General features: G+C 67.1%; 197 protein-coding genes, 9 tRNA genes and 1 pseudogene (1 of these 207 cut by a window edge). 131 read left to right on the top strand and 76 right to left on the bottom strand.

What is annotated here, in order from left to right; genetic code table 11:
- From tssF to HOP52_RS06820, 11 genes are all read left to right on the top strand, one after another.
- A protein-coding gene (gene tssF, locus HOP52_RS06870; protein ID WP_238976625.1) for a type VI secretion system baseplate subunit TssF crosses the window boundary here: on the top strand, positions 1-1850 show its 3' portion. 16 nt of this gene lie to the left of the window's left edge; 1850 of the gene's 1866 nt are visible here — the last part of the coding sequence; the start codon falls outside the window, past its left edge; the stop codon is at positions 1848-1850.
- Positions 1847-2872 carry a type VI secretion system baseplate subunit TssG gene (gene tssG, locus HOP52_RS06865; protein WP_238976624.1) on the top strand — a complete coding sequence of 342 codons (1026 nt, stop codon included), beginning with the start codon at positions 1847-1849 and terminating at the stop codon, positions 2870-2872. Before tssF ends, tssG begins: the two co-directional genes overlap by 4 nt.
- 2 nt (positions 2873-2874) lie before the next feature.
- Positions 2875-5613: a type VI secretion system ATPase TssH gene (tssH, locus tag HOP52_RS06860; RefSeq protein ID WP_238976623.1), complete on the top strand. Its 2739-nt coding sequence runs from the start codon at positions 2875-2877 to the stop codon at positions 5611-5613.
- Positions 5614-5787: 174 nt separating this feature from the next.
- On the top strand, positions 5788-6054 hold the full coding sequence (locus HOP52_RS06855) for a hypothetical protein (protein ID WP_238976622.1): 267 nt from the start codon (positions 5788-5790) through the stop codon (positions 6052-6054).
- Between the two features lie 142 nt (positions 6055-6196).
- A complete protein-coding gene (tagH, locus tag HOP52_RS06850) occupies positions 6197-7780 on the top strand; it encodes a type VI secretion system-associated FHA domain protein TagH (protein ID WP_238976621.1) in 1584 nt (527 codons plus the stop codon).
- Positions 7781-7863: 83 nt separating this feature from the next.
- A complete protein-coding gene (gene tssJ / locus HOP52_RS06845) occupies positions 7864-8376 on the top strand; it encodes a type VI secretion system lipoprotein TssJ (RefSeq protein ID WP_238976620.1) in 513 nt (170 codons plus the stop codon).
- Between the two features lie 10 nt (positions 8377-8386).
- Positions 8387-9739 (top strand): type VI secretion system baseplate subunit TssK, encoded by a 1353-nt coding sequence (tssK, locus tag HOP52_RS06840; RefSeq protein ID WP_238976619.1) that lies wholly within the window; start codon positions 8387-8389, stop codon positions 9737-9739.
- The gene (gene icmH, locus HOP52_RS06835) at positions 9729-11072 is read left to right on the top strand and encodes a type IVB secretion system protein IcmH/DotU (RefSeq protein WP_238976618.1); all 1344 of its coding nucleotides are present in this window, start codon (positions 9729-9731) and stop codon (positions 11070-11072) included. Before tssK ends, icmH begins: the two co-directional genes overlap by 11 nt.
- On the top strand, positions 11069-14542 hold the full coding sequence (tssM, locus tag HOP52_RS06830; protein ID WP_238976617.1) for a type VI secretion system membrane subunit TssM: 3474 nt from the start codon (positions 11069-11071) through the stop codon (positions 14540-14542). Before icmH ends, tssM begins: the two co-directional genes overlap by 4 nt.
- Before the next feature lie 4 nt (positions 14543-14546).
- A complete protein-coding gene (gene tagF / locus HOP52_RS06825; RefSeq protein WP_238976616.1) occupies positions 14547-16064 on the top strand; it encodes a type VI secretion system-associated protein TagF in 1518 nt (505 codons plus the stop codon).
- Positions 16061-17641: a serine/threonine-protein kinase gene (locus tag HOP52_RS06820; protein ID WP_238976615.1), complete on the top strand. Its 1581-nt coding sequence runs from the start codon at positions 16061-16063 to the stop codon at positions 17639-17641. Before tagF ends, HOP52_RS06820 begins: the two co-directional genes overlap by 4 nt.
- Here the strand turns inward: HOP52_RS06820 and HOP52_RS06815 are convergent.
- Positions 17619-18440 carry an alpha/beta fold hydrolase gene (locus HOP52_RS06815; RefSeq protein ID WP_238976614.1) on the bottom strand — a complete coding sequence of 274 codons (822 nt, stop codon included), beginning with the start codon at positions 18438-18440 and terminating at the stop codon, positions 17619-17621. The two genes, HOP52_RS06820 and HOP52_RS06815, sit on opposite strands and share 23 nt — an antisense overlap.
- A gap of 235 nt (positions 18441-18675) precedes the next feature.
- Here HOP52_RS06815 and HOP52_RS06810 point away from each other — a divergent pair, with 235 nt between their 5' ends.
- A complete protein-coding gene (locus HOP52_RS06810; protein ID WP_238976613.1) occupies positions 18676-20334 on the top strand; it encodes a caspase family protein in 1659 nt (552 codons plus the stop codon).
- A gap of 64 nt (positions 20335-20398) precedes the next feature.
- The gene (locus tag HOP52_RS19585) at positions 20399-20521 is read left to right on the top strand and encodes a hypothetical protein (protein WP_275298086.1); all 123 of its coding nucleotides are present in this window, start codon (positions 20399-20401) and stop codon (positions 20519-20521) included.
- 47 nt (positions 20522-20568) lie between these two features.
- Here HOP52_RS19585 and HOP52_RS06805 read toward each other — a convergent pair whose 3' ends face one another.
- From HOP52_RS06805 to HOP52_RS06795, 3 genes are all read right to left on the bottom strand, one after another.
- Positions 20569-21765: a CapA family protein gene (locus tag HOP52_RS06805; RefSeq protein ID WP_238976612.1), complete on the bottom strand. Its 1197-nt coding sequence runs from the start codon at positions 21763-21765 to the stop codon at positions 20569-20571.
- A gap of 50 nt (positions 21766-21815) precedes the next feature.
- On the bottom strand, positions 21816-22595 hold the full coding sequence (locus HOP52_RS06800; protein WP_238976611.1) for a Mut7-C ubiquitin/RNAse domain-containing protein: 780 nt from the start codon (positions 22593-22595) through the stop codon (positions 21816-21818).
- Between the two features lie 83 nt (positions 22596-22678).
- Positions 22679-23560, bottom strand: a complete 882-nt coding sequence (locus HOP52_RS06795) for a DMT family transporter (protein ID WP_238976610.1) — start codon at positions 23558-23560, stop codon at positions 22679-22681.
- 172 nt (positions 23561-23732) lie between these two features.
- On the opposite strand from HOP52_RS06795, the gene HOP52_RS06790 reads away from it, so the two are divergent.
- Positions 23733-24014: a DUF503 domain-containing protein gene (locus tag HOP52_RS06790; RefSeq protein WP_238976609.1), complete on the top strand. Its 282-nt coding sequence runs from the start codon at positions 23733-23735 to the stop codon at positions 24012-24014.
- 53 nt (positions 24015-24067) lie between these two features.
- On the opposite strand, the gene HOP52_RS06785 is transcribed toward HOP52_RS06790, so the two are convergent.
- Positions 24068-25099, bottom strand: a complete 1032-nt coding sequence (locus tag HOP52_RS06785; protein ID WP_238976608.1) for a GlxA family transcriptional regulator — start codon at positions 25097-25099, stop codon at positions 24068-24070.
- Between the two features lie 156 nt (positions 25100-25255).
- Here HOP52_RS06785 and HOP52_RS06780 point away from each other — a divergent pair, with 156 nt between their 5' ends.
- Positions 25256-25522 carry a hypothetical protein gene (locus tag HOP52_RS06780; RefSeq protein WP_238976607.1) on the top strand — a complete coding sequence of 89 codons (267 nt, stop codon included), beginning with the start codon at positions 25256-25258 and terminating at the stop codon, positions 25520-25522.
- A gap of 31 nt (positions 25523-25553) precedes the next feature.
- Here the strand turns inward: HOP52_RS06780 and HOP52_RS06775 are convergent, their stop codons facing one another.
- Complete coding sequence (locus HOP52_RS06775) at positions 25554-25934, bottom strand: Rieske (2Fe-2S) protein (protein WP_238976606.1); 381 nt, start codon at positions 25932-25934, stop codon at positions 25554-25556.
- A 122-nt stretch (positions 25935-26056) separates the two neighbouring features.
- Here HOP52_RS06775 and HOP52_RS06770 point away from each other — a divergent pair, with 122 nt between their 5' ends.
- The 4 genes from HOP52_RS06770 (at position 26057) to HOP52_RS06755 (ending at position 31640) form a co-directional block, all read left to right on the top strand.
- Positions 26057-26896, top strand: a complete 840-nt coding sequence (locus HOP52_RS06770; protein WP_238976605.1) for an MOSC domain-containing protein — start codon at positions 26057-26059, stop codon at positions 26894-26896.
- Between the two features lie 303 nt (positions 26897-27199).
- Positions 27200-28165: an arsenic resistance protein gene (locus tag HOP52_RS06765; protein WP_238976604.1), complete on the top strand. Its 966-nt coding sequence runs from the start codon at positions 27200-27202 to the stop codon at positions 28163-28165.
- An 80-nt stretch (positions 28166-28245) separates the two neighbouring features.
- Complete coding sequence (locus HOP52_RS06760; RefSeq protein WP_238976603.1) at positions 28246-30036, top strand: PHA/PHB synthase family protein; 1791 nt, start codon at positions 28246-28248, stop codon at positions 30034-30036.
- 131 nt (positions 30037-30167) lie between these two features.
- Complete coding sequence (locus HOP52_RS06755) at positions 30168-31640, top strand: lipase family alpha/beta hydrolase (RefSeq protein ID WP_238976602.1); 1473 nt, start codon at positions 30168-30170, stop codon at positions 31638-31640.
- A 92-nt stretch (positions 31641-31732) separates the two neighbouring features.
- Here HOP52_RS06755 and HOP52_RS06750 read toward each other — a convergent pair whose 3' ends face one another.
- From HOP52_RS06750 to HOP52_RS06720, 7 genes are all read right to left on the bottom strand, one after another.
- A complete protein-coding gene (locus HOP52_RS06750) occupies positions 31733-32173 on the bottom strand; it encodes a DUF411 domain-containing protein (RefSeq protein ID WP_238976601.1) in 441 nt (146 codons plus the stop codon).
- Positions 32170-32322, bottom strand: coding sequence for a hypothetical protein (locus HOP52_RS06745; RefSeq protein WP_238976600.1), 153 nt, complete (start codon positions 32320-32322; stop codon positions 32170-32172). Before HOP52_RS06745 ends, HOP52_RS06750 begins: the two co-directional genes overlap by 4 nt.
- A 77-nt stretch (positions 32323-32399) precedes the next feature.
- Positions 32400-32744, bottom strand: coding sequence for a DUF2946 family protein (locus tag HOP52_RS06740; RefSeq protein WP_238976599.1), 345 nt, complete (start codon positions 32742-32744; stop codon positions 32400-32402).
- A gap of 82 nt (positions 32745-32826) precedes the next feature.
- A complete protein-coding gene (locus HOP52_RS06735) occupies positions 32827-33105 on the bottom strand; it encodes a hypothetical protein (RefSeq protein ID WP_238976598.1) in 279 nt (92 codons plus the stop codon).
- Positions 33102-35609 carry a heavy metal translocating P-type ATPase gene (locus HOP52_RS06730; RefSeq protein WP_238976597.1) on the bottom strand — a complete coding sequence of 836 codons (2508 nt, stop codon included), beginning with the start codon at positions 35607-35609 and terminating at the stop codon, positions 33102-33104. The genes HOP52_RS06735 and HOP52_RS06730 overlap by 4 nt, the downstream gene beginning before the upstream one ends.
- An 80-nt stretch (positions 35610-35689) precedes the next feature.
- Positions 35690-36334 carry a Spy/CpxP family protein refolding chaperone gene (locus HOP52_RS06725; RefSeq protein ID WP_238976596.1) on the bottom strand — a complete coding sequence of 215 codons (645 nt, stop codon included), beginning with the start codon at positions 36332-36334 and terminating at the stop codon, positions 35690-35692.
- 135 nt (positions 36335-36469) lie between these two features.
- Positions 36470-36919, bottom strand: a complete 450-nt coding sequence (locus HOP52_RS06720; protein ID WP_238976595.1) for a hypothetical protein — start codon at positions 36917-36919, stop codon at positions 36470-36472.
- A gap of 188 nt (positions 36920-37107) precedes the next feature.
- Between HOP52_RS06720 and HOP52_RS06715 the strand changes: the two genes are divergently transcribed.
- Together HOP52_RS06715 and HOP52_RS06710 are read left to right on the top strand one after the other, a co-directional pair.
- Positions 37108-37695 (top strand): TetR/AcrR family transcriptional regulator, encoded by a 588-nt coding sequence (locus HOP52_RS06715; RefSeq protein WP_238976594.1) that lies wholly within the window; start codon positions 37108-37110, stop codon positions 37693-37695.
- Positions 37696-37779: 84 nt separating this feature from the next.
- Positions 37780-38349 carry a carboxymuconolactone decarboxylase family protein gene (locus HOP52_RS06710; RefSeq protein WP_238976593.1) on the top strand — a complete coding sequence of 190 codons (570 nt, stop codon included), beginning with the start codon at positions 37780-37782 and terminating at the stop codon, positions 38347-38349.
- 161 nt (positions 38350-38510) lie between these two features.
- On the opposite strand, the gene HOP52_RS06705 is transcribed toward HOP52_RS06710, so the two are convergent.
- Positions 38511-39617: a fatty acid desaturase gene (locus tag HOP52_RS06705; protein ID WP_238976592.1), complete on the bottom strand. Its 1107-nt coding sequence runs from the start codon at positions 39615-39617 to the stop codon at positions 38511-38513.
- 324 nt (positions 39618-39941) lie between these two features.
- On the opposite strand from HOP52_RS06705, the gene HOP52_RS06700 reads away from it, so the two are divergent.
- Together HOP52_RS06700 and HOP52_RS06695 are read left to right on the top strand one after the other, a co-directional pair.
- The gene (locus HOP52_RS06700) at positions 39942-41003 is read left to right on the top strand and encodes a L,D-transpeptidase family protein (protein ID WP_238976591.1); all 1062 of its coding nucleotides are present in this window, start codon (positions 39942-39944) and stop codon (positions 41001-41003) included.
- Positions 41004-41149: 146 nt separating this feature from the next.
- Positions 41150-41596 (top strand): universal stress protein, encoded by a 447-nt coding sequence (locus HOP52_RS06695; RefSeq protein ID WP_238976590.1) that lies wholly within the window; start codon positions 41150-41152, stop codon positions 41594-41596.
- A 73-nt stretch (positions 41597-41669) separates the two neighbouring features.
- On the opposite strand, the gene HOP52_RS06690 is transcribed toward HOP52_RS06695, so the two are convergent.
- Together HOP52_RS06690 and HOP52_RS06685 are read right to left on the bottom strand one after the other, a co-directional pair.
- Complete coding sequence (locus HOP52_RS06690) at positions 41670-42647, bottom strand: c-type cytochrome (protein ID WP_238976589.1); 978 nt, start codon at positions 42645-42647, stop codon at positions 41670-41672.
- Between the two features lie 64 nt (positions 42648-42711).
- Complete coding sequence (locus HOP52_RS06685; protein WP_238976588.1) at positions 42712-43053, bottom strand: hypothetical protein; 342 nt, start codon at positions 43051-43053, stop codon at positions 42712-42714.
- Between the two features lie 675 nt (positions 43054-43728).
- Between HOP52_RS06685 and HOP52_RS06680 the strand changes: the two genes are divergently transcribed.
- Positions 43729-45390 (top strand): multicopper oxidase family protein, encoded by a 1662-nt coding sequence (locus HOP52_RS06680; RefSeq protein ID WP_238976587.1) that lies wholly within the window; start codon positions 43729-43731, stop codon positions 45388-45390.
- A gap of 79 nt (positions 45391-45469) precedes the next feature.
- Positions 45470-46333 (top strand): WD40/YVTN/BNR-like repeat-containing protein, encoded by an 864-nt coding sequence (locus tag HOP52_RS06675; RefSeq protein ID WP_238976586.1) that lies wholly within the window; start codon positions 45470-45472, stop codon positions 46331-46333.
- A gap of 225 nt (positions 46334-46558) precedes the next feature.
- Here HOP52_RS06675 and HOP52_RS06670 read toward each other — a convergent pair whose 3' ends face one another.
- The 5 genes from HOP52_RS06670 to HOP52_RS06650 form a co-directional block, all read right to left on the bottom strand.
- Positions 46559-47047 (bottom strand): FixH family protein, encoded by a 489-nt coding sequence (locus tag HOP52_RS06670; protein WP_238976585.1) that lies wholly within the window; start codon positions 47045-47047, stop codon positions 46559-46561.
- 147 nt (positions 47048-47194) lie between these two features.
- Positions 47195-47848, bottom strand: a complete 654-nt coding sequence (locus HOP52_RS19705) for a response regulator transcription factor (RefSeq protein WP_238976584.1) — start codon at positions 47846-47848, stop codon at positions 47195-47197.
- Entirely contained in the window at positions 47845-49422 is a 1578-nt protein-coding gene (locus tag HOP52_RS06660) for an ATP-binding protein (RefSeq protein WP_238976583.1), read from the bottom strand. Before HOP52_RS06660 ends, HOP52_RS19705 begins: the two co-directional genes overlap by 4 nt.
- On the bottom strand, positions 49422-49988 hold the full coding sequence (locus HOP52_RS06655; protein WP_238976582.1) for a 2OG-Fe(II) oxygenase: 567 nt from the start codon (positions 49986-49988) through the stop codon (positions 49422-49424). Before HOP52_RS06655 ends, HOP52_RS06660 begins: the two co-directional genes overlap by 1 nt.
- A 127-nt stretch (positions 49989-50115) precedes the next feature.
- A complete protein-coding gene (locus HOP52_RS06650; protein WP_238976581.1) occupies positions 50116-50760 on the bottom strand; it encodes a CoA pyrophosphatase in 645 nt (214 codons plus the stop codon).
- 104 nt (positions 50761-50864) lie between these two features.
- Here HOP52_RS06650 and HOP52_RS06645 point away from each other — a divergent pair, with 104 nt between their 5' ends.
- Entirely contained in the window at positions 50865-51422 is a 558-nt protein-coding gene (locus HOP52_RS06645) for an NUDIX hydrolase (protein WP_238976580.1), read from the top strand.
- Positions 51423-51449: 27 nt separating this feature from the next.
- Here the strand turns inward: HOP52_RS06645 and HOP52_RS06640 are convergent, their stop codons facing one another.
- On the bottom strand, positions 51450-51761 hold the full coding sequence (locus tag HOP52_RS06640) for a YqfO family protein (RefSeq protein WP_238976579.1): 312 nt from the start codon (positions 51759-51761) through the stop codon (positions 51450-51452).
- A gap of 66 nt (positions 51762-51827) precedes the next feature.
- Positions 51828-54662 (bottom strand): AMP-binding protein, encoded by a 2835-nt coding sequence (locus tag HOP52_RS06635; RefSeq protein WP_238976578.1) that lies wholly within the window; start codon positions 54660-54662, stop codon positions 51828-51830.
- Between the two features lie 198 nt (positions 54663-54860).
- Here HOP52_RS06635 and HOP52_RS06630 point away from each other — a divergent pair, with 198 nt between their 5' ends.
- Both HOP52_RS06630 and HOP52_RS06625 read left to right on the top strand, forming a co-directional pair.
- Positions 54861-55700 carry a fructosamine kinase family protein gene (locus HOP52_RS06630; RefSeq protein ID WP_238976577.1) on the top strand — a complete coding sequence of 280 codons (840 nt, stop codon included), beginning with the start codon at positions 54861-54863 and terminating at the stop codon, positions 55698-55700.
- 93 nt (positions 55701-55793) lie between these two features.
- A complete protein-coding gene (locus HOP52_RS06625) occupies positions 55794-56402 on the top strand; it encodes a hypothetical protein (RefSeq protein ID WP_238976576.1) in 609 nt (202 codons plus the stop codon).
- Between the two features lie 38 nt (positions 56403-56440).
- Here HOP52_RS06625 and HOP52_RS06620 read toward each other — a convergent pair whose 3' ends face one another.
- Positions 56441-57349 (bottom strand): alpha/beta fold hydrolase, encoded by a 909-nt coding sequence (locus tag HOP52_RS06620; RefSeq protein ID WP_238976575.1) that lies wholly within the window; start codon positions 57347-57349, stop codon positions 56441-56443.
- Positions 57350-57590: 241 nt separating this feature from the next.
- On the opposite strand from HOP52_RS06620, the gene HOP52_RS06615 reads away from it, so the two are divergent.
- The 4 genes from HOP52_RS06615 to HOP52_RS06605 are packed head-to-tail and all read left to right on the top strand — an operon-like array spanning position 57591 to position 62900.
- The gene (locus tag HOP52_RS06615; protein ID WP_238976574.1) at positions 57591-58823 is read left to right on the top strand and encodes an efflux RND transporter periplasmic adaptor subunit; all 1233 of its coding nucleotides are present in this window, start codon (positions 57591-57593) and stop codon (positions 58821-58823) included.
- Complete coding sequence (locus HOP52_RS06610; protein ID WP_238976573.1) at positions 58823-61966, top strand: efflux RND transporter permease subunit; 3144 nt, start codon at positions 58823-58825, stop codon at positions 61964-61966. The genes HOP52_RS06615 and HOP52_RS06610 overlap by 1 nt, the downstream gene beginning before the upstream one ends.
- On the top strand, positions 61959-62084 hold the full coding sequence (locus tag HOP52_RS19570) for a hypothetical protein (protein ID WP_275298085.1): 126 nt from the start codon (positions 61959-61961) through the stop codon (positions 62082-62084). The genes HOP52_RS06610 and HOP52_RS19570 overlap by 8 nt, the downstream gene beginning before the upstream one ends.
- Before the next feature lie 60 nt (positions 62085-62144).
- Entirely contained in the window at positions 62145-62900 is a 756-nt protein-coding gene (locus HOP52_RS06605) for an enoyl-CoA hydratase-related protein (RefSeq protein WP_238976572.1), read from the top strand.
- 17 nt (positions 62901-62917) lie between these two features.
- On the opposite strand, the gene HOP52_RS06600 is transcribed toward HOP52_RS06605, so the two are convergent.
- Positions 62918-63535, bottom strand: a complete 618-nt coding sequence (locus HOP52_RS06600) for a TetR family transcriptional regulator (RefSeq protein WP_238976571.1) — start codon at positions 63533-63535, stop codon at positions 62918-62920.
- Between the two features lie 152 nt (positions 63536-63687).
- Here HOP52_RS06600 and HOP52_RS06595 point away from each other — a divergent pair, with 152 nt between their 5' ends.
- Positions 63688-64716: a succinylglutamate desuccinylase/aspartoacylase family protein gene (locus HOP52_RS06595; RefSeq protein ID WP_238976570.1), complete on the top strand. Its 1029-nt coding sequence runs from the start codon at positions 63688-63690 to the stop codon at positions 64714-64716.
- A 2-nt stretch (positions 64717-64718) separates the two neighbouring features.
- Here HOP52_RS06595 and dusA read toward each other — a convergent pair whose 3' ends face one another.
- Positions 64719-65717 (bottom strand): tRNA dihydrouridine(20/20a) synthase DusA, encoded by a 999-nt coding sequence (gene dusA / locus HOP52_RS06590; protein WP_238976569.1) that lies wholly within the window; start codon positions 65715-65717, stop codon positions 64719-64721.
- Between the two features lie 128 nt (positions 65718-65845).
- Here dusA and HOP52_RS06585 point away from each other — a divergent pair, with 128 nt between their 5' ends.
- From HOP52_RS06585 to HOP52_RS06575, 3 genes are all read left to right on the top strand, one after another.
- Positions 65846-66085 (top strand): hypothetical protein, encoded by a 240-nt coding sequence (locus HOP52_RS06585; RefSeq protein WP_238976568.1) that lies wholly within the window; start codon positions 65846-65848, stop codon positions 66083-66085.
- Between the two features lie 119 nt (positions 66086-66204).
- A complete protein-coding gene (locus HOP52_RS06580; protein ID WP_238976567.1) occupies positions 66205-66525 on the top strand; it encodes a TraR/DksA family transcriptional regulator in 321 nt (106 codons plus the stop codon).
- Positions 66526-66705: 180 nt separating this feature from the next.
- Positions 66706-67302, top strand: a complete 597-nt coding sequence (locus tag HOP52_RS06575) for a hypothetical protein (protein ID WP_238976566.1) — start codon at positions 66706-66708, stop codon at positions 67300-67302.
- Positions 67303-67324: 22 nt separating this feature from the next.
- Here HOP52_RS06575 and HOP52_RS06570 read toward each other — a convergent pair whose 3' ends face one another.
- Positions 67325-67924, bottom strand: a complete 600-nt coding sequence (locus HOP52_RS06570; protein WP_238976565.1) for a helix-turn-helix domain-containing protein — start codon at positions 67922-67924, stop codon at positions 67325-67327.
- Positions 67925-68313: 389 nt separating this feature from the next.
- Here HOP52_RS06570 and gltX point away from each other — a divergent pair, with 389 nt between their 5' ends.
- The 3 genes from gltX (at position 68314) to HOP52_RS06555 (ending at position 70038) form a co-directional block, all read left to right on the top strand.
- Positions 68314-69795: a glutamate--tRNA ligase gene (gene gltX / locus HOP52_RS06565; protein ID WP_238976564.1), complete on the top strand. Its 1482-nt coding sequence runs from the start codon at positions 68314-68316 to the stop codon at positions 69793-69795.
- A 68-nt stretch (positions 69796-69863) separates the two neighbouring features.
- Positions 69864-69939 (top strand) — tRNA-Ala (locus tag HOP52_RS06560).
- 23 nt (positions 69940-69962) lie between these two features.
- Positions 69963-70038, top strand: a tRNA-Glu gene (locus HOP52_RS06555).
- 467 nt (positions 70039-70505) lie between these two features.
- On the opposite strand, the gene HOP52_RS06550 is transcribed toward HOP52_RS06555, so the two are convergent.
- The gene (locus HOP52_RS06550) at positions 70506-71393 is read right to left on the bottom strand and encodes an NAD(P)-dependent oxidoreductase (protein ID WP_238976563.1); all 888 of its coding nucleotides are present in this window, start codon (positions 71391-71393) and stop codon (positions 70506-70508) included.
- Between the two features lie 138 nt (positions 71394-71531).
- Entirely contained in the window at positions 71532-72818 is a 1287-nt protein-coding gene (gltA, locus tag HOP52_RS06545) for a citrate synthase (protein WP_238976562.1), read from the bottom strand.
- Between the two features lie 449 nt (positions 72819-73267).
- On the opposite strand from gltA, the gene sdhC reads away from it, so the two are divergent.
- The 12 genes and pseudogenes from sdhC to HOP52_RS06485 all read left to right on the top strand — a co-directional run.
- Positions 73268-73645: a succinate dehydrogenase, cytochrome b556 subunit gene (sdhC, locus tag HOP52_RS06540; RefSeq protein WP_238976561.1), complete on the top strand. Its 378-nt coding sequence runs from the start codon at positions 73268-73270 to the stop codon at positions 73643-73645.
- The gene (sdhD, locus tag HOP52_RS06535; RefSeq protein WP_238976560.1) at positions 73639-73986 is read left to right on the top strand and encodes a succinate dehydrogenase, hydrophobic membrane anchor protein; all 348 of its coding nucleotides are present in this window, start codon (positions 73639-73641) and stop codon (positions 73984-73986) included. Before sdhC ends, sdhD begins: the two co-directional genes overlap by 7 nt.
- A gap of 3 nt (positions 73987-73989) precedes the next feature.
- Positions 73990-75762 carry a succinate dehydrogenase flavoprotein subunit gene (gene sdhA, locus HOP52_RS06530; RefSeq protein ID WP_238976559.1) on the top strand — a complete coding sequence of 591 codons (1773 nt, stop codon included), beginning with the start codon at positions 73990-73992 and terminating at the stop codon, positions 75760-75762.
- An 11-nt stretch (positions 75763-75773) separates the two neighbouring features.
- Positions 75774-76484, top strand: a complete 711-nt coding sequence (locus HOP52_RS06525) for a succinate dehydrogenase iron-sulfur subunit (RefSeq protein ID WP_238976558.1) — start codon at positions 75774-75776, stop codon at positions 76482-76484.
- A gap of 248 nt (positions 76485-76732) precedes the next feature.
- Positions 76733-79567 (top strand): 2-oxoglutarate dehydrogenase E1 component, encoded by a 2835-nt coding sequence (locus tag HOP52_RS06520; protein WP_238976557.1) that lies wholly within the window; start codon positions 76733-76735, stop codon positions 79565-79567.
- Between the two features lie 42 nt (positions 79568-79609).
- Positions 79610-81154 (top strand): 2-oxoglutarate dehydrogenase complex dihydrolipoyllysine-residue succinyltransferase, encoded by a 1545-nt coding sequence (odhB, locus tag HOP52_RS06515; RefSeq protein ID WP_238976556.1) that lies wholly within the window; start codon positions 79610-79612, stop codon positions 81152-81154.
- Positions 81155-81204: 50 nt separating this feature from the next.
- Complete coding sequence (gene lpdA, locus HOP52_RS06510) at positions 81205-82644, top strand: dihydrolipoyl dehydrogenase (RefSeq protein WP_238976555.1); 1440 nt, start codon at positions 81205-81207, stop codon at positions 82642-82644.
- A 157-nt stretch (positions 82645-82801) separates the two neighbouring features.
- Positions 82802-83968 (top strand): ADP-forming succinate--CoA ligase subunit beta, encoded by a 1167-nt coding sequence (sucC, locus tag HOP52_RS06505; RefSeq protein WP_238976554.1) that lies wholly within the window; start codon positions 82802-82804, stop codon positions 83966-83968.
- Positions 83968-84840, top strand: coding sequence for a succinate--CoA ligase subunit alpha (sucD, locus tag HOP52_RS06500; RefSeq protein WP_238976553.1), 873 nt, complete (start codon positions 83968-83970; stop codon positions 84838-84840). The genes sucC and sucD overlap by 1 nt, the downstream gene beginning before the upstream one ends.
- A gap of 543 nt (positions 84841-85383) precedes the next feature.
- Positions 85384-87840: an ATP-binding protein gene (locus HOP52_RS06495; protein WP_238976552.1), complete on the top strand. Its 2457-nt coding sequence runs from the start codon at positions 85384-85386 to the stop codon at positions 87838-87840.
- Positions 87837-89609, top strand: a complete 1773-nt coding sequence (locus HOP52_RS06490; RefSeq protein WP_238976551.1) for a putative bifunctional diguanylate cyclase/phosphodiesterase — start codon at positions 87837-87839, stop codon at positions 89607-89609. Before HOP52_RS06495 ends, HOP52_RS06490 begins: the two co-directional genes overlap by 4 nt.
- A 14-nt stretch (positions 89610-89623) precedes the next feature.
- Positions 89624-89794 (top strand): annotated as a pseudogene (locus HOP52_RS06485) (succinate--CoA ligase subunit alpha); the annotation flags it as partial.
- A gap of 241 nt (positions 89795-90035) precedes the next feature.
- Here HOP52_RS06485 and siaD read toward each other — a convergent pair.
- From siaD to HOP52_RS06460, 5 genes are all read right to left on the bottom strand, one after another.
- Positions 90036-90824, bottom strand: a complete 789-nt coding sequence (siaD, locus tag HOP52_RS06480) for a biofilm regulation diguanylate cyclase SiaD (RefSeq protein WP_238976550.1) — start codon at positions 90822-90824, stop codon at positions 90036-90038.
- On the bottom strand, positions 90821-91210 hold the full coding sequence (siaC, locus tag HOP52_RS06475) for a biofilm regulation phosphoprotein SiaC (protein ID WP_238976549.1): 390 nt from the start codon (positions 91208-91210) through the stop codon (positions 90821-90823). The genes siaD and siaC overlap by 4 nt, the downstream gene beginning before the upstream one ends.
- Before the next feature lie 16 nt (positions 91211-91226).
- Positions 91227-91760, bottom strand: a complete 534-nt coding sequence (gene siaB / locus HOP52_RS06470) for a biofilm regulation protein kinase SiaB (protein ID WP_238976548.1) — start codon at positions 91758-91760, stop codon at positions 91227-91229.
- 17 nt (positions 91761-91777) lie between these two features.
- Complete coding sequence (gene siaA / locus HOP52_RS06465; protein WP_238976547.1) at positions 91778-93817, bottom strand: biofilm regulation protein phosphatase SiaA; 2040 nt, start codon at positions 93815-93817, stop codon at positions 91778-91780.
- Between the two features lie 191 nt (positions 93818-94008).
- Positions 94009-95949: an exoribonuclease II gene (locus HOP52_RS06460; RefSeq protein WP_238976676.1), complete on the bottom strand. Its 1941-nt coding sequence runs from the start codon at positions 95947-95949 to the stop codon at positions 94009-94011.
- A 229-nt stretch (positions 95950-96178) separates the two neighbouring features.
- Here HOP52_RS06460 and HOP52_RS06455 point away from each other — a divergent pair, with 229 nt between their 5' ends.
- The 12 genes from HOP52_RS06455 (at position 96179) to HOP52_RS06400 (ending at position 111222) form a co-directional block, all read left to right on the top strand.
- Complete coding sequence (locus HOP52_RS06455) at positions 96179-96913, top strand: GntR family transcriptional regulator (RefSeq protein ID WP_238976546.1); 735 nt, start codon at positions 96179-96181, stop codon at positions 96911-96913.
- 8 nt (positions 96914-96921) lie between these two features.
- Positions 96922-98046 carry an N-acetylglucosamine-6-phosphate deacetylase gene (gene nagA, locus HOP52_RS06450; RefSeq protein ID WP_238976545.1) on the top strand — a complete coding sequence of 375 codons (1125 nt, stop codon included), beginning with the start codon at positions 96922-96924 and terminating at the stop codon, positions 98044-98046.
- A complete protein-coding gene (locus HOP52_RS06445; RefSeq protein ID WP_238976544.1) occupies positions 98037-99056 on the top strand; it encodes an SIS domain-containing protein in 1020 nt (339 codons plus the stop codon). The genes nagA and HOP52_RS06445 overlap by 10 nt, the downstream gene beginning before the upstream one ends.
- 29 nt (positions 99057-99085) lie before the next feature.
- A complete protein-coding gene (gene ptsP / locus HOP52_RS06440) occupies positions 99086-101689 on the top strand; it encodes a phosphoenolpyruvate--protein phosphotransferase (protein WP_238976543.1) in 2604 nt (867 codons plus the stop codon).
- Position 101690: 1 nt separating this feature from the next.
- The gene (gene nagE / locus HOP52_RS06435) at positions 101691-103400 is read left to right on the top strand and encodes an N-acetylglucosamine-specific PTS transporter subunit IIBC (protein WP_238976542.1); all 1710 of its coding nucleotides are present in this window, start codon (positions 101691-101693) and stop codon (positions 103398-103400) included.
- Positions 103401-103578: 178 nt separating this feature from the next.
- The gene (locus tag HOP52_RS06430) at positions 103579-104376 is read left to right on the top strand and encodes a Cof-type HAD-IIB family hydrolase (protein WP_238976541.1); all 798 of its coding nucleotides are present in this window, start codon (positions 103579-103581) and stop codon (positions 104374-104376) included.
- 130 nt (positions 104377-104506) lie between these two features.
- Positions 104507-105232, top strand: coding sequence for a response regulator (locus HOP52_RS06425; protein WP_238976540.1), 726 nt, complete (start codon positions 104507-104509; stop codon positions 105230-105232).
- A gap of 80 nt (positions 105233-105312) precedes the next feature.
- Complete coding sequence (locus tag HOP52_RS06420) at positions 105313-106716, top strand: ATP-binding protein (RefSeq protein ID WP_238976675.1); 1404 nt, start codon at positions 105313-105315, stop codon at positions 106714-106716.
- 176 nt (positions 106717-106892) lie between these two features.
- Positions 106893-108176, top strand: a complete 1284-nt coding sequence (locus HOP52_RS06415) for an ABC transporter substrate-binding protein (protein WP_238976539.1) — start codon at positions 106893-106895, stop codon at positions 108174-108176.
- Between the two features lie 93 nt (positions 108177-108269).
- Positions 108270-109202 carry a carbohydrate ABC transporter permease gene (locus tag HOP52_RS06410; RefSeq protein ID WP_238976538.1) on the top strand — a complete coding sequence of 311 codons (933 nt, stop codon included), beginning with the start codon at positions 108270-108272 and terminating at the stop codon, positions 109200-109202.
- Positions 109195-110073, top strand: coding sequence for a carbohydrate ABC transporter permease (locus HOP52_RS06405; RefSeq protein WP_238976537.1), 879 nt, complete (start codon positions 109195-109197; stop codon positions 110071-110073). The genes HOP52_RS06410 and HOP52_RS06405 overlap by 8 nt, the downstream gene beginning before the upstream one ends.
- A gap of 27 nt (positions 110074-110100) precedes the next feature.
- Positions 110101-111222, top strand: coding sequence for an ABC transporter ATP-binding protein (locus HOP52_RS06400; RefSeq protein ID WP_238976536.1), 1122 nt, complete (start codon positions 110101-110103; stop codon positions 111220-111222).
- Between the two features lie 5 nt (positions 111223-111227).
- On the opposite strand, the gene HOP52_RS06395 is transcribed toward HOP52_RS06400, so the two are convergent.
- From HOP52_RS06395 to HOP52_RS06375, 5 genes are all read right to left on the bottom strand, one after another.
- Positions 111228-111701, bottom strand: a complete 474-nt coding sequence (locus HOP52_RS06395; RefSeq protein ID WP_238976535.1) for a universal stress protein — start codon at positions 111699-111701, stop codon at positions 111228-111230.
- A 69-nt stretch (positions 111702-111770) separates the two neighbouring features.
- Complete coding sequence (locus HOP52_RS06390; protein ID WP_238976534.1) at positions 111771-112211, bottom strand: universal stress protein; 441 nt, start codon at positions 112209-112211, stop codon at positions 111771-111773.
- A gap of 82 nt (positions 112212-112293) precedes the next feature.
- The gene (locus HOP52_RS06385; RefSeq protein WP_238976533.1) at positions 112294-113364 is read right to left on the bottom strand and encodes a TIGR01620 family protein; all 1071 of its coding nucleotides are present in this window, start codon (positions 113362-113364) and stop codon (positions 112294-112296) included.
- Positions 113361-114752 (bottom strand): YcjX family GTP-binding protein, encoded by a 1392-nt coding sequence (locus HOP52_RS06380; protein WP_238976532.1) that lies wholly within the window; start codon positions 114750-114752, stop codon positions 113361-113363. Before HOP52_RS06380 ends, HOP52_RS06385 begins: the two co-directional genes overlap by 4 nt.
- Before the next feature lie 39 nt (positions 114753-114791).
- Complete coding sequence (locus tag HOP52_RS06375) at positions 114792-114977, bottom strand: hypothetical protein (protein ID WP_238976531.1); 186 nt, start codon at positions 114975-114977, stop codon at positions 114792-114794.
- Between the two features lie 107 nt (positions 114978-115084).
- Between HOP52_RS06375 and HOP52_RS06370 the strand changes: the two genes are divergently transcribed.
- Both HOP52_RS06370 and HOP52_RS06365 read left to right on the top strand, forming a co-directional pair.
- Positions 115085-115639: a DUF924 family protein gene (locus HOP52_RS06370; protein WP_238976530.1), complete on the top strand. Its 555-nt coding sequence runs from the start codon at positions 115085-115087 to the stop codon at positions 115637-115639.
- A 105-nt stretch (positions 115640-115744) separates the two neighbouring features.
- Entirely contained in the window at positions 115745-115987 is a 243-nt protein-coding gene (locus tag HOP52_RS06365; protein ID WP_238976529.1) for a GlsB/YeaQ/YmgE family stress response membrane protein, read from the top strand.
- 156 nt (positions 115988-116143) lie between these two features.
- On the opposite strand, the gene gabT is transcribed toward HOP52_RS06365, so the two are convergent.
- A complete protein-coding gene (gene gabT / locus HOP52_RS06360) occupies positions 116144-117442 on the bottom strand; it encodes a 4-aminobutyrate--2-oxoglutarate transaminase (RefSeq protein WP_238976528.1) in 1299 nt (432 codons plus the stop codon).
- A gap of 193 nt (positions 117443-117635) precedes the next feature.
- Here gabT and HOP52_RS06355 point away from each other — a divergent pair, with 193 nt between their 5' ends.
- Together HOP52_RS06355 and HOP52_RS06350 are read left to right on the top strand one after the other, a co-directional pair.
- Positions 117636-120095 carry a DUF1266 domain-containing protein gene (locus HOP52_RS06355; protein ID WP_238976527.1) on the top strand — a complete coding sequence of 820 codons (2460 nt, stop codon included), beginning with the start codon at positions 117636-117638 and terminating at the stop codon, positions 120093-120095.
- A 218-nt stretch (positions 120096-120313) separates the two neighbouring features.
- Entirely contained in the window at positions 120314-120937 is a 624-nt protein-coding gene (locus HOP52_RS06350; RefSeq protein ID WP_238976526.1) for an NlpC/P60 family protein, read from the top strand.
- A 3-nt stretch (positions 120938-120940) separates the two neighbouring features.
- Here the strand turns inward: HOP52_RS06350 and HOP52_RS06345 are convergent, their stop codons facing one another.
- Positions 120941-121828 (bottom strand): LysR family transcriptional regulator, encoded by an 888-nt coding sequence (locus tag HOP52_RS06345; protein ID WP_238976525.1) that lies wholly within the window; start codon positions 121826-121828, stop codon positions 120941-120943.
- Between the two features lie 96 nt (positions 121829-121924).
- Between HOP52_RS06345 and HOP52_RS06340 the strand changes: the two genes are divergently transcribed.
- A complete protein-coding gene (locus HOP52_RS06340; RefSeq protein ID WP_238976524.1) occupies positions 121925-123124 on the top strand; it encodes an MFS transporter in 1200 nt (399 codons plus the stop codon).
- Positions 123125-123160: 36 nt separating this feature from the next.
- Here the strand turns inward: HOP52_RS06340 and msrA are convergent, their stop codons facing one another.
- Positions 123161-123772: a peptide-methionine (S)-S-oxide reductase MsrA gene (msrA, locus tag HOP52_RS06335; RefSeq protein WP_238976523.1), complete on the bottom strand. Its 612-nt coding sequence runs from the start codon at positions 123770-123772 to the stop codon at positions 123161-123163.
- Between the two features lie 230 nt (positions 123773-124002).
- Between msrA and HOP52_RS06330 the strand changes: the two genes are divergently transcribed.
- On the top strand, positions 124003-126216 hold the full coding sequence (locus HOP52_RS06330) for an FAD-dependent oxidoreductase (RefSeq protein WP_238976522.1): 2214 nt from the start codon (positions 124003-124005) through the stop codon (positions 126214-126216).
- Between the two features lie 93 nt (positions 126217-126309).
- On the opposite strand, the gene HOP52_RS06325 is transcribed toward HOP52_RS06330, so the two are convergent.
- Positions 126310-126792, bottom strand: a complete 483-nt coding sequence (locus tag HOP52_RS06325) for an FKBP-type peptidyl-prolyl cis-trans isomerase (RefSeq protein WP_238976521.1) — start codon at positions 126790-126792, stop codon at positions 126310-126312.
- Between the two features lie 212 nt (positions 126793-127004).
- On the opposite strand from HOP52_RS06325, the gene HOP52_RS06320 reads away from it, so the two are divergent.
- On the top strand, positions 127005-127289 hold the full coding sequence (locus HOP52_RS06320; protein ID WP_238976520.1) for a hypothetical protein: 285 nt from the start codon (positions 127005-127007) through the stop codon (positions 127287-127289).
- Positions 127290-127414: 125 nt separating this feature from the next.
- On the opposite strand, the gene HOP52_RS06315 is transcribed toward HOP52_RS06320, so the two are convergent.
- The 7 genes from HOP52_RS06315 to mnmA form a co-directional block, all read right to left on the bottom strand.
- Positions 127415-127882, bottom strand: a complete 468-nt coding sequence (locus tag HOP52_RS06315; RefSeq protein ID WP_238976519.1) for an outer membrane lipoprotein — start codon at positions 127880-127882, stop codon at positions 127415-127417.
- Positions 127883-128120: 238 nt separating this feature from the next.
- Complete coding sequence (locus HOP52_RS06310) at positions 128121-129716, bottom strand: isocitrate lyase (RefSeq protein WP_238976518.1); 1596 nt, start codon at positions 129714-129716, stop codon at positions 128121-128123.
- 392 nt (positions 129717-130108) lie between these two features.
- On the bottom strand, positions 130109-130543 hold the full coding sequence (locus tag HOP52_RS06305) for a GNAT family N-acetyltransferase (RefSeq protein ID WP_238976517.1): 435 nt from the start codon (positions 130541-130543) through the stop codon (positions 130109-130111).
- A 13-nt stretch (positions 130544-130556) separates the two neighbouring features.
- Positions 130557-131732, bottom strand: a complete 1176-nt coding sequence (locus tag HOP52_RS06300) for a cupin domain-containing protein (RefSeq protein ID WP_238976516.1) — start codon at positions 131730-131732, stop codon at positions 130557-130559.
- 197 nt (positions 131733-131929) lie between these two features.
- Positions 131930-133294, bottom strand: coding sequence for an adenylosuccinate lyase (gene purB / locus HOP52_RS06295; protein WP_238976674.1), 1365 nt, complete (start codon positions 133292-133294; stop codon positions 131930-131932).
- Positions 133295-133352: 58 nt separating this feature from the next.
- Positions 133353-133991: a high frequency lysogenization protein HflD gene (gene hflD, locus HOP52_RS06290; RefSeq protein ID WP_238976515.1), complete on the bottom strand. Its 639-nt coding sequence runs from the start codon at positions 133989-133991 to the stop codon at positions 133353-133355.
- On the bottom strand, positions 133988-135118 hold the full coding sequence (gene mnmA, locus HOP52_RS06285; RefSeq protein WP_238976514.1) for a tRNA 2-thiouridine(34) synthase MnmA: 1131 nt from the start codon (positions 135116-135118) through the stop codon (positions 133988-133990). The genes hflD and mnmA overlap by 4 nt, the downstream gene beginning before the upstream one ends.
- Before the next feature lie 146 nt (positions 135119-135264).
- Here mnmA and HOP52_RS06280 point away from each other — a divergent pair, with 146 nt between their 5' ends.
- The 3 genes from HOP52_RS06280 to HOP52_RS06270 all read left to right on the top strand — a co-directional run bounded on the left by HOP52_RS06280 (position 135265) and on the right by HOP52_RS06270 (position 140016).
- The gene (locus HOP52_RS06280) at positions 135265-135870 is read left to right on the top strand and encodes a TetR/AcrR family transcriptional regulator (protein ID WP_238976513.1); all 606 of its coding nucleotides are present in this window, start codon (positions 135265-135267) and stop codon (positions 135868-135870) included.
- 67 nt (positions 135871-135937) lie between these two features.
- Positions 135938-137020, top strand: a complete 1083-nt coding sequence (locus HOP52_RS06275) for an efflux RND transporter periplasmic adaptor subunit (RefSeq protein ID WP_238976512.1) — start codon at positions 135938-135940, stop codon at positions 137018-137020.
- Complete coding sequence (locus HOP52_RS06270; protein WP_238976511.1) at positions 137017-140016, top strand: efflux RND transporter permease subunit; 3000 nt, start codon at positions 137017-137019, stop codon at positions 140014-140016. Before HOP52_RS06275 ends, HOP52_RS06270 begins: the two co-directional genes overlap by 4 nt.
- 18 nt (positions 140017-140034) lie before the next feature.
- Here the strand turns inward: HOP52_RS06270 and HOP52_RS06265 are convergent, their stop codons facing one another.
- Both HOP52_RS06265 and HOP52_RS06260 read right to left on the bottom strand, forming a co-directional pair.
- Positions 140035-140484 (bottom strand): NUDIX domain-containing protein, encoded by a 450-nt coding sequence (locus HOP52_RS06265; RefSeq protein WP_238976510.1) that lies wholly within the window; start codon positions 140482-140484, stop codon positions 140035-140037.
- Positions 140481-141134 (bottom strand): pseudouridine synthase, encoded by a 654-nt coding sequence (locus tag HOP52_RS06260; protein ID WP_238976509.1) that lies wholly within the window; start codon positions 141132-141134, stop codon positions 140481-140483. Before HOP52_RS06260 ends, HOP52_RS06265 begins: the two co-directional genes overlap by 4 nt.
- 118 nt (positions 141135-141252) lie before the next feature.
- On the opposite strand from HOP52_RS06260, the gene icd reads away from it, so the two are divergent.
- The 3 genes from icd (at position 141253) to clpA (ending at position 145453) form a co-directional block, all read left to right on the top strand.
- Positions 141253-142509, top strand: a complete 1257-nt coding sequence (gene icd, locus HOP52_RS06255; RefSeq protein ID WP_238976508.1) for an NADP-dependent isocitrate dehydrogenase — start codon at positions 141253-141255, stop codon at positions 142507-142509.
- Between the two features lie 200 nt (positions 142510-142709).
- A complete protein-coding gene (clpS, locus tag HOP52_RS06250) occupies positions 142710-143039 on the top strand; it encodes an ATP-dependent Clp protease adapter ClpS (RefSeq protein WP_238976673.1) in 330 nt (109 codons plus the stop codon).
- 140 nt (positions 143040-143179) lie between these two features.
- Positions 143180-145453, top strand: coding sequence for an ATP-dependent Clp protease ATP-binding subunit ClpA (gene clpA / locus HOP52_RS06245; RefSeq protein WP_238976507.1), 2274 nt, complete (start codon positions 143180-143182; stop codon positions 145451-145453).
- A gap of 117 nt (positions 145454-145570) precedes the next feature.
- Here the strand turns inward: clpA and infA are convergent, their stop codons facing one another.
- The 3 genes from infA to aat all read right to left on the bottom strand — a co-directional run bounded on the left by infA (position 145571) and on the right by aat (position 147478).
- Positions 145571-145789, bottom strand: a complete 219-nt coding sequence (infA, locus tag HOP52_RS06240) for a translation initiation factor IF-1 (RefSeq protein WP_010627817.1) — start codon at positions 145787-145789, stop codon at positions 145571-145573.
- 179 nt (positions 145790-145968) lie between these two features.
- Positions 145969-146706 carry an arginyltransferase gene (locus HOP52_RS06235; RefSeq protein WP_238976506.1) on the bottom strand — a complete coding sequence of 246 codons (738 nt, stop codon included), beginning with the start codon at positions 146704-146706 and terminating at the stop codon, positions 145969-145971.
- 43 nt (positions 146707-146749) lie between these two features.
- Positions 146750-147478, bottom strand: a complete 729-nt coding sequence (aat, locus tag HOP52_RS06230; RefSeq protein WP_238976505.1) for a leucyl/phenylalanyl-tRNA--protein transferase — start codon at positions 147476-147478, stop codon at positions 146750-146752.
- Between the two features lie 243 nt (positions 147479-147721).
- On the opposite strand from aat, the gene HOP52_RS06225 reads away from it, so the two are divergent.
- The gene (locus tag HOP52_RS06225) at positions 147722-150874 is read left to right on the top strand and encodes a DNA translocase FtsK (RefSeq protein WP_238976672.1); all 3153 of its coding nucleotides are present in this window, start codon (positions 147722-147724) and stop codon (positions 150872-150874) included.
- A 112-nt stretch (positions 150875-150986) separates the two neighbouring features.
- Positions 150987-151616 carry an outer membrane lipoprotein periplasmic chaperone LolA gene (gene lolA / locus HOP52_RS06220; protein WP_238976504.1) on the top strand — a complete coding sequence of 210 codons (630 nt, stop codon included), beginning with the start codon at positions 150987-150989 and terminating at the stop codon, positions 151614-151616.
- Positions 151617-151661: 45 nt separating this feature from the next.
- Here lolA and HOP52_RS06215 read toward each other — a convergent pair whose 3' ends face one another.
- The gene (locus HOP52_RS06215) at positions 151662-153002 is read right to left on the bottom strand and encodes a replication-associated recombination protein A (protein ID WP_238976503.1); all 1341 of its coding nucleotides are present in this window, start codon (positions 153000-153002) and stop codon (positions 151662-151664) included.
- A gap of 232 nt (positions 153003-153234) precedes the next feature.
- On the opposite strand from HOP52_RS06215, the gene HOP52_RS06210 reads away from it, so the two are divergent.
- The 5 genes from HOP52_RS06210 to HOP52_RS06190 all read left to right on the top strand — a co-directional run bounded on the left by HOP52_RS06210 (position 153235) and on the right by HOP52_RS06190 (position 162102).
- Positions 153235-153780, top strand: coding sequence for a hemerythrin domain-containing protein (locus tag HOP52_RS06210; protein WP_238976671.1), 546 nt, complete (start codon positions 153235-153237; stop codon positions 153778-153780).
- 98 nt (positions 153781-153878) lie between these two features.
- Positions 153879-154655: a glutamate racemase gene (murI, locus tag HOP52_RS06205; protein WP_238976502.1), complete on the top strand. Its 777-nt coding sequence runs from the start codon at positions 153879-153881 to the stop codon at positions 154653-154655.
- Between the two features lie 39 nt (positions 154656-154694).
- The gene (gene trmA, locus HOP52_RS06200) at positions 154695-155804 is read left to right on the top strand and encodes a tRNA (uridine(54)-C5)-methyltransferase TrmA (RefSeq protein WP_238976501.1); all 1110 of its coding nucleotides are present in this window, start codon (positions 154695-154697) and stop codon (positions 155802-155804) included.
- Positions 155805-156041: 237 nt separating this feature from the next.
- A complete protein-coding gene (locus HOP52_RS06195) occupies positions 156042-160880 on the top strand; it encodes an NAD-glutamate dehydrogenase (protein WP_238976500.1) in 4839 nt (1612 codons plus the stop codon).
- 202 nt (positions 160881-161082) lie between these two features.
- Positions 161083-162102, top strand: coding sequence for a quinone-dependent dihydroorotate dehydrogenase (locus HOP52_RS06190; RefSeq protein WP_238976499.1), 1020 nt, complete (start codon positions 161083-161085; stop codon positions 162100-162102).
- Positions 162103-162227: 125 nt separating this feature from the next.
- Here HOP52_RS06190 and rmf read toward each other — a convergent pair whose 3' ends face one another.
- Positions 162228-162434: a ribosome modulation factor gene (gene rmf / locus HOP52_RS06185; RefSeq protein WP_238976498.1), complete on the bottom strand. Its 207-nt coding sequence runs from the start codon at positions 162432-162434 to the stop codon at positions 162228-162230.
- A gap of 267 nt (positions 162435-162701) precedes the next feature.
- On the opposite strand from rmf, the gene rlmKL reads away from it, so the two are divergent.
- Entirely contained in the window at positions 162702-164915 is a 2214-nt protein-coding gene (gene rlmKL / locus HOP52_RS06180; protein WP_238976497.1) for a bifunctional 23S rRNA (guanine(2069)-N(7))-methyltransferase RlmK/23S rRNA (guanine(2445)-N(2))-methyltransferase RlmL, read from the top strand.
- Positions 164912-165250 carry a glutaredoxin family protein gene (locus HOP52_RS06175; protein ID WP_238976496.1) on the top strand — a complete coding sequence of 113 codons (339 nt, stop codon included), beginning with the start codon at positions 164912-164914 and terminating at the stop codon, positions 165248-165250. Before rlmKL ends, HOP52_RS06175 begins: the two co-directional genes overlap by 4 nt.
- Here HOP52_RS06175 and HOP52_RS06170 read toward each other — a convergent pair whose 3' ends face one another.
- Positions 165251-165532, bottom strand: coding sequence for a hypothetical protein (locus tag HOP52_RS06170; RefSeq protein ID WP_238976495.1), 282 nt, complete (start codon positions 165530-165532; stop codon positions 165251-165253).
- Positions 165533-165721: 189 nt separating this feature from the next.
- On the opposite strand from HOP52_RS06170, the gene HOP52_RS06165 reads away from it, so the two are divergent.
- Genes HOP52_RS06165 through pdxB form a run of 3 tightly spaced genes read left to right on the top strand, consistent with a single transcriptional unit; the run spans position 165722 to position 169741 of the window.
- On the top strand, positions 165722-167110 hold the full coding sequence (locus HOP52_RS06165) for a GGDEF domain-containing protein (protein ID WP_238976494.1): 1389 nt from the start codon (positions 165722-165724) through the stop codon (positions 167108-167110).
- A complete protein-coding gene (locus HOP52_RS06160; RefSeq protein ID WP_238976493.1) occupies positions 167103-168581 on the top strand; it encodes an ABC transporter substrate-binding protein in 1479 nt (492 codons plus the stop codon). Before HOP52_RS06165 ends, HOP52_RS06160 begins: the two co-directional genes overlap by 8 nt.
- 2 nt (positions 168582-168583) lie before the next feature.
- Entirely contained in the window at positions 168584-169741 is a 1158-nt protein-coding gene (gene pdxB, locus HOP52_RS06155) for a 4-phosphoerythronate dehydrogenase PdxB (protein WP_238976492.1), read from the top strand.
- Between the two features lie 91 nt (positions 169742-169832).
- Here the strand turns inward: pdxB and htpX are convergent, their stop codons facing one another.
- The 4 genes from htpX to msrB form a co-directional block, all read right to left on the bottom strand.
- Positions 169833-170732 carry a protease HtpX gene (gene htpX, locus HOP52_RS06150; RefSeq protein WP_238976491.1) on the bottom strand — a complete coding sequence of 300 codons (900 nt, stop codon included), beginning with the start codon at positions 170730-170732 and terminating at the stop codon, positions 169833-169835.
- A 119-nt stretch (positions 170733-170851) separates the two neighbouring features.
- Positions 170852-172084 (bottom strand): pyridoxal phosphate-dependent aminotransferase, encoded by a 1233-nt coding sequence (locus HOP52_RS06145; protein WP_238976490.1) that lies wholly within the window; start codon positions 172082-172084, stop codon positions 170852-170854.
- 58 nt (positions 172085-172142) lie between these two features.
- Entirely contained in the window at positions 172143-173126 is a 984-nt protein-coding gene (gene ylqF / locus HOP52_RS06140; RefSeq protein WP_238976489.1) for a ribosome biogenesis GTPase YlqF, read from the bottom strand.
- A gap of 74 nt (positions 173127-173200) precedes the next feature.
- Positions 173201-173602 carry a peptide-methionine (R)-S-oxide reductase MsrB gene (gene msrB, locus HOP52_RS06135; protein WP_238976488.1) on the bottom strand — a complete coding sequence of 134 codons (402 nt, stop codon included), beginning with the start codon at positions 173600-173602 and terminating at the stop codon, positions 173201-173203.
- Between the two features lie 154 nt (positions 173603-173756).
- Between msrB and HOP52_RS06130 the strand changes: the two genes are divergently transcribed.
- The 14 genes from HOP52_RS06130 to HOP52_RS06065 all read left to right on the top strand — a co-directional run bounded on the left by HOP52_RS06130 (position 173757) and on the right by HOP52_RS06065 (position 179441).
- Positions 173757-173832, top strand: a tRNA-Glu gene (locus HOP52_RS06130).
- Between the two features lie 24 nt (positions 173833-173856).
- Positions 173857-173931: transfer RNA gene (locus tag HOP52_RS06125), tRNA-Gly, on the top strand.
- A 4-nt stretch (positions 173932-173935) separates the two neighbouring features.
- Positions 173936-174011, top strand: a tRNA-Glu gene (locus HOP52_RS06120).
- A gap of 59 nt (positions 174012-174070) precedes the next feature.
- Positions 174071-174145, top strand: a tRNA-Gly gene (locus tag HOP52_RS06115).
- A gap of 19 nt (positions 174146-174164) precedes the next feature.
- Positions 174165-174240, top strand: a tRNA-Glu gene (locus HOP52_RS06110).
- 19 nt (positions 174241-174259) lie between these two features.
- Positions 174260-174334: transfer RNA gene (locus HOP52_RS06105), tRNA-Gly, on the top strand.
- 167 nt (positions 174335-174501) lie between these two features.
- The gene (locus HOP52_RS06100; protein ID WP_238976487.1) at positions 174502-175464 is read left to right on the top strand and encodes an ABC transporter ATP-binding protein; all 963 of its coding nucleotides are present in this window, start codon (positions 174502-174504) and stop codon (positions 175462-175464) included.
- The gene (locus HOP52_RS06095) at positions 175461-176234 is read left to right on the top strand and encodes an ABC transporter permease (protein WP_238976486.1); all 774 of its coding nucleotides are present in this window, start codon (positions 175461-175463) and stop codon (positions 176232-176234) included. Before HOP52_RS06100 ends, HOP52_RS06095 begins: the two co-directional genes overlap by 4 nt.
- A 3-nt stretch (positions 176235-176237) precedes the next feature.
- Positions 176238-177077 (top strand): NADPH-dependent 7-cyano-7-deazaguanine reductase QueF, encoded by an 840-nt coding sequence (gene queF / locus HOP52_RS06090; protein WP_238976485.1) that lies wholly within the window; start codon positions 176238-176240, stop codon positions 177075-177077.
- Between the two features lie 84 nt (positions 177078-177161).
- Entirely contained in the window at positions 177162-177722 is a 561-nt protein-coding gene (locus HOP52_RS06085) for a nitroreductase family protein (protein WP_238976484.1), read from the top strand.
- 14 nt (positions 177723-177736) lie between these two features.
- Entirely contained in the window at positions 177737-178240 is a 504-nt protein-coding gene (locus tag HOP52_RS06080; RefSeq protein ID WP_238976483.1) for a YiiD C-terminal domain-containing protein, read from the top strand.
- Positions 178241-178344: 104 nt separating this feature from the next.
- Positions 178345-178432, top strand: a tRNA-Ser gene (locus HOP52_RS06075).
- 539 nt (positions 178433-178971) lie between these two features.
- Positions 178972-179139, top strand: coding sequence for a type II toxin-antitoxin system RelE/ParE family toxin (locus tag HOP52_RS06070; RefSeq protein WP_238976482.1), 168 nt, complete (start codon positions 178972-178974; stop codon positions 179137-179139).
- Positions 179136-179441 carry an addiction module antidote protein gene (locus HOP52_RS06065; protein ID WP_238976481.1) on the top strand — a complete coding sequence of 102 codons (306 nt, stop codon included), beginning with the start codon at positions 179136-179138 and terminating at the stop codon, positions 179439-179441. Before HOP52_RS06070 ends, HOP52_RS06065 begins: the two co-directional genes overlap by 4 nt.
- 389 nt (positions 179442-179830) lie before the next feature.
- Here the strand turns inward: HOP52_RS06065 and HOP52_RS06060 are convergent, their stop codons facing one another.
- Both HOP52_RS06060 and HOP52_RS06055 read right to left on the bottom strand, forming a co-directional pair.
- Positions 179831-180253, bottom strand: a complete 423-nt coding sequence (locus HOP52_RS06060) for a PIN-like domain-containing protein (RefSeq protein WP_238976480.1) — start codon at positions 180251-180253, stop codon at positions 179831-179833.
- The gene (locus HOP52_RS06055) at positions 180237-180920 is read right to left on the bottom strand and encodes a helix-turn-helix domain-containing protein (RefSeq protein WP_238976479.1); all 684 of its coding nucleotides are present in this window, start codon (positions 180918-180920) and stop codon (positions 180237-180239) included. The genes HOP52_RS06060 and HOP52_RS06055 overlap by 17 nt, the downstream gene beginning before the upstream one ends.
- Before the next feature lie 451 nt (positions 180921-181371).
- On the opposite strand from HOP52_RS06055, the gene HOP52_RS06050 reads away from it, so the two are divergent.
- The 4 genes from HOP52_RS06050 (at position 181372) to HOP52_RS06035 (ending at position 185023) form a co-directional block, all read left to right on the top strand.
- A complete protein-coding gene (locus HOP52_RS06050; protein WP_238976478.1) occupies positions 181372-181794 on the top strand; it encodes a phasin family protein in 423 nt (140 codons plus the stop codon).
- 258 nt (positions 181795-182052) lie between these two features.
- A complete protein-coding gene (locus HOP52_RS06045) occupies positions 182053-182493 on the top strand; it encodes a YtoQ family protein (RefSeq protein ID WP_238976477.1) in 441 nt (146 codons plus the stop codon).
- Positions 182494-182604: 111 nt separating this feature from the next.
- Positions 182605-183450: a hypothetical protein gene (locus tag HOP52_RS06040; RefSeq protein ID WP_238976476.1), complete on the top strand. Its 846-nt coding sequence runs from the start codon at positions 182605-182607 to the stop codon at positions 183448-183450.
- Positions 183451-183616: 166 nt separating this feature from the next.
- Complete coding sequence (locus HOP52_RS06035) at positions 183617-185023, top strand: esterase/lipase family protein (protein WP_238976475.1); 1407 nt, start codon at positions 183617-183619, stop codon at positions 185021-185023.
- A gap of 21 nt (positions 185024-185044) precedes the next feature.
- Here HOP52_RS06035 and HOP52_RS06030 read toward each other — a convergent pair whose 3' ends face one another.
- The 4 genes from HOP52_RS06030 to HOP52_RS06015 are packed head-to-tail and all read right to left on the bottom strand — an operon-like array spanning position 185045 to position 188563.
- Positions 185045-186460 carry a patatin-like phospholipase family protein gene (locus HOP52_RS06030; protein WP_238976474.1) on the bottom strand — a complete coding sequence of 472 codons (1416 nt, stop codon included), beginning with the start codon at positions 186458-186460 and terminating at the stop codon, positions 185045-185047.
- Positions 186457-186684, bottom strand: a complete 228-nt coding sequence (locus HOP52_RS06025) for a hypothetical protein (RefSeq protein WP_238976473.1) — start codon at positions 186682-186684, stop codon at positions 186457-186459. The genes HOP52_RS06030 and HOP52_RS06025 overlap by 4 nt, the downstream gene beginning before the upstream one ends.
- Before the next feature lie 10 nt (positions 186685-186694).
- A complete protein-coding gene (locus HOP52_RS06020) occupies positions 186695-188164 on the bottom strand; it encodes a c-type cytochrome (protein WP_238976472.1) in 1470 nt (489 codons plus the stop codon).
- A 21-nt stretch (positions 188165-188185) separates the two neighbouring features.
- The gene (locus HOP52_RS06015; RefSeq protein ID WP_238976471.1) at positions 188186-188563 is read right to left on the bottom strand and encodes a hypothetical protein; all 378 of its coding nucleotides are present in this window, start codon (positions 188561-188563) and stop codon (positions 188186-188188) included.
- Between the two features lie 379 nt (positions 188564-188942).
- Between HOP52_RS06015 and HOP52_RS06010 the strand changes: the two genes are divergently transcribed.
- The 8 genes from HOP52_RS06010 to HOP52_RS05975 all read left to right on the top strand — a co-directional run bounded on the left by HOP52_RS06010 (position 188943) and on the right by HOP52_RS05975 (position 199336).
- Entirely contained in the window at positions 188943-190751 is a 1809-nt protein-coding gene (locus HOP52_RS06010; RefSeq protein WP_238976470.1) for a peroxidase family protein, read from the top strand.
- A 22-nt stretch (positions 190752-190773) separates the two neighbouring features.
- Entirely contained in the window at positions 190774-191685 is a 912-nt protein-coding gene (locus HOP52_RS06005) for a hypothetical protein (RefSeq protein WP_238976469.1), read from the top strand.
- On the top strand, positions 191682-193037 hold the full coding sequence (locus HOP52_RS06000) for an NADH:flavin oxidoreductase (RefSeq protein ID WP_238976468.1): 1356 nt from the start codon (positions 191682-191684) through the stop codon (positions 193035-193037). Before HOP52_RS06005 ends, HOP52_RS06000 begins: the two co-directional genes overlap by 4 nt.
- 7 nt (positions 193038-193044) lie before the next feature.
- Positions 193045-194595, top strand: a complete 1551-nt coding sequence (locus tag HOP52_RS05995; protein ID WP_238976680.1) for a c-type cytochrome — start codon at positions 193045-193047, stop codon at positions 194593-194595.
- Between the two features lie 37 nt (positions 194596-194632).
- The gene (locus HOP52_RS05990) at positions 194633-195025 is read left to right on the top strand and encodes a hypothetical protein (protein WP_238976467.1); all 393 of its coding nucleotides are present in this window, start codon (positions 194633-194635) and stop codon (positions 195023-195025) included.
- Between the two features lie 147 nt (positions 195026-195172).
- Positions 195173-197752, top strand: coding sequence for an EAL domain-containing protein (locus tag HOP52_RS05985; protein ID WP_238976466.1), 2580 nt, complete (start codon positions 195173-195175; stop codon positions 197750-197752).
- 102 nt (positions 197753-197854) lie between these two features.
- Positions 197855-198280 (top strand): DUF3617 domain-containing protein, encoded by a 426-nt coding sequence (locus HOP52_RS05980; RefSeq protein ID WP_238976465.1) that lies wholly within the window; start codon positions 197855-197857, stop codon positions 198278-198280.
- Between the two features lie 45 nt (positions 198281-198325).
- A complete protein-coding gene (locus HOP52_RS05975; protein ID WP_238976464.1) occupies positions 198326-199336 on the top strand; it encodes an Rpn family recombination-promoting nuclease/putative transposase in 1011 nt (336 codons plus the stop codon).
- Positions 199337-199535: 199 nt separating this feature from the next.
- On the opposite strand, the gene HOP52_RS05970 is transcribed toward HOP52_RS05975, so the two are convergent.
- The 3 genes from HOP52_RS05970 to HOP52_RS05960 form a co-directional block, all read right to left on the bottom strand.
- Entirely contained in the window at positions 199536-200000 is a 465-nt protein-coding gene (locus tag HOP52_RS05970) for a group I truncated hemoglobin (protein ID WP_238976463.1), read from the bottom strand.
- 99 nt (positions 200001-200099) lie between these two features.
- Complete coding sequence (locus tag HOP52_RS05965) at positions 200100-203213, bottom strand: efflux RND transporter permease subunit (RefSeq protein WP_238976462.1); 3114 nt, start codon at positions 203211-203213, stop codon at positions 200100-200102.
- Positions 203213-204358 carry an efflux RND transporter periplasmic adaptor subunit gene (locus HOP52_RS05960; protein WP_238976461.1) on the bottom strand — a complete coding sequence of 382 codons (1146 nt, stop codon included), beginning with the start codon at positions 204356-204358 and terminating at the stop codon, positions 203213-203215. Before HOP52_RS05960 ends, HOP52_RS05965 begins: the two co-directional genes overlap by 1 nt.
- A 578-nt stretch (positions 204359-204936) precedes the next feature.
- Between HOP52_RS05960 and HOP52_RS05955 the strand changes: the two genes are divergently transcribed.
- From HOP52_RS05955 to HOP52_RS05895, 13 genes are all read left to right on the top strand, one after another.
- Positions 204937-205137, top strand: coding sequence for a Flp family type IVb pilin (locus tag HOP52_RS05955; protein WP_238976460.1), 201 nt, complete (start codon positions 204937-204939; stop codon positions 205135-205137).
- 105 nt (positions 205138-205242) lie between these two features.
- The gene (locus HOP52_RS05950; protein ID WP_238976459.1) at positions 205243-205758 is read left to right on the top strand and encodes an A24 family peptidase; all 516 of its coding nucleotides are present in this window, start codon (positions 205243-205245) and stop codon (positions 205756-205758) included.
- Between the two features lie 264 nt (positions 205759-206022).
- Positions 206023-207408, top strand: a complete 1386-nt coding sequence (locus HOP52_RS05945; RefSeq protein WP_238976458.1) for an AAA family ATPase — start codon at positions 206023-206025, stop codon at positions 207406-207408.
- Positions 207405-208226 carry a Flp pilus assembly protein CpaB gene (gene cpaB / locus HOP52_RS05940; protein WP_238976457.1) on the top strand — a complete coding sequence of 274 codons (822 nt, stop codon included), beginning with the start codon at positions 207405-207407 and terminating at the stop codon, positions 208224-208226. The genes HOP52_RS05945 and cpaB overlap by 4 nt, the downstream gene beginning before the upstream one ends.
- Positions 208227-208319: 93 nt before the next feature.
- Positions 208320-209915 carry a type II and III secretion system protein family protein gene (locus HOP52_RS05935; RefSeq protein WP_238976456.1) on the top strand — a complete coding sequence of 532 codons (1596 nt, stop codon included), beginning with the start codon at positions 208320-208322 and terminating at the stop codon, positions 209913-209915.
- A 182-nt stretch (positions 209916-210097) separates the two neighbouring features.
- Positions 210098-210322: a hypothetical protein gene (locus tag HOP52_RS05930; RefSeq protein WP_238976455.1), complete on the top strand. Its 225-nt coding sequence runs from the start codon at positions 210098-210100 to the stop codon at positions 210320-210322.
- Between the two features lie 55 nt (positions 210323-210377).
- Positions 210378-211565, top strand: coding sequence for a CpaE/TadZ family protein (locus HOP52_RS05925; protein WP_238976454.1), 1188 nt, complete (start codon positions 210378-210380; stop codon positions 211563-211565).
- 37 nt (positions 211566-211602) lie between these two features.
- Positions 211603-212967 (top strand): TadA family conjugal transfer-associated ATPase, encoded by a 1365-nt coding sequence (locus tag HOP52_RS05920; protein WP_238976453.1) that lies wholly within the window; start codon positions 211603-211605, stop codon positions 212965-212967.
- On the top strand, positions 212958-213953 hold the full coding sequence (locus HOP52_RS05915; protein ID WP_238976452.1) for a type II secretion system F family protein: 996 nt from the start codon (positions 212958-212960) through the stop codon (positions 213951-213953). Before HOP52_RS05920 ends, HOP52_RS05915 begins: the two co-directional genes overlap by 10 nt.
- A gap of 12 nt (positions 213954-213965) precedes the next feature.
- Entirely contained in the window at positions 213966-214934 is a 969-nt protein-coding gene (locus HOP52_RS05910) for a type II secretion system F family protein (RefSeq protein ID WP_238976451.1), read from the top strand.
- Between the two features lie 65 nt (positions 214935-214999).
- Entirely contained in the window at positions 215000-215947 is a 948-nt protein-coding gene (locus HOP52_RS05905; RefSeq protein WP_238976450.1) for a tetratricopeptide repeat protein, read from the top strand.
- A gap of 32 nt (positions 215948-215979) precedes the next feature.
- Entirely contained in the window at positions 215980-216447 is a 468-nt protein-coding gene (locus HOP52_RS05900) for a TadE/TadG family type IV pilus assembly protein (RefSeq protein WP_238976449.1), read from the top strand.
- Between the two features lie 2 nt (positions 216448-216449).
- Positions 216450-217718, top strand: coding sequence for a TadG family pilus assembly protein (locus HOP52_RS05895; protein WP_238976448.1), 1269 nt, complete (start codon positions 216450-216452; stop codon positions 217716-217718).
- A gap of 137 nt (positions 217719-217855) precedes the next feature.
- Here HOP52_RS05895 and HOP52_RS05890 read toward each other — a convergent pair whose 3' ends face one another.
- Positions 217856-218770 (bottom strand): helix-turn-helix transcriptional regulator, encoded by a 915-nt coding sequence (locus HOP52_RS05890; RefSeq protein WP_238976447.1) that lies wholly within the window; start codon positions 218768-218770, stop codon positions 217856-217858.
- A gap of 438 nt (positions 218771-219208) precedes the next feature.
- Between HOP52_RS05890 and HOP52_RS05885 the strand changes: the two genes are divergently transcribed.
- From HOP52_RS05885 to HOP52_RS05870, 4 genes are all read left to right on the top strand, one after another.
- Positions 219209-220399 (top strand): BaiN/RdsA family NAD(P)/FAD-dependent oxidoreductase, encoded by a 1191-nt coding sequence (locus HOP52_RS05885; RefSeq protein WP_238976446.1) that lies wholly within the window; start codon positions 219209-219211, stop codon positions 220397-220399.
- A gap of 63 nt (positions 220400-220462) precedes the next feature.
- Complete coding sequence (locus tag HOP52_RS05880; protein ID WP_238976445.1) at positions 220463-220663, top strand: hypothetical protein; 201 nt, start codon at positions 220463-220465, stop codon at positions 220661-220663.
- A 29-nt stretch (positions 220664-220692) separates the two neighbouring features.
- Complete coding sequence (locus tag HOP52_RS05875) at positions 220693-221472, top strand: DUF3800 domain-containing protein (RefSeq protein ID WP_238976444.1); 780 nt, start codon at positions 220693-220695, stop codon at positions 221470-221472.
- Between the two features lie 382 nt (positions 221473-221854).
- Positions 221855-222508 carry a hypothetical protein gene (locus tag HOP52_RS05870; RefSeq protein ID WP_238976443.1) on the top strand — a complete coding sequence of 218 codons (654 nt, stop codon included), beginning with the start codon at positions 221855-221857 and terminating at the stop codon, positions 222506-222508.
- Between the two features lie 46 nt (positions 222509-222554).
- Here the strand turns inward: HOP52_RS05870 and HOP52_RS05865 are convergent, their stop codons facing one another.
- The 4 genes from HOP52_RS05865 to HOP52_RS05850 form a co-directional block, all read right to left on the bottom strand.
- Positions 222555-222875: a YqjK family protein gene (locus HOP52_RS05865; RefSeq protein WP_238976442.1), complete on the bottom strand. Its 321-nt coding sequence runs from the start codon at positions 222873-222875 to the stop codon at positions 222555-222557.
- A complete protein-coding gene (locus tag HOP52_RS05860; protein WP_238976441.1) occupies positions 222856-223275 on the bottom strand; it encodes a phage holin family protein in 420 nt (139 codons plus the stop codon). Before HOP52_RS05860 ends, HOP52_RS05865 begins: the two co-directional genes overlap by 20 nt.
- The gene (locus HOP52_RS05855) at positions 223275-223607 is read right to left on the bottom strand and encodes an ElaB/YgaM/YqjD family protein (RefSeq protein WP_238976440.1); all 333 of its coding nucleotides are present in this window, start codon (positions 223605-223607) and stop codon (positions 223275-223277) included. Before HOP52_RS05855 ends, HOP52_RS05860 begins: the two co-directional genes overlap by 1 nt.
- Positions 223608-223701: 94 nt before the next feature.
- Positions 223702-224730 carry a phospholipase A gene (locus HOP52_RS05850; RefSeq protein ID WP_238976439.1) on the bottom strand — a complete coding sequence of 343 codons (1029 nt, stop codon included), beginning with the start codon at positions 224728-224730 and terminating at the stop codon, positions 223702-223704.
- Positions 224731-224830 lie beyond the last annotated feature (100 nt).

Below are 224830 nucleotides of genomic sequence, written 5' to 3'. Positions count from 1 at the left end.
TCCGACTCTACGAACAGGAACTGCGCTATATCCGGGAGATGGGGGCCGAGTTCGCCCGAGATTACCCGAAGATCGCCGGACGCCTGGGCATGGAGGAGCTCGACTGTGCCGACCCCTATGTCGAGCGCCTTCTGGAGGGGTTCGCCTTCCTGACGGCGCGGATCCAGCACAAGATCGAAGCCCGCTTCCCCGACTTCACCCACCAGTTGCTCGAGCTGGTCTATCCGCATCTCTCCGCCCCCGTGCCCTCCATGGCCATGGTGGTCCTGCAGCCGGATCTCTCTGCGGGTAGCCTGGATACCGGCTATCGCATTCCGTCCGGGACGGCCCTGCGCAGTCAGTTGGGAAAGGGTGAGAAGACCGCCTGCCAGTATCGGACGGCTCACGAGGTCACCCTGTGGCCGTTGCAGGTGACCCAGGCCCGCTACCTGAGCAATCCCGGGATGATCGCGGCCCGTGGGTTGCCGACACCGGCAGGGGTCCGCTCGGCCATTCAACTGGAGCTGGAGCTTACCAACGCCGGCAGCCTCGCCGACCTGCCCCTCGATCGCCTGGCGTTCTACCTGCATGGCGGTGACGAGCTGCCCATGTGGCTCTACGAATTGCTGCACGGGGCCTTTGCCGGTGCCTGCCTGCGAGATGACCCCGGTCGGGAGGCCAGGGTCGAAGCGGGTATCGGCATGCGCCAGCCGGGATTCGATCGCCACGAGGCCCTGCTGCCCTCGGTCAAGCGCGCCTTCGATGGCTATCGGCTGCTCCAGGAATACTTCGCCTTTCCCCAACGCTACTTGTTCGCCGAGCTGACCGGTCTGCAGCCCGGGCTGAGGCGCCTGGCAGGGCAGCGGCTCGAGATCACGCTGCTGCTGAAGCGCAGCGAGTCCAGGCTCGAGCACGGCCTGGATGCTCAGGTCTTTCGGCTCAACGTGACGCCGGCGATCAATCTCTTTCCCTATCGCGCCGATCGTATCGCCGTGACCCCGGAGCAGAGCGAGTTCCATGTGGTGCCGGATCGCAATCGCCCCATGGATCTCGAGGTGTATCGGGTCGAGTCGGTCACCGGCCATACCCACAGCCGGGAGGGCGGCTACCCGTTCCATCTCTTCTATCGGGTCGGGCGTGGCGTGGAGGATGCCGAGTCCCGCGCCTACTTTCTGGTCTCCCGACGGCCTCGGCTGAGTTCCGCTCGTCAGCGTCGACACGGCAGCCGCACCGGTTATCTTGGCAGCGAGGTCTTCGTCTCGCTGGTGGACGAGCGCCAGGCGCCCTATCCGGCCGACCTGCGCCAGCTCGAGGTGACGCTGCTGTGCACCAACCGTGATCTGCCGATCCAGATGGCGGTGGGCAAGGGCGCGACCGACTTCACCCTGGAGACGGCGGCGCCGGTGCAGGCGGTGCGAATCCTGGCGGGGCCGACGCGCCCCCGGGCGGCTCTCTCCTCCGGGGAAACCGCCTGGCGGCTGATCAGTCAGCTTTCCCTGAACTACCTCTCCCTGATCGATGAGGAGGGGAGCGGCGCCCGGGCCTTGCGCCAACTGCTCGATCTCCATGTCGACCCCGGCGGGCCCCTGGCCCGCCATGTGGAGGGGGTGGTGTCGATCGATGCCAGGCCCGCCGTGCGCCGCATGCCGGTCAATGGCCCCATCTGCTTCGGCAACGGCCTGGTACTGCGGCTGCGCCTCGACGAGGAGGCCTTCACAGGCGTGGGAGCCTTCCTGCTCGGTGCCGTCCTGGAGCGCTTCTTCGCCAAGTACGTGTCCGTCAACAGCTTCACCGAGACCGTCGTCGAGTCGCAGCAGCGCGGCGAGATGATGCGCTGGCCGGCGAGGTCGGGCAGGAGGGAGGTCCTATGACGCTGCCCAGACCCCTGATGGAGGCGCCGGAGCGCTTCACCCTCTTCGCGGCCCTGCGTTGGGTCGAGGCCAGTGCGCCGGACCGGGCGCGCCTGGGGCGTAGCCGGCGAGTCGCCGAGGATGCGGTGCGGCTCGCCCAGATGCCCTCGCTGCGCTTCGCGCCGGGGGAGATCACCCATATCGAGCCTGGCGAGGTGCCGCGGATCCATGCCGAGGGGTTCGGGTTGCTCGGCCCCAATGGCCCGCTGCCGCTGCATCTCACCGAGTATGCCGATGAGCGGCGCCGCCTGCACCAGGACCCGAGCTTCGCCGACTTCCTCAACCTCTTCCATCATCGCCTGGCCTCGCTCTTCTATCGCGCCTGGGCGGAGGCCTCTCCGGCGGTGGAGGCAGACCGTCCCGACAACCGCTTCTTCGAGTATCTGGGCGCGCTGGCCGGCCTGGGAACGCCGGGCCTGCTGGGGCGCGACAGGGTGGACGACCGCGCCAAGCTGCATCGGGTCGGCCGTTTCGCCGCCCTGACCCGCTGTCAGGAGGGGTTGGAGGATATCCTGGAGGATCATCTCGGGGTCGCGGTCCGGGTGGAGCCCTTCCAGGCCCGCTGGTTGACCATTCCCGACCACGAGCGGCTCTGCCTGGGAACGGGGAGTCCGGTCGGCCGGCTGGGGCGGGATGCCAGCCTGGGGGGCCGCTCATGGCAGTGTCAGTTCAGCTTCCGGATCGTGCTCGAGTCGCTGACCCGAGAACAGTACGACGACTATCTGCCGGGGCAGCCCGGCCTGCTCGAGCTCGGCGACCTGGTGCGTGGCTATGTGGGCGACGAGCTCGGCTGGGACCTGGAGCTGAACCTGAAGCCGCGGCAGGCGCCGCTGCTGCGCCTCTCGCGCGGGCAGCGTCTGGGCATGTCCACCTGGCTCGGGCGGCGTTCGCATCACAAGGCCGCCCGGGCCCTCGTCCGTGATGCACACAGGCGCCGGGGCGCTTCCCGGCGCGGGCCGGAGAGTCCCGGCCGGGGAGAATAGCCGTGGCAGATATCAGTCGCACCCAACTCTTCGGCAAGCTGAACCCGCTTGCCTACCAGGCCATCGAGAGTGCCACCACCTTCTGCCGGCTGCGTGGCAACCCCTATGTGGAGCTGGTGCACTGGCTCCATCAGTTGCTGCAGCAGAGCGATTCCGACCTGCTGCACATCGTTCGCCACTTCGAGCTCGATGCGGCGCGCCTGGCCCAGGATCTGACCCGGGCCCTGGATGCCCTGCCACGCGGGGCCACCTCGATCTCCGATCTCTCCTCCCATGTCGAGGAGGCCGTGGAGCGGGGCTGGGTCTGGGCGACCCTGCGATTCGGCGAGAATCAGGTGCGCTCCGGCCATCTGGTGGTCGGCCTGATGAAGACCGCCGGCCTGCGCCATGTGCTGCCCAACCTCTCCGGTGAGTTTCGCAAGGTCTCGGCCGATCGGCTGGTGGAGGAGTGGGAGCAGATCCTGGCGGCGTCACCCGAGGCCCGGCTGGCGGCCACCAGCGGCAGCCCGGTCGAGGCGAGCGGGCCGGTACCGCCGGCCGAGATGGGCAAGCAGGAGGCGCTGCGGCGCTTCACGGTGGACATGACCGAGCAGGCCCGGCAGGGCAAGATCGACCCGGTGATCGGGCGCGACGAGGAGATCCGCCAGATGGTCGACATCCTCATGCGGCGGCGCCAGAACAACCCCATGCTCACCGGCGAGGCGGGGGTCGGCAAGACCGCCGTGGTGGAGGGCTTCGCCGTGCGGCTGGCCAGCGGCGACGTGCCGCCGCCGCTCCAGGAGGTCTCGCTGCGCTCCCTGGACGTCGGCCTGCTGCAGGCGGGGGCCAGCGTCAAGGGGGAGTTCGAGAATCGATTGCGCCAGGTGATCGAGGAGGTCCAGGCCTCCGAGAAACCGATCATCCTGTTCATCGACGAGGCCCATACCCTGGTCGGTGCCGGTGGGGCGGCCGGCACCGGCGATGCCGCCAACCTGCTCAAGCCGGCCCTGGCCCGGGGTACCCTACGCACCATCGGGGCCACCACCTGGGCGGAGTACAAGAAGCATATCGAGAAGGATCCGGCGCTGACTCGGCGCTTCCAGGCCGTGCAGGTGCCCGAACCCAGCGAGGAGAAGGCGGTGGCGATGATGCGCTCGCTGGCCACGGTGCTCGAGCAGCATCATCGGGTGCTGGTGCGCGACGCGGCCCTGACCGCCGCGGTCCAGCTCTCCTACCGCTATATCCCGGCCCGCCAGTTGCCGGACAAGGCGGTCAGCCTGCTGGATACCGCCTGTGCCCGGGTGGCCATCTCCCAGCACGGGGTGCCGGCGGAGGTGGAGGACAGTCGGCGGCGTATCCAGGTGCTGGAAACCGAGGCGGAGATCATCGCCCGGGAGCGGGCGGTGGGCCTGCCCATCGAGGGACGGGACCAGCAGGTGGCCGAGGCCCTGGCTGCGGAACGGCAGCGTCTGGCCGAGCTGGAGGCCGGCTGGCGGCAGGAGAAGGTGCTGGTGGATGACATCCTCGAACTGCGCCGACAGCTGCGAGAACAGACCGGACGCGTCGATACGCCCGTGGCCGAGGAGGGCACCGAGGGGGCAGCGGCGACGCCGATGGCCACGGGCGCGGAGGGCAGCGAGGGCGGCGACACCGCCGCCCCGGCCTTCGATCCGGTGGCGGCCATGGCCCGCCTGGAGACGCTGCAGGAGGAGCTCGACCGGCTGCAGGGCGAGGCACCCTTGATCCTGCCCAGCGTCGATGCCCAGGCCGTGGCCTCGGTGGTGGCCGACTGGACCGGCATCCCGGTTGGGCGGATGATCAAGGACGAGGTGACGACCGTGCTGAGCCTGACGGATCGCCTGGGTGCCCGCATCAAGGGGCAGGATCATGCCCTGGACATGATCGCCCGGCGGGTCCAGACCTCTCGCGCCAACCTGGACAATCCCGGCAAGCCCGTCGGGGTGTTCATGCTTGCCGGCCCTTCCGGGGTGGGCAAGACGGAGACCGCGCTGGCCCTGGCGGAACAACTCTACGGTGGCGAACAGAACCTGATCACCATCAACATGAGCGAGTTCCAGGAGGCGCACACGGTCTCCACCCTGAAGGGGGCGCCGCCGGGGTACGTGGGCTACGGCGAGGGGGGCGTGCTGACCGAGGCCGTGCGCCGCCGCCCCTACAGCGTGGTGCTGCTGGACGAGGTGGAGAAGGCACACCCCGACGTGCACGAGATCTTCTTCCAGGTGTTCGACAAGGGCCATATGGAGGATGGCGAGGGACGCCTGATCGATTTCAAGAACACCCTGATCATTCTCACCACCAATGTGGGCACCGAGCTGATCATGCAGGCGTGCGACAGCGGCCGACGACGTCCCGAGGTGGACGAGCTCAACAAGCACCTGCGTGGTCCCCTGCTGCAGGTGTTCCCCCCGGCCCTGCTGGGACGCCTGGTGACCGTCCCCTATTACCCCCTGGGCGACGAGATGCTGCAGGCGATCATCCGCCTGCAGCTCGGCCGGATCGGACAGCGGGTCGAGGAGAGTCATGGGGTGCCGTTCAGCTACGACGAGGCGGTGCTCGAGCTCATCCGAGAGCGCTGTGTCGAGCTCGAGAGCGGGGGACGGATGATCGACGCCATCCTGACCCACTCCTTGCTGCCCGTGCTGAGCCGGGAATTCCTGACTCGCCTGGTGGACCACCGCCCCGTGGCACGGGTGCACGTCAGCGTGGAGGAGGCCGAATTCGCCTGTTCGTTCGATACGTGAAGACGTGATGAGGGTGCCCTGAGCGGATCGCCCCTTGCTTGACGCTCGTTTCCAAGTGGTTGACTCTGTGGGCAAGAGGCCTGTCTGTCGCGGCTGTGGTCGGCAGGGGCCCATGAGATGCCTACCGGATGATGACAAGGGGCGGTTGCCGAACCGATTATGGCTAGAGCGCGGATGGTCGATGTGGATTACTACAGCTTCAGGCAGCTGTTGAGGGAAGCGACGGATCGTGGGGGCCGTATCGAAACGCGCGATACCGATCGCTGGAATGCCTATGTCAAGGCACACAACCTCAATACCACCGCCGCGCGGGCCATTGCCGCCACCCGGTTCGACGCCCCCGAATCGGTGATCATCGACCTGGGCGGTGAGGGCGATGGCCTCTATGTCTATTCGGATCTGGAGGAGGGCTGCCTGCGCCTGGTCTATCAGCACCCTTAGCCGGGGGACGAGGGGGGCACGATATCCGCCTGGCGAGGAAGCCCCGGGGCCACTACTGTTGGGTGTAGGTACGCCTTGAGACCAGGGCGCAGTGCGCCTGCATGACGGTATCAGGTACCCGCTACTGAGTGGGGGTGGGCTCATGGTACTCACGCTGACGGTGATCAACGAAGCCTCGTCGCGGTTGGGTGACAAGGCGAGTCACCGCTGGTCCGAACAGGGCGGTACCCTGGGCAGGGCGCCCAACAATGACTGGGTACTGCCTGACCCGAAGATGGAGATCTCGCGTTGCCATGCGCGTATCCGCTATCGGGATGGTCGCTATTTCCTCGAGGACGCCAGTGCCAACGGCATCCTGCTGGCCGATGGCGTGACCCGCATGGATCCGGCAGAGCCCTTGCTGCTGCAGGATGGGCAGGAGTTCTTGATTGGGGATTGCCGTATTCGTGCGCGGATCGAGTCGCCGGCAGAGAGCACGTCGCTGTCGCCGGAGGCCTCCCCCTTGCTTGACAGGTCCGCCGCCGACGAGGTGCCCGATCCCCTGGAGCTGCTCGGTGGGGCGGTGGAGACGCCATCGACGAATAAGGCGCCTGCTGCCGATAGTTTCTATCTGAACGAACACTTCAGTGTGCCGCGCTACAGGGAGGCGCCTCCCGAGCGGGCGGCGCCCGACACTGATCCCCTCGCCTCGCCCGAGTCGACCTCCCGGGCCGCCTCGCAGGGGCCTCCGGCCGCCGAGGCGCCGGCCTCCGAACCCTTGCTGCCGGATGACTGGTGGCGAGATCTGCCCGGCGCGGCCTCCCACGAGGCGTCACCGCCCGACGAGGCGTCCGCGGCGTCCAGCGAGCCCGAGACGCCGCGGCCAGGGGATTCCCGGGCCTCCGTCGAACCGCCGCCACCGGAAGCTTCGCCGCCGCCATCACCGGACGTGCCTCAGCCGCCGCCACCGGAAGCTACGCCGCCGCCACCACCGGATGTGCCTCAGCCACCGCCAGCGGAAGCTACGCCGCCACCGCCACCGGAGGCTTCGCCGCCGCCGGCAGCCGGCGAGAGGCCGATCGAGCCGCCTCCCGAGGCACGCCAGCCAGCGCCTGCCAGCCCCCAGGGCTCCGGGCCAGCGCCGGGGGCGTCGCCGGACCAGGCGCTGCGCCAGTTGCTGGCGGGCGCCGGGCTGGACCCGGATCGGGTGCCCCCGGAGCGGGCCGAGGAGCTCGGCCGCATCCTTCGGGTGGCCATCCAGGGGGTGATGGATCTGCTGCGGGCGAGGATGGAGGTCAAGAACGAGTTCCGCATGTCGGTGACGCTGATCGAGGCGCGGGAGAACAATCCCTTGAAGTTCTCCACCAGTCCCGAGGATGCGCTGCACAACCTGCTGGTCAAGCAGAACCCCGACTACCTGTCGGCGGTGGAGGCGTTCGAGGCCGGTTTCGAGGATCTTCGCTTCCATCAACTGGCCATGCTGGCGGGTATGCGCAGTGGTTTCTTCGAGATGCTTCACCAGTTCGATCCGGCTCACCTGGAGGCGCGCTTCGCGGAGGGCGACGAGCGTGGGTCACTGCTGGGGCGTGTGACCGGTCCCCGCCACTGGCGCCAGTACCAGGCGCACTATGCGGAGATTCAGCGCGACAGCGAAGGCTACTTCAATCGTCTGTTCGGCGAGGCCTTCTGCGACGCCTACGAAAGACAGATCCAGGCCCTCAAGGCCCATGCCCGTCGGGACAGGTAGTGACGGCGGCGGTGGTCGGGGCAAGCTCGGGGGAGAGGCTCATGACGAGGTGGTCAGGTAGGGAAAGTCGGGCGGCTAGGCAGATGCTGGGCGTGATCGCGGCCGTGGTGCTGGCCGCCTGTGCGGCCGCGCCGGAGCCGCCACCCGGCCCGCAGACGGTATCGGGGCGCATCCTGGTCATGCCGGGACTCAATCCCAATGTCGAGGGGCGACCGTCACCGGTGACCATTCGCCTCTACCAACTGCGCGACCGCGAGGCTTTCCTGGATGCATCGCTGCAGGAGCTGGTGATGCAGGATACCGACACCCTGGGGGCGGCACTGCTCGGGCGCGACTCCTACGAGCTCTGCCCCATGGAGATGGGAACCGCCGAGGCCGCCGAGGCGGGCATGGCCTGTCAGGGGGAGGTACGGAACCTGACCCAGGTGTTTTCCCCCGACGTCCGTTATCTGGCGGTGATGGCCGAATTCTTCGATGTACGGGATCCTGCCGCCCAGTGGCGGGCCGTGGCGGCGCTCCCTTCGGGGAAGGCCCTCGAAGAGGCGACCTTCACCATCACCCTGGACGGGGTGCGAGTCGCCGTCCGGTTCGACTAGCGAGGTACGCATGTCACGCAACAGCCGTGTGCTGTGGAGCGAGGGCCTCTTCCTCGAGCCGCAGCATCTCCAGCAGCAGGAGCGTTTCGTCGAGGGCTATGTCGCCGGTCGACTGCTGGCCTATGGCAGCCATGCGTGGGGGCTCGAGACCCTCGAGCTCGATACCGAGCTGCTGGGTATCGGCAAGCTGGGGCTGCGTGCCGCCCGGGGGATCTTTCCCGATGGCACGCCGTTCGACATGCCCGGCAACGATCCCCTGCCGCCGCCTCGAGCGGTGTCGACCGATGAGCGGGACCAACTGGTGGTCCTGGCCCTGGCCCTGGATCGCGAGGGCGCCGTGGACGTCAGCCGTCAGGAGTCACCGCCCGGCCTCTATCGCTACCGGGCGGATATCCTGGAGGTCCGTGATCGGGTGCTGGACAGTTCGGTCTCCACCCCGGTGGAGGTGGGGCGTCTCGAGACCCGCCTCGCCCTAGCCGGCGAAACCCTCGATCAGTACGCCTGCATTCCGCTGTGTCGGGTGAGCGAGGTCCGCCCCGAGGGAGAGCTGGTGCTGGACGAGGCCTTCCTGCCGACGGTGCTGCGCTGTCGGGCGTCGGAACGCCTGCAGGGGTACCTGAACGAGTTGTGCGGCTTGCTGCAGCAACGGGCCGAGATGCTGGCGGGGCGTGTCACGGCGAGCGGTCAGGGGGGCGCCGGGGAGATCGCCGACTTCCTCATGCTGCAGGTCGTCAATCGACACCTGCCGGTCGCCAACCATTTCGCCGCTTCCACCCATGTGTCGCCGGAGGCGTTCTATCGCTTTGCCATCGCCCTGGCCGGGGAACTGGCGACCCTGACCCGGGAAGAGCGCCTGCCCCCGGAGATCGAGCCCTACCGTCATGCTGACCAGCGCTCCTCCTTCGAGAGCGTGATGGGTATCCTGCGTGCCGAGTTCCGCACCGTTCGGGAGTTGCCGGCGGTGCAGGTTCCCCTGGAGAAGAGCGGGGCCCATGGCGTCTGGGTGGCCAGAGTCCAGGAGCCGGCGCTGTTTCGCCGGGCCAGCTTCGTGCTGTCGGTGGGCGCCGCCATCGCCTCCGAGGAGGTGAGAGCCTACTTTCCGGCCCACGCCAAGGTGGCCCCAGTGGAGCGCATCGCCGAACTGGTCAACAATAACCTGCCCGGCATTCGCCTGGTGCCCATGCCGACGGCGCCGCGGCAGATCCCGCAGCTCTCCTCGCGGGTCTACTTTGAGCTCGACAGCACCCACCCCCTGTGGGAGGCGCTGACCGACTCGGGGGGCATGGCGGTGCATGTCGCCGGACAGTATCCCGACCTGAAGATGGACCTCTGGGCGATTCGCGGAGGTAGGCATGAACGGTGACCGCCCCACGCCGCCCCCCGGCTCCGGCGATCGCACCATCATTCGGCCGACCCCGGGAGGGCGAGCGGCGCCTTCCCCCCCGGGGGGAGGGCGCCCGCCTCCACTCTCCGGCGGCGTCGGCGAGGGCGCGCCGGCCCTGACGGCGTTCGGTCTCACCGCCCTCAATCCCCTGGTGGAGGCGGCGATGCCGCTGCTGATGCTGTGCTGCGGCCTGCGCGGCACCCGGGATCACGCGGATGTCGCCACCCTGCATGCGGAGACCGTGCGTCAGGTACAGGCCTTCGAACAGACGGCGGCCGAGCGCGGCGCCGCCCAGGAATCCATCCTGGCGGCGCGCTATACCCTCTGCACTTTCATCGATGAAGTGGTCATGAATACCCCCTGGGGAGCCAATAGCCTGTGGCCCGGCCGCGCCTTGCTGTTGACCTTCCATCGTGACAGTGCCGGTGGCGAGAAGGTGTTCCAGATGATCGAGCGCGTGCTGACCGATCGCCAGCCGCGGCGTGATCTGGTGGAGTTCTTCCATGTCTGTCTGGCCCTGGGGTTGCAGGGGCAGTATCGGGTCACCACGGGGGGAGAGGCCCGGCTCGCCGAGCTGCGCGAACGGCTCTATGGACGAATCCGGCAATGGCGGGAGTCGCCGCCGGACGAGCTGTCGCCGGCCTGGCGGGGGGTCGAGGACCGCCGCCACCGCCTGGTCCGGACCCTGCCGGCCTGGGTCTGCGTCGTGCTGGTGCTGGTGCTCGGCAGTGCGGTCTACTTCACCCTGAACAATGCCTTGAATCGTGCCTCGGCGCCGGTCATCGCGCAGCTCAACGAGGTGCGTCAGGCCACCTTCGCGTCCCCGGTGGACCTGCCGGTGTCGGCGCCGGCGGTGCCGGTGGCCGAGCGTCCCCCGACCCTGGCCGAACTGCTCGAGGGGGTGGATCCCGAGCGCCTGCAGTTCGAAAGCGGCGAGGGGGGGCGGACCACCGTGGTGCTGTATGGCGAGGTATTCGCGTCGGCCAGTGCCGAGGTGACCGAGGAGTTTCGCCCCCTGCTGCGCCGCATCGGGGCCGCCCTCCAGGAGGTGCCGGGCAGCGTGCTGGTGGAGGGTCACAGCGACAACCTGCCGATCCGCTCCGCTCGCTTCCGCGACAACTATGAGCTCTCCCAGGCGCGGGCGGAGAGTGCGGCCCGACTGCTGCGCGAACCGCTCACCGATCCAGACCGTATCGATCATGCCGGTATCGGTGCGGATCGGCCTCGCCATCGTCCCCCGGATGATCCGGCCAACCGGGCCCTGAATCGCCGCATCGAGATCCAGCATCGTTCCCCGGGAGGTGGCCCGTGAAGGTCCTGCTCTCGTTGCTTCGGCGGCGGGCCTCCCTGGGCCTGGTGGGAGTGGTGCTGCTGGGGTTGCTGATCTGGTATGTCGGGCCCTATGTGGCGATCGGCGACCTCGTGCCCTTCCAGGCTCCCGGCCCTCGCCTGGGGGCCATCCTGGCCCTGTTCGGGGGCTGGGGAGTATTGCAGGCGTTGCGCTGGCGGCGGGTGAAGCGCGCCAGCGAGCGGCTGTGCGATGCCATCGTCGCCACGGCCGGCGCGGAGGATCGGCCCGGCGACGAGCTGGGGCGTCGCTTCGAGGAGGCGGTCGGCTTCCTGCGTGAATCCGGCAGGGGCCGGGACCTCTATCGGTTGCCCTGGTACGTGATCATCGGCCCCCCCGGCTCGGGCAAGACCACGGCGCTGCGCCACTCCGGGCTGACCTTCCCCCTCGACCAGAAGTACGGTCGAGACGCGCTACGTGGCGTCGGCGGCACGCGAAACTGTGACTGGTGGTTCACCGATGAGGCGGTGCTGCTGGATACCGCCGGGCGCTACTTCAGCCAGGATTCAGGGGCCGGCGCCGATGCCGCTGAATGGCGGGCCTTTCTCGAGCTGCTCTGCCAGTATCGCAAGCGTCGTCCCGTCAATGGCGTGCTGGTGGCGGTGAGCGCCACCGACCTGCTCGATCCCTCGCCCCAGGCCCGTGAGCGCCATGCCGACCGGGTACAGCGACGGCTCGACGAACTGCAGCGTCAGTTGGGGATCCAGGTGCCGGTCTACCTGATGATCACCAAGTGCGACCTGATCGCCGGCTTCGTGGAGTATTTCGATGACCTGGACCACGAAGGGCGGCTGCAGGTCTGGGGCATGACGCGCCCCGAGCCGGTGGCCGGTGGCCGCTTCACCGCTTGGGCCGACGAGGCGTATTCGCGGCTGCTGGAGCGACTCGATGCCCGCCTACTGGAGCGCCTGGTGGAAGAGCGGGAGCCCCAGCGGCGTGCCAGGCTGTTCGGTTTCCCCCGGCAGATGGCCGGCCTGCGGGAGAGCCTGCTGCAGTTCATCGCCGATACCTTCGAGGGCTCCGGCTACGATCGGCCGGTGATGCTGCGGGGGCTCTACTTCACCAGTGGTACCCAGGAAGGGACGCCCATCGATCGCATGATGGACAGCCTGGCCCGCGCCTACGGCATGCAGGTCTCGGGGGCCTCCCCCGTGGAGGCCGCCCCGGCCGGTCAGGGACGCAGCTATTTCATCCACCGCCTGCTCAAGTCGGTGATCTTTCCCGAATCGGGGCTGGCCGGCGTCAACTGGCGCCTGGAAGTGGGGCGGGCCCTGGCCCAGAACGCGGCCTACCTGCTGCTGCTCGGGGTGCTGGCGGTCGTCTCGGTGGGCTGGATGACCAGCTATCAATACAACCGCGGCTACTTGGCCGACGTGGAGGCCGCCCTGGCCGCCCATGGCGAGCTGGCCAGCCAGCCGATGCCCGGGGAGGCAGGGCTCGCGGAGGTGCTGCCGCGCCTGGACGCCCTGCGCGAGGTGGCGGCGGAGGCCAATCGCCATCGTGGGCGGGTTCCCGTCCTGATGGGGCTGGGGCTCTATCGTGGAGAGCCCGTGGGTCGAACCGCCGAGCAGGCCTATCTCCAGGGGGTGCGCGAACTGCTGGTGCCGCGGGTCGTGAATCTCATCGAGCGGCGCCTCTCCACCCCCAACGTTCCGCCCACCAATATCTATGCTTACCTCAAGGGCTATCTGATGCTGGCCGAGACCGGTCGCCTGAATCGCGACGAGCTCGAGGTCATCGTGCGCGATGCCCTGCTGGGCGAGTTTCCCCAGCAGCGGGCCATTGCCCAGGCGCTCTTCGAGCACTTCGGCGCCTATACCGACAGCGCTCGCTCCTTCCCCGCGGTCAGCGTCAACGATGAGCTGGTGGCCCGCAGCCGCGCCTCGCTGCGTCAGGCCTCCGTGCCGGCCCTGATGTTCCGCCGTCTGGAGACCCGCTTCGATCAGCGTCACGAGGCCTCCCTGCGTCTCGATGTGGAGGCCGGGCTCGGCAGTGACCTGGTGTTCCGTCGACGCAGCGGCACACCGCTCTCGGAGCCGATCCCGGCCCTCTACACCCGTGACGGTTTCGAACAGATCACCCGGCAGGAGGGAGGGGAGTTGGTGAGCCGTTTCCTCGAGGATCACTGGGTGTTCGGGGAGGCCACCCTGCCCAGCGGTCGTGCGGCCCACCTGAGGCTGGCCGAGGAATTCGTGCGCCATTATGAACAGGCCTATATCGACCACTGGGAGGAGCTGCTGGCGGATCTGGATCTGGTGCCCCTGCTGCAGGTGGACCAGGCGATCGATCTGCTGGCGGTGATCACCGGTCCGACCTCGCCGCTGCGGCGGCTGATGGAACTGGTCGCCAACCAGACCCGTTTTCCGGAGCCTGAACGTGACGACGAGACCCCGGCGGCAGGGCGCTTCGGGACCCTGCTGGGCTTCGTCGATCCCGGACGCGAGCAGGCGCCGGAGATCCACCCGGGCGCGCGCATCGATGCCCACTTCCGGGAGTTCCACCGCTTCGTGCTGGGGGAGAACGGCGAGCCCCCCATGTCGTCGCTGATCGCCCGCCTGACCCAGCTCTACAATGAGCTCAGCGCCCTGGGCGGTGGACTGGGGGACCGGGACTTCACGCAGTTCGGCGGCGAGACCCTGCGCCGCCTGAGCAGCGAAGCGGCCCGCTCGCCGGCCCCCTTCAGCGAATGGGTGGATGCCCTGGCCGGCTCCGGGCAGGAAGTCGCCATGCGCAACCTGCGCAGCCAGCTCAACCGGCGCTACCGCGACGCCGTGCTGCCCATCTGCCAGGAGCTGGCCCAAGGTCGTTATCCCTTCGAGCCCGGCAGTTCCCGGGACATTCCTCCCGGCGACTTCGCCCGGTTGTTCGGCCCGGGCGGGGTGATGGAGGCCTTCTTCCAGGAGAACCTCGCCAACCTGGTGGATGCCCCCGGCGGCCGCCTGCAGTGGCGCAGCGACGAGGCCGCACGTCTGGGCATTCCGAGCTCGGTCCTGGCCCAGTTCCAGCGGGCCAGGATGATCCGCGAGATGTTCTTCCTCGGCGGCGGTGGCCCCCAGGTGGCCTTCTCGATGACACCGCACTACCTGGACGCCCGGGCGCGGCAGTTCCAGTTCTTCCTCGGGGACCAGGTGCTGAGCTATCGCCATGGGCCGCCCCTGGCACGTCGCTTCGTCTGGCCCGGCGACGGCGGCCAGGAGACCCTCGTGATGTTCGAGGATCGCGGTGGACTCAGGCCCAATGTCGCCTATGAGGGTAGCTGGTCCTGGTTGCGGGCCCTGGATGCCGCCCAGCCGGCGGCACAGTCGGCCATCACCTACCTGGTCAGTTTCAATGTGGGGGGCTACTCCGCCCGGGTGCGTCTGGAGTTCGAGTCCTCGCGCAACCCGCTGAGCAGCAACGACTGGCGGCGCTTCCGCTGCGCCGGGGGGCTGTAGCGCCATGGCCGGGGGCATCGTCCTGGGCTTCCACGGCAAGCTGCCGTGTCGGGGCGACTTCGTCCGGCGGCGCGTGGCGGGCGACTTCCTGGCGGTCTGGGATCCCTGGCTGTCGCGCTGCCTGCACGACGCCCACCAGCGACTCGGCGAGGGCTGGCTGGATGCCTACCTGACCAGTCCGCTGTGGCGCTTCGCCCTCTCCGCCGGTGTCTGCGGAGAGACCCCGGCCACGGGGGTGTTGATGCCCAGCGTCGATGCGGTGGGTCGCTATTATCCGCTGACCCTGGTCGGCGGCTTGCCCGAGGGAAGTTCGCTGTTCGGTCTGGCGGTCCAGGAGGGCGGCTGGTTCGAAGAGCTCGAGGCCCTTGCCATGAGCGTGCTCGAGGAGGAGACGGCGCACGATCTCGAGCGGTTCGATGAGGCGGTGCGCGTCCATGGGGAGCGGCTGCACCCCTGGGTCGCCGATGACGCCAGCCAACTGCTGGCGCCGCTGCAGGGCCCCGCCTGCATCACCCTCGAGTCGCTGGGGCAACTGGTGCCCGCCCTGCTGGCGATGCAGCAGGCGTTGCTCGGCCACCGGCAGGGCTTCAGCCTGTGGTGGACGGAGGGCTCCCATCGCGTCCCCCCCTGTCTGCTGCTGCAGGCCGCCCTGCCGACACCGGATCGCTTCGCCGCCATGCTGGATGGCGAGTGGCAGCGGCATGGTTGGGAGCGACGTGCACTGCGCTGGCTGGCTCCCCGGGCAGTGGCGCCGGCCGCGCCCCTCCTGGGCCCGCCCCGCCTGCGTTCGGCGAGCGTCAGCCATGTCGGCAAGGTGCGCCGGGTGAACGAGGACGCCTGCCTGGACCGACCCGACCTGCACCTCTGGGCGGTGGCGGACGGGGTCGGGGGGCACGAGGCCGGCGACGAGGCCAGCCGCAACGTGATTGAGGGGGTGCTGCAGGTGCCTCCCGGGGGCGACCTGCAGAAACGGCTCAATGCCCTGCGCGAGCTGCTGGGGGTGGCCAATCGGCACCTCTGGCACGCGGCGCATCGGCCGGAGCGGCCGATGGTCAGTGCCAGTACGGTAGTGGTACTGCTGACCGGCGTCGGCGAGTGCGGCTGGCTGTGGGCGGGCGACAGTCGCCTCTATCGGCTGCGCGACGGCCAGCTGACCCAGTGCACCCGGGACCACAGCGTGGTGCAGGACCTGATCGAGCGCGGTGAGCTGGTGGCTGCCGAGGCTCACGGCCATCCCCAGGCCAACGTCATCACCCGGGCCGTGGGGGCCGCGGCGGAGTTGAAGCTGGAGAGTCGCTTCTCCGACCTGCGGTCGGGCGATCGTTTCCTGCTCTGCTCGGACGGTGTGCATGGTTTCGTCTCCTCGGCCGTCATCCACTCCGCCCTGAAGGCCGATTCCCCCCAGGCGGTGGTCGACACCCTGCTTCAGGCGGTGCTGGCAGGTGAGGCCCGGGACAACCTCACGGCGGTGGCCGTCTTCGTCGATGGGGATCGGGCGCAGTCTGACGGAGGGCGAGGATGAAGAAGCGGAAAGGGAGCCAGGCCGGCGACGAAGCCGACGAGCGTACCCGGTTGCCGGATGACGACACCCGGCGCAACGGGGAGGCCGCCTCCGACGATGCCACCCGGGTGGGGGGGGCGGACGCGGAAGCGACCCGCCTGGCCGGCGTCGGTGAAGGGCAAGGTGACGGGCGTGAAAGCGGCCATACCCGGAGCGGTGGCACCCGGTCCAACTGGTCGCGACCGGAGGCCTGGGGCGAGCCCTCCGCGGAGGCCTTCGGGCCGGGTTCGGTGATCAAGGAGCGCTTCGTGCTCGAGTCGTTGCTCGGCCAGGGGGGCATGGGCTCGGTCTACAAGGCCCGCGACCTGCGCAAGGAGGAGGCCCAGGACAGCCAGCCCCATGTGGCCCTGAAACTGCTCAGCGACGAGTTCCGCCAGCACCCCGATTCCCTGGTGGCGCTGCAGCGCGAGGCGAAGAAGGCGCAGCGACTCGCCCATCCCAATATCGTCACCGTCTATGACTTCGACCGGGACGGCACCCGGGTCTTTATGACCATGGAGTATCTCCAGGGCGAGCCCCTGGATGTGGTCATCCGGCGCCGCGGCTTCACCGGGGGGCTGCCTCGCAAAGAGGCGCTGCAGATCCTCGAGCGCCTGTCGCGTGGCCTGGCCTATGCCCATGAGCAGGGCATCGTCCATTCCGATCTCAAGCCCGGCAATGTCTTCCTGACCCGGGAAGGCAACGCCAAGATCCTCGACTTCGGCATCGCCAGGGCGGCGCGTGTGCAGGCCGGTACGGAGGGCGGCGAGCAGACCCGCTTCGACCCGGCCACCATCGGGGCCATCACCCCGGCCTATGCCAGTCCGCAGATGCTGGCCGGTGAGGTCCCGGAACCGGTAGACGACGTCTATGCGCTGGGCTGTATCGCCCATGAGTTGCTGACTGGCCGGCATCCCTACCTCGACGCCTCCGGACACAAGCTGCCGGCGGACGAGGCCGTCCGCCAGGGCATGAGGCCTCCGGTGCTGCATGGGCTCCCCAAGCGGGTGTCACGGGCCATCGCCCGCACCCTGGACTTCGAGCGGACGGCGCGCTTTGCCGATGCCGGCCAGTTCCTGCAGGCCATCCAGCCCCCCGCCAAGCTGCGTCGCAGCGTGATCGCCTCCCTGGGCGTGCTGGCAGTGGGGGCCCTGATCTCCTGGTGGCTGCTGATCCGCGAGAGCGACCTGCTGGTGACGCTGGACGACCTGCCGCCGAGCCTGGATGTTTCCCGGGAGCACATCCTGCAGGGCAACGAGTACCTGGAGGCGGGCGATATCCCCCAGGCGCACCGACACTTTACCCTGGCCTGGGAGCAGGCGGTGGAGCAAGAGGAGGTCGGCGGCCGCGATCGCAACCGCCTGCGCGTCCTGGTGGATCGGAGAACCGATGCGGTGATGGATCACTACCTGCGCGAGGCGCAGCGCGACGACCTGGACGAGTTCTCGCTGGAGCTGCTACGCATCAGCCTAGAGTCCCTGGCCCGTTCCGAGTTGGGAACCCGGAGAGATCGGCTCGACGCGGCCATCGAGGAGCTCAATGCCCGCCTGGCGGAGTAGCCGCCAGCTCTTCTTCCTGATGCTCCAGGTACCTGTCCAGCCTCTCGAGTAATGCCGGCCACGCCTCGCCCCAGCAGCAGTGATGGTCGAAGCCGTCGATCACCTCCACACGGGCATGGGGATCGTGATGGGCGGCCTCGCGCAGCAGGGCCACCGGGAGGACGTCATCCCGGGGGCCGATCAGGTGCCACTGCAGGATGCCGGCTCCCAGGGGGGGGACATCGTACAGGTGAAGGGACTCCTCCAGCGGCAAATAGCCGTGGTGACGGGTCCAGGCCGCGTGGTCCAGGTTGGCAGCGAGGGTGACCAGCGCCCGGATGTCCTCCCGGCGACCGGCCAGCAGCCGCGCCAGCAGGCCGCCACCGCTGTGGCCGATCAGCACCAGGCCCGCGATCTCCCGCTCCGCCACCAGACGGTCGAGGCCCCGATCCAGGGCATCGACCACGGTCTCGCTGTAGCGCGCCCCCGTCCAGAGCCGGGGCCGGCAGGCCGCATCCGGCGGGTGGTTCCCGTAGCAGGGCCGGTGCAGGAGCAGCCGTGGCCTGGGATCCCGATCCATCAGTTCGAGCATCAGGGGGCGGCGCGGGGTGGGGTCCCGGCTCGGGTAGCGGCCCCGTTCCCAGGGGGTGCCGTCGCCGGTCAGGTAGACGTGCCAGAGGCCCCCCGGCGAGGGTGCCTCGGAGGGCCGATAGGCGGTGAGCCGGAAGGGGGGCGCAGGAAGGTCCTTGATGGCATAGCCACCGGCCTCGGCGGCGGCATGGTAGCGCTGCGCGGGGCTGGAGCAAGCGGTGACAAGCACTATACTGAGCAGTAGGCCAGCGAGCCGTATCAGCCTGCCATGACCTGCTTGCCCGACACGGTAGCGACTTGCCGGAGCGGGAGGGGGGCCAACCATATGCAGGGGGAGTGCCGTGAATTCCTCTGATACTCTCGATCATAGCTCTGCCTTCAGGAAACGTCTTTCCTGTCTTTCCGTCGGTTGTGTGGCGGGGACCGCCCTGCTGCTCGCCGGCTGTGCCCCCAACGGAGCGACGGTGAGCCCGGAGCTCGCCGCTCGGGCCGCTTCGGTGGACGATTTCTACATCGTCGACTGCCTGCTGACGGGCCAGGTGAGACGCCTGGGGGGCGCTACCTTCCTCACGCCCCGTCGGGCGATCCGCACCACCGCCCAGGACTGCCGCATTCGTGGCGGGGAGTACGTCGCCTATGACCGCGCCGACTATCGTACGGCCTTGAGCGTCTGGCTGGAGTCTGCCGAGGCCGGCGATGCGGAAGCCCAGAACTATGTGGGCGAGATATTCGAGAAGGGCCTGGGGACGGAACCGGATTATGTCTCCGCCGCGGCCTGGTACCGACGGGCCGCCGACCAAGGCTATGCCCGGGCGAAGATCAATCTGGGGTTCCTCTACGAGCAGGGGTTGGGTGTCACCCAGGACCGGGCCCGGGCCCTGAACCTCTATCGACAGGCCTCCGGCGTGTCCGAGGATCCCCTGGTCTTTCGTTCCGACGTGACGGAGGAGATGGAGGCGCTGCGGGCACAGCTCGGCGCTCAGGTGGAGCAGGCCGAACGGCAGGCCGAGGCCCTCCAGCAGCAGCGTCAGCAACTGATTCGCGAGCGGGACGAGCTCCAGCGGCGCCTCTCCCAGGCGCAGGCCGCGGTCGGTACGGCCGACGCGGAGGCCGAGGCCGAGGCGCGGGCACTGGCCCAGCAGCTGGAGGAGGCCCGCGGCCGGGTCGAGGCCCTCGAGTCCCAGGCCCAGCGCACCAGCGAGGAGCGAGAAGCCCTGGTGGCCCAGATGAGCGAGCTGCAGGACGCGGACACGCCGCCCCGAGCCGCCCCCGAGCCCACCGTGACGCCTCCCGAGCCCGCCGAGGTGGACGAGCCCGCCGCCCCCGGACCGGCCAGCTTCGCCGGTATCGACTTCGGGCGCTACTACGCCCTGGTGATCGGCAATCAGGAATACCAGTTCCTGGATGACCTGGAGTCGCCGCTGACCGATGCCCAGCGCATCAGTCAACTGCTGCAGAATCGCTATGGCTTTCAGGTGATCTTCCTGCCCAATGCCGACCAGGTCCAGACACTGTCGGCCCTCAACGACCTCCACGAGCGGATCACCGAACGAGACAACCTGCTGATCTACTACGCCGGCCACGGCAACCGCTCCGACCGTGAAGATGGCCGGCGACAGCGCAGCTACTGGCTGCCCGTGGATGCCGAGGCGGAACGCCTGGTGCGCTGGATCAACAATGCCGTCATCAGCGACCACCTCGATCGGATCCGCGCCCGTTCCATCTTGGTGCTCGCCGATTCGGTGTTTGCCAGCGGCATGGCATCGGGCGCCAGTTCCCTGTTGCTGGGCAGCGGCCAGCGTCGGCTCTCCGACGAAGAGATCCGAGCCGGTCTGCAGCGCCGTGCTCGCATCGTCATCTCCTCGGGAGGCGAGCGCCCGGTACCCGACCTGACCGACCGGCCCCACTCGCTCTTCTCCCGGTCGCTGATCGAGGTGCTGGAGGGCAACCAGGACGTGCTGCGCGAGAACATGCTGTTCGCCCAAGTGGCGGTCAATGTGCGCAGGCGTGCCTCTGAGGGCATCAGTCTGACGCCGGAAATGCGTCCGATCCGTGCCGCCGGTCACGAGGGCGGTGATTTCTATTTCGTTCCGACGGCGGCGCGGGGAGTGGCCTCCCGTTGAGGCGAATGGGAACACGCCTGCTGCTACCCTATCTTCAGGCCGCCAATGCCTGGAGAGGGCGCCGATGGACGACCTCACCGCGGATCTCTCGGCGAGCCGCGGACGCATCCTCGATACTCAGACCCTGGGCGACCAGGTCAGCCTCCAGGCCCTGGTCCGCCTGGCCGAGGTGCTCGACTACCCCTAGCCGCCTCAATGCCCAGACCGGCGGTGCCGGCGGCTACAGCTTGCGCTTCAGCCACTACGAGCCGGCCCCGGAGAACGTCCAGCGCCGTCTGACGGAGGCGTACCGTCCCCGCGAGGAGGCGGCTTAGCCCAGTGCAGGCGGCCGTCGGTGCCGCGGGAGAGTCGCGGGCAGGCCGCCGGGGAACGATCCGGGGCGTGGCGATTGAGGGTCTCGGCCAGCCAGTCGGCCTCGCCGGCCGTGGCGTGCTCGAGACGCAAGCGCCGGCGGCGCAGCGGTGTCAGCCAGAGGTCGAGCCACTCGCGTCGGTCGGGATGCCAGCGGCACCCCGCCAGTACGGCCAGCTCCGGGAAGTAGCCCGCGTGGCCACGGATCCCCTCGTAGTCGTTGATCAGGTCGCCGCAGCCGTAGAGGATCGGCCGGCCCCGGTAGCGCTCGAGTCCCTTGGGGTGGTGGGAAGAGTGGCCGTGGACCAGGTCGGCTCCGGCGTCGATCAGCCGGTGGGCCAGGCGGCGATGCTCGACGGGCACCGCATAGCCCCAGTTGCCGCCCCAGTGCACCGAGGCCACCACCAGGTCGCCGGGGCGTTTCTCGGCGACGATCGAGGCGGCGACGCTGGCGTCGTCGGCGTCCACCAGGTTGACGCCGGCCCCTGTGTCGGTGGCCTGCCAGTCCACCGGGATACCGCTGTCGGCGAGCCCCAGGCTCCACACCAGCAGCCGGCCGGCGCCGGGCAGCGGCAGCACGGCCGGGCGGCGTGCCGCCGCCGAGTTCTCGCCGGCGCCGGCATGGGCGATGCCCGCTGTATCCAGCGCGGCCAGGGTCTCGCGGAGTCCCGCCCGCTCCCAGTCCAGCACATGGTTATTGGCCAGGGTGCAGAGATCGATGCCCGCCGCCGTCAGGCAGTCGAGGTTGGCGGGATGCATGCGGTAGTGGATGCCCTTGCCGGGCCAGGGAACGGCGCTCTCGGTGATGGCGGTCTCCAGGTTGATCAGGCGCAGCGTAGCGGTGCGCAGCTCCTCGAGGCTGTCTCCCCAGGGGTAGGCGGGCTCGACGGGACTGGGAATGGGGCCGCTTTCCCGCTCCGCCAGACGCACATAGTCACGGGCGTCGCGCACGAAGGGTTCATAGAGCTCGGGAGCGCCCGGGTGAGGCAGGATCTGGTCGAGGCCGCGTCCCAGCATCACGTCACCGGCGAGCAGCAGGGTCAGGGCAGGATCGGCGGAGGAGGTGGCAACCTGGGGCATGGTGGGCCTCCTGGCAAGACGGCTCGGGCGTCGCGATGGCGTGGGATGCCTTACCTCGAGGATAGCGGAGGGGCGCCGGTTGATGGGCTGTGCTCAGCGTCGCGCTTGAGCGCTGCCACCAGTCGGCGCATCGGCGTCACATGGCTGCCGTGCCAGTAGACCTGGTGACAGCTATCGCACTGCAGGAAGTCGTCGACGTAGCGCTTGGTCAGCGGCTCGAGCCGCGCCTCGACCGCCGCCTTGGCGACCGGCTCCAGTCGGCCGTTGCAGCGCGTGCAGCGGGTGAAGGGAGCGAAGGCGTCGACCAGATCGAAGGCCGCGCAGACTTCCTTGAGCTGCTGCCAGGGGGCGTCGGCGCGAACGAAGTGGGCCAGGGCGATGCGTTTACGCTTGAGCAGGTTGCGGTCGCGGGTCAGCAGGATCCGTTGCTCTTGGTCGGCGCAGGCGGCCAGCTCGTCGTCGGCGTAGTCGTTGCGGTAGCGGCAGTCGAAGCCGAGCAGGCGCAGATAGCGGGCCAGACGACCGAGATGGGCATCGAGCACGAAGCGCGGCGGTGAGGGCGGTCGAGGGCGCAGGTGGTAGGCCGAGGCGACAGGGACCGACCAGGGATAGACGTCGACGCGCTCGCCGCCGTGCAGGATATGGCCGAACCCCACCGAGGCGCCGTCGACCAGGATAACATCGACCTCGGGATGCGGAACCCCCAGCGACTCGATGACATCCTTGATCGCCGCCCGGCGTGTGACGGCATACACCATCGGCCGGCCGCGACGCGCCGGCGCCAGGAAGTCGTTCAGCTCGGCATGGAAATGCACATCGGCGTTGGCCATGATTATCCGAATGTGGGAGGCACGCTGCCTGCTTCGCCAAGAGGGTTCCCTGTGAGTGTACTCCTTTGGCGGTGGCGTGCGCCTCAGGCCACCTCGCGCCGCCGCAGTCGCAGCATGCCGGTGGCGATGGCGGTGCCGACCAGGGTGATCACCATGCCGATCAGCACCTGCAGGCTGAGCACCTCGCCGAGCAGCAGGTAGCCCCAGAGCAGGGCGCTGACCGGCACCAGGAAGGTCACGGTGGAGGTGGCGGTAGCTCCGGCGCTGGAGATCAGCCCGAAATAGAGCAAGAAGGCCACGGTGGTGCTGAACACCGCCAGCGCCAGGCCGTTGGTCCAGGCCAGGCCGCTGATCGGCTCGCTGGGCCACAGCAGCAGGCCGGGAATCAGCAGGATCAGCGCCGACATGGCGGTGCTGCCCGCCGCCAGTACCCGCGTCGGCAGGTGGGACAGGTAGGTCTTGGAGTAGTTGCTGGCCACCCCGTAGCAGAAGGTGGCGCCGAGCACGGCGAGAATGAACCAGCCATCCCCGCCCAGGGCGAAGTCCAGCCGGTTGGCGGAGAGCACATAGACGCCGAAGAAGGCCAGGGCCAGCCCCAGGTACTGCTGGCGCTGCACCGGGGTGGCAAACAGCAGCGCCCCCAGCAGGGCGGTGAAGATCGGCGTGGTGGCGTTGATCAGCGAGGTGAAGCCCGCCTCGAGGCGCGTGGTGGCCAGCGCCAGCAGGGTGAAGGGCAGCACGTGGTTGACCAGGCCCAGCAGCAGCAGCGCGCCCTTGTGCTCCCAGACCAGCCGGAGATAGTGCACGCTGAGCAGCAGCGGAATCAGCAGCAGGGCCGCCAGACCCATGCGCACCAGGATCAGCGGCACGGGGCCGAACTCCGGCACCGCCACCCGCATGAAGATGAATGACATGCCCCACAGCGAGGAGAGCAGCAGCAGGCGCAGGGAATCGGCCGGTGTCATCCAGCCTCCTTGTGGTATCAGGGGATACTGCAGGTTACGGTCGAATTCACTGCAAGGGAAGGTATTGGCCTGAATTTATCGCGGTGACCGCGCTGCTTGACGATAACCCTTGTTGGCGTCAGCGTCGGTCCCGGTATTCCACCAACGACTCTTCGGTACGCAAGGAGCTCCTATGCATATCGGCATCCTCACCCTGGCCCTGTCCCTGCCCGGCTGCGGCTCGCTCAAGGAGAAGCGCCAGCGCATGGGCGGCCTGCACGAGCGGTTTGGCCGCAATCCCGCGGTCGCCGTCTGTGAGAGCGCCGACCATGATCGGCTGGACGCCAGCGAGTGGACCTTCGTGGTGGCGGCGATGTCGTCGCAGAGGGTCGAGTCGCTGTGCAGCGAGATCGAGGACAAGCTGCAGCGCACCGTCGACGGTCGGGTGGTCGGGGTGGCGCGGGAGTTTCTCTGAACCCGTCCAGGTCGTCGTCGCTGGCGGCGCTATCCCTGGGTATCCCGTGAGTATCACTTCGCGCCGGCCGGTGGTCCGGCAGGGTAATGGAATTTCCGGCGAAACTCGCCGGGGCTGAGCCGGGTGATCCGTTTGAAGACGCGCCGGAAGGCGGCCGCCTCCTCGTAGCCGACCCGCCAGCTGATGTCGTCCACCGGCTCGTCGGTGCTTTCGAGCAGGCGCTTGGCCTCCTCGACCCGCAGCTGTTGCAGATAGTGGACCGGCGAATAGCCGGTGGCCCGCTTGAAGCGGCGGTAGAAGGTCGGGCGTGGCAGGTGGCAGCGCTGGGCCAGATCGTCGACCGAGACATCCACGGTGTCGCGGGCGTGTAGCCACTCCTGGAGCTGTCGGATGGTGCCATCGCCATGGTCGGTGGGCGGGACGAAGGGCACGAAGGGTGCCTGGCTGCGGGAGTCCCAGTGGTAGAGGAGAAACTTGCCGATCTCCTGGGCAGCGGTCGGGCTGACATAGCGGGCAATCAGGAACAGGATCAGGTCCTGCCAGGAGCTGGCGGCGCCGGACATGACGAACTCGCCGCGCCGGCCCGTGACGATGAGCAGTTCCTCGACCCGTAGCCGGATTTCGGGGAAGTTCTGACGAAAGGTGGGGGCGAAGGCCCAGTGGGTGGTGGTATCCAGACCATCGAGCAGGCCGGTCTCAGCCAGTAGCAGGGCGCCGGCGCAGGCCGAGCAGAGGTCGGCGCCCTGATCGTGCATGCGCCGCAGCCAGGCCACCGTCTCCGGGTGTGTTCCGGTCACCCACGCCTGATTCTCGAACAGCATGGAGGCGGTAATGACGATATCGGTATCGTCCACCTCGCCGATGGCGCGGTGCACCTCGAGTGGCAGGCCACAGGCGCTGGGGAAGATCCCTCGCTTTGGGCCGACGATCTCGGCCTCGAACAGGCGCGTGGCGCCGCCCGCCGGTCGTGCCACCACGGCATCGGCCAGCACCAGGGTCTCGTAGAGGCCGTGAATCGGCGTGCCGGTGGACTCCGCCGGCAGCGCGAGCAAGCTGACCCGCCTGGGATACACGCTCATCGCCATGTTTTTCAGCCCCGCTGATCAGAATGGGCCGTTTTCGATCAGTCTGGCTCTGGCGAGGGGGGGGCGCAAGGCGGATCGTGGACAGCAGGAGGAAGGTGCAAGGCCAGACAGCGCCGGAATCCTGGACCACCCACCGTCAATGGCGAGGAGAAGATCATGTTTATCACCATCGAGCACCAGATCCATGACCCGGCCGGGTTTCAGCAGTGCGCCGAGCGGGCCTTTCCGTTGCCTGAGGCGCTCTATGTGCACCAGTTCCTGCCTGCCGAGGACTTGAGCCGTGCTGTTTGCCTCTACGAGGCACCCTCGATCGAGCGGCTGCGCGACTATCTGGACCCTATCCTGGGGGAGTCTAGCACCCAGCGCTACTTCCCGGTCGCCGAGGCGCACGCCATCGGGTTGCCGGCGCACCAGCTGGCCTGAGTCCCGGATCACACTGACAACCGAGTGACGCCTAGACTGAGCTGCCGATCATCAGCCAGCCGTCATCGTCCACGCTCAGCGGCACCGGGTCCAGGGCGCAGCCCTCACCGTGGCCGCTGAGCCCCTCGCCGGTTCGCGCCGAGAAGGTTGCGGCGTGGTTGGTGCAGCGGAGCTGCTCGCCGTCCTGGCTGAGAATGCGTTTGCCACGCTGGTCGAGGGGCAGGTACTGATGGGGGCAGGCGTTGACGTAGGCGCGCGGCCCATCGTCCACTGCGACCAGCAGCAGGGGGAAGTGGCCGTTTTCGCCTTCCACGTAGAGACAGCGGGTGCTGCCCGGGGGGAGGTCGGCCGCCTGGATCAGGCGTGTGCCGAGCGCGGGGGCGCTGCGATAGCGCTGCCATGCGGGTACCATGTCGTGCATCCTATTGCTGAAAGCGTGACGGTAGTGTCGCCAATCGCGGCCCGCTTGTCAGCGCTGACGGGATCGATGTGCTGGGCGACAGCACCCACGTAACGGAGTACAGGGGATTTCCGGTGAAGATCACGCAGCTCAATGTCTACCCGGTCAAGTCGCTGCGGGGTATCGCCCTGGAGCGGGCGGTGCTGGAGCCGCGTGGCCTGGCCTACGACCGCCAGTGGATGGTCGTCGACGATGCCGGCCGCTTCGTCACTCAGCGCCAGCTGCCGCGCATGGCGCAGGTCTCGGTGAGCCTCGAGGCCGACTCGCTGGTGCTGGAGCATCCCGAAGCGGAGTCGCTGGCGATCGAACTGGCGCGTAGCGACCGGCCGCGGTTGACCGCCTATGTATGGGACGATGCCTGCCAGGCTCTGGATGAAGGGGAAGAGGCAGCCGACTGGTTGACTGGCGTGCTGGGTGAGCTGCGTGGCAGCAGGCTGCGCCTGGTGCGCTTTGCAGCACCCCATCGGCGCCGGGTGGCCGATGATTTTCTGCGCCCCGGCGACGTCGCCCACACGGCCTTCGCCGACGGCTTTCCGTTTCTGGTCACCTCGGAGGCGTCACTGACGGCGCTCAACGAGGTGCTGAGGGCGAAGGGGCTGTCACCGGTGCCGATGAGCCGCTTTCGGCCCAATATCGTCGTGCAGGGGGCGCTGCCCTTTGCCGAGAACGGCTGGGATACGCTGTCCGCTGCGGCGGGGCATATTCGCCTGGGGATCCGAAAGCCCTGCCAGCGCTGCAAGATCACCACCGTGGATCAGCACAGCGGTGAGATCGCCGTGCCCGGTGAGCCGCTGCGCACCCTGGTGGCGATGAACACCGTGGCGGCGCCCGGTGGCTACTTCGGCCAGAACGCGATCCTGCTGGCCGGAGAGGGAGCGACGATGGCCCTGGGTGACAGCCTGCGGGCCCGCTGACCCTGGGTGAGCGCCGGTCGTTTGACGGCAAGTCGGGGCGCACGGACAGAAAAAGCCCGCCGGGTGGCGGGCAAGGCAAGGGAACTCACAGTCGCGCTGCAGGGCGAAAGCGTGAGTCCTTCGACTCTAGACCCTGCCCGGCGGTGGTGCTGTCAGCGCTGCCGGTGCCGCTATGTAAGCCTTTGACTACAAAGCACGGCTGCAGGGGGCCGGCATGCATTGCTGGGATGCGTCATCCTCGGCGCTATAGCGGGGACTCCTTTTTCTTTCGATCGGTGATGGCGGTCGGGCAGGCGAGTGGTGATGCGAGAGCTCCTCGAGAAGTATCAGGTCGTGGTCTATCTGGCGGCGATTATCGCCGGCCTGGCGGTGGGCACCGGCTCGCCCGATCGGGCCGCTGCAACGCAGAGCCTGCTGTGGCCGCTGCTGGGGGGGCTGCTCTATGTGACCTTCACCCAGGTGCCGCTGGTACGGCTGCGCCGGGCGCTGGTGAACACCCGCTTTCTCTCGGCGGCGGTGGTGGGCAATTTCGCGCTGATCCCGCTGCTGGTGTGGGGGCTGGTGCAGTGGCTGCCGGATGACCCGGCGCTGCGTCTTGGTGTGATGCTGGTGCTGCTGCTGCCCTGTACCGACTGGTTTCTCTCCTTTACCCATCTCGGTGGCGGCGACACGCCTACGGCGATCGCCTTCACGCCGGTGAGCCTGCTGCTGCAGCTCATCCTGCTGCCGGTCTACCTGTGGCTGTTGCTGGGCCAGGCGGCTCTGGTCGGCCTGATTCAGCGGGAGCTGCTGCTGGCCTTCGGCGGGCTGATCCTGCTGCCGCTGCTGCTGGCCTTTTTCACCGAGCGCTGGGCCAACGGTTGGCCCGGCCGGGCGCGGCTGATCGCCGGGCTGGGCTGGCTGCCGGTGCCGCTGCTGGCCGCGGTGCTGTTTACGGTGGCGGCGGGGCAGGTGGCTCAGGTCACGGCATCGGTGGCCCTGCTGCCCCGGCTGGCGCTGGTCTTCGTGGCCTTTCTGGTCGCGGCGGCGCTGCTGGCCCGGCTGCTGGCCTGGGCGTTTCGCCTGCCCGTGGCCCAGGGGCGTACGCTGGCCTTCAGCTTCGGCTCGCGCAACTCCTTCGTGGTGCTGCCGCTGGCGCTGGCCCTGCCGGTGGGCCTGGAGGCGGCGGTAGTGGTGGTGGTCTTCCAGTCGCTGGTCGAGCTGCTCGGCATGCTGCTCTTTCTGCACCTGGTGCCGAACCGGCTGTTCCCTGCTGCGCGGTCGCCATGATGCAGTGCAGTATATGCTAGGCTGGAGGATGGCCGTGGCGGTTCGCCGCTAGCCCATCGTGATCACGGAGGCTCAGTCGCATGACGCAGGAATCCCGGACGACACCCGAGCACTGTACGCCGCTGCCCGCTGCCGACGAGCGGCCCAACCCTGGCTACTACGCCACCCATGCGCTGGATCGCGCCTTCAAGGCCAACCTGGCCCGAATGACCGCGGGCATTACCCCCGCCGGGCTCGCCAGCGTCTACGTCGAGTGGCTGGCGCACCTGTCGCTTTCACCCGGTAAGCAGCTCGAGCTCGGCGAAAAGTTCGTGCGCAAGTCCACCCGCCTGGCCCAGTATGCCGGTCGCCTGGCCATGGATCCGGCGACCCCGGCCTGCATCGAGCCCATGCCCCAGGATCATCGCTTCAGCCATGACGCCTGGCAGCAGTGGCCCTATAACCTGATCCATCAGTCCTTCCTGCTGACCCAGCAGTGGTGGCACAACGCCACCACCGGGGTGGAGGGCGTGTCGCCGGCACGGGAGCAGGTAATCAACTTCGTCACGCGCCAGCTGCTCGATCACGCCTCGCCCTCCAATATCCCCTGGCTGAATCCCGAGGTGGCGCATGCCACGCTGGCCTCCGGTGGCTGGAACCTGGTCGATGGCTGGCAGAACTTCCTCGAGGACTGGGAGCGTGCCGTCTCCGGCAAGCCGCCGGCGGGGGCGGAGGTCTATCGGGTGGGCGAGAACCTGGCCGTCACCCCCGGCAAGGTGGTATATCGGAACCAGCTGATAGAGCTGGTCCAGTACGCGCCGACTACGCCGCGGGTTCAGGCCGAGCCGGTGCTGATCGTGCCGGCCTGGATCATGAAGTACTACGTGCTCGACCTGGCGCCCGGCAAGTCGCTGGTGGAGTACCTGGTGGACCAGGGCCATACGGTGTTCATGATCTCCTGGCGCAACCCCGGCTCGGAGGATCGCGACCTGGGCATGGACGACTATCGTCGGCTGGGCCCCATGGCGGCGCTGGAGGTGGTGACGGAGATCACCGGCAGCTCCCGCGTGCACGGGGTCGGCTACTGCCTGGGGGGCACCCTGCTCTCCATCGCCGCCGCCGCCATGGCCCGCGACGGCGACGAGCGTCTGGCCACCCTCACCACCCTGGCGACCCAGGTGGACTTCACCGAGGCCGGCGAACTCATGCTATTCATCGGCGAGAGCCAGGTCTCCTACCTGGAGAACATGATGTGGGACCAGGGCTACCTGGACGGCTTCCAGATGGCCGGCGCCTTTCAGATCCTGCGCTCCAACGATCTGGTCTGGTCACGGGTGGTGCACGACTACCTGCTGGGGCAGCGCCAGCCGATGAACGCGCTGATGGCCTGGAATGCCGATATCACCCGGTTGCCTTATCGCATGCACAGCGAATACCTGCGCCAGCTGTTTCTCAACAACGACCTGGCCAGCGGCCGCTACCAGGTCGATCACCGCCCGGTGGCGATCCAGGATATCCGCGCGCCGATCTTCGCCGTCGGTACCACCGCCGACCACGTGGCGCCCTGGCAGTCCGTCTACAAGGTGCACCTGCTGACGGACGCCGACGAGGTCACCTTCCTGCTCACCAGCGGCGGCCACAATGCCGGTATCGTCAGCGAACCCAGCCACCCGCGGCGCCGCTACCGGCTGCGCACCCAGCGCCAGGGCGAGCGCTATCTCGACCCCGATACCTGGCAGCAGAGCACCCCGGAGCGCTCGGGCTCCTGGTGGCCGGCCTGGCAACAGTGGCTGGTGGCCCACTCCAGCGGGGAGGAAGCCCCGCCGGCGCTTGGCAGCGAGCGCTATCCGCCGCTGGATGATGCCCCGGGGCGCTACGTGCGCATGCCCTGAGACACCCTCTGAGTGGGGCGGCGTCGATCCGGGGAACCTGACTATGCTGAGGAGAGTGTCCAGTTGCCGGCCGAGGAGCGGTCGCGAACGGGGCGGCATTCGAGACGGCAGCCAGAGTCGGGAGGGCAGCCATGACGCGTCATGCACGGCACCATCCAATCATCTATGTGCGCGGCTATGCCATGCGCGATACCCAGATCGAGAACACCATCAATACCCCCTACATGGGCTTCAACCTGGGGGCGACCCGGGTGCGTCAGGGGCCGGGCGGCGAGCTGCTGACGTTCATCTTCGAGTCGCCGGTGATCCGGCTGATGAAGGAGTACGGCTATCGCGACATCTATGAGCAGGGGGCGGTCCGTGAGGGGGAGCTGCCGCACAAGAGCCTGCTGATCCATCGCTACTACGAGGACGCCGAGGGCCGCGGCCAGCGACCGTCGATCATCGAGGCCGCCGAGGACCTGGCCGCGCGGATCCTGTGGTTGCGGGAACGCATCTGCGGCGACGATGCCGCGGCCCGGGAGGCGTTCAAGGTCTACCTGGTGGCCCACTCCATGGGCGGGCTGATCTGCCGCTGCCTGCTGCAGAACGAGACGGTGGGCAGCGATGAGGCCAGGGCCTGCGTCGACAAGGTGTTCACCTACGGCTCGCCCCACAATGGGATCGAGATGGCCGGCTTCAACGTGCCGTCCTTCTTGGGGATCTGGGACATCAACAACTTCAATCGGCAGCGCATCGCCGAGTATCTCCAGCTCACACCGCGCAACGGTCGGGTCAACCACCTGGACGGGCGCTTCCCTCCCGAGCGCTTCTTCTGTCTGGTGGGGACCAACCACCAGGATTACCAGGCGACGGGCCTGCGGGTCGGCGCGATGAGCGATGGCCTGGTGACGATCGACAACGCCTGGGTCGAGGCGGCGCCGCGGGTCTTCGCCTACCTCAGCCACAGCGGCCACGCCGGCATGGTCAACTCCGAAACCGGCTACCAGAACCTGGTGCGCTTCCTGTTCGGTGATGCCCTGATGAAGGGGCGCCTGGTGGTGGAGCACCTGCCGTTGCCGCCGTCGGTGGAGAAGGCCCGTGAGGACGGTGAGACGATCAAAGGCGGCTACCATTTCGAATGTGCCGTGACGCCGCGGCTGCACCCGCCGGTGGCCCTGTCGGACCGCCGGGTCGAGCACGGCTCGGCGGTCTTCCGCCGCTTCGATGAACTCTTCCATCCCGAGCGCAGCGGGCATGACCACGCTCGTCACCCAGTGCTCTTCTCGGTCTACCTGGACAGTGCCAAGATCACCGTCAGCCAGGGGCGGACCATGCTGCTGGTGGCCGATATCGCCGTGCGCAGCACAGAGTTCAAGGTTGCCGGGCGCTGGTTCGTGAGCCGCCGGGTGCCCGACGAGAACCTTTTCCGAGAGAAGGTGGTGATCCTGGCGACCGCCGCCTCGGACGGCTGGCGGCTGCGCTACATCATGGGCGACGAGGACTGGGGAGAGGGGCGCGGTCGCCCCGTCAAGCAGGACGAACAGGGCGCGAGCTACGTTCCACTGAGCAGCCGCAAGGGCTTCAGGGCCCGGCTCTATGTGGCCATTGAGGACTGGGGGTGAGGTGGGCACAGCGGAGCGCGCCGGTGGGCGATGATTGAGGGAGCGCGAGTTGATCGATGCCCACTCGGCCGGAGCCGAGTGGGCGCAGGGGGCTACAGGGTCATGAAGGGCTCGGCTTCACCGTTGCGGAACTGGTAGATGTGCCAATCTTCGCGTTTCGGCCCCGGCATGCCGGGAGTGCCGATGGGCATGCCGGCCAGGCCGATGCCGCGGGTATCCGGGCGCTCCTCGAAGAGCTTCTTGACCGCCTCGAAGGGAACATGCCCTTCGATGGCGTAGCCGCCCATCTGAATGGTGTGGCAGGAGCCGTGTCCGTAGGGCAGGCCGACGCGCTGCTTGATACGCCCCACCTCCACGTCGTCGACGAGCTTGACGCTGACCCCGAGCGCTTCGAGCTGGCGGGCGTACTCGTCGCAGCAGCCACATTCCGGGTTCTTGTACATGGTCGCCGAGTCGGGCAGGGCGGCCTGGGCGGTGCCGGTGCCCAGCAGCAGGGCGGCGGAGAACAGCAGGGTGGCGCGAAGATGATTCATGAGCGGGCCTCCGGAAGGTCGCGGAACGTGTGGCGTGACGTGAACAGGTACTTGGCGAGGGCGGCGATGCCGAGGCCGAGCAGGGTGAGCATGGCGATGGGCATGATGGAGCCCAGAAAGCCCATCTGGGCGAGGCAGGTGGACAGCATGGTGTCTCTCCTGATCAACGGGTGGGATCAACCGAGCGCCTAGGGTAAGCAGGGCGGCCGGGTCGCGGTGCGTTGGATCAGGCTCTGGGAGGGCGCCGAGGGGGCAGCGGGATCTGCGGGGATGCTGCCATGGCCAGAGAGTTGGCCTGGCGTTCCGGGCCCACCACGGGCAGTAGCGCCTGGCCCATGGCGGTGGTGCAGGTAGCGCAGGATGCGGCGTCATGGTCATGCTCGACACCGAGAGCGCCACTCGAATGGCCGTCATCCGACATGCGTTCAGCGGCGACGCCGCAATCGATCTGATGGTTCTGCGTGGCGCCGTGGCTCGACAGGGTGACCATGGCCAACAGCATCGCGAGCAGGACGGCCAGCCAGCGGCCTCCTGTGCCTTGCGTCAGCGATGTCCGGTCCAACCTGCCCATGGCGAAATCTCCACTGTCAGATCTTCATCTTGCCTTGGCGTGATAGGCCATGCATTGACCCAGCGCAAGGTGTGGCCCTGTCTCAGTCGTCTCGGTGGCGGCCATGGTAGCGATGCACCAGCAAGTGCATGCCCAGGCACAGCAGCATGGGGAGCAGCAGCAGCCAGGTGCCGGCGCCAAAGGGGTTGCCGCGCCACAGCACGCTGAGCACGGCCGCACCCATCAGCAGCAGGCAGACGATCATCAGCCAATGGTGGCCGGATTTTTCGGCAGCGCCGTGGTCGCCTGCCCGATGCGCGTCGCGGGCAGGCCTGTCGTCTTCGCGCTGTGGGCGCTGTTGCGGGGTGTGATGGGGAGTCATGAAGCCTCTCCTTCGGGTTGTACACGGGTGAAGCGCCGCTTGAGCAGCAGTGAATTACCGATTACCGAGAGTGAACTGGTGGTCATGGCGATGACACCGATCATGGGGTGTAGAAGCCCGATCGCGGCGATGGGGATGGCCGCCACGTTGTAGGCGCTGGCCCAGATCAGGTTCTGGACGATCTTGCCGAAGGTGGCCTGGGAGAGGTGCATGGCGTCGACCACGGCGGTGAGTTCGCCGCGCACCAGGGTCACGTCGGCGGCCTCGATGGCGACATCGGCCCCGGCGCCGATGGCGATGCCTACGTTGGCCTGGGTCAGCGCCGGGGCGTCGTTGATGCCGTCGCCGACCATGGCCACATGGTTGCCGTGCTTCTTCTGGAGGGCTCGGATGGCGTCGACCTTGCCCTCCGGCAGCACCCCGGCCTGGACCTCGTCGATGCCCACTTCTTGGGCCACGGCGCGGGCGGCCCGCTCGTTGTCGCCGGTGATCATCACCACGTGCAGGCCGAGTTCGTGCATGCCGCGGATGGCCTCGACCGACTCCTCCTTGAGGGTGTCGGCCACCGCCACCAGCCCCAGGGCGCGGCCGTCGGCGGCGACGATCACCACGGTGCGTCCCTTCTCCTCGAGTTCGCCCATGGCGTCATCCAGGGCCTCGAGGCCTTCCACGCTGGCTTCTTCCAGCAGGCGGCGATTGCCGATCAGCACGGACGCCTCGCCCACCTTGCCGGAGACGCCGCGGGCCCCGGTGGAGCGAAACTCGCTGACGTCGCTGGGCTTTACGCCCCGTTCGCGGACCCCCTCGACGATGGCGCGTGCGATGGGGTGCTCGGAGGCATTCTCGACGCTGGCGGCCAGGGTCAGCAGATGGGTTTCATCGGCACCCTCGGCGGCTACCACGTCGGTGAGCCTGGGCTCGCCGCGGGTAATGGTGCCGGTCTTGTCGAGCACCATCACCTTGACGTCCTTGAAGGTCTGAATCGCCTCGCCGGAGCGGATCAGGATGCCGCGCTCGGCGCCGATACCGGAGCCGACCATCAGCGCCGTGGGGGTGGCCAGGCCGAGGGCACAGGGACAGGCGATGACCAGCACGGCGATGGCCGCCAGTATCGCCAGTACCGGGGTGGCGGCCTCGGGATTGACCCAGGGCAGGAAGGCCGCGCCCCAGTCGAGGATCGGCCGCAGGGCGTCCGGGAACAGCGCCCAGGCGATGAGGCTGGCGAGCGATATTGCCAGTACCGCCGGCACGAAGCGGCCGGTCATGCGGTCGGCGAACTCCTGTATGGGTACCCGCGAGCCCTGGGCCTGGTCGATCAGGCGAACCACCTGGGCGAGAAAGGTATCCCCGCCGACGCGGGTCGCCTTGACCCGCAGTCGCCCCTCCTTGTTGATGGTGGCGCCGATCACGCTGTCGCCGGTGCTCTTGTAGACCGGGATCGACTCGCCGGTGGCGATGGACTCGTCGAGATGGCTTTCGCCTTCGACCACCTCGCCGTCGGTGGGGACCTTGTCGCCGGGGCGCACGATCATGATGTCGCCGGGGGCCAGTTCCTTCACCGGCACTTCGACTTCCTCGCCGTCGCGCTCCACCCGGGCCGTCTTGGCGCCCAGGGTCAGCAGGCGGCGGATGGCCTGGGAGGCGCGCCCCTTCGCCAGGGCTTCCAGGTAGCGCCCCAGCAGGTGGAAGGTCATGATGGTCGCCGCCATCTCGATGAACGATGTCATTGGAGTAATGAAGCCGACCAGGCCGATCAGGTAGGGCGGCAGACTGCCCATGGAGATCAGCACGTCCATGTTGAAGGTGCCGTTTCTCAGCGAGCGCCAGGTCGACTTGTGGGTGGCAATGCCGCCGAAGAGAAACACCACCGGAAACGCGAGCACGGCGATGATGGCCAGGTAGCCCGGGATCGGCTGCCAGAACATGTGCGGCATCATCAGCAGCATGATCAGGGTGGTGGGCACGGCGGCGATGATCAGCCGCTTGCGGGCCTGGCCGAGGTAGGCCGCCTCGATCTCGGCATCGCCCTCGCCGGTTTCCTGCTCCTCGGACTGCACCGCGGCCACGTCGTAGCCGGCGCCCTCGACCGCGCTCTTGAGCGCGTCGCCATCGGGGCCGTCGGCGGCGACGGTGACCGACACGCGGTGGCTGGCGATATTGGTATCGATCGACTCGATGCCTTCCAGGCGCTCGAGGGTCTTGCGCACGATGCCGGCGCAGTGGTCCGAGCCCATGCCCGGCACCGTCAGCCGAATCTGTTGCTTGCCGGTACCGCCACTGACCGCGGCCACGTCATAGCCGGCACCCTCCACGGCATCTTTCAGTGCCGGGCCATCGGGACCACCGTCGTTGATGGTCACACTGACATGGTGGTTGGCGATATTGGTCTGGATCTGATCCACGCCATCAAGGCGCTCGAGGGTCTTGCGCACGATCCCGGCACAGTGGTCGCTGCCCATGCCGGGAACGGTCAGGGTGATCGTTCTAGACGTGGTGTCGCGCATCGCGTGCCTCCTGCAGCTGTCGCCGAGTGGACGGCCAGGGTTGGCCGTCCGTCCAGTTACTTATTCACTGTCATCGCCAATCAGTGATGGGCGTCGTGGTCCTCGGGATCTACATCGGCGGGCGCCGCCTGGCGGAGCTGCTCGCGCTGCTCATCGGTCATGAGGTCATGCATGGCGTTACGCATGCGCACCATTTCCGCCACCATTTCGCCGTGGAGCTCGGCCATGCGGGCATGGCGTTGCTGCACGGCTTCCGGATCGGGGCGGTCCTGTTGCATCTCGGTCATCAGGTCATCGCGCAGGTTCATCATTCGCCCCATGCGCTCGAACTGGGCGGGGCGGTGTTCGTGCATCAGCTCGCGCATCTCGCTGCGCTGCTCGGGGTCGAGCATCGACATCATGCCCATGCCCTCTCCCATCATCGGGCAGGGCATCATGCCCCCACCCATCATGCCTTTCATCATGTCGGGGCCCATGCCGCCCATCATCCCTCCCATCATGCCGCCGGGGCCCATGCCGCCTTGGCTGCCGCCCATCATCCCTCCCATCATGCCGCCGGGGCCCATGCCGCCCTGGCTGCCGCCCATCATTCCTCCCATCATGCCGGAGCTTCTGTCTGGCTGATCGGTGCCCATCATGCCGCCCTGAGCCATGGCGAGGCCGCTGCCGCCGGCGGTGATTGCCAGGGCCAGGCCGATTGCCAACGCGTGCTTTTGAAGTCTCATGGTGTGTCTCCTGTGGGCAGGTTGCCCGATGATCGATGTGGAATACGCCCCAGCGCGAATATGGCTGGAGGCGCGTGGAACCATCGCGTGGACGCCTCGATGGCGCAGGGCGTTTGTGGATGGCGTCGCTCGATGTCAGGGGCGCAGGCGTTGCGTCAGCAGATACAGAGGAGGTTGCAAAACGTCGGGCAGGCCGCGAGGCATGCCGGTCACGGCCGGTACGGACGGTGGAGTCTCGGGGGGTGTGAAGCGGGGTGGGGTGGCGTCGTGATCGAGTTCCTGACGCTCGGCACGCAGTATGGCGTGGGATGTCGCCGGGGCGCCATGGCCGTGTTGGCAGTGCGGAAGCGTGCCGTCGAAGCTCTCTAAGGCCAGGGGGTGGTCGAACGCCGAATGGCCGCCGTGGCCGGGGGTGGTGAGATGGGCACTGGCGCTGCTGCCGAGCAGCAGCGCCAGCAACAGGCTCAGCAGTATGGCCAGCCCACAGCGCTGGCAGGCCGGGATATACCTCGGCCGGTGCTCGTGCTGTGTGGCATGGCTGGCCATGGGGTTCGGCTCCAGCGGCAGGGAAGTCTCTTTCACCATAGTGCAGATCAGCCGCATTTCCATTGATACAGGTCAAACGGCTGTTGCCTGTAAACCCTTGTGCTGCACGGATGTTTTCAGGATCGAAACAATGGGAATGGCCTGTCGTGGAGATGTCAATATCGAAAGCGGGGCACGCCGTGAGGGTGCGGCTTGAAATATGGAACAATCGATACTAAATTGCAGGCATGACACGTGGACGCCCCCTAGCATTCAGCCCCGATCAGGCCGTCATGGCCGCCATGCAGGTCTTCTGGGCCCGCGGCTACGATGCCGCCTCGACCCGGGACCTGCTGGCAGCCATGCAGATTTCCCGCAGCAGCCTGTACCAGGCCTTCGGCAACAAGGAGCAGCTGTTTCTGGAGGCCCTAGGGCGCTACCGGACAGGCCTGGTCGAGCGGCTGCAGCGCCGCCTCGATGAGGCGCCGACGGCGCTGGCCTTCTTCGAGGCGCTCTATCGCGACACCGCCCGGGAGGCCGAGAGTGAGCGGGCGGCGCTGGGCTGTCTGATCTTCAACTCCGCCACCGAGCTCGGTCAGCGCGGTGACAGGCCGGCCCGCGAGGCCTCCCTGAGCGTCGAGGTCATCACCGGGCTGTTTCATCAAGCGGTGGAGCGTGGCCAGGCAGAGGGGGACATCGCCGCCCATCGCGATGCCCGTGCCCTGGCGCTCTATCTCACGCTGGGGATGGCTGGGCTGCGGGCCATGCTCAAGGCCGGCACCGCTGCCACCGAGGCCGAACAGGCCGCCGAGCTGGTGTTGGCCACCTTACGCTGAATTTTTTTACCATATCTGGACCGTTCGTTCCGGATTTGGCGTTTCACCACCCAAGAGTCGTTTGATTCTCAGGAGGCATGACCCATGACCGCCGACTACAAGATTCAGCTAGCGCCCCAGACCCTCGACAATGCCGATGCCCAGGCCAAGCCGCTGCTCGAGCAGGCCAATGAGAAGCTGGGGTTCGTGCCCAACATGTATCAGGGGATGGCCAAGGCGCCCGGCGTGCTCGATACCTACCTGCATGGCTACGAGCTGTTCCGCCAGGACTCGGGCTTCACCCCCCCGCAGCAGGAGGTGGTCTTCCTGACCATCAGCCGGCTCAACGGCTGCGGCTACTGCATGTCGGCCCATAGCATGCTAGGCGAGAAGATGTCCCAGGTGCCGGCCGATGTGCTCGAGGCGATTCGCAACGACCAGCCGATTCCGGACATGCGGCTTGCCACCCTCAGTGAATTCACCCGGGTGATGTTCGAAACGCGGGGTAAGCCGAGCCGGGACGACGTCGCCGCCTTCTTGGAGGCTGGCTTCGAGGAGCCGCATATCCTGCAGATCGTGCTGGCGCTGGCGGCGAAGACGCTGAGCAACTACTCCAATCATCTCAATCATCCCGAGCTCGATGAGGCCTTCGCCGGCCATGCCTGGAACGGTTGAATTCGGCGGTTCTACTGCCTCTGGCCCCGCAAGTCACGACGCTCGGACGCCTTGCGAGACCTCAGAGGAGGTGACGCCGGTAGGGCTCGCCAAGTGCCGTTCCGGTGCTTGAGCAGGCCCAGCGGTGCCAGTGATCGCGGATGATAGGGATCTTGCCTCCGTCAGATGGCGGGCTGCCGGCCGCTGAGTGCCTTCGGTTGGGCGGTACGAGGTGTCCGGTCAGCGCTGCCGCCACCCTCGGCCGGCGGCAGGTCACGCGCTTCGCCAAAGGAGACCAGGCGGCGCTTCTCCTCGTCCCAGAGCGAGAGGCGCACCGCCCCCAGGCTTTGCCGCAGCGTCAGGCGGCCGATGCTCCGGAGCTCGGGGTGGTCACGGAGCACCTCGGGTAGGCGGTAGAAGGGGATGCGGCTGCAGAGGTGATGGACGTGATGCACCCCGATATTGGCGGTGAACCAGCGCAAGACAGCCGGCAGGTCATAGTAGGAGCTGCCGTGCAGCGCTGCCTCATGGAAGGTCCAGTCGTGGTCATGCTCCCAGAAGGTATCTTCGAACTGGTGCTGGACATAGAACAGCCAGACGCCGATCGACGCGGCGAGTACCATGATCGGTAGATGCACCAGCAGGAAGGGGCCGACGCCGACCAGCCCCATCATCGCGGCGACGACGACCACAATCGCCGCGTTGGTGCCCATGGTGCTAAGCCATGGCATCCATCCCCCGCGGATGAAGCCCAATGGCAGTCGATTATCCAGCAGGAAAAGGTACGCCGGCCCGAGACCGAACAATACCAGCGGGTGCCGGTACAGACGGTAGCGGAGCCGCTGTCCTCGCGGCAGGCTCTGGAATTCGCGCACGGTCAGGGTGTCGATGCCACCGAGACGCGGGCGATCCAGATTGCCGGAGTTCACATGATGGCGCGCATGGGTGTGGCGCCAGAAGTCGTAGGGCGTCAGGGTCACAACGCCGATGACCCGTCCCACCCAGTCGTTGACGCGCTTGGATCGGAAGAAAGCCCCGTGGCTGCAGTCATGCAGGATCATGAACAAGCGTACGAGAAAACCGGCGGCGGGCACGACGAGCAACAGGCCGAGCCAGTGGCCGGCGCTCAGGCTGGCCCATAGCAGTAGCCAGAGGGAGGCGAAGGGAATCACCGTGATGGTGATTTCCAGAACGCTGCGCGCGAGGCGTGGCTCGCGGTATCCGCCGAGTACGCGCATCAATGCCCGTGGTTCGGTGGTGATGTCGCCATTCGGCGCTTGGGGCTTCATGTTCAGGCTCCTGATGAGCCCGACACGCCATTCTTTGGTCTAGCGACCCAGCGGGATGCGTGCCTGGGTGTCTTGGTGCAGGGCGCTTCGATCCGCTCCCGCTTCGACAACGGATCCGAATCCCCCGAATCTTAAGGCTGGCGCCAGGCGCACACGATGTCTGTACGGTACCGAACAGAGGCTCGGGTTAGGCTGAAGGGCGGCCGTGACAAAAGCCAACAGTGTTCCCGCTCATGATGGGGGCGCTCCCCGGTACACTATCCGCATGATGGATGATCCCGTCGCGGTTCCGAGGGCCGCGGCAGAATGGAAGAGGCGAGTAACATGGCGATAGCGAGACTTAACCCCATTATGCCGGTGCCGGGCTCAAGGGGGGCGTGGAAGGCCCTGTCAGGGCTGCTGGCGGCCGGAGGCCTGCTCTTTTCGGCGGTGGCCCTGGCCGAGGAGGAGCCCGAGTGGCCGAAGGGCCACTTCCCGCTGCCTGAGGCAGGCAATGTGATCGGCGAGGTATATCGCGTCGAGGCAGGCGAGGAGGATACGCTGCTTGATATCGCCCGCGAGCACAACGTGGGCTATGAGGAGATCCGCAGCGCCAATCCTGACGTCAGCGTCTGGGTGCCCGGCGAGGGAACCGAGGTGGTGATACCGTCGAAATTCATCCTGCCCGACGCCGAGCGCACCGGCATCGTGATCAATATCGCCGAGCTGCGGCTCTACTACTACCCGGAAGTGGGTGAGGGCGAGACGCCGCGGGTGGAGACCTACCCCATCGGCATCGGTCGCGAGGGCTATGACACCCCGCTGGGCGTGACCAAGACCACCATGCGCCTGGAAGATCCGGCCTGGTATCCACCGCGCTCCATGCGCGAGGAGGCCGCCGAGCGCGGCGAGTCGGCGCCGCCGGTGGTGCCGCCGGGCCCTGATAACCCGCTGGGGCGCCACGCCATCCTGCTCGATATTCCCGGCTATCTGATCCACGGCACCAACGAGCCCGACGGTATCGGCATGCGCGCCAGCCGCGGCTGCATCCGCATGTTCCCCGAGGACATCGAGTCGGTGTTCCATAGCGTGCCGGTGGGCACCCAGGTCAATATCATCGACCAGCCGATCAAGGTCGGTTGGGACGAGGGGCAGCCGCTGGTGCAGGTCTTCGAGCCGCTGGAGGAGCAGGAGCACGGTATGTCGGCCCTGGTCGAGACCCTCGGTATGCTGAACCAGGGCAACTCCAACGGTGTGGCGTTCGATTATGAGCAGCTGCGCGAGCTGCTCGACCATCCCAACGGCCAGGTAGTGGCACTGGAGCCACCCCCGAAGCCGGAACCCGAGCCCAAAGAACCGATCGACGAGGGCGAGGGGCTTGGGCTGCTGGATGAACTGACCGTCTGACATCCCGGATCGCCAGTCACGCCGGCGCGTCGGACAGTCGGCCGGCAGTGGGCGGGGGCTCCCGGGGCGACTAGGCTGAAAGCAATGAAGGTGAGGCCGTTCGATGCGGCGCTCAGCGTATCCATGACCAGCACAGGGGATGCGAAATGTACCAGTCAATTCTCGTTCCGGTAGATGGTTCCGCCTTTGCCGAGAAGGCCTTGCGGGTGGCGCAGTACTTGGCGGGGGCGTCGGCCACGCTCTATCTGATACATGTGCAGCGGCCCCTCGACGATGTCGGCTTGCTGATCGGAGGCAGCGGCTTGCCGGTGAGCGAGGAGGTGATCCAGCGGCTGGTCAGCGAGCGCGAGTCGCAGGCGCGAGCGGTGCTCGAGAAGACGCGCTCGGCGGTGAGCCTTGACGGGGTGGAGGTCAAGGAGATCGTGGCGAAGGGGCAGGCGGCCGAGGCGATCATCGAGGAGGCCCGGGCGCTGGGCGTCGAGGCCATCGTGATGGGCAGTCGCGGGATGAGCGATCTGCAGGGCATGGTGACCGGCAGCGTTTCCCACCGGGTCAGCCACACCGCCGAGTGTACGGTCATCACGGTGCATTGAGGTCGATTGCTCGCCTGACGGCGTAGCAAAGCGTTAGCGCAGGCCGGCCCGCTCAGGTGCCGGCCTGCTGCTTTTAGTGTTGATGGCTGGCATGGTCACCGTGATCGCCCGCCAGCTCATGGCGGATATAGTGCACCACGGACCAGACCGCTTCGTCGTCCAGCTTGTCCAGGTAGCGCGGCATAGCGCTGGTGTGGCCGCCCTCCTTGATCAGCCAGGCATACTCCCCAGCGCCATGGGCGGCACCATGCAGGACTAGGTTGGTGGGGCTGGGATCGAAGCCGGCAATGGCCGCAGCGGGGCCGTCACCGGCGCCCTCCAGGCCGTGGCAGGCCGAGCAGTAGCGCTGATAGACCTGCTGGCCATAGGCGAGGGTCTCGGCATCGGGCTCCAGCGGGTTCACGCGCTCGACCCACTCCTGGGGAGCCTGCCAGCCGTGGCCGCCGTCGCCATGGGCATGATCATCGTCGCCATGGGCATGACCGTCGTCGCCATGGGCATGACCGTCGTCGCCATGGGCATGACCGTCGTCGCCATGGGCATGACCGTCGTTGCCGTGGGCGTGATCGCCGTCGCCGTCGCCGTGGACATGATCGCCGTCGCCGTGGGCATGATCGTCGTTGCCGTGGGCGTGATCGCCGTTGCCGTGGGCATGATCGTCGTCGCCATGGGCGTGATCGCCGTCGCCATGGGCGTGACCGTCGTCGCCATGGGCATGATTATCGTCGCCATGGGCATGACCGTCGTCGCCCTGGGCGTGATCGCTGTCGCCGTAGGCGTGACCGTCGTCGCCGTGGGCGTGATCGCTGTCGCCGTGGGCGTGACCGTCGTCGCCGTGAGCGTGACCGTCGTCGCCATGGGCATGGCTGTGGTCATCGTGGGCATGGCTATGGGAGTGCTCGCCCGGTGGTGGATCGGCTTGGCCGGGAGCGGCCAGCACGACCGCCAGGGTCAGGCTGCCGACGAGAAGGGCGGAAGAGCGAAGGGAAGCCGTCAGGGCACCTGCCTGGGCCTGCGCGCCGATGGGCCGCTTGCGGATTTTGATACGCATGGAAATCTCCTGATTACGATCGAAGCTCGGCGACGGCTGAGGGTCGCCACAGGGTCCGGGGTAATCAGGCGGCTCTGGGAGGGCGTTCGTGCAGGTCGTAGGGCGTCGGCGGTATGAAGCCCGGCCAGGCCAGCGGGGGGCGGTCGACGGCCGTGGTCGGCAGGGCGCCATCGACGTTTGCGGCACCGGCGAGGCAGTGGCTGGCACCCAGGCAGGGTGTCCAGCACTCATCAGGCGCGGTGTGCGTGGTGTGTTCACACGCTGCTTCGTCGGTCTCCACTTCCAGGCTCGTATGCACGCCGTGGGCAGTCCCGCCCGCAGCGTCGAGGCCGGCCAGCGTCAGCGTCCCCGCCGAGAGGGCGAGGATCAGGCATAGGCTGACCCACTGGAGAACGGCGCGACGCATAAGGGGCGCAAACCTCGAAACGATGGAAGACAGTACCTGGCCGATCATCGCTTCCATGGGGCAGCGGTGCAAGCCATCCGCAGGCCCGCACCGGCGAAAGGCGGCGGTTATCTGATCCGGGTCAGGCAATTCGCGGGTGTCGGCGGCGAGGCTAAAGGGCATGGGTGGATCTGACATGAGGCCAGCATCAGCGGCCCCGACGCCGACGGTTGCCGTTGGCTCGGCCAGCGTGAAATACTCGAGTCGTTGGTGTGCTCGGCATCCTGGGGATATGCATGCTTCGTTGCGCTGTGACATGGTTGCTCTGTGTGCTGTTGGCCGTCACTCTGGTGGCGCCGACCGGTCTCAAGGCTGCCAGTCATCATGCCGGTAGCCCTTGTGCCGTCGAGATCGACCCTCGGGAGGCGGCGGATCATATCCAGGAGCAGATGAAAGCGGACCTTGAGCCGCTGGGCTGTTGCTTGCCGTGCGGACACTGCGCCGCAATGCGGCTCGAGCCGAACCGCCTCACCAGCCTCTCTGCTGTGCCGCGATTCGCCCTGGTATCGTGCTGGCCGAATGCACCCAACGGACGCCTCGATCGCCCTCCTCGTGTTTGAACACTCTCCCTGACGATGCCGCTGGCCTATATGCCCAGCGGGCACTTCTGTATTGTTCAAATTACGAGGTTACTCCATGCAACGTCGCGATTTTCTGCGCTATTCCGCCTTGGGCGGACTGGCCCTCTCGGCCTCAGGACTCACTCATGCCATGGTCGCTCACCATGCCGGCCATGCTGCTCTGCTCGACCCTGCGGTTCTGCCCGAGGGAGACCCCCTGCAGTCGCTGCCCCGACTCACCAACCTGTCCGACCAGCCGGGCCAGTTCCGCAGTGTACTCACCCCAGCGCCACACGCGGTCGCCCTCGGCAGTGATCACCAGGCTCGCCTGTGGCTCTACAACCGGAAGGTGGCACCGCTGATAGAGGTCAGCGAAGGCGACGACTTCGACGTTACCCTGATCAACGAGCTGTCGCAGGAGACCACCGTGCACTGGCACGGTATTGCCGTGGCCAACGAACACGATGGGATGCCCAGCGATGCCGTGGCGCCGGGGGAGTCGCGTCGCTATCGACACAGCTTTGCCGACGGCAGTGCAGGACTGCACTGGTTTCATCCGCACCCCCATGGGGTGCTGGCTCGCCAGATCGCCCATGGCCTGGCCGGGGCGCTGCTGGTTCGCCCCCGTGAGGAAGTGGTGCCGCCTGAGGTGGAAGAGCGGCTGCTGATGGTCAGTGACCTGCGCTTGAGCGGTACCGGCGAGGTGACGCCACATACCGCCGAGGACTGGATGAATGGCCGTGAAGGCGAACTGCTGCTGGTCAACGGCCAGCGACGCCCGCGCTTGGATGTGGCACCGGGCACCACCCTGCGCCTGAGGCTGGTCAATGCCTGTGCCGGCCGCTATCTGCGCCTGCGGCTGGAAGAGCACACGCTTACCCTGATCGGTACCGATGGCGGCTTGCTCGAGCAACCACAGGCGCTGGACGAGCTGCTGCTGACCCCGGGCGAGCGGGCCGACCTGCTGGTGCGTATCAGCGAGCAGGGCGGTGAGCGCTTTCTGCTGGCCAGCCACCCCTACGAGCGAGGCTGGATGGGAGAGACGCCGCCTCACTTGGGGGAGGTGGCACCGCTTGTCGATATCCGAGTGCTCGAGGGTGAAGCGCAGCCGGCCGTGGCATTACCGTCTCGCCTGGCCACCATCGAGCCGTTGGGGGAGCCGGCGGTACGCCGGACGGTCGAGCTGACCGAGGTGATGCCCGGCATGGACCATGGCGATGCGATGGACCATGGCGATGCGATGGACCACGGTAACGATCACGGGATGGGCCATGGCGATGCAATGGACCACGGTAGCGATCACGGGATGGGCCACGGCGATGCAATGGACCACGGCGACGATCACGGCATGAAGCCTGACCATGACCGGGAAAGCGCGAGCGCCGATGGCCATCGTCCGCCGGTGGACTTTCTGATCAACGGCCGCGCTTTCGCCATGGGCGAGGTGCTGTTTGAGGGCCGGGCCGGCGAAGTCGAAGAGTGGGAGGTGTTCAACAACTCCCATATGGACCATCCCTTCCACGTGCACGGCACGCACTTCCAGGTGGTGGCCAGCCGTGAAGCCGACGCTGAATGGCAAGACTCGCCCTGGCTGGCCTGGAAGGACACCGTCAATCTGACACCCTACCAGCGTCTGAAACTTCGCCTGGTGTTCCGCGAACCCGGCGACTGGCTGTTCCACTGCCATATCATCGAGCACGAGGAGTTGGGCATGATGGCCGCGATCCGCGTGAGCTGAGGGCGTCTTCCCCTGGGGCGGCGTTGCGCACCGTCGCGTATGGCGCCGCTCCTTTCCTGAAGTGATGAGGACTCTTTTCATGATGAGTTACCGATGGCCGCTGCTCGTGGCCTTACTGCTGACGCTGCTACTGACCGGCTGTTCACGAGAACCGGAGGGCGTCACCTTGGATCAGCTGCGCCAGCAGACCCATATCCACGGATTGGCCTTCGATCGCACCGATAGCGAGCGGATCTGGCTGGCCACCCACCATGGCTTCCATGTCGTCGACGCTGATGGCAAGGCGCGCCAGGTGTCGCAGGAGCGGCATGATTTCATGGGCTTCACGCCCCATCCCGAACAGCCCGAGACCTTCTTTGCCAGCGGCCATCCGGCGAGAGGGGGTAACCTTGGCGTGATGGTCTCCCACGACGGCGGGCAGAGCTGGGAGCAGCGTTCGGCCGGCGTCGATGGGCCGGTGGACTTTCACCAGTTGACCGTCAGCGAGGCTGATCCGGATGTACTCTACGGGGCCTATCGTGGCCGGCTGCAAGGGAGTCGCGATGGTGGCCATGAGTGGCAGGTGCTGGGGGATGCGCCGGAAGGGTTGATCGGCCTGGCAGTATCGAGCCGTGATCCAGACCATCTCTACGCCGCCACCCAGACCGGTCTCCTAATGAGCCCCGACGGCGGCCAGCGCTGGCGGCAGGTGCATCCCGAACGGCGGCCGGTCAGCCTGGTGGTGATCAGCGGGGGCAAGCTCCATGCCTTCATGCTGGGCGTCGGCCTGCTGCGGGCCGAGGAGGTCAACCGCGCCTGGGAGGTGGTCCATCGAGGCTGGGAGGATCGCTACCTGACTCATCTGGCGGTGGATCCGTCCGACCCGGCGCATCTGGTAGCGGCAGATGACCAGGGGCGGTTGCTGCGAAGCACCGATGGCGGCAAGCAGTGGGCTTCGCTGTAGGTCCTGAGCCCGGATTGAGCCAATAGCCAGGATGCACGATACCCCAGTTAGAATCCGGGCTTTCATCCTCGATACGGGGTTTGCTCGGCGGGTGCGTTTGCATCAGCCGTTACTCAGTTCGTCGACTACCGATCTGTTTCGGAGCGATATCACGGATATGGCACCCTGACCACGGCAGTGCCGAGCGCTGAACATGAGTCCTGCCGTGGTCGTTTGTGAAAGCCGTTAATCGCTGGCGTCAAACGACAGTATGCCGGTCACGTCGGAGAAGGTCATGCGCATCTGCCAGGCGCCCGGCATGGGTAGCTCGGCGCTGGCGCGAAAGCTGTCGGGGCCGGTCTGGCGGGCCGTGACCTCGGTCTGCATGTCGTGCCCGGGCATGGTGAAGGTGATGGGAACCCGCATGGTCTGCCGGGGCGGGCTGCCGTCGGGCCCGCGCAGCCGGAAGGAGAGCCGCGCCTGTCGGTCGGCCTCGATCGCCAGGCTGCCTGATACCGCCCACTGGTGCACGGTGCCGGAAAAATGCACGCCGCCCTGTTCGGTGCCGGGCTCCGCCGGTATATGGCCATCGACCTGCAGGGTGGTTTCATTGCCCGCCATGAAGGGCATGGCGATCAGCACCGCCAGTACCAGCACAATGGGAATGCCCAGGCCCAGCGCTATGCGGCGGGCCGAACGGGTCGCGGGATCGGGGGCGGTGCAGGGACCGGTCATCGGTGGAGGCTCCGAAGTCAGGGCGGTCGAGCGTTAGGCTGACGGACAGGGGCATGATGCCATGCCGTCGCGGCGCTGTGGCAGAAGTCGCCAGGGTTATGATATCGGTCAAATCCTGCCCGGTGGGGCGGCCAAGCCGGCGGCGCTTCACTCGGGCAGCGGACTGACCAGCCCCAGCGCCACGCAGATACGCACCAACTCGGCGAGGTTGTTGGCGCCCAGCGCCTTCATGGCGCGCAGGCGGTAGATCTCCACGGTCTTGGCGCTGATCCCCAGCCGCCCGGCGATCTCGCGGCTCGTCATGCCCTCGGCTACGTGCACCAGAATCTGGCGCTCCTTGGGACGCAGGGCGGCGTAGCGGGCCTCGAGCGCCTCGCGCCGCCCTCTCGCCTCGCGCTGGCGCTGGTGTTCGGCCAGCGCCTGCTGCACGGTGTCGATCAGCTGCTGATGGTTGAACGGCTTCTCGATGAAGTCGAAGGCGCCGGCCTTGAGTGCCGCCACCGCCATGGGCACGTCGCCATGGCCGGTCATGAAGATCACCGGAAGCTCATCTCCCCGCTCCCTCATCCGCTGCTGCACCTGCAGACCGGAGAGGCCGGGCATGCGCACGTCGAGCAGCACGGCGTCGAAGGCGTCGGGTGCCGCGGCGAGGAAGGCCTCGCCGTCGGCGAAGGCGCGGGTGGCCAGGCCCACGGAGTCGAGCAGCCAGGCGAGCGAGTCGCGCAGGGCGGCGTCGTCGTCGACCACCGCCACGCAGGGGGCGGCGTCGAACGGGTCTGAGAGGGCCTGGGCGTTGGTCACGGCTGGCTCCGAGGCGGTGCATGGCGGCTGGCTTCGGCCTGCAGTGTACCGGCAAAGGTGGCGCCACCGGAACCGCTGACCAGCTCCAGGCCGCCGCCCATGGCTTCCATCAGCGAGTGGCTGATGGCGAGCCCCATGCCCAGGCCCTCCTCGCGGGTGGAGTGGAAGGGCTCGAACAGGTGGGCGGCACGGCTTGCCGCGATGCCGGGGCCGCGGTCGCGGACCCGGAAGGTGACTTCCCGGGGGCCGCTGGAGCGGGCGTCGATCACTACCCGGTCGGCGCCGGGGTGGTCGCGGCTGGCCTCCAGGGCGTTGAGCAGCAGGTTGACCAGCACCTGCTCCAGCCCCACCGGGTCGGCGAGCACTCGGGGCAGGGTTTCGGGCAGCGCATGCTCCAGGGCGATACCGGCCTGCTGGTACTGCCATTCACACAGCCGGCAGGCGGCATCGACCACCTCGATCAGCGCCACCGGCCGCGGCCGGGTCTGGCCCTTGCGCACGAAGGTGCGGATATGGCGCAGCCGTTCGGCCAGGCGCTGGATCTGCTCGTTGATGCGCGACAGCGGCAGCGCCAGGTCGCCGGCGGGGCGGGTGGGGTCGGTGCGCAGCTGCATCAGCGCGCCGCTGGCGTAGTTGCCGATGGCGCCCAGGGGCTGGTTGAGCTCATGGGCGATATTGGAGGCCAGCTCGCCGGTGGTGGCCAGGCGATTGGCGTGGGCGATCTGCTCCTGATGGCGACGGGCCTGGGCCTCGGCGGCCTTGCGCAGGCCGATGTCGCGGTTGAGCAGCGACAGATGGTCCGGCGCGGCGCCGGGACCGCGGTGGGCCAGCACCACGCTGAGCACCGGAGCCGGGCCCCGGCTGCCCTGCATTTCCAGCTCGCCACTCCAGGAGCCGTAGCGGGCCACGGCGGGCAGTACGATCTCGCGCAGCACCGCCAGCGACTCCGGGGTGTAGGCTTGGGCCAGGCGGGCATCGTGGTCGTCCCGCGGCAGAGCGAGCAGCCGGCGGGCCGCCTCGTTGGAGTAGAAGAGTCGCTCCTCGCCGTCGACGAACAGCACATAGTCGGTGGTGGATTCCACCACCCGGGCCAGGCGCTCGCGATTGGCTTCGGCGCGGATGCGTCGACTCACGTCGCGGGACACGCAGAGGATGTCGAGCAGCTCGCCGGTGGCGGGGTCGCGGCGGGTGCGGCTGGTGGTTTCGAACCACACGTAGCGGCCGTCCTTGGCGCGAAAGCGATAGGTCTGCTGGTAGAAGCCGTCGTGGTAGTAGACCCGCGGCGACTTGTTGAGCAGGTCGGCCAGGTCCGCGGGGTGGAAGAGGTCGTAGGCGGAGACCCCGATCAGCTCATCGGGGGCATAGCCGAGCAGGCTGCGCGCTGCCTGGGAGGCGTAGAGGAAGGTGCCGTCCCGGGCATGGCGGGAGATCAGGTCGGTGGTGCTCTCGGCCAGCCATTGGTAGTGGCGCCGCTGGGCGTCGAGCTCGGCGTTTTGCGCTTCTAGCTCGGCATTTTGCGCTTCGAGCTCGGCCAGGCGCCGCCGTAGCCGTTCGTTGTCGTCGCGGCCTGCCATCAGCGCGGCGGGTCCACCCGGCCGCCCAGCGAGGCGTTGCGCCGGAACCAGCCGGCGATGCTGGCCCGCGGCCGGCCGGCGGGCAGCACCTCGTGGGGCACGCTCTCGGAGAGGAAGCAGGCGAAGGTGCCCGCCGCGGGGCGCACGCGCGCCACCTCGCGCTCGGGGGCTTGGGTATCGAAGATCACCATCTCGCCGCCGCCGTCGGCGGGCCAGTCCGGGTTGAGGTAGCCCACCGTGGAGACCACCCGGTTGGCGCGGCCACGGAAACTGTCCAGGTGGCGCCGGTAGCCGGCCCCGGGCGGGTAGTGGGCGAAGTGCGCCTCGTACTCGAACAGTCCCAGGAACAGCGTCTGGTTGAGCTCGCGCTGCAGCTCGGCCATTCCGCCCAGGTAGCGGCGCTGGGCGAGGCTTTCACGGTCGAGCCAGCGAATGGCGTCGCCGCGGATCTCACGCTCGAGGTGGTGCTCGCGGCCGCGCCCGATGCCGGCCGCCGTGAGGGCGTCGCGCTCGGCCATCGCCATTAGCTCGCGATAGAGCTCGTGGCACAGCTCGGGGTCGAGCATGCCGGGGCCCAGGTACCAGCCCTGTTCGACCAGGGCGTCGACCAGGTCGGGCAGGGCGCGGGGATCGAGAACGGGGCGGTCGCGTAGCGGGATCAGAGGCGTGGCTCCTGATGGGTACGTAAGCGGCTCACGGGGAGCGGGCCAGGGCCTCCCGGGCGCGCAGCTGGCGTTCGGAAAAATAGCACAGCCGGCCGTCCGGGGGCTCGCGGTGCAGGCTCACCGGGCGTCCGAAGCCTTCGGCGAGCAGCTCCACCAGCATCATCGAGGAGAGCCCCCAGATCACCTGGCCGGCGGTATGGTAGCTGGGCACGTAGTAGGGGCGGCCGTCGACCGGGATGACATCGGTGTGGTGACGGCGGTCCTCCAGAAACAGCGTCAGCGGCACCTCGAAGATGGTGTCGAGCTCGCCCAGGTCGGGCGCGAGCGGCAGGTCCGGGGGTATCAGGCCGACATAGGGGGTGACGCGAAGGCCGTGCAGCGAGACTACGTCCGAGAGCCGGCCGAGCAGCTCGACCCGGCTCGGGGGCAGGGCAATCTCCTCCTCGGACTCGCGCAGGGCGGTAAACAGCAGGTCGGGGTCGCCCTGCTCGCGCTTGCCGCCGGGAAAGGCCACCTGGCCGCCGTGGGTCGCAAGGTGGCTGGCGCGGCGGGTGAACAGCAGCGTCGGCTCGGGGCGGTCGACGATGGGCATCAGTACCGCGGCCTGGGGCAGGTCGATGACCATCCGCTGCGGGGCGTGCGCTTGCAGGCGTTCGCGAAGTTTCTCTAACATGGGGTTTCCATCGGGTTTGATTCCTTCTACCCGGCCGCCGTCATCGGCGTCAAGCCCGAAGCCGGGCGGTGTCGGCACCGCTCGTCAGCCTGCCAGGGAGCCCCATGAACTTCTGCAGCCACTGTGGCCATACCGTGCGTTTCGCCATTCCGGAAGGGGATGACCGGCCTCGCTATCTGTGCGAGGCCTGCGGGACCATCCACTATCAGAACCCACGCATCGTCGCCGGCACCCTGCCGGTCTGCGGCTCGCGGGTGCTGCTGTGCCGGCGCGCCATCGCCCCGCGCAAGGGGTTCTGGACCCTGCCGGCGGGCTTCATGGAGAACGCCGAGACCACCGTGGAGGCGGCCGCCCGCGAGACCCGCGAGGAGGCCTGCGCCGAGGTCGATATCCATGGGCTCTACACCCTGATCAACCTGCCGCACATCAACCAAGTCTACATGATCTTCCGCGCCGATCTGGTGGGGAGCTTCGCCGCCGGCCCGGAGAGTCTCGAAGTGGCGCTGTTCGAGGAGCACGAGATTCCCTGGGATGAGCTCGCCTTTCCCACCATCGAGCGCACCCTGCGCCATTTCTATAGCGACCGCGGCGAGGCACGCTTCCCGCTGCATATCAGCGATATCACCGCCGAGGACCGCGAGCGCTACTTCGGCAGCGCCTAAGCGCTCACCTCCCTCGGTCTGCCGGGCTCACAGGTCCTCCAGCTTCCAGACATCATAGGCCGGCTCCTCGTAGGGGTGGGCGGCCTTGAGCGCTGCCAGGGCCTCTCGGATCAGGCGATCCTCGCAGACCAACTCCACCTTGAGCTCCTCCACCCGCTCCAGGTCGCCGACCCGGCCGATATGAGGGTTGGCCCCGGCCAGGGGGCGGAATTGCCCGGTACCCGGGGTCTGGAAACAGCACGCCTCGTAGTCGCCGATGCGTCCGGCGCCGCTGGCGAACACCGCCTCCTTGACGGCCTCGGCGTCCTCCACGGGGACATAGAAGGCTAGTTTGTACATCGCGGTTCTCCTCTTGTTCGCTGCTGTATGACGCCCTGGGCCCTGTGGGAGCCGGGCGGCTCACGCTCAAGGTGCCAGAAGATCCGGTTCACCGCAGGCCGAGGCGATGAAGGCCCGGGTGTCGTCGCGCAGCCGGACCGCCTCCGCCCACCCCTCTGCCCTGGGGTACAGGGGGCTGCCCACACTGACGTTCACCCTGCCTGGGCGCGGCAGCCACTCGCTGCCGCGCAGCAGCGGTCGCGTGCCGCTCAGGGCGACCGGCAGCACCGGAGCGCCGGCCTGAGCCGCGGCGACGAAGGCACCCATATGGAAGGCCTTGAGGCCGGGTTGGCGGCTGAAGGTACCCTCCGGGAAGAAGGCCAGGGAATCGCCGGCCGCAAGGGCCGCGAACACCTGCTGGGTGTCGCGGGTCGCCTGGCGCGGGTCGAAGCGCTCCACGAACAGGGCTCCCATGCGGCGCAGCAGGAAGTGTACCGGTGCCTGACCCTTGAACTCCGCCTTGGCGAGGTAGCGAAAGCCGCGGGGCATCACGGCGATGAGCACCAGGGCGTCCAGGTAGCTGGCGTGATTGGCGACCAGCACGCAGGGGGATTCGCGGGGTAGGTGAGACAGGCCGCGGGCGTGGATGCGCAGGCCGGCAAGTCTCGCCACGGTACGTGCTATATACCGGGTCACCCGCCAGCGCCAGGCGAGCCGGGGCAGAGGGAGTGCGACCAGGCCGACCGCGACCAGGGCGACGGCGAAGAGGCTCCAGGCGTAGGCGCCGTAGAGCCAGCGGCCAACATGCTGCAGCCACCGCCGTGAGCGCATGACCCCGGCGCGAGCGGCCAGGGCCAGGGCCTGCCGCCATACCGGCGCGGCGGACTGCTCCAGGCGGCCGTTGCGGTAGCGCTCGGCGGTGGCCGCGCGGCGGATCTTGCCGCTGGAAGTCTTGAGCACGCTGTGCGGCGGTACCAGGCGAATGACGTCGGCGGGCAGGTCGAGGAGGGCCTGCGTGGTTTCGCCGATTGCCCGGGTGATCCGTTCACGCTGAGCGGCGTCGGTGACCCGGGTTTCGGCCACCACCACCAGCGCCTCGCTGCCGGTCTGCGGGTCCGGGTCGCCGAAGACCGCCACGCAGCCCTGGCGCACCCCGTCGAGGGCGCCGATCGCCTCCTCGAGGTCGTAGGGGTAGATATTGCGCCCGCCGCGCACCAGCATGTCCTTGATCCGGCCGCTGATATGGAGATCGCCATCGGCGAGGTAGCCGCGGTCGCCGGTGCGCAGCCAGTCGCCATGGAAGAGCGCGGCGGTGGCCTCGGAGCGGTGGAAATAGCCCGCCGTGGCCGAGGGGCCGCGAAACTCTATTTCACCGACATGGCGCTCCGGCAGCTCGCGTCCCTCGGGGTCGACGATGCGCAGCCGATAGCCAGGCAGGGGCGGGCCGCAGTTGACCACAACCTGGGCGGAGGCCCGGGACCGGGCCGGCCTGGCCACCTGAGTGGCGGCAAAGGTGTCGTGATCGATGTGGTCCAGCCGCAGCCCGCGGCCCGGCGGCGCAATGCACAGCCCCACCGCCGCCTCGGCCAGGCCGTAGACTGGCATCAGCGCCTCGCGGCGCAGCCCGCAGGGGGCCAGGCGCTCGGCGAACCGCTCCATGGTGCGGGGGCTAACCGGTTCGGCGCCGTTGAAGGCGACCCGCCAGCAGCTCAGGTCCAGTCCCTGGCCCCGCTCGGGTGTCAGGGCGCGCAGGCAGAGCTCGAAGCCGAAGTTGGGCCCCCCCGAGAGGGTGCCGCGGTGGCGGTCGATCAGCTCCAGCCAGCGCAGCGGGTGGCTCAGGAAGGCGAGCGGCGACATCACCACCAGGGGAATGCCGTAGTAGAGGCTGGAGAGCCAGGCGCCGATCAGGCCCATGTCGTGATACAGCGGCAGCCAGCTGACGAACACATCCTGGGGGGTGACCCGCCCGCGCTCGCCCATGGCGCGGATGTTGGCCATCAGCTGGGCATGGCTGAGCATGACCCCCTTGGGGTCGCCGGTGCTGCCGGACGTGTACTGCAACAGTGCCAGGCTCGCGGCGTTGGGTGTCTGACGGAGCATGCCGAGACCGGGGTCGGCCATCACCGTCGCCGAGAGCTCAGCGACGGTGACGATGGCCGACAGCTGCGGGGCCTCGGCGCGCAGCAGGCGGGCCACGCGCCGGGCCTGGGCAACGGTGATCAGACACTCCGCGCCGGCATTGCTCAGGATCCGACCGTGGCGGCGCAGGTGTTCCTCCAACTGGGCCGGGCGCGCGGGCGGGTAGATGGGTACCGGGACGCCGCCGGCGCGTAGGATGGCGATGAAGGCGACGAAGTAGTCCTGCCCGGTGGGCAGCATCAGGGCGACGCGGTCGCCGTGGCGCACCCCGCGCTGGGCCAGTGCGGCGGCCACCCGCTGTGCCTGCTCGTCCAGGTCGGCATAGCTCAGGGTCTCGGGGGTGTCGCTATCGCCGTAGATCAGCAGGTGGGGGCGCGTCGGCTGGTACGCCAGGTGCCAGTCGAGCGCCGCGTTCAAGGTGCCGGCGCCGGTGGGTTCGCCCGTCACCGGCGGTGTGTTTGTCAGCAATTGCCGGCTGTCCGCGGCGGGGCGCATTTCCCCCGGGGCATCGAGCAGTAGCGGCACCAGGTCCGCCGGGGTGTCGGCGGCCAACGCGGATTCGGGCAGGGTCACGGCGAAGTCACGCTCGAGGCGCAGCACCAGTTCCGCCCGGGCCAGGCTGTCGAAGCCCAGGTCCCGGTCCAGCCGCGACTGCGCCGTGGCGGGGTGGCTCGACGGTCGCTGCGGCTGGGTTTCACGTACCAGGTCATCGATGATCTCGAGCAGCCGCTGCTGCACCGCTTCGGCCCGTGCCTGGTGTTCGGTTCCTGACTGCTTCGCCACTGGCTATCCTTCGAAGAGTTGCTCGCCGAGGTTGCCCCCTCACTGTAGGCGCTCCCCCTCACTGTAGGCGCTCATTGCCGGGGTGTACTGTGAAGGTTGCCAACCCCTGGTTCGACCTGCTTCAGTCAACAGACAGCGTTGTCCGGACGGTGTTGCGGTCGCTGGCTTGCTGGGCGATCAAATGAAGGAGGTGGGATCATGGACGCCGAACTGCTGGCGTTGCTGGAGCGCGAGGGGATCAGGCCGCGCGGTGAGCCGCGTCCGCTGGGCGGTGGTGACATCGCCGCGGTCTTTCGGCTGGCGACCGATCGGGGCGGGGTGGTAGTGAAATCCGATGAGCCGTCGAGGCTGGCCGGTGAGGCGGATGGCCTGATGGCCCTGCGCGAGGCGGCGACCTCACTGGTGGTGCCCGAGGTGATGGCACAGGCGGGGCGCTGGCTGGTGATGGAGGCGCTGGAGAGCACGGCGCGCTCGACGGCCGATGAAGCACGACTCGGCGTGGGGCTTCGCCAGCTGCATGCCCGAGGGGCCGACCCCCATGGCTGGCCGCGGGACAACGCCTGCGGGCGCACGCCCCAGCCCAATGCACCGCTGGCCGACGGCCGCGACTTCCAGCGCCGGCGCCGATTGCTGCCGCTGGCGGCGGCCTGTCATGCGAAGGGGCTGCTGGATGATCGCCTGCGCGCTCGCCTCGAGGCGATTGCCGAGGGGCTCGAGGCGTGGCTGGTGGATGCCCCGGCCAGCCTGGTCCACGGCGATCTCTGGTCCGGCAACGTCCTGTTCACGCCACGTGGCCCCGCGCTCATCGACCCGGCGGTCTATCGCCACTATCCCGAGGTGGACCTGGCCATGCTGACGCTGTTCGGTTCACCCGGCGAGGCCTTCTTCGAGGCCTACTGGAACGGCGCGCCGCCCGCCGACTGGCCGCGTCGCGAGGCGCTGTTTCAGCTCTATCCGCTGCTCAACCACCTGCTGCTGTTCGGCGGGGCCTATCGCGGCGCCGTGGAGCGGACGGTGGCGCGCGTCGAGGCGGGATGAGCGCCGGGCGGGAACGCCGCCCCTCTGATGGCGGTCTCAGGGGTTTACTACTGTGCGCCGGCTGGCCGGCTGGCCGGCTGGCAAGGGGGGGGTATGAAGGCCTCGATGGGATGTCTGGTGCTCACCCTGGTGCTGCCGCTCGTGCCGTTGGCCCAGGCTGGCGCCGACGTAGGCGAGACGGCCGCAACAGGGGCGGGTGTCGACCGCGTGGTGATCACCCCCTTCGGTGATCACTTCGGCTATGTGCTGTTATCGCGTCCCGGCGACCCGCCCGTTACGCTGGTGATCCCCGTCCTACCGAGTCTCGCCCCATATCCAGCATGGCACTATCTAACATGGCCCTACGCCGCCGGGGGATACTGGGTACCGCTGGCGCCCATGCCGCCGCTGGCCCCCATGTCGCCCCTGGCCCCCATGTCGCCCCTGGCGCCGCCAGCCCCCGCGCCGCCGCGCTGGGCAGTGCCCTACCTTCCGGTCCCGGACGCCACGGGTCATGGCCAGCGCCACGGCGAGTGGCGCCATCCGGGCGTGCGCTACGAACGACATGCGGGAGGCACGGTGCTGCGCAGCCGCCCGCATCCCGGTGGCCGCGTGGTGACGCGCCCGGGAGAGACCATCACTCGCAGCCGCGCCCAGCCCGGTGAGCGGGTCGAGCGCCATGAGGGGGGCGTGATCATTCGCAGTCGTCCGCGCGGCGACTGAGGGGCCGGTGTCTGCCCCCGGTGATTCGCCGCGACAGGCTAACCGCGTAGCCACCGCCAGCCGCGTCGCCATAGCGGCAGGGCGGGGCGGTCGCGCGCCTCGGGTTGGCCCAGGGAGCGCTCCAGGAAGTCGGCGATGGGCGTCACCTGGCTGGGTCGGTCGAGCAGCGGGGCGTGACCGCAGCCGGGCACCTCCAAACTGACCAGGCCGGGCTGGGCCTCGGCCATGCGGGCCACGCTGTCGGCGTGCAGCAGCGGTGAACGCTCGCCGCGCACCACCATCAGCGGACAGCGGATCGCCCGCCAGTCGGCCCAGGTGTTGCGCGGGGTGTCATGGACGAATTGCTCGCCGATGCGCGGATCGAAGTGATAGGTCCAGCTGCCGTCGGGCAGCCGGCGGGCGCTGCCCAGCGCCAGCCGCCGCCAGGCCGCGTCGCTGTCGATCCCAAAGCCTACGTAGTGGCGCCTGAGCTCCGCCTCAAGCTCGGTAAAGCGGCTGAAGCGGTGCGGCATGCCGAAGTAGGTGGCCAACTGGGCCAGTCCCTCCGGGTTGAGTTCGGGCCCCACGTCGTTGAGTACCAGCCGCTCGATGCGTCCGGCGCTCTCGGCCTCGGCGGCCAGCAGCATGCCCAGCAGACCGCCCATGGAGGTGCCGATCCAGGCCGCCTTCTCCAGGCGAAAATGATCCAGCACAGCCAGGGCCACCGTCATGTAGCGGCGATACAGGTAGTCGCGAGAGGGCGACAGCGACCAGCTGGAGAGCCCGCGCCCGGGGGTGTCAGGCGCCAGCACCCGCCACTCGGGGCCAAGCTCCCGGGCCAGGTCGGCGAAGTCGCCACCGTGGCGGGCCAGGCCGTGCCAGGCCACCACCGTCCTGGGGGCGTCGGGATGCCAGATCCGCACCGCCACTTCCAGCTCCTCGATGCGTAGCAGTTCGAGTCTATCCATCTGAAGTATCCGTCCGTTCGGCTTGCTGCTTTGCAGCGTAGCCTGAATCGAAGACTTTTCCGAGCCTGGGATAGGCTGAATGCGTGTTCGCTCGGAGCGGCAGCGGGGGAGCCAAGCTCGCATACATACATGGATGTAGCTATAATCGCCGTGCGAAAAAATACCCCGTGTCACCCTCGAGCGTAGGCCCATCGTCGAGAGGTGGCGCGCCTGACGACACGATCTGCCGCGGAGACCCTGCATGCGCTTGTCACCCCCCGGGGGGACTTATCCCCTGAAACGGATCCTGGCGGTTGGCCTGCTGGCCCTGCTCATCGCTGGCTGCGAACCCAACGACGACGGCGGTGGTGCGCCCATGGGCGGCGGCGAGCGCCCGCCGCCTCCGGTGGTGGTGGTCGGCGTCGAGCCGCGCAGCGTGGAGGTGGTCGAGGAGTATGCGGCACGGGCGCGCGGTTCCCGCGAGGTGGAGGTGCGCGCCCGGGTCGAGGGCATCCTCGAGGAGCGTCTCTACACCGAAGGTCAGGTGGTCAGCCAGGGGGATGCCCTGTTTCGCATCGATCGCGAGCCCTATGCGATTGAGCTCAAGCGCGCCGAGGCGGAGCGGGCCAATGCCCAGGCCGAGCTGAACCAGGCCAACCGCGAATGGCGGCGGATCGCCACCCTGTTCGATCAGAACGCCGTCAGCGAGCGCGAGCGGGATAGCGCGCTCTCCGCCCGGGAGCTGGCGGAGGCGCGCCTGGCGCTGACCGAGGCCGGGGTGGCCAACGCCGAGCTCAACATGAGCTACACCGAGGTGCGCGCGCCTCTGGCCGGCCTGACCGGCCTGGAGAGCTTCCCCGAGGGCAGCCTGATCGAGCGCGGCACCCTGCTGACCAGCGTGACCCAGCAGGACCCGATTCACGTGCGCTTCTCGCTGCCGGAGCGCGACGCCGCCCTGCAGCGGACGGCGCGCCGGGCCATGGCCAATGCCGACGAAGAGGATCCCCGCGAGGCCTGGCTGACCCTGCCCGACGGCAGCGAGTATGGCGAGACCGGCCTGGTCGATTTCACCGCCAGCACCATCGACCCGCGCACCGGCAGCGTCTCGGCTCGGGCCGTCTTCCCCAATCCCGATGGCCTGGTGGTACCCGGCCAGTTCGTGCGCGTTCGCGTGCTGGTGCAGGAGCTCGACGATGTCTTCCTGGTGCCCCAGGAGGCGGTGGGCCAGGGACCCGAAGGGCCGCGACTCTTCGTGGTCGAGGAGGAGACCGCCCACGCCCGCAAGGTGGCGCTGGGCCCCATCGTCGACAACCGCCAGGTGGTGCTCTCGGGGCTCGAGGATGGCGACCGGATTATCGTCAGCGGGCTGGTCAACCTGCAGGACGGCATGTCCGTGCAGGCCAGCGAGGCGGCGTCCGCCGAGGAAGCCGCCAGTGACGAGACGGCCGCCGAGGCGTCGCCGGACGACGAGACCGCCGCTGACGAGGAGGCGTGATGCTCAGGTTCTTCATCGACCGGCCGATCTTCGCCTCGGTCATCTCCGTGATCATCGTGCTCGCCGGCCTCGCCGCGCTGCGCGCCCTGCCGGTGGAGCAGTACCTGGACGTGGTGCCGCCCCAGGTGGTGGTGCAGGCCGCCTATCCCGGCGCCAGCGCCGAGGTGATCGCCGAGGCGGTGGCGGCTCCCCTGGAGCAGGAGATCAACGGCGTCGACGACATGCTCTACATGGAGTCGACCTCCACCGATGCCGGCAGCCTGCAGATCACCGTCTCCTTCGAAATGGGCACCGACCCCGACCAGGCCGCCATCAACGTCAATAACCGCGTCCAGGCCGCCACCGCGCGCCTTCCCCAGCCGGTGCGCGACCAGGGGGTGCGCGTCGAGTCGCGCTCCAGCAACATCCTGATGGTGCCGGTGCTGTTCTCGCCGGACGGCAGCCGCGACGTGCTGTTCATGTCCAACTATGGGTTGCTCAACGTGCTCGATGAGCTGGTGCGTATCCCCGGGGTGGGCGACGCCTCGCTGTTCGGCGCCCAGGACTACTCCATGCGGATCTGGCTCAGCCCCGACAAGCTGGCCCAGTACGATCTGACGCCCAGCGACGTGGCGGCGGCGATCCGCGAGCAGAACGCCCAGTTCGCCGCCGGCAGCCTCGGCGCCGAGCCTTCGCCGGAAGGGCAAGCCTTCACCTTCACGGTGACCACCCGCGGCCAGCTCTCCGAGGCGGAGCAGTTCGAACAGATCATCCTGCGCGCCGATCAGGACGGCAGCACCCTGCGCCTGGGCGACGTGGCGCGAGCCGAGCTGGGCGCCCAGAGCTACGCCTTCTCGGCCACCTATAACGGCCAGGCCGCCGTGCCCATGGGGGTCTATCTGCAGCCCGGTGCCAATGCCCTGGAGACCGCCGCGGCGGTCCACGAGGCCCTGGAGGAGATGTCGGCGCGGTTCCCGGAGGGGCTCACCTACACGGTGCCCTACGACACCACCGAGTTCGTCGAGATCTCCATCCGCGAGGTGTTCATCACCCTGCTGATCGCCGTGGCGCTGGTGGTGGCGGTGACCTTCGTCTTCCTGCAGCACTGGCGCGCCACCCTGATCCCGGTGGCGGCGATCCCGGTGTCGCTGATCGGCACCTTCGCCGGCATGCTGGCCTTCGGCTTCTCGGTCAACCTGCTGACGCTGTTCGGCCTGGTGCTGGCCATCGGCATCGTGGTGGACAACGCCATCATCGTGCTGGAGAACGTCGACCGGCTGATCAACGAGAAGGGCATGAGGGCCCGCGAGGCCTCCATCGAGACCATGAAGCAGGTCGCCGGCGCGGTGGTGGCCTCGACCCTGGTGCTGGTGGCGGTGTTCGCCCCGGTGACCTTCCTCGGCGGGCTGACCGGCGAGCTCTACCGCCAGTTCGCGGTGACCATCGCCGTCTCGGTGGTGGTCTCCGGGGTGGTGGCCCTGACCCTGACCCCGGCGATGTGCGCGCTGCTGCTCGACAAGCAGTCGCACCGTGTGGCCAAACCCTTCCAGTGGTTCAACGCCGGCTTCGACCGTCTCACCGCCGCCTTCAGCTGGCTGGTCGGCAAGCTGCTGCGCCACGCGCTGATCGGCATCGTGCTGTTCGTCGGGGTGATTGCCGCGACCCTGTTCGCCATGTCGCGCCTGCCCCCGGGGCTGGTGCCCCAGGAGGACCAGGGGGTGGCGCTGGTGATGTATCAGCTGCCCCAGGTGTCGGCGCTGCCGCGCACCGAAGCGGTGCGCGACCAGGTCTCGGCCATGCTGCTGGAGCTGGACGAGGTGGACGAGTTCACCTCCTTCGCCGGTTTCGACATCGTGGCCGGAGCGCTGCGCACCAACGTCGGGGTGGGCTTCGCCAACCTGGCCGACTGGAGCGAGCGCGAAGGCCCCGGCCAGGACGCCCAGTCGCTCACCGGGCGGATCATGGGCATGGGCGGCGGCATTCCCGAGGCTTTCGTGATCGCCTTCACCCCGCCGCCGATCATGGGCCTGTCGCTGACCGGCGGCGTGGAGGGCTACTTGCAGGTGCGCGGCGATGCCACCACCCAGGAAATCGCCGAGCTTGCCGGACGGCTGGCGGCCGCCGCCAACGAGCGCCCCGAGCTGACCAACGCCCGTACCACCCTGGATACCTCCATGCCGAGCTACCGGGCCGAGGTGGACCGCGAGAAGGCGCGCGCCATGGGCGTGCCGATCAACGAGGTCTTCGCCAGCATGCAGAGCACCTTCGGTTCGATGTACGTGAACGACTTCACCCTGGCGGGGCGTAACTGGCAGGTGAACTTGCAGTCGGAGGGCGAGTTCCGCAGCAAGCCGGAGGATCTCAACAAGGTCTTCGTGCGCTCCGGCAGCGGCGAGATGATCCCGCTCTCCTCGCTGGTGACCCTGACCCGAGAGTCCGGGGCGGACATCCTCAACCGCTACAACGTCTATTCGGCCGCCAAGTTCCTCGCCGATGCCTCGCCGGGCTTCACCACCGGCCAGGCCAAGGCCGCCATGGAAGCGGTGGCCGCCGAGGTGCTGGAGGACGGCAACGTGATGCTGGGTTGGACCGGCGAGGCCTACCAGCTCGACGCCGCGGCCGGTGCCGGTGGCCTGGCCTTCGGCCTGGGCATGCTGATGGTGTTCTTGATCCTGGCGGCCCAGTACGAGCGCTGGTCGCTGCCGCTGGCGGTGGCCACGGCGGTGCCCTTCGGGGTGCTGGGGGCGGCGCTTGCCGCCCTGCTGCGCGGCTTCCCCAACGACATCTACTTCCAGGTGGGGCTGCTGGTGCTGATCGGCCTGGCGGCCAAGAACGCCATCCTGATCGTGGAGTTCGCCGCCCAGAACCGCCGCGAGGGGAAAAGCTCCAGCGAGGCGGCCCTGGCCGCGGCCCAGCAGCGCTTCCGCGCCATCCTGATGACCGCCCTGACCTTCATCATCGGCACCCTGCCGCTGGTGTTTGCCACCGGCGCCGGGGCCAACAGCCGCCAGGAGATCGGCACCGTGGTGGTGGGCGGCATGATCCTGGCGAGCTCGCTGGCGCTGATCTTCGTGCCGCTGGCCTACAAGCTGCTGGAGGATCTGACCACTTGGCGCCGCGAGCGCCAGGCGGCCAGGCAGCGCAGGGAGGTGCCCCATGCGTAAGGCCGCGCCGCTGCTGCTCGCCGCGGAGCTGGCGCTCTCCGAGGCGATGCGCGACCGCCTGACCGCCACCGCCACGCTGTTCAAGGCGCTGGGCGGCGGCTGGCAAGTCACGGGCTGAGGCGCCCCAGGGAAACCGGGCCGGAGGCCGGCCTGAACCGATACGAAGGGAGGTAACGTCATGGCGACCCGAATCACCGCCACCCGGCGGGACGACGCTGTCCTGGTACTGCAGATCAGCTGCCCGGAGCGGCGCAACATCCTCGATGAGGCGAGCTATGCGCAGCTGATCGAGGGGCTCGACAGGGCCGAGGCGGACGAGGGTGTCAGGGTGCTGGTCATCACCGGCACCGAGAACTGCTTCACGGCGGGCAACGATCTGGCCAACTACCGGGCCCTGGCCGAGGCCGACAGCGTGGCGGCGATCACCTTCCTGCGCCGCCTGCACGCCTTCCGCAAACCGGCCATCGCCGCCGCCGAGGGGATCGCCCTGGGCCTGGGCACCTCGATACTGCTGCACTGCGACTTCGCCTACGCGGGCAACTCGACCAAGTTCTCCCTGCCGTTCACCCACTTCGCCTTAAGCCCCCTGGGGGCCACCACCTATCTGCTGCCGCGGCTGGCCGGCAGCAAGGCGGCCAGCCAGATGCTGATGCTGGGGCAAGCCTTCAGCGCTACGGAGGCGAGGGAAATGGGCATGGTGACCGACACCGCGCCGGACGGCCGAGCCCTGGAGCAGGCCTTCGACTGCGCCGCCCGCCTGCTGGCCAAGCCGTTCGAGGCGCTGCTGGCCACCAAGGCACTGATGCGGGAAGGGCAGACCGCGGCGATCGACGACGCCCTGGACCGGGAAGAGCAGGCGCTGCTGGCGCGCTGTCGCTCGCCCGAGGCCCAGCGCGCCATCGACGACTTCTTTGCTCGCAAGCGCCACCGCTAGATCTGTCGGGCCGGGCGTCAGTCCCGGCGGCTGAAGAGCCGCAGCTGGGTCTCCACCAGCTCGCTGCCGCGCTCGACGATGGAGAACTGGTCCTGCTTGCGTAGCCAGTCGTGGAAGAGGCCGCCCAGCATGGCCTGGAAGAGTCGGGCGGCCAGCTCGGGGCCGAGATCGTCCCGCAGCTGCCCGCGCTCGGCGGCGGCCGTGAAGTACTCGATCAAGGCGCCGCAGGACTCCTCGGCCATCTCCTCCTGCAGGGCCAGGGGGTCGATGTCGCCGAACACCTCGCAGTGATGGACCAGGATGGCGTAGACCCGCTGGTAGCGGGGCCGTTCGAGGCGCTGGAAGCCCTGCAGGCAGGCCAGGCGCACCGCTTCCAGGGGGCTTTCGCCGAGATCCGGGGCGTCGATCTCCTCGACCAGTTCCTGGAAGGGCATGCGCACCCGGTTGAGCATGGCCCGGAACAGGTCGGCCTTGTTCTTGAAGTGCCAGTAGACGGCCCCGCGGGTCATGCCGGCGTGGCGGGCGATCTGCTCCAGGGAGGTGCGGGCCACGCCCTTGTCGAGGAACACGGCCTCGGCGGCGTCGAGCAGTGCCTCGCGGGTGGCGGCGGCTTCGGCTTTGGTCTTGCGGGCCATCGGGTCCAGGGTATCCAGAGGGTGATGGGGCCTATTCTACCCGAGTCAAACGGCGCTTACATTCATTTGTGTATGGAAAGGGGCAACCCTCGTGATTTGCCCGCTGCCCGGGTATAACCTAGGGGAACACCGTCTTGCGACAGGAAGCCCCTATGGCCCGCGCGCCCTTCGAACTCGCCGGCATCCGCGTGATGCCGGGCAGCCGTACCCAGATCGACGTGCCGGTGGCGCGGCTCTACACCCACGCGCCGCTGCACATTCCCGTGGAAGTGGCCCATGGCCGCCAGGCCGGGCCGACGCTGCTGGTGTGTGGCGGTATCCATGGTGACGAGATCAACGGCGTGGAGATCGTGCGCCGCCTGCTGCGCTCCAAGCAGATCCAGGGCCTGCGCGGCACCCTGATCGCGGTGCCCATCGTCAACGTCTTCGGCTTCGTGCAGCATACCCGCTACCTGCCCGACAGGCGCGATCTCAACCGCTGCTTTCCCGGCAGCGAGGCGGGCTCGCTGGGTGGACGGGTGGCGGCACTGTTCCGCGAACAGATCGTCGATCACGCCAGCCACATCATCGACCTGCATACCGGCGCCATCCACCGCACCAACCTGCCGCAGATTCGCGCCCAGCTGAGCCCCGGCGGCGAGACCGAGCGCATGGCCAACGCCTTCGGTGCCCCGGTGATCCTCAACGCCGAGCTGCGCGAGGGCAGCCTACGCCACTATGCCCAGACTCGCGGTATCCCGGTGCTCACCTACGAGGCCGGCGAGGCGCTGCGCTTCGACGAGTGGGCGATCACCCCGGGCGTGCGCGGCGTGCTGCGGGTGATGCGCCGGCTGGGTATGCTCACCGGTGAGCATCGCCGCCGCCAGCCGCCGGCGGCGGAAGTGGCCAATGGCTCGAGCTGGGCGCGGGCGCCCATCGACGGCATCCTGCGCCCCAAGGTGCGGCTCGGCGCGCGCGTGGCGAAGGGCGAGGTGCTGGGCAAGGTGGCCGACCCCTTCGGTAACGCCGAAGAGGCCGTCACGTCCATGGCCGACGGTATCGTCATCGGCATGAGCCGGCTGCCGCTGGCCAACGAAGGGGAGGCGCTGTTCCATGTCGCCCGCTTCGATGCGATCGAAGAAGCCGAGAACGCCGTGGAGGGCTTTCATTCCAGCCTGGCGCCGCCCGACCCGCTCTACTGAGTTCAGGCGGTCTCGGCCACCGGCGTGGTGTCGGGCACCAGGCTCAGCGCATCGTCGAAGACGCGCAGGCAGGCGCCGTCGAGGTGACCGTTCTCGGAGAGGTGGCGGCGGAAGCGACGTCCCCCCGGCTGGCCCTGGAAGAGGCCCAGCAGGTGGCGGGTGATATGGTTGAGCTTGGCGCCCTCGTCCAGACGCCGGGCGATATAGGGGCGGAAGGCCCGGGCTGCGGCGTGGCGGCTGGCCGCCGGCCCCCGCTCGCCGTAGAGCGCCTCGTCCACGCCGGCCAGCAGCCAGGGGTTCTGGTAGGCCTCGCGGCCGATCATCACGCTATCGACGTGGTCGAGCTGGGCGCAGCACGCCTCGAGCGTCTTGATGCCGCCGTTGATGCCGATATGCAGCTCGGGGCGGTTCGCCTTGAGCCGGTGCACTCGGGGGTAGTTGAGCGGCGGAATCTCGCGGTTCTCCTTGGGGGAGAGGCCCTGCAGCCACGCCTTACGGGCGTGCACGATGAACACCTCGCAGCCGGCGTCGGCCACCGTGGCGATGAAGCGCTCGAGGTCGGCATCCTCGTCCTGGTCGTCGATACCGATGCGGCACTTGACGGTGACCGGGATCGACACCGCCTCGCGCATGGCGCGCACGGCGGCGGCGACCTTGTCCGGGTGGGCCATCAGGCAGGCGCCGATCAGGTTGTTCTGCACCCGGTCGCTCGGGCAGCCCACGTTGAGGTTGACCTCGTCATAGCCCCAGGCCTCGGCGATCGCCGCGCACTCGGCCAGCTCGCCGGCATCGCTGCCGCCCAGCTGCAGGGCCAGCGGATGCTCCACCGCATCGAAGCCCAGAAAGCGCTCCCGCGGGCTGCCGTGCAGGATGGCCCCGGTGGTCACCATCTCGGTGTAGAGCAGCGCCCGGCGAGTCAGGGTGCGGGCGAAGGCGCGGTAGTCGCGGGTCGTCCAATCCATCATCGGCGCGACGGAGAAGGTTCGTTCGAGCTGGGGCATCGGGTATCACGGGGTTGTTCGGGGAGGCGATCATTGTAACAGGCACTGTCACGGGTTGCCGCACCGGCGGCCAGGGCGGGACAGATCGTGTACCTTCACCACGAACCCTACGCGACAGGGAGATCGCCATGTCATATGACCTGACCGACCATCAGCTGGAGCTGCTGGCTCGCGTGCTGCAGCATGGCGGGGTGCTCTCCTCGCCCTTCGGTCACTCCGACGAGGACAGCCTGCTGCCGGCGCTGCACGAGGAAATCGCGGCCCTGGAGGAGGCGGGCCTGATCACGGTGACACCACATGCCGGTTCGGGGCAGGGCGAGACCCTGACGCTGACCGAGGAGGGCTATGCGGCCCTCGACATCACCTGACGGGCCCGGGGAGGGTTTCGGCCGGGTGCCATCGACGAGGCCGGCATGTGCTATGAAGAGGGGCAGGGCGGTGCCGCATCGGCACTGTCGATAACGTCGCTGCGACGGGAGGCATGACCATGACGGATCGCAAGGCGGTACTGGAAGGGCTGCGTGACGAGCTGATCGAACGAATCGATCGATACCGGGCCCACAAGGAGCGCCGCGGCGGGGCGCTCGACAAGGATATCGAGGAGCAGGCCGTCGAGGTACAGAACGACGACGTGGTGGATGGCCTTGAGCGTGAGGCCGAAGAGGAGCTCGCTCAGGTGATGCGCGCCCTGGCCAGGCTCGAGGCGGGGGAGGGGGATGACTGCGAACGCTGCGGCGAGCCGATCGATCCGCGCCGTCTCCAGGCGCTGCCCTATACCACCGTCTGCGTGGACTGTGCCGAGCCGTGAGCGGTGCCTGGAGTGACATTGCCCCAGCCACTTCCCTCTTCCACAGCGTCGTGCCGGCTCCTGTCCCCGCACCGCTGAGCGGCCGTGGAATACACCGCTGACTCATCGCGTCGTTGCGGTGGGGCGAACCGTTGGCTGCGATGGTAGTCTAGAAGGCCATCGAGCGGTTTGGAGGAGTCCATGAAGGCTAGGCGTCGACTGACCTGGATAGCGCTAGTTGCCCTGCTGGCACTGGCGGGCTGCGGAGGCAACGACGGTGATTCGCCCGACACGGAGGTGACGAACGGAGAGCAGGAGGCCGAGGCTGTCGAGGAGTCCGCTGAGCCGGCGCCCGAGCCGGAGGTGGCACCGTTCGATGTGCCGGTGATGATCACCGCCTCGGCGTCGCTGCAAAGCGACCGCCGGCTGGTGGTGCAGGGTGAGACCAACCTGCCGGAAGGGGCGCGGCTGCTGATCGTGGTGGAGCGAGAGCTGAGCGGTGTCCGCTGGCAGTCGCGCACCAATGTCGAAGAGGGGCGCTTCATGGTGGGCCCGCTGGGGCCGGGCAGCGGCTTGCCCGACGGTGGCTACACCATTACCGTCAATCTGCCCGAAGCCAGCGTGCAGCCGGTCAGCGTGCGTGAGCGCATCGGCGATCAGGGCGAGCACCTGAGCGGGCCGCTGGTACAGGAGTCACGCCATGGGCTGGGGCAGGTGGCAAGCTATACGCGACGCTACCTGATCGGCAGCGAGCCGCGCCGCACCACCGACCGGGTCGAGGTGCTGGAAGTCGAGTGAACCGAACCCGCAAGGCCGGCGGTCAGCCGGCCTCCGGACGCCAGCGCACCAGCAGCTTGCCGACCAGGCGGTCGGTCTGCTCCAGGGGCTGGTTCTGGCGCGACAGTGACGACTCGCCGCTGGCCAGCAGCTCACCGTTTGCCCCTTGCGTCAGCGCGCTGATGAACAGGCCATCCTGCCCCTCGATCAGATAGCGCCCGGGGCCTTCGAAGGCAGTCGTGGGGCAGATGGCGGCGAGATCCCCGTCGGCCAGAAACTCGAAGCGCTCGCCGGGTCCCGGGGTGACCAGGTAGCACTCGCCAGGCCAGTCCGTGCCTGCTGGCAGCAGGTGGCCGTGCAGGGTCACGCGGTGGGCGGCGGGGTCGAGCCAGGGGAGGGGCGGCCGACCCAGCAGCAATAGCGGGGACGGTGGCGTGGCGTAATCCCCTTCCAGCAGTCGACTCAGCGGACAGCCGAGCGCCTCGGCCAATGCCACCAGGCGCTCATGGCCGATCTGCTTGATCGCTCCCGACTCCCAGTACGAGATCGTGACATCGGATACACCGACCTTGCGGGCCAGTGCAGCCTTGTTGAGGTTGGCCTGTAGTCGTAGTTGTTTGATGCGTGGGCCGAGTGAATTCATCTCAACATCCTGGCGATAGTGGGAAATGCACGGATACTCAATCATCCCCGTAAGTTGTGCAAATAATGCCTGTCAACGATGAAATAACATATGCGTTGACGATGATTTAGCATCCGGCCTCGAGATAGGTGGGGCGTCCCCGCAGCCGCTGGCGCCTTGCTCGGCTCGCGCTGATCCATTGCGATCGTGATCGGAAGTCGATCATCCATGTGGTCGCGCCGGAAGGGCATGCCGCTGGCAGGAAGTCGCTTCGAAGAGAGAGGAGAGTGTGGCTCCTCCCCGTCTTTTATTGACCGCGGATGGCCAGGTTGATTTCCTGCGGCGGCTGCCCGCGCGGGGTCAGGTGCGTATAATGCCGGCAAGCTCACTCCCTAATGGATAAGGACGACATGACCGTACGTACTCGCATTGCGCCGTCACCCACCGGCGACCCCCATGTGGGCACCGCCTATATCGCCCTGTTCAACCTCTGCTTTGCCCGTCAGCATGGTGGCCAGTTCGTGCTGCGCATCGAGGACACCGACCGCGTTCGCTCCACCGTCGAGTCCGAGCAGATGATTCTCGACTCGCTGCGCTGGCTGGGCCTGGAGTGGGACGAAGGCCCCGACGTCGGCGGCCCTCACGGCCCCTACCGGCAGAGCGAACGGGGCGATATCTATGCCGAGTACGCGCGCCAGCTGCTTAGCGGCGGCCATGCCTTCAAGTGCTATCGCACCAGCGAGGAGCTCGATGAGTTGCGCGAGGCGCGCAAGGCTGCCGGGATGCATCTGGCGCTCAAACCGTCCGACCTGGCCCTGCCGGCCGATGAGCAGGCGAGGCGCGAGCGCGAGGGCTGGCCGCATGTGGTGCGCATGAAGGTGCCGGCCACCGGTACCTGCGTGATCAACGACATGCTGCGTGGCCCCATCGAGGTGGACTGGGCCCAGGTGGATGCGCAGATCCTGCTCAAGTCGGATGGCATGCCCACCTATCACCTGGCCAACGTGGTGGATGACCATCTGATGGGCATCACCCATGTACTGCGCGGTGAGGAGTGGATCAATTCCGCCCCCAAGCATCAGCTGCTCTATGAGTACTTCGGCTGGGAAATGCCGGTGCTTTGCCACATGCCGCTGCTGCGCAATCCCGACAAGTCGAAGCTCTCCAAGCGCAAGAACCCCACCTCGATCAACTACTATCGGCGCATGGGGTACTTGCCCCAGGCGGTGACCAACTACCTGGGGCGGATGGGCTGGTCGATGCCCGACGAGCGCGAAAAGTTCAGCCTCGACGAGATGATGGCCCATTTCGACATACAGCGGGTCTCGCTGGGCGGCCCGGTGTTCGATCTGGAGAAGCTGACCTGGCTCAACGGGCTCTACATCCGCGAGGACCTGGACGATCAGGCCTTTCTCAAGGCGTTGATGGAGTGGGCCTTCAACGACGAGTACGTCGGCCAGATCCTGCCTCAGGTGCGCACCCGCGTGGAGACGCTCTCCCAGGTGGCACCGCTGGCCGGCCACTTCTTCTCGGGGCTGCCGGCGATCACCGAGGAGAGCTTCGATGGCGTCAAGCTGGGCCGTGAGGATCTGCTCAGGTTGCTGCAGTTCCTGGTGTGGCGCTTCGAGGCCGTTCCCGCCTGGCACAAGGAGGTGCTGCTCAGCGAGGTCAAGGCGCTGGCCGGCCACTTCGACCTCAAGATGAAGGATTTCCTGGCGCCTGTCTTCATCGCCATCACCGGCTCCACAGCGAGCACCTCGGTCATGGACGCCATGGCGATCCTCGGCTCCGACATGACCCGGGCGCGACTGCGTCACGCCATCGAGGTGCTGGGCGGTGTCTCCAAGAAGCAGGCCAAACGCTTCGAGAAGGAGTTCCGCGAGCTCGCCTGAGCGGGGCGCAGGCGCTTGACAGTGGCGGGGCGAATCAGTAACATACGCCCCGTCTTCACGAGACATGTGGGGCCTTAGCTCAGCTGGGAGAGCGCGACACTGGCAGTGTCGAGGTCAGCGGTTCGATCCCGCTAGGCTCCACCATTTCCCGTCTTGCGTGACGCTGCGTCCCATTCGTCTAGTGGTCTAGGACACCGCCCTTTCACGGCGGGAACAGGGGTTCGAACCCCCTATGGGACGCCACTTCATTCTTCGCGGCTGTCGCGTCATGACGTCAGCGCGAACCCCGAGACGCCGATGGCGTCTTTTTTTGTCGCCGCATCGCGTCTCGCGGTGGGCGCCTCCGGCGCGTGAAAAGTCCATTGAAGCGCCGATTTTTCACCGCTTGGCGCTTGACTTGTCCACTCGTTCATCGTTGCTCAGCCTGCTCCCCATGGTGCCGGGGCTAACTCGCCGTGATGGCTGGGTTTTCTCATAATCCCTTAATATTCAATAACTTAAAACTGGTCAAAAAATAAACAATCTAAGGGGAGGCCGCTGACCATGGCGATTTGACGGCCTTTTCGTGCGGTTGTGAACAGGTTTATCCACAGAATGTGTGGAAAACGCGAATCAGCCCTGAATGTGGGTAAGTGGTCGCCTGTCGGCGACCGGGTGCCGGCGACCGGTGTGGGCGGGCAACGTGGGCGACCGGCGCCGGCAACTCGGCTTCAGGAATCGCTGGCGCGCAGTCGCCTGAGCAGCGAGGAGGTGTCCCAGCGACCGCCCCCCATGGCCTGAACGTCGGCATAGAACTGGTCGACCAGGGCGGTGACGGGCAGTCGGGCCTGGAGGCGGCGAGCCTGCTCCAGGCAGATCCCCAGGTCCTTGCGCATCCAGTCCACCGCGAAGCCGTGCTCGTACTCATCCGCGATCATGGTCTTGTGCCGGTTCTCCATCTGCCAGGAGCCGGCCGCGCCCTTGGCGATGACGTCGACCACCCGCTGGCGGTCGAGACCGGCCTGCTCGGCGAAGTGGAGCCCCTCGGCCAGGCCCTGGACCAGGCCGGCGATGCAGATCTGGTTGACCATCTTGGTGAGCTGGCCGCTGCCGGCGGGTCCCATCAGGGTGACCGCCTGGGCGTAGTGGCTCAGTATCGGCTCGGCGGCGGCGAAATCGGCATCGTCGCCGCCACACATGATGGTCAGGGCGCCGTTCTCGGCCCCCTGCTGGCCGCCGGAGACCGGGGCGTCGAGGAAGCCGACGCCGCGCTCGCGGCAGGCCGCGTCGAGGGCTTCGGCGAGGCCTGCCGAGGCGGTGGTGTGGTCCACCAGCAGGCTGCCCACGGCCATGCCGGAAAGGGCTCCATGCTCGCCCGTGGTGACCTGGCGCACGTCGTCGTCGTTGCCCACGCAGACCAGCACCAGGTCGGCGCCCGTGGCGGCCGCCTGCGGGGTGTCGTGGTGGCTGCCGCCGTGCTCGGCGACCCAGGCGGCAGCCTTGGCGGCGGTGCGGTTGTAGACGCGCACCGTGAGCCCGGCGCGGGCCAGGTGCCCGGCCATGGGGTAGCCCATCACGCCCAGGCCGATAAAGGCGACCGTCGAGATTCTCTGGCTCATCCTGCTTTCCCTCTTGTGTTGTTGGGCTGTCGAACGTTGAGCTGTCGGGTGTTGGAGTGCTGTGGTATCCAAGACGCAGAAAGCCGCCCAAGGGCGGCTTTCCGGTTGCGCGGCGGACGGGGCCGCCCCCCTGCCAGATTACTTGGTGGGGTAGTCGCGCTGGGGGTGGCCGGTGTAGAGCTGGCGCGGGCGACCGATCTTGTAGCTGTCGCTGACCATCTCGTGCCAGTGGGAGATCCAGCCGATGGTGCGCGACACGGCGAAGATCACCGTGAACATGTTGGTCGGAATGCCCATCGCCTTGAGGATGATGCCGGAGTAGAAATCGACGTTGGGATAGAGCTTGCGCTCGATGAAGTACTCGTCCTCCAGGGCGATCTGCTCCAGGCGCTTGGCGATCTTGAGCTGCGGGTCGTCGGCCATGCCCAGCTCGGCCAGCACCTCGTCGCAGGTCTCCTTCATCACCTTGGCGCGCGGGTCGAAGTTGCGATAGACCCGGTGGCCGAAGCCCATCAGCTTGAACGGGTCGTCCTTGTCCTTGGCGCGGTCGACAAAGCGCTGGATGTTCTCCTCGGACTCGTCGCCGATCTCGTCGAGCATCTTCAGCACCGCCTCGTTGGCGCCGCCGTGGGCCGGGCCCCACAGGGCGGCGATGCCGGCGCTGATACAGGCGAAGGGGTTGGCGCCGGTGGAGCCCGCCAGGCGCACCGTGGAGGTGGAGGCGTTCTGCTCGTGGTCGGCGTGCAGCATGAAGATGCGGTCCATGGCCTTGGCATAGACCGGGTTGACCTTGTACTCCTCGCACGGGGTGCTGAACATCATGTAGAGGAAGTTCTCTGCATAGTTCAGGTCGTTGCGCGGGTAGTTGAACGGCTGCCCGACGTTGTACTTGTAGGACATGGCCGCGATGGTGGGCATCTTGGCGATCAGGCGGATCGCGCTGATCACGCGGTCCTCCTCCTGGGTAATGTCCATGTGGTCGTGATAGAAGGCTGCCAGGCCGCCGACCACGCCACACAGGATCGACATCGGGTGGGCGTCGCGCCGGAAGCCCTTGAAGAAGTTGTTGATCTGGTCGTGGACCATGGTGTGGTTGCGGACCCGCGACTCGAAATCGGCGTACTGCTCATCGTTGGGCAGCTCGCCGAACAGCAGCGTGTAGCAGAGTTCGACGAAGTTGGATTCCTTGGCCAACTGGTCGATGGGGTAGCCACGGTGCAGCAGTACGCCCTTGCCGCCATCGATGAAGGTGATGGCGGACTGGCAGGAGGAGGTGGCCATGAAGCCGGGGTCGTAGGTGAAGAGGCCCTCGGCGCCCAGGCCGCGAACGTCGATCACGTCCGGGCCCAGAGCGCCTGAATAGATCGGCAGCTCGATCGTCTTGTCCAGGCCGTCTACCGTCAGCGTCGCTTTCCTGTCAGCCATGAAAGGCCTCCTCTCGAGTTCGTTGTGGGACGTAAAGTCGGCATTTCGCTGAATACGCCGGCGAAAAGGTCCGCCCACTATAGAAGCGTTCCCGGGATTGTCAATTAGCCCATGGTGCGTCGCTTGTTGTGCACGTGGATTTCTAATGTATAGCTTTTTGTACAAGTAATGGTGCCATGCGGCATGAAGCTCCCGGATGGCGGCTCATGCCCGGCATCCGCTTGCCATGCCGGGGAAATCGACCGCGGTGGCGGGGTTGCACCATGGTCGAGTACCGCCGGTGTTCATTTGTCACCGGGAGTTCATGTCCCTATAATCCACTCCGCGCGACTGGCAGGTACTCGTTGTCATGCCCGTCCCGGCAGCGGCGAGCCCCCTACCTCAAACCACCGCTCGCTTCGGCCAGCTGAACCGGCCGAGGAGCGAGCCAAGAGAGTGTGTATAGAGCCGTGAATAGCAAACGACCCGTCAATCTCGATCTCACCACGATACAGTTCCCACTTCCCGCCCTGACGTCGATCGCTCATCGCATCACCGGCGTCATCCTCTTTATCGGACTCATCTTCGCCTTCTGGGCCCTCGACAAGTCGCTCTCCTCGCCGGCCGGCTTTGCCGCGGTAAGCGATGCGCTGGCTAACAACGTCCTGGCCAAGCTGATCGCCTGGGGCCTGCTGTCGGCGCTGGCCTTTCACTTCGTGGCCGGCATCAAGCACCTGCTGATGGACGCCGATATCGGCGTGACCCTCGAAGGTGGTGTCAAGAAGGCGCAGATCACCGTGGTGGTGAGTGCGGTCCTGATCATTCTCGCGGGAGTCTGGGTATGGTAACCAATATCACCAATCTGGGTCGAAGCGGCCTGTCCGACTGGCTGATCCAGCGGGTCTCGGCGGTCATCCTCGCCCTCTATACGCTGTTCATCGTTCTCTATCTGCTCTTCAACCCGGGGCTCGACTACGCCACCTGGAGCGGTCTGTTCGCCCAGACCTGGATGCGCATCTTCTCCCTGCTGGCGCTGCTCTCCATTGCCGCCCATGCCTGGGTCGGCCTGTGGACCGTTACCACCGATTATCTCAAGTCGACCGGCGTGCGCGTCGGCGCCCAGATCGTCATCATCCTGGCCATCTTCGTGTTTCTGGTCTGGGGCATTCAAGTTCTGTGGGGAGCCTGATACATGTCAACCATGCGTAGTCTGACGTTCGACGCCATCATCATCGGCGGTGGCGGCTCCGGCCTGCGTGCCGCGCTCGAGCTGGCCAAGTCCGGCAAGAAGACCGCGGTGCTGTCCAAGGTCTTCCCGACCCGCTCGCACACCGTCTCCGCCCAGGGCGGTATCACCTGCGCCATCGCCTCCGCGGATCCCAACGATGATTGGCGCTGGCACATGTATGACACCGTCAAGGGCGGCGACTACATCACCGACCAGGATGCCGCCGAGTACATGTGCTCAGAAGGCCCCAAGGCGGTCTTCGAGCTCGAGCACATGGGCCTGCCGTTCTCGCGCTTCGACAACGGGCGTATCTACCAGCGTCCGTTCGGCGGTCAGTCCAAGAACTTCGGTGAGGGCGGCCAGGCGGCGCGCACCTGTGCGGCGGCGGATCGCACCGGCCATGCCCTGCTGCACACCCTCTATCAGAACAACCTGAAGAACAACACCACCTTCCTCAACGAGTGGTTCGCTGTCGATCTGGTCAAGAACGCCAACGGCGATGTGGTCGGCTGTATCGCCATGTGCATCGAGACCGGCGAAGTGGTGCACGTCAAGTCCAAGGCCACCGTCATGGCCACCGGCGGGGCGGGTCGTATCTACGCCTCCACCACCAACGCCCTGATCAATACCGGTGACGGCATCGGCATGGCGCTGCGCGCCGGCTTCCCGATGCAGGACATGGAGATGTGGCAGTTCCATCCCACCGGCATCTACGGGGCGGGCGTGCTGGTCACCGAGGGTTGCCGTGGCGAAGGCGGTTACCTGGTCAACAAGGACGGCGAGCGGTTCATGGAGCGCTACGCGCCCAACGCCAAGGACCTGGCCGGCCGCGACGTGGTGGCGCGCTCCATGGTCATGGAGATCCTCGAGGGTCGCGGCTGCGGCGAGCATGGCGATCACGTCTATCTCAAGCTCGACCACCTGGGCGAGGAGGTGCTCAACAAGCGCCTGCCGGGCATCAGCGAGCTCTCCAAGATCTTCGCTCACGCCGACCCGACCGAAGCGCCGATCCCGGTGGTGCCGACCTGCCACTACATGATGGGCGGCATTCCCACCAACGTTCACGGTCAGGCGATCATGCAGGATGCCGACGGCAACGACCAGATCGTCAACGGCCTGTTCGCCTGTGGCGAAGCGGCCTGCGTGTCGGTCCACGGCGCCAACCGCCTGGGCGGCAACTCGCTGCTCGACCTGGTGGTGTTCGGCCGGGCGGCCGGCATATTCATCGAGGGCGCGCTCAACGAGGGCATCGACTACCTCGACGCCTCCGAGTCCGACATCGAGTCTGCCATGAAGCGCATCAACCGCTGGGACGAGTCCAGCGGCGGCGAGTCGGTGGCCGATCTCAAGGCCGAGCTGCAGGGCATCATGCAGAACGCCTTCGGCGTGTTCCGTCAGGAGGACAACATGCAGGAGGGCGTCAAGCAGCTGGCCGACCTGCGCGGACGCATCGCCAACGCCCACCTGGTCGACAAATCCGGCGCCTTCAATACCGCCCGGGTCGAGGCGCTCGAGCTCGACAACCTGATGGAGGTGGCCGAGGCGACCGCCATCGCCGCCCTGGAGCGCAAGGAGAGCCGTGGCGCCCACTCCCGCTACGACTACCCGGACCGTGACGACGTCAACTGGCTGAAGCACTCCATGTACTTCCCGGCCGAGAAGAAAGTCGGCAAGCGCGACGTGAACTTCAAGCCGAAGACCGTCGACACCTTCGAGCCGAAAGTCCGTACCTACTAAGGGGAGTCACGATGTCCATGCTTCAGGTATCCATCTACCGCTACAATCCGGAAACCGACTCCGCGCCCTACATGCAGGAGTACCAGGTGGACACGCAGGGCCGCGACCTGATGGTCCTCAACGTGTTGGAAATGCTCAAAGCCCAGGACACCACCCTGGCCTACCGTCGCAGCTGCCGCGAGGGCGTGTGCGGCTCCGACGGCATGAACATGAACGGCAAGAACGGCCTGGCCTGCATCACCTCGCTCTCCCAGGTGGTCAAGGACAACAAGCTCACGCTGCGTCCGCTGCCCGGCTTGCCGGTGGTGCGCGACCTGGCGGTCGACATGGGGCTGTTCTACAAGCAGTACGAGCGCATCCAGCCGTACCTGCAGAACGACGAGCCGGCGCCGGCCATCGAGCGGCTGCAGTCGCCCGAGGAGCGCGACAAGCTCGACGGGCTCTACGAGTGCATCCTGTGTGCCTGCTGCTCGACCTCCTGTCCGTCGTTCTGGTGGAACCCGGAGAGGTTTGTCGGCCCCGCCGGGCTGCTGCAGTCCTACCGCTTCCTGGCCGATTCCCGCGATACCGCGACCCAGGAGCGTCTGGCCGAGCTGGAGGATCCGTTCAGCGTGTTCCGCTGCCGCGGCATCATGAACTGCGTGGCGGTCTGCCCCAAGGGGCTCAATCCCACCCGGGCGATCGGCAAGATCCGCGAGATGCTGCTGGCCAATGCCACTTAAATCGTGGCCAAGGGCTTGCTATCATGGCCGCCGGCCTGCGGCCGCGACACAGCGTCGCGGCCGGTAGCAGCGCAGGACAAGAGCCGGTGCCCCAGGTGCCGGCTCTTGACCATGGGATTCAGGGTTTCCGGCCTGGCGGCCGGAGCCGCCGGAGATAAGACGCCCTTCCGGCAGGGCACCACCCAGGCCGCCGCGGCTGGGCCGTGACGGCGCCGATCACACCCCCATCAGTGCAGGGTGACCGAGAGATGCAACAAGGCATAATGGAGTTGATGTGGAACAGCTCCCACGTGAGCGGCAGCAACGTTCACTATGTGGAAGCGCTCTACGAGCAATACCTCGCCGACCCCGGTTCCGTCCCCGACGAGTGGCGAACCTACTTCGACCAGCTGCCGAGTCCGGAAGGCGGCTCCTCCCACGATGTTCCTCTGAGTCCCGTACGCGAACAGTTTCACAAGCTGGCTCGCGCACGCCGGACCTCCCTGCAGGTAGCCGCTGCCGACAGCGGGGAAAACAAGAAGCAGGTCAAGGTGTTGCAGTTGATCAACGCCTACCGCTTCCGGGGCCACCAGAAGGCCAAGATCGACCCGCTCGATCTTCGTGCCCAGAACCCCGTTCCCGACCTCGACCTCTCCTTCCATCAGCTCTCCAAGGCCGACCTGGACACCGAATTCCAGACCGGCTCCTTCTTCCTGGGGATGGACAAGGCGCCGCTGCGCGAGATCATCGACGCCCTCGAGCAGACCTACTGCCGCTCCATCGGCTGCGAGGTCATGCACATCGTCGACACCGAGGAGAAGCGCTGGCTGCAGCAGCGCTTCGAGTCGGTACGCAGCGCCCCCAAGTACAGCGATGAGGTGCGCAAGCACCTGCTGGAGCGCCTCACCGCCGCCGAGGGGCTGGAGAACTACCTGGCCTCCAAGTACCCGGGGACCAAGCGTTTCGGCCTGGAGGGGGGCGAGGCCTTCATCCCGATGATGGACGAGCTGATCCAGCGCGGCGGCGGCTACGGGGTCAAGGAGGTGGTGATCGGCATGGCCCACCGCGGCCGTCTCAACCTGCTGGTCAATATCCTCGGCAAGAACCCCTCCGAGCTGATCGACGAGTTCGATGGCAAGAAGCTGGTCGAGCGCGGCTCCGGCGACGTCAAGTATCACCAGGGCTTCAGCTCCAACGTGATGACGCCGGGCGGCGAGGTGCACCTGGCGCTGGCCTTCAATCCCTCCCACCTGGAGATCGTCTCCCCGGTGGTCGAGGGGTCGGTGCGCGCCCGCCAGGACCGTCGCGGCGACGCCAGCGGCGACAAGGTGCTGCCGATCAACATCCATGGCGATGCGGCCTTCGCCGGTCAGGGCGTGGTCATGGAGACTTTCCAGATGTCCCAGACCCGCGCCTACAAGACCGGTGGCACCATCCACGTGGTGATCAATAACCAGGTCGGTTTCACCACCTCGCATCCGCAGGACACCCGCTCCACCGAGTACTGCACCGACATTGCCAAGATGGTTCAGGCGCCGATCTTCCACGTCAACGGCGACGACCCGGAAGCGGTCCTGCATGCCACCCAAGTGGCACTGGACTACCGCCAGCAGTTCAAGAAGGACGTGGTCATCGACCTGGTTTGCTACCGCCGCCGCGGCCACAACGAGGCCGACGAGCCCTCCGGCACCCAGCCGATGATGTACCGCAAGATCAAGGAGCACCCCTCCGCCCGGACCCTCTATGCCCAGCGTCTGGTGGAGCAGGGCGTCCTCACCGAGGAGGCGGCCAAGGCGCTGATCGAGACCTATCGCGAGGATCTGCTGGCAGGCAATCACGTGGCCAACGCCCTGGTGCAGCAGCCCAATACCTCGCTGTTCGTCGACTGGAAGCCTTACATCGGCCACGAGTGGACCGGCTATGCCGATACCCGCGTCGAGATGAAGCGTCTGCAGCGCCTGGCCGCCCGGATGTGCGAGATCCCCGACGGGGTCGGGGTGCAGCGTCAGGTGGCCAAGATCTACGAGGATCGCCGCAAGATGCAGGCCGGCGGCCTGGCGCTGAACTGGGGCTTCGCCGAGACTTTGGCCTACGCCACTCTGCTCGACGAGGGCCACCCGGTTCGCATCACCGGCCAGGACGTGGGCCGCGGGACCTTCTCCCACCGCCATGCGGTGGTGCACAACCAGAAGGACGGCAGCGTCTATGTGCCGCTGCAGCACATGGCCGACGGCCAGCCGAATTTCACCATCCACGACTCCTTCCTGTCGGAAGAAGCGGTGCTGGCCTTCGAATACGGCTATGCCACCACGGCGCCCAACGACCTGGTGATCTGGGAGGCGCAGTTCGGGGACTTCTTCAACGGTGCCCAGGTGGTGGTCGACCAGTTCATCTCCTCCGGCGAGACCAAGTGGGAGCGGCTGTGCGGGCTGACCATGCTGCTGCCCCACGGCTACGAGGGCCAGGGGCCGGAGCACTCTTCGGCGCGCCTGGAGCGCTTCCTGCAGCTGTGCGCCGAGCACAACATGCAGATCTGCGTGCCCACCACGCCGGCTCAGATCTTCCATCTGCTGCGGCGCCAGGTGATCCGCAAGCTGAGAAAGCCCCTGGTGGTGATGTCGCCCAAGAGCCTGCTGCGCCACAAGGAGGCGGTCTCCAGCCTCGACGACCTGGCCAACGGCAACTTCCAGATGGTGCTGCCCGACCAGGCCAAGCTTGAAGCCGAACAGGTCGAGCGGGTCATCCTGTGCGCCGGCAAGGTTTACTACGACCTGGCGGCCTGGCGCCAGGAGAACGGCCGCAACGACACCGCCATCCTGCGTATCGAGCAGCTCTATCCCTTCCCCAAGGAGGAGCTCTTCGAGGCGCTCAAGGACTACGTCAACCTCGAGACGCTGGTCTGGTGTCAGGAAGAGCCGCTCAACCAGGGGGCCTGGTATCCGAGCCAGCACCACATGCGCGCCGTCGCCGACATGCTCAAGAATGGACTGGGTGGCCAGCTGAAGTTTGCCGGTCGTCCGGCCTCGGCGGCGCCAGCCTGCGGCTACATGTCCGTGCACACCGAACAGCAGCGACAGCTGGTGGAAGACGCCTTCAACCTCTAGGGCCTTCTGCTGGGACGAGAGAGAACATACAAGGGAAACGACATGGCTACCGAGATCAAAGCGCCCACCTTTCCGGAGTCCGTTGCCGAAGGCACCGTGGCGGCATGGCACAAGAAGCCGGGCGACAGCGTCGAGCGCGATGAGCTGATCGTCGAGATCGAGACCGACAAGGTGGTGCTCGAGGTGCTGGCGCCCGAGGCCGGGACCCTCTCCGAGGTGACGGTCGAGGAGGGCGACACCGTGGAGTCCGAGCAGGTGCTGGGCAAGATCGGGGAAGGTAAGGCCAAGGGCGGCGAGAAGAAAAACGACAGCAAGGCCGCCCCGAATGCCGACAAGCAGAGCGACGCCAAGGCCGATAAGCCGGCCGGCGGTGGCAAGACCCACGAGGTGAAGGCGCCGACCTTCCCCGAGTCGATCCAGGAAGGCACCGTGGCCACCTGGCACAAGCAGGTCGGCGAGGCGGTCAAGCGCGACGAGGTGCTGGCCGATATCGAGACCGACAAGGTGGTGCTCGAGGTGGTGGCGCCGGCGGATGGCGCCCTTGCCGAGATCAAGGCCGAGGAGGGCAGCCAGGTCGAGTCCGAGGCGGTGCTGGCGACCTTCACCGAAGGCTCGGGTGGCGAGGCGAAGGCGCCCGCCGCGGCGGCCTCCGCCGACGACGGCGCCAGCGACGAGCAGGTGGGCGATAAGATCCTCGCGCCGGCCGCGCGCAAGCTGGTGGCCGAGCACGACCTCGACGTCAGCAAGATCGAGGGGACCGGCAAGGGCGGTCGCATCCTCAAGGAGGACGTGCAGAAGGCGGTCAAGGACGGCAGTGCCAAGAAGAGCGCCAAGCCGGCCGGCAAGGCCCAGCCGGCTGCCGCCGCGGCGCCGGCCGTGGAGGGCGAGCGTCCCGAGAAGCGGGTGCCGATGAGCCGCCTGCGCCAGACCATCGCCAAGCGACTGGTTCAGGCTCAGCAGACCGCCGCCATGCTCACCACCTACAACGAGGTGGACATGGGCGCGGTGATGGATCTGCGTGCCCAGTACAAGGACACCTTCCTCAAATCGCACGACGTCAAGCTCGGTTTCATGGGCTTCTTCGTCAAGGCGGCCTCCGAGGCGCTCAAGCGCTTCCCCGATGTCAACGCCTCCATCGACGGCACCGATATCGTCTATCACGGCTATCAGGACATCGGCGTGGCGGTCTCCACCGACCGCGGCCTGGTGGTGCCGGTGCTGCGCGATACCGACAGCATGAAGATCGCCGATGTCGAGAAGGGCATCGTCGATTTCGGCAAGCGCGCACGCGAAGGCAAGCTCGGCATCGACGAGATGCAGGGTGGCACCTTCACCATTACAAACGGGGGAATCTTCGGCTCGCTGATGTCGACGCCGATCATCAACCCGCCGCAGACGGCCATCCTGGGGATGCACAAGATCCAGGAACGACCCATGGCAGTGAACGGCAAGGTCGAAATCCGTCCGATGATGTACCTGGCAGTCTCCTATGACCACCGCATGATCGATGGCAAGGACGCGGTGCAGTTCCTGGTGACCATCAAGGAACTGCTGGAAGACCCGGCCCGACTGCTGCTGGACATCTGAGCGACGCCCGACCCAACGGACTCAAACGCGAACCGATCAAGGAAAACCACATGGCCGATAAATATGATGTGATCGTCATCGGCGCGGGCCCCGGCGGCTACGTGGCCGCCATCCGTGCCGCCCAGCTGGGCCTGAAGACCGCCTGTGTCGAGAAGTGGATCGGCAAGGAAGGCAAGGTCGTCTTCGGCGGCACCTGCCTCAACGTGGGCTGTATCCCGTCCAAGGCGCTGCTCGAGGCCTCCCACAAGTTCGTCGAGGCCAAGCACGATTTCGCTGATATGGGCATCCAGGCCGGTGACGTCAGCATGGACGTCAAGAAGATGATGGCCCGCAAGGACAAGATCGTGAAGAACCTCACCGGCGGCATTGCCGGGCTGTTCAAGGCCAACGGCGTGACCGGCATCGAGGGCACCGGCAAGGTGGTCGGCGCGAAGCAGGTCGAGGTCACCGATCAGGACGGCAAGGCGACCACCTATGAGGCCGACAACATCGTCATCGCCGCCGGCTCGGTGCCCGTCGAGATCCCGCCGACCCCGCTGACCGAGGGCCTGATCGTCGACTCCACCGGCGCGCTGGAATTCCAGGAGGCGCCGAAGCGTCTGGGCGTGATCGGCGCCGGCGTCATCGGCCTGGAGCTGGGCAGCGTGTGGAGCCGCCTGGGCTCCGAGGTCACGGTGCTCGAGGCCATGGACAGCTTCCTGCCGATGGTCGACACCGCCATCGCCAAGGAGACCCAGAAGCTGCTCAAGAAGCAGGGCCTGGACATCAAGCTGGGCGCCCGGGTCACCGGCTCCGAGGTCAAGGGCGAGGAAGTCCTGGTCAAGTACAGCGACGCCGCCGGCGACCAGGAGATGACCTTCGACAAGCTGATCGTCTGCGTGGGCCGCAAGCCCTACACCCAGGGCGTGATCGCCGACGGCGTGGGGGTCGGCCTGGACGAGCGCGGTTTCATCCATGTCGACGACCAGTGCCGCACCAGCGTGCCGGGCGTCTATGCCATCGGCGACTGCGTGCGGGGCCAGATGCTGGCCCACAAGGCTTCCGAGGAAGGCATCATGGTGGCCGACATCATCGCCGGCCATAAGGCGGAGATGAACTATGACGCCATCCCCTGCGTGATCTATACCTTCCCTGAGGTGGCGTGGGTCGGTCTGACCGAGCAGGACGCCAAGGCCAAGGGCATCGAGGTCAAGACCGGCAGCTTCCCGTTCGCGGCCAGCGGCCGCGCCATGGCCAACAACGCCACCGAGGGCCAGGCCAAGATCATCGCCGATGCCGAGACCGATCGGGTGCTGGGCATGCACATCGTCGGCCAGCACGCCGGCGAGATGATCGCCCAGGGCGTGATCGCGCTGGAGTTCGGCTCCAGCGCCGAGGACCTGGCGCTGACCTGCTACGCTCACCCGACCATGTCGGAAGCCGTGCACGAGGCGGCGCTGGCGGTGGACGGCCACGCCATCCACATGGCCAACCGCAAGAAGCGCAAGTAAGCCAGCCCGCAGTATCGCTACAACAAGCGCCACCCCCGCGGTGGCGCGTCGTACCCGGCGATGTATCGGGTACGAACGGGGGCGACCCGAACCAGTCCGCCACAGGCGGCGTTTCGCGGTTGCCGTTCGAGTCACATGCAACCAATGGCATGAATCGATGAACCTTCACGAGTATCAGGGCAAACAGCTGTTTGCCGACTATGGTCTGCCGGTATCCAAGGGCTTCGCCGTCGACACCCCCGAGGAAGCGGCGGAAGCCTGCAAGAAGATCGGTGGCGACATGTGGGTCGTCAAGGCCCAGGTGCACGCTGGCGGCCGCGGCAAGGCCGGCGGCGTCAAGCTGATCAAGAGCCCGGAGGAGGCCAAGGCCTTCGCCGAGCAGTGGCTGGGCAAGAACCTGGTGACCTTCCAGACCGACGAGAACGGTCAGCCGGTCGCCAAGATCCTGGTCGAGAACTGCACCGACATCGCCAACGAGCTCTACCTGGGTGCCGTGGTCGACCGCACCACCCGCCGCGTGGTCTTCATGGCCTCCACCGAAGGCGGCGTGGAGATCGAGAAGGTCGCCGAGGAAACCCCCGAGAAGATCCTCAAGGCCGAGATCGACCCGCTGGTCGGCGCCCAGCCCTACCAGGCCCGTGAACTGGCCTTCGCCCTGGGCCTGAAGGGCGACCAGGTGAAGCAGTTCACCAAGATTTTCCTGGGGCTCTCCCGCCTGTTCCACGAGAAGGACCTGGCGCTGCTGGAGATCAACCCGCTGGTGATCACCGATGAAGGCAACCTGCACTGCCTCGACGCCAAGCTGGGCCTGGACGGCAACGCCCTCTATCGCCATCCGGACCTGCAGGCCATGCGCGACCCGTCCCAGGAAGACGAGCGCGAAGCCGAAGCCGCCGAATGGGACCTCAACTACGTGGCCCTGGAAGGCAACATCGGCTGCATGGTCAACGGCGCCGGCCTGGCCATGGGCACCATGGACATCATCAAGCTCAATGGCGGCCTGCCGGCCAACTTCCTCGACGTGGGCGGCGGTGCCACCAAGGAGCGCGTGGCGGAAGCCTTCAAGCTGATCCTCTCCGACGATTCCGTGAAGGCCGTGCTGGTCAACATCTTCGGCGGTATCGTGCGCTGCGACATGATCGCCGAAGGCATCATCGGGGCCGTCGAGCAGGTCGGCGTCAACGTACCGGTGGTGGTGCGTCTGGAGGGTAACAACGCCGAGCTGGGTGCCGAGAAGCTGGCCTCCAGCGGTCTGAACATCATCGCTGCTACCAGCCTGACTGACGCGGCACAGCAGGTCGTCAAAGCGGCGGAGGGCAAGTAATGAGCATCCTGATCGACAAGAACACCAAGGTCATCTGCCAGGGCTTCACCGGTGGCCAGGGGACCTTCCACTCCGAGCAGGCGCTCGCCTACGGCACCCAGATGGTCGGCGGCGTGACGCCGGGCAAGGGCGGCCAGGAGCACCTGGGCCTGCCGGTGTTCAACACCGTCAAGGAAGCGGTCGAGAAGACCGGCGCCGAGGCCAGCGTGATCTATGTGCCGGCCCCGTTCTGCAAGGACTCGATCCTGGAAGCCGCCAACGCCGGCATCAAGCTGATCGTGTGCATCACCGAGGGCATTCCGACCCTGGACATGCTGCAGGCCAAGGTGAAGTGCGACGAGCTGGGCGTGCGCCTGATCGGCCCCAACTGCCCCGGGGTGATCACCCCGGGCGAGTGCAAGATCGGCATCATGCCGGGGCACATCCACCAGCCGGGCCGTGTCGGTATCGTCTCGCGCTCCGGCACCCTGACCTATGAAGCGGTCAAGCAGACCACCGATCACGGCTTCGGCCAGTCCACCTGCGTGGGCATTGGCGGCGACCCGATCCCGGGCTCCAACTTCATCGACATCCTGGAGATGTTCGAGCAGGATCCCAAGACCGAAGCGATCGTGATGATCGGCGAGATCGGCGGCACCGCCGAAGAAGAGGCCGCCGCCTACATCAAGGCCAATGTCTCTAAGCCGGTGGTCTCCTATATCGCCGGTGTGACCGCCCCTCCGGGCAAGCGCATGGGCCACGCCGGGGCGATCATCTCCGGTGGCAAGGGCACCGCGGACGAGAAGTTCGCCGCCCTGGAAGACGCCGGTGTGCGCACCGTGCGCTCCCTGGCTGAGATCGGCGATGCGCTGAAGGAAGTGACCGGCTGGTAAGCCGCGCGCTTCTCGCAGGCAACAGAAAGGGCACCTTCGGGTGCCCTTTTGCGGCTCTGCGTCATTGGGTATGGAATTCGCCCCTTGAGCTGGGCCTGGATATGCCGGCCACGCCGGCAGGAGGCATGGCAGGGATGGCTCCCAGATTCTGACCCTCGGCCTGGGAGCGGAAGCGCCCTGGACGCTCAAGGACCCGCACCGGGATACGTCCGTGTCACTCCACCGCCTGGGCCTCCATTATGAGGCGTATCGGGGTGTCCGCTCCAATGGGACCACTTCATTATTCACCCTTGCGGGCGCATCATGCCCCACCTAAGGTTAAAGGATGAGTCTCTATGCGCCGACTGAAGCGTCAAGGAGCGCAGGCTTGTCAAGGTAAAGCTCAGTGGCAGAACGGGGTTTACAGATAGTGGGGAGCCTGTTGACTGGGCTCGCACACCCGGTTGGCTGGTAACGGCTTCTAACCGAACGCAGACATTTTCGAAGCCAAGGCGGCAGTTACCCCCTCCCCTGCGACAGGTCTCGCCATGCGGAGGAGTGCCCATGTATCCGAACCGGACCCGCTCCGCCAGGCGAGTGTTTCAAGCCGCACTCCTTCCCTTCTGGCTCATGTTGACGATGCTGCTCTTGGGCCTCGTCTATGTCCATTGGTTGGTGGTCCAGTGGGGCGCTCAGAGCCTGTGGGTCAGCAACCTGCTGTTCCAACTGCCCTTGATCCCGGCAGCCTTGCTGGCATGGTACGTCGTCGCCTCTCATCAGCAGGGCAAGCGCCGCGCTTGGGCCTTCGTGGCGCTGGCGGTGACCGCCTATCTGGTCGCGTCTTTCATCTGGTGGTACCTGCAAGAGTCCGTGGACGTCCCACCCTTTCCCTCGCTGGCGGACGCTCTCTATCTCCTGTACACCCCTTTCCTGGTGTTGGCCTTCCTTTTCTTTCCTCACGGGCCCTATCGTCCGGTGGAGGCGCTACGCCTGGGGCTGGACATCGCCATCATCGTCGCCGCGGCGGCTGTCTTCTCCTGGTATTTCCTGCTCGCGCCCACCATCCTCGCCTTCCCCGACCAGCCACTGGCCCTGGCCGTCGCCCTGGCCTATCCCGTGATGGACCTGGTGCTGTTGAGCCTGGTGTTGCTGATGGTGTTGCGCCAACCCCGAGGCGAACCGCTCAAGCAGGAAACCCTGTACCTGGGCGGCGGCATGGTCCTGATGGGCATGGCCGATTCCTTCTACTTCTTCGGCGTGGTGGAGGGGACCTTTACTAACAGCAGCTGGTACAACGCGGGCTTCATCGGCAGCAATATCCTGGTTGCCTTGGCGGCGTACACCAGCCTTTCTGGCCGCTCGGCTTTCGAATGGCGAAAGCCGGGGTGGCAATGGCCGCGGCTCTATCTTCCCTATGCCGCCGTGCTGGCCAGCTACACCCTGATGCTGTTTCGCGCCTCGGAGGGGGATGGCTTGGCCAGCATCGGCGTGCAATGGGGAGCGGCCATCGTCACCCTGCTGGTGATTGCCCGCCAGATCGTGACCTTCGCGGAGAACGACCGGCTAAACAGGGAACTCCAGGCCAATTCACGCCGACTCGAAGAGGCCAAGGACAAGGCGGAAGCCGCCAACCGTGCCAAGAGCACCTTTCTCTCCGTCATGAGCCACGAGCTGCGCACCCCCCTCAACGCCGTGCTCGGCTATGCGCAGATCCTGTTGCAGGACAAGGCATTGTCCGAGCGCCAGGTCCTCGGCCTGTCCACCATCCGGAGCAGCGGCCAGCACCTGCTGACGCTGATCAATGACGTCCTCGACCTGGCCAAGGTGGAGGCGGGGAGGCTCGAGTTGGTCCCCGGGCCGGTTCAATTACCCGACTTCCTCGTCGCGATCGGCGACATGATTCGTGTCCGGGCCGAGGAAAAGAGCCTGCTGTATCAGCAGGAAACGAGTCCGGACCTGCCCCAGGCCGTCACCGTCGATGAAAGACGCCTGCGTCAGGTCCTGCTGAATCTGCTGGGCAATGCGGTCAAGTTCACCGACCGTGGCCAGGTCACCCTACGCCTGCTCCTGCGAGGCCAAGACGAGGACGAGGTCCGCCTGCGTTTCGAGGTGGAGGATAGCGGGGTGGGCCTGACCCCGGATCAACGGGAGCGTATCTTCCTGCCCTTTGAGCAGGTGGGCGATTTGACCCGGCGAGCCGGCGGTACCGGGCTAGGGTTGCCGATCAGCTGCCAGCTCGTGCGCCAGATGGGCGGCGACATCCAGGTCGAGAGCGAGCCGGGCCGGGGCAGCCGCTTCTGGTTCGAATTGCGGCTGCCACTGGCCGATGCGCGGCCGGCGCAGCAGGCCCAACACCGGGTCATTGGCTATGAGGGGGCGGCCCGCCGCATCCTGGTGGTGGACGATGTGGCGGCGAACCGCGCGCTGTTACAGGCGCTATTGGGCGAACTGGGTTTCGAGGTCCTGATGGCCGAGAACGGCGAGGAGGGGCTGCGCCTGGCTGCCGAAAGCCCGCCCGATCTCATCCTAATGGACCGGGTGATGCCGGTCATGGACGGGCTGGCCGCCACCCGCAAGGCCCGCGCTCTGCCCGCCCTGGAAACCGTCCCCATCATCATGGTCTCCGCCGCCACCACCCAGGACGATCGGACGGATGCCTTCGCGGCAGGCGCCAATGCTTTCGTGACCAAGCCCATCGATCTCCAGGAGGTGTTGCAGTCGATCGGGACCTTACTGGACCTCGTCTGGCGCTATGACAGCGTGCCGGACGAGCCCGCGAGCGAGTCGAGGGCTGCGTCCGCCACCTTGATACCGCCCTCACGGGTAACCCTGGAGGCGCTGCACCGGCTGGCACTGGCCGGCAACCTGCGCGAGTTGCACCAGCGCGCCGGCCAGCTGGCCGCAGGCGACCCTCGTCACCGACCGTTCGCCGAGCGGCTCATGCGGCTGGCGGACGACTTCCGGTCCAGGGCGGTACTCAAGCTGATCGAGACCCATCTCGGCGAGAAGGCACAGCCATGAAGGATGTCGGCGGCACGCCCAGTCACACCATCCTCGTCGTCGACGACATGCCGGCGAACCTGCGGCTGGTGGTGGGGCTGTTGCAGGCCAACGGTTTCTTGGCCGTGGTGGCCGAAGATGGCGAGGAGAGCGTGCAGCGGGCCGACTATGTCCGGCCCGACCTGATCCTACTCGACGTGAAGCTGCCAGGGATCGACGGCTTCGAGGTCTGCCGTCGACTGAAGGCCAACCCACACACCAGCGACATCCCCGTCATCTTCATGACGGTGCTGGATGACGAGCACGACAAGGTAACGGGCTTTGCCGTCGGCGGCGTCGACTACGTCACCAAGCCCTTCCATCCCGCCGAGTTGATCGCCCGGGTACGGGCCCACCTGGCGCTACGCACGACGCAGCAGCTGACCGAGCAGAATCAACGGCTGCAACGGGAAATCAGGAAACGGGAAGAGGCCGAGTCCAGGTTACAGTTTCAGGCCACCCACGATGCCCTGACCGGCTTGCCCAATCGCCACTTGCTGCTGGACCGCCTGGAGCAGGCCATCGCCTCTGCCCAGCGCGATGGCCAATGTTTCGTCGTCTGCCTCATCGACCTCGACCGCTTCAAGAGAATCAATGACGGCTTCGGCCACGCAGCGGGCGACAAGCTGCTCAAGATCCTGGCCGGCCGTCTCTCGGCCTGCTTGCGCAAGTCGGATACCGCCGCCCGCTTGGCGGGGGATGAATTCGTGTTGCTGTTGCGCTACCAGGGGACGATACCGCAGGCCCAGTCGACCATCCAACGCGTGGCGGCTGCCATCGCCCAACCCGTCCGGCTGGGTGCCCACAGAGAGATCACCGTCACTTGTAGCCTCGGTTGCAGTGCCTTTCCGAGCGACGCCACCCGTGCCGACGACCTGCTCAGGTTCGCCGATTGCGCGATGTATCGGGCCAAGGAAGTCGGGCGTGACAACCTGCAGCTCTACAACGCCGACCTGCGCTGCAGCCTCGAGGAACGGCTCTGGCTCGAAGGCGAACTCCAACGCGCCGTCGCCGAGGAAGCGTTCACCTTGCACTATCAGCCGCAGGTGGATATCAACAGCGGCAAGATCTGCGGCATGGAGGCGCTGCTTCGCTGGTACATCCCGGAACGCGGCTATATTGCCCCGAGCCGCTTCATCCCGGTGGCGGAGGAAGTCGGCCTGATCGGGGTGATCGGCGAATGGGCGTTACGGCAGGCCTGTCTGCAGAACAAGGCCTGGCAGCAGGCCGGACTGCCCCGGATGCGGGTAGCGGTGAACCTGTCGGGGCACCAGCTCACCCGGGGTGACATCGAGACCGTCGTCGAACGCACCCTGACGGAGACCGGGCTCGATCCTGCCTGGCTCGAACTGGAACTGACCGAAGGCATTTCCATGGGCGATCCGGAGCACGTCATCAATGTCATGACGCGGCTCAAGGCCATGGGGGTGTCCCTGGCGATAGACGACTTCGGCACCGGCTATTCCAATTTGCAGTACCTCAAGCGGTTTCCGGTGGACCGACTCAAGCTGGATGGCAGCTTCGTGCGGGAAATGACCGACTGTCCACGCACTCTCGCGATCGTTGACGCCATCATCGCCATGAGTCACCGACTGGACTTGAAGGTAGTGGCCGAAATGGTCGAAACCGCGGAGCAGGTGCGCCTGCTCGCCGACCACGAATGCGACCAGGCGCAAGGCTACTACTTCAGTGCGGCGTTGCCCGCCGAGCAATTCACGGTCTTGCTACAGGCCGGTTCGGTACTGGTGTAAGTCGCGTACCCGGCGCCGGTGTGACCGCCCCTCCGGGCAAGCGTATGGGCCACGCCGGGGCGATCATCTCCGGCGGCAAGGGCACCGTGGACGAGAAGTTCGCCGCCCTGGAAGACGCCGGTGTGCGCACCGTGCGCTCCCTGGCCGAGATCGGCGATGCGCTGAAGGAAGTGACCGGCTGGTAACTCCCCGCCGCGTTACCGCACCGCCAAGCAAAGAGCACCTTCGGGTGCTCTTTGTGTTGGTGCGTCTAGGAGTCTGTCGGGCTTGACCAATCGTAGCGAGAGATTCGGGTTTCGAGACAAGTTTATCGATCTGTTGAGGCGAATAGCGAGCTCTTTAACGAAACAGAACGAATGAAATTGGCCGAAAATCCGGATTTCGCAGTAGATTAGCGTTAAGTCCGACAGGCTCCTAGCGGCGGCCTCAGCCTGCCGCCAGCCAGCGGTTGCGGCCCTGGCGCTTGGCTTGCAGCAGGGCCTCGTCGGCGCGCTGGAGGGTGCGCTCGTAGTCTTCCGGCGGGCGGTGCTGGGCGACCCCGACGCTGGCCGTGATTCGTATGCGAACGCCGTCCTGACGGATGTCCAGATGGCGCATGCGGTTGCACAGGCGGCTCATCAGGGGCTCGGCCTGCTCGAGGGTGGTCTCCGGCAGGATCACCAGGAATTCCTCGCCGCCCCAGCGGCCGCAGTGGTCGCTGGTCCGCAGGGTAGACTGCAGGGTATCGGCGAGCTGCGTCAGGGCGCGGTCACCGACGTCATGGCCAAAGCGGTCGTTGATGCGCTTGAAGTGGTCGATGTCGAGCATCGCCAGGGTGAAGGGGCGCTGATATCGTTCGCTGGTGCCGATCAGCCGCTCCAGATGCTCGTGCAGCAGGCGCCGGTTGGCCAGCCCGGTGAGCGGGTCGTGGTGCGACTCATTGCGCAGGGCCTCGTTGCGCTCGCTGAGCAGCAACTGGTAGCGGTCGGCAATGCGTGACAGCTTGCGCTGGCGGTGCAGCTGGCGCTCCAGCTCGTGGCGGGTGGCATGCAGGTCCTGCTGCGCCGTGTGCTGGAAGCCGTCGGCGATGCCGATCAGCCGATCGAGGCGCCGGCTCTGTTCGCGGTGCCGGGCGAGCAGCTGGCTGAGCGCCGCGTGCAGCGGGTGATCGCGGTGGGCCGGGTCGGCAAGCAGCTCGGCGATCTCCTCGAGCAGCCGCTCGTCGGTGCCGTTCATGCCGACACCCGCACGGCGGTGATGGCGAAGTCGAAGGTGCAGTCCTCCTTGAACTCTTCGGCCAGCTCGGCGATGCGCTCGTTGCGTTCGTCGTAGCGCCAGACCACCCGGACCTGGCGTCCCGCCTGGTGGGCCTCCTCGAGGATGTCGAAGATATCCATCATCGCCTTCACCGAGCTGGTGTTGAGATAGAGCAACTCCAGGTCGAGCGCCAGGGAGTGGGAGGCCTCGGCCAGGAAGCGTTCCGTCCAGTCGATGACCTGGGTGAAAAGCTCGTAGGAGTTCTCCGGGTAGGAGTCTCCCTGCATGCTGAGTCGTCCTGCCTGCCAGCTGGCCTGGATCGCCGGGGTGGACTGGCTACCAGGAATAGTCAGATCGTGAGTCATGGGCATCGATGTCGGATTAGATGGTAGCCGTCAGGCTAAAGAAGCCCTGGCCGGAAGGCAACGCTTGGAGTGCGGGTTCCAGCGGCCGGGTCGATTTGCGGGCCATATCGAGCAGGCCAAGGCCCGCGCCGCTGGCGGCCTGTTCATCCCGCGGTCGGCGCAGCTGCTGCTTGTAGGCGCGCTTGAGCTCGCCGGCATCGAGGCGCGCCAAATCGTTGACGACCTCGACCAGGCGTCGTCCATCGTCCATCTCGACGAGATTGCCGGCGGATACGAGATAGTGGCCGGCATCGTCGCGGGCGACGGCGATGGTGGCGGTGGCCTGCTCCTCGGTATAGTCGCGGGAACGCGCATAGTGGCGGATGTTCTGGGTCATCTCGATATAGACCGCGAACACGTCCATGGCCGACGAAGGCGAGGTCGGCTGGCCGTTGAGGTAGTTACGCAGGGCATTGCCGATCTCTTCGATCAGGCTGCGCGAGATGGGGCCGTTGAAGCAGAGCATGATCTGCTGTTGCAGGTAGCTCTCGCGCAGGGTCAACAGGTCCATGACATCTCCTCGGTCGCTTAACTGGCAGCGGGGGCGCCCGTCTGCCTCTCGGTGGTGGGGGGAGGGTCGAAGCGAAAGCACAGCAGGGTAATATCGTCCCGCTGCGGGTGCTCGCCGCGATAGTCATCCAGCTCCGCCTCGAAGGCGGCCGCCTGCGCCGCAAGCTCCACCCGGGCATGGTGCACTATCATCGCCTCGAAGCGCCGGTTGCCGAAGCCGAAGCCGTGCTCGCCCCCCGCCTGGTCGAGAAAACCGTCGGTGCACAGGGTGTAGGTCCAACCGCGCCTGAGGGGCAGTGTCTGGTTGAGGAAGGGCTCGGGGCGCTTGTGGCCAAGGGCGCGCTTGCCCCCCGGATAGACCTCCAGCCGTTCGCCGTCGCTGGCATAGAGCGCCAGTTTGGCACCGGCGAACGTCAGGTGGTCGCGCCGGGGGTCGACCCATACCAGGGCGGCATCCATATTGGTGGCGATGGAGCGGGGCAGGGTGTCCCGGTGCAGGGTGGCGCGGTTCTGGCGATCCATCTCGGCAAGGATGGCGGCCGGGTCATGCGGGCCGACCAGCAGGATGGCGTGATCGACGATGGCGCGGGCCAGCATGGTCATCAGCGAACCGGGCACGCCGTGACCGGCGCAGTCGATCACCCCCATCAGGTAGCCCTGCTCGGTCGCGCGGAAGACATAGAAGTCGCCGCCCACCTGATCCCGCGGCCGCCATACCACCGCATGCCGGTCGGCCAGGTGGTGGTCGAGCTGGCGGCTCGGCAGGATGGCGCGCTGGATGATGCTGGCATACTCCAGCGAGGCATCCACCTGGCGGCGGGCGCGGCGCATCTCCTCGTTGGCCTGCTCGAGGTCCCGGGTCCGCTGACGGACCTTCTCCTCGAGCCGCTGGGTATGGTCGGCCACCTGGTCGGCCATGTCGGAGAAGGCGCGCGACAGTGCACCGATTTCGTCGGACCGGCCGGTGGGCAGCCGCGTGGCATAGTCCCCCGCAGCGATGGCCTTCGCGGAGAGCTGCAGCCGTCCCAGGGGGGAGAGGATCAGACGATCGGTGGCGTAGGCGAAGACCGCCATCAGCAGCGCGAGTACCAGGCCGAGCCCGGCGACCAGCGGCCAGAACCAGCGGCTGTCGAGCACCGGTGCGGCCTGTAGGTCCAGGGCGGTGACCAGGAACCACTGAAGCTCGGGAATATAGCCGACGGAGAGCAGGCGCGGCTCGCCTTCCAGCTCCACGTCCAGGGCGATGATGTGGCCGGGGCGACGCATGGCGTCATGCATGGCGCTGCGGAGCCCTTCGCGCTGCTCGGGGGGCACCAGTGACTGAAGGCGTTGGCCGTTTTCGGCCTCGAGGGGGCTGCTGCCGGAGCTGAGTGCGATGCGGGTCTGGTCGGGGTGGGCCTGCAGGGCGCCGCGTGAGTCGATGATCATCGGCGTCAGCCCGGGGGCGCTGTCGCGGATGAAACGGTTGAGGAACTGGCCGAGCTCGATGCCACCCCCGGCCAGCCCCAGTGTCTCGCCGTTGTCGCGCACCTTGACGTTGATCCAGATCATCGCTTGCTCGAGCGTCTGGTCGACATTGACGTTGATGTTGTAGGTCGAGGTGCTCGACATGGTATCGAAGTACCAGCTATCGCCAGGGGTGTCGGGCGACAGCCGGTAGCTCGGGGCCAGGTCGCCATTGGGTGGCGCATCGCCGAAATAATAGTCCCCGGTGGCATCGTCGATTACGAAGTAGGCGTTGCTGCCGAACTGCTGGCGGTAGCCTTCCGCCTCGGTCATGAAGCGTTCGCGGCGCTGCGGATCCGCAGGGTCGCGCAGCCACTCGCGGGTCACCACAGAGCCTGCGAAGCGACGCGAGAGGGCCAGTTCGCGGGAGACGGGGGCGACGATGCGCTGCATCTGCAGCAGGGTATATTGTTCGGCGTAGGCGCTGGCGAAGTGGCGTCGGACCTCTTCGACGGCCTGCCAGCCGATCAGCAGGGCCGGGATCAGGGCGATCAGGCAGGCCAGCAGCAGCGTCAGGGTGGATTTGCCGCGAAGCCCCAAGCGTTTGGCCATTTCCTTGCGTCCCCTGCGATGCTCCCGATGGCGCCGATGCTGGCGCTTGTGTCCCGATGGTTGCGATACCGCTCAACGATGGCACAGTCGCCTGCGTGTGGCGAGCCCGCCTGCCAACGCACAGATCACCGGGCCTGAAACGCCAACGGCGACCCTCGGGTCGCCGTTGGTTGTCGCCATGCCGCCGCCCGTCAGTGGGCGGGGCGGGCCACCAGCGAGCGGGTCGCTTCGCGGGCCTCGATCAGGGCCACGCGAATCGGGTCGCCCAGCTTGAAGCGCTCCTCGCCTTCCACCTGGATGCGCCCCTCCTTGTCGTCGATGGCCACCTTGTCGCGGTCATTGTGGATCATCGGCGCGGGGATGAAGGCGGTGGCGCCATTGGCGGTCAGGCGCACCCGCATGCCGCCGCGGTTGATGGCGATGATCTCCGCGTCGAAGGTTTCCTGCTTCTGTGCCGCGCCGGTCAGGTAGCGCACATAGAGCCAGTCCTTGACGTCGCGCTCGGCCATGCGGTTGAGGCGGCGACGCTCGGTGAGCTGCTCGGTGAGCTGCTGGCTCGCCTCGGCGGGCGCCTGTTCGCCCTTGAGCACACGCTTGATCAGGCGATGGTTGACCATGTCGCCGTACTTGCGGATCGGCGAGGTCCAGGTGGCGTAGGCGGCCAGCCCCAGGCCGAAGTGGGGGCCGGGCTTCGCCGACATGCTGGTGAAGCCCTGGAAACGGCGCAGGCGGGCATCCAGCCAGGCGTCGTCGCGGCTCTCCAGGGCGCGCTTGAGCTCCTTGTAGCGGGGCAGCTCGGAGAGCGCCTCGAGTTCGACCTCGACCTCTTGGGCGGTGAGGAACTCGTGGGCGGCCTCGGCCTTTTCCGGCTCGAAGGCGCGGTGGACATTGAAGATGCCGTGCCCGACCTTCTCCGCCAGCAGGTCGGCGCAGCAGGCGTTGGCGGCGATCATCGACTCCTCGATCATGCGGTTGGCGATGCGCCGCTCCTCGGTGCGGATATCCAGCACGTTGCCGGCGTCGTCCAGGTCGAAGACGTAGTCGGGACGGTCCTTGAACACCAGGGCGTGCTCGGCGCGCCAGGCGCTGCGCGCCTCGGTGAGGTCGCGCAGGGCCTTGAGCTGCTCGCCGATGGCCGCCTCGGGGGCCCAGTCGCCCTGGCCCTCGAGCCAGTCGGAGACGCGATCGTAGGCCAGCTTGGCGTGAGACCGCGCGGTGGCGGCAAAGAAGCGGTAGTCGCCCAGGCTGCCGTCGGCCTCGACCTCCAGGGTGCAGGCCAGCACCGGACGGTCCCGGCCCTCCCACAGCGAGCAGAGGTCGTCGGCCAGCTGCTCGGGCAGCATGGTGACGTTCTGCCCCGGCAGGTAAACGGTGAAGGCGCGGGTGCGTGCCTCGAGATCCGCCGCATGGCCCTCCTCGACGTAGGCGGTGGGGTCGGCGATGGCCACGGTCAGCCGCCAGCCACCCTCGGCGCGCGGCTCGATGCGCAGGGCATCGTCCATGTCGCGGGTCTTCTCGCCGTCGATGGTGAAGAAAGGCTCGGCGGTCAGGTCCTCGCGGGTGAGGCCCTCGTCGCGCAGCGGCCAGTCGTCGCCGGCGTCGGGGCACTCCTGCTCCAGGGCGTGGCGCGCCAGGGTCACCCGCCACGGCACGGCCGGGTCGTCTGTCTTGGCGACCAGCTCATCGATCTGGGCGAAGAAGCCGCGATCGTTCTCCTTGAGCGGATGGCGCACCAGGCGCGAAACGACCCAGTCGCCGTCGCCGATGCTCGCTTCGTCGAGGCTGTTCTTGATCCGCGACTTGAGCACGTTCTTGATCGAGGGGTGGTCGGGGACCACCGCCAGGCGACCGTCACGCTTCTGGACCCGGGCGATGAACCGCGAAAGCCCGGCTTCCAGCAGGGTATCGGGCTCCACGGAAGTCTTGTCGCCGTTGTCGTGGATGATGGCCTGGACGCGGTCGCCGTGCAGCACCTGCTTCATGGCCGGGGGCGGCACGAAGTAGGACTGACCGTCATCGGTCTCGAGGAAGCCGAAACCCTTGTCGGTGGCCTTGATCACGCCCTCGGCGCGGGGGACGGTCTTGCGGATATCTTGCTTGAGCTGGGCGAGCAGCGGATTGTTCTGCAGCATGGTCACGAACGTGTGGCGGGATAAGAGGGCCACTATACGGATTCCCGCCCGTGGCGCCAATCGCGGCTACCCTGAAGTTCACTTTGGCCCTGGTTTCTCAAGGGCCTGCGCCGCTCTCCCTCCTGATATTCCACCAAGGTCGTAGTGAAGTGGTATTTTATTGGTATCAGTATGTGTCTATAGTGGTATTTAATTGGTATTGCTACTACCCCCCGGCAGGGAGAGACCCATGGACCCTCGCTTTACCCAGCTGCGCCTCGACCCCCAGGGCGCGACCCCCCTCTACCAGCAGCTGGCCCGTCAGCTCGAGCAGGCCATCGAGACCGGCGCCTGGCAGGCCGGCGAGGCACTGCCCTCGGAGCGCAACCTGGCCGAGAGCCTGGCGGTGTCGCGGATCACCGCCCGCAAGGCCCTGGATCGCCTGGCGGAGCTGGGGTTGATCCGCCGCAGCCACGGCTCCGGAACCTTTATTACCCCGCGACTCAACCAGTCCCTGTCGCGGCTCTCCAGCTTTACCGAGCTGCTCACCCAGCGCGGCTTCACCCCCAGCTCCCACTGGCTGGAGCGCCGCCTGGCCAACCCCAGCGTGGAGGAAGGCATGCGCCTGGGACTGGGTGCCGATGCCCGGGTGGCGCGCCTCAAGCGCCTGCGCCTGGCCGACGGGGTGGTGATGGCGGTGGAGGAGAGCTGCCTGCCGGCGGCGGTGCTGCCCGACCCCGGGGCGGTGGAGACCTCCCTCTACGCGGTGCTGGAGGCCAGCGGCAAGCGGGTGGCCCGGGCCCTGCAGCATGTCACCGCCATCAATGCTGACGCCGAGCTGGCCGCACTCGCCGAGGTGCCGGAGGGTCAGGCGCTGCTCAAGGTGACCCGTTTGGGCTATCTCGCCGACGGCACCCCGGCGGAGCTCACCGTCACCTACTGCCGCACCGACTACTACGACTTTATGGTCGAGCTGACCCGCTAGGAGGCCTTATGCCATTCGGCAATATCCTGACCCCCGAGGGCTGGCGCCTGGGGGAGATTCATTGGGAGGCGGGGCGCATCACGCGCCTGACCGGCGAGCCGGTGGATCCCGATAGCAACGACCATCCGCGGCTGCTGCCCGGCTTTATCGACCTGCATGTGCATGGCGGCGGCGGCGCCGACACCATGGAGGGGGGCGAGGCGCTCGCCACCCTGGCGCGCACCCATGTGCGCTTCGGCACCACCCGCTTGCTGGCTACCACCATGACCGCCCCGGACGCCGAGATTCGCCGGGTGCTGGGCGAGATCGCCGCCTATATGGCCGACCCCGACCCTCGGGCCGCCGGGGTAGTGGGGGTGCATCTGGAGGGGCCCTATATCAATCCCGGCAAGCTCGGCGCCCAGCCGGCCCATGCCCGCAGCGGCTTGATCGAGGAGGTGGACGCACTTTGCGCCCTGGCGCCGATCCGCCTGGTCACCCTGGCCCCGGAGCTGGCCGGCCACCAGGCGTTGATTCGCCACCTCAGCGAGCGCGGCGTGCGGGTCCAGCTGGGCCACACCTTGGGCAGCTACGAGGAGGGGGTCGAGGCCCTGACCCACGGTGCCTGTGGCTTCACCCATCTGTTCAATGCCATGACCGGCCTGCACCACCGCAAGCCGGGCATGGTCGGCGCGGCCCTGGCCCACGCCCAGTACGCCGAACTGATTCCCGACCTGCTGCATGTGCATCCGGGCGCCATCCGCACCGCCCTACGCTGCATCCCCAAGCTTTATGCGGTCACCGACTCCACCGCCGCCGCCGGCATGCCCGACGGCGACTACCGGCTGGGCGAGCAGACCGTCACCAAGTGCCTGGGCGGCGTGCGCCTGGCCGACGGCACCCTGGCCGGCAGCACCCTGACCATGGATCAGGCGCTGCGCAACTTCGTCGGCCTGGGCCTCTCCCTGGCCGAGGCCTCGGATCGCCTGTCGCGCTTCCCCGCCGATTTCCTCGGCGAGGACGAGATCGGGCGCCTGGCCGAGGGCGCCCTGGCCGACCTGGTGGTCCTCGATGCCCAACTCCAACTCCAAGCGGTCTTCGTCGAGGGCCGCCCTGTCTATGGAAACCTCCCAGGAGCCCCGTCATGTCCCTGATGCTCGAAGAAGCCCGTAACGCCCCGGAGCGCATCCGCGGCCAACTGCAGCGCAACCAGGCCCTGCTCGCCGACCTGGGCGAGCGGCTGCGCCTCGCCGAGCCCGCGGCGGCGGTCACCGTGGCCCGGGGCAGTTCCGATCATGCCGCCAGCTACTTCGCCTACCAGTGCATGAAGCGCCGCGGCATCCCGGTGGCCTCGCTGCCGCCGTCGCTGACCACCCTGGCCCAGGCCCCCTGGCGGTTGACCGGCCAGCTGGCCCTGGCGGTCTCCCAGTCGGGGCAGAGCCCCGACCTGGTGGCCACCCAGCAGGCGCTGGCCGCCGCCGGGGCCCGCACCCTGGCCCTGGTCAATACCCCCCAGTCGCCCCTGGGCACGGCCAGCGACACCGAGATCCCCCTCTATGCCGGGGAGGAGAAGAGCGTGGCCGCCACCAAGAGCTACCTGGCCAGCCTCTCCGCCATGGCCCAGCTGATCGGCCACTGGCAGGAGGATCGCGGCCTGCTCAGTGCCCTGGATCAACTGCCCGAGCGGCTGACCCGGGCCCTGGCGATGGACTGGTCACCGGCCATCGAGGCCCTGGCGGGCGCCGACAAGCTGATGGTGATCGGCCGCGGCGCCGGCCTCGCCGTGGCCCAGGAGGCGGCGCTGAAGTTCAAGGAGACCTGCGCCATCCAGGCCGAGTCCTTCAGCGGCGCCGAGGTGCGCCACGGTCCCATGGCGCTGATCGGCCCCGACTACCCGGTACTGGTGTTCGCCCCCCCGGGGCCGGAGCAGGCCGGGCTGCTGGAGCTGGCCGAATGGCTCGAGGGCGTCGGCGCCCGGGTGCTGCTGGCCGCCGATGAGGGCGTGGCGAGGCGCCAGCTGACCCTGGTGGATGCCGGCCACGAGGCCCTGCAGCCGCTCTCGGTGATCCAGAGCTTCTACGTCATGGTGGCCGGCCTGGCGGCGTCCCGGGGCAGCGACCCGGATCGCCCCCGGCACCTCAACAAGGTCACCTGCACCCTGTAACGCCTAACAATAATTCTGGGAGTCCTCCCATGTCCGATTCCAGCCAATCCCTGACCCTGCTGGCCCCCGTGGCGGGGCTGGTGGTGCCCCTCGCCGCGGTGCCCGACCCGGTCTTCGCCGGCCTGGCCCTGGGGGAGGGCATCGCCCTCGATCCCCTGGGCGAGTGCCTGCATGCCCCCTGCGACGGCGAGGTGGTGCAGTGCGCCCGCACCCACCACGCCCTGACCCTGAAAACCGACGCCGAGGTGGAGCTGCTGCTCCACCTGGGCTTGGATACCGTGGCGCTCCAGGGCCAGGGCATCGAACCCCTGGTGGGCGTGGGCGACCGGGTGCGCGCCGGCGATCCGCTGTGCCGCTTCGATGCCGATGCCCTGGCCCGGGGCGCCAGTGCCCTGATCACCCCCTTGGTGATCACCGAGGCCGCCGGCTGGCGGCTGCTGCCCTCGGCGCGCGCCGAGGGCGAGCGGGTCGCCTGCGGCGATCCCCTGCTGGTGCTGATCCCCGCCGGGGTCGAGTCGGCCGAGGAGAGTGCCACGGGTCCCCTGGCCGAGCGGTGCCTGACCCTGGCCCTGGCGGCGGGCCTGCATGCCCGCCCCGCGGCGCGCCTGCGGGCCATCGCCCGGGAGCATGGCGTTGGTCTGACGCTGCAGCAGGAGCCGGCAACCGACGGCGCCGAGAGCCCCAGCGCCAGTGCCGAGAGCTTAAGCGCCCTGATGAACCTGGGCCTCACCCAGGGCACGGCCCTGCGCCTTACCGCCCGGGGCGACAACGCCGAGGCGGCCCTGGACGCCGCCGAGGTGCTGCTGACCACCCCCGAGGCCGAGGAGCACGCCGCCCCCCCGCCCCAGGCGGTGCCGGGCGAGGCCTTGGGGGAAGCATTAGGGGAGGGCGAGCTGGCCGGCCTGGTGGCCAGCCCCGGCCTGGCCCTGGGCCCCCTGGTCGCCTATCGGCCGCCGCTGCCCGCCGTGCCCCATGACGGCGCGGGCGAGGCCGTGGAGGCGCCGCGCCTGAACGCGGCGTTGGCCCGGGTCGCCGAGGCCCTGGACGCGGCCGAGGCCCAGGCCAGGCGTCAGGGCCAGGAAGCCGAGGCGGAGATCTTCGCCGCCCATGGCGCCTGGCTGGCGGACCCGGACCTGCTAGCGGCAGCACAGGAACGCATCCGCGCCGGGCGCGGCGCCGGCCAGGCCTGGCGGGAGGCCCTGGACGCCGAGGCCGCGCGCCTCGAGGCCACCGGCAATGCCCTGCTGGCCGCCCGGGTCGCCGACCTGCGCGACCTGCAGCGGCGGGTGATGGCGGAACTTAGCGACGCGGCGGAGCCCGGTCTGCCCGACATCCCCGAAGGCGCCCTGCTGGTGGCCGAGGAACTGACTCCCTCGGAACTGGTGGCCGTGGCCGCCCGACGTCCCGCCGGGCTCTGCCTGGCCGGCGGCGGTACCACGTCTCATGTGGCCATCCTGGCCCGGGCCCGGGGCATCCCCTGCCTGGTGGCCCTGGGGCCGGCCCTGCTGGCGGCAGTCGACGGCTCCCCGGGCGAGCGCGCCATCCTGGATGCCGAGCGCGGTCGCCTGGTCCCGGCGCCGAGCGAGGCCCAGCGGGCCGAGGTGGCGGAGCGCATCGAGGCCCGCCGCCGCGAGGCGGACGCGGCGCGGGCGGCGGCCTTCGGGCCGGCCATCACCCGGGACGGTCGCGAGGTCGAGGTGTGCGCCAATATCGGCGGCGCCGAGGAGGCCCGCCTGGCCGCGGAGGTCGGCGCCGACGGCGTGGGCCTGCTGCGCAGCGAATTCCTCTTCCTGGCGCGCGATAGCGCCCCCGACGAGGCCACCCAGCGCGGCGAATACCAGGCCGCCTTGGATGCCCTGGGCGGCAAGCCGGTGATTATCCGCACCCTGGATATCGGCGCCGACAAGCAGCTCCCCTATCTGCGCCTGCCGGCGGTGCCCAACCCGGCGCTGGGCGTGCGCGGCGCCCGCCTCTGGGCCAGTCACCCCGAGCTGCTGGAGACCCAACTCAGGGCCCTGCTCGGCGTCACGCCACTGGACACCCTGCATATCATGCTGCCCATGGTCAGCGAGGCCGGCGAGCTGCGCCGGGTGCGCGAGCGCCTGGAGGCCATCGCCTCCGAGCTGGGCCTCGCCGCGCGGCCGCGCCTCGGGGCCATGATCGAGGTGCCCAGTGCCGCCCTCTGTGCGGCGAGCCTTGCCGCCGAGGCGGACTTCCTCTCCATCGGCACCAACGACCTGACCCAGTACACCCTGGCCATGGATCGGGAGGACCCGGCCCTGACCGCCCGGGCCGATGTGCTGCACCCGGCGGTGCTGCGGCTGATCCAGGCCACGGTGGACGGCGCCGCCGGGCGCTGCCCGGTGGGGGTGTGCGGTGCCGCCGCCAGCGATGCCCTGGCCGCCCCCCTGCTGGTGGCGCTGGGCGTCGACGAACTCTCCGTGGAGCCGGCCCGGGTGCCGGCGGTGAAGGCCGTCCTGCGGCGCCTGGACGCCGCCGCCCTGGCCGCCGAGCTGCCCGAACTGCTGACCCTGGACGATGCCACCGCGGTGCGCGAACGCCTTAATGCGTGGCTGGCCCGGGCCGACGCGACCCCCGACACAACAACGACAACGACCCTCGAGAGGTGCTGAGATGTCTTCCATGACCCTGGGACCCCGCCTGATGGGCGGACTACAGCGGCTCGGCCGCTCCCTGATGCTGCCCATCGCGGTGCTGCCCATCGCCGGCCTGCTGCTGCGCCTGGGCCAACCCGACCTGCTGGATATCGCCTTTATCGCCAGTGCCGGCGAGGCGATCTTCGCCAACCTGGCGCTGATCTTCGCCATCGGCCTGGCGGTGGGCTTCGCCGACGACAACAACGGCGCCGCCGGCCTGGCCGGGGTGATCGGCTACCTGGTGCTGGATGCGGTGCTCACCGCCCTCAATCCCGAGATCAATATGGGGGTGCTGGCCGGCATCATCATCGGCTGCGTGGCGGGGCTGCTCTACAACCGCTACAAGGCGATCCAGTTGCCCGAGTACCTGGCCTTCTTCGGCGGGCGGCGCTTCGTGCCCATCGCCACGGGCCTGGCCGCCGTGGCTCTGGGGGTCGCCTTCGGGGTGGTCTGGCCGCCCATCCAGCACGGCATCGACGCCCTCGGCCAGTGGCTGATCGACGCCGGCGAGCTGGGGCTCTTCGTCTACGGGGTGCTCAATCGCCTGTTGATCGTCACCGGCCTGCACCATGTGCTCAACAGCCTCGTATGGTTCGTCTTCGGCAGCTTCGAGGCCGCCTCCGGGGTGGTGGCCAGCGGCGACCTCAACCGCTTCTTCGCCGGCGATCCCGCCGCGGGGCGTTTCATGGCGGGCTTCTTCCCGGTGATGATGTTCGGCCTGCCGGCGGCGGCACTCGCCATGTACCACGCCGCGCCCAAGGGGCGTCGTGCCCAGGTGGGTGGCCTCTTGCTGTCCCTGGCGCTGACCGCCTTCCTGACCGGGGTCACCGAGCCCATCGAGTTCACCTTCATGTTCCTGGCGCCGCTGCTCTACGGCCTGCATGCCGTGCTGACCGGTGTCTCCATGGCGTTGCTGCACTGGCTCGACGTCAAGCTCGGCTTCACCTTCTCCGCCGGCGCCTTCGACTTCGCGCTCTCCTATGGCCTCTCCACCAATGGCTGGCTGATGCTGCCGGTGGGTTTGGCCTACTTCGCCCTCTACTACACGGTGTTCCGCTGGGCCATCCTGCGCTTCGACCTGCCCACCCCGGGCCGCGAACCGGAGAGCGCGGCACCCGCCGCGACCCAGGCCGCCGCCGGCGAGCGTGGTCCGGCCTTCGTCACCGCCCTGGGCGGGGCGGGCAACCTCGCCAGCGTCGGTGCCTGCACCACCCGGCTGCGCCTGGTGCTGGAGAACCCCGAGGTTATCGATGAGGCGGCCCTCAAGGCGCTGGGCTCCCGGGGTATCCTGCGCCTCCAGGGCGGTGGCCTGCAGGTGATCCTGGGCCCGATCGCGGATGGGGTGGCGGATGAGATCCGCGCCGCCATGGCCGCCGAGGGCACGGTGCCCGCTGCCGCGTCCGCGAAGGTGCCGGCGTCCGAGTCGTCCGGCGAGCCGGCCGAGGCTCTCGATCCCCAGGCGCGCCAGGCCTGGCACCGGGCCCTGGGGGGCGCGGCCAATCTGCGCAGCGCCACCGCGGTGGCCGCCACCCGGCTGCGCCTGGAGCTGGCCGATACCGAGGCCCTGGACGAGGCGGCCCTGAGCGACCTCGGTGCCCGGGCGGTACAGCGCCTGGAGCAGGGCGTGATCCATGTGCTGCTGGGCGAACGGGCCGCCGCCGTGGCCCGAGGGCTGGGCAACGCCTAAGCTAGCCATCGTGCCCCCAGGACCGGCCCCGATCACTCGGGGCCGGTCCTGTCGTCTCGACGCCGACCCCCGGCGCCCCTTAGCGATTCTCTCTGTAATAGCCTGCCTAGCTTGTAGCGGCTAGGAGTTCCCGGGGTGAATCGGTTAAGCTGGGGTGCCCTGACTCCGGGAGCGCCCCATGACCCCACGCCTGATCGTCTCCGACCTCGACGGCACCCTGCTGGGGGCCGATCACGACCTGGATCCGGCAACCATCGATACCCTGCGGGCCCTGGCCGAGCGGGGGCACCACCTAGCCTTCGCCTCGGGACGGCATTTCCGCGATATGCTGGCGTTTCGCGACCGGCTCAGGGTGCCGATTCATATCATCAGCACCAACGGCGCCTACCTGCACGGCCCCGAAGGTGACCTGCTGGCCGCACGCCATCTCGATAGCGAGCTGGCCCGGGAGCTGATTGCCCTGGAGCGCCCCTCCAGCGTGCGGCTCAATCTTTACCATGAGCACGAATGGCTGATTGATGCCCCCGACCCGGGCCTGCTGGCCATGCATGCCCATACCGGGTTCGGCTACCGGGTCGCTGAGCCCGGTGAGCTGGCCAGCGAGGGGGTGGGGAAGGTGCTCTATATCGGCGAGCCCCAGCGGCTGGCCGGGCTCGAGGCCCGGGTTCGCGAGCAGCACGGCGAGCGACTGCATGTGACCTATTCGACGGTGAACTCGCTGGAGATCATGGCCGGCGGGGTCAACAAGGGCACTGCACTGGCCTCGCTGCTTGATGCCCTGGGGCTCGGGCCCGAGGCCTGTCTGGCCTTCGGCGACAACCTCAACGACACCGAGATGCTGGCGCTGGCCGGTGAGGCCCATGTGATGGCCAATGCCCATCCCGACCTTCCCGGGCGCGTGCCCCACGCACGCCGTATCGGCCACCATGCCGAGGTGGGCGTGGCCGCGTCGCTGCGGAAACGGTTCGAAATATAAGGCCTGTGGTCGGTTGCTACCTTGGTCGCAGATGGCTTGCCGGGATGACCGCACTTGACCATCATCGAAGCCCGATAGCGACAACAATCACGGGCGCTGCCGCGACACCGCCCCTTGCCATCGGAATACGATGACGACGACGCCTGCCACCCTGATCGTGGTCGACGACGACCCCGAGATCCGCGAACTGCTGGCCGACTACCTCGGTCGCCACGGCTACCGTGCCCTGGTCGCGGAGGATGCCGAGGCGCTGCATCGCCTGCTGGCTCACGAGATCCCCGATCTGCTTATCGTCGATATCATGCTGCCCGGCGATGACGGCTTCACCATCTGCCGCGACGTACGCCGGGACAGCCAGGTCCCGATCATCATGCTGACCGCCAGCGCCGACGAGACCGATCGCATTCTGGGCCTGGAGCTCGGGGCGGACGATTACCTCGGCAAGCCGTTCAATCCCCGGGAGCTGCTGGCGCGTATCAAGGCGGTACTGCGTCGTGTGCGGGGCAACCAGCAGTCTCAGGACCCGGCACGCGCGCGGCTGGTCAGCTTCGGCGGCTGGCGTCTGGATCGCATGACCCGGGAATTGATCGATCAACAGGAGCTACGTACACCGCTCTCCGGTGCCGATTTCCAGCTGTTGCAGGTCTTTCTCGAACGCCCCGAACAGGTGCTCTCCCGGGACGCCCTGTTCGAACTGACCCGTGGGCGGCCAGCGCCGCCGCTGGATCGCTCCATCGACGTGCATGTCTGCCGGTTGCGCCAGCGGCTCGGTGAAGATGCCCAGCACCATCAGTTGATCCGCACCGTGAGAGGGGCGGGCTATGTGCTCACCGCCCGGGTCGAAGCGCTGTCGTGAGAGATACCCGCTGGCAGCGGTGGCGGCGGTGCCTGGCCCGTGGCCTGCCCGGGACGCTGCGCGGTCGCTTCGTGCTGATCATGATCATCGGTGTGCTCGCCGCCCAGCTCTCCAGCTACGCCGTTTGGACCTCCCAGGTACGCTCCAGCCAGCTTGAGCAGCTCGACGAGCTGTCGCAAAATGTCGCCTACAGCGTGGCTTCGACCATGCGCTTCTTCCGCTCGCTGCCCTTCGAGTATCGCCATATCGTGCTCGACCAGTTGCGCAACATGGGCGGTACTCGCTTCTTCGTCAGCGTCAACGAGCGCCGTATTCCCGTCGAGGACATCGGCTCGGGGGAGGAGAAGGCGCTGGTGGTCGGCAACTTTCGCAGCATTCTTGAGCGCGAGCTCAGCATCGATGACGTGCTGGTGGAGTTCTCCCGGGCGGAGACCCTGCGGGTCTACAACAACGAGGTGTTGCTGCACGACCTGCCGCCGCGCTGGGGTCAGCACAGCCTGCTGATGGAGCCGCTCTCTCCTCCGATCCTGGTGGTACAGCTGGAGCTCGAGCCCGGCACCTGGCTCTACGTGGCGACCCTGCTGCCGGTGGCGGACCTGTTCAATGAGTATCGCTGGCTCTCCGGCGAGCGCCTGCTCGCCGGGCTGATGGTGCTGCTGACGGTGATCGGGCTCTCGCTGCTGGGCATCCGCGGCGTCACCCGGCCGCTGGCCCGTCTCTCCCGGGCGGCACGTCAGCTGGGCGACGACCTGGATGCACCGCCGCTGCGCGAGAGCGGCCCCAGGGAGGTGATGGCCACGGCGATGGCCTTCAACCGCATGCAGGAGCGCATCCGGGCGCAGGTCGACGAGCGCGAGCGGCTCTTCTCGGCCATTTCACACGATCTCAAGACCCCCATCACCCGTATGCGGCTGAGGGCCGAGATGCTCGACGATCCGCTGCAGCGCGAGCGCTTCTGCGCCTCCCTCGATGAGCTCGACCTGCTGGTCAAGGGGGCGCTGGCGTCGGTCAAGGGCTTTGACCTGCATGAGCCGGTCGAGGAGATCGATCCCGGCCACGTTCTCGAAGAGCTGGCAGAGGGGCTGCGCCTGCAGGGAGGGGAGGTGTCGATCCAGGGGCAGGCTAAACCGCTGGCCGTCAAGCCGCTGGCGTTCAAGCGCTGTCTGGCCAACCTGCTGGAGAATGCCGTCTTCTATGGACGGCGAGCCGAGGTATTGCTGGAAGACGGTGCCAGCCGCCTGGCGATCACCATTCGCGATCATGGGCCGGGCATCCCCGAGGGGCAGCGCGAGCGCGTTTTCTCGCCTTTCGTCCGGCTCGAGCCCTCCCGCAGCCGCAATACCGGCGGCAGCGGCCTGGGGCTGGGTATCGCCCGGCATATCGCCCGCGCCCTGGGTGGTGATATCGGCCTTGATAACCACCCCGAGGGCGGGCTGCGGGTGCGTGTGACGCTGCCCCGGATGCAGGATATTACCGGGCTGTAATATTTCATCAATACGATGCCAATACTTCGCAGGACTAGGTAACCCCTCCTGTTGCGCTGCCTGGGGTAGCGTGTCGTTATCCGGTGCCACGCCGGAGCCATAACAACACGAGGAGACACGCCATGCCTTCCTGCAAGTCGAACGATTGCACCAGTAGCCGTTTTGACCAAGCCCGTATGAGCCAGGCCCGCTGGAAAAAGACACCGTTCACCAGGGCCGGTCTCGCCCTGGCCACGGCCCTGGCCGCTTCCGTGTCCCTGACCAGCGCCCATGCCGCCGGTGAAGTGGAAGTGCTGCACTGGTGGACCTCCGGTGGCGAGGCCCGGGCCGCCAACGTGCTCAAGGATCTGATGGAGGCCGAGGGGTACGGCTGGCAGGATTTCGCCGTCGCCGGTGGTGGCGGCGAGACGGCCATGACGGTACTCAAGTCCCGGGCCATGTCCGGCAATCCGCCCTCGGCGGCCCAGATCAAGGGGCCGGAGATCCAGGAGTGGGGCGAGCTGGGCCTGCTCGGTACCCTCGACGACGTCGCCGAGGCAGAGGGGTGGGACCAGCTGCTGCCCGCAACGGTGGCCGATATCATGCGCTACGATGGCCAGTACGTGGCCGTGCCGGTCAACGTCCACCGGGTCAACTGGCTATGGGCCAACCCGGACGTGCTCGAACAGGCCGGTGTCGAGATGCCCACCACCCTGGATGAGCTGTTCGTCGCCGGGGAGGCAATCCGCGAGGCGGGCTTCATTCCGCTGGCCCACGGCGGGCAGGCCTGGCAGGACGCCACGGTGTTCGAGACCGTGCTGCTGGCGACGGGAGGGGTGGAATTCTTCCAGCGGGCCCTGGTGGATCTCGATCCCGAGGCCCTGGGCAGCGAGCAGATGGTCGAGGCGCTGGAGACCTTCAAGCGCCTGCGCGGGCTGATGGACGACGACATGTCCGGGCGTGACTGGAACATCGCCACCTCCATGGTCATCAACGGCGATGCCGCCATGCAATTGATGGGCGACTGGGCCAAGGGCGAGTTCACCGCTGCCGAGCTTACCGCCGGCGAGGATTATCTCTGCGCCGCCGCGCCGGGTACCGTCGACGCCTTCACCTTCAACATCGACAGCCTGGCGATGTTCCGCGTCGAGGGCGAAGCGCACGAGGCGCAACAGGCCCTGGCACGGCTGGTGCTGGAGCCCACTTTCCAGGAGGCCTTCAACCTGGCCAAGGGCTCGATACCCGCGCGGCCCGACCTGGACATGAGCGAGTTCGATGTCTGCGCCCGGCAGTCCCTGGCGGACTTCCAGCGTACTGCCGACGAGGGCGGCCTGGTGCCCAGCATGGCCCACGGCATGGCCGTGCGCGCCGACGTGCAGGGGGCGATCTTCGACGTCGTGACCAACTACTTCAATGCCCGCGACATGGAGGCCGAGCAGGCCGCCCAGCGCATGGTGAACGCGGCGCAAGCGGCGCTCTGAGCCGCCGCTTTCCCGGAATCTGCCGGGCTCGATGCCCATCGAGCCCGGCCGGCTGTCAGGCGACGCTTTCGTTCACGCCCGAGGTATTTTCCCATGACCATCGTTTCCCACGCCCAGGAGCGCCCCGCGCGCCCCGCGGCACGGCGTACCGCTGCCGCACACCTGCAGGATTGGCTGCCGCGGCTGGTGCTGGCGCCCTCCATCGCCATCACCCTGTTCTTCGTCTATGGCTTCATGCTCTGGACCTTCGTGCTTTCACTGACCAGCTCGCGGATGTTGCCGAGCTACGACTTCGTCGGCTTCGCCCAGTATGCGCGGCTGATGGCCAACGACCGCTGGTGGGTCGCGTCCACCAACCTGGTGATCTTCGGCGGCCTGTTCGTGGCGATCTGCCTGGTCATCGGGGTGGTGCTCGCCATCCTGCTCGACCAGCGTATCCGTCAGGAGGGGGCGCTGCGAACCCTCTATCTCTATCCCATGGCGCTGTCGTTCATCGTCACCGGGGTGGTGTGGAAATGGCTGCTCAACCCCGGGCTCGGTATCCAGGCCATGGTGCGCAGTTGGGGCTTCGAGAGCTTCACCTTCAACTGGATCGTTGATCCCGACATGGCGATCTACACCCTGGTACTGGCCGCCGTGTGGCAGGCGTCCGGCTTCGTCATGGCGCTGTTCCTGGCCGGCCTGCGCGGTATCGACGACAGCATCATCAAGGCCGCCCAGCTCGATGGCGCCAGCCTGCCGCGTGTCTATCTGCGGGTGATCCTGCCCTGCCTGCGCCCGGTGGTGTTCAGCGCGGTGATGATCCTGTCGCACATCGCCATCAAGAGCTTCGATCTGGTGGTGGCCCTGACCGGTGGCGGACCCGGCTATGCCACCGACCTGCCGGCCACCTTCATGTACACCCATGCCTTCACCCGGGCACAGATCGGGTTGGGGTCCGCCAGCGCCATGCTGATGTTGGGCGGTGTGCTGGCGATCCTGATTCCCTATCTCTACTCCGAGCTGAGGAGTCGCAAACATGGATAACGTGATTCGGCGCCGCACGCCTGGGGCCCGCCTGGGCCGGGCGGCGGTCTATGCTGTATTGCTGCTCGCCGCGCTCTTCTACCTGCTGCCGCTGGTGGTCATGTTGATCACCTCGTTCAAGCCGCTCCATGAGATCAGCCCCGGCACCCTGCTGTCGCTGCCCCAATCGCCCACCGTGGAGCCCTGGATCAAGGCCTGGGGCGAGGCCTGCACCGGCATGCGCTGCGAAGGGGTGGGGGGGTACTTCTGGAACTCCATTGCCATCGTGGTGCCCGCGGTGCTGATCTCCACGGTAGTGGGGGCGCTCAACGGCTACGCCCTGACCAAGTGGCGCTTCAGGGGCTCGGAGCTGCTCTTCGCCCTGATGCTGTTCGGCTGCTTCATTCCCTTCCAGGTGGTGCTGCTGCCCATGGCCCAGACCCTGGGCTGGCTGGGGCTGTCGAGTTCCCGGGCGGGGCTGATCCTGGTGCATGTGATCTTCGGCATCGCCTTCACCACGCTGTTCTTCCGCAATTTCTACGTGGCGGTGCCCACCGAGCTGGTCTCGGCGGCCAAGCTCGACGGTGCCGGCTTCTTCCGCATCTTCTGGCGCATCCTGCTGCCGGTCTCGGCGCCCATCATCGTGGTCTCGGTGATCTGGCAGTTCACCCAGATCTGGAACGACTTTCTGTTTGGAGTGGCGTTCTCGGCTCACGATACCCAGCCGGTGACGGTGGCACTCAACAATCTGGTCAACACCTCTACCGGTACCCGCGAGTACAACGTCGACATGGCGGCGGCCATGATTGCTGCCTTGCCCACGCTGATCGTCTACGTGCTGGCCGGCAAGTACTTCGTCCGCGGCCTGACCGCCGGTTCGGTAAAAGGCTGAGCATCTGAATAACAAGAGGTTAATGACATGGCAGCTCTGGAAATCCATAACGTCTGCAAGGAATTCGGCGGTGAGCGCGTGCTCAAGAATGTCAGCCTGGCGATCGATTCGGGCGAGTTCCTGATCCTGGTCGGCCCATCGGGCTGTGGCAAGTCGACCCTGATGAATGCCATCGCCGGACTGGAGCCGGTCACCTCCGGCGAGATCCGCATCGCCGACGAGGACGTGACCTGGCAGACCCCGGCCGAGCGCGACATCGCCATGGTGTTCCAGTCCTATGCGCTCTATCCCAGCATGACCGTGCGCGGCAACATCAGCTTTGGCCTGGAGATGCGCAAGGTGCCCAAGGCCGAGCGCGAGGCTGCCGTGGAACGGGTCGCCGACCTGCTGCAGATATCGCACCTGCTCGACCGCAAGCCCTCGCAGCTCTCCGGCGGGCAGCGCCAGCGGGTGGCCATGGGGCGCGCCCTGGCCCGGGAGCCGAAGGTCTATCTCTTCGACGAGCCGCTCTCCAACCTGGATGCCAAGCTGCGGGTGGACATGCGCACCGAGATCAAGAAACTCCACCAGCGCCTGGGGACCACCATCGTCTACGTCACCCACGACCAGATCGAGGCCATGACCCTGGCCGATCGCATCGCGGTGATGCGCGACGGCAATATCCTGCAGCTGGGCACCCCCGATGAAGTGTATAACGATCCGGTGGATATCTTCGTGGCGGGCTTCATGGGCTCGCCGTCGATGAACTTCATCACGGCCTCCCTGGAGGGCGGGCCAGGGGACTACCGCCTGCGCATCGTGACCCGGGGGGAGGAGGCGCTGCTGCTGCCCTGGCCTGCTGTGAGGGAAACCCCGGCCATGGCCGAGCAGGTCGGGCGTCCCGTCATCCTGGGGCTGCGGCCGGAGCACTTCAGCGAGGAGGATGCACGACTCGGCGGCATGGACGAGGGCACGCCGGTTTCGGCCAGGGTCAGCGTGGTCGAGCCCACCGGCGCCGATATCCTGCTTCGGCTGCCGCTGGGGGATAGCGAGGTGACAGCCCGGGTCGGGCCCAAGTGCACGGTCGTACCCGGGGAGCGCCTGAATCTGCGCGTCGACATGGGGCGCGCGGTGCTCTTCGACAGCCAGACCGAGCAGCGTCTGGCCTGAGGGGCCTAGTCTTGGTCGCGGTCGGCCTCGGCATGCGCTGAGCGTACCGTGATCACGGCACAGTCGGCGGTGTGAGCCACCTTGTGGGAGACGCTGCCGACCACGATCCCGGAGAGGTCGCTCAGGCCCCGGCTGCCCATGACGATGGCCTCGGCGCCGCGACGCCGGGCCTCGCCGAGGATCGCTCGGGTAGGCTCGCCCTGGACAATGTCCGTCTCGATCCGGGAGACCCCCTCTGCTCGGGCAGTCTCGGCGGCACGGGCCAGCACCCGCTGTCCGATCCGCTCCCACTCCTCCTGGGACGTCTCGAGGGTCACGGGCCCGATATCCCAGACCAGGGTGGTCTCATAGACGAGTGGCTCGGGCACATGGACCAGCCACAGGGTACCCTGTGGCTGAGACAGCAGCCGACAGGCCACGCTGAGGGCCGTCTTGGCGTGCTGCGAGCCATCGATGGGCACCAGTATCGATTGAAACATCACAGGCCTCCTGGCTATCGCGTCGCCCGGGGAGCCGCCCCTCCGGCTTCCCGGGCAGGTGGGCCCGGCTCAGCGCACGGTGATCACCGAGCAACTGGCGGCGTGACTGACCTTGTGGGAGACGCTGCCCACCACGAAGCCCTTCAAATCGCTGAGGCCGCGGCTGCCCATGACGATGGCGTCGACGCCGCGCTTGCGCGCCTCGCTGATGATGGTGCGGGCCGGATCCCCCTGGCCGATGACCGTCTCGACCTTGCTGGCGCCCTGCTGGCGGGCGGCCTCGGCGGCCTTCTCGACCACCTGCTTGCCGACGTCGTTGCGCTCCTCGCGGGAGGCCTCGATGGCGATGGCCCCGATGCCCCACACCAGGGTAGTTTCGTGGGAGAGCTCCTCGGGGATGTGCAGCAGATGCAGGGTCGCATCGGCCTGTTTGGCCAGCTGGCAGGCCACCGAAAGCGCCTTCTGGGCGTGTTCGGAGCCGTCGACGGGAACCAGGATGGAGTTGAACATGGGCATTGTCCTGTTGCGCTATGTGGGTTGGTTGATGTTCCTTCGAGCCTAGCCCCTTGGGAAGGCGCTGTCATGACCCGCGTCAAGGATCGCGTGGCTCGGGGGAGGCTTCCTTCGTGTCCAGGCGGCGCAGCTGCTGCCAGAGTTCGCCGCGCAGGTCGGCGATGCGCGGCGCATCGCCGGTCTCGAAGTCGAGGGGACGGGTCAGGCGCTGGGTCTTCAGGCCCAGGCGGGCGCTGAGCAGGCCGATGCCGAGCCCCTGGCCGGCGCGGGTCGACAGGCGCCCGGCGAGGTTGAGCGAGAGCAGCTCCATGCCCGCCTCGCTGGCCATTTCGGTGGCCCCGGCGAAGGCCATGTTGTAGAGCACGCTGCGCAGCAGGCGCAGGCGGCTGGCATAGCCCAGCTCCAGGCCGTAGAGGCGGCACAGGCGGTCGATCATCGCCAGGTTGCGCCAGGCCACCAGCGCCATGTCGACCAGCGTCAGGGGACTGACCGCCACCATCACCGCGGTCTCGCCGGACATCCGCGAGATCAGCCGGCGTGCCTCCCGGTCGCGGGGGGCGAGCAGGTGGTGGGCCAGCAGCAGGCGCAGGTCTTCTCCCGAGTGGTGCGGCTGGCGCGCGGCGAGGAAGGCTTGCCAGTGGGGATGGTCGTCGTCCAGCTCCAGCTGGCGCTTGAGACGCACGGCCAGCGCGAAGGCCTCCCCCGGGTCGGTCGTCGGCAGCCCGGCCAGCTGCTCGCGGAGCCGAGCGTGACGGTGCAGCCGCCGCAGTCGCCAGCCTTCGCGCAGCAGGGCGCCGCCGCCCAGGGCGATGGCGGCGAGTCCCAGCAGGCTCCACCCGCCGGCCAGCCAGTCGCCGCCGCTGAGGGCGGCGGGCAGACGCAGGGCCAGCTCCACCGTGCCCAGTGTCAGGCCGCCGCCGAGCAGGGCCACCAGCCCCCAGCGACGCTTGCGCGGTCGGCCGAGGCCGGCTTCCAGGACCTGCTCGGCAGCGCCACCGGGGACCTCCTGCACGGGTCGGGTAGGCAGGTCGGCGGCGAAGTCACAGCGGGGCCGCGGGGTGTCGCCAGGCGCCTCGGGCGCAGGCTCCTCCAGGGTGAAGCGGCGCCCCGGGCGCGGGTCGCGGGAGGGTGGGGGCTGGGGGTCGCTCATCGCAGCTTGTCTCCGATCAGCCAGTCCAGGGCCGCATCCAGGCGGATATGCGGCAGGGCGCCGTCCTCGCGGGGGGCGGGGCGAAAGGCACGGAAGTCGAAGCCCTGGCGGGCCCAGAACTCGGCCTCGGGCAGGCGAGCGGGCACCTCGCCGGGAAACACCAGCACCTCCTCGCCCTCCAGGGTGGTGCCGCGCAGCGCCGGCGAGCGCTGGCTCTGGTGCACCACTTCGCGAGCCTCGGTGGTGCGGATCGCCGCCAGCGACAGCGCCTTGACCGGCACGTTGGCATAGCGCAGGTCCTTGAGCGGCTCGGCCAGCAGCGCCTCGAGCAGCTCGGTCAGGGCGGTGTGCTGCTCGGGAGTGACATGATCGGCCTTGGTGGCGGCGATGGCCAGGCGGTCGATGCGCGGGGCAAACAGGCGTGACAGCAGGCTGCGTTTGCCGTAGTCGAAGCTCTGCATCAGGGTGCCCAGCGCCTGACCGAGGTCCTCGAAGCGTTCCGGGCCGGCATTGAGCGCGCCGAGCACGTCCACCAGCACGATCTGGCGGTCGAAGCGGCGGAAATGGTCGCGATAGAAGGGGCGGACGATATGCTGCTGATAGTGGCGAAAGCGCGCGGCCAGGGTGGCGTAGACACTCTCGGCGGGCAGCCGGGCCAGCTCGGTGTCATCGGCCTCGAGGATCGCCGGCAGCGGGAAGAACTGCAGCACCGGGGCGCCGTCCAGATCGCCGGGCAGCAGGAAGCGCCCCGGCTGCAGGTTGGCGAAGCCGGCTTCCCGAGCCGCCTGCAGGCTCTCGGCGTAGCGCTGGGCGACCTCGGCGAGCCTCGCTTCATCGGCCTCGGCGGCGGGGTCGAGCTCGGCGGCGGCGGCCTGCCAGTCGGCCAGCAGGGCGCGCCGCTGTTGCCCGGCGCTGGCCAGCATGGCGCGGCTCCAGCTCGGGTAGTCATGGCCCAGCAGGGGCAGGTCGAGCAGCCACTCGCCGGGATAGTCGAAGAGGTCCAGGGCGAGTTCGGCGGTGTCGCCGCGCAGCAGGCCGCGACGCGCCGGGCGGTAGCGGATCGACAGGCGCAGCTCGCTGATGCCGCGAGTGGGAGCCGGCCAGCGCGGCGGGTCGGCGTCGAGCGCGGCCATGGCCTGGTCGTAGGGGAAGCGCGGCACACCCAGGTCCGGTTGGCTGACTCGGCGGGCGCCGAGCAGCCGGCCCTGGCGGGCCGCCGGCATCAGGTCCAGGCGCGCCTCGAGGCCGGCGTGGCGCAGCTGGTTGACCAGCGAGGTGAGAAAGGCGGTCTTGCCGGAGCGCGACAGGCCGGTGACCGCCAGGCGCAGCTGGCGGTCGCGACCGCGCTCGAGCAGGTTGGTCAACTCGCGGGTCAGCGGCTGGCGCATGGCGCTTGTCCTGAGCGGGGCAGAGGGGGTGGCATGGCGTCAGCCGGCCGCCAGCATCTGATAGAGCAGCGGGGTCGCGGCGACCCCGAAGCCGCCGGCTGCCAGGGCGTAGCCCGGCCAGCGCCGGCTCATGCGCTGGGCCAGGGTCAGGCCGATGAGGCAGATGACAAGCCCGGTTAAGTTGAAGAGAAAGATGGCCATTTCCAACAGTTCTTGGAGGGGCATGCCGGCTCCTGCGCTGCGTTGGGCTATAGGGTCTGGGAAACCGCTGTTAAGCTCATGATATCAGGATGCTCGACCGTATCCGACCGCGATTGCAAGGAGCCAGGATCATGCCCAAGACACTGCCGACCGCCGCTGAGCCGCTCGACTTCTGGTTCCAGGAGCTGGAGCCAGCACAGTGGTTTCGCAAGGATGCCGTCCTCGACGCCCGTATCCGCGAGCGTTTTCTGGACGTGCATCGCGCCGCGGCGGCGGGGGAGCTGTGGCAGTGGCGCGGCTCCCCCGCGGGGCGGCTCGCCGAGATTCTGGTGCTCGACCAGTTCTCCCGCAATCTCTTCCGCGATAGCCCCGATGCCTTTGCCCAGGACGCCATGGCGCTGGTGCTGGCCCAGGAGGCCGTGGCGCAAGGGGCCGATCGCGAGCTGGACGTGGCGCAGCGGGTGTTTCTCTATATGCCCTATATGCACAGCGAGTCGCTGCGCATCCATGACGAGGCACTGCATTTGTTCGACCAGCCGGGCATGGAGGAGAACCTTCGCTTCGAACACCGCCACCGCGATATCCTGCTGCGCTTCGGCCGCTACCCGCACCGCAACGCCATCCTCGGGCGCGACTCGACGCCTGAGGAGGTGGTGTTCCTTGCCCAGCCCGGCTCCAGCTTCTAAGCATTGCCCCCAAGTGCCTGGTCGACACCCGAAACGGCTTTACCCGGGAGCGAGCGCCGGGCACCATCGGGTTGATCCCCTTTTCGTCGACACAAGGAGCGCACCATGGGATTGATAGCCTGGCTGATCATCGGAGGCCTGGCCGGCTGGGTCGCCGGCCATATCATGCGCGGCGGCGGCTTCGGGCTGTTCGGCAATATCGGGGTGGGGATCGTCGGTGCGGTGGTCGGCGGCTTCTTGTTCAGCCTGCTGGGGCTGCAGGCGGGCAACTTCCTCGGCTCCCTGGTCACCGCCATTGTCGGCGCCGTGCTGCTGCTGTGGGTGATCAGCAAGGTGCGGGAAGCGTAGCGCCGCTTCCCTGGTGGATCGTCTGAGCGACGCTGTGCGCCTCTCACCGCCGGGGGGGCGGTGAAAGGCGCAGTGGTTCTACGATCCAAGCCTAGAAGGTGTAGGAGACCCCCAGCACCGCCACCGGGTAGAACGGCAGCCGGTCAGCCTCGTCCTTCAGGCGCTGGCCGCGGTCTTGCTGCCGACCAGCTCCTTGAGGCACGTCTCGACGATGGCCAGGCCCTCTTCCAGCACCTCGTCCTCGATGGTCACCGGCATCAGGAAGCGGATGGTGTTGCCGTAGAGTCCACAGGAGAGCAGGATCAGCCCCTTCTCGCGCGCCTTCTTGCACAGCGCGCCGGCCAGGTCGGCATCCGGCGTGTGGTTGGCCTTGTCGGACACCAGGTCGATGGCGGCCATGGCGCCCATGTTGCGGCCGTTGTCGACGCAGTCGAAGTCCTGCTGCCACTGGGCGAAGCGTTTGGCCAGCTTGTCGCCCAGCGCCTGGCTCTTGCCGAGAATATCCTCTTCCTCAAACACCTCGAGCACCGCCAGGGCCGCTGCACAAGCGGTGGGGCTGCCGGTGTAGGTGCCGCCCAGCGAGTTGGGGCCGGAGGCGTCCATGTGCTTGTCGGTTCCGACCACCGCGGAGATCGGCATGCCGTCGGCCATGCTCTTGGCCATGGCGATGATGTCCGGCTCCACGCCGCTGTGCTCGATGGCGAACAGCTTGCCGGTACGCCCGAAGCCGGACTGCACCTCGTCGACGATCATCAGCATGCCGTGCTCGTCGCAGATCTCGCGGATCGCCTTGAGAAAGCTCGCCGGCGCCGGGTAGAAACCGCCCTCGCCGAGCACCGGCTCGAGCACGATGGCCGCGGTGTCCTTGGGGTTGGCATCGGTCTTGAGCGCCATCTTCAGGCCGCGCAGGGCCTCGTCCTCGCTGACCCCGTGGTAGGGCACCGGGTAGGGGGCGCGGAAGACGTTGCCGGGCATGCTGCCGAAGTCGGTGGCATAGGGGGCGACCTTGCCGTTCATGGCCATGGTCATGAAGGTGCGGCCGTGGTAGCCGCCGTCGAAGCAGATAACATTGTTCTTGCCGGTGGCGGCGCGGGCCACCTTGACCGCGTTCTCCAGCGCCTCGGCGCCGGAGTTGGCCAGCATCACCTTGGCGTGTCCGCGCACCGGGGTGACCTGACTGAGCTTCTCGGCCACCTTCACGTAGCCCTCATAGGGCATCACCGTCTGACAGGTGTGCATGAGCTTGTCCAGCTGGGCCTTGACCGCCTCGACCACCTTGGGATGGCGATGGCCGATGTTGAGCACGCCGATACCGCCAGCGAAGTCGATGATGCGGTTGCCGTCGGCGTCCCAGATCAGGGCGTTCTCGGCGCGGTCGGCAAACTGGGTGGCCGGGCTGGCCGCGCCGCTGGCGACATAGCGCTGCTTGAGTTCGTTGAGCTGTGCGTTGTTCATGATATCTCCTTGAATAAAGCGATTGGCGACCTGTCAGAGTCCGCCGACACAGACGTATTCTAGTTCACTAAATTCATCCAGGCCGTGGTTCGACCCATCGGCCTGGGCGGCGCTTTCGGCTACACTAGGCGCCGTTTCCTTGGGTGTGGCAGGGCCATGCCCCTTTTCCTGTGGCTGAACGTCGAGGTGAGCCTTGATCGATCCCCTGAAAGCCTGGTGGGCCCAGCAGCTGGTGCTGTGTGACTGGGCCTTCGAGCCCGAACCCCTGGCAGTCGAAGCCGATGCGGCAGCCAACCGGCTGGCGGCGCTGGGCGTGGCCGATCGCGGCGAGCTCGGCTGGCGGCTGGTCGAGGCCTTCGGGACGGGCAGCGCAGACCCCGCGGGCCTGCTGGCGGCGCTGGAACTGGTGGCGCTGGCCGGCGCCGCCGGCTGGCTGCCGGAGCGACAGGTGCATGACTGGGCGCTGCGGCTGACCGATGAAATCACCTCCGGCTACCGCGACCTGGATGCCTGGCTCGAGGCTTTGCTCCATGCGCGCAGTGCCGTGGGCTGGGTGCACGGCGACGATGGTTTCGGCGATGCCTGCGAGGCGCTGGCCGTGCTCGAGCACGAAGAAGCAGGGGTCACCTGGGAGCGTATCGCCGAGTGGGTGGCCCTGCAGCGCCATGACCTTCACCTGTGGCCCGAGGCGAGCGGTGAGCGGGCCTGGCGACTGCGCGCCGCCTTCGCCCCGGTGATCGCGCTGCCCGCGGGGCCCGGCGACTGGCCCGAGGTGGAGGTCTGGCTGCGCGAGATGTGGCAGATCGAGGGTCGTGATGACCTGCTGTGCAGCCTGCTTTGGCTGGCCGGCCAGGGGGATCGCCAGGGCTGGGACCTCGATGCGACCCGGCTGCTGGACGCCGACGGCGCCGCTCGGCGGGCGTGGTTCGATGCCCTGGAGGGGCCGGATCAGTCCTATGGGCAGGTAATGCTGACCTTCCTTGAACGGGGCGAGCCGCTGGAGTGGGCGGCCTGGGACTGGCTGCGGCTGATCGACCTGGCCTGGGCCGGCGCCTGCGCGGGATGGCTGAGCGAGGGCGAGGCACGGGATTTTGCCACCCACGGCGCGGATCTGATCCAGCGTCGCTACAGCGACTGGCTGGCGCTGGTGCGCGCCTACCAGCGCGGGCGCAGTCTCTTCGAGGGGCGCAACCGGCTCGCCGAGCTGGAGGTCGACTGGCGGCTGCTGCTGCATTCGCCGGTCAGCCCCTGGCGAGTGGCCCTGCAGGATCTGCTCGGCCAGGAGGAGCGCGAGGCGTCGCGTCTGGCCATGGCCGAGTGGCGCCGTTCGCCGCGTCACTGGGTGCTGGCACTGGCCTCGGTACGCGAGCCTGAACTGGCCACCCGCCAGGGCCCGGAGGCGCCGGTGCCCCCCGAGCGACGCGACGACGCCTTGCGCTATCTGGACGAGACCCTGGAGCTGCATGCCGACGAGGGCGTCGAGTCGCTGGCCCGCTACTGGTTGCCGGCCCAGGCCCATCATCTCAACCAGCTGGCGGCGGATGCCGCCCACGGGGCCCTGCCCCAGGCCGAGACCCCCTTTGGCCGCCCCGACAAGGCTGATCGGGAACGCCTCGCCGCGCTGCGTCACGCCAGCCGACATGCGGCGACCATCCACATGGCCGAGAAGTACGCCTTCTATCTGCAGATGGCCATGGACAGCCAGGCCTTCGACGCCGCCGCACTGGAGGCCCTCGCCGACGCCCTGCGTGGCACCCTGAGCCGCTTTTATCCCGATGCGCGCCGCCTGCTGGAGGCCTGGGCCCAGTGGGAGGCGCTGCTCCCCGAGGCCGAGCATCCGCCGCTGGTGACCGAGATCCGCTGGCATCTCGAGGATCCCGGCAGCCCCTTCCACTGGCTGGACTGGCGGGCCGGCGAGTGGCAGGAGCCCGGGCCGCGTCCCACCCTGTCGCGTTTTACCGCAATGGCGCTGGTCGGACCGCTCAACAGTCCGGTCTGGAGCGAACCCCACCAGGAAAGCGAGCGCGAGGCGGCGTCGATCCGCGACTGGGTCGACGGCCACTACGGTTTCCAGGGCCGGGGGGAGCTCGTGGAGTTCCTCGATTTCCTGCTCGAGGTGGGGGATCGCCAGGACTACCAGGTCAACTATGCCCCCTACACCCTCAACGGCCAGCGGCTCGCCGCGGAGATCGCCATCCTCGAATCCGGCGACTGCAGCGAGGAGGATCGCAACCACCTGCTGCGGCTTCAGCGGGTGCGCGACAACGAGGATGGCTGCAACGAACTCGACATGACCGCCTGGGACCTGGCCCAAGCGGTGGACCTGGCGATCGCCGGGCGTCAGCTGGGCTGGCTGGATGCCGCGGCCTTCAGCGCGGTGCTGGATCGCGCCTACGCCCTGGCGGCAGCGCACTATGGCGGCTGGGAGGCCTATGCCCGGGGGCTGTATGCCGGCTTCTCGTTCTTCATGGGTGAAACCCCCGAGCGCGAAGGTTTCCTGGCCGGCTTCCGCCAGGCGCTGGTGGCCTGGCTGTCCGGGGCCCCGCCGCTGGCTGGCCCCTGGGCGAGCCTGGATTTCCCCGGTGCCCGGCCGCGCCACTGGGCGCCGATGCATATTGATACCCTGCCCGGGGATACGCGCACCCTGCATTAGTCACTCGCCTCACCGGATAATCTGAATTATATTCAGCAGGTTTGCTGATACGGGGCTCCTCATGGGGCCCTTCGCCACCGGCTAGCCGCTGACAGGCTGCTGTGGCAGTGGTTCGGGCCAAGCCGGCACCACTGCCACAGCGACCCTCTGAAGGCCGATGATGCAGGCGCTGCTTGCGCGCGGCCGAGTGCGGCTCAGGGAATGAGGTTCTCACCAAGATGGCTGCTAACCGATTGTACCGGGCGGTCCCGATCGTCTTGTCGCTGGCCCTGCTGGCCGGCTGTGCCGGCAGCTCGCAACCCTTGCTGCAGGCGTCGGGCGACTATTTCGCCCGCACCCTGCCGGGGCTACCGGCGTCCTGGCGTCCCATGATGTCGCCGGTGGACAACCCTATCGTGGAGGCCAATGGCCTGCACCGTCCGCCTCCCTCGCTGATCCGCCAGGCGCTGCTGGCTCAGCACCAGCGCTGGTCGGGCACCCCCTATCGGCTGGGCGGCACCGGCGAGCGGGGGATCGACTGCTCCGCCCTGGTGCAGAACGTCTTTCGCGATACCTTCCGGCTCGACCTGCCGCGCTCCACCGGGGAGCAGGTGCAGCAGGGCGAGGCGGTATCGCGCGACGAGCTGCAGGTCGGCGACCTGGTCTTCTTCCGTCCTCCCGGCCCCTATGATCATGTCGGCATCTACGTCGGCGAAGGCTACTTCCTGCACGCCTCCACCTCCCAGGGGGTGATGCTCTCCACCCTGGATAACGCCTACTGGCAACGCCATTACTGGCAGGCGCGCCGTGCCCTGGCGCCGGCCATGCTGGCCCAGCGGGTCGCGCTGGTGGGCGAGGGATAGGGCTTACAGCGACTGGCGGTGGTCGATCACGAAGTCGACGAAGGCACGCTCGGCCCGTGACAGGTAGGCGTCCTTGGCCCAGGCCAGCGAGAGCGCCAGCCAGGTGGGCGGGTCGAAGGAGACCGCCGCCAGCTCCGGCTCATCCACCACGCGCCGCAGAAAGGTGGTGATGCCGAAGCCCTGGCGAACGATCGCCTTGGTCAGCGGAATGAGGTTCGACTGGAAGGCGACGTTGGCCGCCAATCCGGTCTGGCGCGCCAGACCCTCGACGAACTCCCGGTGGAAATAGCCGTCCTGGAAGAGCACCAACGGCTCGGCGAAGAACTCCTCGGGGCTTACCCCGTCGCGTCCCGCGAAGGGGTGGTCCACTGGCACGCAGACCACCATCTCCTCGTGTACCAGCCGCCGCCGCTCCATCTGGCGGCTCTGGTCGTCATCGATCACCACGCCCAGGTCCAGTTCGCCCGCGGCGATCATCCGCTGCAGCCGCCGGGCCCCAGCCTCCACCACGGTCAGGCGAATGCCGGGGTGGCGCGCCTTGAAGCCCATCAGCAGCGGCGGGAAGTAGTAGGAGCCAAGCATCGAGGGAATGCCGATACGCACCTCGCCCTTGACCAGGCCGTGCAACTCGCGCATGGCCAGATGAGCGGCATCGGCCCGTTCCAGCAGGTCGCGGGCATGCCCGAGCAGGGCCTGCCCCTCGGGGGTCAGGCTGATGCGTCGCTCGTGACGGTGGAAGAGGGTCAGCTCCAGGCGGCGCTCCAGGTTGGCAATGGTCTGGCTGATCGCCGACTGGGCCACGTGCAACTCTCGGGCGGCGGCGCTGAAGCCGCCCCGCTCGGCCACCGTGGTGAAGACGCGCAGCGTGCGCAGGTCGAACGGCAGGGACATGGCGCACCATAAGTAGAATAGATGGAAGTCATCTGGTTATTCTGTTTGGCTTATTATTCTGCCCGCGCGATCATGCCTTGCCAAGTGGAGGGCAACATGATCGAAGCACATACTCGCGCCTGGTGGCGCGCCACCCTGGCCTTGTGCCTGGGTTCCTTTCTGGTATTCATCAATCTCTATGCACCCCAGCCGCTGCTGCCGGCGCTGCGCGAGGTGTACGGAGTCTCGACCCTGGGCGTGAGCCTGATCATGTCGGTGTCGACCCTGGCCCTGGCGGGCGCGTTGCTGGTCTTCGGGCCGCTGTCGGATGCCATCGGCCGCGGTGCCATCATGCGTATCACCCTGCTGGCGACCGGGCTCTGCTCGTTGGCCCTGGCCTTCGCCCCCAACTTCGAGAGCCTCTTGGCGCTGCGCCTGGTGCAGGGGTTTTTGCTCGGTGGGCTGCCCGCGGTGGCGATCGCCTGGATGGGGGATGAATTCGACCGTCCTGCGCTGCTCTCGGCGGTGGGGCTCTATATCGGCGCGAACAGCCTGGGCGGTATCAGCGGGCGGCTAATCGGCGGCGGGGCAGGGGAGCTGGGTGGTGCCGGCGCGGGCTTTCTTTCCGTGGGGCTGATCACCCTGGTCGGCGTCGCCCTGTTCTGGAAGCTGCTGCCCAAGGCCCGGGCCTTCACGCCGCGGCGCTTCGAGCTGCGCGGGGCGCTGGCCGACCTTGGCGGGCACCTGCGCGATCCGCTGCTGCTGGCCGCCTACCTGCTGGGCGGCATCAATTTCCTGATCTTCATCAACCAGTACAGCTACATCACCTTCCGTCTGGCCGAGGCGCCTTTCGGCCTGGGGACCCGCTGGCTGGGGTTGATCTTCCTGACCTATCTGGGAGGCACCCTGGGCTCGACGATTTCCGGGCGACTCGCCGCCCGGATAGGGCAGCCGGCGTGCATGATGCTGGGGGTTCTGATCCTCATGGGGGGCACCCTGATCACCCTGTCGGCATCGCTTGGCTGGATCCTGTTCGGGCTGACCGTCAACGCCTTCGGCTTCTTTCTCGCCCACTCCATGGCCTCCAGCTGGGTGAGTCGCCACGCCCAGCGGGCGCGGGGCAGCGCCTCGGCGCTCTACCTGGTGTTCTACTACCTGGGGGCGAGCCTCGGCAGCGCCTGGCTGGAGCCGTTCTGGCAGCGCGGCGGCTGGCCCGGGGTGGCGCTGGGCTCCTGGCTGCTGCTGGGCGTGACCCTGGGCATCGCCGCCTGGCTATGGCACGGCGAGCGGTCCATGACCCGTGCGCAGACCGCTTAGGGAAGGCCGCGTGTTCAGCAATACATCAGTGTTTCACTAGTCCAGCCCGCCGGCCTCGTCGCCCCACACCTCTTCCAGTCGCCGCTCGCGGCCGCAGGCCGCCTTGTAGTACTGGTAGCGCACGGGATTCTTGCGGTAGTAGTCCTGGTGGTACTCCTCGGCCGGGTAGAAGGCCTCGAAGGGGCTGATCTCGGTGGCGATATCGCGTTCGAAGCGCTCGGCATGGGCATCGCGTGTCGCTTCGGCCAGGGCGCGTTCGTCGTCGCTGGTGTAGAAGATCGCGCTGCGATAGGCCTCGCCGGCGTCGCAGAACTGGCGATTCACCGCGAAGGGGTCGATATTGCGCCAGAAGACGTGGAGCAGCGTCGCATAGTCGACTCGCTCGGGGTCGTACTCCACCTTGACCACCTCGGCGTGCCCGGTGCCGCCCGCCACGACCTGATTGTAGCTGGGGTTCTCCAGGTGCCCGCCGCTAAAGCCGGAGGTGGTGGCCATCACGCCGGGGACCCGATCGAAGGCCTCCTCGACGCACCAGAAGCAGCCGCCGCCGAAGATGGCCTGGGCGGGGGCGTCGATATCGTCTGCCGCGGCGGTAGCCGTCAGCCCCAGCGAGAGCAGCAGGCCGATGCGCCAGGATGACCGTAACATGGGCACTCCTCATGGTTCAGGGGGGATAGCTTGGATGGGGCCAAGCGGCAGGGGTTCCCCTGCACCGGGCGGCGGCTCGCGGAAAACGGCGGTTCGCCGCCCCGCCAGGGCTGTAATGTCAGGGCAGTGCTGTAAGGTGACTGCTGTAAGGATTGTAGCAGGGAGCCGACGCAAGGGGACCTTAACGACCGGGCGCCCAAGACACGGCGCCCAACAAGGGAGTGTATCTGGTGAACAAGCGACGTTTGATGCTGGCGGCGATCATTGCCCTGGCGGTAGCGGTTTTCTTCCTCAGCGGCGCCGACCAGGCGCTGACCCTGGACAACCTCAAGGCGGAGCAGGCCAGTTTCCAGGCCTGGCTGTCCGAGGAACCGGTCACGGTGATCGGCGGCTTCTTCGCCATCTACGTGGTGATGGCGGCGCTCTCGCTGCCCGGTGCCACCCTGATGACGGTGCTGGGCGGCGCGCTGTTCGGGCTGGGCTGGGGCCTGGTGATCATCTCCTTCGCCAGCACCCTGGGGGCCACCCTGGCCGCGCTGATTGCCCGTACCCTGGCGCGCGGGCCGCTGGAGCGGCGTTTCGCTCCCCAGCTCGAGCGGATCAATGCCGGCATCCGGCGGGAAGGCGCCTTCTACCTTTTTACCATGCGGCTGATTCCGCTGTTTCCGTTCTTCGTCATCAACCTGGTGCTGGGCCTGACGCGCATGCGCCTGTGGACCTTCTACTGGGTCAGCCAGGTGGGGATGCTGCCCGGCACCGCGGTGTTCGTGAACGCCGGTCGCGAACTGGGCAACCTGGAGTCGCTCTCCGGGATTCTCTCGCCGGGGTTGATCGGCTCCTTCGTACTGATCGGGCTGTTTCCCTGGCTGGCGCGGGCGGGGGTGGCGCTGGCCAAACGCCGTCGGTTGGCCCAGCGCTATGCGCGACCCGACGCCTTCGAGCATGACATCGTGGTGATCGGCGGCGGCTCGGCGGGGCTGGTGGCCAGCTATATCGCCGCGGCCGTGAAGGCGAAGGTCGCGCTGGTCGAGCGCGACCGGCTGGGGGGGGACTGTCTCAATACGGGCTGCGTGCCCTCCAAGGCGTTGATCCGCGCCGCCCGCGCCGCCAGCGAGGTGCGTCGGGCATCGCGCTACGGCGTGCAGGCCGGCGAGCCGGTGATCGACTTCGCCGCGGTGATGGGCCACGTGCACGGCGCCATCCGCCAGGTGGAGCCCCACGACAGCCGCGAGCGTTACGAAGGCCTGGGGGTGGAGGTGGTCGCCGGGGAGGCCCGCCTCGAGGATCCTTGGCGGGTGCGTGTCACCGGAGAGCAGGGTGAGCGTGTGCTCACTACCCGCCATGTGATCATCGCCAGCGGGGCGCGTCCCCGTGTGCCCGACCTCCCGGGACTTGACGATATCGAGGTGCTGACCTCGGACAACCTGTGGCGGCTCGATAGCCTCCCCGAGCGCCTGGTGGTGCTGGGAGGCGGCCCCATCGGCTGCGAGCTGGGACAGAGTTTCGCCCGTCTGGGTAGCCGGGTCAGCCTGGTGCAGCGCAGCGCCCAGCTGCTGCCCAGAGAAGACGAGGAGGCGGCCGAAGCGCTGCGGAGCGGCCTGGAAGCCGAGGGGCTGTCGCTGTGGCTGGGCACCCGTGCGCTGCGGGTCGAGGCCGGCGCGGGTGGGGCCGGTGAACTGGTGGTGGAGCGGCCTGGCCCCGGCGGTGAGCCCGCGGAGGAGCGACTGGCGTTCGACCGCCTGCTGGTGGCGGTGGGGCGCCAGGCCAATGTCTCGGGCATGGGGCTGGAGGCGCTGGGCGTCGAGACCCGCGACGATGGCACCCTGGCGGTGGACGAGACGCTGCAGAGTGTGCTGCCCAATGTCTGGGCCTGCGGCGACGTGGCCGGCCCCTTCCAGCTGACCCACGCCAGCGCCCACCAGGCCTGGCACGCCACGGTCAACGCCCTGTTCGGCGAGCTCAAGCGCTTCCGGGTGAGCTATCGGGCGCTGCCGGCGGTGACCTACTGCGACCCGGAGGTAGCCCGGGTGGGACTCAATGAGCGCGAGGCAAGGGAGCGAGGCGTCGACTACGAAGTGACCCGCTATGCCCTGGCCGAGCTCGACCGGGCGATTGCCGACGGGCAGACCGAGGGTTTCGTCAAGGTGCTGACGGTGCCCGGCAAGGACCGCATCCTGGGCGCCACCATCGTCGGCCACGGTGCCGGTGAGATGCTGGCCGAGTTCACCCTGGCCATGACCCACGGTATCGGCCTCAACAAGCTGCTGGGTACCGTGCATCCCTACCCGACCTGGTCCGAGGCGGTGAAGGCCACTGCCGGCGTCTGGAAGAATGCCCACAAGCCGGAGCGTGTGCTGGGCTGGCTGGCGCACTACTTTGCCTGGCGCCGTCGGGGGCGGCGACAGCGCCGAAGTCGGCCGCAGGAGTCGACAGCCCGGAGCTGAGTCGAGCGGGCAAGCGCAAGCAAAAGGGGCAGCCTGATGGCTGCCCCTTCGGTGTGCGGTGGCGCTGGCGTCTCAGTGCCGGGTGCCGCCGGCTCAGTGCTCGACGCCGCCTTCACCGTGCACGTGGCCGTGCTCGATCTCTTCCTGGCTGGCTTCGCGCACCTCGGCGATCTCGACGTCGAAGTTGAGCTTCTGGCCGGCCAGCGGATGGTTGCCGTCGACGGTGACGGTATCGCCTTCGACCTGGGTCACGGTGACCATCAGCGGGCCGCCCTGGGTCTGGGCCTGGAACTGCATGCCCGGCTCCACGGACTCGACGCCCTGGAAGGCATCGCGCGGCACTTGCTGTACCAGCTGGGCCTGCACTTCGCCGTAGCCTTCTTCCGGTGACACGGCGATATTGAGTTTCTCGCCCGCTTCGTGGCCCTCGAGCTCTTTTTCGAGGCCCGGAATGATGTTGCCGGCGCCGTGGAGGTAGGTCAGCGGCTGGCGGCCTTCCGAGCTGTCCAGCACTTCACCTGCGTCGTTGGTCAGGGTGTAGTGGAACGCGACAACGGAATTCTGCGCAATCTGCATTGATAAACCTTTCGGTGAGTGCATGTAAGAAAACATGGTAACGTGCCGCCCCGGGGCCTGTCAGGGGGATGCGACAATTTTCAGGATATCCGCGGCTGGTCCTGAGAGATATTCACGCCTTTTGGCGCGGTTGCGCCACCGGTGGCCTGCGGCTACCCTAGCGTGATTCGTTTTCTTGCGTTGCTTCCCTCAACCCTTCCATGGAGAGTCCCATGATCGAGATTGTGCTTTGGCTGATCGCTTTCGCCGCAATCGTGTTCTTCTGCTATAGCCGCTGGGAGAGCAGTGTCAGTCGCGGCGTCGACAAGATGCTGCCGGCGGTGATGAAGTCCCACGGCGACAACCGGCTGGTATGGAGTCTGGCGCTGGGCGTGCTGGGTGCCACCACCCTGGTGCGGCCTGTCGACATCCTGCTGACCGTGATTCTGATCGGCATCGTCGCGCTGGTTGGCAAGAAGCTGGCCGGCTGGGCGATGGATCGGGCCAACTTCCACTGAGCCGCTTCGCGAGCTCAGGCCGGTTCCGGCGACAACCAGTTCCGGCAACAATCAAGAGGCCCGCGGCAATGCCGCGGGCCTCTTGATGTCTAGCTGGTTTCTGGCTGCGTGTCAGGCTCCAGCGCTCAGTAGGGGGCCACGGTGAGGCTGGCGCCGCTGCCGATCATGCGCACCCGCTGGCCAGTCTGGAACTGGCGGTCGGCCTTCTGGACCACCACGATGTTCTGGCCGTCGTCGCGGCGAATCTCCATCTCCCAGGCGCGCACGCGGTTGGCGGACTCCTCGATGGCACTGCCGGCCACGGCGCCACCAATGACGCCGGCGGCGGTGGCCAGCTGGCGACCCGAGCCACCGCCCACCTGACTGCCCAGCAGGCCGCCGATCACCGCGCCGCCGCCGGTGCCGATGGCACCGCCCAGGCGACTGTCGGCCTGGATCTGGACCTGGCGCAGGGCCGTGATGGTGCCGAAGGTGACCTGTTGGCCGGTCTGGGCCTGGCTGCTGCGGTAGACATCGCCGCCCAAGGGGGCGGTGTTGGCACAGCCGGCCAGGGTGAGCAAGCCAACGGCCAGCACGGGAAGAAGACGCTTCATGAAAACCTCCTGGATCACGGGGCCGATGCTTCCCTCATGCGGGAGGCATCGGTATCACATTACGGAACGCTGTTTGTAAATCAGCTTAACCAGTCATGTAGCGTTTGACCAGCCTGCGGCGTTTGGGTGCCCCCAGTGTAGCGCTCAAGCCGACAAACAATGTGCAAGCTGACCCGACACAAAAAAGGGGAGGCTTGCGCCTCCCCAAGGGTTCCAGTCGTTTTACCGCTACGCCATATCAGCCAAACTGATTCATGGTGTTGTCCTTGCCGCCGGCCTTGAGTGCCGCTTCGCCGTGGAAGAACTCCTTGTGGTCGTCGCCGATGTTGGAGCCGGCCATGTCCTGGTGCTTGACGGTGGCGATGCCCTCGCGGATCTCGCGGCGCTGCACGCCCGCCACGTAGGCCAGCATGCCCTCGTCGCCGAAGTAGCCCTTGGCCAGGTTGTCGGTGGACAGGGCCGCGGTGTGGTAGGTCGGCAGGGTGATGAGGTGGTGGAAGATGCCGGCTTCACGAGCGGCGTCGCGCTGGAAGTTACGGGTCCACTCGTCGGCCAGCTTGCCAAGCTCGGTGTCGTCGTACTCGGCGCTCATCAGGCTGGCGCGGTCGTAGGCGGAGACATCCTTGCCTTCGGCCTCCCAGGCATCGAACACCTGCTGGCGGAAATTCAGGGTCCAGTTGAAGGAGGGTGAGTTGTTGTAGACCAGCTTGGCGTCCGGGCAGACCTCGCGGATGCGGTTGACCATGGCGGCGATCTGACCGACGTGGGGCTTCTCGGTCTCGATCCACAGCAGGTCGGCGCCGTTCTGCAGGCTGGTGATGCAGTCCAGCACCACGCGGTCCTCGCCGGTGCCCGGCTTGAACTGGTAGAGGCCGGAAGCCAGGCGCTTGACCTTGACCAGCTTGCCGTTCTGCTTGATCACCACGTCGCCGTTGTCGATGTCGGAGGCGCTATCGATCTCGTCGCCGTCGAGGAAGCTGTTGTACTGGTCGCCCAGGTCGCCCGGCTCGTTGGTCACGGCGATCTTCTGGGTCAGGCCGGCGCCCAGGGAGTCGGTGCGGGCGACGATGACGCCATCGTCAACGCCCAGCTCCAGGAAGGCATAGCGCACGGCGTTGATTTTGGCCAGGAAGTCCTCGTGGGGCACGGTAACCTTGCCGTCCTGGTGGCCGCACTGCTTCTCGTCGGAAACCTGGTTCTCGATCTGGATGCAGCAGGCGCCGGCTTCGATCATCTTCTTGGCCAGCAGGTAGGTGGCCTCGGCGTTGCCGAAACCGGCGTCGATGTCGGCGATGATCGGCACCACATGGGTCTCGTGGTTGTCGATCTTGGCGATCAGTTCTTCCGCCTTGGCCGTGTCACCCGCCTTCTGGGCCTCTTCCAGGTCGCGGAACAGGTGGTTCAGTTCCCAGGCGTCGGCCTGACGCAGGAAGGTGTAGAGCTCCTCGATCAGGCTCGGCACGGTGGTCTTCTCGTGCATGGACTGGTCGGGCAGCGGGCCGAACTCGGAGCGCAGGGCGGCGACCATCCAGCCGGAGAGGTAGAGGTAGCGGCGCTTGGTGTTGCCGAAGTGCTTCTTGATGGAGATCATCTTCTGCTGGCCGATGAAGCCGTGCCAGCAGCCCAGCGACTGGGTGTACTGGGCAGTGTCGGCGTCATAGGCGGCCATGTCGTTACGCATGATCTTGGCGGTGTACTTGGCGATGTCCAGGCCGGTCTTGAAGCGGTTCTGGGCACGCAAGCGGGCGGCGTTCTCGGGGCTGATGTCGGCCCACTTGCCCTGCTGGGCTTCACGCAGTTGAGCCAGTGCCTTGATATCGTCTTTGTATGACATGGAACCATCCTTCCGATCAGAGGTGTAGTCGTCAGCCTTGGACCGCCGCGCTTGCGGCGCACTGCTGGCCTGTCGGTCGCCTGCGGCATTGTCGGGCGTCTCGCCGTTCATGCTGCGCCTGCGAAGTGATACCAGATTCAACCACTGCGGCGAGGAAGTCTCTACGGCCTTGGTCGAACCAGTGTCGATATCAAAACGTTCGCTGTGTGTCGTGTCCTGCAGATCACCGAACGATCGTTTTAATCTCGTCTTGTGTCCACTATGCCCCATGGCCATGGGCTTCAACAATTGACACTTGGGGGGAGAAAGAGTTGTAGCTCGACTACAGAGTCATCGTGGCGGGGTATGATTCTGTAGTCGATTTTCGTTGGAAGATGGGAACTCGAGCGGGGTTAGTGGGTTAGGAGAAGTCGCATGTTGCGATGCACAATGCCGGCGTCGAGAAACGCCTCGCCGAAGGCCTGGAAGCCCAGGCGCTCGTAGAAGACCAGGGCATGGGTCTGGGCGGCGAGCTCCACGGCGTCGTGCCCGTGGCGGCGGGCCGCCTCGATGGCGGCCCGCATCAGCGCCGCGCCGATGCCGTGGCCGCGTGCCTCGGCCAGCACCGCGACGCGGCCGATATGGGCATCGGGCAGCAGCCGGGCGGTGCCCACCGGCCGGCCGTCGAGGAGCGCCAGGAAATGGGTGCAGGCGTCGTCGCGGCCGTCCCACTCCTCCTCCAGCGGCACTCGTTGCTCCTCGATAAAGACGACCCGGCGGATCTCGGTGGCGATATCGCCGAGTTCGGTCCAGCTCCCCTCAAGAATCTCCAGTTCGGTTTTTGTCATCTCTCGCCTCTCGCTACTCATCAAACTCTTCATCCCAGGCCAGGCTGCCGGCGTCGAGCAGCATGGCGAGCCGTTCGGCGGCGCCCTCGTGGGCCAGCAGCTCGGCATCGAGTGGCGCGTCCGAGGCCACGAGTTGCGCCAGCGGCAGGGGGCACTCGACGCCGTCGCCGTCGACGAACAGCGTCGCCCGCTGGGCATCGAGGGCCCGCCAGGCGAAGCGTGAACCGGGCGTTCTGATCAGTTCGGCGCCGTCCTGTAGTTCAGCGACAAGCGCGTCGGGCTCGGTGGGCGTCTCGCTTGGCACCAGCTGGTCGACATACTTGGGCTGGGTCATCACCCGGCCGAACCACTGGGCCAGCTGGGCGGGGTCGTCGAGGGTCTCGAGGATCAGCGCGCGCATCCGTGCCACGGCGGCGTCGTCGAGCTCGCCGGGGTCGGCCGGCGGGGCCATGCCGGCGTCGGCATAGCGCTTCGATGCCGGCAGCTGCTCGCCCAGGTAGTCGGCAAAGGAGGTGATCGCCTCGTCGGCGGAGGGGGCGCGAAAGCCCACCGAGAGGGTCAGGCAGTCGTCGGACTGGCTGACGCCGTGGTGGGCCCAGCCGGGGGGCAGGTAGAGCATATCGCCCGGTTCGAGTACCCAGTCGTCGTCGCCTTCGACCTCGAAACGCTCGAGGATACGCAGGTCGATGCCGGGGATGATCGGGGCGTCGTCGGCGACCTTGCCGCCCAGCTGCCAGCGCCGCGTGCCGCTGCCCTGCAGCAGGAAGACGTCGTACTGGTCGACGTGGGGGCCGACGCTGCCGCCGGGCGGGGCGTAGCTGATCATGATGTCGTCGAGGCGCCAGCGGGGCAGGAAGGCGAAGTGCTCGAGCAGCTCGGCCACCTCGGGCACATAGTGGTCCACGGCCTGCACCAGCAGGGTCCAGTCCCGTTCGGGCAGCTTGGCGAAGGTGCGCTCGTCGAAGGGGCCGTGGCGCACCTGCCAGGGGCCGTCCTTGCCGTGCTCCTCCACCAGGCGGGCCTCGACGCCCTCCTCGCAGGCGAGTCCGGCCAGCTCGTCGGGGTCCAGCGGGCTCTCGAAGTCCGGGAAGGCGCCGCGGATCAGCAGCGGCCGGCGCTGCCAGACGTCGCGCAGGAACTCGGCGGCGGTCAGGCCCCCGAGTAGGGTGAGGGGAGTATCGGGAGACATGGGCACCATTTCGTTTCGGACTGTTAAGGCTTCGCGCTGCGGCTTCGCGTCGTGGCTTCGAGTCGCGGCTGTTCCGGCGACAGAGCTTCGCGGAGGCGCTGTGAACCCCTCCCTGGGCGCTACCTTCGCCATCCATGGCGAAGGACCTCCGCTACGCTCTGTCCCCGGCGCCGCTTACCATACTGGCAGCTTCCAGCTTAAAGTTTTCTGGCCTGCTCGGCGGCGTTGCCGACATAGGTCGCCGGGCTGAGTGCCTTGAGCTCGTCTTTCACGTCGGCCGGCAGCTCGAGGGTGTCGATAAAGGCGGCAAAGCCGGCCTGGTCGATGCGCTTGCCGCGGGTCAGCTCCTTGAGCTTCTCGTAGGGCTTCTCGATGCCGTAGCGGCGCATCACCGTCTGGATCGGCTCGGCGAGCACCTCCCAGCTGGCGTCCAGGTCCTCGGCGATGCGTGCCGGGTTGGCCTCGAGCTTGCCGATGCCCTTGAGCGAGGCCTCATAGGCGATCAGGCCGTAGGCCAGGCCGACGCCCAGGTTGCGCAGCACCGTGGAGTCGGTGAGGTCGCGCTGCCAGCGCGAGATCGGCAGCTTCTGGGCCAGGTGGCCGAGGATGGCGTTGGCCAGCCCCAGGTTACCCTCGGAGTTCTCGAAATCGATGGGGTTGACCTTGTGGGGCATGGTCGAGGAGCCGATCTCGCCGGCCACGGTCTTCTGCTTGAAGTAGCCCAGCGAGATATAGCCCCAGACGTCGCGGTCGAAGTCGATCAGGATGGTGTTGAAGCGGCACACTGCATCGAACAGCTCGGCGATGTAGTCGTGGGGCTCGATCTGGGTGGTGTAGGGATTGAAGGTGAGTCCCAGGCCCTCGACGAAGGTGCGGGCGTTGCCCTCCCAGTCCACCTCCGGGTAGGTGGCGAGATGCGCATTGTAGTTGCCCACCGCGCCGTTGATCTTGCCCAGGATCTCGACGCCCTCGATCTGCTTGAGCTGGCGGCGCAGGCGGTAGGCGACGTTGGCCATCTCCTTGCCCAAGGTGGTGGGGCTCGCCGTCTGGCCGTGGGTGCGCGAGAGCATCGGCAGGTCGGCGTGCTCGAGTGCCAGCGCGGCGATGGCGTCGGCCACCCGCTGCATGGTGGGCAGCAGGCTCTTCAGGCCGTCGGTGAGCATCACACCGTGGGAGAGGTTGTTGATGTCTTCGCTGGTGCAGGCGAAGTGCACGAACTCGGTGATGGCGTGCAGCTCCGGCTGCGCCTCGATCTTCTCCTTGAGGAAGTACTCCACCGCCTTGACATCGTGGTTGGTGGTGCGCTCGATGGTCTTGATGCGCTCGGCGTCTTCCAGGGAGAAGTCGCGGATCAGCGCCTCGAGGAAGGCGGTGGCCTCGGCGGAGAGCGGCGGCACCTCGGTGACGCCGGCCAGCTCGGCCAGGCGCTGCAGCCAGCGAACCTCGACGATGACCCGGGCGCGGATCAGGCCGAACTCGCTGAAGTGTTCGCGCAGCGACTCGGCCTTGGCGGCGTAACGGCCGTCGACGGGGGAGAGGGCAGTCAAGGTGGAGAAGGGCAGGGGAGCGGCTTGCATGATCGAATGTCCGGTACGGTGTGAGAGTGGGCAGTGGTGAGGGTCAGCCGAGCTGGTCCAGGGCTTTCTTCAGGGCGCCGCGCTGGAACACCAGCTTCCAGCGTCGACCGCCCTGCTGGTGCCACAGCAGCGCGAAGCGGATGCCGGCGAGCAGGATGGCGCGCACCCGCTCGGGCATCATGCGGCTTTGCAGCAGCGAGGGGTCGCCCTGCACCACGATACGGGTCTTGAAGGTGGAGAGGGTCTCCTGATAGGCCTCGCCGAGGCTGGCGATGACGTTCTCGTGGGTGGCGTCGAAGTGCTCGGCCTGGCCCTGGATGCGCGTCAGCCGCTGCCCCAGGCCGGCCATCATCTCGTCATTGCTGCGTAGCTTGTTCATCAGCAGCAGCAGCGAGAAGCCGTAGCGCAGCACCACCGGGTTGGCCTGCTTGCGACCCACCACGGCCTCGAGCACCTCGAGGCCGCGGCGCAGGTTGTTGGGGTGGCCGCCGTAGATCGCCTCGAAGCTTTCGGGGTTGGTGTCCAGGGTGGCGTGGATCAGGGTTTCCCAGGCACGCGAGTCGACCTGGCCGGTGCGGGCCAGCTCGTCGACCAGGCTGGCGGCCTGGAAGACTCCGGCCAGCGCCAGGGCCTGGCGGGCGGTCGGGGAGTCCGGCACGCGGTGGATCGGGGTTGCGGTCATGCGGCGCACTCCTTGGCATTCCAGGTGTCGCGAATCACTCCGCCGCCGAGGCAGATCTCGCCATCGTAGAGCACCAGCGACTGGCCGGGGGTGACGGCGCGCTGGGGCTCATCGAACACCACCTCCACGCCGCCATCCTCCCGTGTGTTAACCGTGCAGGGCACGTCAGACTGGCGATAGCGGGTCTTGGCCGTCAGGCGGCCTTCAGTGGTGGGCGGTTCGCCGGCCACCCAATCCATGGCCTCGGTGGCCAGGCTGTCGGTATACAGCAGCGGGTGGTGCTTGCCCTGCACGGCGATCAGCACGTTGCGCTCGAGGTCCTTGGCGGCCACGTACCAGGGCGCCTCGGAGTGGTTGGGCAGGCCGCCGATGCCGAGCCCCTGGCGCTGGCCCAGGGTGTAGTACATCAGCCCCATATGTTCGCCGATCACTTCGCCGTCCGGGGTCTCGATCACCCCCGGCTGGGCCGGCAGGTACTGCTGCAGGAAATCGCGGAAGCGCCGCTCGCCGATAAAGCAGATGCCGGTGGAATCCTTCTTGCGGGCGGTGATCAGATCGTGGCGCTCGGCGATGGCCCGCACCTCGGATTTTTCCAGTTCGCCCACCGGGAAGAGGGTGCGGGCGATGGCGGCCTCGGGCACGGCGTGCAGGAAGTAGCTCTGGTCCTTGTTGGCATCGCGGCCCTTGAGCAGCCGCGGGCGGGTCTCGCCGTCGAGGCGCCCGAGCGCCTCGCCCTGGCGCACATAGTGCCCGGTGGCGATCTTCTCGGCACCGAGCATCTCGGCGTACTCCAGGAACACCTTGAACTTGATCTCGCGGTTGCAAAGGATGTCCGGATTGGGCGTACGCCCTGCCTGGTACTCGGCCAGGAAGTGCTCGAAGACGTTGTCCCAGTACTCGGCGGCGAAATTGGCGGTATGCAGCTTGATGCCGAGCTTCTCGCACACGGCCTGGGCGTCGGCCAGGTCGGCCTTGGCGGTGCAGTACTCGGTGCCATCGTCCTCGTCCCAGTTCTTCATGAACAGGCCCTCGACATCGAAGCCCTGCTCCAGCAGCAGCAGGGCGGAGACGGAGGAGTCGACGCCGCCGGACATGCCGACGATCACCTTGCCTGGGGTGGCGGTCATGGGTGCTCTCGGATTGAGTGGGTCGCAAATGGGCGGGGATTATACCTTATCTTGCCGGGAGGCTTCGACCATCGACCGCCACGGGCGGCAGCGACAAGGACGTAAAGCGTATTGACCGGCCGGCCAGTTAGCACTAAATTGCCAGCATGAAAAAACCAGCGACGACACGAGATCCCGAACAGACCCGGCTGCGCATCATGGAGGCGGCAACGGACCTGTTCGTGGAGCGGGGTTTCTCCAGCGTGACCATGAGCCAGCTGGCGACTGCCGCCGGAGTGACGAAGAGCCTGATCCACCACCACTTCGGCAGCAAGGAGAGGCTCTGGGAAGCGGTCAAGGAACACGCCTTTGGGCACTACTTCAGTGCCCAGATGGCGATGCTCGAAGAGGCCGGGGAGCCCGATGCCGGGCTGCTGCGGGCTTCCGTGGAAGCCTACTTCCACTACCTGAAGGCCAACCCGAAGGCCGTACGGCTCTTCGCCTGGACACACCTGGAGGGTGACACCAGCTGCGGCGACATGGATGCCCAACTGATGGGGGCAGGAGCCGAAAGGGTGCGACAGGCGCAGCAGCGCGGTCTGCTGCGAGCCGACGTCAATCCGACCCACATCGTGGCGACCTTCGTCATGGCCTGCACCCAGTGGTTCGAGGCCGAGTGCCATCACGAACACTGGCCGGGCATGGGCAGCGACGAGGAGTTCCTGACCGATTTCCTGAAGATCTTCATGGAGGGCGTCGTGCCCCGGGAGTGATTTTTTTCGCCAATAACTGACTGGTCGGCCAGTTTGTTAGAGGGTCGCAAGATTAGAGGGTCACAAGATGAGGCACCGTCGAAAAGTGAGCCTGGCGATGGCAGTGCTGGGGCTGTTGGCGCTGCTGGGAGGCTGCGACAGGGCGCCGGCCAACAGCCAGGCGGCAAATCCAGCGGTCGATGCCCGGGCCGCCGTGCGCGTCAGCCAGGTGCGGCACAGCGCCGCCGAAGAGCGACCGCGCTTCCCCGGTGTCGTGCGCGCGAGGGAGCGGGTGTCGCCGGCTTTCCTGCATGCCGGGGTGCTCAGTGAACGGCTCGTGGCGCGCGGTCAGCGCGTCGAGGAGGGCGAGCCCCTGGCTCGCCTGCATAACCCCGCCCTGGAGCCTGCCCTGGCCGGAGCCGAGGGGCGGGTGAGGGAACTCGATGCCCATCTCGCCAGGCTGGGCAGGGATGTGGAGCGGGCCCGGGCGCTGCGCGAACGGAACCTGGTTGCCCAGGAGGAGCTGGATCGGCTGGTGTCGGAACGGGAGGCCACCGTCCAGGCCAGGGAGCAGGCGATGGCCTCCCGGGCCGATGCCCGGGCCCAGGTCGACGAGATGACGCTGCAGGCTCCCTTCGCGGCCGACGTGGCCGATCTGTTCGTGGAACCGGGTGACTTCGTGGCTGCCGGCGAGCCGGTGCTGGCGCTGTCCGGTGTCGATGGCGTGGAAGTGGCGATTCGCGTCCCTGTGATGCTCGGTGCCCGGTTGGCCCCAGGGATGGAGACTCAGGTATCGCCGGTACTGCAGGAAGGCCGTTTCCCGGGGCGGATCAGCAGTGTGGGGAGAGCCGATACGGCGCTGGTGCCAGTGGTGGTCGCACTCGATTCGACTTCGAGACTGTCCCCCGGGGAGTCGGTGCAGGTATACCTCTCCGTGCCCATGACGCCATCGCTGCAGGTGCCGCTCGCGGCGGTGCAGGACCCCGGGGGGCATGCGCCCTATGTGCTGGCGCTCACGGATGACGAGACCGTGCGGCGGGTTCCGGTGGCGCCGGGCCGGCTGGAGAACGGCTGGGTGACCGTCTCGGCTCCGCTCTCTGCCGGCGACCGGGTGGTGGTGGCGGGCCAGGGGCGCCTTCAGCAGGGCGATAGCGTGCGGGTATTGCCATGAAGTGGCTGCACGCGACGTTGCACGTCAAGCGCCTGGTGTTGACCGTGACGGCGCTGCTGGCGCTGATCGGGCTGGCCGCCTGGCTGACCATGGATCGTCAGGAGGATCCCTTCTTTCCCTACCGCTTCGGCCAGGTGCTGGTGCCCTATCCCGGCGCGGAGCCGGAGCAGGTCGAGCGTCTGGTACTCAATGCGCTGGAGGAGGAGCTGGCCCAGGTCGAGGAGGTCAACGAACTCATCGGCACGGCGCGGCTGGGGGTGGCGCATGTCAACATCGAGATGCACGAGCATGTCTATGACACCGACGCCGCCTGGGAGCAGATCCGTATTGCAGTGAATCGGGCCTCGCGAAAGTTTCCCAGCGGGGTGGGGGAGGCCGAGATCAGCGACCGGGACTCCGACGCCCATGGCATCGTGCTGTCGGTGACCGGCTCCAGTGATCTGCTTGAGTTGCGCGAGGCGGCCGAGCGGCTGAGGCGGGATCTGTTCCGGCTCAAGGAGGTTGCGCGCATCGATCTGCTCGCCGACCCCGGGCAGCAGGTCACCGTCAGTTGGGACGATGCACTGGCGGAGCTGACCGGGCTCGATGCCCGGGCACTGGGCGATCAACTGGCCGCCCGCAACCTGACTGCCGCGGGAGGGAACCTCTCCAGCGGCGGCCGCTCGGTGGTACTCGACCCTGTGACGGAGTTCGGCAGCCTCGAGGATCTGGCCATGACGCCGATTCGTACGCGGCGTGGCGACGTCATTCCGTTGGGCGAGCTGGCCGATGTGCGCCTGTCGCCACGGGAGCCCGCCACCGAGCGCATCTGGCATGACGGTGAGCCTGCCGTGGCACTGGGGATCATTCTTTCCAACGAACGGGTCAATGCGGTCCGTTTCGGCGAATCCCTCCGTAGCCTGCTCGACGAGGTGCGTCCCGCCTATGCGCCGCTGCAGATCCAGGAGATGTTCTATCAACCCCGCTGGGTGGAGCAGCGCCTGGCCGAACTCGGCTTCTCGCTGCTACTGGGCATTTCCATTCTCGGCGTCCTGCTGTTCCTGACCATGGGCCTGAGGCTGGGGTTCGCGGTGATGCTGATCGTGCCGCTGGTGACCTTCTCGGCCCTGGCCATCTATGCCATGGGGGGCGGCATCCTGCACCAGATCGCCGTGGCCGGCATGGTGATTGCGCTGGGTATGCTGGTGGACAACGCCATCGTCATGGTGGAGAACCTGCAGTGGCATCGCGACCAGGGGCTCTCGGCGGCGGAGGCCGTGTCGCGTTCGGTACGGGAGCTCGCCGCGCCGCTGCTGGCGGCAACTGGTACCACCCTGGCCGCCTTCGTACCGCTGCTGCTCTCCAGCGGCAATACCGCCGACTTCACCCGGGCGATTCCAGTGATGGTGATGCTGACCCTGGTGGTCAGCTATCTCTATGCCGTCTTCGTCACCCCCGTTTTCGCCGCCGCCATTCTCAAGCCCGGCGGCTCACGGCGGCGCAGCCTGTCAGGCGCCGGCAGGCGGATCGGGCGCTTCGCCGTGCACTGGCCCGGGAGCATACTCGCCGGTGCCGTGGTCCTGCTGGTGGGAGCGCTGGCCATGGTGCCACTGCTCAACCATGACTTCTTTCCCGATACCGACCGCAACCAGCTGGTCATCGACCTGCACTTCGCCGAAGGTACACACCTCGATTACACCGCCCATGAGGCGAGCGCTCTGGCCGCGGACCTGCGTGAGCAGCCTGCGGTGACCGCTGTCCACCTCTTTGCCGGCTTCAGCGGTCCGCGGTTCTATTACAACCTGGTCGAGCAGCCGCGTCAGGCGCACCTGGCGCGGCTGGTGGTCGAGGCGGAGCATGCCGACGATCTGGCTCCTCTGATGGCCTGGGTGCGGGCCGTTACCCCGGAGCGGCTGCCACAGGCCGATGTGGTAGCGCGACGGCTAGGGCAGGGGCCGCCCGTCACGGCCCCCGTGGAGATCCGCGTCTTCGCCGAAGAGCGCAGCCGGCTCGCCGAAGGCACCGAACGCATCCTGGCGCTGGTGCGCGACACCGAGGGCGCGCGGGATGCGCGCCATACCCTGGGCGAAGGGCTGCCCACGCTGCGGCTGGAAGTGGACGATGCCCGTGCCGGCGAGTTCGGCCTGTCGCGGCGGGAGGTCGCCATGGCGGTGGCGGGTGCCAGCCGCGGCATCGAGGTGAGTACCTGGCGCGCCGAGCGCGAACCCGCGGCGCTGCTGATTCGCTCGCCGGAGGGCGAGCGCTTCCCGCTTTCCGCCCTCGAAGGGCTGCGCCTGACGGCGAACAGCGGCGACTCGGTGCCGCTCGGCGAGGTCGCCGCCTTGCGTACGACCTGGCAGCCGGCAGTGATCCAGCATTACGGCTTGCGCCGCATGACCACCGTGCTGGCCGAGGTGGCGGATGGCCAGACCTATGCCAGTGTGCTGGACAGGCTCGAGCCGCGCCTGTCCGGACTCGAGCTACCCGAGGGCGTGACCTACGCGGTGGGTGGGGCGGCCGAGTCGGCGGGGGATGCCAATACGGCGCTGTTCCAGACCCTGCCGTTCGGCATCCTGCTGCTGGTCGTCTTCCTGCTGGCGCAGTTCAACTCCTTCCGCCAGCTGGGCATCGTATTGACCACCGTGCCGCTGGCGGCCATCGGCGTGATCCCCGGCCTGTGGCTGACCGGGCAGCCGTTCGGCTTCACCGCCATGCTGGGCGTCGTCGCCCTGGTGGGGATCGTGGTCAACAATGCCATCGTGCTGATCGACCTGATGAATACCAATCGCAGGCAGGGCATGCCGCTGAATGATGCGGTCGTCGGGGCGGTCGTTCGGCGCACTCGGCCGGTGCTGCTCACCACCGCCACCACCGTTGCCGGCCTGGTACCCCTGACCCTGACGCAGTCGACGCTGTGGCCGCCGATGGCCTGGGCGATCATCTCAGGGCTTCTCGCCTCGACTCTGCTGACCCTACTGGTGATCCCGGCGCTCTATCGGCTGGTCATGAAATGGTAAGCGTAGCCGCCCTTGCCGCTATCCCTCGTGGATCGTGTCCATGGGGTAGAAGCGCCCGGCCTGGGCGTCGCGGATGCGGCGCAGTACCAGCGGGCTTCTCAGGCGCCCCGCGCGCTCCAGTCCCTCGAGTTCCTCCAGGGTGAGCCAGTGCACGGCCTGGATCGCCGGGTCGAGCGGGCTGCCCAGGTGGGCCAGGGCCATGCCGTAGAAGCCGTGGCTGTGGAAGGTGATGCCGCTCGGGGCGGAATACACGTACAGGCCCAGGTAGTGGGACAGGCCGGCTCGCCAGGCGGTCTCCTCGCGCAGCTCGCGCAGGGCGGCGTCCTGGATGCGCTCGCCGGGCTCCAGGTGGCCGGCGGGCTGGTTGAACAGCGTTTCGGGGCCGCCACGGTCCTCCTCCACCGTCAGGAAGGCCCCGGCGCGCTCGATCACGCTGGCGACGGTGACACGAGGCGTCCAGCGGCTCATCGCTTGCCTCCCCGGGCGGCCGGTTTGCGGCGCGGCGCGCGGGGTTTGCCGGGCTTGCCGCGGGGCGAGGGGGACGGGGCGTGCAGGGTCTCCCGGCGCCACTGCCCGGGAGCCAGGCCGTCGAGTCGCCAGGGGCCGATGGCGACCCGCACCAGGCGCAGGGTGGGGTGGCCGACATGGGCGGTCATCCGCCTGACCTGGCGGTTGCGTCCCTCGCTGAGGGTGAGCTCCAGCCAGGTGGTCACCGGATGGCGCCTGGGGTCCAGGGGTGGGTCACGCTCGGGCAGGCCGCTCGCCTCGAGGCGGCGCACCTTGGCCGGGCGGGTGAGGCCGTCCTTCAGCTCGACGCCACGGCGCAGCGACTCCAGGGCGGCGTCGCTGGGCGTGCCCTCCACCAGCACCCGGTAGGTCTTGGGCTGCTTGTGGCGCGGGTCGCTGATGCGATGGATCAGCGCGCCGTCATCGGTGAGCAGCAATAGCCCCTCGGAGTCGTAGTCGAGGCGGCCGGCGGCGTAGATGCCGGGCACGTCGATGACGTCGGCCAGGGTGGCGCGCCGTTCACCGTCACCCGCCCCGTCAGCCTCGGCCGGGCGATCGGTGAACTGGGAGAGCATGCGGTAGGGCTTGTGCAGCAGGTAGAGGAAGCTCATTCGACGAAAGTCTTGCTACCATAGATTGTCGACAAATATTGGGGCAAGCCTACTCCGATTGTCGTGCTGAATGCTATACTCCGCGCTCCACTGAACAGACCAGACAGGGGAGTTCTCAATGGGGTTCCAGAAAATTGTCGTCCCGGAAGGCGGCGAGAAAATTACCGTCAACGCCGACAACACCCTGAACGTGCCGAACGAGCCGATCATCCCGTTCATCGAGGGTGATGGCATTGGCGTCGACGTGACGCCGGCGATGAAGATCGCCATCGATTCCGCCGTTCAGAAAGCCTACAACGGCGAGCGCAAGATCCACTGGATGGAAGTCTATGCCGGCGAAAAGGCCACCCAGGTCTATGACGCCGATACCTGGCTCCCGGAAGAGACCCTGGAAGCGGTCCAGGACTACGTCGTCTCCATCAAGGGCCCGCTGACCACGCCGGTGGGCGGTGGCATCCGCTCCCTGAACGTGGCCCTGCGCCAGAAGCTCGACCTCTACGTCTGTCAGCGTCCGGTGCGCTGGTTCGAGGGCGTGCCGAGCCCGGTCAAGAAGCCCGCCGACGTGGACATGGTCATCTTCCGCGAGAACTCCGAGGACATCTACGCCGGTATCGAGTGGAAGGCGGGGACCCCGGAAGCCGACAAGGTGATCAAGTTCTTCCGCGAAGAGATGGGTGTCACCAACATTCGCTTCCCGGAAAACTGCGGTATCGGTGTCAAGCCGGTCTCCGTGGAGGGCACCAAGCGTCTGGTGCGCCAGGCCCTGCAGTACGCCGTGGATAACGACCGCGCCTCGGTGACCCTGGTGCACAAGGGCAACATCATGAAGTTCACCGAGGGCTCCTTCAAGGATTGGGGCTATGAGCTGGCCAAAGAGGAGTTCGGTGCCGAGCTGCTCGACGGCGGCCCCTGGATGACCTTCAAGAACCCCAAGACCGGCAAGGAGATCGTGGTCAAGGACGTCATCGCCGACGCCATGCTGCAGCAGATCCTGCTGCGCCCGGCCGAGTACGACGTTATTGCCACCCTGAACCTCAACGGCGACTACCTCTCCGACGCCCTGGCGGCGGAAGTGGGCGGCATCGGCATCGCGCCGGGCGCCAACCTCTCCGACGCCGTGGCCATGTTCGAGGCGACTCACGGCACCGCGCCGAAGTACGCCGGCCAGGACAAGGTCAACCCCGGCTCGCTGATCCTCTCCGCCGAGATGATGCTGCGTCACATGGGCTGGGTCGAGGCCGCCGACCTGGTGCTCAAGGGCATGGAGAAGGCAATCTCCAAGGGCGAGGTCACCTATGACTTCCACCGCCTGATGGACGATGCCAAACTGCTCAAGTGCTCCGAGTTCGGTCAGGCCGTCGCCGACAACATGTAAGCGGTCCGGCGCTGCCCGGGGCCCTCGTCCGCATGGCGGGCGGGGGCCCTTTGCGTGTTGACCATGAACCCTGCCGGCCTGGCGGCGTCCAACCTGAGTCTAGGCGCCTAAGCACAGCCGGCTTGTCGAGATGGTGTGTGGCTTTTATGTTCAAGAGAGACGTACCCGGCGGGCGGTGGAGAGTTGGCGTGATCGCCGGCATGACCCGGCCGCGGCAACCGGAGGAAGAGGACGACGGCGACCTGGCCGTACAGTCGTCGGAGCCTGAGTTGGCTCGTCCACCGATGTACAAGGTGGTGCTGCATAACGACGATTTCACGCCCATGGAGTTCGTGGTGGAGGTGTTGCAGACCTTCTTCCACATGGACAGCGAGACCGCCGTTCAGGTCATGCTGACGGTGCATACCCAGGGCAAGGCGACCTGTGGCGTCTTTACCCGCGATATTGCGGAAACCAAAAGCCATCAGGTCAATCAATATGCGAGAGAGTGTCAGCACCCGCTGCTGTGTGACATCGAAGCGGCGGACTGACTCCCGGTGGTTGTCGAGACGGGATCTGAATGGCAGTCGTTGAGGACCAGACTTGCAACGGCGGCGATTGTGCCCGATGTTGATGATGCCGGACCTTGAAAGATCCGACGCAAGCCCTAAGCGGCGAGAAGGGGACTGCCATGCTGAGCAAAGAACTTGAACTGACCCTGAACACGGCGTTTACCGTGGCCCGCTCCAAGCGCCACGAGTTCATGACCGTGGAGCACCTGCTGCTGGCGCTGCTGGACAATGCCTCTGCAGCGGATGTGCTGCGGGCCTGTGGGGCCAACCTCGACAAGCTGCGGTCCGACCTGCAGGATTTCATCAACTCCACCACACCGTTGATTCCCGAGGATCAGGGCGACCGGGAAACCCAGCCGACCCTGGGCTTCCAGCGCGTCCTGCAGCGGGCTGTGTTCCATGTGCAGTCCTCGGGCAAGAGCGAAGTGACCGGGGCCAACGTGCTGGTGGCGATCTTCTCCGAACAGGAGAGCCAGGCGGTCTACTTCCTCAAGCAGCAGAACGTGGCGCGTGTCGATGCCGTCAACTACATCGCCCACGGCATCTCCAAGGTGTCCGGCCACGGCCAGGCGCCCTCGGCGTCACCCTCCGAGTCCGAGGAGGCCGAAGAGGGCGGCGGCGAATCCAGCGCCAACCCGCTCACCGGCTATGCCACCAACCTCAACGAGCAGGCGCGGCTGGGCAAGATCGATCCGCTGATCGGCCGCGAGCACGAGCTCGAACGCGTCATCCAGATCCTGGCCCGGCGGCGCAAGAACAACCCGCTGCTGGTCGGCGAGGCGGGGGTGGGCAAGACCGCCATCGCCGAGGGGCTGGCCAAGCGCGTCGTCGAAGAGGACGTGCCCGAGGTAATCAGCGACGCTGTGGTCTACGCCCTGGACATGGGCGCGCTGCTGGCCGGCACCAAGTATCGCGGCGATTTCGAGAAGCGCTTGAAGAGCCTGCTCGCCGAGCTCAAGAAGCAGCCCAATGCGGTCCTCTTCATCGACGAGATCCACACGGTGATCGGCGCCGGGGCGGCCTCCGGTGGCGTCATGGATGCCTCCAACCTGCTCAAGCCGCTGCTCTCCTCCGGTGAACTGCGCTGCATCGGTTCCACCACCTTCCAGGAGTTCCGCGGCATCTTCGAGAAGGACCGGGCGCTGGCGCGCCGCTTCCAGAAGGTTGATGTCATGGCGCCCTCGGTGGAGGACACCATCCGTATCCTCAAGGGGCTGCGCTCGCGCTTCGAGGAGCATCACCGCCTCAAGTACACCGACGGCGCCCTGGAGAGTGCCGCCCGGCTGGCCGATCGCTACATCAACGATCGCCACCTGCCGGACAAGGCTATCGACGTGATCGACGAGGCCGGTGCTCACCAGCGGCTGCTGCCGCCGGAGGTGCGGGTCGAGACCATCGACATCGATCAGGTCGAGGCGGTGGTGGCCTCCATTGCGCGGATTCCGCCGAAGAGCGTCTCCAGCTCCGACCGCAAGCTGCTCGAGAACCTCGATCGCGACCTCAAGATGCTGGTGTTCGGTCAGGATGAAGCCATCGACAGCCTGTCGGCAGCGATCAAGCTGTCACGGGCGGGGCTCAAGTCGCCGGACAAGCCGGTGGGCAGCTTCCTGTTCGCCGGGCCCACCGGGGTGGGCAAGACCGAGGTGGCCCGCCAACTGGCGCGGATCATGGGCATCGAGCTGGTGCGCTTCGACATGTCCGAGTACATGGAGCGCCACACGGTATCGCGGCTGATCGGTGCCCCGCCGGGCTATGTCGGCTACGACCAGGGCGGGCTGCTCACCGAGGCGATCACCAAGCAGCCCCACTGTGTGCTGCTGCTCGATGAGGTGGAGAAGGCCCATCCGGAAGTCTTCAACCTGCTGCTGCAGGTGATGGACCACGGTCGCCTGACCGACAACAACGGCCGGGAGGCGGACTTCCGTCACGTGATCGTGATCATGACCTCCAACGCCGGTGCCGAACAGCAGGCGCGTCGCTCCATCGGCTTCCAGACCCAGGATCACTCCACCGATGCCATGGAGGTGATTCGCAAGACCTTCTCGCCGGAGTTCCGCAACCGCCTGGACGGGATCATCCAGTTCCACTCCCTGCCCACCGCGGTGGTGCGCAGCGTCGTCGACAAGTTCCTGGTGGAGCTTCAGGCGCAGCTCGACGAGAAGCGGGTCCAACTGGACGTGGACATGGCGGCGCGGGACTGGCTGGCCGAGAAGGGCTACGACCCGGACATGGGCGCGCGTCCCATGGCGCGGCTGATCCAGGACCGGCTCAAGAAGCCGCTGGCCGAACTGATCCTGTTCGGCGAGCTCTCCGAGCATGGCGGGGTGGTACACGTCACCGTGGAGGAGGGCGAGCTGCACCTCTCGACCGAAGTGGAGCTGGCCGAGCCCTAAAGCGGCGTATGGCTGGCAAGGCACGACCCACAGCGCCCTGTCGAACGACGGGGCGTTGTCTTGTGTGCCGCTGCGAAATGTCAGAGGGGGCGTCAAGCGCCGGCCGGGGAGGGCGGCTCAGCGCGAGCGGTAGACGATACGGCCCTTGGTCAGGTCGTAGGGGGTCAGTTCGACCTTGACCTTGTCGCCGGTAAGAATGCGGATGTAGTTCTTGCGCATCTTGCCCGAGATATGGGCCGTGACCACGTGGCCGTTTTCCAGCTCGACGCGGAAGGTGGTGTTGGGAAGGGTGTCGACGACCACGCCTTCCATTTCGATATGGTCTTCGCGTGCCATATAGGCGGTTCCTCGCTGATGATGACAATGTTCCGGGCTTGTCTAGCAGGGGTGTCCAGCGCGCCAATCGCCGGTACAGGGCCCATGCCAACAGGATAGCGCGGTATTGTGCCGCAAGCGGGGCTCCAAGGCAAAGATGCCCTTGCGTCCCGGGTGTCCAGCGTGGTTCATCGAGGGGATCACAGCGGGATGGAGCGCCGCCAGTGTCGCCCGTCGAGAATCTCCAGCGGTTGGAAATTCTCCTTGTAGGCCATCTTGCGACACTCCCGGATCCAGTAGCCCAGGTAGACGTGGGGCAGGCCCAGCCGGCGCGCCTGCTCCACCAGGCAGAGCACGGCGAAGGTGCCCAATGAGCGTCGGTTCCACTCGGGGGCCGGGTCGAAGAAGGTGTAGATCGCCGAGAGGCCGTGTTCCAGCCGGTCGAAGGCGGCGACTGCCAGCAGCCGTTCGCCCAGGCGGAACTCCATCAGCCGCGAGTAGGGTTCGTCCAGGGTCAGGAAGGTGCGGTACTGCTCATGGCTCGGCGGATACATGTCGCCGTCGACGTGCCGAGTGCGGATATAGCGGTCGTACAGGGCGTAGTGTTCCGGGTCGAACAGCGCGGGGCGCTCGATCAGACGCAGGTCGGCGTTGCGCCTGGCCACGCGCCGCTGGACGCGGCTTGGCGTGAAGTCGGCCACCGGCAGGCGTACCGAGAGACAGGCGCTGCAGCCCTCGCAGTGCGGGCGGTAGAGATGCCGGCCGCTGCGCCGGAAGCCGAGCAGCGCCAGGGCATCATAGACCCCTTGGCCGTGGGATTCCTGGGGGTCGAGAAACAGGGTCGTGGCCTCGCGTCCTTCCAGATAGCTGCAGGCATGGGGCACGGTCAGAAAGAAACGCAGGTCCCTGACCGGCTGATGAGGCGTATTGCTACTCACGGGCGTCCGCCTCCTGGTCGGTTGTGGTTTGAGCGGTTGCCGATCATGGCGCGTCCACGGCTGCCTCTGCGGGGAGCGGCCAGTCGGGGAGCGGATGGCCAGCGTGCCGCAGCGTGGTGGTCGTCAGACATCCTTCAAGATAGTTGATGAAGTCGCTGCGGGCGATGTCCCGAGCGCCCAGGCTGGCCAGGTGGCGGGTGTGCATCTGGCAGTCGATCAACCGGCCATTGCCGGCCTGCATGGCGCGCACCAGGTGGACCAGCGCGACCTTGGAAGCGTCGCGGGCGCTGGAGAACATCGACTCGCCGAAAAAGGCGCCCCCCATGGCCACGCCGTAGAGGCCACCTACCAGCTGCTCCTCCCGCCACACTTCCACCGAGCGGGCGAAGCCGAGTTCGTGCAGGGCGACATAGGCGTGACGCATCGCCGGGGTGATCCAGGTGCCGGGCTGGCCGGCCCGCGGCGCGGCGCAGGCGTCGACGACCGTCCCGAAGGCGCGATTGAAGGTGGCCGCGAAGCCAGCGTTGCGCAGCCGCTTGGCCAGGCTGCGGCTGACGTGCAGCTCGTCGGGCAGCAGTACCATGCGCGGGTCAGGGCTCCACCACAGGATCGGCTGGTCGTCGCTGTACCAGGGGAAGATGCCGCGCCGATAGGCGGCCAACAGCCACGCCGGCGTCAGGTCGCCGCCGGCGGCCAGCAGGCCATCGGGGTCCCGCAGTGCCTGCGAGACGGGCGGGAAGCGCACCGGGTGTTCGGGTAGCCAGGGCAGCATGCGGAGGCTCCAGAAAAGTCCCTATTCTGACGCCGACGATGGCGGGGCTCAAGCGGTCGGAATGGGCTCTGTGCCGGGGCTGCCTGGCCCGGTATGATGGGCGGCTGAGACGATTTCTGGATGACGAATGCTTCTGACAGCGTCGCCCGCTGGCGGCGCGAGGGGGTGGGTGATTTGAGTGCGAAGGAAAAGCGTGCGCCGCGGCGTGCGACGGCGGAGAACGCCCGGCAGACGGCACAGCGTATGGGGCTTCGGCTCCAGGGGGCGGCCCGCGAAGGCGTGGTGATCGTGCTGCTGGCGGCCTGCGTCTTCCTGCTGCTGGCGCTGTTTAGCTACCAGGCCGCCGATCCTGGCTGGTCCCACCGCGGGCCCGAGACCGATGTGGCCAACTGGATGGGCCCCATCGGTGCCTGGCTGGCCGACGTGCTCTATTCGCTGTTCGGTGCCAGCGCCCTGTGGTGGCCGGGCATGCTGGGCTTTGCCGGCTGGTGGCTGATCCGTTCGCGTCGGGTGCGCTTCGAATGGGATGCCACGGCGGTGGCCGTGCGCCTCGGTGGGCTGGTGCTGCTGCTGCTGGGCACCACCACCCTGGGGGCGCTGCACTTCTACCATCCCGATAGCGTGCTGCCCTACTCATCCGGGGGCATCCTCGGCGAGGGGCTGGTGGGCGCGCTGGTGCCGCTGGTGGGACCCGGCGGCACCGGCCTGCTAGCCCTGGCCGCCATGCTGTGCGGCTTTCCGCTATTCAGCGGGCTGTCCTGGCTCAGCGTCATGGACGAGCTGGGCCATCGCGCCCTGCGCCTGTGGGGCTGGTTCGCCGTGCCCTTCGGTTTGGCCCGCGAGCGCCGCGAGGCCAGGCAGGCCGAGGCGCCGGACGACAAAGCCGAGGTCGGGGAGAGCCTCGATGGCGGTGAGTATGAGCCGCCGCCGCAGCGCGGCTGGCGCAGGCTGCTGAGTTGGCGACGCGGCGAGGCGATGTCGAGCCCCGCTGCTGGCGCGGCGCGCTTCGAGCCCGGCTTCGGCGACGACGGCAAGACCGAGATCCCCTGGGACGTGCCCGAGCGCACGCCCTCCGCCAAGCGGCCGGAAGCCGCCTATACCGCCCAGCAGGACGCCGCAGGCGCGGCCGCCTCGGAGTCGGCTGGCCGGGCGCCGCTCTCCAGTGCGCCGCGCTCCCCCGAGCCGCCGCCCGCGTCACCGCTGAGCGCTCGCCGCGACGAGCCGGAGACCCCGTCGGCAGCGATGCCGCTGAGCGCCAAGGAGCCCGAGGCGGGCGCTCCCGGCGACGAGGAGCCGGCCCGTGAATCCGCTCAGGCGAGGCCCGCGACGGAACCCCTCGTCGCCGATCGAGATGGCGCGCCGCAGGACGCTGAGTCGGATGATGCCGGGGAAGCGCAGGAGGCGCCCTGGCGGGCGGAGGCCGCCGCGCTCTTCTCGCCTCCCGAGCCGGCGGTGCCCGATGAGCCCGAGGCGGTGCCGACACCGGCTGAGCCACCCCGCACATCGCGCCGCGAGCCCGGCCTTGGCGACTGGCACCCGACGGAACCGGCGGAGGGTGGGCAGCGTGAGCCGCGGCTGAGCTGGGACGCTGTCGCCGATGCGACCGAGGAGGAGCGAGCGGAAACGGCCGCTGCCTCGACGCAGCTGCCGGAGCGGGAGGCACCCGAGTCGGGTGCGCCGGAAGGGCCGTCGCACCGATTCGAGGCCGCCGATCAGGCGGCGGGCCTGCGCGAGTGGCGCACCCAGGGGAGCGAGCCGGAGGTGGATTCCCCCCGGGTTGCCTCCGCCGAGCAGGGGCGAGCCGCGGCGGCCGAGCCGGAGGGTCCGGCGCTGTGGACCGTGGAGCACCTGCAGAGCCAGCGCCCCCAGCTCGACGACCTGCCCGAGCCGGATGGCGAGCTGCCCAGCCTGCGGCTGCTAACGCCCCCGGAGCCCCACCAGCGCAACTACACCGATGCCCAGCTGGCCGAGATGGCCGAGCTGTTGGAGACCCGGCTGCGCGAGTATGGCGTCAAGGCCGAGGTGGTCAACACCTGGCCGGGGCCGGTGATCACGCGTTTCGAGATCAAGCCCGCCGCCGGGGTGAAGGTCTCCAAGATCAGCAACCTGGCCAAGGACCTGGCCCGCTCGCTGATGGTCAAGAGCGTGCGTGTCGTCGAGGTGATCCCGGGGCGCCCCACGGTGGGCATCGAGATCCCCAACCCGCACCGCGCCATGATCCGCCTGCGCGAGGTGATCGACTCCGACCGCTACCAGCACGAGGCTTCGGCGCTGACCCTGGCCCTGGGCCAGGACATCGGCGGCGGGGCGGTGGTGGCCAACCTGGGCAAGATGCCCCACCTGCTGGTGGCCGGCACCACCGGTTCGGGCAAGTCGGTGGGGGTCAACGCCATGCTGATCTCGATGCTGCTCAAGGCCACGCCCGACGAGCTGCGCCTGATCATGGTCGACCCCAAGATGCTTGAGCTCTCCGTCTACGACGGCATTCCACACCTGCTGGCGCCGGTGGTCACCGACATGAAGGAGGCCGCCAACGCCTTGCGCTGGTGCGTGGCCGAGATGGAGCGGCGCTACAAGCTGATGGCCGCCATGGGCGTGCGCAACATCGCCGGCTTCAATGCCAAGCTCGACGAGGCCGAGCAGGCCGGCGCCCAGGTGGCCGACCCGCTGTGGGAGCCGCAGCCCTGGGAGATGCACCAGACCCCGCCGGTGCTGGAGAAGCTGCCCTACATCGTGGTGGTGATCGACGAGTTCGCCGACATGTTCATGATCGTTGGCAAGAAGGTCGAGGAGCTGATCGCCCGCCTGGCCCAGAAGGCGCGGGCCGCCGGCATCCACCTGATACTGGCCACCCAGCGCCCCTCGGTGGACGTGGTCACCGGCCTCATCAAGGCCAACATCCCCACGCGGATGGCCTTCCAGGTCTCCTCCCGGGTCGACTCGCGCACCATCCTCGACCAGGGCGGCGCCGAGAACCTGCTGGGCCACGGCGACATGCTCTACCTGCCGGCCGGGTCGGGCCTGCCGACCCGGGTCCATGGCGCCTTCGTCGACGACGACGAGGTGCACCGGGTAGTGGAGGACTGGAAGCGCCGTGGCGAACCGGACTACATCGAGGAGATCCTCTCCGGCGGTGTCTCCGCCGAGGCGCTGACCGGCCTGGAGGCCGAGGGCAGCGACGGCGGCGACGCCGAACAGGACGCCCTCTACGACGAAGCCGTGCAGTTCGTCACCGAATCCCGCCGGGCCTCGATCTCGGCGGTGCAGCGCCGCTTCAAGATCGGCTACAACCGCGCCGCGCGGCTGGTCGAGGCCATGGAGATGGCCGGGGTGGTCTCCACCATGGGCACCAACGGCGCGCGTGAGGTGCTGGCGCCGCCGCCGGTGGGCGATTGAGTGACCAACCGTGCAGCAACGATGAAAGCGCCGGCGGTCATGCAACGCCCCGCTGCCGGCCCGGTCAGAGTGACAGGACGCCACATTGGACCCGTTCAGGGAGTATGACCCCATGACAGTAAAGAAGACCCTTGCCGCCCTTGCCGTGTCAGCCCTGCTGCCGGTGACCGCCCTGGCCAGCGACGGTGCCGAGCGCCTGACCCGCATGCTCGAGCCGCTGCAGACCTACGAGGCGAACTTCGCCCAGCGGATCCTCGACGGCAGCGGCGAGCGCCTGCAGGAGGCCAGCGGCCAGATGTGGCTGTCGCGGCCGGGCAAGTTCCGCTGGGAAGTCGCTGCTCCCTACCAGCAGGTGGTCGTGTCCGACGGCGCTGACGTCTATCTCTACGACCCCGACCTGGAGCAGGTCACCGTGCAGGCGCTGGACCATCGCGTCACCCATACGCCGGCCCTGCTGCTGTCCGGCAGCGTCGGCGACTTGACCGACAGCTATGCGGTGTCGCGCCGCCAGCAGGGCAGCGCCGAGACCTTCACCCTGGTGCCGAAGGCCGCCGACACCCTCTTCGAGGAGCTGGAGATGACCTTCCGCGGCGAACGTCTCAGCGTGTTGATGATGACCGACAGCACCGGCCAGCGCACCGCCATCGAGTTTCGCGACGTGCAGATGAACGCGTTCATCGACGACAGTCGCTTCGCCTTCGAGATTCCCGAGGGCACCGATGTGATTCGCGATACGCATTAAGGCCTTCGGCCAGGAGCAAGGTTCCTCGCCCCTCGCCCCTCACCCCTAGGCGTCGCCGTCCCCATCCGCCTCGGCGTCGAGCTGGGCCCGCCAGGCCATCATCTGGCCATAGCGTTTCTCCTGGCCATGGTCGCTGGGCTCGTAGAAGCTGGCCCGCGGCAGGCCGTCCGGCCAGCAGTCATGGTCGCTGCCGGCCGGGTAGCCGTGGGGTTCGCTGTGGGCATAGCGATAGCCCTGGCCATGGCCCAGCGAGGCCATCAGCTTGGTTGGCGCATTGCGCAGGTAAGTGGGCACTTCCACGCTCGGCTGGGCCGCCACATAGGCCTGGGCCGCCTTCCAGGCACGTTCCACGGCGTTGCTCTTGGGCGCCACGGCCAGGTGGATCGCCGCATGGGCGATGGCGCGCTGGCCCTCATAATCCCCCAGGCGTCGGTAGGCCTCCCAGGCGGCCATCACCAGCGGCAGGGCGCGCGGGTCGGCGTTGCCGACGTCTTCCGAGGCGATCGCCGCCAGCCGTCGCACCACGTCCAGCGGGTCGCCGCCGCCCTGCACGAAACGGGCGATGTAGAGCAGGGCGGCGTCGGGACGCGAGGAGCGCACCGACTTGTGAATCGCCGAGAGCAGGTCGTAGTAGTAGTCCCCCTGCTTGTCGAAGGCGCTGGTCCGGTGGCTCAGGGCGGCCTCCAGGGCTTCCGGCGGCAGGCGCTCGCCGCCATCCTCGGCGACGGTGAAATCGCAGGCGTTCTCCAGCAGGCCCAGGGCACGACGGGCGTCTCCCGCCGCGGCGTGGGCCATGCGCTCGAGCAGTTCCTCCGTCACGGCGATGCGTCGTGCCCCCAGCCCGCGCTCGCCGTCCGTCAGCGCCTGGCGCATCACCTGGATCAGTTCCTGCTCGGAGAGGGGGGCGAGCACATGGACCGGGGCCCGGGAGAGCAGCGCCGAGTTGACCTCGAAGGAGGGGTTCTCGGTGGTGGCGCCGATCAGCGTCAGCAGTCCCGACTCCACGTGGGGCAGCAGGGCGTCCTGCTGGCTCTTGTTGAGCCGGTGGATCTCGTCGAGAAACATCAGGGTCGCCTGGCCCTGGTCGCGGGCGACGCCCGCCCGGGCCGCCGCCTCACGGATGTCCTTGACCCCGGCCATCACCGCCGACAACCGCTCCAGGCGGGAGCCGGACTCCGTTGCCAGGATCTCGGCCAGGGTGGTCTTGCCCACCCCCGGCGGCCCCCACAGGATCATCGAGCGGACGGTGCCGGTCTCGACCATCCGGCGCAGGGGTTTGCCGGGCCCCACCAGCGCCTGCTGGCCCACATAGTCATCCAGGCGGCGGGGGCGCATCCGGTAGGCCAGGGGGGCCGCGTCGCGGCGCGCCTCACCGAACAGGTCCATCATGATCTCCTTGCAGCGGTGGTGTCGGGGTGGTCAAATCAGGTTAGGCTCTTGATGGCAATACGACCTTGGGCGATGTGCGGTGTCGCTCCATAGGCGCTAGGGTGTAACAGCACCGGAGCCGGGTACGACGCCGGCAGCTGAAGGTGTCACAATGAACCCGTAACCGTGGCGCGTATCCAACCACTATACGCTCGCCCATCCGATGGAATGAGGAGGCTTCGACATGCCCATGCTGACCCAACTGCGTCGGGATCATGCCAACATGGCGCGCATGTTGCACGTCCTTCAGCTCAAGCAGAAGGCGCTGGCGGCCGGCGATCGCCCCAACTTTCAACTGGTTCGGGAGGTGGTCGACTATATCCTTGACTATATGGAGGGCTTCACCGTTCCTCTGGAACGGATCTGTACCGAGCGCCTGCAGACCCTGGCGCCCGAGAGCAATGATCTCACCGAGCGCCTCGGCAACGACTACCAGGCGCTGCGCACTCGGCTCAAGCGGCTGTCCAACGACCTCGACATGATCCTCATGGATGCGGTGGTTCCCATGGACCGCTTTGCCGAGGATCTGAAGGCCTATCTGGATGCCCATCGCGCCTACCTGCGCGATGAGCGTGAGCTGCTCTTCCCGCTGATTCGCGAACACTTCGACGATCAGGACCTCGAGCGTCTGGCCGAGGCTCTGCCCGACGGGGCCACAGCGGCGCTGGAGCGCCTGCAGGAGGCCTACCCCGAGCTCTATGCCGAACTGAGAGAGGCGCCCGTGCCCGCCACCTGACGGGCGCGGTGGTCATCGGCGTGTTTCCGTTGCCGGCGTAGCTGGTAGAATGGGCGGCTCACTGCCGCGGAGCGACCCTGCATGACCGTCCATTTGCCATGCCCGGCCCGATACTGATCTTCGACTCCGGCGTTGGCGGCCTCTCGGTGGTGGCGCCGCTGCGCCAGCGGCTGCCCGGCGTGGGGCTGGTCTATGCCTGCGACAACGCCATGCTGCCCTATGGCATTCGTCCGGATGGCTGGCTGGTGGCGCGTATCCTGGCGGTGTGCGAGGCGGCGGTGGCCGCCAGCCGCTGCGGCGTGCTGGTGGTGGCCTGTAATACCGCCAGCACCCTGGCGCTGGATGCCCTGCGGGCTCGGCTGAGCGTGCCGGTGGTGGGAACGGTGCCGGCTATCAAGCCAGCCGCCCGCATGAGTCGCAGCCGTCATATCGGCCTGCTGGCCACCAGCGCCACCGTGGCTAGGCCCTACACCGAGCGGCTGATCCAGGAGTTCGCCGCCGACTGCCGGGTGACCCGCGTCGCCGCGGATGCGCTGGTGGGGCAGGCCGAGCGGCTGGTGGTCGGCGAGCCCCCGGACCGCGCGATCATTCGCGAGGCCACGGCGCCGCTCTGGGACGCCCCGGACCTGGATACCGTGGTGCTCGGCTGCACCCATTTTCCCCTGCTGCGCACCCAGATCGCCGAGGCGGCGCCGCGCCCGGTGACCCTGGTCGACTCCGGCGAGGCCATCGCCCGGCGGGCCGCCCGGCTGGCGGTCGACCCACCGCCGAGCCAGGGCCGCGACCCGAGCTTCGCCACCGCCCCCGATGCCCGCCTGGCCCGGGCGCTGTCCCACTATGCCTTCGATGAGCCGGGCCTGCTGGCCGTCGGCTGATTTCCGATTTCCCCTGCACCGCACACGACAGGAGATGCCGTGTCCCTTCCCGTTGTCGAACCCGGCCGATATGACCAGCAGCTCGCCGCCAAGCGCGAGCGAATGATCCAGCAGTTTGCGCGCTTCGCGCCGCCGCCGCTTGAGGTCTTCGCCTCGCCTGCGACCCACTACCGCCAGCGCTGCGAGTTCCGTGTCTGGCATGAAGGGGACGACCTCTTCTATGCGATGTTCGAGGTCGACCCCGAGGACCCCAAGCGCAAGCACGTCATTCGCCTGGACCAGTATCCCGTGGCGAGCCGGGCGATCAATGAGCTGATGCCGCGCCTGCGCGAGGCGCTGCTCGAGAGCCAGGTGCTGCGGCGCCGGCTGTTTCAGGTCGAGTTTCTCACCACCCTGTCGGGCGAGACGCTGGTGACGCTGATCTACCACCGACCGCTGGACGACGCCTGGGAAGTCGCGGCCCGCGAGCTCCAGGCGCGCCTGGGTATCATGATCATCGGCCGTTCGCGCAAGCAGCGCCTGGTGCTCGAGCGTGATCATGTGTGGGAGCGGCTCGAGGTGGAGGGGCGCGAGTTTCGCTACCAGCAGGTGGAGAACAGCTTCACCCAGCCCAATGCCGAGATCTGCCGCGCCATGCTGGCCTGGGCCCGGGAGGTGACGCGTCACAGCCAGGGCGGCGACTTGGTGGAGCTCTACTGCGGCAACGGCAACTTCACCGTCGCGCTCGCCGAGAACTTTCGCCGCGTGCTGGCCACCGAGATCTCGCGCACCTCGGTGGCCAGCGCCCGAGAGAACCTGGCGGCCAACGGCATCGACAACGTGCGGGTGGCGCGGATGTCCGCCGAAGAGTTTGCCGCTGCGCTGAAGGGCGACAAGGGCGGTCGCCGGGTGGCGGAGATGGCGCTTGGCGATCACGACTTTTCCACCGTGCTGGTCGACCCGCCAAGGGCCGGTCTCGACGAATCGAGCTGCCGTCAACTGAGCGAGTATCGCCGTATCGTCTATATTTCATGCAACCCCGACACCTTGGCGGGCAACCTGGAGATACTCTGTCGGACCCATGAGGTGACGCGCTTCGCCCTGTTCGACCAGTTTCCCTGGACGCACCACTGCGAGTGCGGCGTGCTGCTGGAGCGGCGAGCCGACTAAGCGGCTCCCCGCTTCCCCCGGAAAGGCAGCGCAAACCGTCGGAATCGGCCTTATGCCGGCAAAGTCAAGGCCCGCGGCCGCAGACCATGATGCGGAAGCGACATGCTCCATGAGAAGGCTGGCAAGTCGATAGGGTGAGGATCGGGGCTGCAGTAAGCTGACATCAGGCGGCCACATGGCCGCGCTGACTTTTTCCCAGGGCCGCAAGCGTCGGCCCCAGGCAGCCGAGGTGTAGGGATGCATTACGAAACGATCGAAGCGGGCAGACAGGATATTCTCAAGCAGCTCCGGGAGCGCCTGTTCAGTCGCCTGGACGAGAAGCGGGCCGAGGCCGTGGACGCTTTCGCCCGCTATTTCTATGCCACGGTACCGCTGGAGGACCTCGCCGACCGCAGGCTCGACGACCTCTACGGCGCCACGCTTTCGGTCTGGCATTTCATCCAGCACCACGACCCGGCCGAGCCCAAGGTGCGTGTCTTCAATCCCGATTTCGAGGAGCACGGCTGGCAGTCGACCCACACCTTCGTCGCCGTGCTCCACGAGGACATGTCCTTTCTCGTCGACTCGGTGCGCATCGAGCTCAACCGGCGCGGGTTGACCGTGCATGCTATCCACAATGCGGTACTCGCCGTGGAGCGGGGGGGCGATCACACCCTGAAGCGGGTTGTCTCGCCGCGGGAGGCCGATGCTCCCCAGGCCCGCGAGTCGCTGATCGCCATCGAGATCGACCGCCACACGGATATCAGCGTGCTGGAAACGCTGGAGGACGCCCTGAGCGAGGTGCTCGAGGACGTGCGCACGGCGGTGAACGACTATGTGCCGATGTGTGAACGCGTTCAGGACGCCATTGCCGAGCTCAAGGAGTGCTGCCCCGAGCAGGTCGACCCGGCGGATCACGAGGAGGCCATCGCCTTTCTCGAGTGGCTGGTGCGCGACAACTTCACCTTCCTGGGCTATGACGAGTACGTCATCGAATCCGACGCCAACGGTGACCGCCTGACCAAGGTCGCCGGCAGCGAGCTGGGGGTCTTTCGCCTGGACCAGCCGCGCTACCAGGAGCGCATTCGCACCGAGCTCGGCGTCGAGGGGAATCGCTTCGTGCTGGTGCCCCAGCTGCTCTCCTTTGCCAAGAGCGCCCACCATGCCCGGGTGCACCGTCCTACCTATCCGGACTACATCTCCATCGACCGCTACGACGACAAGGGGCGCGTCATCGGGGAGCGGCGCTTTTTGGGGCTGTTCACCTCGACCGTCTACAATGAGTCGCCGCGCCACATTCCGCTGCTGCGCCGCAAGCTCAAGGCGGTGATGGATATCGCCGGTTTCAATCCCAAGGGGCACAACGGCAAGCAGCTGCTGCAGATCCTCGAGGTCTACCCCCGCGACGATATCTTCCAGATCGACACCGAGGAGCTGGCCAAGACGGCGCTGGGCATCCTCGATATTCGCGAGCGGCGCCGGGTGCGCCTGTTCATCCGCACCGACATCTCCGGGCGCTTCCACTCCTGCCTGGTGTTCGTGCCGCGGGATGTCTTCTCCACCGACCTGCGCCTGCGTATCCAGCGCCTGCTGTGCGAGGAGCTCAACGCCTCCTTCGGCGACTTCAACACCTACCTTTCCGAGTCGGTGTTGGCGCGCATTCAGTTCATCCTGCGCTTCAGCGAGGATGGCCCCCGCGACTTCGACATCAAGCGCCTCGAGGCCAAGGTGGCGCAGCTGGCGCGTAGCTGGCGCGACGAACTCCAGGCCGCCATGATCGAGGGCTTCGGCGAGGAGCAGGCCAATATCCTGATGGACCGTTTCCGCGACGCCTTCCCGGCCAGCTACCGTGACGATTTCGGCGCCCGGACCGCGGTGTTCGACCTGCAGCACATGGGGGAGCTGGATCGCGGCGAGCCCCTGGCGCTGACCCTCTATCGCCTGGTGGAAGAGGAGGGCAGCGGCGTCAACCTCAAGCTGTTCCACCGCGACCAGCCGATTCCGCTCTCCGACGTGCTGCCGATGATGGAGAACCTTGGGCTGCGGGTGATCGGCGAGCGACCCTACGAGATCGACACCCCGGATGTTCGCTACTGGATCCACGACTTCGACCTGGAGCACCACACCAGCATCGAGGTCAGCCTGCAGGAGATGCGCGAGCCCTTCATCGAGGCCTTCCGTCGCATCTGGGCCGGTGAGGCCGACAACGATGCCTTCAACCGCCTGGTGATCGTGGCCAACCTGGACTGGCGCGAAGTGGCCATGCTGCGCACCTATGCGCGCTACCTGAAGCAGATCCGCTTCGGCATGTCCCAGGACTATATCGCCGCCACCCTGGCCAACCATCCCGACATCACCCGTGACCTGGTGCGACTGTTCGCGCTGCGCTTCGATCCCAATCGACGCCCCGACGAGGATGAGCTCGACGCCTGCGTGGAGCGCATCATTCGCGGGCTGGACGGCGTGGCCAGCCTCAACGATGACCAGCTGCTGCGTCGCTACATGGAGCTGATCCAGGCCACATTGCGCACCAACTACTATCAGCCCGCCCGGGATGGGCGGGTCAAGGACTACATCGCCTACAAGCTCGACCCCAACCGGGTCACCGGTATGCCCAAGCCGCGTCCTGCTTACGAGATATTCGTCTGCTCCCCCCGGGTGGAGGGCGTCCACCTGCGCGGCGGCAAGGTGGCCCGCGGGGGCCTGCGCTGGTCGGACCGCCACGAAGACTACCGCACCGAGGTGCTGGGGCTGGTCAAGGCGCAGCAGGTCAAGAATGCGGTGATCGTGCCGGTGGGCGCCAAGGGGGGCTTCGTCTGCAAGCGCATGCCCGAGGGGGCCGACCGCGATACGCTTCAGCGCGAGGGTATCGCCTGCTACAAGACCTTCATCCGCGCCCTGCTGGATGTCACCGATAACCTGGTGGGCGGCGAGGTGGTGCCGCCGAAGAACGTGGTACGCCACGACGACGACGACGCCTACCTGGTGGTGGCCGCCGACAAGGGCACGGCGACCTTCTCGGATATTGCCAACGAGATCTCTGCCGAGTATGGGCACTGGCTGAGGGATGCCTTCGCCTCGGGCGGGGCCAACGGCTACGACCACAAGAAGATGGGGATCACCGCCCGCGGGGCCTGGGAGTCGGTCAAGCGTCATTTCCGCGGTCTGGGGCTCAATACCCAGGAGGAGGAGTTCAGCGTGATCGGCATCGGCGACATGGGCGGCGATGTCTTCGGCAACGGCATGCTGCTCTCCGACAAGATCCGCCTGGTGGGGGCCTTCAACCATCTGCATATCTTCGTTGACCCCGACCCGGATACGGCGGCCACCTTTGCCGAGCGCCAGCGCCTGTTCGACCTGCCGCGCTCGAGCTGGGAGGACTTCGATGCCTCCCTGATCTCCGAGGGGGGCGGGGTCTTCAAGCGCAGCGCCAAGTCGATTCCCATCTCCCAGGAGATGAAGGCGGTGTTCGGCATCGAGGAGGAGCGGCTGTCGCCCAACGACCTGATTCGCGCCATGCTGCGCTCCCGGGTCGACCTGCTGTGGAACGGCGGCATCGGCACCTACGTCAAGGGCAGCAGCGAGTCCGACACCGAGGTCGGCGACAAGGCCAACGATGCCCTGCGCATCAACGGCCGCGAGCTGAACTGCCGGGTGGTCGGCGAGGGCGGCAACCTGGGGCTGACCCAGGTCGGGCGCATGGAGGCCGCCGCCAAGGGCGTCCGCGTCAATACCGACTTCATCGACAACGCCGGCGGGGTCAACTGCTCCGACCACGAGGTCAATATCAAGATCCTCATCGATGAGATCGTCAAGCGCGGCGACATGACCGATAAGCAGCGCAACCAGCTGCTGGCGGACATGACCGAGGAGGTCGCCGATCTGGTGATCCTGGACAACTATCGCCAGACCCAGGCGTTGGATCTCTCCGAGATTCTCTCCCGCCACGGGATCGGGCCCTACCGCCGCTTCATCAGCGAGCTCGAGGCGGCCGGCCAGATCGACCGCGAGCTGGAGTTCCTGCCGGCGGACGAGGAGCTGCAGGAGCGGGCCGGCAACGAACAGGGCATGACCCTGCCGGAACTGTCGGTGCTGATCTCCTACGCCAAGAGCGTGCTCAAGGGGGAGGTGCTGGCCTCCGACGTGCCCGACGATCCCTATATTCAGCAGTACCTGGAGCGCATCTTCCCGCCGGTGCTGGTCGAGCGCTTCAAGGAGGAGATGTACGACCACCGCCTGAAGCGTGAGATCGTCACCACCCAGGTGGCCAACGATCTTGTCGACCACATGGGGGTGGTGTACGTGCGCCGCCTGATCGACTCCACCGGCGCGGGGCGTGCCGAAATCGCCCGCGCCTATATCATCGCCCGCGACAGCTTCCAGCTGGCTGATACCTGGGAGCGGATCGAGTCCCTGGACAATCAGGTGCCGTGCCAGGTGCAGTACGGCATGATGCTCGACCTGATGCGCCTGATCCGCCGCGCCACGCGCTGGTTCCTGCGCCAGCGCCTGGGACTTTCGACGCGGGATGCCATCGAGTACTTCGCGCCGCGGGTGGCGCAGCTTCAGGAGAGCATCGGTGAGCTGGTGCGCGGCGAGGAGCGTGAGGGCTGGGAGGCCAAGCGCCGCGAGCTGATCGAGGCCGGGGTGCCGGAAGAGCTGGCCGCCACCGTGGCCGGTGCCGGCAGCCTGTATGGGGCGCTGGGCGTCATCCAGGCGGCGCGGCAGACCGACGAGAAGCCGCAGCGGGTCGCCGAGATCTTCTACGAAATCGGCCACCGTCTCGAGCTGCCGTGGATGATCCAGCAGGTCACCAACCTCAAGGTGCGCGACAGCTGGCAGGCCCAGGCCCGTGAAACCTTCCGCGACGACATCGATCGCCAGCAGCTGGCGCTAACCGTCAGCGTGCTCAAGACCGAGGACGGCCGTGAGCCGGACGAGCGGGTCCAGCACTGGCTGGAAGCGCACAGCGCACTGCACGAGCGCTGGTGCCGCCTGGTCTCGGAGGTGCGCAGCGGCAGCCAGGCCAGCTTCCCGCTGTTCGCGGTGGCGGTGCGCGAACTGGTCGACCTCGCCGAGAGCAACGGCGAGAACTGAGCGCACACCCCCAGGGCGACACCGGCCCTGTCCGCAGGGCCGGTGATCGTCGCTAGCGTCCCACTCACCCCGCTGACCCCGCCCAAGTGGCGGGGTCCATCGTGGTGTGCCGACGGCGGTGCTATAATCCCGCTCCGCCGACGGCGATACCGCCGTGCTTACCGGCCCGCCTCCCCCTACGACCTGCCGCCAGGAGCTGCTGATGTATTCGCTTGCCCGCTCGATCCTGTTTCGTCTCGATGCCGAAACCGCCCACGGGATGGCGCTTCGCGCGCTGGATGCGGCACACCGACTGAGCCTGGCGGCCCGCCTGGGCGGCGGCCGCGTCGAGGACCCGGTGGAGCTGATGGGCCTGCGTTTCCCCAACCGGGTGGGGCTGGCCGCAGGCCTGGACAAGAATGCCGACCACCTGGAGGCCCTGGGGGCGCTGGGTTTCGGCTTCGTCGAGGTCGGCACCGTGACGCCCAGGCCCCAGGACGGCAACCCGCGCCCGCGGCTGTTTCGCATCCCGCAGCAGGGCGCCATCATCAACCGCATGGGGTTCAACAATGCCGGCGTGGATCACCTGGTCGAGCGGGTCCGCAAGCGTCGCTATGACGGTATCGTCGGCATCAACATCGGCAAGAATCTCACCACGCCGGTGGAACGGGCCGTGGAGGACTACCTGCACTGCCTGGAGAAGGTGCATGCCCACGCCGACTACGTGACCGTCAACATCTCCTCGCCCAACACCCCGGGGCTGCGCAACCTGCAGTTCGGCGAGCATCTCGACGCCCTGCTGGGGGCCCTGAGGGAGGCGGGGAGCCGCCTGGATGCCGCCGCGGGGCGGCGGGTGCCGCTGGCGGTCAAGATCGCCCCCGACATGACCCCCGAGGAGGTCGGCCTGGTGGCCGAGAGTATCGTCAGCAGCGAGATGGACGCGGTGATCGCCACCAACACCACCGTGTCTCGTGAGGCGGTGGCCGGACTCCCCCACGCCGACGAGCAGGGCGGGCTCTCGGGGCGGCCGGTGTTCGAGCCGTCCAATGCGGTGATCCGCGAGCTGCGCCGCCACCTGCCCAGGCTACCGATCATCGGGGTGGGCGGCATCGACAGCGGCGAGGCGGCGGTGGCCAAGCGCCGGGCGGGTGCGGACCTGGTGCAGCTCTATTCGGGCTTCATCTATCGTGGGCCGGCGCTGGTCGGCGAGTGCGCGCGGGCGCTGAAGGCCGCGGGAGGCTGAGCGTCAAAGCGTGAAGAACCAAACGGTAAAGAACCAAAAAGAAAGCCCGTGAGCGGATCACGGGCTTGGTGTCATGTCCGCCGCGGCTGCGGCGGCAGTGGACGGTCGATTGGGTGGGTAGAGGGTTATATCACCATGGGGTTCTTGTGAATGCCGGAGACGCCGGTCATGCCGGCCCATTGATCTCCGCGACCTTCACGCCAACCGCTCATCCAGTATTCGCGAATATTGACATCCTGACTGGGACAGTCGTCGCGGGAGCGCCCTGATACACCGGCCTTGTAGCCATGAAGATAAGCGCGCTGAAAGCGATCACGTTTCTGTCTTTTCATCGGATGACCTCTTATGAAGGTACCAATTTGGCTGAAACGACATGTCTCAACCCGTCATTACCACGCTCCGGGGCCATTGCCAAGTCAATGGCAGAGCGAATGGGAGCGAACCCGGGGGCCGCTGACAGAACGCATGCGTCTATAGAGTAGCTACTCACCCTATTCTTAGCTCATTATGGGCAGCATTGTCGACTTATGTTTCGTCATAAGATCGACGCAAAATTGCAACCTGAGGAATATGTCCGGCCAAGCGCCGGCACCACTGCCATGACCGAGTCACCCCAAACTGCATTACGCCTGCTGGCCAGCTGCCCCAAGGGGCTGGAAGAGCTACTGGCCGACGAGCTCCGCACCCTGGGCGCGGAGCCGGTCAAGACCACCGTTGCCGGCGTACACTGTCGCGCCGAACTGGCGGCTGCCTACCGGGCCTGCCTGTGGTCGCGCCTGGCCAACCGTATCGTGCTCTGCCTGGCCCGGGAGGAGGGCATCGAGTCCCCCGAGGCGCTGCGTCAGGTGGTGTCGCGGGTGCCGTGGACCCAGCATCTGCATCCGGGTGCCACCCTGGCGGTGGATTTCCACGGCCGCAGCGAGCAGATTCGCCATACGCGCTTCGGCGCGCAGCTGGTCAAGGATGGCGTGGTCGATGCGCTGCAGGTGGCGGGTCAGCCGCGGCCGAGCGTCGATCTCAAGCAGCCGGACCTGCGCCTCTACGCTCACCTGCATCGCGGCCGGCTGACCCTTGGGGTGGATCTGTCCGGCGACAGCCTGCACCGCCGGGGCTACCGTCGCGACGTCGGCCACGCGCCGCTCAAGGAGAACCTGGCGGCGGCGCTGCTGATCCGCGCCGGCTGGCCCCAGCGGCTGCGGGCAGGGGAGGCCCTGGTGGACCCGCTGTGCGGGGCCGGCACGCTGCTGATCGAGGCCGCGCTGATGGCCGCCGACATGGCGCCCAATCTGCCCAGGGAGCGCTTCGGCTTTCACGGCTGGGCGGGCCACGACGAGCCGCTGTGGCGTGAGCTTAAGCGCGAGGCCGAGGCACGCGCCGGCATCGGCCGCAAGCGCTGCCGGGCGAGGCTGTTCGGCGTCGACCAGAGCCCCCCGGCGCTGGCGGCGGCCAGGGCCAACGCCATGCGCGCCGGCATTCCCGCCTTGATCGAGTTCCACGGCGCTTCGCTTGGCCAGCTGCAGCGGCCGGAGGCGCTGGACGACGCGGCTCGCGGCCTGGTGATCACCAACCCCCCTTACGGCGAGCGGCTGGGCGAGCTACCGGAGCTGGTGAGCCTCTACGCCGAGCTGGGGGCGGGGGTGCGGCGGGCCTTTCCCGGCTGGCGCCTGGCGGTGTTCACCGCCAACCCGGACCTGGGCCATCGCCTGGGGCTGCGCGCCGACAAGCAGTATTCGCTCAAGAATGGTCCCTTGGACGCGCGGCTGCTGCTGATGGACGTGCCCGACACCGCCTCCGCCGAGGGTGCCGCCGCGTCCTCTGAGGCAGCGGCGGGGCGCGGAGCGCCGGCGTACGGCGAAGGGGCCCAGATGTTCGCCAACCGCCTGCGCAAGAATCGCAAGCGGCTGAAGAAATGGCTGAAGCAGTCCGGGGAGAGCTGCTACCGGCTGTATGATGCCGACATGCCCGAGTACGCCTTGGCCATCGATGTCTACGACGGGCGGGTCCACGTCCAGGAGTATGCGCCCCCGCGCTCGGTGAATGCCGCCCAGGCCCAGAAGCGGCTCTTCGACGCCCTCTCGGTGATCCCCGAGGCGCTGGATGTCGAGGCCTCGGCCATCGTCATCAAGCGGCGCGAGCGAAAGCAGGGCAAGGAGCAGTACCAGAAACAGGGCGCGCGCGGCGAGCGTTTCGAGGTGCGCGAGGGGCGCGCGCGGCTCTGGGTCAATCTGCACGATTACCTGGATACCGGCCTGTTCCTCGACCACCGGCCGGTGCGGCGGCGGCTGGCCGAGATGGCGCCCGGCAAGCGCTTTCTCAACCTCTTCTGCTATACCGCCACCGCCACGGTGCAGGCGGCGCTGGGCAGCGAGGCCGAGGGCGGGGCCAGCGAGAGCGTCAGCGTGGATCTCTCCAACACCTACCTGGAGTGGGCGCGCGATAACTTCGCCTTGAACGGCCTGGACCCTGCGCGCCATCGGGTGGTGCGCGACGACTGCCTGCGCTGGCTGGAAACGGCACGGGCCCAGTTCGACCTGATCTTTCTCGACCCCCCGACCTTCTCCAACTCCAAGAAGATGGACACCACCCTGGACGTTCAGCGCGACCATCCGCGGCTGGTCGACCTGGCCATGGCACGCCTGGCGCCGGGCGGCACTCTGGTGTTCTCCAACAACCAGCGTCGGTTCCGGCTGGACGCCGACCTGGCCGAGCGCTTTGCGGTGGAGGATATCTCGGCGCGGACTTTCGACCCGGATTTTCTTCGCCGGCCCGATATCCACCACGTTTTCCTGATTCGCCACCGGGAGGGGGAATGATCGAGCTGAGACTCTATACCACCCTGGGCTGCCATCTCTGTGAGCGGCTCGAGGCGCTGCTGGCGACTCTATGCGCGTGCGAATACCGCCTCGAGCGCATCGAGATCAGCGAGGATGACGTCCTGGTCGAGCGCTACGGGGTGCGGATTCCGGTGCTGGTGGACGAGGCGGGCGACGAGCTGGACCTGGGGTTCGAACCGGCCCGGCTGGCCGACTGGCTGGACGCGCGCGGCCGGCTCGATGCGGCGGCCTGGCAGCGGCTGCAGGCGGGGGAGCCGCCGCGCTCGCCGCCGGCTCGCCCCGAGTCGCGGGGCGGGCGACGCTACCTGGGATGATCAGCCGTTACCCAGCAGCGACAACTGATGGACCGCCGCCTGGCCCTCGGTGCTTTCGTCCTCTACCTCCAGCACCTTGCGCAGGCCCCGCGAGGCCTGGATGGTGGTTTCGTCGGCGAGCCACATCAGGGCCTGGTCATGATCGTCGGCCAGCTGGTGCTTCAGCCCACCGAACTGGGTACCGATCTGCCCCCAGGCGCGGCTGAAGATCCAGTCGCCGAACATGTCCTGGTGAATATGCACCAGCACATAGTCATGGTCACTCTCCCAGCGGACGATCACATTCTCTCCCGGTCATCGGTATCAAGTGGCTGACGCGCCTGCCGATATTGTAAAGACTTCGTGGCGCCCGACAAGCATCAGCTGAGCGGGCGCTTGCGTTGAGGCACCACATTTCCCAGAGGGTCGGGCTGGGATACGCTGCGGTCTGTGGAGGCGGGGTGTGATGGCACGGGAATTCGAGATGCGGGCATGAGGATGGGCTTCGGGCTGACGGCCAGGCTGGCGGCACTGACGGCGCTGTTGACGCTGGTGATTCTGGGGACCATCGCCATGGCGTTGATGTCGTTTGCGGAATACCGCAAGGAGTTGTCGGAGCTGTCCGGTCAGCATACCCGGGCGCTGATGACCGCTAGCCAACTGATTCAGCAGAGCGAGAGCATGGTCGGCAGCGGTGCCATGTTGCTGCTCGCCGATGACCATTTGACACGTCGCCAGGCCATGTTCGAGATCAACGATCGCAAGGAGTGGATCGGACGGCTGGTCGACGAGCTGACGGATATGCGCCCCGCCGACGGCAATTTCGCCGAGATCAATCGTGCACGAGACCAGCTGGTCGAGAGCCTGGAGCAACTGGATGGCCTGGTTCAGCAGCGCATCGACCTTAGCCAGCGGCTGCGCGAGGCCCATGATCCGCAAGGCGTCGACCGGCTTCAGCAGATCGAGGCACAGATCGCCTACCTGATCCGCGCCCACCGCTCGCTGTCCCAGGCGCTAGGCGTGGCGGTCGGCTATCACGTTAGTCGCATTCGTACGGAAATTCGCGGATCGGCCGACAGCCTGAGTGATGATATCCGGCACCGCGAGCGGGTGCTCAAGGGCTTCGTACTGGTGACCTTATTGGTCCTCATCGCATTGGTGCTGCATATCAATCGCTCGGTAGTGCAGCGGATCGTACAGCTGCAGAAGGTCATCAGCAGCGAGCGCCCCTCGCCGGATGACCTGGTCGTCGATGGACGTGATGAGATTGCCCGCATGACGGGCTCGATTCAGCGCTATGTGCAGCGTATCAACCACAATGAAGAGCGCATCCTGGCCATGAACCGCGAACTGGACTTTCTGGCCACCCATGACGCCCTGACCCAGCTCAACAATCGCCACTATTTCGAACGAGCGCTCAATGAGCGGCGCAGCGAGATGCAGCGCAGCCACTACTGCGCGGTGATGATCGATATCGACCGCTTCAAGGTGATCAATGATGTCCATGGCCACGATGCCGGTGATCGGGTAATCCGCTATGTGGCCGACTGTCTCCGGGAGGGCTTGCCGGAAACGGCGCTGATCGCCCGCTACGGGGGCGAAGAGTTCGTGGCGCTGGCATTCGACATGACGGCCCCGGAGCTCGAGTCGCTGCTGGAGGCCATTCGTCAGCGGCTCGAGAGCACCGCCATTGATGCCAATGGTGAATCCATTGTCGTCACTGCCAGTTTCGGCCTGGCGCAGAAGATTCCCGATACCGAGTTCCAGGTCTGTCTCAAAGCGGCCGATGAGGCCCTCTATGAAGCCAAGCGCCAGGGGCGCAACCGGGTCGTGACGCGCCGCATGAGGGCGGCTGACCTAGGAGAGTCTTCCGATGCGTAATCGAATCAAGCGGTTGATCGTCATGGCAGCACTGCTGCTGGCTTGTCCGGGGGCATTGCTGGCCCAGGAAGCGCTGCGGGTCGAGCTTCAGCTGGAGCCGCCACACCTGGATCCGACGCGAACGGCCTCGGGGACTACGGCCGAGGCTACCCATCTCAATATTTTCCAGGGACTTACCCGTATCGACCGGCACGGTGAGGTGCAGCCGGCGCTGGCCAAAGCCTGGGACGTCGCCGAGGATGGTCTCAGCTACCGTTTCGTCCTTCGTGAAGGGGTGCAGTTTCACGATGGTCAGCCCTTCGATGCCGAGGTGGCGGCCTACAGCCTGCGGCGGCTGCTCGACGAGCGGGATGAGAACCCTCAGCGGCACCTGTTCCAGGCGCTGGAGGAGGTCGTGGTGCTCTCTCCCCTGGAGCTCAGCCTGACGCTCAGCCGGCCCGACGTTCTCCTGCCGTTTCGTCTGGGGCTTTCCGCGGCGGTCATGGTGCATCCGGTCTCGGTGCATACCAATACCACTCAGCCGATCGGTACCGGCCCCTATGCGTTCGTCGCCTGGAAGCGGTCGAAGGGAGTGCATCTGCGCGCGTTCGACGGCTATTGGGGCGAGTCGCCGGCGATTGAGGAGGTGCTGTTCACCTTCACGCCGAACCGCCTGGAGCTCGAGAGTGGTCTGGCGGAAGGATTGATCGACCTCTACCCCGATGCCAGCAGCCTAATGGCGCATATGCTTTTCACGCAGCGCGTCGACTATGTGATTCAGGATGGTATCAGCGAGGGTCAGGTGATTGTCGCCATCAATCATGGCCGCGAGCCGTTCGGCGACCGGCGCGTCAGGCGGGCCATCAGCCACGCCATCGATAAGCCAGCGCTGCTCGCTATCTATCCGACCGCTTCGCCGCCGCTGATCGGCAGCCACTTCTCGCCGCGCCACCCGGCCTACGTGGACCTTAGCGATCGCTATCCCTACGACCAGGCGCGTGCCAGGGCGCTGCTGGAAGCGGCAGGTCACGGCGAGGGGTTGCATGTCACCATCGCGGTACCGCCGACTCAGTATGCCGAGCGTTCGTCGCTGTATATCGCTTCAGACCTCGAGGCCGTCGGGATCGGAGTGGAGCTGCAGCGGATCACCTGGGGCGAGTGGATCGAGCGGGTCTTCACCGAGCACGACTACGATCTGACCATCGTCGCCCATGTGGAGCCGTTCGACATCGACATCTATGCCCGTGACGACTACTACTTCAACTTCCACAGCCCCGCGTTTCAGGCGCTATGGGCACGCATCGAGGCCGAACAGGACCCGGCCCGGCGGAATCGGCTGCTGGAAGAGGCGCAGCGCTACCTGGCCGATGAGGCCGTCAATGTCTTTCTGTTCATGAAGCCCCAGCAGGCGATACGCAAGGCTGGCCTGCAGGGCGTATGGGGCGATGCACCGATTCCGGCGGTGGTGCTGGAAGAGCTTTACTGGGAGTGAGCATGCGAATCATCGTGGATGCCAACGTACCGGCAGCGGAGACGTGCTTTGGGGCGCTGGGGGAGGTGGTGCGCCTGCCGGGGCGCGAGATCGACGCCGCGGTGGTGCGCCATGCCGACGCCCTGGTAGTGCGCTCGATCACCCGTGTCGATGAGGCGCTGGTGGCCGGCTCACGGCTGCGCTTCGTGGGCACCTGCACCATCGGCACGGATCATGTCGACCAGGCGGCCCTGGCCCGCCACGGCATCGCCTTCGCCAGCGCCCCGGGCTGCAACGCCGAGGCGGTGGTCGACTATGTGCTGGTCAGCCTGCTGACCCTGGCCGAGCGCCAGGGCTGGCTGCTCGGCAAGCGGCGTATCGGTATCGTCGGGGTCGGCAACGTGGGCGGCCGGCTGCTGAGCAGGCTCTCCGCCCTGGGCATCGAGTGCCTGGCCTGCGACCCGCCCCGGGCCGAGCGGGAGGCCGCACCCGACGGGGCCAAGGCGTTCAGCGACCTGGATACGTTGATCGATGAATGCGACGTGCTCTGCCTGCATACCCCGCTGACCCGGGAAGGGCCCCATGCCACCCACCACCTGCTCGGCGCGCAGCGCATCGCCGAGCTGGCGCCGGGCACGGTGCTGCTCAACGCCGGCCGCGGTCCCTGCGTGGACGGCCTGGCGCTGCGGCAGCGCCTGGCGGGCCAGGGCGATATCGCCGCGGTGCTGGACGTCTGGGAGCGTGAACCCGGCATCGATGCGGCGCTGCGCGACCTGGCGACGCTGGCCACCCCGCATATCGCCGGCTACAGCCTGGACGGCAAGCTGCGCGGCACCCATCAGATCTACAACGCACTCTCTCACCACCTGGGCCAGCCGGCGCAACTGGCGCTGTCCGAGCTGCTGCCGGCGCCGCCCGTGGCGCGCCTGGAGCTGGGCGAGGGGATCGCCCCCGAGGAGGCCCTGAGGCTCTGCGCACGGGCGGTCTACGACGTGCGCCGCGACCATGACAGCCTGCGCCGCGAGGCCGGGCGCCAGGGCATCGCGAAGGGCTTCGACGCCTGCCGGGCCGACTACCCGCTGCGCCGGGAGTTCGTCACCCTGGCGGTTGGCCTGCATGGAAAGGCCCGCGAGCTGGCGCCGCTGCTGAGGGCCGCCGGCTTTGCGGTGAGCGAGCCGTAGCGACCCTCTCAGCTGCCTGCCGACCCAACGCAGCGGGCCCGCCAAATGGCGGGCCCGCTGCGGTTGCGTTGATCGAACCGAAGGGTGTGGATCAGCGGTAGGCGGCTTCCTTCAGTGCGCGGATGCGATCATCCAGCGGCGGATGGCTGGCGAACAGCCGCTCCATCAGCGACTTGGTCTGGCCCTTGGTGATGGCCATGGCGCGCAGGGTGTCGGGCATCTGGTCGGGCATTTCGGTCTCGGCCTTGAGGCGGGCCAGGGCGTTGATCATGGCCCCGGAGCCGGCGAGCTGCGCGCCGGCGGCGTCGGCGCGGTACTCCCGGAAGCGCGAGAACCAGGCGACGATGGCCGAAGCGATGATGCCGAACACGATCTCGGCGACGATCACCACCGCGAAGTAGCCCATGAAGCCGAGCCCCGCGCCGTCGCTGCGGCTCTTGAGGAACTGGTCCACCAGGTGAGCGACCACCCGGGCGAAGAACATCACGAAGGTGTTCACCACCCCCTGGATCAGCGCCAGGGTCACCATGTCGCCGTTGGCCACGTGGCCGATCTCGTGGGCCAGCACCGCGCGCACCTCCTCGGGGCGCATGCGGTTGAGCAGCCCGGCGGAGACCGCCACCAGGGCGTCGTTGCGGTTCCAGCCGGTGGCGAAGGCGTTGGACTGCTGGGCCGGGAAGATACCCACCTCCGGCGTCTTGATGCCGGCCTGGCGGGAGAGCTCTTCCACGGTATCGACCAGCCACTTCTCGGTGGCATTCGACGGCGTCTCGATGATCACCGTGCCGGTGGCGCGCTTGGCCATCCACTTGGAGATGAACAGCGAGATCATCGACCCGGCCATGCCGACGATGAAGCAGAAAATCAGCAGGGCGTTGAAGTTGATGCCCTGGCCGCGCAGGTAGCCTTCCACTCCCAACAGGCGCAGGGTAATGCTGGCGACGATAATGACGCCCAGGTTGGTGCCCAGAAAGAGCAGGATTCGCAGCATGGTTCGGGTTCTCCCAATGTCATCGTAAGGGGGCGGCGCTGCGCTGGGCGCAGCGTCCAAAAGCTGTTGCTTAGATACGGTCTGGGTCGCCGGGTTTCAAGCCGGACGCTTGGCCGCGGCTATTGCCGGTAGCGCGACAGGAAACGCGCAAAGCGATCCAGGGCATCCCCCAGCTGGTCAGCCCAGGGCAGGGTGACGATGCGCACGTGATCGGGCTCGGGCCAGTTGAAAGCGGTGCCCTGCACCAGCAGGATCTTCTCCTGCAGCAGCAGGTCGAGCACCATCTGCTGGTCGTCCTGGATATTGAACACCTTGGGGTCGAGCCGCGGGAAGGCGTAGAGCGCGCCCTTGGCCTTGGTGCACGACACCCCGGGAATGGCGTTGAGTTTTTCAAAGGTAATGTCGCGCTGGGCCAGCAGGCGCCCGCCGGGCAGGATCAGGTCGTTGATCGACTGATAGCCGCCCAGCGCGGTCTGGATGGCGTGCTGGGCCGGCACGTTGGCACACAGCCGCATCGAGGCCAGCATGTTGATGCCCTGGATGAAGTCGGAAGCGCGCTGCATGGCGACGCTGCCGGAGAGTGTCATCCAGCCGGAACGGAAGCCGGCGCAGCGGTAGCTCTTCGACAGGCCGTTCATGGTCACCACCAGCTGGTCCTCGTCGGCCAGCGCCCCGGTGGAGACATGCTCGGTGTCGTCGTAGAGGATCTTGTCGTAGATCTCGTCGGAGAACACCACCAGGTCGTGCTGGCGGGCGATCTCCAGCAGCTCGCGCACCACCTCGGGCGGGTAGACGGCGCCGGTGGGGTTGTTGGGGTTGATGATCACGATGGCCCGGGTGTGGCCGGTGACCTTGGCGCGAATGTCGTCCAGGTCCGGCGCCCAGTCGGCCTGCTCGTCGCAGCGGTAGTGCACGGCATGGCCGCCGGAGAGATTGGCGGCGGCGGTCCACAGTGGATAGTCCGGGGCGGGGATCAGTACCTCGTCGCCGTCGTTGAGCAGCGCCTGCAGCGCCATCACGATCAGCTCGGACACCCCGTTGCCGATGAAGATGTCCTCGATACCGACGCCGGGAATCTCCTTGCGCTGGCACTCCTGCATGATCGCCTTGCGCGCCGAGTAGAGCCCCTTGGAGTCGCAGTAGCCCTGGGCCGTGGGCAGGTTGCGCATCACGTCCTGGAGGATCTCCTCCGGCGCCTCGAAGCCGAATGGTGCTGGGTTGCCGATGTTCAGCTTCAAAATGCGCTGGCCTTCGTCTTCCAGCCGCTTGGCGTGCTCGAGCACCGGGCCGCGGATGTCGTAGCAGACGTTGTCGAGCTTGTGCGATTTCCTGAAAAGGGCGGGCGTGTCCATGGCGTATCCGAATTCCAGTGGTGTCCAGTGGCCGCCCGACGCGGGGCGACTCGGGTGATTATGCGGGCTCGCTGCCCGGGCCGCCACGGTTGTCGGGGGCGACGGCCTCGTCGAGTGCTTCCGGTGCCACCGGCGGCGGAATGTCGGCCGGCGTTTCCAGCGTCAGGCGGCCGAGCTTGCCGTCGCGCAGCTCGTGCAGCAGCACCTCGGCGCCGCGGTGCAGGTCCACCTCGCCGCCGGGGCGCAGGCCGCCGCGCTTGGCGGCGATCTCGGTAAGGATGGCATGCCCGTCGAAGCCGGCCAGCGCCAGCAGATCGGGGCGTTGGGGGCCATCGGCCTCGACCCGCTCCGCCTCGGGATGGGCCGTGTAAGGGGGCAGCGCCCTAAGCTTGTAGCGTCCCTTGAGCGCCTCGGGGTAGCGCTTGGCCAGCTCGGCGGCGGTGACCACGCCGACGTCGATATAGTCGATGGCGGTATCGCGAATGGCGCCGCTGGCCGCCAGGCGATAGGCGCTGGCCTGATCCTCGATCTTCGGCCACAGCACCCCGGGGGTGTCGGTCAGCGCCACCCGGCCGCCGATGCGCACCTTCTGCTGGCGCTTGGTCACCGCCGGTTCGTTGCCGGTCTTGGCCAGGGTGCGTCCGGCCAAGCCGTTGATCAGCGTCGATTTACCGACGTTGGGAATGCCCATGACCATGACCCGCACATCGCGGTCGGCCCGCACGGCGCCCGCCAGCTCGTGGCACAGCTTGGGAATGCGCTTGAGTTCGCGGGCGTTGGTGGTGGTGATGGCGAGCGCGCGGGTGTCGGGCTGGGCGTCGAAGTGGGCGACCCACTCGCGGGTGCGCTCGGGATCGGCCAGGTCGGCCCGCGAGAGGATCTTGAGCACCGGCTTGTGGCGGGTCAGGGTCGCCAGCATGGGGTTGGCGCTGGAGTAGGGCAGGCGGGCGTCGAGCACCTCGATCGCCACGTCGATCTCCGGCAGCGCCTCCTGAATCTGCCGGCGCGCCTTGTTCATGTGTCCCGGGTACCAGCCGAGCATCGAGCCTCTCCTGCCTAAAAGAAACGGCCGCCCACTATACCAGAGGGCGGCCATTTCAGGGCAGACAGGGGCCGCTATTCGCCGGGATGGAAGCTGATGGCCACCGAGTTGATGCAGTAGCGCAGGCCGGTGGTGTCGGGCGGCCCGTCGGGGAAGACATGGCCCAGGTGGGCGTTGCAGTGGGAACAGACGACCTCGGTGCGCTGCATGCCGTGAGTATCGTCGAGGTGCTCTTCCACTGCCGACTTGCCCAAGGGCCGGTCGAAGCTCGGCCAGCCGCAGCCGGCATCGAACTTGTGCTCGTTCTCGAACAGCGGGGCATTGCAGCACACGCAGTGGTAGATGCCGTGCTCGTCGCTGACCCGGTAGTTCCCGCTGTAGGGGGGCTCGGTGCCTTTCTCGCGGGTGACGCGATACTGCTCCGGGGTGAGCTGGGCCCGCCACTCGGCGTCGCTCTTCTCGATTTTCTTGCGCATGGCGTCTCTCCTGCTGCGTGCTTTCCGTTATGTGTGTCCATCAGACATCGAATGTCCCCGTCATTTCCAGTCCCAAGGCGTTCACGGGTGAGTGTTGACAGCTCCCGGAGCCTTGAGTAACATTCGCGCCACTTCGTTGAGGCGAGACGGCTGCGTCCCATTCGTCTAGTGGTCTAGGACACCGCCCTTTCACGGCGGGAACAGGGGTTCGAACCCCCTATGGGACGCCAATCGCTTCATCAGAGTACCGGAATGCGGGAATAGCTCAGTGGTAGAGCATCGCCTTGCCAAGGCGAGGGTCGGGAGTTCGAATCTCCTTTCCCGCTCCAATGCGTCCCATTCGTCTAGTGGTCTAGGACACCGCCCTTTCACGGCGGGAACAGGGGTTCGAACCCCCTATGGGACGCCACGCTTCCGGTTGCATCCGCAATAGCGGTTGCGATATTGATAGCATAGACTGTCGTGCATGCGGGAATAGCTCAGTGGTAGAGCATCGCCTTGCCAAGGCGAGGGTCGGGAGTTCGAATCTCCTTTCCCGCTCCAAACGCGACACGTTTTTTGCGTCCCATTCGTCTAGTGGCCTAGGACACCGCCCTTTCACGGCGGGAACAGGGGTTCGAACCCCCTATGGGACGCCACCTCGATTTGCATCGAAAAGCGGGAATAGCTCAGTGGTAGAGCATCGCCTTGCCAAGGCGAGGGTCGGGAGTTCGAATCTCCTTTCCCGCTCCAGTTTCCTCCAGCCTTATCAATGCCAAGGCTCGGCCCCCTTAACACATGATTTCGATGACCTTGCCAACCGGCGAGGGCGTGCTGCGTTTTTTCCCGGCGCGACTTGAAAAATTCCTTTGCGCCCTAATGTCTTGTGTCGCTCCCCGATCCCAATGCAAGGATGTCTCATGGCCGAACCGGCGCTGTCGATCCGTGGCCTGACCAAGGTGTACCGCAACGGTTTTCACGCCCTCAAGGGCATTGACCTCGATGTCGAGCAGGGCGACTTCTTCGCCTTGCTGGGCCCCAACGGTGCCGGCAAGTCCACCACCCTGGGGGTGGTCTGTTCGCTGGTGCAGAAGAGCGCCGGCAAGGTGTCGATCTTCGGGATCGATACCGACCGCGACTTCGCCCGCGCCAAGTACCACCTGGGCGTGGTGCCCCAGGAATTCAACTTCAACCAGTTCGAGAAGGTCATCGATATCGTGCTCGCCCAGGCGGGCTACTACGGCATGTCGCGCCGCGAGGCGCTGCCGCGGGCCGAGCGGCTGCTCAAGGACCTTGGCCTGTGGGACAAGCGCCGCGGCAGCGCGCGCATGCTCTCCGGCGGCATGAAGCGCCGGCTGATGATCGCCCGTGCGCTGATGCACCGCCCCAAGCTGCTGATTCTGGATGAGCCGACGGCGGGGGTGGACATCGAGCTGCGCCGCAGCATGTGGGACTACATGCGCCGCATCAACCGCGAGGAGGGCACCACCATCATCCTGACCACCCACTACCTGGAAGAGGCCGAGAGCCTGTGCCGCAACGTGGCGATCATCAATCACGGCGAGATCATCCGGAACACCGGCGTGCGCGAGCTGCTGGCCGAACTCGACACCGAGACCTTCCTGCTCGACCTGTCTGAGGCGCTGGAGGAGGCGCCCCGGGTCGAAGGCTTCGAGGTGCGCCAGGTCGACCGTGCCCAGCTGTCGGTGGTGGTGCACCGCGGCCAGCGGCTGAACGAGATCTTCGATGCCCTCAGCCAGCAGGGCATCCAGGTGGTCTCCATGCGCAACCGGGCCAACCGGCTCGAGGAGATGTTCGTCTCCATGGTGGAGCAGGGCAACGCCGAGCATGCCGCGGCGGTCGGCGCGGAGGCCCGCGCATGACCCCGACGCAGACCGCCATCGCCCTCTGGACCCTGGTGCACAAGGAGATCAAGCGCTTCACGCGTATTTGGCCCCAGACCCTGCTCCCGCCGTCCATCACCATGACCATGTACTTCATCATCTTCGGCAACCTGATCGGGCCGCGGATCGGTGAGATGGACGGTTTCAGCTACATGGACTTCATCGTCCCGGGGCTGATCATGATGGCGGTGATCACCAACAGTTACTCCAACGTGGCCTCCAGCTTCTTCTCCAACAAGTTCCAGCGCAGCGTGGAGGAGATGATGGTCTCGCCGATGCCCAACTGGGTCATTCTGACCGGTTTCGTGCTCGGCGGCATGGCCCGCGGCCTGGGCGTGGGGCTGATCGTCACCATCGTATCGCTGTTCTTCACCCGGATCAGCGTCGCCTATCCGGTGCTCACCGTTGGCGTGGTGGTGCTGACCGCGGCCCTGTTCTCCATCGGCGGTTTTATCAACGCCCTGCTGGCCGACAAGTTCGACGATGTCTCCATCGTGCCCACCTTCGTGCTCACGCCGCTGACCTACCTGGGCGGGGTCTTCTATTCGATCTCGTTGCTGCCGACTTTCTGGCAGAATGTCTCTCTGCTCAACCCGATCCTGTATATGGTCAACGTCTTTCGCCACGGGTTTCTCGGTGTGTCCGATATCCCGGTGGGCTGGGCGCTCGCGGCCATCTTCACTTTCATTATCGTGCTCTTCGTCATCGCCCTGTGGATGCTGGAGCGCGGCAAAGGCATCAGAAGCTAAATCATGAATCACGATCGCCCCGACACGCTCGCGCATGCCCCGCTGGGCCGCGAGTCGGCCTATCCTGACCGCTACGACGCCGGGCTGCTCTATCCCATTCCCCGCGCCGCCAACCGTGCGCCGCTGGGTATCGAGGAGGGCAAGCTGCCGTTCGTCGGCGAGGATGAATGGCATGCCTTCGAGGTCAGCTGGCTCAATGCCCGGGGCAAGCCGGTCGTCGCCGTGGCGCGCTTTCGCCTGCCGGCGGATTCGCCCTGCCTGATCGAATCCAAGTCGTGGAAGCTCTACCTGAATGGCTTCAACCAGACCCGCTTTGCCAGTCGTGAGCAGGTCATCGAGACCCTGCTCGGCGATCTGTCCCGGGCCGCGGGGGCCGCCGTGTCCGTCGAACTGTTCGACGTGGACGACGAGGCGCTGGCCCCGCGGCGCCTGCCCGGCGAGTGCCTGGATGAGCTGGATATCGAGATCCGCGACTACACCCCGAGCCCGGAACATCTCATCGTGGGGGAGGGCGAGATCGTCGAGGAGACGCTCCATTCGCATCTGCTCAAGTCCAACTGCCCGGTCACCGGCCAACCCGACTGGGGCAGCGTGCTGATTCGCTATCGCGGGCCGCGGCTCGACCGCGAGGGCCTGCTGCGCTACCTGATCGGCTACCGTCAGCATCAGGATTTCCACGAACACTGCGTCGAGCATATCTTCACCGATCTGATGGCGCGTGCCCGGCCCGAGCGCCTGCTGGTGCTGGCCCGCTACGTGCGCCGCGGCGGGCTCGATATCAGCCCCTGGCGCGCCACCCCGGGCGAGCGCCCCCCCGAGCCGCTGCGCCTGGCCCGTCAGTAGCCATGCGCGGGGTGAGCGTCGAGGGCACAGCTGATAGAGTGTCGAGAATTCTTCTCGTTGAAGTCCTGATAAGGGAGAGACGGTATGGACGCGATGACCCTGCTGCACGAGCGCAGCTCCATGGGCAAGCTGATGGGGCCGCCGCCGAGCCCCGAGCAGCTCGAGGCAATCTATCGGGCCGCCCTGCGCGCCCCGGACCACAAGGAACTGCGCCCCTGGCGCTTCATCGAGTTTTCCGGTGAGGGCCTGAGCCGGCTGGGTGAGCTCTTCGCCGAGGCGGAATTCCGCGAAGATCCCCATGCCGGAGACGCGGTGCTGGATGCCGCCCGCAAGAAGCCGCTGCGCGCGCCGATGATCATCGCGGTGATCGCCAAGGTCACCCCCGATATTCCCAAGGTGCCAAAGGTCGAACAGGTCATCTCCGCCGGCTGTGCGGCCCACGGCATCCTGCTCGCCGCCCAGGCGCTGGGACTCGGCGCCATGTGGCGCAGCGGCAAGTACGCCTTCGACCCTGCCGTTCACAAGGGGCTCGGTCTGGATGAAGACGACGAAGTGGTGGCCTTCGTCTACATCGGCCAGCTGGGCGGGCGTCACAAGCCGCTGGCCGAGCACCGCATCGACGACTTCGTCCAGCGCTGGAACTGAGCGGGAGCCGCACGATGCGCGAGATCGGTGTGCCCCACCCACGTCTTCCCCTGCCGGTTGCCGGCCAGCCGGATGACCCGGCCGCGTTTCTCCGCTGGCTGGAGGAGGCGATTCCCCTGGTCGAACACCTGGGCATCGCCGCCATGCACCGGGACGGGGAGCGCCTGACCTGGGACCTCACGCTGACGCCCAACCTCAACGACAAGGGCACCGGCTTCGGCGGGGCCCTGACCGCCCAGACCACGCTGCTGGGCTGGTGCTGGACCACCCTCTGGCTGCGCCAGCGCGGCTACGCTCGCGACGTCGTCGTGGCCGAGGCCAGCCAGCGCTTCCTCGCCCCGGTCACCGCCGATTACCGCCTGATCTGCGTCCCGGAAGCCGCCCAGGGCCCTGAAGCGCTTGCCGATCGCCTGGAGAGCCGAGGTCGTGGCCGGATCGCCCTGACCCAGCAGCTCTGGTGCGGCGACACCCTATGCCTGGAAGCCCGCGGCGACTACGCGGTGTTGCCGGCCGGATAACGCGATCGGACCGAAAAACGGCTTGCCATCCGACACTTAAGCCGATAACATGTGCGCCGTTCTGACGCATTAGGCGCAACGCCCAAGCCGAAGAACCACAATGCGGAGGGGTGTCCGAGTGGTCGAAGGAGCACGCCTGGAAAGTGTGTAAGTCGAAAGGCTTCGAGGGTTCGAATCCCTCCCCCTCCGCCACTGAATATAGATAAGCCGCTGATTTCAGCGGCTTTTTCTTTGCCTGCGTGTTTTTGGCCCGCACTTTGGACCCCACATCTGTGGGCTAGCTTTTTCCGAAAGGCACAGGATGCTGCGGACACTCTCATCCTTGTCCCGGCTTGCCTCTCGCCGCTTGGGGGCCAGTCAGACCCTCGCCCAGTGTCATCCATTAGTAAGCGAACGGGCATCACCGATTGCGAGTGATCAGGCAGTGTGCTGCCAGTGGTGGGGCAGGAGTTCGTGGACTTGGCTGGCCTTGTGCAGTGGTGAGTAAAGCTGCGATCCGGAAGCATGCTTTCGAGGAAGGGTGGAGCAAGAGAGCATAGTGCGGACCTTGGTGCCGTGCCTGTCCTGCCTGTAGCTTTGAAGCACTACCTCACCTCTGACGGCTACGACCCATTCCAAGCCTGGCTGGACGCCACCAAGGCCAAGGATCGCCACGCCGCCATGAGGGTACTGACGCGCTTGAGCCGGCTGGCTGCTGGCAATGCCGCGACACCAAGGTCGTTGGCGACGGAGTGCTGGAGCTGCGAATCGACTACGGCCCTGGCTACCGCGTCTATTACGCGAAGGTGGGCAGGCGCCTGGTGATGTTGTTGATCGGTGGCACCAAGAAGCGCCAGCAGGCCGACATTGAGCAGGCCAAGGCGTTTCTGGCCGACCACCGAAGGAGAGCTCGGAGATGAAAAGCCACGATGACGCTGTGATTGAGATGTTGCGCGATGACCCGGCGATGGCCGTTGACTACCTGCGCGCCGCCTTCGACGAGCTGGACGAGGAGGGGGGAGAGTCTGCCTTCCTGATGGCCCTGCGCCATGTGGTTGAAGCCCAGGGCGGCATGGCTGTCGTTGCCGAGCGGGCCAAGCTGTCACGCGAGAGCCTGTACCGGGCGCTGTCACCCAAGGGCAATCCGACCCTGCGCACCATGACCGCCGTCATCAAGGCGACCGGTATCCACTTCCACGACCTGACGCGGCAAGCATCCTGAAGCGTCTCCGATGACGGCATCTGGAAGCCTCGGAACAACGGCTGGTTTCCAGTGCCATGCCCAGCTTATAGGACATCATCCAGCGTCATCCTAGCGCCTTCCTGTTTGTGGGGCATTTTGTTGGTTATTCGGAAATTGAAACCCCAAGTCACTGATTCTCAGTGGTGCGAGGCGGACTCCCTCCGCCATGAATATCGAATAAGCCGCTGATTTCAGAGGCTTATTCTTTGTCTGGATGTTTTTGACCCGCACTTTGACCCAAACCCGTGGGCTGGCTTCCATTAGGTGCTCGCTGGATGCTTTTAGACTGCTTACCTCCTTGTGCTCTCCCGACTCCCCTTGAGGGCGCTGCAACTGCGTAAGAACCTTCGAGAGGCCCTGGCCGGGGGCTACTTCTTCTTGGCCAGTTTACGGCCCTTGAGCTTTCCACCGGTCCCCCAAGGCAGCTCGTAGAGCATGGGATCGCTCGACTTGAGGACTTCTTTCGATATGGCAGGCCACCACTTGATCAGTTGAAGGGCGGTCTCCCAGCCTTTCTTCTTGTTCCAGTCCTTACCCAGGTTGAAGATGGTGAGGCCCGCGTTTTCGAAGGCAAAGCGCTCAGGATCGCCTTTGTTGAAGCGATCTTTCGAGATAATGGCCCAGTTACCCTCTTTCTGGAGCTTCTCCAGCCACACCAAGTCTGGTGTGCCGGGGCCCCCATTGACCTCACGGGCATGTTTAACGGTGTGCCGCTCATCGCAGAGATCGGATAGGTGGTTCAGGGCTTTGGCAAGGCTTGGACTAAGGTTCTCGTCAATGAAGAAGTTCACCCGCCGCTATCCTTTTTTCAAAGTTAACGGCGCGAATCACCTCATCGACGGTGATATCGAGATTCCTGGCCACTGCATCGGCATCGCCATCCTCGGCTTCATAAGCCTTGAAGAGGGCAATGGTGGACATGTGACTTGGAAGGACGATCGGCTTACCGAAAGCAAACTTCGGGTCGACCACGATGCCGGGATCGCTGGGATCTGGTGACCAGCGAACCGGGTTGTTACTAGCATCGAAGGTGACGCGGTCCTTGATGGATGGGGCAACGACCTCGGTCATCACGTCCTGAAACTTGGCCAGGTCGGTCATGGCCGTTTCACCGTTGCCCTTAAAGGCCTTGAGGATCACGGCTTTCCCATCCGTAACCAGTTGAGGGTGCAGGAGCGGGTAGTCTCGCTGCATCAGCTCACTGAGGTTGGCCAGGGCCGAGCGGATGGTTTGCAGCGGCACGCCATGCTTGCGGAACTGGGCGACAGCGCGGATTTCCAGCAGGTCCTTAAAGCTCAGGGTGTCTTCAAGGCCCAGGGCTTCAGGTTCAGGGTGCCAGAGAGGGCCATTTTGGCCATCCTCGGCCAGCAGCCAACGGCGGATCTTGGCCGCATCGACACCGATGAGCCTCTCCGCTTGCTTGGGGCTGTAAAGCCCTATGCCTGCCAATGCCGTCATGGCACCTCCCGTCCTTTCCCTACACCCTGCGACCGGTTGGATACCGGTTCGTTCTTCTCGTGGGGGTCCTCTTTCAGTGTGGAGGACTATAGAGAAATGGTGAAGGCGGCTCAATGGAAAAGTGGTCTATATCGGTAGGGCTGAAGGTGCATGGCAATGAATTATCCATTTAGAAACAGTTGGATAGGATGTCATGGCCTGCTGTGTATGCTCGCCGAGGTAGGGCTCACGCTGTATGCGGGCAAGGCGGTTCAGTGCAGCTCTGGAGGGGGCACCTCCGCCACGGCCAGCTTGGAGCGGCCCTATTCGGCCATCGCTCAGGATCTGGAATAAGCCGTATATGGATTCTTCCTCGATCCATGTTGCACTGCACAAAAATCCCTGTTATTGTGCACTGCATCAGAGCGGGAATCTCCCGTTCCATGGCACCAGAACCCCGGAGGTTCCCATCATGACCAACGCATTCGCATTCGACGCCAAGCAGTTTGACACCACCCAGCTCGAGTCCGTGTTCTTCGCCCCGGCACGCGCCTTCGCTGCCCTGTCCGTCGACTATACCGAGAAGCTGGTCAACGCCCAGCTCGAGGCCACCAAGGCCTACGCCGACGTCAACCTGGCGCAGCTGCGCAGCCTGGTGGAAGTCAAGGACGCCGAAGGCCTTAAGAGCTACCTGGAAGGCCAGCAGCAGGTCGCCAAGGAGCTGACCGAGCGCCTGAAGGGCGACGCGGAGAAAGTCGTGGCCCTGCAGCAGGACTTCGTTCAGGAAAGCCAGAAGCTGACCGAAGGCAGCGTCAAGCAGGCCCAGGAAAGCGTCAAGCAGGCTACCGAGACCGCCTCCAAGGCCGTCAAGGAAGTCGCTCCCAAGGCCAAGTAAGCCTTAGGGAAGCGCAGCAAAGCGTTAGCTCGCGCCGACGCAAGCCAGGAAGCCGCCGATCCATGATCGGCGGCTTCTCTATGACCAGCCGAAATACCGACCGACACGCCCTTTACCCACTGATACGCTGACACTGGCAGGCGCTGAGCTCAGCCGCCGGCTGAAAGCCCGCTGGCGGTTTTAATGGAATAATTTTCCATTAAAACCAACCTGCGCTATCATGGCGGGTTCCATTCCCCTTCCCCTGAGGAGCCCTGCATGAGCTTTTTCGTCTATCTCTCCGGTGAGATCCACACCGACTGGCGCGACGAGATCCAGCGCGGTGCCGAGGCCGCGGGCCTGGATGTGGTCTTCACCTCGCCGGTGACCGATCACGACGCCAGCGATGCCGCCGGCGACCACCTGGGTGAAGAGAGCCGCCAGTTCTGGCGTGACCACAAGTCGTCCAAGATCAATGCCATCCGCACCCGCACGCTGATCGAACAGAGCGATCTGGTGGTGGTGCGCTTCGGCGACAAGTACAAGCAGTGGAACGCCGCCTTCGATGCCGGCTACTGCGCCGCCCTGGGCAAGCCCTACGTGACCCTGCACGGCGAGGAGATCGTTCACCCGCTGAAAGAGGTCGACGCCGAGGCCATGGCCTGGTGCACCACCACCGATCAGGTCGTCGAGATCCTGCGCTACGTCCTCAAGGCCTGAACCGGCACGGGGCCGATAGGCCCCGAATCCTGGACTACGCTGATCAGGGAAAACCACAGGGGTTCCCGGACAGCGGGCCGTGATGTCTGGAACCCATGACAGGAGGCTGCCATGGCGATCCGGCTGACCGACCCCCTGCGCCGCGAGTATGAGCGGCTCTTCGAGACCTGCGACATCCTTCCCGAGCGCCACGCCGAGGTGGAGCGCACCGTCGACCGGCTGCTCTCCCACCGCGACCGCTACCAGGCCGTGACCGAGCGCCGCGGGGTGCCCTGGTACTTCGTGGCGCTGGTGCACAGCATGGAGTCCGGCAGCAGCTTCAACAGCCACCTGCACAACGGCGACCCGCTCACCGCGCGCACCGTCCAGGTGCCCGCCGGCCGGCCCAAGCGCGGTAAGCCCCCCTTCACCTGGGAGGAGAGCGCCGCCGATGCCATGGCGCTCAAGCGCCTGGATGGCGACACCGACTGGAGCCTGGCCGGCACCCTCTACCAGCTGGAGCGCTACAACGGCTGGGGCTACCGGATGTACCACCCCCACGTGCTCTCGCCCTACCTGTGGAGCTTCTCCACGCACTACACCAGCGGGCGCTACGTGGCCGACGGGCGCTGGTCCGACACCGCCGTCTCGCGCCAGTGCGGGGCCGCCGTGGTACTGCGGCGGATGGTCGAGCGCGGGCTGGTGGATCTGGCCGACCAGCCGGCGGCCACCCTCTATGCGGAGGTGGCCGCCGAGCCAGCTGGGAGCAAGGTCCGGCAGGGCCCGATGGTGTCTCGCCATCGTATGCGACGCAGCCGCAGCGATGCGGAGACCGAGAAGGCCCGGCGGCTGCAGCGCTGGCTGACCAGCTTCCCCGGCATCTTCCTGAAGGCCGACGGTATCCCCGGGGATCGCACCTCGGACGCCTATCGCCTGGTCACCGGCCACTACCTGCCCGGTGACCCGCGCGGCGAGTAGCCCCGGCCCATGCGGGCTCCGTCCCGTGGAGCCGTGCCAGGGGGGGCGAGCGGCACGCTCGAACGCCGATCAGTGACTATCCTGGCAATAACGTGAGCGCCGAGGCGCCGGTGGAGGGGCGGTCTCGCCCCTCGGCGGAGTCACAACACGAGCGGGAGGCCGTGTCATGAGCCATCGTCCCCTGGTACTGCTGCACGGCTGGAACGACGAGGGCCGCTCCTTCGAGAGGCTGGTCGGGCACCTGCGCAAGCGGCTGGGAGCCGGACAGATTCAGCGTATCGCCATCGGCGATTACCTCTCCAAGGATGATGCCCTGCGCTTCGATGACCTGCAGGCGGCGCTGGATCGCGCCTGGACAGCGCGGGGTCTGCCGCGGGATGCGGCCAGCGTCGACCTTATCGTCCACTCGACCGGCGGTCTGGTGATCCGCGACTGGATGGCACGTCACTTCGCCCCCGATGCCGTCCCGGTCAAGCATCTGGTGATGCTCGCGCCGGCCAACTTCGGCTCGCCGCTGGCTCACATGGGACGTTCGATGCTGGGGCGTATCATCAATGGCTTCTTCAGCCGTCAGGCGGGGCAGGCGGTGCTGGAGACCGGGGCCAATATCCTGCGCGGCCTGGAGCTGGCCAGCCCCTTCAGCTGGGCGTTGGCCATGCAGGATCGTTTCGCCGAGGGCGAGGGCATCTATGTCCCCGGGCGTGTTCTGTGCACCGTGCTGTGCGGTAACACCGGCTATGGCGGGATCCGCTCGGTGGCCAACGAGGAGGGCGGCGACGGCACCGTACGCCTCGCCACGGCCAACCTCAACTGCGCCCATATGCGAATCGCCTTTCGCGAAAAGGAGCGCAACGCTGGCCGAGTCACCGTGCCCGAAGTGGTCGACTACCGGCAGGCCAGCGGACGCTGCGCCTTTCGGATCCTCGACGGGCTCGACCACTCGGCGATCAAGCTCGACGCCGCCGAAAGTCGGCTGAGCCGTGGCCAGAAGGACACCCTGACACTGATCGAGCGTGCCCTGACCATCGAAGACGCCGATTTCGACGATTTCTGCGATGAGTGCGAGGCGGCCAACCAGCGGCTGACCCGCCAGCCGGGGGATCGGCGCGGCAAGGCCGGCTTTCAGAACACCGTGGTGCGAGTGCGCGACCAGTTCGACGTGCCGGTGGAGGACTACCTGGTCGAGTTCTACGACCCAGAGCGTCCAGACGGTGGCGGACTGGCGCGCACCATCCACGAATCGGCGATTCGCAAGGTGCACCGCAATCGGGCCGACGCCTCGCTGCGCAGCCTGTATATCGACACCGCACGCCTGTACGAGGCCGTTGCCCGTGCCGACACCCGGCTCGGCATGTCGATCACCGCCGAGCCGATGCTGGATGAAGACGAGCAGAATGCCCGTTTCACTCCGGTGGGATTTCGCACCCTGGCCGACGAGGATATCGAGGACCTCTGCCTGGACGCCGATCAGCTGAAGTCGCTGTTCCAGCCCCATCGCACCCTGCTGGTGGAGATCTGCCTGCACCGCTCCCAGGCCGACAACGTGTTCCGCTTGAACGCTCCGCAAGACTGACCGGCTAGGGCTTCACTGGCTTCAATGGCGACAGAGGCGTCCTCCATCCGAGCCCTCGCGTTGGCCGACCAGCTGTTGGAAGCAGGGCGACTGCTCCAGTAGCTCGGCGCCGATGCGGCGCAGCGCATCCACCTCCTCCGCGGGCAGGCTGAAGCTGGTGGGGATGCGCTGGAAGCGCTCCCGCTCGGCGTCGTCTTCCAGCCGGTCGAAGCCCACGTAGATGTAGTAGAGATCGATCTGGTGCAGCCCGTTGCCGGCCTCCCGGGAGAGACGCTGGGCGTCGGCGCGGTCGCGCAGGGTATCCCTGAGCAGCTCGACCGTATCGAAGGAGTAGTTGGCCAGCGGCGTGGTGGCGATGGTGTTGATCACCTGTTTCGGGCCGGGGGAGCGGGGGGAGGTATCGAAGTTTGCCGCCAGGCGTTCCGGCTTGGCGTCCACCACGATCACCACCAGCTTGTCGACGATCTCCCGGTTCATCTTGTTCAGCACGCTCCACTCCACCTCTTGCAGGGTGGGGGCGCGCAGGGCATCGAGGGCGGGACGCAGGCCGATATTGTCGGAGACACCGCCGTCGAGCAGGTGCACGTAGTCGCGTTCGGGCTCCTGGTAGCGCTGCCAGTTGCTGGCACGATAGTAGCGGCGGGGGTTGGTCTCCAGGCCCTGCAGGGCGTTGGCGACCCAGGGCGGTTCCTCATAGCCGCAGCGCCCGGGATAGCTGTTGAGGGTCAGCGGCGTGAAGGCGATGGGAAAATTCGACGAGGCCGCCACGGCGCGTGACAGGGCGATGCTGTCCAGATCGACGCACATCGGGTCCAGCTGGGACTGCACGAAGGTGAACTGGGACCCCTTGTCCATGTCGGTGGCATTGATCAGCAAGAACGGCTTGCGGCCGTTGTCCGCGAGATCGGCGAAGCGGGCCTGGTCGAAGAGCAGCTCCTGATAGACCTCCTCGGCGAGCTCGATGCGCCCGAAGGTAGGCGAGGCGAGCCTCGCCCAATTGTAGGGGTTGAGCAGCCGGCGCTTCAGGTCCGACTCGACGTCCCGGTAGAGGAAGTCGCGCTGAAACCGGCCCCCCTCCTCGAAGATGGCGTCACGCTGCAGGCCGTAGTAGGCCGCGGTGAAGCTGCCGCCAGACACCGACGAGATGACGTCCACCTCGTCCAGCAGATTGCGTGGCTCGCCATCCATCTCGACCCAGCTGTCCCGCAGCTTCTCCAGCACGCCGTAGGCGAGCGCTGCGGCCCGGGTGCCCCCGCCGGAGAAGCTGAGGATCACGAACAGCTCCTCGCTGTTTTCCGCGCCCTGGAGGTTGGCGTAGCGGTAGCCGCTGGCGGTATCGACGCGCTCGAGCGGCTCCGCCTCGGGGAAGGAGGCGCAGCCGGCCAGCGCCGTCAATGATAGCAGCAGGCCGAGCGACAGCCTGGCGAGGGGGCTCACGGACCCGGCTCCTTGAGGGTGAACTCGACGATCAGCGGCGCCGTGGGCAGGGTGTCGATGACCTCGACTCGCTGGCACTCGGGCGCGAAGTCCGGCGGTGGAGCCAGCGTCACCGTATACCAGCCGGCATCGACCTGGCAGACCGTCTGGGTCCAGGCGGCGGGCTCGCCGTCGATCCAGACCTCGCGGCGATAGGGAAAGACGACCTTCAGGTATTCGGCCATGGTGTGGCTCCTAGAGCGTCTTCAGGTATTCGATTAATGCCGCCTTGTCCTCTTCTTCGAGCTGGGTGCCGAACGCGGCGCCTTCATGCCCCTGGTTGCTGTTGCCCGGCTCGGCGGTGTCATACAGGAAGCCGTGGCGTTCGGCGGCCTCGCCGTCATGGATGAAGCCCATACGCTCGGGATGGTAGACGTCGTAGCCGCGGTAGAAGCGCTCGGGGCGCTGATCGGCGGGCTGGAGCAGGTCTTCCAGGGTGGGCACCGAGCCGTTGTGCAGATAGGGCGCGCGCAGCCAGATGCCGGTCAGCGGCTTGGCCACATAGCCGTCGGTCTTGACGAAGGCGTTGAAGTCCCAGGGGTACGCCTCGGCGTAGGCGTTGTAGCGCTCTGCGGCCTCGGTGGTCCACATCTCGAGGCGGTGGGGGTCGGTGCCGATCTCCGTCTGGGGGATCACCGTGCCGATGCGCGCCCCCTCCAGGCCGTGGCAGCCGGCGCAGGTCCGCTGGAACACCGCTTCGCCCTCGGCGGCCAGGTCGGCGTCGAGGTCGTCGAGGAAGGGGTAGGGCGGCGGGCGCTTGGTCAGCAGGTACGCTTCCAGCTCGGCGAGGTCATCGACGGGCAGCGAATCGGGGCGGGCGCCGTCACCGATGGCGCCGCTCAGCACCACTTCGGTCAAGGAGTCGTTGAGGCCGTCCCAGTGCAGGGCGAAGCCCTCCTGCTCGTCCATCGCCCACAGCGGCATGATGTCGGAGTTGCCGATGGTGTCGTCCTCGGCGGGGTCCAGGGCCAGCAGGTCGGGGTGGAACTTGACCGGATTGAAGGGATCGATCCGCCCCGGCCCCCAGCGCGGGCGCTCCTCGGTCCAGGCGAAGCGGGCGGCCTGCTCCTGAAGCCCGTCCCGGGTCCGCGGAATGATCAGGAAACGGTAGAGCAGGCGGTCGAGCCAGGAGAGGTCGGTCTCCGCCTCGATGGCCGACAGCAGAGTGGCGGCGGTGAAGTCCGGGTCGTTGGCGGCATCCCCCAGGAAGGTCAGGTAGGCCTGAGGGTCGAAGGTCTGGTGGGGGCCAGTGGGTACGATCTGGCGTTCGGCGTCTTCAGCGATGCGGTAGCTGGCGGTATGGCAGGCCGCGCAGTTGATGGCGATACGTGGGAAGCCGATGGTCTTCCTGGAGAAGCCGGCCGGGGTTGGCTCGCCCTCCTCCCAGAGCATGCCCAGGGACTCGTAGCCGCCTTCCCCGGGCAGGTGCTGGGGAAAGACATCCGGCAGCACGCGCCAGATCCAGTAGGGAATGCCCTCTTCCTGCTCGGCGCCGATGGAGCCGTAGAGGTAGTAGGCCTCGACGCTGTCGAACCGCTGTGGCTCCTCGCGGAATAGCTGGTACCAGCCAATGGCTGCGATCACTCCACCCGCCATCAGCAGCAGGATTAGCCACACCAGCCAGCGCCGTGAGGGCTGTGAAGTGTCTCGGTGGGTGGAAGCCATGGCCGTCTCTCCTCGAGTGCGTTATGCCGTCTTTTCGGCCCGTCGAAGCAGCAGTAACAACACGCCCTGGGTCACGCCGAAGAACAGATCCATCAGGGCAAACAGCACGAATTGCGGATAGAGCAGGGTGAAGAACACCACCCCGGCGAAGCGCGCCAGGACCGCCAGCATGGCGATGGCCCGGTAGTGAAAGGGATCGAACGCCGCCGGCAGGTAGAACAAGCTGAGCAGGATCAGCAGCCAGGCGGCGAAGGCGGGCCACACCGTCTCGACAACCGCGGCGCCCCCCACCAGGGTAATCACCGCGTTGGGGGCAAAGACCGCCGGCAGGGCGAAGAGGAGGTTGGCCACTACCCCCAGCAGTACCATGGCACGAAATCCCGCTGCGTAGTTCCCCATCACCCGATTTCCTCCCTGGCATCGTGCGTCTGTGGCACCGTACTGGTGGGGAGCCAAACCCTGTGCTAGAGATTAGTAGTCAAGTTTCTCAGGGTCACGTTCAACCTGCGGGATTGAGGCATCTGGTCCTCGTGGAGCCTGGGGCTGCCAGTCGATATCCAACCGTTGCGTTAGGCTTTGTCTGAAAAGTCGGCGAGCGAAGGCCAGACAAGGCAAAAATCGGCGATAAGGCGGACCGGGCTCGCGTGCGAGTTTACGGGGTGTAAATGAGTACTTTGATCGGACTCGCGCACGAGCCGATTTTTAACGCCGTATGGTCGAGCGCAGCCAGTTTTCGGACGGAGCCTAGCAGCGCCGGCATTGTTCAGGGAGGAGTCCCATGTTCGGTCAGCGTGGAAGTGGTTTGCTCGGACGGGTGTTTCGGCGCATCAACAGGCGCCGCCAGTGGTATCGCTTTCCTTTCCCCATTGCCGTCCTCAATCTCGTCGCCCTGCGCCGCAACCTGCGCTGGCACAATCTCTATTCGACGGAACGGGAGCGCCCGCAGGATCCCGAGCGGGAAGAGATCGATGTCCGCCAGTTCCGCACCGCCGACGGCAGCTACAACGATCTGGCGGCACCGGCCATGGGCAAGGCGTATACCCGCTTCGGGCGCAACGTGCCGCCTGCCGAGACCTTCGGCGAGACCGGCGATAGGCTGATGACACCGAGTCCCCGAGTGATCAGCCGGCGCCTGATGACCCGCGACACCTTCGTGCCGGCGACCACCCTCAACGTGCTGGTCCCCGCCTGGCTGCAGTTCATGGTCCACGACTGGTTCAGCCATGGCAGCAATGACACCGAGGCCGAACGCTACGAGGTGCCCCTGGACGAGGACGATGACTGGCCCTGGGAGCGCATGACGGTGCTGCGCAGCCGTCGCGACACCACCCGCTCATCCGCCGATGAGGGCCATCCCGCTACCTTCCTCAATACCGAGACCCAGTGGTGGGACGCCTCCCAGATCTATGGCAGCAGCCTGCGCCGTCAGCGCCTGGTGCGCACCGACCCCGACAGCGGCGAACTGCTGCCCGACGGTAAACTCTACCTCAGGCCCGATGGCCACCTGCCGCTGGATGAGCATGGCATCGAGCTGGCGGGCGCCAACGGCAACTGGTGGGTGGGACTCTCGCTGATGCACACCCTGTTCGCCATGGAGCACAACGCCATCGTCGACCGGCTGCGCATCGAGCACCCCGACCGCGACGGCGAGTGGCTGTTCCAGAAGGCCCGGCTGGTCAATGCCGCCCTGATCGCCAAGATCCATACCGTCGAGTGGACTCCGGCGCTGCTCGATACCCCGGAGCTGCGGCTCGGCATGCGCGCCAACTGGTGGGGCGTGCTCGACGAGCACTTCTACCGCAGCCGGGGGCGTGTCAGCGACAGCGAACTGTTCAGCGGGATCGTCGGCTCGCCGGTGGACCACCACGCCGCGCCCTACGCCATCACCGAGGAGTTCAGCGCCGTCTATCGCATGCACCCGCTGATTCCCGATGATTTCAGCTTCCGGCGCCTGGCCGACGACAGCCTGATCAAGGAGTGCGGCCTGACCGAGGTGGCGGGCTCCCTGACCCAGGCGCTCTATTCGGACATGTCGCTCGGCGACGCCCTCTACTCCCTGGGCACTAGCCATCCCGGCGCCCTGGTGCTGCACAATTTTCCGCGCCACCTGCAGCAGCACGAGAAGCAGGCGCCCCATCATCGGGTGATCGATCTGGCCACGGTGGATGTGCTGCGTGACCGCGAGCGGGGAGTGCCGCGCTACTGCCGCTTCCGCCGCTTGATCGACATGCCGGCCCCCGGGAGCTTTGCCGAGCTGACCGACAATCCCGAGTGGCAGCGCCAACTGGAGGCGATCTATGGCGACGTGGAAGAGGTCGACCTGCTGATCGGCTGCCTAGCCGAGACCCCGCCGCCCGGCTTCGCCTTCAGCGATACCGCCTTCCGGATCTTCATCCTGATGGCCTCGCGACGCCTCAAGAGCGACCGCTTCTTCACCGATGACTACACCCCCGAGGTCTATACCCGGGCGGGCATGGAGTGGATCGACAACAACGGCATGAAGTCGGTCATCGGCCGCCACTTCCCCGAACTGGCGCCGCGGCTGGAGGGGGTACGCAATGCCTTCTTCCCCTGGAACCGCGGCTAGCACGGATAGAGTGGGAGGTGGTGTGGCCAGACGAGTGCATATACCCGGCCTGATCAGCCTCCTGGAGGTCACCGATCCCCGTGAGATTCGTCTGCTCGACGGCGACTCACGTCTCGACCGCTCCCTGGCCCCCGGCGGCGGCGTGATCAACCGCCTGCGGCTGGCCCGTCTGCGCCGCGCCTTCGTCTTCGACGCTGAGCCGCTGCCGGCCCTGCTGGGCCGCGAGGCCCAGGGTCGCGAATCGCGCCACGCCGAGCTGGAGCGGCGCCTGGATGAGTGTGCCGAGGCATCTTCCTGGCGCCAGGATCCGGCCTTCAAGACCCTGGTGGAGGCGGTGGCTCGCCAGGCCGAAGCCGAAGCGCTGGGCCCCGCGGCCCAGGGGCTACTGGGGCGGCGGTTCCGCGACGGTTACCACGCCGACGAGGCGACCTTCGCGGCCGCTCGGCGGCTCAACGACTATCCGCGTGTCAATGCGCCAAGGGCGCTGCTCCAGCGTCTAAGCGGCCGGCTTCGCCGGGATCGACGACTGCTGCATGAGCGGGCCCAGGGCGACCCCATGACCCTGCATGCGACAGGCGTGGCGGTGCATAACCTGGTGGGGGCGCTCGAGGCGATGCGCTCCCTGGCCGGCACGCCGGGCGCATCGGCGCTGCCCCGGGCGGCGGTGCTGGCGCGCTGCCTCAGCGTGCCCGAGACGCTGCTTCGCCAGGTACAGGTGCCGCTGTCGACGCCCTGTTCCCCGCGTCGCCTGGTGCCCGGCGATCTGGTGCTGCTGCGACTCGCCGAGGGTGTTCGCAGCAGCGGCGACCGGGACCTGGCCTTCATGGCCGATAGCTGGGGGCGCTGTCCGGCCCAGCGCTTTATCCTGGCGCTGCTGACCGATATCTGGGAACAGGCCGTGGCAGCATCCCGGTCAGGGGAGGGTGGACGATGAGCGAGGATGTCATCTTCTCGCCGCTCAAGTGGCGCAACCTGGAGGTCAAGAATCGTCTCTTCCGCTCGAACATCTCCGGGCGCTTCGACAACGAGGACGGCAGCCTGACCCAGACACGCATCAACTGGGAGTGCCAGTTCGCCCGGGGCGGGGTGGGCGCCATCATCTCCTCCTTCGTGCCGGTGCAGATGGAGGGGCGTATCGTGGCGGGCTACGCCACCATCCACCGCGATGACTTCATCCCGCTGTGGCAGCGGCTCGGCGAGGCCGTGCACCGCTTCGACTGCAAGTTCATCATGCAGCTCAGCCACTCCGGGCGGCAGATGGATCTCCCCGGGGTCCATAACCAGCATCGCCGGGCGCTCAGCGCCACCGACCACAAGGAGGCCCTGCACGGCTTCCTGTGTCGGGCCATGAGCGGCCACGAGATCGAGCGCACCGTCCAGGCCTTCGCCGACGGGGCCTGGCGGGCCCGGGAGGCCGGGCTCGACGGCGTGGAGCTGCACGCCGCCAACGGCTACCTGTTCACCCAGTTCCTGAGCTCGGCGATCAATGACCGGCGCGACCGCTACGGCGGCTCGCTGGCCAACCGCGCGCGCTTCCTGCTGGAGGTGATCCGCGCCATCCGCGAGCGGGTGGGGCCGGACTTCCACCTGCAGGTCAAGATCAGCGCCGTGGACCATAACGACATCCTGCCCTGGGAAGGCAAGGGCAATACCCTGGCGGAGACCCTGCAGGTCTGCCGCTGGGTCGAGACGGCGGGCGCCGATGCCCTGCACGTCTCCATCGGCAGCCTCTTTCCCCACCCCCTGAACCCGCCGGGGGATTTCTCCTTCGAGACCATTGCCAGCACCTACGACGCCATGCTTTCCGCCGGGGTCGATACCTTCCGCAACTACCTGCTGTTCCGCTATTCGGCGCTGCGCTGGATCTTCCGCTGGCTGTGGTTCCGTCACCAGCGCGGCCATGCCGTGGAGGGGGTGAGCCTGGACGAGGCCCGCGCCGTCCGCCAGGCGGTGGGCATTCCGGTGATCAGCACCGGCGGCTATCAGCGCGCCTCCCTGGTGCGCGAGGCCATCGGCAGCGGGGCTTGCGACGCGGTCTCCAGCGCCCGGGCGCTGATCGCCAACCCCGACCTGCCCCGACAGTGGCAGGCCGGACATGACGCCCCGGCACGCCCCTGCACCTTCTGCAACAAGTGCCTGCTCAACGCGCCGAAGAACCCCCTGGGCTGCTATGAGCTATCCCGCTTCGACGGCGACCACGAGCGCATGATCGCGGCCCTGATGGCCATCTACGACACCCGACCCGAGCTGCGCCTGCCCCCGGTGCCGCCAGCGCAGAATCCATGAGGCCGCCATGAGACGACAGGAGCCGCCCGTCACCGCCGTGCAACAGGAGGCCCGCCGCCGACGCTGGCGGCGCTTGCCGCTGACCCTGCTCGCCCTGGTCGTGGTGGTGGCCGGGGGGCTGGTCCTGGCGATCGGCGTGCCCACCCTGTGGCGCTACAGCGGCGAGTCGGTGCGTCACTACGCCGATCCGGAGACCCACTTCCGGCATGGCTCCATCGGCAGCGAAGTCAGCGGGCTGCCGGTCCGGATGTGGCGGGTACTGCCGGGCCTCTTCCCGGAAGTCTTCGGCGACCGGCACTACGAGGTATTCGGCTTTCTCTACGCGCCGGGCGACGAGTCGAGCCGCGGGGATCTGCCCATCGGCCTCGGCACGCGGGAGGTGCGCGGCGTGGAGATCGCCTGGTTCAACTGTGCGCTCTGCCATGTGGGGACGGTCCGCGAGTCGCCCGATGCACCGGCGCGGCAGATCTCCGGCATGCCGTCCAACAACCTGGACCTCTACGCCTTCATCGGCTTCCTGCTGGAGATCGCCGACGACCCGCGGCTGGCCCCGGATCGCGTGCTCGACGAGATGGAGGCCCAGGGCCAGCGGCTGGGCTGGATCGAGCGGCGGGTGTGGCGCTATGCGGTCCTGCCCCGGGTGCGCGAGGGGCTGCTGGAGACCCGGGCGACGCTCGGGCCGCTGCTGGCCGAGCAGCCGCCCTGGGGGCCGGGCCGCGTGGATACCTTCAATCCCTACAAGCTGCTCCAGTTCGACATGGACGTGGCAGAGCTGGATGAGTCGGAGCGGATCGGCACCAGCGACTTCCCCGCCGTCTTCCTGCAGCGCCCCCGCCAGGGCATGGACCTGCACTGGGATGGCAACAACGCCTCGCTGCAGGAGCGCAACCTGAGCGCCGCCATCGGCGCCGGGGTGACCGAGGAGAGCGTCGACCACGCCGGTATCGAGCGGGTGGCCGACTGGCTGCTGGACCTCGCGCCGCCGCCCAGCCCCTATCGCCCCGACGCCGATAGCGTGGAGGCCGGCAGGGCGCTCTACATGCGCCACTGTGCCGACTGTCACGGCTACCAGGACGGCGACCGCTACGTCTTCGAAGGCGAGCACCTTGGCCAGGTCGAGCCCAACGACCGGCTTGGCGTCGACCCGGCCCGGCTCGACAGCTACACCGAGACCCTGCGCCGCTATCAGCTGACCCTGTTCGAGGATGACGAGCGCTACCGCTTCCGGCACTTCCGCAAGACCGACGGCTACGCCAACCTGCCCCTCGACGGACTCTGGCTGCGGGCGCCCTACCTGCACAACGGAGCCGTGCCGACCCTGTACGATCTGCTGCTGCCGCCGGCCCAGCGCCCGCCAGCCTTCGTGCGCGGGCTGGACGTGCTGGATCAGGAGAAGGGCGGTTTCGTGGCGCCCGACTGCACGCCCGGCGAGCCCCTGGAAGAGGGCTTCTGTTTCGATACCAGCGAGCCCGGCAACGGCCGCCAGGGGCATGCCTACGGCACCGAGCTGACCGCGCAGGAGCGCTCGGCTCTGCTCGACTATCTGCTGACGTTCTAGAGGGGCAACTAGGGGCAATATGCCCGGGAGCACGATAATGAATACCTCACACGATGTGTTCGCGACCTACCGGCGGGTGATGAAGGTGGGCATCGCCCTCAATGTGCTGCTCGGCCTGTGGCTCTGGCTCTGGCCCGTCAGCCTGCTAGGCATCATGGGCGCCGACCTGCCGTATCCGCTGACCTGGGTGCGCTATGCCGGCCTGGCCATGATCGTGGTCGGGCTGCTCTATCTGCCGGCCGCCCTGGCGCCCCTGCACAATCGGCTGGTAGCGCTGCTGTCGATCCTGTTCCGGGGGCTCTTCGCGCTCTTCTTCCTGTTCGCCTCGGGCCTGCTGTGGCTGCCGGCCCTGTTCGAGGCGGTGTTCGCCGTCTTTCAGGGCGTGACCTTCTGGCGGGCCTGGCGGACGGACCTGATGGCGAAGCCCTGACGCAGTGGTGAGAAAACTAGTCCATAGTGTATGAGTGCAGGCCTTTGCGGCCGTAATAGCCAATCCGTGATGAATCCACGTTCGGTCCCACCGGGCCGCAACTGTTGTTATATTGCAAATATCTCATGCATTCGGAAGGGTGACAGGATGTCCATACCTCCCCTGCGGTCGGTGCTCTGGAAGGGCGCTTGCCTGGTTTTGCTGGTTGGCTCGCCCGCGCTTGCAGCGGAGAATGCCCTGCGGGTGGGGGTCTACCACAACCCGCCCAAGCTTCAGCTGGGCGAGCAGGGCGCACCCTCTGGCATTTTCGGCGACCTGCTGGTGGCCATGGCCGAGGAGGAGGGCTGGCAGCTGGAGCCCGTTCCCTGCCGGTGGCAGGCGTGCCTCGACGAGCTCGAGGCGGGCGAACTCGACCTGCTGCCGGATGTGGGCTGGACCCCGGCCCGGGCCGAGATTCTGGATTTTCACCGCCTGCCGGCGCTGCACAGCTGGTCGCAGGTCTATCAGGGGCAGGGCGAGCCGCTGGAGTCGGTGCTCGACCTGGAGGACAAGCGGGTGGCGGTGCTGCAGGGCTCCATGCAGCAGGCCTACCTGGGGCAGCTGGCCGAGAACTTCGGGGTGTCGGTGACCTGGCTGCCGGTGGATGACTTCGCTTCGGGATTTGCCGCCGCGGCGGAGGGCCAGGCCGATGCCGCCGTCGCCAACCACCTGTTCGGGGACTGGAAGGCCCGGGAGTATGGTCTATCGGATACCCCGATTCTCTTTCAGCCCGCACGGCTCTTCTACGCCAGTGCCGGCGGCCGCCATCCCCAGGTGCTGGCGCGGATCGACGACCACCTGGAGCGCTGGCGGCAGACGCGCGCCTCCCCCTACTACGCGGCCCTGCAGCGCTGGGGCGGGGCCGAGCCTTCCCCGCTGGTGCCGGCGAGTCTCTGGTGGGCCATGGCGGCGCTCGCGGCACTGCTGGTGGTGGCCCTGGTGGCGGGGGCGCTGCTCAGGCGCAAGGTGGTCCTGCGTACCGCCGAGCTTCAGGCCAGCACGGAGAAGCTGGCGACGATTCTCGACAGCGTCGAGGCCTTCATCTACATCAAGTCCCCCGATCTTCGCTACCAGTACGCCAACCGCAAGGCCTGCGAGCTGCTGGGGGTTACCGAGACCGAGATCATCGGCAAGAGTGATAGCGATCTCTTCGACCCGGCCACGGTGGCCGAGCTGCGGTTCAATGACCAGCGGGTCATCCAGGGGGGCGAAAAGGTCGTCGCCGAAGAGACGAACGTGCTGGTCCACGATGGCAGCAGGCGCACTTTCCTGTCGGTCAAGCTGCCGCTGCGCGACGCCGGCGGGACGATACACTCCCTGTGCGGCATCTCCACCGACATCACCGAGCATCGCGCGATACAGCAGCGCAATTTTCGGCTGACCTTCTACGACTCGCTCACCGGCCTGCCCAATCGCCGGCTGCTGCTCGACCGCTTGGACAAAGTAGTCAACGGCCACCGGCGCACAGACTGTTACGGGGCGCTGTTCTGCATCGACCTGGACAACTTCAAGGTGGTCAACGACCTCCAGGGCCTGCTCCAGGGCGACCGGCTGCTCCATCGGGTGGCCGAGCGGCTATCGAGCGCGGTGCGGGAGTCCGACACCCTGGCCCGCCTCGGCGCCGACGAGTTCGTGCTGCTGGTCCACGACCTCGGGCCGGACGTCGATCGCGCCGCCCATATCGCCGAACGCCTGGCCGAGAAGCTGCTGGCCGCCATCCTCGATGCCCGCGATGTCGACAGCCAGGCCCTGCCGGTGACCGGCAGCATCGGCATCACCCTGTTTGCCAGCGGGCAGGCAAGCGTCGACGGTGTCATGCAGCAGGGCGATTTGGCGCTCCAGCAGGCCAAGGCCGCCGGCGGCAACGCCCTGCGTTTCTTCAATCCGGCAATGCAGGCAGCGGTCATGACGCGCGTGCGCCTGGAGGCGGACCTCCACCATGCCCTGGCCCGAGACGAGCTCAAGCTGCACTACCAGATCCAGGTGGACGTGAAGGGGCGGGTCACCGGCGTGGAGGCCCTGCTGCGCTGGGAACATCCAGAGCGCGGCATGGTGTCCCCCGGTGACTTCATTCCGCTGGCCGAGCAGAACCGCATGATCCTGCCCATCGGCCACTGGGTGCTGGAGACTGCCTGCCGCCAGCTGGCCGAGTGGGCGCACCAGCCCGAGTGGGAGGCGCTGAACATCTCGGTCAACGTCAGCCCGGTGCAGTTTCACCAGCCGGACTTCGTGGCCAGGGTCGAGCAGGTGCTGGCGGCCACCGGGGCCAATCCCCGGCGGCTGGTGCTGGAGGTCACCGAAAGCCTGCTGATGAGCGACCCGGAGCGGGTGCGCGAGACCATGCTGGGCCTCCACGAGCGGGGCATTCGCTTCGCCCTGGACGACTTCGGCACCGGCTACTCTTCGCTCAACTACCTCAAGCGCCTGCCGCTGGATCAGCTGAAGATCGATCAGTCCTTCGTCAACGACCTGCTCGATGACTCCGTAGACGCGGCCATCGTCAAGACCACCATTACGCTGGCCGAAAGCCTGGGGCTCGAGGTCACCGCTGAAGGGGTGGAGACCTCCGCCCAGCACGAGTGGCTGAGGGCAAACGGCTGCCTGGCCTACCAGGGCTACCTGTTCGGCCGCCCGGTGCCGCTGGTGGAGCTGGCGCTGGATGCCTATACCTTCTCGCCGCCCTCGTGATCCAGCGGCTTTCCCCATTGCCGGCCGACTGCGTTAAGCTGTGCGGAGAGGCCGGCCAAGGACGGTACTCGACCACCCGCGACAATCGACCGGAGAGACTTCATGCCGTTTCGTTACCTGCTAGCCGCCGCCGCTCTGACCCTGCCCTTCGCCGCCGTGGCGGGCAGCCCCAATATCGTGCCGGGGCAGTGGGAGTTCACCAGCACCACCACGGTGGAAGGCGATATCCCGATTCCCGACCAGACCGAGACCCACCAGGAGTGCATCGTCCAGGGCGACCTAGACGACGCCGACTTCCAGTTCCTGGAAGTGGAAGACGACTGCGAACTGCTCGAGCACAACGTCTCCGCCGACGGCATCGACTATCAGATGGTCTGCTACGCCGAGGGCGGCCAGGCCGACATCGACGGTCGCATGGACTTCCTGGGCGAGACCGTCGAAGGCAACATCAACGTGGTGGCCGACTCCCCCATGGGTGAAATGACCATGCGCACCACCGTCAACGGCGAGCGCCTCGGCGACTGCTGAGGGAAGGCGTGATAGCCTGTCGCCCTATAGTTGTCAGAGGCGCCCATGGCCACCAACCATCACGACACCGGCTACAAGGAGCTGTTCAGCTACCCCGAATTCGTGCAGCAACTGATCGAAGGCTTCGCGCCAAGCGATATTGCTGGGCTGATGGACTTCTCGACGCTCAAGAACCACAGCGGCCACTACATCACCCCGCTGTTCGAGGAGAAGATCGAGGACGTGGTGTGGTCGGTCGAGATCACCTGGGAAGGTGTGACCCAGCGGGTGTTCCTGTACATCTTGCTGGAGTTCCAGTCCTCGATAGACCGCACCATGCCGATCCGGCTGATGCACTACGTTGCCTGCTTTTACAGCGAGCTACTCAAGCAGAAGGTCATCACACCCGGCCAAGGCCTGCCGCTGGTGTTTCCGGTGGTGCTCTACAACGGCTCGAAGCCCTGGACGGCACCGCTGGATATCTACGAGATGGTGCAGCCAGAACCGCCGGGGTTCCTGCAGGTCTATCAACCGCACCTGCGCTACTACCTGGTTGACGAAGGGCGCTATACTGACGCGGAACTGGGCTTACGCCAGACCCCGCTAAGCGGGGTGTTCAGCGTCGAGAACGCTGGGGAGAGCTGGGACGCTTTGCAGCAGGCCGTGGACCGTGTCGTGGCGATCATCCAGGCCGATCCCAACAAAGAGCGCATAGACCGGATCATCACCCGCTGGCTCAAGCGCCATTTGCAGCGGCTTGAAGCGGAGGTCAACCTGGATCGGCTCAACAGCCTGGTGGAGGACAAAGATATGCTGGCAGAGAACTTAGAGAATTTGGTGAAGAAAGAGCGGTTGGTAGGCCGTCAGGAAGGCCGTCAGGAAGGCCTTCAGGAAGGTCGTCAGGAAGGCCGCCTGGAAGAAGCGCGAGAGGTCATTCGCACCCAGCTCGCCTTCAAGTTTGGTGAGGTGCCTGAGTGGGTAGAGGTGAGGCTCGCACAAGCCGACCATGATCAGCTGAAAGGCTGGATGCGCGATGTGCTGTTCGCCAACAGCCTGGAAGAGATGTTCAAGCACTGACTTACCGGCGTATATGGCTCAATCCGCCACACCCCGCCGTTGGCGATCGGCTTGCCATCCAGCAGGCGCCCCTTTGGCAGCGCCGCGCGCTACAAGCCCCTTTCACGCCAGTCTGCGATGAACCGAATAAAAGCGCCCATCGAAGTCTTTCGATGGGCGCTGGGTCGTGGCCGATACCGCTGCCACACAGGGCTGTACGCTAACCGCCCGCCATCACGATATCGTCGCGGGTGGGGCCGAGCAGGTCGAGCAGCTCCTGCTTTTCCGCTTCGGGGACCTCGAGGGAGTCGAGGGTCGCCACGAAGATTTCCACCATGCGATCCCACTCTTCCGCCGTGACGTCGAGCCCGTCATGGGCTTCCCGCATGTCCTTGCCGGTGTACTGGCAGGGGCCACCGCTTAGCTCGCAGACCAGCGCCGTCACCTGGAACTTGATATAGGGGGCGGCAACGGCGGTCTTCTGTTCGGCCACAGCCGGGTTGGCCATGATCAGCGGGTCCTGGATGAAGTCATCGACGAACTCGCTGACGGCCAGCGAGATGGCCGGCAGGCCGCCGAGGCGGTCGTAGAGCGGTGGGTCATCGGCCTGGGCGGGGCCGTTGGCGAAGGCCCCAAAGGCGATCAATAGCAGGGCGAGCGTGCCGCCGAGCAGGGTTGTTTTCATGGGGGACCTCCTAGCACAGGTTATGATCCCACCCCTGAGAATAGTCCGCGACGGCAGAAGGCGCACCGGGAATCAGGCGCATCGGGGGCGCTGCCTGTCTCAGCGCTCCCTGGGGGCTTCGGCCATCTCCGCTTCCAGCCGCCGTTTCACGTCCCCCGGCGAGCCGGTGTGGCGGGCCAGCAGGTCGTAGGCCACCGGCACCACGAACAGCGTGAACAGGGTGGCGGCGGCCACCCCGGAGAGGATCACGGTGCCGATCACCATGCGCGATTCCGCGCCGGCGCCGCTCGCGACGATCAGCGGTATGGAACCCGCCATGGTGGTCACCGCGGTCATCAGGATCGGCCGCAGGCGGGTCACCGCGGCGTCGAGCAGGGCGTCGCGGAAGGCCAGCCCCTGGTCGCGCAGCTGGTTGGCGAACTCCACGATCAGGATGCCGTTCTTGGCCGCCAGCCCAATCAGCATGACCAGCCCCACCTGGCTATAGATGTTCAGCGACTGGCCGGTAACGAACAGCCCGAGCATGGCGCCGCTCATCGCCAGCGGCACGGTGAGCATGATCACGAAGGGGTGGATGAAGCTCTCGAACTGCGCCGCCAGTACCAGGAACACCACCAGCGCACCCAGGATCAGCAGGAAGGTGGTGGCGCCACTGGCCTGGCGGAAGTCCCGCGAGGCGCCGGCCACATCGGTCTGCGCCTGGCCGGGCAGCACCTCGGCGGCGGCGGCCTCCAGGTAGTCCAGCGCCTCGCCCAGGGAGTAGCCGTCGGCCAGGTTGGCCTCGATGGTGATGGCGCGCAGCCGGTTGAAGCGGTTCAGGGTGCTGGCCCCGGCGAAGTCGGTGAAGCTCACCAGGCTGGCCAGGGGGATCAGCTCGCCAGAGCGGGACGAGCGTACCTGGATGTTGTCCAGCGCCCGGGGGCTCGACTGGCTGGCCCGGTCGCCCTCGACGATCACGTCGTACTCCTGGCCGTTGTCCAGGTAGCGGGTCACGTTGCGCCCGCCCAGCAGCACCTCCAGGGTGCGGCCGATCTCGGTCACGGTGACCCCCAGGTCCGCGGCCCGGGCGTAGTCGATGTCCACCCGCAGCTGCGGCTGGGTCTCGCGGTAGTCGCTGTCCAGCCCCACCAGCCGCGGGTTGTCCTCGCGGATATGCGCCAGCAGGGTGTCGCGCCACTCGGCCAGCTCCTCATAGGTGCCGCCGCCCAGCACGAACGCTACCGGCTTGCTGATGCGCTGGCCGAAGCCCTGGCGCATCACCGGGAAGGCCTGCACCCCGGGCAGGGTCTCCAGCTTGCCGCGCACCTCGTTCATGATGGTCCAGGCGTCGCGCCGGGTGCCCCATTCGGCCATGCCGATGATCACGAAGCCGCCGTTGAAGTTCTCGATATTGCCGAAGCCGCGGGGGGCGCGCACCAGCACCCGTTCCAGCTCGCCGGCTTCGCGCAGCGGCTCCAGGCGCGCCTCGATCTCGTTCATGTAGTCCATTACATAGTCGAAGGTGGCGCCCTCGGGGCCGTTGACCAGGATGATGAAGCTGCCGCGATCCTCCTGGGGGGTGTACTCGCTGGGCAGCAGGTCGGCCAGCCACACCGTGGCGGCGATCAGCGCCACGAACGCCGCCAGCACCGCCACCCGGGCCTTGAGCACCCAGGTCAGCAGGAAGCGGTAGACCCGCTGGGAGAGCTCCAGCAGCCACTGTACGGCCAGGGCGATGCGCCCCTCGTGCATCGAGGGCTTGAGGATCTTGGAGGCCATCATCGGCGTCAGCGACAGCGCCAGCACGCTGGAGATCGCCACCGCGGCGGCCATGGTCAGGGCGAACTCGGTGAACAGCCGGCCGACATTGCCCTGCAGGAACGCCAGCGGCACGAACACGGCGATCAGCACCAGGGTGGTGGCGATCACCGCGAAGGCGATCTGGCGGGTGCCGCGAAAGGCCGCCACCAGCGGGCTCTCGCCGAAGTCATGCATGCGCCGATGGATGTTCTCCAGCACCACGATGGCGTCGTCGACGATCAGCCCGATGGCCAGCACTAGCGCCAGCAGCGTCAGCAGGTTGATCGAGAAGCCCATCAGCGCCAGCGCCATGAAGGCGCCGATCATTGCCACCGGCACCGTCACCGCGGGAATCAGGGTGGTGCGCACGTTGCCGAGGAACAGGAAGATCACCACCACCACCAGCCCCAGGGCGATGAACAGGGTGATCACCACCTGCTTGATGGCGCCGGAGACGAACACCGAGGCGTCGTAGTTGAGGGCCAGCGTCATGCCCTCCGGCAGGCTGTCCTGTATCCGCGCCAGCTCGGCCTGCACCCCCTGGGAGACCTCCAGCACGTTGGCGGTGGACTGCTTCATGATCCCCAGGCCCACCATCGGCACGCCGTTGGCGCGAAACACCGAGCGGTCCTCCACCGAGCCGATCTCCACCCGCGCCACATCGCCCAGCCGTACCAGGTAGCCGTCGCTGCCCTGGGTCAGCGCCAGGCGCTCGAAGTCGTCGGGCTGGTTGAAGCTGCGCGGCAGGCGCACCCGAAACTGGCGGTCGCGGGACTCGATGGCGCCCGCCGGCAGCTCCACGTTCTCCGCGCGCAGCGCGCTCTCCACGTCGCTCACGGTGAGGTTGCGCGCCGCCAGGGCGTTGCGGTCGAGCCACACCCGCATGGCGTACTCGCGCCCGCCGCCCACGCGCACCCGGGAGACGCCGGGCTGCACCGAGAAGCCGTCCACCAGGTAGCGGTCGGCGTAGTCGGTCAGCTCGAGCACGCTGTAGCCCTCGCCGGAGAGCGCCAGCCACAGCACCACCTCCTCGCTGGAATCGGCCTTCTGCACCTCCGGCGGGTCGGCGTCGCCGGGCAGGTTGCGCAGCGCGCCCGAGATGCGGTCGCGCACGTCGTTGGCGGCCGCGTCGATATCCATGTCCAGGCCGAACTCGATGTTGATCCGCGAGCGGCCGTCCTGGCTGGAGGAGGTGATCAGCTCGATGCCCTCCACCCCGGCGATGCGGTCCTCCAGCAGCTGGGTAATCCGCGTTTCCACCACGCTGGCGGAAGCGCCCGGATAGCGGGTGTCGATGCTCACCACCGGCGGGTCGATGGCGGGGTACTCCTGCAGCGGCAGGCGCTGCATGGCCAGCAGCCCGAAGGCCACGATCAGCAGCGCCAGCACCGTGGCCAGCACCGGCCGCTGGACGGAGAGGTCGGAGAGGCGCATCAGGCGTTGCCCTCTTCGCGGGTCGCCTCGAGGATCTCGCCGATGGAGGTGGCGTCATCGGCGATGCCCAGCAGCCGCACGCTCTCGCCCTCGTGGGTGCGCTGCAGGCCGTGGCTGACCACCAGCTCGCCGGCGGCCAGGCCCTCCAGGATCTCGGCCTGGCCGGTGCGCCGCTCGCCGATCGTCACCCGGCGGCGCTCCAGGCGGTTGTCGTTGGCCTCGTCGATCACCATCACGAAGTGGCGCTCGCCGCTGGGGATCAGCACGCTCTCGGGCACCACCACCGCGTCCCGGGGGCGGCGCTCCACCACGACCTCCATCAACATGCCCGGGCGCAGGCGCAGCTCGGGGTTGGCGAGCTCGGCGCGCACCGTCACGCTGCGGCTGACCGGGTCGATGCGCGAGCCGATGCTGGCCACCTCGCCCGAGAAGCGCTCGTCGGGGAAGGCCGCGCTGCGCGCGGTCAGCGGCAGGCCGGGCTCCAGTATCGCCAGGAACACCTCCGGCACCCGGAAGTCGAGCTTCATCACGTCGGTCTTGTCCAGGGTCACCAGCTCGGTGCCCGGCGTCACCAGGCTGCCCACGCTGATATTGCGAAAGCCCACCACGCCGTCGAAGGGCGCGCGCAGCCGGTAGTTGGTCAGCCGCGCCTCCAGGCCCTGGATCTCCGCCTGCACCTGGCGCAGGCGGGCCTGGCTGTCCTCCACGTCGGCGCGTGGGGCCATATTGCGCTCCTGCAGCTGGCTAAGCCGCGTGACCGCGCTGCGCCGCTCGTCGCGCAGCGCCTCGGCAGCCCGCAGCTGGGCCTGCTGCTCGGCGTCCTCCAGGCGAATCAGCAGCTGTCCGGCCTCCACCACCTCGCCGTCGCGAAAATTCAGCTCCGCCACCGTTTCGGTCACCGTGGCCGACAGCGTCACGCTCTCGTCGGCGCGCAGGGTGCCCAGCGCCTCCAGCGGGTCGGACCAGGGCTCCAGCGTCACCCGCGAGGCGATCACCGCCGCGCGCTCGTTGGCAGACGCCTGGGGCAGGGCGAGCGCCAGCAGCAGGGCGGGCAGCAGAACGAATAGTGGGACGAACAGCCGGGCGGGCAGGGCACGCCCGACCGTCAGGGAAACGGGTAGCGAAAACGGCAAACGATGATTCATGGCACGGCTCATCGGGTAGGTGGCGCCAGGCAAAGGGGCATTGTCACATAAACCCCAACAGCTTGGACGCCGGACAATGCGACAAGATTCGACAAATCACGCCTCCTCGCTCGGGCCACCCAGCCGGCCCCCGCACCTCCTGCCAGGACGGCTACCGTTGGCAGCCTGGCTGTGGGAGGGACGGTTCGACGCCTCGACTTCAGCGCGCGATCCGGCGACAGGAACCTCCCCAACTCAACGATTTGCAATATTTTGACAGGCCACTGCCCCGGCGCGAATACTTGTACAGACACTGTACTTGATAAAAGGTGCCTGGGCCACGCCGTCTAATTAATCTTGGGCAGCCGCCGGGTCGAGCGCTATACACACTTTAACCCGCGCCTTAGCTGCAAGCAGACAGACGGCCAGCCGCCCGATTGTCCCGCCGGTCCCCCTGCAAAATACTCCTATCCCCCTGCAAGATTCTCCAAGCGTAAACGCTTTGTAACAGCGATGCTCAGTCACGTGAGCGAACGGACAGGCCGGCGCTCCGTAACGACACAACGCAGATCGATTGACACGTTTCCGGGAGAAAGGTCATGAACAAGCTGATGCAAGGGGTCGAGAAATTCTGGCAGGAAGAGGAAGGCACCGAGGTGGTGGAATGGGCGATGTTGGCTGCCTTGCTTGTTACGGTGGGTGTAATAATTATGGTCACAATAGGTGAGGCAGCGGCTGATAGGCTAAGTGCGCTTGCAGAGATGCTTCAAGGTGAAGGAGGTGAAGAAGAAACTTTATAATAAGGTAGTGGTTAAGGGTGAAAGGGTTGGTAACAGTCAATTTTCGCCGGCAAGGAAGTCGGCGATTTACTCTTTCATTTTGAAGGTCGTTTCTCGGGGAATAATATGCTGTATGCCATTTGCCTAATGCTGGTAGTGTGCGCGGCGGCCTGGGATCTGCGTCAACGGCGTATCCCCAATCGCCTTGTTCTGGCCGGGGCCGCCATCGGGCTGCTGCTGCAGGGAGCGCTGGCGGGCCCCAGCGGTGTCCTGGCCGCCCTCTATGGATTGCTGGTGGGGCTGGCGATTCTGATGCCGGGCTATCTGATGGGCTTTACCGGCGCCGGGGATGCCAAGCTGATGGCGGCGGTGGGTACTTTTCTTGGGCCATTGGGTGCGCTGCAGGCGGGATTGGCCAGCATTCTGGTGGGAGGAGCTATCGGGATAGGTTTCGCTGCCTCGGCGCTATTCAATAAGAGCAGCGTATCGCCTTGGAGCCGCTATGGATTGATGCTAAAGACGCTATCGGTCACCGGAAAACCGCTCTATATCGCGCCGCAAGAGGGCGAGGTGATGGGCCGGAAATTTCCCTTTGCGGTGTCGATTGCGATTGGAACCACGGGTTGGATGATCTGGATATAACAGGTTCGAGGTTCGAGGTTCGAGGTTCGAGGGATAAGTCAGGGACGAGGTTCGAGGTTCGAGGTTCGAGGTTCGAGGTGAGAGGTGAGAGGTGAGAGGTGAGAGGTGAGAGGGGCAAGTCAGGGAAGAGGTTTGAGGGGCGAGGTGCGAGGGATAAGTCAGGGACGAGGTTTGAGGTGAGAGGGGATTAACCAGCGGGTATTGCCAGGTGATTTTATAACGAAACGCTGTTTTGTAACTTTTTTATATCGTGTGAGGTCGTTTATGAACCAGCCAGCGCCAACCTGCCACAATGCGACCGCCGACTGCGCGGCGGCGCTTGCCGCGCCGCGCCCCGGCACGGTGGAGGAGACCGGACTCTCGGCGCTCTACCTGGGCGATCTGCTGGTCAAGCAGCTCTTCGAGCAGGGCGTGCTGGATCTGCACCAGCTTAGCCGCGAGAGCGCGCTGGCCGGCAGCGTGGTGGAGGAGGTGTGTCACTTCCTGCGCGACGAGGGGCGGGTGGAGGTGCGCGGCCAGGGCGCCGGCGGGGCGCTGCGCTACGGGCTCACCGACCGGGGCCGCGCCTCGGCCCTGGAGGCGCTCAATCGCGACGGCTACAGCGGCATGGCACCGGTCACCCTGGAGGCCTACCGCGCCCGGGTAAGCACCCAGGCCCTCAGCGACGTGGCGGTGCACCGCGCCAGGGTGATGGACGCCTTCGCCGATACGGTGATCGACCCGGGCCTGCTCGACCAGTTGGGCCCGGGGCTGCACTCCGGCCGCGCCATGTTTATCCACGGCGAGGCGGGCACCGGCAAGAGCTATATCGCCCGGCGCCTGGTGCGGCTGCTGGAGGGCGAGGTGCTGATTCCCCACGCCATCCTGGTGGGTGGCAAGGCGGTACGCTGCTTCGACCCCGCCGTGCACCACTCCCTGGAGGACCCGGCCGAGGCCGGCTCACCCACCCGGCTCTACCTGGGCCAGGGCCACGACCCCCGCTACGTGCGCTGCCGGCGACCCTGTGTGGTCACCGGGGGCGAGCTGACCATGGAGCGCCTGGAGATCCAGTATGACGCCGCCACCCATATCCACCAGGCGCCGGTGCAGCTGCTGGCCAACAACGGCATGCTGGTGATCGACGACCTGGGCCGCCAGCGCATGTCCCCCACCGAGCTCTTCAACCGCTGGATCGTGCCGCTGGAGGAGCGCCGCGACTTCCTGTCGCTCGCCAACGGCTACCACTTCAGCGTGCCCTTCGACGTGGCCCTGGTGTTCTCCACCAACCTGGACCCGCTGGCACTCGCCGATGCCGCCTTCCTGCGCCGCATCGGCTACAAGATCCGCTTCGCGCCGCTCTCGCCGGAGGCCTACCGCGAAATCTGGGCCCAGCAGTGCCGCGCCCAGGGGCTGCCCTGCGACCCGGCGCTGGTCGACTTCGTGATCGACGAGCTGCACGCCCGCTTCGAGGTGCCGCTGCTCGCCTGCCACCCCCGCGACCTGCTGAGCCTGGCCCAGGACCAACTGAGCTACCGGGGCGAGACGGCCCCTGACCGCGAGACCCTGAGCTGGGCCTGGCAAACCTACTTCGGCGACTTCTCCGACAGTGCGCGGGCCCATGCGCGAGCCAGTACGGAAAGCCAAGCCGTGAACGGGAGGACTGCATCATGAAACGCAAAGGCATATTCGCGATGTTCGCGATCTCACTGATGATGGCCCTTGGCGCCGCCGTGGTGGCCATGAACTGGATGCAGGAGCAGGGCGGCGACAAGGATGTGCTGGCCGACGCCAGCCAGGTGGTGGTGGCGGCGCTGCAGGTGCCCTTCGGCACCACCGTGCAGGCCTCGGACCTCAAGCTGGTGACCATGCCCGAGGATATCGTGCCGCCCAATAGCTTCAACGACGTGGAGAGCGTGGTGGGGCGGGTCAGCAACCAGGTGATCTACCCCGGGGAGGTGGTGCTGGAAGGGCGGGTCTCCGAGCACATGGGCGGCAGCGCCCTTGCTGCCTTGCTCGACCCCGGCATGCGCGCCATGAGCGTGCGGGTCGACGACGTGGTGGGCGTGGCGGGCTTCCTGCTGCCGGGCAACCGGGTCGACGTGCTCTCTTCCCGGCGCAATGGCAGCCGCAATGACGTGGAGACCAAGACCGTGCTGCGCAACCTCAAGGTGCTGGCGGTGGACCAGATCGCCTCCCAGGAGCGCGATGGCCCGGTGATCGTGCGGGCGGTGACCCTGGAGGTGACCACCCGGCAGGCCGAGGAGCTGGTCAAGGCCACCCAGGAGGGCAAGGTGCAGCTCACCCTGCGCAACCCCCTGGAGCAGGAGGAGGACAACGGCGTGATGACCGCCCAGCGCTCGGTGCTCAACCTGCCGGAGCTGCAGCCCCGGGAGGAGCCGGCATCGCCCCCGCGGCGCGCCGCCCCGGTGCAGCGCCAGGTCAACGTCATTCGCGGCACCCAGGTCAGCACGGTCAACGTGCGTAACTGAACAGATAAACAGAGGCACGTAGGAAAGAGGTACGTAGGAATTTGTAGGCAAATGCGGCTTGAGTCAATCATCAGCAAGCAGGGGAGAATCGCCATGATCATCAAGGACAACCCCAATCGGCATCACGGGGCCATCAAGTGGCTGGCGGCTGCCCTGGTGGCGCTAGTGGCCCTGGGCTGGGCGGCCCAGGTGGAGGCCCAGGATCGCGGCACGCCGCGCAGCGTCTCCATGCCCATCGAGGACCGCTCGGTCTCGGTGGCGGTGGCCATCAACAAGGGCCAGGTGCTGGAGTTTCCCCGGCCGGTGCGGGTGGTCTCGGTGGGCAACCCCGAGATCGCCGATATCGTGGTGATGGGCTCGCGCCAGCTCTATGTGCTGGGCAAGTCCACCGGCACCACCAACGTGGTGCTGTGGGACCAGAGCGAGCGGGTCGAGGGGGCGCTCAACGTCACCGTGACCCACGACCTGGAGACGCTCAAGAGCAACCTGCACCAGCTGCTGCCCGGCGAGAACATCCAGGTGCGCTCGGCCCAGGACGGCATCGTGCTCAGCGGCCAGGTCTCCAGCGCCGAGCGGCTGGAAACCGCCCTGCGCCTGGCCAACCGCTTCGCCGGCGGCGAGGGGGCGGTGCTCAACCTGATGCAGGTGGGGGGCGCCCAGCAGGTGATGCTCGACGTCAAGGTGGCGGAGGTCTCCCGCTCGCTGGTCAAGCGCCTGGAGGCCAACTTCAACGTCTTCAACGTTGGCTCCTCGGCGCTGCGCATCGGCGCGGTCAGCGGCGGGGCCAGCTTCCCCGATGCGGTGTTCGAGGGAGTGGAAGGCCTGGGAGGCGGCCGGCTGCCGGTATTCGGCGGCGGCACCCCCATCGGCCCGGCGGTGACTGAGTTCGCCCCGGCCACCGCCACCATCGCCGATACCGGCATCTTCGCCAGCTACCAGCGGGGCGACTACCTGCTCAACCTGGTGCTGGACGCCGCCAGCCGCGAGGGGGTGGCCAAGATCCTCGCCGAGCCCAACCTCACCACCCTGACCGGCCAGCCGGCCCAGTTCCTGGCCGGCGGCGAGTTCCCCATTCCCGTGCCCCAGGGCAACGGCCAGGTGGCCATCGAGCACAAGGAGTTCGGCGTGGGGCTGGGATTCCTGCCCACGGTGCTGGACTCCGGCACCATCAACCTCAAGGTGGATGTCTCGGTCTCCGACCTGGTGCCGGTCAACAGCCTGCAGGTGGGGGTGGGCAGCGGGGTGAGCGCCCAGTTCTTCATTCCGGCGCTGGCCAAGCGCAGCGCCAGCTCCACGGTGGAGTTGGCCAACGGCCAGACCATCGCCATCGCCGGCATGCTCAACGAGAGCCTGCGCGAGAATGTCGCCAAGATGCCGGGGCTGGGCGAGCTGCCGGTGCTGGGGGCGCTGTTCCGCAGCCAGGAGTACGTCAAGGAGCAGACCGAGCTGGTGATCTTCGTCACCCCGCGGCTGGCCCGCTCCTTCGCCCAGGAGCAGGTGCGCCTGCCCACCGGCTCCTTCGTGCCGCCCAGCGACCTGGAGTTCTACCTGCTGGGCAGCTTCCAGCCGGTGGAGGGCAGCGGGGGCAACCCCCGGTCGCGCAATCCCCGGCCGAGCAGCTTCGACCTGGAGCTGATGTCAAGCCGGCCGGACGGCGGTACCGAAGGCCGCTTCGGGCATGACCTGTGACCGCCGGCCACGTGGATTCCACTTATCAGGGAGCGCGCCCCATGTCCTATTCACTTCAGTCACTGCAATCACTCCAATCCCGGTCAGCTTCCGCGCCGTCTCCACAGGCCTCGCGCCAAGCCTCTCTCCAAAAGCCGCGCCAGGCGTCCGCCTGGGCCCGGCCCCTGGCACGGACACTTGCCTTGAGCCTGGTCGTGATCGCCAGCCTGGCCCTGGCCGGCTGCGTGGCGCCCAAGCCGGGGGCCGACCTGCCGCCCTACGGCGACAGCGTGCGCCATACCAAGGCGCTGCAGACCTGGCAGGAGGGCGATGAGGTAACACCGCTGCACGGCGCCAAGGCGGCGGAGGCCATGCGCAACTATCGCCTGGCCCCCGGTGGCGGCCAGGTCCCCAGCTCCCTGCCCTGAGCCGTACCGTGGAGTTCGATCGATACAGCCAGATTAACGATAAGCAGGTGACCCAATGCGTAAACGGCTCGAGATACTGCTGGCGGGACGCGAGCGAGGCGAACTGGAGGCCCTGGAGTCGCTGCTGCTCAGCCAGGGCGATATTCAGGTCAGCTCCCGGCTGATGGTCAACGGCAACGTCGACCCGCTCCAGGGCGTGGCGCCGCTGCCCGATGCCCTGGTGCTGCTGGTGGGGGAGCACTGGGAAGCGGAGCTGATGGCGCTGTGCGAGCAGCCCGCCGCCGAGCGCCCGCCGCTGCTGGTGGTGGGCCCCAAGGGCAACGTGGAGCTGATCCGCCTGGCCATGCGCGCCGGGGCCCGGGACTTCTTCTCGCCGCCCATCGACGACGCCGAGATCTTCCACTTCCTGCGCGAGCTGGCCCGGGACAGGCGGGAGGACCCGAGCCGCACCGCGCGGCTGACCGCGGTGATCAACGCCAAGGGCGGCTCCGGCGCCAGCCTGGTGGCCGCCAATCTGGCCCACTACATGGCCCGCCAGGCCCGCGACACCGTGCTGGTGGATCTCGATGTGCAGTTCGGCTCCCTGCCGCTCTACTTCAACGTGACCCCCGACCACGGCCTGGTGCGGGCGCTGGAATCCGCCGACAGCATCGATGCCCTGGCGCTGGAGGCCTACCTGCAGCGCCACGCCAGCGGGGTGGCGCTGCTGGCCTCCTCGCCGGAGGACCGCTTTGGCCTCGGTGAGGTGCCCGAGACCCGCGTCGAGCAGCTGCTCGCGGTGCTCTGCCAGAGCCATGAGGAGGTGGTGGTGGACCTGCCGCGCTGGATCAACGGTGCCATCGCCAGCGTGCTGGAGCGCGCCGACAAGGTGCTGGTGGTGATGCAGCAGAGCGTGGCCCACCTGCACGATGCCCAGCGCCTGCGCGACATCCTGATTCATGAGCTGGGCATGCTCTCCTCCCGCGTCATGGTGGTGGTCAACCGCTACGACAAGCGCAGCGACGTGGACCTGGAGGCCATTGGCGATGCCCTGCCGGGCCTGGCGCTCGAGACCCTGCCCAACGACTTCAAGCGCGCCTGCCACAGCATCAACGTGGGCAGCCCGCTGCACGACATCGCCCCCAAGGCGCCGCTGACCCGGCAGATTCAAGCCCTGGCCGAATCGCTGGACGCCCCCGCCGCCGGCACGGGCCGGGGCAAAAAACGCTCGCTGCTGGGCTGGGCGCTGCCCGGCAGGCACTGAACCAACCGCGACCGAGACCTGAGACAAGGAGACGACCATGAACCTGCGCGATCGGATGGCACTCGGCGGAGAGGGGGAGCCGCGCTCGGCCTGGGCGGGGCGGGGGGCCGGCCAGCTCTCCCAGGCCGAACAGGAGTACAAGCAGCGGCTGTTCCGCCAACTGGTCAAGGTGATGGACCTGACCCTGCTCAGCACCCTGGATGAGCGCGACGCGCGGCTGCAGGTGCAGCAGGTGTGCGAGTCGCTGATGAGCAAGGAGACCCTGCCGTTCAACGTGGCCGTGCGCCAGCGCATCGTCAGCGAACTGCAGGACGAGGTGCTGGGGCTCGGCCCCCTGGAGACCCTGCTGGCCGACAAGACGGTGTCGGATATCCTGGTCAACGGCACCAACCCCATCTACGTGGAGCGCCGCGGCAAGCTGGAGCAGACCCTGTTGCGCTTCGACAGCGACGCCCACCTGATGACCATCATCGACCGCATCGTCTCCAGCGTAGGGCGGCGCATCGACGAGTCCTCGCCCATGGTGGACGCGCGCCTCAAGGACGGCTCGCGGGTCAACGCGGTGATTCCGCCCTTGGCCATCGACGGCCCCATGCTCTCGATCCGCCGCTTCGCGGTGGACAAGCTCGGCGTCGACAATCTGGTGGAGTACGGCAGTATTTCGCCGGAGATCGCCCGGCTGCTGGAGAAGGTCGTCCGCGGGCGGCTCAATGTGCTGGTCTCCGGCGGTACCGGCGCCGGCAAGACCACCCTGCTCAACGTGCTCTCCGGGTTCATTCCCCACGATGAGCGCATCGTCACCATCGAGGACTCGGCGGAGCTGCAGCTGCAGCAGCCCCACGTGGGCCGCCTGGAGACCCGCCCGCCCAACATCGAGGGCAAGGGCGAGGTGAGCCAGCGCGACCTGGTGCGCAACAGCCTGCGCATGCGCCCGGATCGCATCGTGGTGGGCGAGGTGCGCGGCGGCGAGGCCTTCGACATGCTGCAGGCCATGAACACCGGCCACGACGGCTCGCTGACCACCATTCACGCCAACACCCCCCGGGACGCCCTGACCCGGATCGAGAACATGGTGGCCATGAGCGGCTACCAGCTGCCGGCCCAGGCGCTGCGCTCGCAGATCGCCTCGGCCATCGACGTGGTGGTGCAGATCGAGCGCCAGGAGGACGGCGTGCGCCGCCTGGTCAGCGTGCAGGAGGTCAATGGCCAGGAGGGCGAGATCATCACCATGTCGGAGATCTTCCGCTTCGAGCGCGAGGGCATGGACGGCGATGGCCGAGTGCTCGGCCGCTATGTGGCCACCGGGGTGGTGCCCGGCTTCCATGACTATCTCAAGCGCCGCGGGCTCGACCCGGGCCTGGAGATCTTCCAGAACGTGGGGGTGCAGCGGCCATGGAACTGACCAGCCTGAACATCCAGCTCTCCGACGAGATGATCGTCGTCGGCATGATCTTCATTGCCGCCTTCCTGCTGATCCAGAGCTTCCTGGTGCCCGCCTTCGGCGAGAATCGCCAGGTGCAGAAGCGGCTAAAGCAGCGCCTGCGCACCATCTCCGCCGAGGCCCAGGCCCACGGCCAGGTTTCTCTGGTGCGGCGCAAATACCTGCGCGAGCTGGGGCCGCTGGAGCGGGCCCTGGAGTCGCTGCCCGGCATGGCGCGGATCGAACTGCTGGTCGAGCAGGCCGGCCGCGAGACCCCCGCCTACCGGGTGGTGCTGCAGTCGCTATGCCTGGGAGGCATGGCCGGCGCCGTAGGCTTCCATTTGCTGCCGCTGCCCATCGCCGTGCTGCTGGGCCTGGGCGTGGCCTATCTGCCCTTCTTACGGCTGACCGTGGCGCGCAGCCGGCGCCTGGCCCGCTTCGAGGAGCAGCTGCCGGACGCCCTGATCATCATGGGCCGGGCGCTGCGCGCCGGACACCCCTTCAGCGACTCCATGCACCTGGTGGCCGAGGAGATGGCCGAGCCCATCGCCGGGGAGTTTCGCACCACCTTCATGGAGATCAACTACGGCGGCGACGTGCGCAGCGCCATGCTCGGCCTGCTGCGCCGGGTGCAGAGCGTCACGGTGATGATCTTCGTCACCTCGGTGCTGATCCAGAAGGAGACCGGGGGCAACCTCGCCGAGCTGCTCGACGGCCTGGCGGCGGTGGTGCGCGACCGCTTCCGCTTCCAGCGCAAGGTGCGCACCCTCTCGGCCCAGGGGCGCATGGCCGCCTGGATCCTCTCGCTGCTGCCCTTCGTGCTGGCGGGGATCTTGTCTCTTGTGTCGCCAAATTTCATTCCCATGCTGACCCAGGACCCGGTGGGCCGGCAGCTGGTGGTGGTGGCCTTCGTGATGATGGTCATCGGGATCCTGTGGATGCGCAAGATCGTGCGCATCGAGGCGTAAGGAGGAGCGCACATGGAAACTCTACTGGGTTGGATCGAGCCGCTGGCCGAACTGCTGGATGACCCTCAGACGGCGCAGCTGGGCTTCGCGGTGATGCTGGGCCTGGCGATCTTCGCGCTGATGCTGGCGCTGATGCTGCTGGTGATGGGGGCCTCGGACCCGCTGCGCCGCCGCCTGCGCCGCCTGGAGGCCGGCGGCGAAGCCGCCGCTGGCGGTGAGTCGGGAGTCGCCCAGTGGCTGGGCCCCATGGGCGAGAAGCTGGTGCCCAGCGAGGAGGAGGCCAGGAGCCGCATCGCCCGGGATATGCGCCGCGCCGGCAAGCGCTCCCCCGGGGCGGTGAATCTCTTCTTCGGTGTGCGCCTGCTGCTGACGGTGGTGCCGGCGCTGGCGCTGATGTTGCTGGTGCTTCCCTTCGTGCGCATCGACCCCGCCATCGGCGTGCTGGCGGTGGTGGTGGTGGCCATCGTCGGCTATCTGCTGCCGCGCTTCTGGCTGGAGCGGGCCATCAAGCGCCGCACCCTGGCGCTGCGCCGCGGGCTGCCCGACGCCCTGGACCTGCTGGTGGTGTGCAGCGAGGCGGGGCTGGGCCTGGGCGCGGCCATCCAGCGGGTAGCCCGGGACCTGGAGGTGAGCCACCCGGAGCTGGCCGAAGAGCTGCACCTGTTCGGCCTGCAGACCCGCGCCGGCATGGACAACAAGGCGGCCCTGCGCGACCTGGAGGAGCGCACCGGGGTGGACGATATCCGCGGCCTGGTGACCACCCTGCTGCAGAGCATGCGCTTTGGCACCAGCATTGCCATGACCCTGCGCATCTTTGCCGCGGAGTTGCGCGACAAGCGTACCCAGGAGGCCGAGGAGAAGGCCGCCAAGGTCAGCACCAAGATGCTCTTTCCACTGCTCTTCTGCGTGTTTCCCAGCTTCTTCGTGGTGGCCCTGGGGCCGCCGCTGCTGGGGGCGGCGGCGGCTGTGGCCGGCCGCTGACACCTTATGCACCAGCGTATTGGTAACGACGATAACGATGAAAACGATATTCAGGGAGAACCCTCATGATAGCCAAGCCGCACCTTCGCATTGCCTGTGCCGCGCTGGTCCTGACGCTGGGCGGCTGTGCCACCGGCGCCCAGCAGCAGGGCGTAAACTCGGATCTCTACGGCCCCCTGGGGGACGATCGCTCCTCGGTGGCCTACGGCACCGCCTTCCCGGTGGCCTCGCCGGAGGAGGCCTACCGCAACGGTGAGGCGGCGCTGCGCGCCCGCGACCCGGACCGGGCGCTGTTCGAGTACCTGCGCGGCCTGCGCATGGAGAGCCGCCCCCAGGCCGAGCCGCTCTACCGCATCGGCATCATCCACCACGGCCGGGGCAACCACGACCTGGCCCGGAAGGCCTACCGCTGGGCGCTGGAGGTCGATAGCCAGCATGTGGGGGCCGGCACGGCGCTGGGCATCGTGCTGCTGCAGCAGCGCGACTTCGAGGGCGCCGAGCGCCACCTGACCCCCATCGCCAGCCGGCGCAACGCCCCCTGGCAGGCCCACAACGCCCTGGGGGTGATCGCCGATATGCGCGGCGAGCACGGCCAGGCCGAAAGCCACTACCGGCAGGCCCTGGACGCCAGCCCAAACACCCCGCTGGTGCTCAACAACCTGGGCTACTCCCGCTACCTGGCCGGCGACTGGCCGGGGGCGCGCCAGTCGCTGCGCCGGGCGGTGAGCGCCAACCCCCACTATGAGCTGGCCTGGCGCAACCTGGGGCTGGTCTATGCCCGGGAGGGCGACCATGAGACCGCCATCGAGGCGGTGTCGCGCAACGGCGACCGGGCCAAGGCCTATAACGATATCGGCTATATCTCGATGCTCGAGGGGCGTTTCCAGGACGCCATGGGCTTCTTCGAGGAGGCCATGCGACTGTCGCCGGCCTACTACGTCACCGCCAGCGAGAACGCCCGCAATCTCGATAGCCTGATGCGGCGCAACGGCGCTGGCGCCCGTCCCAACTGAAGGGGGTCAGGCGCCTGTGGAGGATAGGGACCATGAAACGTCAGTCAGTCAAGCAGCATAGGCGGCGCCCGCCGCTGAGTAGGCAAAAAGGCACCGAAACCGTCGAGTTTGCCATCTCGGCGGTACTACTGTTCACCATCCTCTTCGGCATCATCGAATTCAGCGTGGCGCTATACGACAAGGCCACCCTGACCAATGCCAGCCGGGAGGGGGCGAGGACCGGCATCCTGTTTCGGCCGGATCCGCGGGATACGGCGTCGGAAGACGCCATGATCGAGCAGGTCATCCGCAACTACGCCGAGCAGTACCTGATCTCGCTGGGCGGGCCGGCCGAGATGACCATCGATATCGTTAGGCCCAACGGCGGCACGCTCCAGGCCGGTGACGACCTGATCGTTACCGTGGACTACCCCTACCAGTTCCTGCTGCTGCCAAGTTTCGTCGGCACCCTGGGCGGCATCCTGGAGCTCTCTGCCACCACCACCATGCGAGCGGAATAGCCATGAAAACGTCTACCTTTTCTCGACGTGCTGCCTGGCGCTACGGCGCGCCGGGCCGGCAGGGCGGTGTTTCCATTGTGCTCTTTGCCCTGGCGCTGTTCATGCTGCTGGGCTTTACCGCCCTCTCGGTGGATGGGGGCAACCTCTTCGTGGCCCGCAACGAGCTGCATAACGCCGCCGATGCCGGCTCCCTGGCCGGTGCCAGGTGGCTCTATACCCAGGACGGCAGCTCGGTCAACCCGGGGGCCAACCAGATCGCCACCGATGCGGCCCAGGCCAACAATAGCCAGAACACCCCCTCGGAGGTGGTCACCGCGCTGCGCGGCCACTGGAGCTTTGCCACCCGCACCTTTACGCCCAACGACTCCCTGGAGCCGGTGGACCTGTTCGAGAAATCGACCGAGGAGCTGGATCTGTACGATCCCTATGACCCCTTTATCAACGCGGTGGAGGTGGTCACCGCCCGGGAGCAGACTCAGGTGGAAGCCTTCTTCGGACGCATCTTCGGCTTCGAGGGCTATGATGTCTCCGCCCGTTCGGTGGCCTATATCGGCTTTGCCGGCAAGCTGAACCCGGAAGACGTGGACCAGCCGATTGCACTGTGTGAGAGTGCTTTGAGGGACCCTGATAGTGGAAATTATTCTTGTGACGTTGGGCGTTTTATTCCCGATGGCGACAAGACCGGTGGCTGGACCAACTTCGAGCACGACGACAGCGGCGCCACCGATGCCAACGAGCTCAGGGACCTGATCTGCGGCGAAGGAAACGAGAATGAGATGTACTATGGTGAAGATATCGCCACCAACAACGGCCAGGTCCAGTCGGCCTTCACCGCGCTCTACGACTGCTGGGTAGATGCCACGGAACGGGAGATCACCTGGACCCTGACCCTGCCGGTGATCGACTGCAGTGACGGTATCTCACCCAGCAACACCCTGGTGGGCGCGGTCACCGTGCATATCGTCTGGATGATCAACCACAACCAGCCCCTTAGCCAGATCGATCAATACGCGCCCCAGCAGATGAGCCTGGCCCCTGACTCCGAGGACGCCGAATGGCCCGGTGACTGGACAAACGACAGCTCGAGCGGCACCACGCGCTGGGAAAGCTTTGTGCAGCGTTTTTCGCTCAAGAACCAGAACGATGAAGACGCCGACTGGCGGCGGCAGAGCATCTACTTCCTGCCGAGCTGTGACTACCACGAGCCCAAGGGGCAGACTGGTGGGGAGAACTTCGGCATCCTGGCGCGAATACCGGTGCTGGTGGATTAGCCGGCCCGGGCCTTGTCGAGAGCCGTAGTGGCCGTAGTGAAAAGCGCCGGCGGGGCAGCGATGCCCCGCCGGCGCTTGCGGGTGGATTGCCGAACGTGCCTGTATCTGCAGGTTGTCGGCAAAGAGAAAGAGTCAGCTTATGTTTCTGGCTTTCCGTGGTCGGAGGGTGTTGGCAGCGGCGTGCTGGTGTCGGTAAGCGTGGGGAGCTCCTGAGTCGACGACGGCGGCTGGGCCTGGGCGGCTTCGAGCCGGTAGCGCGAGGGTGGCTTGCCCACGTAGCGCTGGAAGGTGCGCGTAAAGTAGGAGAGGTCGCGAAAGCCGACGGTAAAGCAGACGTCGGTGATGGAGACCTTGGGGTTGGCCAGCAGCCGCATGGCCTCGCCGATGCGGCGGTGCAGCAGGTACTCCTGAAAGGTGATGCCGGTCACCCGCTTGAAGAAGCGGCTGAACTGGAAGGCGCTGAGTTCGCACAGGCCCGCGATCTCGGCCTGGGCGATCTTGCGGTGCAGGTTCTTGTCGATAAAGGAGAGCGCGCGCTGCAGCCGACCCTGGTCGTCGCCGAGCGTCGAGCAGTGCAGGCGGGCCTCGTGGGGAATGCTGTTGTGGATTTCCACCACGTCGCGTGCCGCTGTCGCTGGAACCGTTCGGGGAGCGATACGGCTGGCCTTTTCCGGCAGGCGCACGCTGTAGAGCTTGGCCATGACCTCGAAAAAGCGCGCGTTATCGAAAGGCTGCACGAAGTAGTCCCACACCCGGGCCCGGAAGGCCCACACGGCCAGGTGCTCCGAGTGCGCCTGGGTGATCATCAGCAGGGGGACGGAGGGGCTGGCCTGCTTGGCCTCGCGCAGGCTGGCGAGGCCCTCGAAGTCGGGGTAGTCGAACTGGAAGCAGGCGGCCACCGGCGGTCGCGCCTGCATGGTGGGTATCGGGTCCTGGCCGGGCAGGACCGTTTCCAGATAGTATCCCTGCTGCCTCAAGGCATGATGGTAATCATCATCGAGCGGTTCCTGAATGTTCCTGGCCACGATCAGCACATAGTCATGGGCCGTCATGATGCCCTCCCCTGATAAGTTCGCCGTTTTCTTTATTAGCTTATTTGCTTATAATCACGTTATCTTTATTAGTTTGTAATGTTGATATGATTGTTATGTTTATTATCTTGTCGTGTTTATAAGCGTTGCATTCAGGTTGCGGTATGGCCTGTGGTTCGATGGCACATCCTTGTTGCCTGATGCTTTTTTTGGTCTCTCCTCTCTTCGCTGACTGTATGGCGCAAGTCATGGCATTGCCCGTGGAACCGGTGCCGGTCATGCGGGCGGGTATGTCAGCTAGTGAAGGAGGTGAAATCTGGCGGATTGTTACATTGTGTTGCTACTTGTTAAGGCTAGTCGGCAAGCACAGCATTGCAAGGATTGATTGTGCCGAGAGGTTCACTCTTTGGGCTGCTACAATGCGCGCCCTGAAGAGCGGCGAGGTGGGAAGGACAGGGCATGACCTATGACGTGGTGGTGATCGGCGCCGGGGCGGCGGGGCTGATGTGTGCGCTGACCGCCGGCTACGCGGGCCGGCGGGTGCTGGTGGTGGACCATGCCAACCGGGCCGGCAGGAAGATCCTGATGTCCGGGGGCGGGCGCTGCAACTTCACCCACCTGGCCTCGACGCCGGCCAACTTCTTCTCCGATAACCCGCACTTCTGCATCTCGGCGCTCAAGCGCTACCGCCCCGAGCATTTCCTCGAGCTGGTGGAGCGCCATGGCGTCGACTATGTGGAGAAGACGCCGGGCCAGCTGTTCTGCGCCGATTCCGCCAAGCAGATCGTCGGGCTGCTCCTCACCGAGTGCGAGTGGGCCGGCGTCGAGATCGCCCTGAAGACCTCGGTGGAGCGCGTCGAGCGCCAGGGCGAGGGCATGCGCCTGGCCACCTCCCGGGGACGCATCGAGGCCGGGGCGGTGGTGGTGGCCACCGGCGGGCTCTCCATCCCCAGCATGGGCGCCACCGGCTTCGGCTACGCGATCGCCCGCCAGTTCGGCCTGGCGGTGACGCCGACGCGCCCGGCGCTGGTGCCCTTTACCCTGACCTCCGGCTGGAAGGCGCGGGCCGCCGACCTGGCCGGGGTCTCCTGCGAGGTGGGCGTTCGCGTGGGGCGTGACGGCGCGGCCCTGGGCCATTACCGCGAGCCGATGCTGTTCACCCATCGCGGCCTCTCCGGCCCCGCCATGCTGCAGATATCGAGCTACTGGCAGCCCGGCGACGAGCTGGTCATCGACCTGCTGCCGGGCGTGGATGCCTTCGAGGCGCTCTGTGCCGCCCGCCGGGAGACGCCGAAGCGTCGGGTCTCCGCCTGGCTGGCCGAACGGCTGCCCAAGCGCCTGGCCCAGGCACTGGTCGAATGGCACGGCGACGATGCGATACTGGCCGAGTGCGGCAATGCCCGCCTGCAGGCCTGGGCCGAGCGGCTGGGCGCCTGGCGGCTCAAGCCGGCCGGCACCGAGGGGTGGCGCACCGCCGAGGTGACCCTGGGCGGGGTGGATACCCGGGCGGTATCGTCGAAGACCTTCGCCGTGGAAGGGCTGCCCCAGCTGCGCTTTATCGGCGAGGTATTGGACGTGACCGGGGAGCTGGGCGGGCATAACTTCCAGTGGGCCTGGGCCAGCGGGGTGGCCTGCGGCAGAGCCCTGTAGGCGGGCCCTGTGGTCCTTTCTATCCTGTGGATAGGAATCCACGCTTCGAAGGAGAGCCGCGACATGAGTATGATTGCCGTGTATGACTCCTCTACCAGCGAGTCGGGCGCCTTCGCCGACCGGGTGGTTGACGTCAGCGTCAGCCAGGTGCTCAGCCGCACCCATGAAGGGGTCTATCTGGAGAGCCTGCAGGAGATCGACGCCTTCCTCGAGGCGCTCAAGTTGAGCGCGGTCGAGGCCAACAAGCGCATTCGCCTGCGGTGATGTCAGGGAAGGGCAACGGGATGGCTGCCATGTCTAACAGATTCAGCGACTATATCGTCTACGTGGATGAAAGTGGTGATCATGGCCTGCAGTCACTTGATCCCTACTATCCCGTGTTTGTTCTTGCCTTCTGCATATTTCACAAGCGCTACTACAGCGAGACCGTTGTTACTGAGCTGCAGAAGTTCAAGTTCCGCCACTTTGGCCATGACCTGGTCATTCTGCATGAGCACGAAATTCGCAAGGAGAAAGGCGACTTCACTTTTTTCAGAAGTCGCGAGCACAAACAGGCATTTCTCGATGAGTTGACGGGCATCATCAATACCAGTCACTTCATCTTGGCCAGCTGTGTGATTGAGAAACATCTGCTGACACCACAGCAAGTTGAGTCGGAAAATCCCTACCACCTTGCGCTGGGGTTTTGCCTGGAGAGCCTCTATCAGTTTCTTGCAGAGAAGGGGCAAGAAGATAGGCTGACGCACGTAGTGGTCGAGAAGCGCGGCAGAAAAGAAGATGACGAGTTGGAGCTCGAGTTTCGCCGCATGTGCGATGGCCAGAATCGCCTGAACAAGACCTTCGGCTTCGACATCCGCTTCGCCGACAAGAAGGCAAACTCGGCGGGATTGCAGCTGGCGGATCTGGTGGCTCGCCCTATCGGGCTGCACATCCTGAGGCCAGAGCAGCCCAACCGCGCCTTCGAAACGCTCAAGCAGAAGTTCTACTGCCAGGGCGGCAGGCAGAATGTGGGGGTAGGCTACGAGCAGTGGGGACTGAAACGCTTCCCCCAGAAAAGCGAAGAGCCCCGATGACACTCACCGAAGCTCAGACGCCGACCGGGCTCTCCCAGTCCATTTGCGTGCAGTATAGTCCGAGCGGGCTCGGCCGAGCAAGCGCGGATGCGGCTGTGCTCGGCGCCAGTCGCGACGCCGAACCGAGCGCTCCAGCAGTGATCCTGTCCACTGACGGCGCCACACCTTTGTAGCAGCTTCAGCTCCGGTCCGACGCATCGGCGACTGGAGGCCGAAGGCCTTCCGGCGGTGTTGCTGAGGCCGGTCAGTGTTTCCCTGCGGATAGTTTTCTAAAGCCTTCGCTAATTTAAATTAGCTTAAATATTGTTCTCTCGCCACAAGGGAAGACGCGGCTGTTCTATGCTCTCTAAGGAGATATCGATCTCAATGGGAGAGCCGCGACATGAGCATGATTGCCGTGCATGACTCCTCAACCAGCGAGTCGAGCGCCTTCGCCGACCGGGTGGTCGACGAGGCGGTGCGCCAGGCCGAGGCCCAGGGCTGGGAGGCGGTGCGCCTCACCGAGGTGGCCAGCGCGCTGGAGCTGCCGATGTCGGCCGTGCTGGGCGAGTTTCGCGACCTGGACGCCGTGGCCAACGCCTGGTTCCTGCGCGGCTGGCGGGCGATGCTGGCCGAGAAGCCGGCGACGTTCAGCGACTGGTCGCCGCGGTCGCGAATCGAGCACTGCCTGCTGGCGTGGCTGGATACCTTCGCCGCCCATCGTCGCGTCACCGTGCAGATGCTGCGCACCAAGGCGCATCTGCCCCACCTGCATACCTGGGTGCCGATGGCTTTCGATCTGTCCCGCACCGTGCAGTGGCTGCGCGAGGCGGCGCAGCTGGAGGCCCGCTACGGGACGCGCCGCGCCCAGCTCGAGGAGATTGCCCTGACCGGCCTGTTCCTGGCGACCCTGGCGGTCTGGGCGAGGGACGACAGCGAGGGCCAGCGCAAGACCCGTCAGTTTATCGAGCGGCGCCTGGCGCGCGGCGAGGCCTGGATGAAATGGGCGCCCGGGGAGCGGCAGGCAAGGCAGCGACAGCCGGCGGCTCAGCTGTAGGCCGATAGCCGCGAGCCGCCAGTCAGCAGGGTGGCGGGAAGGTAGGTTAGCGGGTCGAGTCGAGGAGGCGTTTGGCGCGCTTGAGCATCAGGGCACCGGCGGTCAGGCGTTTGGCCATCCGCAGCAGGGAGCCGGGGTGGCGGGCGCTCTTGAGCAGCAGCACGCCGCCCACGCCGAGAAATACCGCCTTGAAGCGCATCAGGGTGTGCCAGCCGTCGTCGATCGACCGGGTGGCGTCGCGCCAGCGGCTGGCCTCGACGTAGATATCGATGCGCTGCTGTTCGATGGCGGTCAGCAGCAGGGCCTTGCGCTCGGCGCGTCGCTGACGCCGCGAAACTCGGTGCCGTTCAGGAGCGTGATTCGTCACGGGCTCTCTCCCTCGCCTCCTGCTTGGCGACCAGTTCACGATCGATGGCCAGCTGGGTCAGAGTGCTCTTGAGCAGGGTGGGGCGGTGGGCCATGCGCCGTGCCAGCAGCGCCATCAGCACGCCGCCGGTGAGCAGTACCCCGGCGCTGATGGCGATGGCCGCCACCCGGTGGGTGTCCCAGAACAGCACCGCCACCAGCAGGGCCAGTACCGCCAGGCCAAGCAGCAGCATCACCAGGCTCAGGCCGATGACCAGCAGCAGGGTCGCCAGCCGGGCCCGCTCCTCCTCCAGTTCCAGCACGGCGAGACGCAGACGCGTCTCGCCGGCGTCGAGCAGGCTGCCGAGCAGGCGTTTGCCTGCGCCGAATACCCGCTGTGCCGGTCCCTGGCTCGACGTCATCAGCGACGCCCGATCAGCATGCCGATCACGATCCCCGCCGCGGCACCCAGGCCGACACTGGTCCAGGGGTTGTCGTGCACGTAGCGGTCGCAGGCGTCCGCCTGGTGGGTCAGGGAGTCGCGGGCCTCGCCGTAGAGGCGCTCACCCCGGGATTCGAGCCGGTCCCGGGTGTCCTTCAGGCGCTGCTCGGCGCGTTCGCGCAGCTCCTTGATGTTGCTGCGGGAGTCATCGGCGGTGGCGCTGACCAGCTCTTCGATGGTTTGGGTGAGGTGGTGCAGGTCTTCCTTGAGCTGCCGGGTGGTTTCATCGGTGTGCGGGGTACGAGATGCCATGGCTGTCTTCCTCTGACGTTGAACGACAGGCTCAGCATAGCAGTCGCGCAAGCGAGTTCAATCCGCTTGGCTCTTTGGGCCCGGTGCTGTCGGTTCACCGGGTCAGCACGCCGCCGGTGAACAGCGGGTTGAGGCTGAAGCCCAGGCTCAGGCGGTGGTTGCGGTGATCGTAGTCGATCATGCTCTCGCCGTAGCCGTAGTAGTACTGGACGTGGGCCCGGATGTTGCCGAACATCTCCCAGGAGTAGTCGAACTGGGTGCCCATGTTGCCGGCGCTGGGGTTGCCGCGCACCATCAGGCTGGCTTCCTGGTCGCCGTTGATGCGCCGGGCCACGGTGATATCGCCATAGCCCTTGAAACGGTGAATGTCGCGATTGTCGTCCTCGTTCTTCGACTCGGGGATTCGCCAGTAGGGGGCGACGCTGACCCCCCAGTCGCCGCGCTGGAACATGCTTTCCAGGTAGACTCGGTTCCAGCTGCGCGACAGCGGCTGGGAGCGGCCGTTGGAGAGATGATTGAGGGCCACGCGATTGCGCACGTTGGTCCAGCCGAAGGCGCTCCAGGCGTTGTCGAAATTGAGGAAGACTTCCGGCTCATAGTTGGTTTCGCGAAACGGTGAGGAGGCATCGGTGTTGTAGGCCTGCCACCAGCTGCGCTGGGTATAGGCGAAGTAGAGGTCGCCGGTATTGCCGATCAGATCCTCGATCAGGTTGACCTTGGCGCTGAACTGGAACTTGACCTCCAAATCTCGCGGGCCGGTGTCACTGCTGATGTTGGCGAAGGCGGCCTTGTTGGGCTTGGCGTTGTAGCTGATCGGAAAGATGTAGTTGCGTCGATGGGTGGTGATGGCCAGGGGGTTGCGAGTCGACTCCCGCTCCAGCTGGCGGCGCTGGGCGATCTCCTCGCGAACGAGCTCGACCTGGGGGTCCAGGGGAGGGAGGTCGTCTGGCGATAGTGTCTTCAGCTCGTGCCGTAGCTGCTCGATCTCGCTGCTCAGTGACTCGATCCGGGACTCGATGGCCTGGCGCTGATCGACCAGCTGCCCATCGCTCTGGGCCAGGGCGCCCGCGGCGGGGACGCCCATCAGGATGACGCCGGCAATCAGGAAGGAACGGATATTCATGGTGTGACTCGAAGCGAGGCGTTGAATACAACATTCTACTCCGACTTCTACCATGGTGCCTTGTCAAGTCAACCGCTGAAGTCCCTCATTGCCAAGCGTG

This window comes from Billgrantia campisalis (genome assembly GCF_022341425.1).
Classification (GTDB): domain Bacteria; phylum Pseudomonadota; class Gammaproteobacteria; order Pseudomonadales; family Halomonadaceae; genus Halomonas; species Halomonas campisalis.
The sequence above is the reverse complement of the archived record's forward strand: the minus strand, read 5'-3'. Positions and strand labels throughout refer to the sequence as shown.

What these genes read in the sequence shown, in the direction of transcription:
- tssG (WP_238976624.1), top strand. Translation starts at nt 1,847, where the DNA reads ATGACGCTGCCCAGACCCCTGATGGAGGCGCCGGAGCGCTTCACCCTC.
- HOP52_RS06855 (WP_238976622.1), top strand. Translation starts at nt 5,788, where the DNA reads ATGGTCGATGTGGATTACTACAGCTTCAGGCAGCTGTTGAGGGAAGCG.
- tagH (WP_238976621.1), top strand. Translation starts at nt 6,197, where the DNA reads ATGGTACTCACGCTGACGGTGATCAACGAAGCCTCGTCGCGGTTGGGT.
- tssJ (WP_238976620.1), top strand. Translation starts at nt 7,864, where the DNA reads ATGCTGGGCGTGATCGCGGCCGTGGTGCTGGCCGCCTGTGCGGCCGCG.
- tssK (WP_238976619.1), top strand. Translation starts at nt 8,387, where the DNA reads ATGTCACGCAACAGCCGTGTGCTGTGGAGCGAGGGCCTCTTCCTCGAG.
- icmH (WP_238976618.1), top strand. Translation starts at nt 9,729, where the DNA reads ATGAACGGTGACCGCCCCACGCCGCCCCCCGGCTCCGGCGATCGCACC.
- tagF (WP_238976616.1), top strand. Translation starts at nt 14,547, where the DNA reads ATGGCCGGGGGCATCGTCCTGGGCTTCCACGGCAAGCTGCCGTGTCGG.
- HOP52_RS06820 (WP_238976615.1), top strand. Translation starts at nt 16,061, where the DNA reads ATGAAGAAGCGGAAAGGGAGCCAGGCCGGCGACGAAGCCGACGAGCGT.
- HOP52_RS19585 (WP_275298086.1), top strand. Translation starts at nt 20,399, where the DNA reads ATGGACGACCTCACCGCGGATCTCTCGGCGAGCCGCGGACGCATCCTC.
- HOP52_RS06805 (WP_238976612.1), bottom strand. Translation starts at nt 21,765, where the DNA reads ATGCCCCAGGTTGCCACCTCCTCCGCCGATCCTGCCCTGACCCTGCTG.
- HOP52_RS06800 (WP_238976611.1), bottom strand. Translation starts at nt 22,595, where the DNA reads ATGGCCAACGCCGATGTGCATTTCCATGCCGAGCTGAACGACTTCCTG.
- HOP52_RS06795 (WP_238976610.1), bottom strand. Translation starts at nt 23,560, where the DNA reads ATGACACCGGCCGATTCCCTGCGCCTGCTGCTGCTCTCCTCGCTGTGG.
- HOP52_RS06790 (WP_238976609.1), top strand. Translation starts at nt 23,733, where the DNA reads ATGCATATCGGCATCCTCACCCTGGCCCTGTCCCTGCCCGGCTGCGGC.
- HOP52_RS06785 (WP_238976608.1), bottom strand. Translation starts at nt 25,099, where the DNA reads ATGGCGATGAGCGTGTATCCCAGGCGGGTCAGCTTGCTCGCGCTGCCG.
- HOP52_RS06780 (WP_238976607.1), top strand. Translation starts at nt 25,256, where the DNA reads ATGTTTATCACCATCGAGCACCAGATCCATGACCCGGCCGGGTTTCAG.
- HOP52_RS06775 (WP_238976606.1), bottom strand. Translation starts at nt 25,934, where the DNA reads ATGGTACCCGCATGGCAGCGCTATCGCAGCGCCCCCGCGCTCGGCACA.
- HOP52_RS06765 (WP_238976604.1), top strand. Translation starts at nt 27,200, where the DNA reads ATGCGAGAGCTCCTCGAGAAGTATCAGGTCGTGGTCTATCTGGCGGCG.
- HOP52_RS06760 (WP_238976603.1), top strand. Translation starts at nt 28,246, where the DNA reads ATGACGCAGGAATCCCGGACGACACCCGAGCACTGTACGCCGCTGCCC.
- HOP52_RS06755 (WP_238976602.1), top strand. Translation starts at nt 30,168, where the DNA reads ATGACGCGTCATGCACGGCACCATCCAATCATCTATGTGCGCGGCTAT.
- HOP52_RS06750 (WP_238976601.1), bottom strand. Translation starts at nt 32,173, where the DNA reads ATGAATCATCTTCGCGCCACCCTGCTGTTCTCCGCCGCCCTGCTGCTG.
- HOP52_RS06745 (WP_238976600.1), bottom strand. Translation starts at nt 32,322, where the DNA reads ATGCTGTCCACCTGCCTCGCCCAGATGGGCTTTCTGGGCTCCATCATG.
- HOP52_RS06740 (WP_238976599.1), bottom strand. Translation starts at nt 32,744, where the DNA reads ATGGGCAGGTTGGACCGGACATCGCTGACGCAAGGCACAGGAGGCCGC.
- HOP52_RS06735 (WP_238976598.1), bottom strand. Translation starts at nt 33,105, where the DNA reads ATGACTCCCCATCACACCCCGCAACAGCGCCCACAGCGCGAAGACGAC.
- HOP52_RS06730 (WP_238976597.1), bottom strand. Translation starts at nt 35,609, where the DNA reads ATGCGCGACACCACGTCTAGAACGATCACCCTGACCGTTCCCGGCATG.
- HOP52_RS06725 (WP_238976596.1), bottom strand. Translation starts at nt 36,334, where the DNA reads ATGAGACTTCAAAAGCACGCGTTGGCAATCGGCCTGGCCCTGGCAATC.
- HOP52_RS06720 (WP_238976595.1), bottom strand. Translation starts at nt 36,919, where the DNA reads ATGGTGAAAGAGACTTCCCTGCCGCTGGAGCCGAACCCCATGGCCAGC.
- HOP52_RS06715 (WP_238976594.1), top strand. Translation starts at nt 37,108, where the DNA reads ATGACACGTGGACGCCCCCTAGCATTCAGCCCCGATCAGGCCGTCATG.
- HOP52_RS06710 (WP_238976593.1), top strand. Translation starts at nt 37,780, where the DNA reads ATGACCGCCGACTACAAGATTCAGCTAGCGCCCCAGACCCTCGACAAT.
- HOP52_RS06705 (WP_238976592.1), bottom strand. Translation starts at nt 39,617, where the DNA reads ATGAAGCCCCAAGCGCCGAATGGCGACATCACCACCGAACCACGGGCA.
- HOP52_RS06700 (WP_238976591.1), top strand. Translation starts at nt 39,942, where the DNA reads ATGGCGATAGCGAGACTTAACCCCATTATGCCGGTGCCGGGCTCAAGG.
- HOP52_RS06695 (WP_238976590.1), top strand. Translation starts at nt 41,150, where the DNA reads ATGTACCAGTCAATTCTCGTTCCGGTAGATGGTTCCGCCTTTGCCGAG.
- HOP52_RS06690 (WP_238976589.1), bottom strand. Translation starts at nt 42,647, where the DNA reads ATGCGTATCAAAATCCGCAAGCGGCCCATCGGCGCGCAGGCCCAGGCA.
- HOP52_RS06685 (WP_238976588.1), bottom strand. Translation starts at nt 43,053, where the DNA reads ATGCGTCGCGCCGTTCTCCAGTGGGTCAGCCTATGCCTGATCCTCGCC.
- HOP52_RS06680 (WP_238976587.1), top strand. Translation starts at nt 43,729, where the DNA reads ATGCAACGTCGCGATTTTCTGCGCTATTCCGCCTTGGGCGGACTGGCC.
- HOP52_RS06675 (WP_238976586.1), top strand. Translation starts at nt 45,470, where the DNA reads ATGATGAGTTACCGATGGCCGCTGCTCGTGGCCTTACTGCTGACGCTG.
- HOP52_RS06670 (WP_238976585.1), bottom strand. Translation starts at nt 47,047, where the DNA reads ATGACCGGTCCCTGCACCGCCCCCGATCCCGCGACCCGTTCGGCCCGC.
- HOP52_RS06660 (WP_238976583.1), bottom strand. Translation starts at nt 49,422, where the DNA reads ATGGCAGGCCGCGACGACAACGAACGGCTACGGCGGCGCCTGGCCGAG.
- HOP52_RS06655 (WP_238976582.1), bottom strand. Translation starts at nt 49,988, where the DNA reads ATGCTCGACCCCGAGCTGTGCCACGAGCTCTATCGCGAGCTAATGGCG.
- HOP52_RS06650 (WP_238976581.1), bottom strand. Translation starts at nt 50,760, where the DNA reads ATGTTAGAGAAACTTCGCGAACGCCTGCAAGCGCACGCCCCGCAGCGG.
- HOP52_RS06645 (WP_238976580.1), top strand. Translation starts at nt 50,865, where the DNA reads ATGAACTTCTGCAGCCACTGTGGCCATACCGTGCGTTTCGCCATTCCG.
- HOP52_RS06640 (WP_238976579.1), bottom strand. Translation starts at nt 51,761, where the DNA reads ATGTACAAACTAGCCTTCTATGTCCCCGTGGAGGACGCCGAGGCCGTC.
- HOP52_RS06630 (WP_238976577.1), top strand. Translation starts at nt 54,861, where the DNA reads ATGGACGCCGAACTGCTGGCGTTGCTGGAGCGCGAGGGGATCAGGCCG.
- HOP52_RS06625 (WP_238976576.1), top strand. Translation starts at nt 55,794, where the DNA reads ATGAAGGCCTCGATGGGATGTCTGGTGCTCACCCTGGTGCTGCCGCTC.
- HOP52_RS06620 (WP_238976575.1), bottom strand. Translation starts at nt 57,349, where the DNA reads ATGGATAGACTCGAACTGCTACGCATCGAGGAGCTGGAAGTGGCGGTG.
- HOP52_RS06615 (WP_238976574.1), top strand. Translation starts at nt 57,591, where the DNA reads ATGCGCTTGTCACCCCCCGGGGGGACTTATCCCCTGAAACGGATCCTG.
- HOP52_RS06610 (WP_238976573.1), top strand. Translation starts at nt 58,823, where the DNA reads ATGCTCAGGTTCTTCATCGACCGGCCGATCTTCGCCTCGGTCATCTCC.
- HOP52_RS19570 (WP_275298085.1), top strand. Translation starts at nt 61,959, where the DNA reads ATGCGTAAGGCCGCGCCGCTGCTGCTCGCCGCGGAGCTGGCGCTCTCC.
- HOP52_RS06605 (WP_238976572.1), top strand. Translation starts at nt 62,145, where the DNA reads ATGGCGACCCGAATCACCGCCACCCGGCGGGACGACGCTGTCCTGGTA.
- HOP52_RS06600 (WP_238976571.1), bottom strand. Translation starts at nt 63,535, where the DNA reads ATGGCCCGCAAGACCAAAGCCGAAGCCGCCGCCACCCGCGAGGCACTG.
- HOP52_RS06595 (WP_238976570.1), top strand. Translation starts at nt 63,688, where the DNA reads ATGGCCCGCGCGCCCTTCGAACTCGCCGGCATCCGCGTGATGCCGGGC.
- dusA (WP_238976569.1), bottom strand. Translation starts at nt 65,717, where the DNA reads ATGCCCCAGCTCGAACGAACCTTCTCCGTCGCGCCGATGATGGATTGG.
- HOP52_RS06585 (WP_238976568.1), top strand. Translation starts at nt 65,846, where the DNA reads ATGTCATATGACCTGACCGACCATCAGCTGGAGCTGCTGGCTCGCGTG.
- HOP52_RS06580 (WP_238976567.1), top strand. Translation starts at nt 66,205, where the DNA reads ATGACGGATCGCAAGGCGGTACTGGAAGGGCTGCGTGACGAGCTGATC.
- HOP52_RS06575 (WP_238976566.1), top strand. Translation starts at nt 66,706, where the DNA reads ATGAAGGCTAGGCGTCGACTGACCTGGATAGCGCTAGTTGCCCTGCTG.
- HOP52_RS06570 (WP_238976565.1), bottom strand. Translation starts at nt 67,924, where the DNA reads ATGAATTCACTCGGCCCACGCATCAAACAACTACGACTACAGGCCAAC.
- gltX (WP_238976564.1), top strand. Translation starts at nt 68,314, where the DNA reads ATGACCGTACGTACTCGCATTGCGCCGTCACCCACCGGCGACCCCCAT.
- HOP52_RS06550 (WP_238976563.1), bottom strand. Translation starts at nt 71,393, where the DNA reads ATGAGCCAGAGAATCTCGACGGTCGCCTTTATCGGCCTGGGCGTGATG.
- gltA (WP_238976562.1), bottom strand. Translation starts at nt 72,818, where the DNA reads ATGGCTGACAGGAAAGCGACGCTGACGGTAGACGGCCTGGACAAGACG.
- sdhD (WP_238976560.1), top strand. Translation starts at nt 73,639, where the DNA reads ATGGTAACCAATATCACCAATCTGGGTCGAAGCGGCCTGTCCGACTGG.
- sdhA (WP_238976559.1), top strand. Translation starts at nt 73,990, where the DNA reads ATGTCAACCATGCGTAGTCTGACGTTCGACGCCATCATCATCGGCGGT.
- HOP52_RS06525 (WP_238976558.1), top strand. Translation starts at nt 75,774, where the DNA reads ATGTCCATGCTTCAGGTATCCATCTACCGCTACAATCCGGAAACCGAC.
- HOP52_RS06520 (WP_238976557.1), top strand. Translation starts at nt 76,733, where the DNA reads ATGCAACAAGGCATAATGGAGTTGATGTGGAACAGCTCCCACGTGAGC.
- odhB (WP_238976556.1), top strand. Translation starts at nt 79,610, where the DNA reads ATGGCTACCGAGATCAAAGCGCCCACCTTTCCGGAGTCCGTTGCCGAA.
- lpdA (WP_238976555.1), top strand. Translation starts at nt 81,205, where the DNA reads ATGGCCGATAAATATGATGTGATCGTCATCGGCGCGGGCCCCGGCGGC.
- sucC (WP_238976554.1), top strand. Translation starts at nt 82,802, where the DNA reads ATGAACCTTCACGAGTATCAGGGCAAACAGCTGTTTGCCGACTATGGT.
- sucD (WP_238976553.1), top strand. Translation starts at nt 83,968, where the DNA reads ATGAGCATCCTGATCGACAAGAACACCAAGGTCATCTGCCAGGGCTTC.
- HOP52_RS06495 (WP_238976552.1), top strand. Translation starts at nt 85,384, where the DNA reads ATGTATCCGAACCGGACCCGCTCCGCCAGGCGAGTGTTTCAAGCCGCA.
- HOP52_RS06490 (WP_238976551.1), top strand. Translation starts at nt 87,837, where the DNA reads ATGAAGGATGTCGGCGGCACGCCCAGTCACACCATCCTCGTCGTCGAC.
- siaD (WP_238976550.1), bottom strand. Translation starts at nt 90,824, where the DNA reads ATGAACGGCACCGACGAGCGGCTGCTCGAGGAGATCGCCGAGCTGCTT.
- siaC (WP_238976549.1), bottom strand. Translation starts at nt 91,210, where the DNA reads ATGACTCACGATCTGACTATTCCTGGTAGCCAGTCCACCCCGGCGATC.
- siaB (WP_238976548.1), bottom strand. Translation starts at nt 91,760, where the DNA reads ATGGACCTGTTGACCCTGCGCGAGAGCTACCTGCAACAGCAGATCATG.
- siaA (WP_238976547.1), bottom strand. Translation starts at nt 93,817, where the DNA reads ATGGCCAAACGCTTGGGGCTTCGCGGCAAATCCACCCTGACGCTGCTG.
- HOP52_RS06460 (WP_238976676.1), bottom strand. Translation starts at nt 95,949, where the DNA reads ATGCTGCAGAACAATCCGCTGCTCGCCCAGCTCAAGCAAGATATCCGC.
- HOP52_RS06455 (WP_238976546.1), top strand. Translation starts at nt 96,179, where the DNA reads ATGGACCCTCGCTTTACCCAGCTGCGCCTCGACCCCCAGGGCGCGACC.
- nagA (WP_238976545.1), top strand. Translation starts at nt 96,922, where the DNA reads ATGCCATTCGGCAATATCCTGACCCCCGAGGGCTGGCGCCTGGGGGAG.
- HOP52_RS06445 (WP_238976544.1), top strand. Translation starts at nt 98,037, where the DNA reads ATGTCCCTGATGCTCGAAGAAGCCCGTAACGCCCCGGAGCGCATCCGC.
- ptsP (WP_238976543.1), top strand. Translation starts at nt 99,086, where the DNA reads ATGTCCGATTCCAGCCAATCCCTGACCCTGCTGGCCCCCGTGGCGGGG.
- nagE (WP_238976542.1), top strand. Translation starts at nt 101,691, where the DNA reads ATGTCTTCCATGACCCTGGGACCCCGCCTGATGGGCGGACTACAGCGG.
- HOP52_RS06430 (WP_238976541.1), top strand. Translation starts at nt 103,579, where the DNA reads ATGACCCCACGCCTGATCGTCTCCGACCTCGACGGCACCCTGCTGGGG.
- HOP52_RS06425 (WP_238976540.1), top strand. Translation starts at nt 104,507, where the DNA reads ATGACGACGACGCCTGCCACCCTGATCGTGGTCGACGACGACCCCGAG.
- HOP52_RS06420 (WP_238976675.1), top strand. Translation starts at nt 105,313, where the DNA reads ATGATCATCGGTGTGCTCGCCGCCCAGCTCTCCAGCTACGCCGTTTGG.
- HOP52_RS06415 (WP_238976539.1), top strand. Translation starts at nt 106,893, where the DNA reads ATGAGCCAGGCCCGCTGGAAAAAGACACCGTTCACCAGGGCCGGTCTC.
- HOP52_RS06410 (WP_238976538.1), top strand. Translation starts at nt 108,270, where the DNA reads ATGACCATCGTTTCCCACGCCCAGGAGCGCCCCGCGCGCCCCGCGGCA.
- HOP52_RS06405 (WP_238976537.1), top strand. Translation starts at nt 109,195, where the DNA reads ATGGATAACGTGATTCGGCGCCGCACGCCTGGGGCCCGCCTGGGCCGG.
- HOP52_RS06400 (WP_238976536.1), top strand. Translation starts at nt 110,101, where the DNA reads ATGGCAGCTCTGGAAATCCATAACGTCTGCAAGGAATTCGGCGGTGAG.
- HOP52_RS06395 (WP_238976535.1), bottom strand. Translation starts at nt 111,701, where the DNA reads ATGTTTCAATCGATACTGGTGCCCATCGATGGCTCGCAGCACGCCAAG.
- HOP52_RS06390 (WP_238976534.1), bottom strand. Translation starts at nt 112,211, where the DNA reads ATGTTCAACTCCATCCTGGTTCCCGTCGACGGCTCCGAACACGCCCAG.
- HOP52_RS06385 (WP_238976533.1), bottom strand. Translation starts at nt 113,364, where the DNA reads ATGAGCGACCCCCAGCCCCCACCCTCCCGCGACCCGCGCCCGGGGCGC.
- HOP52_RS06380 (WP_238976532.1), bottom strand. Translation starts at nt 114,752, where the DNA reads ATGCGCCAGCCGCTGACCCGCGAGTTGACCAACCTGCTCGAGCGCGGT.
- HOP52_RS06375 (WP_238976531.1), bottom strand. Translation starts at nt 114,977, where the DNA reads ATGCCCCTCCAAGAACTGTTGGAAATGGCCATCTTTCTCTTCAACTTA.
- HOP52_RS06370 (WP_238976530.1), top strand. Translation starts at nt 115,085, where the DNA reads ATGCCCAAGACACTGCCGACCGCCGCTGAGCCGCTCGACTTCTGGTTC.
- HOP52_RS06365 (WP_238976529.1), top strand. Translation starts at nt 115,745, where the DNA reads ATGGGATTGATAGCCTGGCTGATCATCGGAGGCCTGGCCGGCTGGGTC.
- gabT (WP_238976528.1), bottom strand. Translation starts at nt 117,442, where the DNA reads ATGAACAACGCACAGCTCAACGAACTCAAGCAGCGCTATGTCGCCAGC.
- HOP52_RS06350 (WP_238976526.1), top strand. Translation starts at nt 120,314, where the DNA reads ATGGCTGCTAACCGATTGTACCGGGCGGTCCCGATCGTCTTGTCGCTG.
- HOP52_RS06345 (WP_238976525.1), bottom strand. Translation starts at nt 121,828, where the DNA reads ATGTCCCTGCCGTTCGACCTGCGCACGCTGCGCGTCTTCACCACGGTG.
- HOP52_RS06340 (WP_238976524.1), top strand. Translation starts at nt 121,925, where the DNA reads ATGATCGAAGCACATACTCGCGCCTGGTGGCGCGCCACCCTGGCCTTG.
- msrA (WP_238976523.1), bottom strand. Translation starts at nt 123,772, where the DNA reads ATGTTACGGTCATCCTGGCGCATCGGCCTGCTGCTCTCGCTGGGGCTG.
- HOP52_RS06325 (WP_238976521.1), bottom strand. Translation starts at nt 126,792, where the DNA reads ATGCAGATTGCGCAGAATTCCGTTGTCGCGTTCCACTACACCCTGACC.
- HOP52_RS06320 (WP_238976520.1), top strand. Translation starts at nt 127,005, where the DNA reads ATGATCGAGATTGTGCTTTGGCTGATCGCTTTCGCCGCAATCGTGTTC.
- HOP52_RS06315 (WP_238976519.1), bottom strand. Translation starts at nt 127,882, where the DNA reads ATGAAGCGTCTTCTTCCCGTGCTGGCCGTTGGCTTGCTCACCCTGGCC.
- HOP52_RS06310 (WP_238976518.1), bottom strand. Translation starts at nt 129,716, where the DNA reads ATGTCATACAAAGACGATATCAAGGCACTGGCTCAACTGCGTGAAGCC.
- HOP52_RS06305 (WP_238976517.1), bottom strand. Translation starts at nt 130,543, where the DNA reads ATGACAAAAACCGAACTGGAGATTCTTGAGGGGAGCTGGACCGAACTC.
- HOP52_RS06300 (WP_238976516.1), bottom strand. Translation starts at nt 131,732, where the DNA reads ATGTCTCCCGATACTCCCCTCACCCTACTCGGGGGCCTGACCGCCGCC.
- hflD (WP_238976515.1), bottom strand. Translation starts at nt 133,991, where the DNA reads ATGACCGCAACCCCGATCCACCGCGTGCCGGACTCCCCGACCGCCCGC.
- mnmA (WP_238976514.1), bottom strand. Translation starts at nt 135,118, where the DNA reads ATGACCGCCACCCCAGGCAAGGTGATCGTCGGCATGTCCGGCGGCGTC.
- HOP52_RS06280 (WP_238976513.1), top strand. Translation starts at nt 135,265, where the DNA reads ATGAAAAAACCAGCGACGACACGAGATCCCGAACAGACCCGGCTGCGC.
- HOP52_RS06275 (WP_238976512.1), top strand. Translation starts at nt 135,938, where the DNA reads ATGAGGCACCGTCGAAAAGTGAGCCTGGCGATGGCAGTGCTGGGGCTG.
- HOP52_RS06270 (WP_238976511.1), top strand. Translation starts at nt 137,017, where the DNA reads ATGAAGTGGCTGCACGCGACGTTGCACGTCAAGCGCCTGGTGTTGACC.
- HOP52_RS06265 (WP_238976510.1), bottom strand. Translation starts at nt 140,484, where the DNA reads ATGAGCCGCTGGACGCCTCGTGTCACCGTCGCCAGCGTGATCGAGCGC.
- HOP52_RS06260 (WP_238976509.1), bottom strand. Translation starts at nt 141,134, where the DNA reads ATGAGCTTCCTCTACCTGCTGCACAAGCCCTACCGCATGCTCTCCCAG.
- icd (WP_238976508.1), top strand. Translation starts at nt 141,253, where the DNA reads ATGGGGTTCCAGAAAATTGTCGTCCCGGAAGGCGGCGAGAAAATTACC.
- clpS (WP_238976673.1), top strand. Translation starts at nt 142,710, where the DNA reads ATGACCCGGCCGCGGCAACCGGAGGAAGAGGACGACGGCGACCTGGCC.
- clpA (WP_238976507.1), top strand. Translation starts at nt 143,180, where the DNA reads ATGCTGAGCAAAGAACTTGAACTGACCCTGAACACGGCGTTTACCGTG.
- infA (WP_010627817.1), bottom strand. Translation starts at nt 145,789, where the DNA reads ATGGCACGCGAAGACCATATCGAAATGGAAGGCGTGGTCGTCGACACC.
- aat (WP_238976505.1), bottom strand. Translation starts at nt 147,478, where the DNA reads ATGCTGCCCTGGCTACCCGAACACCCGGTGCGCTTCCCGCCCGTCTCG.
- HOP52_RS06225 (WP_238976672.1), top strand. Translation starts at nt 147,722, where the DNA reads ATGGGGCTTCGGCTCCAGGGGGCGGCCCGCGAAGGCGTGGTGATCGTG.
- lolA (WP_238976504.1), top strand. Translation starts at nt 150,987, where the DNA reads ATGACAGTAAAGAAGACCCTTGCCGCCCTTGCCGTGTCAGCCCTGCTG.
- HOP52_RS06215 (WP_238976503.1), bottom strand. Translation starts at nt 153,002, where the DNA reads ATGGACCTGTTCGGTGAGGCGCGCCGCGACGCGGCCCCCCTGGCCTAC.
- HOP52_RS06210 (WP_238976671.1), top strand. Translation starts at nt 153,235, where the DNA reads ATGCTGACCCAACTGCGTCGGGATCATGCCAACATGGCGCGCATGTTG.
- murI (WP_238976502.1), top strand. Translation starts at nt 153,879, where the DNA reads ATGCCCGGCCCGATACTGATCTTCGACTCCGGCGTTGGCGGCCTCTCG.
- HOP52_RS06195 (WP_238976500.1), top strand. Translation starts at nt 156,042, where the DNA reads ATGCATTACGAAACGATCGAAGCGGGCAGACAGGATATTCTCAAGCAG.
- HOP52_RS06190 (WP_238976499.1), top strand. Translation starts at nt 161,083, where the DNA reads ATGTATTCGCTTGCCCGCTCGATCCTGTTTCGTCTCGATGCCGAAACC.
- rmf (WP_238976498.1), bottom strand. Translation starts at nt 162,434, where the DNA reads ATGAAAAGACAGAAACGTGATCGCTTTCAGCGCGCTTATCTTCATGGC.
- rlmKL (WP_238976497.1), top strand. Translation starts at nt 162,702, where the DNA reads ATGACCGAGTCACCCCAAACTGCATTACGCCTGCTGGCCAGCTGCCCC.
- HOP52_RS06175 (WP_238976496.1), top strand. Translation starts at nt 164,912, where the DNA reads ATGATCGAGCTGAGACTCTATACCACCCTGGGCTGCCATCTCTGTGAG.
- HOP52_RS06165 (WP_238976494.1), top strand. Translation starts at nt 165,722, where the DNA reads ATGAGGATGGGCTTCGGGCTGACGGCCAGGCTGGCGGCACTGACGGCG.
- HOP52_RS06160 (WP_238976493.1), top strand. Translation starts at nt 167,103, where the DNA reads ATGCGTAATCGAATCAAGCGGTTGATCGTCATGGCAGCACTGCTGCTG.
- pdxB (WP_238976492.1), top strand. Translation starts at nt 168,584, where the DNA reads ATGCGAATCATCGTGGATGCCAACGTACCGGCAGCGGAGACGTGCTTT.
- htpX (WP_238976491.1), bottom strand. Translation starts at nt 170,732, where the DNA reads ATGCTGCGAATCCTGCTCTTTCTGGGCACCAACCTGGGCGTCATTATC.
- HOP52_RS06145 (WP_238976490.1), bottom strand. Translation starts at nt 172,084, where the DNA reads ATGGACACGCCCGCCCTTTTCAGGAAATCGCACAAGCTCGACAACGTC.
- ylqF (WP_238976489.1), bottom strand. Translation starts at nt 173,126, where the DNA reads ATGCTCGGCTGGTACCCGGGACACATGAACAAGGCGCGCCGGCAGATT.
- msrB (WP_238976488.1), bottom strand. Translation starts at nt 173,602, where the DNA reads ATGCGCAAGAAAATCGAGAAGAGCGACGCCGAGTGGCGGGCCCAGCTC.
- HOP52_RS06100 (WP_238976487.1), top strand. Translation starts at nt 174,502, where the DNA reads ATGGCCGAACCGGCGCTGTCGATCCGTGGCCTGACCAAGGTGTACCGC.
- HOP52_RS06095 (WP_238976486.1), top strand. Translation starts at nt 175,461, where the DNA reads ATGACCCCGACGCAGACCGCCATCGCCCTCTGGACCCTGGTGCACAAG.
- queF (WP_238976485.1), top strand. Translation starts at nt 176,238, where the DNA reads ATGAATCACGATCGCCCCGACACGCTCGCGCATGCCCCGCTGGGCCGC.
- HOP52_RS06085 (WP_238976484.1), top strand. Translation starts at nt 177,162, where the DNA reads ATGGACGCGATGACCCTGCTGCACGAGCGCAGCTCCATGGGCAAGCTG.
- HOP52_RS06080 (WP_238976483.1), top strand. Translation starts at nt 177,737, where the DNA reads ATGCGCGAGATCGGTGTGCCCCACCCACGTCTTCCCCTGCCGGTTGCC.
- HOP52_RS06065 (WP_238976481.1), top strand. Translation starts at nt 179,136, where the DNA reads ATGAAAAGCCACGATGACGCTGTGATTGAGATGTTGCGCGATGACCCG.
- HOP52_RS06055 (WP_238976479.1), bottom strand. Translation starts at nt 180,920, where the DNA reads ATGACGGCATTGGCAGGCATAGGGCTTTACAGCCCCAAGCAAGCGGAG.
- HOP52_RS06050 (WP_238976478.1), top strand. Translation starts at nt 181,372, where the DNA reads ATGACCAACGCATTCGCATTCGACGCCAAGCAGTTTGACACCACCCAG.
- HOP52_RS06045 (WP_238976477.1), top strand. Translation starts at nt 182,053, where the DNA reads ATGAGCTTTTTCGTCTATCTCTCCGGTGAGATCCACACCGACTGGCGC.
- HOP52_RS06040 (WP_238976476.1), top strand. Translation starts at nt 182,605, where the DNA reads ATGGCGATCCGGCTGACCGACCCCCTGCGCCGCGAGTATGAGCGGCTC.
- HOP52_RS06035 (WP_238976475.1), top strand. Translation starts at nt 183,617, where the DNA reads ATGAGCCATCGTCCCCTGGTACTGCTGCACGGCTGGAACGACGAGGGC.
- HOP52_RS06025 (WP_238976473.1), bottom strand. Translation starts at nt 186,684, where the DNA reads ATGGCCGAATACCTGAAGGTCGTCTTTCCCTATCGCCGCGAGGTCTGG.
- HOP52_RS06020 (WP_238976472.1), bottom strand. Translation starts at nt 188,164, where the DNA reads ATGGCTTCCACCCACCGAGACACTTCACAGCCCTCACGGCGCTGGCTG.
- HOP52_RS06015 (WP_238976471.1), bottom strand. Translation starts at nt 188,563, where the DNA reads ATGGGGAACTACGCAGCGGGATTTCGTGCCATGGTACTGCTGGGGGTA.
- HOP52_RS06010 (WP_238976470.1), top strand. Translation starts at nt 188,943, where the DNA reads ATGTTCGGTCAGCGTGGAAGTGGTTTGCTCGGACGGGTGTTTCGGCGC.
- HOP52_RS06000 (WP_238976468.1), top strand. Translation starts at nt 191,682, where the DNA reads ATGAGCGAGGATGTCATCTTCTCGCCGCTCAAGTGGCGCAACCTGGAG.
- HOP52_RS05995 (WP_238976680.1), top strand. Translation starts at nt 193,045, where the DNA reads ATGAGACGACAGGAGCCGCCCGTCACCGCCGTGCAACAGGAGGCCCGC.
- HOP52_RS05990 (WP_238976467.1), top strand. Translation starts at nt 194,633, where the DNA reads ATGAATACCTCACACGATGTGTTCGCGACCTACCGGCGGGTGATGAAG.
- HOP52_RS05985 (WP_238976466.1), top strand. Translation starts at nt 195,173, where the DNA reads ATGTCCATACCTCCCCTGCGGTCGGTGCTCTGGAAGGGCGCTTGCCTG.
- HOP52_RS05980 (WP_238976465.1), top strand. Translation starts at nt 197,855, where the DNA reads ATGCCGTTTCGTTACCTGCTAGCCGCCGCCGCTCTGACCCTGCCCTTC.
- HOP52_RS05975 (WP_238976464.1), top strand. Translation starts at nt 198,326, where the DNA reads ATGGCCACCAACCATCACGACACCGGCTACAAGGAGCTGTTCAGCTAC.
- HOP52_RS05970 (WP_238976463.1), bottom strand. Translation starts at nt 200,000, where the DNA reads ATGAAAACAACCCTGCTCGGCGGCACGCTCGCCCTGCTATTGATCGCC.
- HOP52_RS05965 (WP_238976462.1), bottom strand. Translation starts at nt 203,213, where the DNA reads ATGCGCCTCTCCGACCTCTCCGTCCAGCGGCCGGTGCTGGCCACGGTG.
- HOP52_RS05960 (WP_238976461.1), bottom strand. Translation starts at nt 204,358, where the DNA reads ATGAATCATCGTTTGCCGTTTTCGCTACCCGTTTCCCTGACGGTCGGG.
- HOP52_RS05955 (WP_238976460.1), top strand. Translation starts at nt 204,937, where the DNA reads ATGAACAAGCTGATGCAAGGGGTCGAGAAATTCTGGCAGGAAGAGGAA.
- HOP52_RS05950 (WP_238976459.1), top strand. Translation starts at nt 205,243, where the DNA reads ATGCTGTATGCCATTTGCCTAATGCTGGTAGTGTGCGCGGCGGCCTGG.
- HOP52_RS05945 (WP_238976458.1), top strand. Translation starts at nt 206,023, where the DNA reads ATGAACCAGCCAGCGCCAACCTGCCACAATGCGACCGCCGACTGCGCG.
- cpaB (WP_238976457.1), top strand. Translation starts at nt 207,405, where the DNA reads ATGAAACGCAAAGGCATATTCGCGATGTTCGCGATCTCACTGATGATG.
- HOP52_RS05935 (WP_238976456.1), top strand. Translation starts at nt 208,320, where the DNA reads ATGATCATCAAGGACAACCCCAATCGGCATCACGGGGCCATCAAGTGG.
- HOP52_RS05925 (WP_238976454.1), top strand. Translation starts at nt 210,378, where the DNA reads ATGCGTAAACGGCTCGAGATACTGCTGGCGGGACGCGAGCGAGGCGAA.
- HOP52_RS05920 (WP_238976453.1), top strand. Translation starts at nt 211,603, where the DNA reads ATGAACCTGCGCGATCGGATGGCACTCGGCGGAGAGGGGGAGCCGCGC.
- HOP52_RS05915 (WP_238976452.1), top strand. Translation starts at nt 212,958, where the DNA reads ATGGAACTGACCAGCCTGAACATCCAGCTCTCCGACGAGATGATCGTC.
- HOP52_RS05910 (WP_238976451.1), top strand. Translation starts at nt 213,966, where the DNA reads ATGGAAACTCTACTGGGTTGGATCGAGCCGCTGGCCGAACTGCTGGAT.
- HOP52_RS05905 (WP_238976450.1), top strand. Translation starts at nt 215,000, where the DNA reads ATGATAGCCAAGCCGCACCTTCGCATTGCCTGTGCCGCGCTGGTCCTG.
- HOP52_RS05900 (WP_238976449.1), top strand. Translation starts at nt 215,980, where the DNA reads ATGAAACGTCAGTCAGTCAAGCAGCATAGGCGGCGCCCGCCGCTGAGT.
- HOP52_RS05895 (WP_238976448.1), top strand. Translation starts at nt 216,450, where the DNA reads ATGAAAACGTCTACCTTTTCTCGACGTGCTGCCTGGCGCTACGGCGCG.
- HOP52_RS05890 (WP_238976447.1), bottom strand. Translation starts at nt 218,770, where the DNA reads ATGACGGCCCATGACTATGTGCTGATCGTGGCCAGGAACATTCAGGAA.
- HOP52_RS05885 (WP_238976446.1), top strand. Translation starts at nt 219,209, where the DNA reads ATGACCTATGACGTGGTGGTGATCGGCGCCGGGGCGGCGGGGCTGATG.
- HOP52_RS05880 (WP_238976445.1), top strand. Translation starts at nt 220,463, where the DNA reads ATGAGTATGATTGCCGTGTATGACTCCTCTACCAGCGAGTCGGGCGCC.
- HOP52_RS05875 (WP_238976444.1), top strand. Translation starts at nt 220,693, where the DNA reads ATGTCTAACAGATTCAGCGACTATATCGTCTACGTGGATGAAAGTGGT.
- HOP52_RS05870 (WP_238976443.1), top strand. Translation starts at nt 221,855, where the DNA reads ATGAGCATGATTGCCGTGCATGACTCCTCAACCAGCGAGTCGAGCGCC.
- HOP52_RS05860 (WP_238976441.1), bottom strand. Translation starts at nt 223,275, where the DNA reads ATGACGTCGAGCCAGGGACCGGCACAGCGGGTATTCGGCGCAGGCAAA.
- HOP52_RS05855 (WP_238976440.1), bottom strand. Translation starts at nt 223,607, where the DNA reads ATGGCATCTCGTACCCCGCACACCGATGAAACCACCCGGCAGCTCAAG.
- HOP52_RS05850 (WP_238976439.1), bottom strand. Translation starts at nt 224,730, where the DNA reads ATGAATATCCGTTCCTTCCTGATTGCCGGCGTCATCCTGATGGGCGTC.